At 74.1% G+C, this 225,851-nt stretch carries 206 protein-coding genes and 1 pseudogene; 138 read left to right on the forward strand and 69 right to left on the reverse strand.

The genetic code is table 11. The features are described from left to right. From ACIQ87_RS05460 to ACIQ87_RS05480, 5 genes and pseudogenes are all read left to right on the forward strand, one after another. Window positions 1–540: pseudogene (locus ACIQ87_RS05460) on the forward strand (maturase); the annotation flags it as partial. Between the two features lie 97 nt (window positions 541–637). Further along, complete coding sequence (locus ACIQ87_RS05465; RefSeq protein ID WP_402401897.1) at window positions 638–904, forward strand: hypothetical protein; 267 nt, start codon at window positions 638–640, stop codon at window positions 902–904. Beyond that, entirely contained in the window at window positions 892–1,026 is a 135-nt protein-coding gene (locus tag ACIQ87_RS05470) for a hypothetical protein (RefSeq protein WP_392881942.1), read from the forward strand. The genes ACIQ87_RS05465 and ACIQ87_RS05470 overlap by 13 nt, the downstream gene beginning before the upstream one ends. Before the next feature lie 116 nt (window positions 1,027–1,142). Then, window positions 1,143–1,277, forward strand: a complete 135-nt coding sequence (locus tag ACIQ87_RS05475; RefSeq protein WP_402401900.1) for a hypothetical protein — start codon at window positions 1,143–1,145, stop codon at window positions 1,275–1,277. Continuing rightward, window positions 1,274–2,413 (forward strand): methyltransferase domain-containing protein, encoded by a 1,140-nt coding sequence (locus ACIQ87_RS05480; protein WP_402401903.1) that lies wholly within the window; start codon window positions 1,274–1,276, stop codon window positions 2,411–2,413. The genes ACIQ87_RS05475 and ACIQ87_RS05480 overlap by 4 nt, the downstream gene beginning before the upstream one ends. Window positions 2,414–3,088: 675 nt before the next feature. Here the strand turns inward: ACIQ87_RS05480 and ACIQ87_RS05485 are convergent. After that, complete coding sequence (locus ACIQ87_RS05485) at window positions 3,089–4,099, reverse strand: aldo/keto reductase (protein WP_402401906.1); 1,011 nt, start codon at window positions 4,097–4,099, stop codon at window positions 3,089–3,091. Window positions 4,100–4,425: 326 nt separating this feature from the next. Between ACIQ87_RS05485 and ACIQ87_RS05490 the strand changes: the two genes are divergently transcribed. The 17 genes from ACIQ87_RS05490 (at window position 4,426) to ACIQ87_RS05570 (ending at window position 25,830) form a co-directional block, all read left to right on the forward strand. Continuing rightward, complete coding sequence (locus tag ACIQ87_RS05490; protein WP_402401909.1) at window positions 4,426–7,695, forward strand: hypothetical protein; 3,270 nt, start codon at window positions 4,426–4,428, stop codon at window positions 7,693–7,695. Further along, the gene (locus tag ACIQ87_RS05495) at window positions 7,692–8,402 is read left to right on the forward strand and encodes a Pvc16 family protein (protein ID WP_402401912.1); all 711 of its coding nucleotides are present in this window, start codon (window positions 7,692–7,694) and stop codon (window positions 8,400–8,402) included. Before ACIQ87_RS05490 ends, ACIQ87_RS05495 begins: the two co-directional genes overlap by 4 nt. Then, window positions 8,399–10,555, forward strand: a complete 2,157-nt coding sequence (locus ACIQ87_RS05500; protein ID WP_402401915.1) for an ATP-binding protein — start codon at window positions 8,399–8,401, stop codon at window positions 10,553–10,555. Before ACIQ87_RS05495 ends, ACIQ87_RS05500 begins: the two co-directional genes overlap by 4 nt. Window positions 10,556–10,767: 212 nt before the next feature. Next, window positions 10,768–12,300: a phage tail sheath family protein gene (locus ACIQ87_RS05505; protein WP_402401918.1), complete on the forward strand. Its 1,533-nt coding sequence runs from the start codon at window positions 10,768–10,770 to the stop codon at window positions 12,298–12,300. Window positions 12,301–12,360: 60 nt separating this feature from the next. Then, complete coding sequence (locus ACIQ87_RS05510) at window positions 12,361–12,801, forward strand: phage tail protein (RefSeq protein ID WP_030290301.1); 441 nt, start codon at window positions 12,361–12,363, stop codon at window positions 12,799–12,801. Continuing rightward, complete coding sequence (locus tag ACIQ87_RS05515; RefSeq protein WP_402401920.1) at window positions 12,798–13,283, forward strand: hypothetical protein; 486 nt, start codon at window positions 12,798–12,800, stop codon at window positions 13,281–13,283. The genes ACIQ87_RS05510 and ACIQ87_RS05515 overlap by 4 nt, the downstream gene beginning before the upstream one ends. Then, entirely contained in the window at window positions 13,280–13,438 is a 159-nt protein-coding gene (locus tag ACIQ87_RS05520) for a DUF6760 family protein (RefSeq protein ID WP_181970396.1), read from the forward strand. Before ACIQ87_RS05515 ends, ACIQ87_RS05520 begins: the two co-directional genes overlap by 4 nt. A gap of 1,724 nt (window positions 13,439–15,162) precedes the next feature. After that, window positions 15,163–16,947: a hypothetical protein gene (locus ACIQ87_RS05525; RefSeq protein WP_402401923.1), complete on the forward strand. Its 1,785-nt coding sequence runs from the start codon at window positions 15,163–15,165 to the stop codon at window positions 16,945–16,947. Window positions 16,948–17,029: 82 nt separating this feature from the next. Further along, window positions 17,030–17,455 carry a phage tail protein gene (locus ACIQ87_RS05530; RefSeq protein ID WP_402401926.1) on the forward strand — a complete coding sequence of 142 codons (426 nt, stop codon included), beginning with the start codon at window positions 17,030–17,032 and terminating at the stop codon, window positions 17,453–17,455. Between the two features lie 51 nt (window positions 17,456–17,506). Then, window positions 17,507–18,268, forward strand: coding sequence for a LysM peptidoglycan-binding domain-containing protein (locus tag ACIQ87_RS05535; RefSeq protein ID WP_402401929.1), 762 nt, complete (start codon window positions 17,507–17,509; stop codon window positions 18,266–18,268). Continuing rightward, window positions 18,265–20,043, forward strand: coding sequence for a VgrG-related protein (locus ACIQ87_RS05540; RefSeq protein ID WP_402401932.1), 1,779 nt, complete (start codon window positions 18,265–18,267; stop codon window positions 20,041–20,043). The genes ACIQ87_RS05535 and ACIQ87_RS05540 overlap by 4 nt, the downstream gene beginning before the upstream one ends. A 75-nt stretch (window positions 20,044–20,118) precedes the next feature. Beyond that, the gene (locus ACIQ87_RS05545; protein ID WP_402401935.1) at window positions 20,119–20,430 is read left to right on the forward strand and encodes a PAAR domain-containing protein; all 312 of its coding nucleotides are present in this window, start codon (window positions 20,119–20,121) and stop codon (window positions 20,428–20,430) included. Between the two features lie 79 nt (window positions 20,431–20,509). Continuing rightward, on the forward strand, window positions 20,510–20,947 hold the full coding sequence (locus ACIQ87_RS05550) for a GPW/gp25 family protein (protein ID WP_392921661.1): 438 nt from the start codon (window positions 20,510–20,512) through the stop codon (window positions 20,945–20,947). Further along, window positions 20,947–22,905, forward strand: coding sequence for a putative baseplate assembly protein (locus tag ACIQ87_RS05555; RefSeq protein WP_402401938.1), 1,959 nt, complete (start codon window positions 20,947–20,949; stop codon window positions 22,903–22,905). The genes ACIQ87_RS05550 and ACIQ87_RS05555 overlap by 1 nt, the downstream gene beginning before the upstream one ends. Beyond that, window positions 22,902–23,465, forward strand: a complete 564-nt coding sequence (locus ACIQ87_RS05560) for a phage tail protein (protein ID WP_402401941.1) — start codon at window positions 22,902–22,904, stop codon at window positions 23,463–23,465. Before ACIQ87_RS05555 ends, ACIQ87_RS05560 begins: the two co-directional genes overlap by 4 nt. A 3-nt stretch (window positions 23,466–23,468) precedes the next feature. Further along, window positions 23,469–24,782, forward strand: a complete 1,314-nt coding sequence (locus ACIQ87_RS05565; RefSeq protein WP_402401943.1) for a zinc ribbon domain-containing protein — start codon at window positions 23,469–23,471, stop codon at window positions 24,780–24,782. Between the two features lie 28 nt (window positions 24,783–24,810). Then, complete coding sequence (locus ACIQ87_RS05570) at window positions 24,811–25,830, forward strand: winged helix-turn-helix domain-containing protein (protein WP_402401946.1); 1,020 nt, start codon at window positions 24,811–24,813, stop codon at window positions 25,828–25,830. 269 nt (window positions 25,831–26,099) lie between these two features. On the opposite strand, the gene ACIQ87_RS05575 is transcribed toward ACIQ87_RS05570, so the two are convergent. Next, entirely contained in the window at window positions 26,100–26,582 is a 483-nt protein-coding gene (locus ACIQ87_RS05575) for a signal peptide protein (protein WP_402401949.1), read from the reverse strand. Window positions 26,583–26,871: 289 nt separating this feature from the next. Between ACIQ87_RS05575 and ACIQ87_RS05580 the strand changes: the two genes are divergently transcribed. The 3 genes from ACIQ87_RS05580 to ACIQ87_RS05590 all read left to right on the forward strand — a co-directional run bounded on the left by ACIQ87_RS05580 (window position 26,872) and on the right by ACIQ87_RS05590 (window position 29,556). After that, window positions 26,872–28,011, forward strand: a complete 1,140-nt coding sequence (locus ACIQ87_RS05580) for a PP2C family protein-serine/threonine phosphatase (protein WP_402401952.1) — start codon at window positions 26,872–26,874, stop codon at window positions 28,009–28,011. Between the two features lie 92 nt (window positions 28,012–28,103). After that, window positions 28,104–28,313: a hypothetical protein gene (locus tag ACIQ87_RS05585; protein ID WP_402401955.1), complete on the forward strand. Its 210-nt coding sequence runs from the start codon at window positions 28,104–28,106 to the stop codon at window positions 28,311–28,313. After that, window positions 28,300–29,556, forward strand: coding sequence for an amidase (locus ACIQ87_RS05590; protein ID WP_402401957.1), 1,257 nt, complete (start codon window positions 28,300–28,302; stop codon window positions 29,554–29,556). Before ACIQ87_RS05585 ends, ACIQ87_RS05590 begins: the two co-directional genes overlap by 14 nt. A 34-nt stretch (window positions 29,557–29,590) precedes the next feature. Here the strand turns inward: ACIQ87_RS05590 and ACIQ87_RS05595 are convergent, their stop codons facing one another. Continuing rightward, window positions 29,591–30,022, reverse strand: a complete 432-nt coding sequence (locus ACIQ87_RS05595) for a GNAT family N-acetyltransferase (RefSeq protein WP_402401960.1) — start codon at window positions 30,020–30,022, stop codon at window positions 29,591–29,593. A gap of 148 nt (window positions 30,023–30,170) precedes the next feature. On the opposite strand from ACIQ87_RS05595, the gene ACIQ87_RS05600 reads away from it, so the two are divergent. The 15 genes from ACIQ87_RS05600 (at window position 30,171) to hypE (ending at window position 44,929) form a co-directional block, all read left to right on the forward strand. Next, a complete protein-coding gene (locus ACIQ87_RS05600) occupies window positions 30,171–31,874 on the forward strand; it encodes an enoyl-CoA hydratase-related protein (protein ID WP_402401963.1) in 1,704 nt (567 codons plus the stop codon). A gap of 133 nt (window positions 31,875–32,007) precedes the next feature. Then, window positions 32,008–33,072 (forward strand): hydrogenase expression protein HypE, encoded by a 1,065-nt coding sequence (locus ACIQ87_RS05605; RefSeq protein WP_402401966.1) that lies wholly within the window; start codon window positions 32,008–32,010, stop codon window positions 33,070–33,072. A gap of 136 nt (window positions 33,073–33,208) precedes the next feature. Further along, window positions 33,209–34,996, forward strand: a complete 1,788-nt coding sequence (locus ACIQ87_RS05610; RefSeq protein WP_402401969.1) for a nickel-dependent hydrogenase large subunit — start codon at window positions 33,209–33,211, stop codon at window positions 34,994–34,996. Next, window positions 34,993–35,460 (forward strand): thioredoxin, encoded by a 468-nt coding sequence (locus ACIQ87_RS05615; RefSeq protein WP_392877516.1) that lies wholly within the window; start codon window positions 34,993–34,995, stop codon window positions 35,458–35,460. The genes ACIQ87_RS05610 and ACIQ87_RS05615 overlap by 4 nt, the downstream gene beginning before the upstream one ends. Next, entirely contained in the window at window positions 35,457–36,104 is a 648-nt protein-coding gene (locus tag ACIQ87_RS05620) for a DUF5947 family protein (protein WP_402401973.1), read from the forward strand. Before ACIQ87_RS05615 ends, ACIQ87_RS05620 begins: the two co-directional genes overlap by 4 nt. Beyond that, a complete protein-coding gene (locus ACIQ87_RS05625; RefSeq protein ID WP_402401976.1) occupies window positions 36,101–36,742 on the forward strand; it encodes a DUF6084 family protein in 642 nt (213 codons plus the stop codon). The genes ACIQ87_RS05620 and ACIQ87_RS05625 overlap by 4 nt, the downstream gene beginning before the upstream one ends. Beyond that, entirely contained in the window at window positions 36,739–38,106 is a 1,368-nt protein-coding gene (locus ACIQ87_RS05630) for a hypothetical protein (RefSeq protein WP_402401979.1), read from the forward strand. The genes ACIQ87_RS05625 and ACIQ87_RS05630 overlap by 4 nt, the downstream gene beginning before the upstream one ends. Then, window positions 38,103–38,612, forward strand: coding sequence for a hydrogenase maturation protease (locus ACIQ87_RS05635; protein WP_402401982.1), 510 nt, complete (start codon window positions 38,103–38,105; stop codon window positions 38,610–38,612). Before ACIQ87_RS05630 ends, ACIQ87_RS05635 begins: the two co-directional genes overlap by 4 nt. Continuing rightward, the gene (locus ACIQ87_RS05640; RefSeq protein ID WP_402401984.1) at window positions 38,606–38,710 is read left to right on the forward strand and encodes a DUF6893 family small protein; all 105 of its coding nucleotides are present in this window, start codon (window positions 38,606–38,608) and stop codon (window positions 38,708–38,710) included. The genes ACIQ87_RS05635 and ACIQ87_RS05640 overlap by 7 nt, the downstream gene beginning before the upstream one ends. A 134-nt stretch (window positions 38,711–38,844) precedes the next feature. After that, entirely contained in the window at window positions 38,845–39,225 is a 381-nt protein-coding gene (hypA, locus tag ACIQ87_RS05645) for a hydrogenase maturation nickel metallochaperone HypA (RefSeq protein WP_402401987.1), read from the forward strand. A gap of 5 nt (window positions 39,226–39,230) precedes the next feature. After that, the gene (gene hypB / locus ACIQ87_RS05650) at window positions 39,231–40,046 is read left to right on the forward strand and encodes a hydrogenase nickel incorporation protein HypB (protein ID WP_402401990.1); all 816 of its coding nucleotides are present in this window, start codon (window positions 39,231–39,233) and stop codon (window positions 40,044–40,046) included. Beyond that, on the forward strand, window positions 40,043–42,355 hold the full coding sequence (gene hypF, locus ACIQ87_RS05655; protein ID WP_402401993.1) for a carbamoyltransferase HypF: 2,313 nt from the start codon (window positions 40,043–40,045) through the stop codon (window positions 42,353–42,355). Before hypB ends, hypF begins: the two co-directional genes overlap by 4 nt. A gap of 6 nt (window positions 42,356–42,361) precedes the next feature. Continuing rightward, window positions 42,362–42,664 (forward strand): HypC/HybG/HupF family hydrogenase formation chaperone, encoded by a 303-nt coding sequence (locus ACIQ87_RS05660; RefSeq protein WP_402401995.1) that lies wholly within the window; start codon window positions 42,362–42,364, stop codon window positions 42,662–42,664. Next, the gene (hypD, locus tag ACIQ87_RS05665; protein WP_402401997.1) at window positions 42,661–43,812 is read left to right on the forward strand and encodes a hydrogenase formation protein HypD; all 1,152 of its coding nucleotides are present in this window, start codon (window positions 42,661–42,663) and stop codon (window positions 43,810–43,812) included. The genes ACIQ87_RS05660 and hypD overlap by 4 nt, the downstream gene beginning before the upstream one ends. A 31-nt stretch (window positions 43,813–43,843) precedes the next feature. Then, a complete protein-coding gene (gene hypE, locus ACIQ87_RS05670; protein WP_402402727.1) occupies window positions 43,844–44,929 on the forward strand; it encodes a hydrogenase expression/formation protein HypE in 1,086 nt (361 codons plus the stop codon). A 94-nt stretch (window positions 44,930–45,023) separates the two neighbouring features. Here the strand turns inward: hypE and ACIQ87_RS05675 are convergent, their stop codons facing one another. Beyond that, the gene (locus tag ACIQ87_RS05675) at window positions 45,024–45,710 is read right to left on the reverse strand and encodes a prolyl oligopeptidase family serine peptidase (RefSeq protein ID WP_402402000.1); all 687 of its coding nucleotides are present in this window, start codon (window positions 45,708–45,710) and stop codon (window positions 45,024–45,026) included. Window positions 45,711–46,037: 327 nt separating this feature from the next. On the opposite strand from ACIQ87_RS05675, the gene ACIQ87_RS05680 reads away from it, so the two are divergent. Continuing rightward, entirely contained in the window at window positions 46,038–46,754 is a 717-nt protein-coding gene (locus ACIQ87_RS05680) for a hypothetical protein (protein ID WP_402402002.1), read from the forward strand. Between the two features lie 15 nt (window positions 46,755–46,769). Here ACIQ87_RS05680 and ACIQ87_RS05685 read toward each other — a convergent pair whose 3' ends face one another. From ACIQ87_RS05685 to ACIQ87_RS05695, 3 genes are all read right to left on the reverse strand, one after another. Further along, window positions 46,770–47,726, reverse strand: a complete 957-nt coding sequence (locus ACIQ87_RS05685) for a helix-turn-helix transcriptional regulator (protein ID WP_402402005.1) — start codon at window positions 47,724–47,726, stop codon at window positions 46,770–46,772. 90 nt (window positions 47,727–47,816) lie between these two features. Further along, complete coding sequence (locus tag ACIQ87_RS05690) at window positions 47,817–48,401, reverse strand: pyridoxamine 5'-phosphate oxidase family protein (protein WP_402402007.1); 585 nt, start codon at window positions 48,399–48,401, stop codon at window positions 47,817–47,819. 175 nt (window positions 48,402–48,576) lie between these two features. Next, a complete protein-coding gene (locus tag ACIQ87_RS05695; RefSeq protein ID WP_402402009.1) occupies window positions 48,577–49,668 on the reverse strand; it encodes a DUF5937 family protein in 1,092 nt (363 codons plus the stop codon). A 116-nt stretch (window positions 49,669–49,784) separates the two neighbouring features. On the opposite strand from ACIQ87_RS05695, the gene ACIQ87_RS05700 reads away from it, so the two are divergent. The 9 genes from ACIQ87_RS05700 to ACIQ87_RS05740 all read left to right on the forward strand — a co-directional run bounded on the left by ACIQ87_RS05700 (window position 49,785) and on the right by ACIQ87_RS05740 (window position 58,967). Continuing rightward, complete coding sequence (locus ACIQ87_RS05700; RefSeq protein WP_402402011.1) at window positions 49,785–50,003, forward strand: hypothetical protein; 219 nt, start codon at window positions 49,785–49,787, stop codon at window positions 50,001–50,003. Window positions 50,004–50,172: 169 nt separating this feature from the next. After that, a complete protein-coding gene (locus ACIQ87_RS05705; protein WP_402402014.1) occupies window positions 50,173–51,345 on the forward strand; it encodes an anion permease in 1,173 nt (390 codons plus the stop codon). Next, complete coding sequence (locus ACIQ87_RS05710; protein ID WP_402402016.1) at window positions 51,342–51,608, forward strand: hypothetical protein; 267 nt, start codon at window positions 51,342–51,344, stop codon at window positions 51,606–51,608. The genes ACIQ87_RS05705 and ACIQ87_RS05710 overlap by 4 nt, the downstream gene beginning before the upstream one ends. Before the next feature lie 135 nt (window positions 51,609–51,743). After that, complete coding sequence (locus ACIQ87_RS05715; RefSeq protein ID WP_317620150.1) at window positions 51,744–51,836, forward strand: Ms4533A family Cys-rich leader peptide; 93 nt, start codon at window positions 51,744–51,746, stop codon at window positions 51,834–51,836. Window positions 51,837–51,981: 145 nt separating this feature from the next. Continuing rightward, window positions 51,982–53,700: an ABC transporter substrate-binding protein gene (locus ACIQ87_RS05720; protein WP_402402019.1), complete on the forward strand. Its 1,719-nt coding sequence runs from the start codon at window positions 51,982–51,984 to the stop codon at window positions 53,698–53,700. 32 nt (window positions 53,701–53,732) lie between these two features. Beyond that, window positions 53,733–54,827 carry an ABC transporter permease gene (locus ACIQ87_RS05725; protein ID WP_402402022.1) on the forward strand — a complete coding sequence of 365 codons (1,095 nt, stop codon included), beginning with the start codon at window positions 53,733–53,735 and terminating at the stop codon, window positions 54,825–54,827. After that, window positions 54,824–55,813: an ABC transporter permease gene (locus ACIQ87_RS05730; RefSeq protein WP_402402025.1), complete on the forward strand. Its 990-nt coding sequence runs from the start codon at window positions 54,824–54,826 to the stop codon at window positions 55,811–55,813. Before ACIQ87_RS05725 ends, ACIQ87_RS05730 begins: the two co-directional genes overlap by 4 nt. Continuing rightward, the gene (locus tag ACIQ87_RS05735) at window positions 55,810–57,486 is read left to right on the forward strand and encodes an ABC transporter ATP-binding protein (RefSeq protein WP_402402027.1); all 1,677 of its coding nucleotides are present in this window, start codon (window positions 55,810–55,812) and stop codon (window positions 57,484–57,486) included. The genes ACIQ87_RS05730 and ACIQ87_RS05735 overlap by 4 nt, the downstream gene beginning before the upstream one ends. A 203-nt stretch (window positions 57,487–57,689) precedes the next feature. Continuing rightward, window positions 57,690–58,967 carry a hypothetical protein gene (locus ACIQ87_RS05740; protein WP_402402030.1) on the forward strand — a complete coding sequence of 426 codons (1,278 nt, stop codon included), beginning with the start codon at window positions 57,690–57,692 and terminating at the stop codon, window positions 58,965–58,967. A gap of 40 nt (window positions 58,968–59,007) precedes the next feature. On the opposite strand, the gene ACIQ87_RS05745 is transcribed toward ACIQ87_RS05740, so the two are convergent. The 4 genes from ACIQ87_RS05745 to ACIQ87_RS05760 form a co-directional block, all read right to left on the reverse strand. Continuing rightward, window positions 59,008–59,778 (reverse strand): maleylpyruvate isomerase family mycothiol-dependent enzyme, encoded by a 771-nt coding sequence (locus ACIQ87_RS05745; protein ID WP_402402033.1) that lies wholly within the window; start codon window positions 59,776–59,778, stop codon window positions 59,008–59,010. 81 nt (window positions 59,779–59,859) lie between these two features. Further along, on the reverse strand, window positions 59,860–61,167 hold the full coding sequence (locus tag ACIQ87_RS05750; protein WP_402402036.1) for an aldehyde dehydrogenase family protein: 1,308 nt from the start codon (window positions 61,165–61,167) through the stop codon (window positions 59,860–59,862). Window positions 61,168–61,486: 319 nt separating this feature from the next. Next, window positions 61,487–61,747, reverse strand: a complete 261-nt coding sequence (locus tag ACIQ87_RS05755; RefSeq protein ID WP_402402038.1) for a DUF4279 domain-containing protein — start codon at window positions 61,745–61,747, stop codon at window positions 61,487–61,489. Window positions 61,748–61,884: 137 nt separating this feature from the next. Then, window positions 61,885–63,012: an NADH:flavin oxidoreductase gene (locus ACIQ87_RS05760; protein WP_402402041.1), complete on the reverse strand. Its 1,128-nt coding sequence runs from the start codon at window positions 63,010–63,012 to the stop codon at window positions 61,885–61,887. Here ACIQ87_RS05760 and ACIQ87_RS05765 point away from each other — a divergent pair. The 11 genes from ACIQ87_RS05765 to pflA all read left to right on the forward strand — a co-directional run bounded on the left by ACIQ87_RS05765 (window position 63,011) and on the right by pflA (window position 78,630). Beyond that, window positions 63,011–63,142, forward strand: coding sequence for a hypothetical protein (locus tag ACIQ87_RS05765; RefSeq protein WP_402402044.1), 132 nt, complete (start codon window positions 63,011–63,013; stop codon window positions 63,140–63,142). The two genes, ACIQ87_RS05760 and ACIQ87_RS05765, sit on opposite strands and share 2 nt — an antisense overlap. Before the next feature lie 147 nt (window positions 63,143–63,289). Then, complete coding sequence (locus ACIQ87_RS05770; protein WP_402402046.1) at window positions 63,290–64,489, forward strand: FAD-dependent oxidoreductase; 1,200 nt, start codon at window positions 63,290–63,292, stop codon at window positions 64,487–64,489. 195 nt (window positions 64,490–64,684) lie between these two features. Then, entirely contained in the window at window positions 64,685–66,109 is a 1,425-nt protein-coding gene (locus tag ACIQ87_RS05775; RefSeq protein ID WP_402402049.1) for a rhodanese-like domain-containing protein, read from the forward strand. Continuing rightward, the gene (locus tag ACIQ87_RS05780; protein ID WP_402402052.1) at window positions 66,106–66,948 is read left to right on the forward strand and encodes a sulfite exporter TauE/SafE family protein; all 843 of its coding nucleotides are present in this window, start codon (window positions 66,106–66,108) and stop codon (window positions 66,946–66,948) included. The genes ACIQ87_RS05775 and ACIQ87_RS05780 overlap by 4 nt, the downstream gene beginning before the upstream one ends. Before the next feature lie 209 nt (window positions 66,949–67,157). Continuing rightward, the gene (locus ACIQ87_RS05785; RefSeq protein WP_402402054.1) at window positions 67,158–67,937 is read left to right on the forward strand and encodes a GntR family transcriptional regulator; all 780 of its coding nucleotides are present in this window, start codon (window positions 67,158–67,160) and stop codon (window positions 67,935–67,937) included. 245 nt (window positions 67,938–68,182) lie between these two features. Then, a complete protein-coding gene (locus ACIQ87_RS05790) occupies window positions 68,183–70,558 on the forward strand; it encodes a phosphoketolase (protein WP_402402057.1) in 2,376 nt (791 codons plus the stop codon). A gap of 45 nt (window positions 70,559–70,603) precedes the next feature. Next, window positions 70,604–71,413, forward strand: coding sequence for a universal stress protein (locus ACIQ87_RS05795; protein WP_402402060.1), 810 nt, complete (start codon window positions 70,604–70,606; stop codon window positions 71,411–71,413). 186 nt (window positions 71,414–71,599) lie between these two features. Further along, entirely contained in the window at window positions 71,600–72,460 is an 861-nt protein-coding gene (locus ACIQ87_RS05800; RefSeq protein ID WP_402402063.1) for a universal stress protein, read from the forward strand. 242 nt (window positions 72,461–72,702) lie between these two features. Beyond that, on the forward strand, window positions 72,703–75,360 hold the full coding sequence (adhE, locus tag ACIQ87_RS05805; protein ID WP_402402065.1) for a bifunctional acetaldehyde-CoA/alcohol dehydrogenase: 2,658 nt from the start codon (window positions 72,703–72,705) through the stop codon (window positions 75,358–75,360). A 97-nt stretch (window positions 75,361–75,457) separates the two neighbouring features. After that, window positions 75,458–77,725 carry a formate C-acetyltransferase gene (gene pflB, locus ACIQ87_RS05810; RefSeq protein WP_402402068.1) on the forward strand — a complete coding sequence of 756 codons (2,268 nt, stop codon included), beginning with the start codon at window positions 75,458–75,460 and terminating at the stop codon, window positions 77,723–77,725. A 74-nt stretch (window positions 77,726–77,799) separates the two neighbouring features. Continuing rightward, window positions 77,800–78,630 (forward strand): pyruvate formate-lyase-activating protein, encoded by an 831-nt coding sequence (gene pflA, locus ACIQ87_RS05815; protein WP_402402071.1) that lies wholly within the window; start codon window positions 77,800–77,802, stop codon window positions 78,628–78,630. A 70-nt stretch (window positions 78,631–78,700) separates the two neighbouring features. Here the strand turns inward: pflA and ACIQ87_RS05820 are convergent, their stop codons facing one another. Continuing rightward, window positions 78,701–79,567, reverse strand: a complete 867-nt coding sequence (locus ACIQ87_RS05820) for an SAM-dependent methyltransferase (protein WP_402402074.1) — start codon at window positions 79,565–79,567, stop codon at window positions 78,701–78,703. Between the two features lie 263 nt (window positions 79,568–79,830). Between ACIQ87_RS05820 and ACIQ87_RS05825 the strand changes: the two genes are divergently transcribed. From ACIQ87_RS05825 to ACIQ87_RS05835, 3 genes are all read left to right on the forward strand, one after another. Then, window positions 79,831–80,310 carry a hypothetical protein gene (locus tag ACIQ87_RS05825; protein ID WP_402402729.1) on the forward strand — a complete coding sequence of 160 codons (480 nt, stop codon included), beginning with the start codon at window positions 79,831–79,833 and terminating at the stop codon, window positions 80,308–80,310. Between the two features lie 338 nt (window positions 80,311–80,648). Then, complete coding sequence (locus ACIQ87_RS05830; RefSeq protein WP_402402076.1) at window positions 80,649–81,449, forward strand: aldolase; 801 nt, start codon at window positions 80,649–80,651, stop codon at window positions 81,447–81,449. A gap of 1 nt (window position 81,450) precedes the next feature. After that, on the forward strand, window positions 81,451–82,398 hold the full coding sequence (locus tag ACIQ87_RS05835) for a dihydrodipicolinate synthase family protein (RefSeq protein WP_402402079.1): 948 nt from the start codon (window positions 81,451–81,453) through the stop codon (window positions 82,396–82,398). Between the two features lie 41 nt (window positions 82,399–82,439). On the opposite strand, the gene ACIQ87_RS05840 is transcribed toward ACIQ87_RS05835, so the two are convergent. Next, complete coding sequence (locus tag ACIQ87_RS05840; RefSeq protein WP_402402082.1) at window positions 82,440–83,015, reverse strand: helix-turn-helix domain-containing protein; 576 nt, start codon at window positions 83,013–83,015, stop codon at window positions 82,440–82,442. Between the two features lie 374 nt (window positions 83,016–83,389). Between ACIQ87_RS05840 and ACIQ87_RS05845 the strand changes: the two genes are divergently transcribed. From ACIQ87_RS05845 to ACIQ87_RS05855, 3 genes are all read left to right on the forward strand, one after another. Continuing rightward, on the forward strand, window positions 83,390–84,487 hold the full coding sequence (locus ACIQ87_RS05845) for a cytochrome P450 (RefSeq protein ID WP_402402085.1): 1,098 nt from the start codon (window positions 83,390–83,392) through the stop codon (window positions 84,485–84,487). A 469-nt stretch (window positions 84,488–84,956) separates the two neighbouring features. Further along, window positions 84,957–85,085, forward strand: a complete 129-nt coding sequence (locus tag ACIQ87_RS05850) for a hypothetical protein (protein ID WP_402402088.1) — start codon at window positions 84,957–84,959, stop codon at window positions 85,083–85,085. Continuing rightward, window positions 85,082–87,070, forward strand: a complete 1,989-nt coding sequence (locus ACIQ87_RS05855; protein WP_402402091.1) for an ABC transporter ATP-binding protein — start codon at window positions 85,082–85,084, stop codon at window positions 87,068–87,070. The genes ACIQ87_RS05850 and ACIQ87_RS05855 overlap by 4 nt, the downstream gene beginning before the upstream one ends. Before the next feature lie 82 nt (window positions 87,071–87,152). On the opposite strand, the gene ACIQ87_RS05860 is transcribed toward ACIQ87_RS05855, so the two are convergent. Both ACIQ87_RS05860 and ACIQ87_RS05865 read right to left on the reverse strand, forming a co-directional pair. After that, window positions 87,153–88,448, reverse strand: a complete 1,296-nt coding sequence (locus ACIQ87_RS05860) for a nucleotidyl transferase AbiEii/AbiGii toxin family protein (RefSeq protein ID WP_402402094.1) — start codon at window positions 88,446–88,448, stop codon at window positions 87,153–87,155. Further along, the gene (locus ACIQ87_RS05865; protein ID WP_402402097.1) at window positions 88,445–89,188 is read right to left on the reverse strand and encodes a hypothetical protein; all 744 of its coding nucleotides are present in this window, start codon (window positions 89,186–89,188) and stop codon (window positions 88,445–88,447) included. Before ACIQ87_RS05865 ends, ACIQ87_RS05860 begins: the two co-directional genes overlap by 4 nt. A 167-nt stretch (window positions 89,189–89,355) precedes the next feature. Between ACIQ87_RS05865 and ACIQ87_RS05870 the strand changes: the two genes are divergently transcribed. Further along, window positions 89,356–90,156: an ADP-ribosyltransferase gene (locus ACIQ87_RS05870; protein ID WP_402402099.1), complete on the forward strand. Its 801-nt coding sequence runs from the start codon at window positions 89,356–89,358 to the stop codon at window positions 90,154–90,156. 110 nt (window positions 90,157–90,266) lie between these two features. Here the strand turns inward: ACIQ87_RS05870 and ACIQ87_RS05875 are convergent, their stop codons facing one another. From ACIQ87_RS05875 to ACIQ87_RS05895, 5 genes are all read right to left on the reverse strand, one after another. Continuing rightward, window positions 90,267–90,497, reverse strand: a complete 231-nt coding sequence (locus ACIQ87_RS05875) for a hypothetical protein (protein ID WP_402402102.1) — start codon at window positions 90,495–90,497, stop codon at window positions 90,267–90,269. Further along, entirely contained in the window at window positions 90,494–90,979 is a 486-nt protein-coding gene (locus ACIQ87_RS05880; RefSeq protein WP_402402105.1) for an NUDIX domain-containing protein, read from the reverse strand. Before ACIQ87_RS05880 ends, ACIQ87_RS05875 begins: the two co-directional genes overlap by 4 nt. 36 nt (window positions 90,980–91,015) lie before the next feature. After that, complete coding sequence (locus ACIQ87_RS05885) at window positions 91,016–91,564, reverse strand: NUDIX domain-containing protein (protein ID WP_402402108.1); 549 nt, start codon at window positions 91,562–91,564, stop codon at window positions 91,016–91,018. Beyond that, window positions 91,561–92,940, reverse strand: coding sequence for an NUDIX domain-containing protein (locus ACIQ87_RS05890; protein WP_402402111.1), 1,380 nt, complete (start codon window positions 92,938–92,940; stop codon window positions 91,561–91,563). The genes ACIQ87_RS05885 and ACIQ87_RS05890 overlap by 4 nt, the downstream gene beginning before the upstream one ends. Window positions 92,941–93,152: 212 nt before the next feature. Further along, on the reverse strand, window positions 93,153–94,139 hold the full coding sequence (locus tag ACIQ87_RS05895; protein WP_402402113.1) for an alpha/beta fold hydrolase: 987 nt from the start codon (window positions 94,137–94,139) through the stop codon (window positions 93,153–93,155). Window positions 94,140–94,279: 140 nt separating this feature from the next. Here ACIQ87_RS05895 and ACIQ87_RS05900 point away from each other — a divergent pair, with 140 nt between their 5' ends. Beyond that, window positions 94,280–94,909, forward strand: a complete 630-nt coding sequence (locus ACIQ87_RS05900; RefSeq protein WP_402402116.1) for a helix-turn-helix domain-containing protein — start codon at window positions 94,280–94,282, stop codon at window positions 94,907–94,909. 44 nt (window positions 94,910–94,953) lie between these two features. On the opposite strand, the gene ACIQ87_RS05905 is transcribed toward ACIQ87_RS05900, so the two are convergent. Beyond that, window positions 94,954–95,856, reverse strand: a complete 903-nt coding sequence (locus tag ACIQ87_RS05905; RefSeq protein WP_402402119.1) for a LysR family transcriptional regulator — start codon at window positions 95,854–95,856, stop codon at window positions 94,954–94,956. Between the two features lie 99 nt (window positions 95,857–95,955). On the opposite strand from ACIQ87_RS05905, the gene ACIQ87_RS05910 reads away from it, so the two are divergent. The 3 genes from ACIQ87_RS05910 (at window position 95,956) to ACIQ87_RS05920 (ending at window position 100,847) form a co-directional block, all read left to right on the forward strand. Then, on the forward strand, window positions 95,956–96,702 hold the full coding sequence (locus ACIQ87_RS05910) for an SDR family oxidoreductase (protein WP_402402121.1): 747 nt from the start codon (window positions 95,956–95,958) through the stop codon (window positions 96,700–96,702). Between the two features lie 154 nt (window positions 96,703–96,856). Next, window positions 96,857–98,242, forward strand: a complete 1,386-nt coding sequence (locus tag ACIQ87_RS05915; protein ID WP_402402124.1) for a carotenoid oxygenase family protein — start codon at window positions 96,857–96,859, stop codon at window positions 98,240–98,242. Window positions 98,243–98,645: 403 nt separating this feature from the next. Beyond that, the gene (locus tag ACIQ87_RS05920) at window positions 98,646–100,847 is read left to right on the forward strand and encodes a M4 family metallopeptidase (protein ID WP_402402732.1); all 2,202 of its coding nucleotides are present in this window, start codon (window positions 98,646–98,648) and stop codon (window positions 100,845–100,847) included. Between the two features lie 162 nt (window positions 100,848–101,009). Here ACIQ87_RS05920 and ACIQ87_RS05925 read toward each other — a convergent pair whose 3' ends face one another. After that, on the reverse strand, window positions 101,010–101,804 hold the full coding sequence (locus ACIQ87_RS05925; protein ID WP_402402127.1) for a hypothetical protein: 795 nt from the start codon (window positions 101,802–101,804) through the stop codon (window positions 101,010–101,012). A gap of 191 nt (window positions 101,805–101,995) precedes the next feature. Here ACIQ87_RS05925 and ACIQ87_RS05930 point away from each other — a divergent pair, with 191 nt between their 5' ends. Continuing rightward, window positions 101,996–102,808: an SAM-dependent methyltransferase gene (locus ACIQ87_RS05930; RefSeq protein ID WP_402402130.1), complete on the forward strand. Its 813-nt coding sequence runs from the start codon at window positions 101,996–101,998 to the stop codon at window positions 102,806–102,808. A 101-nt stretch (window positions 102,809–102,909) separates the two neighbouring features. On the opposite strand, the gene ACIQ87_RS05935 is transcribed toward ACIQ87_RS05930, so the two are convergent. Next, window positions 102,910–103,581, reverse strand: a complete 672-nt coding sequence (locus tag ACIQ87_RS05935) for a LuxR C-terminal-related transcriptional regulator (protein WP_402402133.1) — start codon at window positions 103,579–103,581, stop codon at window positions 102,910–102,912. A gap of 161 nt (window positions 103,582–103,742) precedes the next feature. On the opposite strand from ACIQ87_RS05935, the gene ACIQ87_RS05940 reads away from it, so the two are divergent. After that, entirely contained in the window at window positions 103,743–106,940 is a 3,198-nt protein-coding gene (locus ACIQ87_RS05940; protein ID WP_402402136.1) for a bifunctional cytochrome P450/NADPH--P450 reductase, read from the forward strand. A gap of 65 nt (window positions 106,941–107,005) precedes the next feature. On the opposite strand, the gene ACIQ87_RS05945 is transcribed toward ACIQ87_RS05940, so the two are convergent. From ACIQ87_RS05945 to ACIQ87_RS05975, 7 genes are all read right to left on the reverse strand, one after another. Further along, window positions 107,006–107,908 (reverse strand): S1 family peptidase, encoded by a 903-nt coding sequence (locus tag ACIQ87_RS05945; RefSeq protein WP_402402139.1) that lies wholly within the window; start codon window positions 107,906–107,908, stop codon window positions 107,006–107,008. A 229-nt stretch (window positions 107,909–108,137) separates the two neighbouring features. Next, on the reverse strand, window positions 108,138–109,367 hold the full coding sequence (locus ACIQ87_RS05950) for an MFS transporter (RefSeq protein ID WP_402402735.1): 1,230 nt from the start codon (window positions 109,365–109,367) through the stop codon (window positions 108,138–108,140). Window positions 109,368–109,417: 50 nt separating this feature from the next. After that, window positions 109,418–110,509, reverse strand: coding sequence for a PLP-dependent cysteine synthase family protein (locus tag ACIQ87_RS05955; RefSeq protein WP_402402142.1), 1,092 nt, complete (start codon window positions 110,507–110,509; stop codon window positions 109,418–109,420). 60 nt (window positions 110,510–110,569) lie between these two features. After that, on the reverse strand, window positions 110,570–110,935 hold the full coding sequence (locus ACIQ87_RS05960; protein ID WP_402402145.1) for a hypothetical protein: 366 nt from the start codon (window positions 110,933–110,935) through the stop codon (window positions 110,570–110,572). A 125-nt stretch (window positions 110,936–111,060) separates the two neighbouring features. Continuing rightward, window positions 111,061–111,531: a hypothetical protein gene (locus ACIQ87_RS05965; RefSeq protein WP_402402148.1), complete on the reverse strand. Its 471-nt coding sequence runs from the start codon at window positions 111,529–111,531 to the stop codon at window positions 111,061–111,063. A 100-nt stretch (window positions 111,532–111,631) separates the two neighbouring features. Next, window positions 111,632–112,234 (reverse strand): GNAT family N-acetyltransferase, encoded by a 603-nt coding sequence (locus ACIQ87_RS05970; protein WP_402402151.1) that lies wholly within the window; start codon window positions 112,232–112,234, stop codon window positions 111,632–111,634. 84 nt (window positions 112,235–112,318) lie between these two features. Then, on the reverse strand, window positions 112,319–113,014 hold the full coding sequence (locus ACIQ87_RS05975) for a phosphoribosyltransferase (RefSeq protein ID WP_402402154.1): 696 nt from the start codon (window positions 113,012–113,014) through the stop codon (window positions 112,319–112,321). Window positions 113,015–113,406: 392 nt separating this feature from the next. On the opposite strand from ACIQ87_RS05975, the gene ACIQ87_RS05980 reads away from it, so the two are divergent. The 5 genes from ACIQ87_RS05980 (at window position 113,407) to ACIQ87_RS06000 (ending at window position 121,810) form a co-directional block, all read left to right on the forward strand. Continuing rightward, the gene (locus ACIQ87_RS05980) at window positions 113,407–113,925 is read left to right on the forward strand and encodes an STAS domain-containing protein (RefSeq protein WP_402402157.1); all 519 of its coding nucleotides are present in this window, start codon (window positions 113,407–113,409) and stop codon (window positions 113,923–113,925) included. An 11-nt stretch (window positions 113,926–113,936) separates the two neighbouring features. Next, on the forward strand, window positions 113,937–114,413 hold the full coding sequence (locus ACIQ87_RS05985; protein ID WP_402402159.1) for an ATP-binding protein: 477 nt from the start codon (window positions 113,937–113,939) through the stop codon (window positions 114,411–114,413). A gap of 155 nt (window positions 114,414–114,568) precedes the next feature. After that, window positions 114,569–114,940: an STAS domain-containing protein gene (locus tag ACIQ87_RS05990; protein WP_402402162.1), complete on the forward strand. Its 372-nt coding sequence runs from the start codon at window positions 114,569–114,571 to the stop codon at window positions 114,938–114,940. Between the two features lie 191 nt (window positions 114,941–115,131). Continuing rightward, window positions 115,132–119,328, forward strand: coding sequence for a HAMP domain-containing protein (locus ACIQ87_RS05995; RefSeq protein ID WP_402402164.1), 4,197 nt, complete (start codon window positions 115,132–115,134; stop codon window positions 119,326–119,328). Between the two features lie 130 nt (window positions 119,329–119,458). Further along, the gene (locus ACIQ87_RS06000) at window positions 119,459–121,810 is read left to right on the forward strand and encodes a PP2C family protein-serine/threonine phosphatase (RefSeq protein WP_402402167.1); all 2,352 of its coding nucleotides are present in this window, start codon (window positions 119,459–119,461) and stop codon (window positions 121,808–121,810) included. A 261-nt stretch (window positions 121,811–122,071) separates the two neighbouring features. On the opposite strand, the gene ACIQ87_RS06005 is transcribed toward ACIQ87_RS06000, so the two are convergent. Genes ACIQ87_RS06005 through ACIQ87_RS06020 form a run of 4 tightly spaced genes read right to left on the reverse strand, consistent with a single transcriptional unit; the run spans window position 122,072 to window position 126,313 of the window. Next, window positions 122,072–123,148: a glycerate kinase gene (locus tag ACIQ87_RS06005; protein WP_402402170.1), complete on the reverse strand. Its 1,077-nt coding sequence runs from the start codon at window positions 123,146–123,148 to the stop codon at window positions 122,072–122,074. Beyond that, window positions 123,145–123,966, reverse strand: coding sequence for a sugar phosphate isomerase/epimerase family protein (locus ACIQ87_RS06010; protein ID WP_402402173.1), 822 nt, complete (start codon window positions 123,964–123,966; stop codon window positions 123,145–123,147). The genes ACIQ87_RS06005 and ACIQ87_RS06010 overlap by 4 nt, the downstream gene beginning before the upstream one ends. Continuing rightward, window positions 123,963–125,162, reverse strand: a complete 1,200-nt coding sequence (locus tag ACIQ87_RS06015; protein WP_402402176.1) for a dihydrodipicolinate synthase family protein — start codon at window positions 125,160–125,162, stop codon at window positions 123,963–123,965. Before ACIQ87_RS06015 ends, ACIQ87_RS06010 begins: the two co-directional genes overlap by 4 nt. Beyond that, a complete protein-coding gene (locus tag ACIQ87_RS06020) occupies window positions 125,159–126,313 on the reverse strand; it encodes a Gfo/Idh/MocA family protein (RefSeq protein ID WP_402402179.1) in 1,155 nt (384 codons plus the stop codon). The genes ACIQ87_RS06015 and ACIQ87_RS06020 overlap by 4 nt, the downstream gene beginning before the upstream one ends. Window positions 126,314–126,422: 109 nt before the next feature. On the opposite strand from ACIQ87_RS06020, the gene ACIQ87_RS06025 reads away from it, so the two are divergent. Both ACIQ87_RS06025 and ACIQ87_RS06030 read left to right on the forward strand, forming a co-directional pair. Further along, window positions 126,423–127,460, forward strand: coding sequence for a LacI family DNA-binding transcriptional regulator (locus ACIQ87_RS06025; protein ID WP_402402182.1), 1,038 nt, complete (start codon window positions 126,423–126,425; stop codon window positions 127,458–127,460). Window positions 127,461–127,737: 277 nt separating this feature from the next. Next, window positions 127,738–128,796, forward strand: coding sequence for a substrate-binding domain-containing protein (locus ACIQ87_RS06030; protein ID WP_402402185.1), 1,059 nt, complete (start codon window positions 127,738–127,740; stop codon window positions 128,794–128,796). A 127-nt stretch (window positions 128,797–128,923) separates the two neighbouring features. Here the strand turns inward: ACIQ87_RS06030 and ACIQ87_RS06035 are convergent, their stop codons facing one another. Beyond that, window positions 128,924–129,703, reverse strand: coding sequence for a sugar phosphate isomerase/epimerase family protein (locus ACIQ87_RS06035; protein WP_402402188.1), 780 nt, complete (start codon window positions 129,701–129,703; stop codon window positions 128,924–128,926). Between the two features lie 5 nt (window positions 129,704–129,708). Further along, window positions 129,709–131,652 (reverse strand): DUF2264 domain-containing protein, encoded by a 1,944-nt coding sequence (locus tag ACIQ87_RS06040; protein WP_402402191.1) that lies wholly within the window; start codon window positions 131,650–131,652, stop codon window positions 129,709–129,711. A 253-nt stretch (window positions 131,653–131,905) separates the two neighbouring features. On the opposite strand from ACIQ87_RS06040, the gene ACIQ87_RS06045 reads away from it, so the two are divergent. From ACIQ87_RS06045 to ACIQ87_RS06060, 4 genes are all read left to right on the forward strand, one after another. Further along, the gene (locus ACIQ87_RS06045; RefSeq protein ID WP_402402194.1) at window positions 131,906–133,237 is read left to right on the forward strand and encodes an ABC transporter substrate-binding protein; all 1,332 of its coding nucleotides are present in this window, start codon (window positions 131,906–131,908) and stop codon (window positions 133,235–133,237) included. Further along, a complete protein-coding gene (locus ACIQ87_RS06050) occupies window positions 133,234–134,193 on the forward strand; it encodes a carbohydrate ABC transporter permease (protein ID WP_402402197.1) in 960 nt (319 codons plus the stop codon). Before ACIQ87_RS06045 ends, ACIQ87_RS06050 begins: the two co-directional genes overlap by 4 nt. After that, entirely contained in the window at window positions 134,190–135,116 is a 927-nt protein-coding gene (locus tag ACIQ87_RS06055; RefSeq protein ID WP_402402200.1) for a carbohydrate ABC transporter permease, read from the forward strand. The genes ACIQ87_RS06050 and ACIQ87_RS06055 overlap by 4 nt, the downstream gene beginning before the upstream one ends. A gap of 122 nt (window positions 135,117–135,238) precedes the next feature. Beyond that, window positions 135,239–136,219, forward strand: coding sequence for a hydroxyacid dehydrogenase (locus ACIQ87_RS06060; protein WP_402402737.1), 981 nt, complete (start codon window positions 135,239–135,241; stop codon window positions 136,217–136,219). Between the two features lie 254 nt (window positions 136,220–136,473). Here ACIQ87_RS06060 and ACIQ87_RS06065 read toward each other — a convergent pair whose 3' ends face one another. Then, window positions 136,474–138,264 (reverse strand): beta-galactosidase family protein, encoded by a 1,791-nt coding sequence (locus tag ACIQ87_RS06065; RefSeq protein WP_402402203.1) that lies wholly within the window; start codon window positions 138,262–138,264, stop codon window positions 136,474–136,476. Between the two features lie 385 nt (window positions 138,265–138,649). Here ACIQ87_RS06065 and ACIQ87_RS06070 point away from each other — a divergent pair, with 385 nt between their 5' ends. From ACIQ87_RS06070 to ACIQ87_RS06085, 4 genes are all read left to right on the forward strand, one after another. Next, window positions 138,650–139,660: a metallophosphoesterase family protein gene (locus tag ACIQ87_RS06070; protein WP_402402206.1), complete on the forward strand. Its 1,011-nt coding sequence runs from the start codon at window positions 138,650–138,652 to the stop codon at window positions 139,658–139,660. 202 nt (window positions 139,661–139,862) lie between these two features. Further along, window positions 139,863–140,243 carry a hypothetical protein gene (locus ACIQ87_RS06075; protein WP_402402209.1) on the forward strand — a complete coding sequence of 127 codons (381 nt, stop codon included), beginning with the start codon at window positions 139,863–139,865 and terminating at the stop codon, window positions 140,241–140,243. A gap of 74 nt (window positions 140,244–140,317) precedes the next feature. Further along, complete coding sequence (locus ACIQ87_RS06080; RefSeq protein ID WP_402402211.1) at window positions 140,318–141,475, forward strand: hypothetical protein; 1,158 nt, start codon at window positions 140,318–140,320, stop codon at window positions 141,473–141,475. A gap of 195 nt (window positions 141,476–141,670) precedes the next feature. Then, on the forward strand, window positions 141,671–142,276 hold the full coding sequence (locus ACIQ87_RS06085; RefSeq protein ID WP_402402214.1) for a hypothetical protein: 606 nt from the start codon (window positions 141,671–141,673) through the stop codon (window positions 142,274–142,276). A gap of 69 nt (window positions 142,277–142,345) precedes the next feature. On the opposite strand, the gene ACIQ87_RS06090 is transcribed toward ACIQ87_RS06085, so the two are convergent. Beyond that, window positions 142,346–142,999: a DUF4937 domain-containing protein gene (locus tag ACIQ87_RS06090; protein WP_402402217.1), complete on the reverse strand. Its 654-nt coding sequence runs from the start codon at window positions 142,997–142,999 to the stop codon at window positions 142,346–142,348. Between the two features lie 178 nt (window positions 143,000–143,177). Between ACIQ87_RS06090 and ACIQ87_RS06095 the strand changes: the two genes are divergently transcribed. Then, window positions 143,178–144,188 (forward strand): GlxA family transcriptional regulator, encoded by a 1,011-nt coding sequence (locus ACIQ87_RS06095; RefSeq protein ID WP_402402220.1) that lies wholly within the window; start codon window positions 143,178–143,180, stop codon window positions 144,186–144,188. 30 nt (window positions 144,189–144,218) lie between these two features. Then, window positions 144,219–144,971, forward strand: coding sequence for an MBL fold metallo-hydrolase (locus ACIQ87_RS06100; RefSeq protein WP_402402223.1), 753 nt, complete (start codon window positions 144,219–144,221; stop codon window positions 144,969–144,971). 25 nt (window positions 144,972–144,996) lie between these two features. Here the strand turns inward: ACIQ87_RS06100 and ACIQ87_RS06105 are convergent, their stop codons facing one another. The 5 genes from ACIQ87_RS06105 to gcvPA all read right to left on the reverse strand — a co-directional run bounded on the left by ACIQ87_RS06105 (window position 144,997) and on the right by gcvPA (window position 150,693). After that, the gene (locus ACIQ87_RS06105; protein ID WP_402402226.1) at window positions 144,997–145,650 is read right to left on the reverse strand and encodes a GntR family transcriptional regulator; all 654 of its coding nucleotides are present in this window, start codon (window positions 145,648–145,650) and stop codon (window positions 144,997–144,999) included. Between the two features lie 101 nt (window positions 145,651–145,751). Beyond that, window positions 145,752–146,498 carry an SDR family NAD(P)-dependent oxidoreductase gene (locus ACIQ87_RS06110; RefSeq protein ID WP_402402228.1) on the reverse strand — a complete coding sequence of 249 codons (747 nt, stop codon included), beginning with the start codon at window positions 146,496–146,498 and terminating at the stop codon, window positions 145,752–145,754. A 69-nt stretch (window positions 146,499–146,567) separates the two neighbouring features. Further along, window positions 146,568–147,743 carry an ATP-NAD kinase family protein gene (locus ACIQ87_RS06115; protein WP_402402230.1) on the reverse strand — a complete coding sequence of 392 codons (1,176 nt, stop codon included), beginning with the start codon at window positions 147,741–147,743 and terminating at the stop codon, window positions 146,568–146,570. Next, window positions 147,740–149,338, reverse strand: coding sequence for an aminomethyl-transferring glycine dehydrogenase subunit GcvPB (gene gcvPB / locus ACIQ87_RS06120; protein WP_402402233.1), 1,599 nt, complete (start codon window positions 149,336–149,338; stop codon window positions 147,740–147,742). The genes ACIQ87_RS06115 and gcvPB overlap by 4 nt, the downstream gene beginning before the upstream one ends. Further along, a complete protein-coding gene (gcvPA, locus tag ACIQ87_RS06125; protein WP_402402236.1) occupies window positions 149,335–150,693 on the reverse strand; it encodes an aminomethyl-transferring glycine dehydrogenase subunit GcvPA in 1,359 nt (452 codons plus the stop codon). The genes gcvPB and gcvPA overlap by 4 nt, the downstream gene beginning before the upstream one ends. A gap of 156 nt (window positions 150,694–150,849) precedes the next feature. On the opposite strand from gcvPA, the gene ACIQ87_RS06130 reads away from it, so the two are divergent. Genes ACIQ87_RS06130 through ACIQ87_RS06155 form a run of 6 tightly spaced genes read left to right on the forward strand, consistent with a single transcriptional unit; the run spans window position 150,850 to window position 159,005 of the window. Further along, a complete protein-coding gene (locus ACIQ87_RS06130) occupies window positions 150,850–152,181 on the forward strand; it encodes an ABC transporter substrate-binding protein (protein WP_402402239.1) in 1,332 nt (443 codons plus the stop codon). A gap of 11 nt (window positions 152,182–152,192) precedes the next feature. Continuing rightward, window positions 152,193–153,122 carry a carbohydrate ABC transporter permease gene (locus ACIQ87_RS06135; RefSeq protein ID WP_402402242.1) on the forward strand — a complete coding sequence of 310 codons (930 nt, stop codon included), beginning with the start codon at window positions 152,193–152,195 and terminating at the stop codon, window positions 153,120–153,122. After that, window positions 153,119–153,991 (forward strand): carbohydrate ABC transporter permease, encoded by an 873-nt coding sequence (locus ACIQ87_RS06140; RefSeq protein ID WP_402402245.1) that lies wholly within the window; start codon window positions 153,119–153,121, stop codon window positions 153,989–153,991. Before ACIQ87_RS06135 ends, ACIQ87_RS06140 begins: the two co-directional genes overlap by 4 nt. Next, window positions 153,988–156,051, forward strand: coding sequence for a beta-galactosidase (locus tag ACIQ87_RS06145; RefSeq protein WP_402402248.1), 2,064 nt, complete (start codon window positions 153,988–153,990; stop codon window positions 156,049–156,051). The genes ACIQ87_RS06140 and ACIQ87_RS06145 overlap by 4 nt, the downstream gene beginning before the upstream one ends. Beyond that, the gene (locus tag ACIQ87_RS06150) at window positions 156,048–158,222 is read left to right on the forward strand and encodes an MGH1-like glycoside hydrolase domain-containing protein (protein ID WP_402402251.1); all 2,175 of its coding nucleotides are present in this window, start codon (window positions 156,048–156,050) and stop codon (window positions 158,220–158,222) included. Before ACIQ87_RS06145 ends, ACIQ87_RS06150 begins: the two co-directional genes overlap by 4 nt. Before the next feature lie 42 nt (window positions 158,223–158,264). Beyond that, window positions 158,265–159,005, forward strand: a complete 741-nt coding sequence (locus tag ACIQ87_RS06155; protein ID WP_402402253.1) for a ribonuclease H — start codon at window positions 158,265–158,267, stop codon at window positions 159,003–159,005. An 89-nt stretch (window positions 159,006–159,094) separates the two neighbouring features. On the opposite strand, the gene ACIQ87_RS06160 is transcribed toward ACIQ87_RS06155, so the two are convergent. Then, on the reverse strand, window positions 159,095–160,411 hold the full coding sequence (locus ACIQ87_RS06160) for a hypothetical protein (RefSeq protein ID WP_402402256.1): 1,317 nt from the start codon (window positions 160,409–160,411) through the stop codon (window positions 159,095–159,097). A 355-nt stretch (window positions 160,412–160,766) separates the two neighbouring features. Here ACIQ87_RS06160 and ACIQ87_RS06165 point away from each other — a divergent pair, with 355 nt between their 5' ends. Further along, window positions 160,767–161,522, forward strand: a complete 756-nt coding sequence (locus tag ACIQ87_RS06165; protein ID WP_402402259.1) for a hypothetical protein — start codon at window positions 160,767–160,769, stop codon at window positions 161,520–161,522. A gap of 86 nt (window positions 161,523–161,608) precedes the next feature. Then, window positions 161,609–162,334 carry a dienelactone hydrolase family protein gene (locus tag ACIQ87_RS06170; protein WP_402402262.1) on the forward strand — a complete coding sequence of 242 codons (726 nt, stop codon included), beginning with the start codon at window positions 161,609–161,611 and terminating at the stop codon, window positions 162,332–162,334. Between the two features lie 44 nt (window positions 162,335–162,378). Here the strand turns inward: ACIQ87_RS06170 and ACIQ87_RS06175 are convergent, their stop codons facing one another. The 3 genes from ACIQ87_RS06175 to ACIQ87_RS06185 all read right to left on the reverse strand — a co-directional run bounded on the left by ACIQ87_RS06175 (window position 162,379) and on the right by ACIQ87_RS06185 (window position 165,692). After that, window positions 162,379–163,863 carry a glycoside hydrolase gene (locus tag ACIQ87_RS06175; protein ID WP_402402265.1) on the reverse strand — a complete coding sequence of 495 codons (1,485 nt, stop codon included), beginning with the start codon at window positions 163,861–163,863 and terminating at the stop codon, window positions 162,379–162,381. Window positions 163,864–164,027: 164 nt separating this feature from the next. Further along, window positions 164,028–165,266 (reverse strand): GNAT family N-acetyltransferase, encoded by a 1,239-nt coding sequence (locus ACIQ87_RS06180; protein WP_402402268.1) that lies wholly within the window; start codon window positions 165,264–165,266, stop codon window positions 164,028–164,030. A gap of 123 nt (window positions 165,267–165,389) precedes the next feature. Then, entirely contained in the window at window positions 165,390–165,692 is a 303-nt protein-coding gene (locus tag ACIQ87_RS06185) for a hypothetical protein (protein ID WP_402402271.1), read from the reverse strand. 325 nt (window positions 165,693–166,017) lie between these two features. Between ACIQ87_RS06185 and ACIQ87_RS06190 the strand changes: the two genes are divergently transcribed. The 3 genes from ACIQ87_RS06190 to ACIQ87_RS06200 all read left to right on the forward strand — a co-directional run bounded on the left by ACIQ87_RS06190 (window position 166,018) and on the right by ACIQ87_RS06200 (window position 169,553). Further along, window positions 166,018–167,382 (forward strand): TolB family protein, encoded by a 1,365-nt coding sequence (locus tag ACIQ87_RS06190; protein ID WP_402402274.1) that lies wholly within the window; start codon window positions 166,018–166,020, stop codon window positions 167,380–167,382. A gap of 202 nt (window positions 167,383–167,584) precedes the next feature. After that, on the forward strand, window positions 167,585–168,562 hold the full coding sequence (sph, locus tag ACIQ87_RS06195) for a sphingomyelin phosphodiesterase (RefSeq protein ID WP_402402277.1): 978 nt from the start codon (window positions 167,585–167,587) through the stop codon (window positions 168,560–168,562). Window positions 168,563–168,716: 154 nt separating this feature from the next. Continuing rightward, complete coding sequence (locus ACIQ87_RS06200; protein WP_402402280.1) at window positions 168,717–169,553, forward strand: thioesterase family protein; 837 nt, start codon at window positions 168,717–168,719, stop codon at window positions 169,551–169,553. A gap of 60 nt (window positions 169,554–169,613) precedes the next feature. Here the strand turns inward: ACIQ87_RS06200 and ACIQ87_RS06205 are convergent, their stop codons facing one another. Together ACIQ87_RS06205 and ACIQ87_RS06210 are read right to left on the reverse strand one after the other, a co-directional pair. After that, a complete protein-coding gene (locus ACIQ87_RS06205; protein ID WP_402402283.1) occupies window positions 169,614–170,939 on the reverse strand; it encodes a radical SAM protein in 1,326 nt (441 codons plus the stop codon). Between the two features lie 177 nt (window positions 170,940–171,116). Further along, window positions 171,117–171,281 (reverse strand): hypothetical protein, encoded by a 165-nt coding sequence (locus ACIQ87_RS06210; RefSeq protein WP_402402286.1) that lies wholly within the window; start codon window positions 171,279–171,281, stop codon window positions 171,117–171,119. 508 nt (window positions 171,282–171,789) lie between these two features. On the opposite strand from ACIQ87_RS06210, the gene ACIQ87_RS06215 reads away from it, so the two are divergent. Together ACIQ87_RS06215 and ACIQ87_RS06220 are read left to right on the forward strand one after the other, a co-directional pair. After that, window positions 171,790–173,088 carry a family 2 encapsulin nanocompartment cargo protein terpene cyclase gene (locus ACIQ87_RS06215; RefSeq protein ID WP_402402289.1) on the forward strand — a complete coding sequence of 433 codons (1,299 nt, stop codon included), beginning with the start codon at window positions 171,790–171,792 and terminating at the stop codon, window positions 173,086–173,088. 87 nt (window positions 173,089–173,175) lie between these two features. Next, on the forward strand, window positions 173,176–174,054 hold the full coding sequence (locus ACIQ87_RS06220) for a geranyl diphosphate 2-C-methyltransferase (protein ID WP_402402292.1): 879 nt from the start codon (window positions 173,176–173,178) through the stop codon (window positions 174,052–174,054). 109 nt (window positions 174,055–174,163) lie between these two features. On the opposite strand, the gene ACIQ87_RS06225 is transcribed toward ACIQ87_RS06220, so the two are convergent. Then, on the reverse strand, window positions 174,164–174,808 hold the full coding sequence (locus tag ACIQ87_RS06225) for a dihydrofolate reductase family protein (RefSeq protein WP_402402294.1): 645 nt from the start codon (window positions 174,806–174,808) through the stop codon (window positions 174,164–174,166). A gap of 293 nt (window positions 174,809–175,101) precedes the next feature. Between ACIQ87_RS06225 and ACIQ87_RS06230 the strand changes: the two genes are divergently transcribed. The 12 genes from ACIQ87_RS06230 (at window position 175,102) to ACIQ87_RS06285 (ending at window position 186,183) form a co-directional block, all read left to right on the forward strand. Further along, a complete protein-coding gene (locus tag ACIQ87_RS06230) occupies window positions 175,102–176,172 on the forward strand; it encodes a phosphatidylinositol-specific phospholipase C domain-containing protein (protein WP_402402297.1) in 1,071 nt (356 codons plus the stop codon). A gap of 133 nt (window positions 176,173–176,305) precedes the next feature. Beyond that, window positions 176,306–176,698: a ribonuclease domain-containing protein gene (locus ACIQ87_RS06235; RefSeq protein ID WP_402402300.1), complete on the forward strand. Its 393-nt coding sequence runs from the start codon at window positions 176,306–176,308 to the stop codon at window positions 176,696–176,698. 127 nt (window positions 176,699–176,825) lie between these two features. After that, window positions 176,826–177,176, forward strand: a complete 351-nt coding sequence (locus tag ACIQ87_RS06240) for a 5-carboxymethyl-2-hydroxymuconate Delta-isomerase (RefSeq protein ID WP_402402302.1) — start codon at window positions 176,826–176,828, stop codon at window positions 177,174–177,176. An 88-nt stretch (window positions 177,177–177,264) separates the two neighbouring features. After that, the gene (locus tag ACIQ87_RS06245) at window positions 177,265–177,789 is read left to right on the forward strand and encodes a hypothetical protein (RefSeq protein WP_402402305.1); all 525 of its coding nucleotides are present in this window, start codon (window positions 177,265–177,267) and stop codon (window positions 177,787–177,789) included. A 68-nt stretch (window positions 177,790–177,857) separates the two neighbouring features. Beyond that, window positions 177,858–178,379, forward strand: coding sequence for a hypothetical protein (locus ACIQ87_RS06250; RefSeq protein ID WP_402402308.1), 522 nt, complete (start codon window positions 177,858–177,860; stop codon window positions 178,377–178,379). Continuing rightward, window positions 178,379–179,530 (forward strand): MAB_1171c family putative transporter, encoded by a 1,152-nt coding sequence (locus tag ACIQ87_RS06255; protein WP_402402311.1) that lies wholly within the window; start codon window positions 178,379–178,381, stop codon window positions 179,528–179,530. Before ACIQ87_RS06250 ends, ACIQ87_RS06255 begins: the two co-directional genes overlap by 1 nt. Window positions 179,531–179,855: 325 nt before the next feature. Then, window positions 179,856–180,086 carry a hypothetical protein gene (locus ACIQ87_RS06260; RefSeq protein ID WP_402402314.1) on the forward strand — a complete coding sequence of 77 codons (231 nt, stop codon included), beginning with the start codon at window positions 179,856–179,858 and terminating at the stop codon, window positions 180,084–180,086. A gap of 5 nt (window positions 180,087–180,091) precedes the next feature. Then, a complete protein-coding gene (locus tag ACIQ87_RS06265) occupies window positions 180,092–180,370 on the forward strand; it encodes a hypothetical protein (RefSeq protein WP_402402317.1) in 279 nt (92 codons plus the stop codon). Between the two features lie 108 nt (window positions 180,371–180,478). After that, complete coding sequence (locus tag ACIQ87_RS06270) at window positions 180,479–181,414, forward strand: hypothetical protein (RefSeq protein WP_402402320.1); 936 nt, start codon at window positions 180,479–180,481, stop codon at window positions 181,412–181,414. 52 nt (window positions 181,415–181,466) lie between these two features. Beyond that, window positions 181,467–182,837: an FG-GAP repeat domain-containing protein gene (locus ACIQ87_RS06275; RefSeq protein WP_402402323.1), complete on the forward strand. Its 1,371-nt coding sequence runs from the start codon at window positions 181,467–181,469 to the stop codon at window positions 182,835–182,837. 56 nt (window positions 182,838–182,893) lie between these two features. After that, on the forward strand, window positions 182,894–184,939 hold the full coding sequence (locus ACIQ87_RS06280) for a glycoside hydrolase domain-containing protein (protein ID WP_402402326.1): 2,046 nt from the start codon (window positions 182,894–182,896) through the stop codon (window positions 184,937–184,939). A gap of 257 nt (window positions 184,940–185,196) precedes the next feature. Beyond that, on the forward strand, window positions 185,197–186,183 hold the full coding sequence (locus ACIQ87_RS06285; protein WP_402402329.1) for a LuxR C-terminal-related transcriptional regulator: 987 nt from the start codon (window positions 185,197–185,199) through the stop codon (window positions 186,181–186,183). A 95-nt stretch (window positions 186,184–186,278) separates the two neighbouring features. Here the strand turns inward: ACIQ87_RS06285 and ACIQ87_RS06290 are convergent, their stop codons facing one another. Beyond that, window positions 186,279–187,883, reverse strand: a complete 1,605-nt coding sequence (locus ACIQ87_RS06290) for an alpha/beta hydrolase (protein ID WP_402402332.1) — start codon at window positions 187,881–187,883, stop codon at window positions 186,279–186,281. A gap of 145 nt (window positions 187,884–188,028) precedes the next feature. Here ACIQ87_RS06290 and ACIQ87_RS06295 point away from each other — a divergent pair, with 145 nt between their 5' ends. From ACIQ87_RS06295 to ACIQ87_RS06305, 3 genes are all read left to right on the forward strand, one after another. After that, on the forward strand, window positions 188,029–189,381 hold the full coding sequence (locus ACIQ87_RS06295) for an MFS transporter (RefSeq protein ID WP_402402335.1): 1,353 nt from the start codon (window positions 188,029–188,031) through the stop codon (window positions 189,379–189,381). Window positions 189,382–189,512: 131 nt separating this feature from the next. Beyond that, window positions 189,513–190,388 (forward strand): SAM-dependent methyltransferase, encoded by an 876-nt coding sequence (locus ACIQ87_RS06300; protein WP_402402338.1) that lies wholly within the window; start codon window positions 189,513–189,515, stop codon window positions 190,386–190,388. A 118-nt stretch (window positions 190,389–190,506) separates the two neighbouring features. After that, the gene (locus ACIQ87_RS06305) at window positions 190,507–192,132 is read left to right on the forward strand and encodes a purple acid phosphatase family protein (protein WP_402402341.1); all 1,626 of its coding nucleotides are present in this window, start codon (window positions 190,507–190,509) and stop codon (window positions 192,130–192,132) included. 111 nt (window positions 192,133–192,243) lie between these two features. Here ACIQ87_RS06305 and ACIQ87_RS06310 read toward each other — a convergent pair whose 3' ends face one another. The 5 genes from ACIQ87_RS06310 to ACIQ87_RS06330 form a co-directional block, all read right to left on the reverse strand. Then, window positions 192,244–193,797 carry a cytochrome P450 gene (locus tag ACIQ87_RS06310; RefSeq protein ID WP_402402343.1) on the reverse strand — a complete coding sequence of 518 codons (1,554 nt, stop codon included), beginning with the start codon at window positions 193,795–193,797 and terminating at the stop codon, window positions 192,244–192,246. Between the two features lie 64 nt (window positions 193,798–193,861). Next, on the reverse strand, window positions 193,862–194,515 hold the full coding sequence (locus ACIQ87_RS06315) for a GTP-binding protein (protein ID WP_402402346.1): 654 nt from the start codon (window positions 194,513–194,515) through the stop codon (window positions 193,862–193,864). Continuing rightward, window positions 194,496–194,858 carry a DUF742 domain-containing protein gene (locus ACIQ87_RS06320; protein ID WP_402402349.1) on the reverse strand — a complete coding sequence of 121 codons (363 nt, stop codon included), beginning with the start codon at window positions 194,856–194,858 and terminating at the stop codon, window positions 194,496–194,498. The genes ACIQ87_RS06315 and ACIQ87_RS06320 overlap by 20 nt, the downstream gene beginning before the upstream one ends. A gap of 78 nt (window positions 194,859–194,936) precedes the next feature. Continuing rightward, window positions 194,937–195,323, reverse strand: a complete 387-nt coding sequence (locus ACIQ87_RS06325; protein ID WP_392877274.1) for a roadblock/LC7 domain-containing protein — start codon at window positions 195,321–195,323, stop codon at window positions 194,937–194,939. A 17-nt stretch (window positions 195,324–195,340) separates the two neighbouring features. Beyond that, window positions 195,341–197,032, reverse strand: a complete 1,692-nt coding sequence (locus ACIQ87_RS06330; RefSeq protein ID WP_402402352.1) for an ATP-binding protein — start codon at window positions 197,030–197,032, stop codon at window positions 195,341–195,343. 462 nt (window positions 197,033–197,494) lie between these two features. On the opposite strand from ACIQ87_RS06330, the gene ACIQ87_RS06335 reads away from it, so the two are divergent. From ACIQ87_RS06335 to ACIQ87_RS06355, 5 genes are all read left to right on the forward strand, one after another. Beyond that, window positions 197,495–198,430 carry a class I SAM-dependent methyltransferase gene (locus ACIQ87_RS06335; protein ID WP_402402355.1) on the forward strand — a complete coding sequence of 312 codons (936 nt, stop codon included), beginning with the start codon at window positions 197,495–197,497 and terminating at the stop codon, window positions 198,428–198,430. Next, on the forward strand, window positions 198,414–199,034 hold the full coding sequence (locus tag ACIQ87_RS06340) for a GNAT family N-acetyltransferase (RefSeq protein ID WP_402402358.1): 621 nt from the start codon (window positions 198,414–198,416) through the stop codon (window positions 199,032–199,034). Before ACIQ87_RS06335 ends, ACIQ87_RS06340 begins: the two co-directional genes overlap by 17 nt. A gap of 64 nt (window positions 199,035–199,098) precedes the next feature. Next, window positions 199,099–199,563, forward strand: coding sequence for a hypothetical protein (locus tag ACIQ87_RS06345; RefSeq protein WP_402402361.1), 465 nt, complete (start codon window positions 199,099–199,101; stop codon window positions 199,561–199,563). A 14-nt stretch (window positions 199,564–199,577) separates the two neighbouring features. Next, a complete protein-coding gene (locus tag ACIQ87_RS06350) occupies window positions 199,578–200,828 on the forward strand; it encodes a sensor histidine kinase (protein ID WP_402402364.1) in 1,251 nt (416 codons plus the stop codon). Beyond that, window positions 200,825–201,460: a response regulator gene (locus ACIQ87_RS06355; RefSeq protein WP_402402367.1), complete on the forward strand. Its 636-nt coding sequence runs from the start codon at window positions 200,825–200,827 to the stop codon at window positions 201,458–201,460. Before ACIQ87_RS06350 ends, ACIQ87_RS06355 begins: the two co-directional genes overlap by 4 nt. 175 nt (window positions 201,461–201,635) lie before the next feature. On the opposite strand, the gene ACIQ87_RS06360 is transcribed toward ACIQ87_RS06355, so the two are convergent. Then, entirely contained in the window at window positions 201,636–202,601 is a 966-nt protein-coding gene (locus ACIQ87_RS06360; protein ID WP_402402370.1) for an alpha/beta hydrolase, read from the reverse strand. Window positions 202,602–202,800: 199 nt separating this feature from the next. Between ACIQ87_RS06360 and ACIQ87_RS06365 the strand changes: the two genes are divergently transcribed. Together ACIQ87_RS06365 and ACIQ87_RS06370 are read left to right on the forward strand one after the other, a co-directional pair. Next, entirely contained in the window at window positions 202,801–204,882 is a 2,082-nt protein-coding gene (locus ACIQ87_RS06365) for a hypothetical protein (RefSeq protein WP_402402373.1), read from the forward strand. 152 nt (window positions 204,883–205,034) lie between these two features. Beyond that, window positions 205,035–206,483, forward strand: a complete 1,449-nt coding sequence (locus tag ACIQ87_RS06370; RefSeq protein WP_402402376.1) for a WGR domain-containing protein — start codon at window positions 205,035–205,037, stop codon at window positions 206,481–206,483. A 108-nt stretch (window positions 206,484–206,591) separates the two neighbouring features. On the opposite strand, the gene ACIQ87_RS06375 is transcribed toward ACIQ87_RS06370, so the two are convergent. The 4 genes from ACIQ87_RS06375 to ACIQ87_RS06390 form a co-directional block, all read right to left on the reverse strand. After that, window positions 206,592–207,221, reverse strand: coding sequence for a hypothetical protein (locus ACIQ87_RS06375; RefSeq protein WP_402402379.1), 630 nt, complete (start codon window positions 207,219–207,221; stop codon window positions 206,592–206,594). 134 nt (window positions 207,222–207,355) lie between these two features. Then, window positions 207,356–208,423 (reverse strand): LLM class flavin-dependent oxidoreductase, encoded by a 1,068-nt coding sequence (locus ACIQ87_RS06380; RefSeq protein ID WP_402402382.1) that lies wholly within the window; start codon window positions 208,421–208,423, stop codon window positions 207,356–207,358. 303 nt (window positions 208,424–208,726) lie between these two features. Continuing rightward, a complete protein-coding gene (locus ACIQ87_RS06385; RefSeq protein WP_402402385.1) occupies window positions 208,727–209,116 on the reverse strand; it encodes an SCO5389 family protein in 390 nt (129 codons plus the stop codon). 141 nt (window positions 209,117–209,257) lie between these two features. Next, window positions 209,258–210,802: an MFS transporter gene (locus ACIQ87_RS06390; protein ID WP_402402388.1), complete on the reverse strand. Its 1,545-nt coding sequence runs from the start codon at window positions 210,800–210,802 to the stop codon at window positions 209,258–209,260. A gap of 462 nt (window positions 210,803–211,264) precedes the next feature. Here ACIQ87_RS06390 and ACIQ87_RS06395 point away from each other — a divergent pair, with 462 nt between their 5' ends. The 3 genes from ACIQ87_RS06395 to ACIQ87_RS06405 all read left to right on the forward strand — a co-directional run bounded on the left by ACIQ87_RS06395 (window position 211,265) and on the right by ACIQ87_RS06405 (window position 213,620). Continuing rightward, entirely contained in the window at window positions 211,265–212,167 is a 903-nt protein-coding gene (locus ACIQ87_RS06395) for a SigB/SigF/SigG family RNA polymerase sigma factor (protein WP_402402391.1), read from the forward strand. A 149-nt stretch (window positions 212,168–212,316) separates the two neighbouring features. Beyond that, window positions 212,317–212,628 carry a hypothetical protein gene (locus ACIQ87_RS06400; RefSeq protein ID WP_402402394.1) on the forward strand — a complete coding sequence of 104 codons (312 nt, stop codon included), beginning with the start codon at window positions 212,317–212,319 and terminating at the stop codon, window positions 212,626–212,628. Continuing rightward, a complete protein-coding gene (locus ACIQ87_RS06405) occupies window positions 212,625–213,620 on the forward strand; it encodes an iron-containing redox enzyme family protein (protein ID WP_402402397.1) in 996 nt (331 codons plus the stop codon). The genes ACIQ87_RS06400 and ACIQ87_RS06405 overlap by 4 nt, the downstream gene beginning before the upstream one ends. Here the strand turns inward: ACIQ87_RS06405 and ACIQ87_RS06410 are convergent. The 4 genes from ACIQ87_RS06410 to ACIQ87_RS06425 form a co-directional block, all read right to left on the reverse strand. Continuing rightward, a complete protein-coding gene (locus ACIQ87_RS06410; protein WP_402402400.1) occupies window positions 213,594–213,935 on the reverse strand; it encodes a CDGSH iron-sulfur domain-containing protein in 342 nt (113 codons plus the stop codon). The two genes, ACIQ87_RS06405 and ACIQ87_RS06410, sit on opposite strands and share 27 nt — an antisense overlap. After that, window positions 213,919–214,575, reverse strand: a complete 657-nt coding sequence (locus ACIQ87_RS06415; protein ID WP_402402402.1) for a HemK2/MTQ2 family protein methyltransferase — start codon at window positions 214,573–214,575, stop codon at window positions 213,919–213,921. The genes ACIQ87_RS06410 and ACIQ87_RS06415 overlap by 17 nt, the downstream gene beginning before the upstream one ends. 34 nt (window positions 214,576–214,609) lie before the next feature. After that, on the reverse strand, window positions 214,610–214,768 hold the full coding sequence (locus tag ACIQ87_RS06420) for a hypothetical protein (protein ID WP_402402405.1): 159 nt from the start codon (window positions 214,766–214,768) through the stop codon (window positions 214,610–214,612). Between the two features lie 136 nt (window positions 214,769–214,904). Next, window positions 214,905–215,909, reverse strand: coding sequence for a PHP domain-containing protein (locus tag ACIQ87_RS06425; protein ID WP_402402408.1), 1,005 nt, complete (start codon window positions 215,907–215,909; stop codon window positions 214,905–214,907). Between the two features lie 294 nt (window positions 215,910–216,203). Between ACIQ87_RS06425 and ACIQ87_RS06430 the strand changes: the two genes are divergently transcribed. Then, window positions 216,204–216,776 carry a DJ-1/PfpI/YhbO family deglycase/protease gene (locus ACIQ87_RS06430; RefSeq protein WP_402402411.1) on the forward strand — a complete coding sequence of 191 codons (573 nt, stop codon included), beginning with the start codon at window positions 216,204–216,206 and terminating at the stop codon, window positions 216,774–216,776. A gap of 54 nt (window positions 216,777–216,830) precedes the next feature. Here ACIQ87_RS06430 and ACIQ87_RS06435 read toward each other — a convergent pair whose 3' ends face one another. After that, window positions 216,831–217,391 carry a hemerythrin domain-containing protein gene (locus ACIQ87_RS06435; protein ID WP_402402414.1) on the reverse strand — a complete coding sequence of 187 codons (561 nt, stop codon included), beginning with the start codon at window positions 217,389–217,391 and terminating at the stop codon, window positions 216,831–216,833. Between ACIQ87_RS06435 and ACIQ87_RS06440 the strand changes: the two genes are divergently transcribed. The 5 genes from ACIQ87_RS06440 to ACIQ87_RS06460 all read left to right on the forward strand — a co-directional run bounded on the left by ACIQ87_RS06440 (window position 217,390) and on the right by ACIQ87_RS06460 (window position 221,642). Next, window positions 217,390–217,839 (forward strand): hypothetical protein, encoded by a 450-nt coding sequence (locus tag ACIQ87_RS06440; RefSeq protein ID WP_402402417.1) that lies wholly within the window; start codon window positions 217,390–217,392, stop codon window positions 217,837–217,839. The two genes, ACIQ87_RS06435 and ACIQ87_RS06440, sit on opposite strands and share 2 nt — an antisense overlap. Before the next feature lie 116 nt (window positions 217,840–217,955). Next, window positions 217,956–218,516 (forward strand): hemerythrin domain-containing protein, encoded by a 561-nt coding sequence (locus ACIQ87_RS06445; RefSeq protein ID WP_402402420.1) that lies wholly within the window; start codon window positions 217,956–217,958, stop codon window positions 218,514–218,516. Between the two features lie 274 nt (window positions 218,517–218,790). Continuing rightward, a complete protein-coding gene (locus tag ACIQ87_RS06450; RefSeq protein WP_402402423.1) occupies window positions 218,791–219,150 on the forward strand; it encodes a low affinity iron permease family protein in 360 nt (119 codons plus the stop codon). A 217-nt stretch (window positions 219,151–219,367) separates the two neighbouring features. Further along, on the forward strand, window positions 219,368–220,195 hold the full coding sequence (locus tag ACIQ87_RS06455; RefSeq protein WP_402402426.1) for a 2OG-Fe dioxygenase family protein: 828 nt from the start codon (window positions 219,368–219,370) through the stop codon (window positions 220,193–220,195). A gap of 235 nt (window positions 220,196–220,430) precedes the next feature. Next, window positions 220,431–221,642 carry a PP2C family protein-serine/threonine phosphatase gene (locus ACIQ87_RS06460; protein WP_402402429.1) on the forward strand — a complete coding sequence of 404 codons (1,212 nt, stop codon included), beginning with the start codon at window positions 220,431–220,433 and terminating at the stop codon, window positions 221,640–221,642. Between the two features lie 234 nt (window positions 221,643–221,876). Here the strand turns inward: ACIQ87_RS06460 and ACIQ87_RS06465 are convergent, their stop codons facing one another. Beyond that, window positions 221,877–222,200, reverse strand: coding sequence for a plasmid stabilization protein (locus ACIQ87_RS06465; protein WP_402402432.1), 324 nt, complete (start codon window positions 222,198–222,200; stop codon window positions 221,877–221,879). Between the two features lie 156 nt (window positions 222,201–222,356). On the opposite strand from ACIQ87_RS06465, the gene ACIQ87_RS06470 reads away from it, so the two are divergent. The 3 genes from ACIQ87_RS06470 to ACIQ87_RS06480 all read left to right on the forward strand — a co-directional run bounded on the left by ACIQ87_RS06470 (window position 222,357) and on the right by ACIQ87_RS06480 (window position 224,383). Then, window positions 222,357–222,815, forward strand: a complete 459-nt coding sequence (locus tag ACIQ87_RS06470) for an SRPBCC family protein (RefSeq protein ID WP_402402434.1) — start codon at window positions 222,357–222,359, stop codon at window positions 222,813–222,815. A gap of 188 nt (window positions 222,816–223,003) precedes the next feature. Beyond that, a complete protein-coding gene (locus ACIQ87_RS06475; RefSeq protein ID WP_402402437.1) occupies window positions 223,004–223,294 on the forward strand; it encodes a helix-turn-helix transcriptional regulator in 291 nt (96 codons plus the stop codon). A 384-nt stretch (window positions 223,295–223,678) separates the two neighbouring features. Continuing rightward, entirely contained in the window at window positions 223,679–224,383 is a 705-nt protein-coding gene (locus ACIQ87_RS06480) for a GNAT family N-acetyltransferase (RefSeq protein WP_402402439.1), read from the forward strand. Window positions 224,384–224,446: 63 nt separating this feature from the next. Here the strand turns inward: ACIQ87_RS06480 and ACIQ87_RS06485 are convergent, their stop codons facing one another. Then, the gene (locus ACIQ87_RS06485) at window positions 224,447–225,283 is read right to left on the reverse strand and encodes an alpha/beta fold hydrolase (protein WP_402402442.1); all 837 of its coding nucleotides are present in this window, start codon (window positions 225,281–225,283) and stop codon (window positions 224,447–224,449) included. 7 nt (window positions 225,284–225,290) lie between these two features. Beyond that, the gene (locus ACIQ87_RS06490) at window positions 225,291–225,743 is read right to left on the reverse strand and encodes a universal stress protein (RefSeq protein WP_402402445.1); all 453 of its coding nucleotides are present in this window, start codon (window positions 225,741–225,743) and stop codon (window positions 225,291–225,293) included. Window positions 225,744–225,851 lie beyond the last annotated feature (108 nt).

A 225,851-nucleotide genomic window follows, 5' to 3' on the forward strand; every position in this document is an offset into this window, starting at 1 on the left:
CTGCTGGCCGGCGACGTCCACCGACTGAACCGGCTGCACTGGGTCATGCAGTCCTCGCTGCTGTGCTCCCTGGCAAACAAGCACCGCTCGACCGTGTCGAAGATGGCCCGCAAGTACAAGGCCACCATCGAAACCCCGGCCGGGCCACGCAAGTGCCTCCAGGCCAGCATCACCCGTGCCCCGAGCAGCAAACCACTGGTCGCCCGGTTCGGCGGCATCCCACTCCAACGCAGAAAAGACGCGGTCCTCAAGGACCGTGACCCTGTCCAGGCAGTCTCCGCACCACGCCAACGCGAGTTGGTCAGAAGGCTGTTGACCGGCATCTGCGAGCTTTGCGGAGCGACCGAGGACATCGCGGTCCACCAAATCCGCAAGCTTGCCGATCTCGACCTCTTCGGACAGGAACAGCCCAACTGGGCTGCCGACATGGTCAGGAGGAGACGAGTGACCCTACTCGTCTGCCCAACCTGCCACAACGGCATCCACGTTGACTGCGAAAGCGCACCTCACGGAAGTCACTGGAGAGCCCGTTGCGGTTAACGTCGCACGACGGGTTCGGGAGGAGGCCGCTGGGAAAAGGACCAGCCCACACGCTGGCACCTCGCCCGGCGGCCCACCTCACGCTGGACGCCGCCGCGTGACCGCCGACCACCGGCGCCCGACCGGGCCGGCCGACCCGATCATGCGCACCTACACCGAGCCGGAGGTCGCCTCCCTGCTCGACGAACTCCGCGAGCGCGGCCGCAGGTTCGGCCTCATCTGGCCCTCCCTCGCCACGGACCGCGTGGTCGACGGCCGCGTCCTGGTCCGCTTCGGCGCGGCGCCGGCCAGCACCGTGCTCAACCTCCTCGCGGTCCTCCGCCACTACGAGTACGAGAAGGCCGAGGTCCCGTGCGACTCCTGATCGACCTCGCCCTTCCCCTCCTCCTGCCCTTCGCCATCGCCGTCGTCGGCCTCGGCGCGGTCGCCGTGCTGCGGATGCCCAGCCGCCCGGACTCCATCCGGGGTCACCGGCCGGCGTCCTGAAGTTCCACGCAGGAAGTCGGCCCCGCCGACTTCCTGCGACGTACCGAACCACCCGTCCCGAGCTGTGGGTCGAGGTCAATCGCTCCTACATGCCGGACCGAGAAAGGAAGTTGACCATGGGAGACGAGAACAAGGGCGGCCCGAACGACGGTCAGAGCCCCGGGCACGCCAAGCCCGGTGGCCCGGTCATCGGCCCGAAGCCGTCGTCGGACAGCCAGAAGCCCGCCCCCGACCCGAAGCACAAGAAGTGAACGCCGACGAGCAGCGGGCCGCGCTGGTGGCCGCGCTGATCGAGAAGGGGTCGCTGACCGCGGACTGGGCTCCGTCCGTGGCGGCCGTTCCGCGGCACGCGTTCCTCCCGGAAACCATCTGGGTGGACGAGGCGGACGGCGACCACGAGTGCAACCGCTCCACGGAGCCCGAGCGGTGGATGCGGCTCGCCTACAGCGATCTGCCGATCATCACGCAGTGGGACGACGGAGCCGAAGGCCACGCCCGCATCACGCCCACGTCGTCGGCGTCCATGCCCACCGTGGTCGTCGAGATGCTGTCCGACCTGGACGCGGAACCCGGCCACCGGGTGCTCGAAGTCGGAACGGGCACCGGGTACAACGCGGCCTTGCTGGCGCATCGCCTGGGAGCCGAGATGGTGTCCACCGTCGAAGTGGACGCCCAGGTCACCGCGCGGGCGCGCACCGCACTGCGCGGCGCCGGCTACGCGCCGGAGGTCGTGTGCGGAGACGGGGCGCTCGGGTGGGGCGTGCGCGCCCCGTACGACCGGATCATCTCCACCGTGTCACTGCGGCACATCCCGCCCGCCTGGCTGAACCAGACCCGGCCGGGCGGGGTGATCGTCAGCCCGGTCTCGCCGCTGTTCGGCGGCGGCGCGGTCGTCCGCCTCACGGTGGACGAGGACGGAACCGGCGCGAGCGGCCGGTTCACCCGCTCGTCCGCCTTCATGCTGCTGCGTCAGCAGCGCTATGAGGGAGCCCCGGTGGACGACTACCTGCCGGGGGAGTGGCCGGGTGACTCCGGTCAGTCCTGGACGAAGCTCGACCCCGAGGCCATCGGGGACGACTGGTTGGCGCAGTTCGCCTGTGCCCTCGCCCTGCCGGACGTGTTCTACCGGCGCAACGGGTTCGGCGAGGGCTGGACGTGGTGGCTGTTCGACACGGCCGTCACCTCCTGGGCGACCGTGGACTCCACGCCCGGGGAGTCCCGGTTCGAGGTCCGCCAGTCCGGGCCGCGCCGACTCTGGGACGAGCTGGAGGCCGCCTACCACCGGTGGGAGTCCGCCGGGCGCCCCGGGTACGAGCGGTACGGGCTCACGGTGACCCCCGCCGGACAGACCGCCTGGCTGGACGAGCCCGACAACCCTCTGAGGTGACGGCCGGGGCGCGGGGTCCCTGAAGTGACGACCCGTCACCTCCCCGCGCCCTCCAGTAGCCGTCCGGCCGATCATGTGGCCGTCGCCTGATCTACTCGTTGTGCCGGGCATGGGGCGAGGAGAACGCGGCGAGCTGTCGGACGCGGAGTGGGAGCTGCTGCGGCCGTTCCCGCCGGTGTCCGCCGCACCAGCCCGGAAAGGAGAATGAGGCCGGGCCGCCCGCCAGCGCAGGGGATCACGAGACGGACGGCCGTCGGGCTCGGACGAGGAGTGGGCAAGGCGGTTGGCGAATGTGTCAGCAGGGTCGAGCGCGATCTTCAGCAGTGACCCGAGGGCCGCCTGCATCTCGGCAACCCCCCCACCGGGTTGTGACTGCTCTCCGCTCGGTCGCCGAACTCGCCCAGTTGGTCCGATCGTTGACTATCGACGCTGCCAAGAGATTCCGCGGGTAGAGGACAAGGCGTCGTGGTCGGCGGGGTGGCCGGTGCCCACGGGCACGTTCCGCTGCGCGTGGCCCTGCTGCTGGCCGCGGTGGCGGGCATCCTGCTCACCGCGCTGGCGAGCAGCGCGCGGACCGTGCCGTTGCGCGCGACCGCCCGCAAGCACCGCCGGGCCGAGCGCAGGGCTGTGAAGGCCGAGGCGAAGGACCCGTCGAAGGTCAGGCGGTCGCCCGGACTACCGGGAGCCCGCCCCAGGGTGCGGCTTGTAGAAGGACTCTTCCAGGTAAGCGGCCTCGTGCGGCTGGTAGGGCTCCTCCAGGTAGGCGGCCTCGTCTTCGTCGAGTTCGACGTCCACCGCGGCGACCGCGTCGGCCAGCTGGGCCGGCTTGGTGACCCCGACGATGGGCGAGGTCACCGCCGGGTTGCGCATGACCCAGGCCAGGGCGACCTGGGCCGGGGACAGACCCCGCTTGCCCGCGATCTCGTGGACGCGCTCGGCCACTGCCTGGTCCTCGTCGCGGTAGAGGATCCTGCCGCCCTCGTCGGTCTCGGCACGCGCAGTGGCGGTGTCCCGGGCCCGCGTCAGCCTGCCCCGCGCCAGCGGGCTCCACGGGATCACGCCGATGCCCTGGTCGGCGCAGAGCGGGAGCATCTCCCGCTCTGCTTCCCGGTGGATGAGGTTGTAGTGGTCCTGCATCGACACGAACCGGGTCCAGCCGTTCAGGTCAGCCAGGAACAGGGCCTTGGCGAACTGCCAGGCGTACATGGAAGAGGCTCCGATGTAGCGGACCTTCCCGGACTTGACCGCGTCGTGCAGTGCCTCGAGGGTTTCCTCGATCGGGGTGTCGTAGTCCCAGCGGTGGATCTGGTACAGGTCGATGTAGTCGGTCCCCAGTCGCTTCAGGGAGGCGTCGAGCTCGGCGAAGATCGCCTTGCGGGACAGCCCGGCGCCGTTCGGGCCGGGGCGCATCCGCATCCAGACCTTGGTGGAGAGAACAACCTCCTCGCGCTGGGCGAAGTCCTTGACCGCCTGGCCGACGATCTCCTCGCTGCTTCCGGCGCTGTACCCATTGGCCGTGTCGAGGAAGTTGACGCCGTTCTCAAGGGCCTGCTTGATGATGTCCCGGCTGGCGTCCGCGCCCAGCGACCAGGGCTCGCCGCCCCGGTCCGGCTCGCCGAAGCTCATGCAGCCGAGGGTGATGGCGGAGACTTCCAGTCCGGTCGTTCCGAGTTTGATGTATCGCATGCTTCCGAACCTAGGAGGTGGAGTGCGCTCTAACGCAATACGTTTCGGTCCGGGATTCGGAGGCGTGGGGCATGCGGGCCCGCACAGGAAGTCGGCCCGGCCGACTTCTCGTGCGAGGCGCGAGGCGCGAGGTGCGAGGCGCGAGGCGAGCGGTGCGAGGTGCGAGGCGAGAGGCGAGAGGCGAGCGGTGCATCGGCCGGTGCGGGCCGGCTGCCCTTTGGGGACATCGGCTCTTACCCCCGCCGAGGGTGCCCGGGCTCTCCCGCGACGCGCCCGCAGCGGGGACACTGCGGGGGAGACCGCCCCTGCAACCTGTGAGGTCGAGCGTGATCGGCGCCACCGCCACCCCCCGCTCCGTCCGGCGGCCGGCCAGGGCCGCCGTCGCGGTGCTGCTCGCGCTCGCGGCGGCCCTGGTGACCCTGACCGGCGCCGCCCCCGGTGGGCCGGGCGCCGCGGCCCCGGTGGCCGCGGTCGACCCGGCGGCCGGGCGGATCCTCTTCGCCGGCACCGACCACCGCGGCCTCGGCAAGGTGACCGGCGCGGAGTCGAGCACCCCGCTGTTCGGGCCCGGCCCGATCCACTTCGACCGGGACCCGTCGGCCCGCGGCGACGAGGTGGTCTTCACCAGCCTGCGGGACAGCCCGCTGCCCCAGGTGTACCTGCGCGACGCGGCCGGCGCGGTGCACCGGCTCACCACCGGCATGGACACCGCCCACCCCGCGCTCGCCCCGGACGGCAAGGGCGTCGTCTTCGAGGCGCTGGAGGACCGCGGCGGCGACAGCAAGCCCCAGCACGTCCTGTGGGCCGTCAACCGGGACGGCAGCGGGCTGCGCCGGATCACCGACGGCGCCGCCGACGAGACCCACCCGACCGTCTCGCCCGACGGGAAGTGGATCGCCTACTCCTGCGACGGCGAACCGTCGCACCGTCAGATCTACCTGCGGTCGTTCACCGGCGGCGCGCCCGTCAAGGTCACCAACGTGACCAACGGGGACGCGGTCGACCCGACCTGGAACCCGGTCGACGACGACGCCCACCGCAACGAGATCGTCTACACCTGGGACCAGGGTGCCCAGGGCCGGACCCTGATGCTCACCTCGCCCACCGGCGGCGACAAGGCCTTCTTCCCCGGTACCGGCTCCACCTGGAGGACCGGCTCCGCCGCCTGGACGGCCGACGGCACCGGAGTCGTCTTCCTCAGCGCGGACCTGCTCGACCCCAACAACCCGAGTCCGCAGCCCGACCCGACCCGGCCGCCCGTGGTGAACCTCTACAGTGCTCTGACCTGCAACTGCAGGGCGCCCGAACTGCTCTACCGGGCCGACCGGTTGATCTCCTCGCCGACCTGGCTGGGCCCGCAGCAGGGCGGCGGCCCCGTCGTCGAGCAGACCAGCGCCTCGGGCTCCAACGTCGCCGACGTGGAGGACATGCGCCCCGACGGGTCCGACCCGCGCGACCTCGGCATCAGCGTGCTCCGCGAGGACCCGGCCGCCGACGGCAACACCAGCACCGACCCGGCCGCCGACCCGCTGTTCCACCCCCGCCCCGGCTTCGACCCCTGGTACGAGCGCCAGACCTACACCCCCGACGGCCGCCAGATCGTGGTGACCCGCTACGAGGACGGGCCCGCCGGGCGGATCCAGCGGATCTGGCTCGCCGACGGCGACGGGGCGAACCCGCAGCCGATGAACCTCGCCGGGCGCGGCCCCGACGACCGGGACACCGATCCGTCGCTCTCCCCGGACGGCAAGCTGCTCGTCTTCAGCCGCAGCGCCCCGGCCACCGACGGGCAGCCCGCCCGGCCCGGTCGCGTCCTGATCGCCGAGGTGGCCACCGGGCGGATCGTCGGCACCGTCCAGCCGCCCGCCGGCCGGCCGGGCGCCTCCGACGGCCAGCCGTTCTGGTCCCCCGACGGCAAGCTGATCGCCTTCTCCCGGACCGCCGTGATCGACGGCAACGCCGGCAACCTGCACGTCTGGACCGTCTCCGCGGACGACCTCACCCGGCAGACCGACCTCAGCCGGACGGCCTGCCCGGGCAACTGCGCCGTCATCGACGACAGTCCCGCCTTCGCCCCCGACGGCCGCCGGATCGCCTTCAACCGCAAGGCCGGTGACGGCGGGAACAACCACCAGGACGGGGTGGTGGTCACCACGCCGACCGGCGCCGACTGCACGGTGATCGTGCCCGCCGGGCTCGGCGCCGGTGCCTGCACCCGGCCGCTGCCCGACCGCCCCACCACCGGCCCCTTCCAGCCCCGCGACGTCGCCTGGACGGCGAACAGCGCCCAACTGCTGATGACCTCGCGCCGCGACGCGCCGCCGAGCTCGCCGGAGGGCCTCAAGGTCTACGACTTCGCGACCGCCAGGCTCACCGAACTCGACTGGCGGCTGCCGGGCCGCCAGAAGGAGCCGGCCGTCCAGCAGTCCGTCGACCTGTCCGTCAGCGTGCCCGAGCGGACCCCGGCCGTCCCCGTCGACGGCAGCACCGACGTGACCGTCACCGTCACCAACAAGGGCCCGGCGCCCTCGCCCGGCACTGTCCTCACCGTCTCGGTGCCGACCGGCGCCCGGCTCGGCAAGCTGACCACCCCGACCGGAACGTGCGACGCCGCGGCGCTGCGCTGCGAACTCGGCACCATGGCACCGCGCGCGGTGATCCGGATCACCGCCACCCTGATCGGCACCCGGCCCGGCTACCCGGACTTCGGCTGGAGCGTCACCGGAGCGGTCCAGGACCCGAACCCCGACGACGACTCCGCCCGGACCTTCCTGCCGGTGCTGGAACCGCCGACCCCCACCCCGACCCCCACCGCCACCCCGTCACCGACGGCCACGCCGACCCCGACACCGACCCCGACACCGACACCGACCACCCCCGCACCCAGCCCGACCGCCACGCCCACCCCCGCCCCGCCGCCGCCCCCGGCACCCGCCCCGGTACCGCCGCCCCAGGCCGGTCCCACGATCGCGGTCGACGCCCAGCCGAACCCCGGCTACGTCGGCGGCCACGTGACCGTCAGCTACACCGTCCGCAACACCGGCCAGGCCCTCGCCACCGGTCTGCGCCTGACCCTCGGCCTGCCCGCCGGAGTGCCCACCGAGGCCCTGCCCTCGGGCTGCCGGGCCGGCACCTGCACGGTGAGCGACCTGGCCCCGGGCCGCAGCGCCGTGGTCCGCGTGGTGCTCTCGCCCGTGGCGGCGCTGGACACCACCATCACCGCGGAGCTGACCACCACCGGCACCGACGCCACCCCGGGACCGCACCGGGCGAGCACCCCGCTGCGCATCCTCCAGCCCCGCATCGTCGCCGTGCCGCCGATCGGCAAGCCCGGCTTCGTCACCTCGGTGCGCGGCGTGGACTTCCCGCCCGGAACGCCCGTCCGGTTCACCTGGAACCCCGGCATCACCGCCGCGGCCGCGCCCACCCGCCCCAAGTCCGACGGCACCTTCGCCGGCCAGCTGCTGATCCTCCCCAAGGACGAGACCGGCCCGCGCACCATCACCGCCGAAGGCCCCGGCTTCTCCCCGGTGACCTGCCCCTTCCTGGTGGTGGAGGGCAGCATCGGCCCGCCCGGAGAGGTGGAGCGGCGATGATCCACGAAGTCGACGAGGCACTACGGCAGTTGCTCGCCGAGACCGGTCTGCCCGAGCGCGGGATCGAGGTGGTCTTCGACGCGCCCACCCGGGACTTCGCGGCCCGGCGCAACGCGCCCACGGTCAGCGTCTTCCTGTACGGGCTGCGCGAGGACGCCGGCCGCCGGCAGACCGGCACCGTCGCGGAGTACGACGCGGACGGCCTGGTGACCGGCCACCGCCCCGCGCCCCGCTGGTTCGAGCTGGCCTACCTGGTCACCGCCTGGACCAACCGTCCGCAGGACGAACACCGGCTGCTGGCCGAGGTGCTGCAGTGCCTGACCGCCACCGACACCCTGCCCGCCCGGCTGCTCACCGGCAGCCTCGCGGAGCTCGGACTGACCGTCGCGCTGGACATCGCGGGGCGTGACACCGGCCTGCCGTCGGTGTCCGACGTCTGGTCCTCGCTCGGCGGCGAGCTGCGGCCCTCCGTCGACCTGCGGGTGCTCGCCCCGCTGCCCGGCGAGCGCGGCCCGGCCGGGCCGCCGGTCACCGAGGGGCTGGTGCTGCACGCCGGCGACACCACCCCGGCCGGGCCGCCGCCCACCGACGGGCCGGGCCGCCGACTGCGCTACCAGGGCGCCGACGACCCGGGGCCGGACGGCTTCGCCGCGCCCAGGGAACGCGGGCTGCCGCCCGGCCGCCGGCCGCGGGGCAGGGCGCGATGACCGTCGACCTCGAACAGCCGGTGAACGACGCGCCGCACGCCGACCAGTCACCCGGACCGCATCGCGACCACCTCTGGGAGCGGCTGCAAGGCGTCGAGCAGCGGGTCCGCGCCGCGGTGCGCGAACGCCGGGCCGACGACCCGGACCCGGACGACCCGTACCGCGGCCAGTACCTCGGCCCGGAGGCGGTGGAGCGCATCCTGGCGGCCTCCGCCACCGTGCACGGGGGCACCGGGGGCGTCGGCGACGGGCCCGCGCCGCCGCCCGGCTCCCGGCTCGGCCGGCTCGCCGCCGCCTTCGGGCTGCTCCCGGTGGACCTCGACCTGCTGCTGGTCGCCCTCGCCCCCGACCTCGACTCCCGCTTCGAACAGCTCTACGGCTACCTCAACGACGACCTGACCCGCCGCCGGGCGACCGTCGGCCTCGCCCTGGAGCTGTGCGGACAGCCCGGGGCCGGCGCCGGCCGCTTCCGGTTCTCCGCCCGCGCCCCGCTGGTCGCCGGCGGCCTGCTGGAGGTCACCGAGCCCGACCGCCCGCTGCTCTCCCGCACCCTGCGCGTCCCGGACCGGGTGACGGCCCATCTGCTCGGCGACGGCGAGCCGGACGGCGCCCTCGCCGGGCTGGCCCGCCGCGCCGAGCCCCGCTACCGGCTGCTCGACGAGCGGCCCGGCGAGCGGCTCCACGAGGGGCCCGACGATCGGCCCGGCGAGCGGCTCCACGAGCAGCCCGGCGACCGGTTGCGCGCGCTGGCCGCGAACGGCGGGTTCGTCCACCTGCTGGACCGCAGCGGACACGCCGCCCCGATCGCGGTGGCCGCCCTCGCGGCCGACGGCCCGCCGCCCCTGGTGGTCGACGCCGCCGCGCTCGCCGCCCGCCCGCCGGAGGCCACCGTACGGGTGCTCGCCCGCGAGGCCCGGCTGGCAGGGGGAGGCGTGGTGCTCGGACCGCTGGACCGGCTCGAACCCGAACGGCCCGAGCGGGCCGCCCTGTTGCGTGAGCTGTGCGCGGCGCTCGACGGCGTCCCGCTGGTCGTGCACGGCCCGCAGGTCTGGGACCCGATCTGGGCCGCGCGGAGCCCGGTGGTGGTGACCGTCCCACCGCCGGACGCCCGGGTACGGGCCGAGCAGTGGGCCGGCGCGCTCGGCGCGGAGCTGGACGAGGAACTGACCGAGGCGGTCGCCGCCTACCGGCTGGACCGGGAGCAACTGGCCCGCGCGGCCTCGGTGGCGGCCAGGACGGCGGCCGCCGAGCGGCGCCCGGTGCGGGCCGAGGACCTGCGGACGGCGGTGCGGGCGCAGAACGCCGCCGGCCTGGCCCGGCTCGCCCGCCGGATCGAACCCGGGGTCGGCTGGTCCGACCTGGTGCTGCCCGCCCCCACCGCGGGCCGGCTGCGGGAGCTCGTGCTGCGCGCCCGGCACCGCGACCAGGTGCTCCGGCAGTGGCGGATGCGCCCGGGCGGCGGCCGGGGCAACGGCGTGATCGCCCTGTTCGCCGGGGAGTCCGGCACCGGCAAGACGATGTCCGCCGAGGTGGTCGCCGCCGAACTCGGCATGGAGCTGTACGTGGTGGACCTCTCCACCGTGGTGGACAAGTACATCGGCGAGACCGAGAAGAACCTGGAACGGATCTTCACCGAGGCCGCGCAGGTCAACGGCGTCCTGCTGTTCGACGAGGCGGACGCGCTGTTCGGCAAGCGCTCGGAGGTCAAGGACGCCCGCGACCGGCACGCCAACGTGGAGACGGCCTACCTGCTGCAGCGGATGGAGTCCTTCGACGGGATCGCCGTGCTGACGTCCAACCTGCGGGCCAACCTCGACGAGGCGTTCACCCGCCGGCTGGACGTCATCGCCGAGTTCCCGCTGCCGGACGAGGCGCAGCGGCGCCTGCTGTGGGACCGCTGCCTGGGGCCGCTGGTGCCCCGCGGCGACGACCTCGACCTGGACTACTGCGCCAGGAACTTCGAGCTCACCGGCGGTTCCATCCGGGCCTGCGCGGTCTCCGCGGCCTACCTGGCCGCCGGGACGGGTGCCCCGCTGGGCATGGCGCAGCTGGTCTCGGCGGTGGTCGGCGAGTACCGCAAGCTCGGCCGGCTGGTGCTGGCGAGCGAGTTCGGGCCGTGGCTCGGCCGGCTCGGGGACACCGGGCACGGCTGACCGGCTGACCGGCTGACCGGATGCCCGGCTGCCAGGTCGCCGGGGCGGGCAGGGCAGCCGGCGCGTCTGGGAGGACGTACGCAGGTGTCCGCCGGGGGCAGCGCTTCCTGCCCCCGGTCCGGGACCCGCGGACATGTTCCCGGGGGTGCCCGGGCAGCAGACTCGGGGGCGAATGACCGGCGAATAGCGGTGGTCCAGCCGAAGGAGCGCGTATGCCGTCGTACCTCACCCCGGGCGTGTACGTGGAGGAGGTCCAGTCCGGTGCCCGGCCGATCGAGGGCGTCGGCACGGCCGTCGCCGCCTTCGTCGGCTTCGCCGAGACCGGGCCCTTCCACGAGCCCACACTGGTGACCAACTGGGACCAGTACGTCCAGCGGTTCGGCGGCTTCACCGAGGGCACCTACCTGGCGCACTCGGTGTACGGCTTCTTCGCCAACGGCGGCGGCTCCGCCTACGTCGTGCGGGTCGGCGACCCGGCCCGGCAGGCGCCCGGCGCCGCCCCCGCCGTCACCGCGGCCCCGCCCGTCGAGATCTCCGGGTTCCTGTTCTCCGCCCTGCCCGGGGCGGGCGGCGAGGTGTCCGTCGAGGTCGCCGACGCGGAGGGGGAGAACGTCCCCGAGGACCGCTTCCGGCTGCTGGTGCGCCGGGGCGCCGAGGTCGTCGAGACGTACGACGTCTCGACCCGCAAGAGCACCAAGGGCTACGTCGTCACCCAGCTGCGCGAGTCGAAGCTGGTCGCCGTCGCGGAGAAGCCCGGCACCGCGCCGAGCCGCCCCGAGCGCCGCACCCACGCCCTGGCCGCCGCGCCCGCGCCCGCCGCCGTCCCGGCCGGCCGGCTCGACCCGGCCGAGTACGTCGGCGACGCCGCCGCCCGGACCGGCTTCGGCGGCCTGGAGGCGATCGACGAGATCACCATGGTCGCGGTGCCCGACCTGATGAGCGCCTACCAGCGCGGCGACATCGACGACGAGGGCCTGCGCACCGTCCAGCTGGCCGTGATGTCGCACTGCGAGCAGATGGGCGACCGGATCGCCGTCCTGGACCCGCCGCCCGGCCTGAACGCCCAGCGGATGCGCACCTGGCGCAACGAGGAGGCGGGCTTCGACTCCCGCTACGCCGCGCTCTACTACCCGTGGATCAAGGTGTTCGACCCGGCGAGCGGCCGCAACGTGCTGGTCCCGCCGAGCGGCCACGTCGCCGGGGTGTGGGCGCGCAGCGACGCCGAGCGCGGCGTGCACAAGGCGCCCGCCAACGAGGTCATCCGCGGCGCGGTGGACCTGGAGCTGCGCCTCAGCAAGGGCGAGCAGGACCTGCTGAACCCGATCGGCGTCAACTGCGTACGGACGTTCCCCGGGCGCGGCATCCGGATCTGGGGCGCGCGCACCCTCTCCTCCGACCCGGCGTGGCGCTACCTGAACGTGCGCCGGCTGTTCAACTACCTGGAGGAGTCCATCCTCCTGGGGACCCAGTGGGTGGTCTTCGAACCCAACGACGACCGGCTGTGGTCCAGCATCCGCCGGAACATCACCGCGTTCCTCACCGAGGAGTGGCGGCGCGGGGCCCTGTTCGGCCAGACCGCGGCCGAGGCCTTCTACGTCAAGTGCGACCGCGACAACAACCCGCCGGAGTCCGTCGACCTCGGCCAGGTGATCTGCGAGATCGGCGTCTCCCCGGTGAAGCCCGCGGAGTTCGTGGTGTTCCGGCTGTCCCAGTTCTCCGACAGCACGAGCCTCGTCAACGAGTGACCGGCCCGGTCGGCACCACCACCCCTCGGCACCCCTCGCATCGGAAGGTGACAGAAACCCATGGCTGAAGGCGATCCGCTCTCCACACATATCTTCGGCGTCCAACTCGGCGGCTACAACGTCGAGTCCGTCAAGGAGATCAGCAACCTGACGGTCGAACAGGACGTCGTCGAGTACAAGCAGGTGACCCAAGAGGGCAAGCTGATCGTCCGCAAGCAGCCCGGCGCCCGGCTCCCCGGCGAGGTGACCATCACCCGCGGCCTGGACAAGAGCGGCGCGTTCACGGACTGGATCAAGGAGACCCTCAACAACGGGGCGATCAACACCGCGCGGCAGAACCTGACCATCGAGGTCAAGGACACCACCGGTGCCACCCTGCGGCGCATCCAGCTGACCAACGCCTGGGCGAGCCGCTGGGAGGGCCCCACCCTCAGCGCTGGCGAGTCCAGCGCCGCGACCGAGACCGTGACCATCGTGTTCGAGGAGATCTCGGTCGAGTGAGGCGCAAGATCGGCCTGGAGGAGCTGCTGGAAGGGGCCGCGGCCCCACAGCACGCCGCGCCCCAGCAGCAGGCCCCGGCGGCAGCGGCGGCGTCGCAGCCCCGGGGACGGGCGCCGCACACCGAGTTCGAGTTCGAGCTGCCGCTCGGCTACGTCGACGACGAGGGCACCGTCCACCGGCACGGCGCCATGCGCCTGGCCACCGCCCGCGACGAGCTGATGCCGCAGATCGACCTGCGGGTCAAGGAGAACCCGGCGTACCTCAGCGTGGTGCTGCTCAGCCACGTGATCACCAGGCTGGGCGACATCACCGACGTGCACACCGGGGTCGTCGAGCGGATGTACGCCACCGACGTGGCCTTCCTCCAGGACCTCTACCAGCGGATCAACAGCGAGGGCCACACGCGCGCCGCGGTGACCTGCCCGCACTGTGACGGCGCCTTCGAGGTCGACCTCGCCGGTGGGCGCCTGGGGGAATCGTGACGTACGCGCCTGCTCGGCTGTACGAGGAGATCGCGTACATCGCGTACCACTTCCACTGGCAGCGGGAGGACATCCTGGACCTGACCCACCGCGAACGCGGGCAGTGGGTCAGGGAGATCGCGCGGCTCAACACCCGCATCAGCGAAGGCGGGTGAGCCGGGTGGGGCTTCGGGACTGGATCGGCCGCCGCAGGGGCGGCGAGACCGGTGCTCCGGTCGGCGTGCAGGCCGAGGCGGAGGCCGGCGTGGAGGCCGGCGGCGCCACCGGGGAGGCTGTTCTCCGGCGCCGCCCGGCGGCCGGAGCCGGGGACGGGGGCTGGCGCGCCGTCGCGCCGCTGGTCCCGACCCTGGCCGGGCCGGCCCACGGCGTCAGCGACGGCCTGGCGTTCCGGTCCCGGCTCACCGCCTGGCAGGACCCCTCGCTCTGCGGCCCGCTCGGCCATGCGGTCCTGCCGACCGCCCCGGTCGGCATCCTGCGGGCGGTGGCGAGGCCGGGCCTGCCTGCCCCCGCCCGCACGGGCGGGGACGACCTCGTCGTACCGGTGCTCCCGGAGCAGGCCGGGGCCGGAGAAGCGCCGCAGGACGGGCCGTCGGGCGCGGCGCGGCCGGCCGCACCGGTCCAGCGCTCCGTCCGGCTGCGGCGGCTTCCGGTGCGGTCGGGGCACCGCCCGCCGCGCGCGGGCGGGGGCGAGCGGCAGCCGGCCGTGGCCGACGGCGGTGCGCCGAGGCCCGCTGCGGCGGCGCCTGTCGCGCCCGCGCCCGGTGGGTCGAAGTCCGCTGTGGCGAGGGCCGGTTCGTCGAAGGCCGCTGCGCCGAAGGCTGCGGCGTCGCAACCCACTGCCGTCACGCCCGATGCCGCGGCGGCGCCGAGTGCGCCGGCTGCCGTCGGGGTGGCCCCCGAGGCGGTCGCGGCCTCCCCGCGTCCGAACGCCTCCGTGGCCCGGGCCGTCGAGCGTCCGGTGCGTCCGCGTTCCGTAGGCGCTCCGCTGGTCGTGGCGAGGCGCCCCAGGTCGCTGCCCGCGCGCCCGGTGGCGGCCGTCCCGGGAACGGTCGGGGCGCCGGGCGTCGTCACCGAGCCGACGGCCCGGGGCGCTGACACGCCGACGCCCGCCGCGATGACGGAGACACCGGCCGACGGTACGCACCCTCCCGCGAGCGGCGAGGCCGCCGTACGGACGGCGCCCGGCCCGGCGGCGACGTCGGCGTCCGGGTCCGCGTCCGGGGCCGCGTCCGCGCGGAGCGGGCGGGCCGAAGGGGTGGTCCAGCGTGCCCCCGCGACCGGCACCGCCGCGGCACCCGCCCGCCCGGTCCTCGGCGCGCCCCTGGCCGCGCTGCCCGCAAGCGCCACACCACTGGCCACCGACGGTGCCCGGTCCGCTGACGCGGCCTCGGGGGCGCCGGCCATGCCCGTGGTTCCCGTTCCCGTTCCCGCCGCCGAGGCGGGGTCTCCCGCCGTCGGGACGAGCGGGCCCGACGCCGCCCGGCCCTCCGGAGGCGGGAGCCGCGACGCCACCGCCCCGGCCCGCCGCACCCGTACGGCCGGTGGCCCGGCAGGCCAGGTACCGGCCCGGCCCGAGCGCGGGAACGCCGGCGGCGCGTCCGTCCAGCGCACGCCCTCCTCGTCACCGACCCCCGAACGCGCCGCGCCGGCCCGGCCCGCATCGACCCCTGCCCGCGCGAGCGGGCCCGTCGAGGGTGTGTCCGTACAGCGCGCGGCGTCCGGCGCCGCCACTCCGTCCCACACCCCGTCTCACGGTCCGTCGGCGCCGGTCCGGCCCGATTCGGCTCCTGCCCGTGCCGAGGGCGTGTCCGTGCAGCGTGCGCCGTCGGTACCGCTCCAGCCCGCTCCCACCTCTGGGAGCGGGAGCGGGAGCGGGCCCGTGGAGGGTGCATCCGTCCAGCGCGCGTCCTCCGGGGCCGCCACTTCCTCGGCGCCGCTGCCGCCCGATCCGGCCCCTGCCCGATCGCGCGGGGGCCTGGGCGCGCCGCTCGACGCGCTGCCGCCGACGGCGGCCGTGGCCGGTGCCGCCGCGCCGCTGCTCGGCGGGCGCCGACCGGTGCAGCGGATCGCGGCTCCGGCGGCGGACGGCGGCGTGCCCGCCGTCGTCTCGCCGGCGGCCGGCGAGGGGCTGCCCGTCCAGCGCGCCACCGGGCGCCCGGGCGACAGCCCGTCCGAGACGGCTGCCCCGACCCAGACCGGCCATGACGCGCGACCGGCAGGCCCGGCCGCCCCGGCAGACCCGGCCGCCGATGGCAGCGGGCGCCGCAGGCGCGGACCGGCAGCCGGACGCCCCCTGCCCTCCGCTGCCCCACAGGGGGCTGTGAGTGCCTCCGCCGCCTCGCCGTCCGGCAGCGGCAGTGGCCCGGAGCGGCGGCCGGATGCCGTCGTGCGGCCGGCCGCCGCCGGGGCGCGCCCGTCGAGTGTCCCGCCCCGAGGCGGCACCGCTCCGATGCCCACGGTGACGGTGCCCGCCCGTCCCGCCTCCGGCGGCCTCGGCGTGCAGCGGGCCGTCCAACTCATCGGCGCGCGGCGCGGTTTGCTCGGCGAGCGCCGGATGTCGGTCGCCCTCGCCGCCTCGGCGACGCCGCCCGCGACCGCTGCCGGCGCGCCCGCCGGCCCCGGGACGGCGCCCGCCCGACCCGTGGTCCCGGCCGTGTGGTCCAACGCGCTCACGTCCCGCACCGACGGCGAACCGGCCGCCGCGCCGACCCCGGCCGCACCGCGGCATCCCGCGCGCTCACACCCGCGGCGCTCGCCCGGCGCCGGGGGCAGCGGCACCGCAACCGGGCAGTCGGCCCCGCGGGCAGTGCCCTCGCGCGGCGTCGTGGCTGCCGTGCAACGCGCGTTCTCCCGCCGCCCGTCGGACCGGACCGATCGCCCGTCGACGCCGGGAGGTCCGTCGACACCCGCAGGCGCGACCGCGGCCCCGACCGCGGCCCCGACCGCAGCCGTGCCCGCGTACGCGCCGCACCTGCTGCCCGGTCGAACCCGTGCCGCGGCCCCGGGCGCGGCGGCTCCGGGCACGACTGCCCCGGCACTGCCGCGGCCCGGCATCACCAGCCCGGGCCACCCGGCCCCGCAGGGCGCCCCCCGTTCGCCGTCGGCGTCCACCGCGCGCCCGCCGGTCGTCCGGCTCCGGCCGGTTCCGCCCCCGGCGGCCCAGTCGATCCAGCGCCTCCCGGCCACCTCCCACCCCCCGCAGCCCGCCCCGGCGCAGCCGCCCACTCTCGCGTCCCCGGCGGGCGCGGGCTGGTCGGCGGGCCCGCAGCCCGCCGCCGCGTCCGCCCCCGCCCCCGTGGTGTCCTGGTCCCTGCCGGCCGGGCAGGCCGCGAACACCCCCGCCGTACGGTCCGCACCGCCCGCGCGCTCCGTCCCGCCCACGCCCGGCACGGCCCGGGTGCTGCAGCGGGTGGCCGAGCAGAACGGCCTGGCCGGGATCCCGCTGACCGCCGTACCCGCGCGCACCCCCACCACGGTGCAGCGGGCCGGGGCCGCGGAACCCCCGGCGAAGGCCCCCGAGGGGCCGCACGCCAAGCCGTCCGCCGACCCGGCCGACCTCGACGAACTGGCCCGGCGCCTGGTCGAACCCGTGGGGCGGCTGCTGCGCACCGAGTTGCGCAGGGGCCGGGAGCGCAGCGGCAAACCGTACGACATGCGCCGCTGAGCGCGGGCCGCGACGCGGACCCAGGTGAACGGCCGCCAGAAGGCCGCAGCAGCGACGTGACCGGAAGCAGGGAGCAGAAGCGATGACCGACAACATCTTCGCGTCCAGTGTGTTCTTCAGTCTGACCATCGGCGGCAACGACCTCGGCGAGTTCACCACCTGTTCGGGGCTCGGCGCCCAGGTCGAGATCGAGCAGTACGCGGAGGGCGGCAACAACGGCTTCGCGTGGCAGCTGCCGGGCCGCATCACCTGGTCGAACATCACGCTGAGCCGCGCGGTCACCGCGGACACCACCAAGATCGCCCGCTGGCTGTCCGAGATCGTCCGCAAGGTCGAGCCCAAGGACGGCGAGATCGTGGCGCTACGGCCGGACCTGAGCCGGATCGTCGGCTGGCAGGTGATGGGGATCGTCCCGGTGCGCTGGGAGGGGCCGTCCTTCGACCCCGCCAACTCCCAGGCCGCGATGGAGACCCTGGAGATCGCCCACGCGGGCCTGCGCCCCTCCTGACCTCACCCCCCCGGAACCCACCCACCCCCGACCGACGGAAGGAGCACCAGGATGTCCCCAGCGGTCCCCGCCAGCGTCACCCGGGCCCAACTGACCATCATGGAGCCACCGTCCACGGTCGGCGCCCAGCCCGGCGGCACGCTCGCCCAGCTGCGCCTCCAGTTCAACCCGGCGACCCTGCGGCTGAGCAAGACCACCGAGTGGCGGCGCACCCCGTCCCGGATGGCGGGGGAGTCCGCGCTGCCCGAGTTCGTCGGCAGCGGCCCGCGCTCGCTCTCCCTCGACGTGTTCCTGGACTCCACCGCGACCCACGACAACTCGGTGGAACGGGCGGTGGAACAGCTGATGACGGCCTGCGTGCCCACCCCGGCCAGCCTGGCGCGCAAGACGCCGGCCAGCCCGTGGATCCGGCTGGACTGGGGCACCCTGAAGACCACCTCGTTCAACGGGGTGCTGACCGGCCTCTCGGTCACCTACTCGCTCTTCGACGTCGACGGCAAGCCGCTGCGGGCGGTCTGCTCGCTGACCATCGACGAGGCCAGCGTCGACCCGGCCGGGCAGAACCCCACCTCCGGCTCCCCGGAGGCCCGCAGCACCCACCGGGTGATCGCGGGCGACAGCCTGCCGATGCTCGCCTGGCGTGCGTACGGGGACGCCACCGCCTGGCGCACCATCGCCGAGGCCAACGACATCGACGACCCGATGGCGCTCGTCCCCGGCGCGGACCTGATCGTGCCGGGCATCGAGGAACTCACCCAGAGCCGCGCCGGGAACCACACCCGGAGCGAACCCACCCAGGGCGGACGGCCATGACCACTCCCGAGGCCCGCGGCGGCCGCTCCTTCGCCGCCGATCCCGTCGTCGAGGCGCCGGGCCCGCTGCCGCCGATCTGGGTGACCCAGCTGGTCTCCTGCGACATCGAGGAGAGCGTCGGCCTGCCCGACACCGCCGTGCTGTCCTTCCGGGACGCCAACCACGCCTTCCTCGCCGCCACCGGGATCACCATCGGCACCCCGCTGAAGGTCTCCGTGGTCACCGTGCAGGGCAACACCCGGGCACGGCTGTTCACCGGCGAGGTGACCGCGCTGGAGCTGGAGGTGGACACCACCGGCTCGTACACGGTGGTGCGGGCCTCGGCGGTCACCCACCGGCTGATGCGCGGGCGCCGGGTGAAGGCCTTCCGGAACATGACGACCGCCGACATCGTCCGCGAGGTCGCCACGGGCGCGGGCCTGACCTGCGGCAGGATCGACTCCTTCCCGGTCGTCCACCAGCAGCTCTCCCAGGCGAACGTCCCGGACTGGGACTTCCTCCAGTTCCTGGCGCAGGAGAGCGGCGCCCAGGTGCGGGTGGACGACGACGGGAAGCTGGAGTTCGTCCGGCCCGACCCGGCCTCCGGCGCACCGGCCCCCTCCACCCCGGCCCCGCAGAACCCGCTGGTGCTGGAGTACGGCCGCAACCTGCTGGAGCTGCGCGGCGTGCTGACCGGCGCCGCGGGGGCGGACACGGTCGAGGCGCGCGGCTGGAACGTCACCACCAAGAGCGCCCTGGTCGCCACCGAGCCCGCGGTGACCTCCCGTACCGTGCAACCAGGCATGAGCCCCTCGGTGGTGGCCTCCGCGTTCCCCGGCCAGGCCCGGCTGACCGTCGCCGACACCCCGTACCGCACCCAGGCGGAGACCGCCTCGGTGGCCCGGTCGCTGGCCGCCTCGGTGGCGGCCGGGTTCGGCGAGCTGGAGGTGGTCGCCGAGGGCAACCCGCGGCTGCGGGCGGGCACCGCCGTCGCCCTGGGCAACGTCGGCGCCGCCTTCTCCGGCCGCTACACCGCCACCGGGGTGCGCCATCTGCTGGAACCGTTCCGCGGCTACCGGACCACGGTGGTGGTCAGCACGGCCCCCGACCGCTCCCTCGCCGGGCTGACCAGCGGCGGCAACGCGCCGCCGCGCGGGCCCCGGATGCCCGGCCTGGCCGTCGCCGTGGTCACCGACGTCCGGGAGCCCGGCGGCGGACAGCGCGGCTGGGTGAAGCTCAAGTTCCCCTGGCTGGACGACACCTACGTCTCCGACTGGGTACGCACCGTGCAGTGGGGCGGAGCCGGCGGCGGCGGCGTGGTCAGCCCCGAGGTCAACGACGAGGTGCTGGTCGGCTTCGAACAGGGCGACCTGGACAGCCCGTACGTGCTGGGCGGGCTCTACAACGGCGTCGACCGGCCCTCCCCGCACGACGTGCCGCTGGTCGACGGGGCCTCCGGCAAGGTCAACCGCCGTTCCGTGGTGTCCCGTTCGGGCCACCGGATGGAGCTGCTGGACGTGCCGGGCGGCAAGTCCGGCGTCCACCTGGCCAGCGGTGACGGGAAGTTGGAGGTCAGCCTGGACCAGCAGCGCGGCGAGATCGTGCTGACCGTCCACGGCCTCGGCGGCGCGGCCGGCAGCACGGTGCGGCTCTCGCCCTCCGGCATCACCCTGGACGCGGGCACCGGCGCGGTGAACGTGCGCGGCGGATCGGTCACCGTCCGGGGGACGACCTCGGTCACCGTGGACGGCGGCGCCGAGGCGGTGCTCAAGGGGGCCTTCGTCAGGATCAATTGATGCATCGTCAACAACCCATGGCAGTATGACGAGTGCCCACGACCAACGGGGCACCATCGGAAACGGAGACCGCACATGCCCCCCGCAGCCCGGACCGGCGACCTCACCGACCACGGCGGCGCCCTGACCACCCCGCCGCCGGGCGCCCTCAGGGTGGCGACCGTGCTGATCGGCGGCCGCCCCGCCGCGGTGGTCGGCAGCGTCCACGCCTGCGTCGTCCCCCCGCACCTGGCCCTGGGCCCCGGCAACGTGGTGCTGCCCTCCCCGGGCGCGGTGACCAGGGGAATGGTGCTGATCGGCGGCCTGCCCGCGGCCCGCATGGGCGACAAGACGACCTGCGGCGCCACCATCACCGTCGGCGCGTTCAACGTGCTGATCGGGGGCTGAGCATGAGCGAGCGAAGCGAGCGAATCATCAAGAGGTGCGCGTGGGCGAATGCCCCTGCCGAGCGCAGCGAGGTGGGAGCATGAGTGGGAGCTTCATAGGCCGCGGCTGGGCCTTCCCGCTGCGGGTGAACGCCACCGGCGGCATCGGCATGGTGGAGCGGGACCAGGAACTCGCGGAGGCGATCCGGCTGATCCTCGGCACCGCCCCCGGCGAGCGGCCGATGCGGCCCGAGTTCGGCTGCGGCATCCACGAGTACGTCTTCGCCCCGGGCGACAGCACCACCGCCGGGCGGATCGCCCGCGAGGTGCGGATCGCGCTGGAGCGCTGGGAGCCGCGGATCGAGGTCGACGACGTGGTGATCGCCTTCGACAGCGTCGAGGAGGGCACCCTCTACATCGACGTCCACTACACGGTGCGGGCCACCAACGACCGCCGCAACCTGGTCTTCCCCTTCTACACCATCCCGGAGCACCCGGAGGCCGAGCCGCTGAGTGCGACGAGCGGGGGTGCGTACTGATGGCCCTGCCCTCCCCGAACCTGGACGACCGCCGCTTCCAGCAGCTCGTCGACGAGGCCAAGCGCTACGTCCAGCAGCGCGCCCCGGAGTGGACCGACCACAACGTCTCCGACCCGGGCGTCACCCTGATCGAGACCTTCGCCTACCTGGTGGACCAGCTGCTCTACCGGCTGAACCGGGTGCCGGAGAAGAACTACGCCGCCTTCCTCGACCTGCTCGGCATCCGGCTCTTCCCGCCCGCCGCGGCCCGGGCCGAGGTGGACTTCTGGCTCTCCGCCCCGCAGCCCGAGACCGTCCTGCTGCGGGCCGGCACCGAGGTCTCCACCCTGCGCACCGAGACCGACGACGCGGTGGTCTTCTCCACCGCCGAGGACCTGCCGATCGTCCCCAGCTCGTTGGAGCGGCTGGTCACCGTATCCGCCTCCGGCGAGCAGTCCGACGGCACGGCCCGGCTGGCCGACGGCGCGGACGTGCCGTGCTTCCAGCCGCGCCCGGTCGCCGGGGACTCCATGCTCTTCGCCCTGCCCGCCGTGGTGCCGCGCTGCATCCTGATCGTCCGTCTGGACAGCCGGGTGGAGGGCGTCGGCGTCGACCCGCGCCAGCCTCCGCTGGCCTGGGAGGTCTGGGACGGCGCGCGCTGGATCGCCTGCGAGACGGGCAGCGACACCACCGGCGGCCTCAACCGGCCCGGCGAGGTGGTCGTCTTCGTGCCCGCCGGGCACACCGCCTCGGTCGTCGCCGGGCGGCGGGCCGGCTGGCTGCGCTGCCGGGTCACCGAGCCGCAGCCGGGCCAGCCCTTCTACTCCGAGTCCCCGACCATCCGGCGGGCCGAGGTGTTCACGGTCGGCGGCACCGCCACCGCCGTCCACGCGCGGACCGTCACCGACGCGCCGCTCGGCGCCTCCGAGGGCGTCGCGGGCCAGCGCTTCCGGCTCGCCCGGCCGCCGGTGCTGCTCGACGGCGAGCCCCCGGTGGTCGAGGTCGCGGCCGGCGAGGGCTGGGAACGCTGGACGGTCGTCGAGCACTTCGGCGAGTCCTCGCCCGCCGACCGGCACGTGGTGCTGGACGCGACCACCGGCGAGTTCCTCTTCCCGCCCGCGGTCCGGGAGCCCGACGGCAGCCTGCGCGCCTTCGGCGCCGTACCGCCCAAGGGCGCCCAGCTGCGCGTCCCGCGCTACCGCACCGGCGGTGGGATCGCCGGCAACGTCGCCCGCGGCACCATCACGGTGCTGCGCAGCTCGGTCCCGTACATCGCCCGGGTGGACAACCGGGAGGCGGCCCGCGGCGGGGTCGACGGCGAGACCGTGGAGAACGCCAAGGCCCGCGCCCCGCACCAGCTGCGGCTGCAGGAACGTGCCGTCACCGCCGGGGACTTCGAGCTGATCGCCCGGCAGGCCGCGCCGTCCGCCGCCCGGATCAGCTGCGTGCCCGCCGGCGGCGCCGAGGCCGGGGCGGTGCGGGTCCTGGTCGTCCCCGACGCCGTCGCGGACGAGGGCGACCGGCTGCGCTTCGAGCAGCTGATCCCCGACGAGCAGATGCTGGCCGCCGTCGCGACCGCCCTCGACGAGCGGCGGCTGATCGGCACCCGGCTGGTCGTGCAGCCCCCGTCCTACCAGGGCGTCACGGTCGTCGCCCGGCTCACCACCGGCTCCGCCGACCCCGACCGGGTCCGCGAGGAGGTGCTCGCCGCGCTGTACCGGTACCTCAACCCGCTGCGCGGCGGAGCGGACGGCACGGGCTGGCCGTTCGGCCGGGCGGTGCAGTACGGGGAGGTGTTCGCGGTGCTCCAGCGGGTGTCCGCCGTCGCGGGCGTCGAGGAGGTACGGCTGTTCCCGGCCGACCCGATCACCGGGCGCCGGGGCGCCCCCGCCGAGCGGGTCGAGGTTCCGCCGGACGCCCTGGTCTTCTCCCACCAGCACCAGGTCGTGGTCACCACGGCCGCCGAGGGGACGGCATGACCAGGGCCGCCGTACCAGGGCTGCCCAGCCCGCACCCGATCGGTGAACTGCTGCCCGCGCTGTTCGCCGACGACGACTTCGCCCAACGGTTCACCGCGGGCCTGGACACCGTCCTCGCCCCGGTCTTCGCGACCCTGGACAACCTGCCCGCCTACTTCCGGCCCGGCCTCGCGCCGGCCGACTTCCTCGACTGGCTGGCCTCCTGGGTCGCGGTGGAGGTCGACCCGGCCTGGCCGGTGGAGGTGCGCCGCGCCGTGGTCGAGCGCGCCGTCGAACTGCACCGCTGGCGCGGCACCCGCCGCGGTCTGACCGAACGCCTGCGGCTGGTGCTCGGTGCCGGAGCCGAGATCGTGGACGGCGGCGGTGCCTCCTGGTCCACCGACCCGGGCGCCGCGCTGCCGCCCGCGCCGGGCGGCGAGGTGCTGGTCCGGGTCTGGCCGCTGCGCGGACCGGCGCCGGACGAGAACCAGGTGCGGTCCGTCGTCAGGGCGGGCTGTCCCGTCCACCTCACCTGCCGGGTGGAGATCCTGCCCGGCCCACCCGGGCGAACGGAGGGCTGACGGATGCCGGTGTGCCCCGAATGCGGAACGGCCAACAGGGAGGGGGACGACTTCTGCGGCAACTGCGGCGCCTACCTCGGCTGGTCGCGCGGCACCCCCGCCACCCCGGCGGCGGCGCCGACGGCCGCGCCCGCGGCGGTGCCCGCACCCGCGAAGGCCGAACCCGAGCCTGAGCCGACGCCCGTACCCTCGGCGGAGCCCGCGCCGGCTCCCGCGCCCGCCGAATCCACCCGGCGGAGCGGCTTGCGCCGGACCGCACGCAGCGGGCCGGCGGCCGAACCGGCGGCCACGGCGGAAGCCGGGACAGAAGCCAAGACGGAAACCACGGCGGAAGCCAAGCCGGAGCCCAAGCCGGAGCCCAAACCGGAGGCCAAGGCGCAACAGCCGCCCGCCCGCCCGGCGCCCGTCGAGGCCCCGGCGCCCGTCGAGCCCGCGCCCGCCTCCGAGCCCTCCCGCCCGAGCCCCACCCCCGTACGGCCCGCCCCCGTACGCCCGGCGCCCGCGCAGACCGCCGCTCCCGCCCCCGCCCCGCAGGCCGACCCGGTGGCCGTCCAGCCCGCCAAGCCCGTGGCCCCGCGCCCCGTCAGCCGGCCGGCCGAGACCGTCGAGACCCAGGACGGCCCGCCCTGCCCCCGGTGCGGCACGCCCAACCTGCCCGAGCGGAAGTTCTGCCGCCGCTGCGCCGCACCGCTGACCCCCACCGCGGCCGCGCCCGACCTGCCCTGGTGGCGCACCCGCTGGCCGTTCCGGCGCCGGGTGCGGATCGGCGGCTCGGGCAACGCGCTGCGCCGCACCATCGCGCTGCTCGTGCTGGTCGCGCTGGTCGTCGCCGGGATCCTGCTCTACCCGGCCGGCAAGGTCGCCTTCCAGGACGTGCTGGACAAGCTCCGCGGCACCGCGCCGATCACCCCCTCCGCCACCACGGCGAGCGCCGCCGTCGAGGGCCACCCGGCCGGCGCGGCCGACGACGGCCTCACCAACACCTACTGGGGCGCACCCGCGATCGGGGACTCCGTCACCTTCTCCTTCCGCACCCCGTTCCGGCTGGTGGACCTGATCGTCCACACCGGCCCTTCGGCGGACCAGCAGCAGTTCCGCCAGCAGGCCCGCCCCGTCGTCGTCTCCATGGAGGTCACCTCCGAGGACGGCACGGTGCACACCGAGCAGGTCGCGCTCAACGACCAGCCGGGCCCGCAGACCGTGCCGACCGGGATCAGCGACGTCACCCAGGTGAAGCTCACCGTCCGGGAGGCCGCCGGGACCGGCCCCGGCCGCGCCATCGCGCTCTCGGAGGTGGAGTTCTTCAAGCGCACCTGACCCTGGCGCGCGCTACCGGAGGGAAACGATGGTCTACCGGATCCACTTCACCGCCGAGGACCTGGCCAGGACCCGGCCGGCGGAGCCGATGCCGTTGTCCGAACTCATGGCCGCGGCAAGGGCCCTGCAGGAGCGGAGTCAGGCGGCGCGGCTGGATCCGTGGCGGCGGAGCGTCCTCGCGGGCATGCCCGACGGTGCCCGCATGGCGCTGTCCCTGGTCCCGGCGGACGGCTGGGGGCCGACCTTCCTGATGCCCGCGGTGGCGGGCCACCCGGAGGAACTGCTGGAACGCGTACGGGCCACCCCGCGCCGGCTCGTCGAGGCGGAACTCGCCGCGATCGCCGAGCACCAGCCCGTCCCGGGGTGGGCCCGCCACCTGGCGGACGACCGGGCGCTGCGCGAGGAACTCGCCGACAGCCTCGGGCTGCTCTACGAGCACCTGGTCGGCGGCCACTGGCCGCAGCTCGTCGACCGCCACGCCGCCGACCGCTCCGTGCGGCTGCGGCAGTTCCTCGGCGGAGGCGTCGAGCTCCTGCTGGCCGGCGCCAACCCGCGCTGGATGCGCTGGAACCCGCCGGTGCTCGAAGTCCGCAGCGGGGTCGACCACGACCTGCACCTGCGGGGGCAGGGCGTCCTGCTGGGCCCCTCGGTGTTCGCCACCCGGGCCATGGTCAGCGACGACGCCCACGGCCTGCCGCTGCCCGTGATCACCTACCCGATCGACGACAGCCGGCCGGCGGGCTGGCCGGCCCTGCTCGGGCCCGACCGGGCCCCGGCGGGGACGGCGGCCGCCCTGTCCGCGCTGCTCGGACAGACCCGGGCCGCCGTCCTGCAGACGATCGCCGAACACCCCGGCTGCACGACGAAGGAACTCGCCGCGCTCGCCGGGACCACCCCCTCCAGCGCCAGCGAGCACGCCACCGTGCTGCGCGAGGCCGGCCTCATCCGCACCGCCCGGTACCGCAACACCGCACTGCACAGCCCGACCGCCCTCGGCCTCGGCCTGCTCGGCGACGGCCCCGAACCGCCCGGTACCGACCCGTCCTGAGCGGTGCGGCCCGCGCACTCACACCAGCAGCGGCCCCCCGCACCGCCGGGCGCCGTCCTTCATCGCCATCAGGTTCGCCGTGACGTAGGCCCCAAGCCGCTGGACGGCCGGCGGATCGGCGGCACGGTGGTCGGCCAGGCCTTCGGGGGCACCCTGGCCGGCCCGATCCGGCGCGACGCCATGGCCGGCACCCCGGCCGGGACCTTCACCCCGGTCCAGCTGCCCTGAGCCGCTGACCCGGGGGCGGGCAGGACTCATCGGCGCGGGAATCACCCGTAGAGCGCCACCCTGGGCTCGACCGTCCCCTGTGCGTCGGCCGCCCCGACGACGGTGACCCGGTAGTGCTCGGTCAGGGTGTGGTGGCTGTGCAGGACGAGCTTGGCCGGGACGAGCTTGGTGTACAGCGTCCCGGTCTGGCTGGCGAGCGGTGTGGTGCGCCAGTGGCCGTCCGGGGAGAGCACCTCGAGCCGGATGGCGGCCGGGTCGAGGAAGGGCCCGTTCTGGGGGGACTCGATGAGGACCTGCGGGGCCACCGTCCGGTCCGCCGAGGAGTCGTTGCGGTAGGTGACGGTGACCTCCCGCTGCGCGTGGTCGCGCGGCAGCGGGGAGGTGGGCATCTCCACGAAGGTGGTCGGCGGGGCGGCCGGCGCACTGGTCGCGGCCTGGGCCGGGGCGGTGAGCAGGGCGGTGGGCACGGCGGCGACGGCCGCGGCCAGGGCCAGGCTCCGACGGGGGATCTTCCGGGTACGCATGGCGCCTCCTTCGGCCGACGGCCAGGGCACGCGGGTGCGCCGACTGGTCCGGGCAGGTCCGTACGGCACCACCCTGCCCCCTCACCCGGAAGGCCGCACGCCGGGCCCGGCCGGAGCGCCGGGAGCGGCGCCGCGACTGGGCCGAACGTGCGACGGCCGGAGCCGCCGGGCCGGGGCGCCGCCCGCGCCGGGAGCGGGCCCCTTACCGTGGGCGCAACCTCGGCCCGGTGCCCTCGCCCGCGCGGGGCGTCCGGAGGCCGGGGCAGGTCGCGAGATGGGGAGGGACGGCGTGCGGGCGCGTTCGGTGGAGGAGCCGGGGCAGCGGACGCCGATCCTGATCCGGTACGGCCACCGCTCCTGGCTGGTGCCCGTGGCGGTGCTGGGGCTGGTGGTGGGGGTGGACGCGGCCACGCCGGAGACCTTCGCGTCGGTCAGCTGGCTGGTCATGGTCCCGGTGGTGGCCGCCGGGCTCTGCGGTCCGGCCGCCACCGTGCTGTTCGCCCTCCTCGCCATCGCCGCCTACCCCGCCCTGGACAGCATCTGGGGCAAGTCCCAGGGGACCGAGGACTTCCTGCTGGTGATCGCGGGGGCCGCTCTCTCGGTGCCGATCAGCATCTTCCGTGCCCGCGCCGCCGGCTATGTCCGCCACCTCCAGGGCGCGGCCGAGACCACCCGGCAGGTGGTGCTGCGCCCGGTGCCCCCGGGGTGGGGCGGGGTGGACTCGGCGGCGCGCTACCTGGCCGCGGACGTCGAGGCCCGGGTGGGCGGCGACTTCTACGACGTGCTGGCCACCCCGTTCGGGGCGCGGGTCATCCTCGGCGACGTCCAGGGCAAGGGCCTGCCGGCCGTCTCCGCGGCGGCGGCCCTGGTCGGCTGCTTCCGGGAGGCCGCCTTCCACGAGGGCGACCTGGCCACCGTCGCGGCCTGGCTGGAGGAGCGGCTGCACCGGCAGAACCTGCTGGCGGAGCGGCTGGGGGAGGGGGAGGAGCGGTTCGCGACGGCGGTGATGGTCTGCTTCCCCGCCGACGCGCCGGGGGAGGTGGAGGTGGTCAACTTCGGCCATGACAGCCCCCATGTGCTCGGCCCCGAGGGCGTGCGGCAGCTGCCGCCGGGCGACGGCGCGCCGATCGGGCTGGCCCAGCTGGCCGGCGGGCTGCCGCTGGTGCGGAGGCTGCGGCTGGGCCCGGGGGAGACGGTGCTGATCGTCTCCGACGGGGTGACGGAGGCCCGTGACCGCACGGGCGCGTTCTTCTCCCTGCGCGCCCACCTGGACCGGCTGGCCGCCGGCCCGGGAACGGTCGACCCGGGGCGCCTGGTCGACGAGGTGGCCGCCGCGGTCCTGCGGCACACCGGCGGCCGGCTGACGGACGACACCGCCCTGCTCGCCGTCCGGACGCCGCCGGTGGAGCGGGCTGAGCCGGCGGGCTGAGCCCGGAGTGGGGTGGACGGCACCGCCGACGGGGATCCTCCGTCCGACGTCCGAGTCACCCCGCCGCACCGGCCTCAGTCAGGAGCACACCCGTGGATTCCGCCGAACTCACCCCGTCCGAGGCCGCCCGGTGGGCCGCCCGGGCCGGACTCGACCTGCCGGCCGAGCGCCACGCCGCGGTGGCGGCCACCGCCCGGCGCCTCCAGTCCGTCGTCGCCGTCCTGCGGGAGCTGGACTACGGGGACACCCCGCCCGACGCCGTCTTCCGCGCGGCAGGGGAGCGGCCCGATGCGGCCGTATGAGCTGAGCCTCGCCGCCGCGGCGGCGGAGATCCGGGAACGGCGGCTGTCCCCCGTGGAACTGGTCGACTCCGTCCTCGGCCGCATCGACCGGGTGGAGCCGCACCTCGGCGCGTACGTCGCCGTCACCGCCGAGCAGGCCCGCGACGCGGCCCGCGAGGCCGAGCGGGAGATCGCCGGGGGCCGGTACCGGGGGCCGCTGCACGGTGTCCCGGTCGGGCTGAAGGACCTGATCGACGTCGCCGGCACGCCCACCACCGCGAGCTCCCGGGTCCGCGACGGCCACCGCGCGGCCGAGGACAGTACGGTCGCCGCCCGGCTGCGGGCCGCCGGGGCGGCGACCTTCGCCCTGGGCACCGACACCGGCGGGTCGATCCGGGTGCCCGCCGCGCTGAACGGGGTGGTCGGCCTCAAACCCACCTACGGGCTGGTGCCCCGGTACGGCGTCACCTCGCTGTCCTGGTCGCTCGACCATGTCGGGCCGATCACCCGGACCGTCGAGGACGCGGCCCTGGTCCTGGCCGCCATCGCCGGGTACGACCCGCGCGACCCCGCCTCGGTGACCGCCCCCGCCGTCGACTACCGGCCCGAGCGGGAGCCGGACCTGACGGGCGTGCGGGTCGGCGTGCCGGACGGCTACTACCTCGACCACGTCGACGAGGAGGTCGCGGCCGCCGTCCACCGCGCCGTCGCCCACCTGGAGGCCCTCGGTGCCAGACCCGTCGCCGTGGAGATCCCGATGGCGCGTTACCTCGTGCCCGCCCTGTGGGGCCTGACGGCGCCCGAGGCCGCCGCCTACCACGCGCGCACCCTGCGCACCGTCCCCGAGCTGTACCAGGCCGACGTCCGGGTGCTGCTGGAGGCCGGCGAACTGATCGGCGCGGGCGACTACCTGCGTGCCCAGCGCGCCCGGACGATGATCCGGGAGGCCTGGGCGCGGGTGCTGGCACAGGTCGAGGTGATCGCCGCCCCGACGGTGCCGACGACGGCGGTGCGGGCCGGCCAGGAGAGCGTCAGCTGGCCGGACGGCACCACCGAGAGCGTCCCGGAGGCCTACGTCCGGCTCTCCGCCCCGGCCAACGTCACCGGCGTGCCCGCCCTGTCCGTCCCGGCCGGCCACGACGGGGCGGGCCTGCCGATCGGCCTGCAGCTGCTCGGGCGGCCGTTCGGCGAGCGCACCCTGCTGCGGGTCGGCCACGCCTACGAGCGGACCCGGCCCGCGCGGGCGCTCGCGCCGGTGGTCTGAGCCCGCGGGGCACGTCCGGCAACGGGTGGGGCCGTCAGCGGCCTTCCATCAGGCGGTACATGCCGATCGAGTCGTGGGTGGCGGTGTCCGCGAAGCCGAACTTCTCGTAGAGGAAGCGGGCGGGGCCGTCCGCGATCAGCGAGACGTACGCGGTGGCGGGGGCCCGGCGCTCCAGCTCCTCGGTGAGTGCCGCCATGATGCGCTTGCCGAGGCCGTGGCCCTGGTGCGCGGGGTGGACGCAGATGTCGGTGATCTGGAACGCGGTGCCGCCGTCGCCGATGATCCGCCCCATGCCGACGGGCTCGCCCTCGTGGTGGAGGACCACGCCGTACCAGGTGTTGGGGAGGGCGAGCGCGACCGCCTCGGGCGCCTTGTCGGAGAGCCCGGCGTCGGTGCGCAGGCGGCGGAAGACCTCGACGGTGGGCACGCCGGGACGAAGCTCGTAAGGGTCACTTATCAGAGACATGACTTACATGCTACCCGCCCGGCCCTGCCGTCCGGCTCCGGCCGCTCGGGTGAACGCGCGGCGCGACATGCCGGACCGGGCGGGGGGTCGTGGAGGCGGAGGTGATGATCGCCGGGTTCCCCGGAGCCCCACCCCCTCGGAGGCGGACATGCGGATTCTTCTCCTCGTCAGCGCGTTCAACAGCCTCGGCCAGCGGCTGCATGCCGAACTGCGTGACCGGCGCCACACCGTGGACGTTCAACTGGCCGGTGACGACGAGGAGTTGCTCGAAACGGCGGGCCGGCTGAAACCCGACCTGGTGCTCGCCCCGATGCTCCGCACGGCGATCCCCCGGAAGCTCTGGTCACGGCTCACCTGCCTCGTCGTCCACCCCGGACCGCCCGGCGACCGCGGCCCCTCCTCCCTCGACCGGGCGATCCAGGAGGGCCGCGCCGCATGGGGCGTGACGGTGCTCCAGGCCGAGGCGGAGATGGACGCCGGCCCGGTCTGGGCCTGGGCGCCCTGCCTGCTGCCCGAGTACGGCAAGAGCGACCTCTACCGCAACGAGGTCGCCGACGCGGCGGTGGCGGCCGCGCTGCTCGCCGTGGAGCGCTTCGCCTCCGGCACGTACGCGCCGCAGCCGCAGTCCGGCCCCGGCTGGAGCGCCGCGGTGCGCACCCGGCCCGTCCTGCGCCAGGAGGAGCGCCGGATCGACTGGGCGACCGACCCCACCGGGGAGGTGCTGCGCAGGCTCCGTGCCGCGGACTCCCGCCCCGGGGTGCTCGACGAACTGTGCGGCGGCACCTGGTACCTGCACGGAGGGCACCGGGAGACGGAGCTGCGCGGCCGCCCGGGCGAGCTGCTCGCCACCCGGGCCGGCGCCCTCTGCCGCGCCACCGTGGACGGCGCGGTGTGGATCCCGGAACTGCGCCGCCACACCCCCGGCGGCCCCGCGGGCGTCAAACTCCCCGCGGTGACGGCGCTCGGCGGCCTGCTGCCCGCCCTGCCGGAGGCGCCGGCGCCGCTGATGCCGGAGGAGGAGGAGGAGGAGGAGGAGGACGGCCCGGTTTGGTCGGACCTGCGCTACCGCGAGGAGGGCCCGGTCGGCTTCCTGCGCTTCTCCTACCCCGGCGGCGCGATGTCCACCGGCCACTGCCGCCGGCTGCTGGCGGCCTACCGCTTCGCCCTCGCCCGCCCGACCTCGGTGCTGGTGCTCGGCGGCGGCCGGGACTTCTTCTCCAACGGCATCCACCTCAACGTGATCGAGGCCGCGGCGGACCCGGCCGTCGAATCCTGGGACAACATCACCGCGATGGACGAGCTGGTCGACGCGGTGCTCACCACCACCGACCGGCTGGTGGTCGCCGCCGTCGGGGGCAACGCCGCGGCCGGCGGGGTGATGCTGGCGCTGGCCGCGGACGAGGTGTGGTGCCGCGGCGGCTCCGTCCTCAACCCCCACTACCGGCTGATGGGGCTGTACGGGTCGGAGTACTGGACGTACACCCTGCCGCGCCGGGTCGGCGCGGCGGCGGCCGAGCGGCTGACCCACCAGGCCCTCCCGGTCTCCGCGGCCACCGCCGAGCGGATCGGCCTGGTCGACCGGGTGCTCGCCTGCGGTCCGGAGGAGTTCGAGCCGCGGGCGGCCCACCTGGCCGGGCTGCTCGCCGCCTCGCCCACCACCCAGCAGCGGATCGCGGCGAAGAAGGCCGCGCGCGAGGCCGACGAGCGGACGAAGCCGCTCGACGCGTACCGGGAGGAGGAGCTCGCGGTGATGCACCGGCAGTTCTTCACACCCGAATCGCCGTACCACGCGCTGCGTTCCGCGTTCGTCCACAAGCGCCCGGTGGCGACGGGGCCCTCCGCGCGGGCGTGACCCGAACGGCCCCGCCGGGCTTGCCTCCCCGGGCCCCGGTTCGCGCCGCGCGGACCGGCGCCCGGCCCGGACCGTTGCTATGACTGGCTTTCGAGCCATTCCCTCCGGCTCCCATCCCCGAGGAGGCATCCTCATGGGTGCTGCAACAGCTGCAACAGCTGCAACCACCGACACCGACGTGGTGCACATTCTCTGGATCAACGCGGGCCTCAGCTGCGACGGCGACTCCGTCTCGCTGACCGCCGCGATGCAGCCCAGCATCGAGGAGATCGTCACCGGCGCGCTACCCGGCCTGCCCAAGGTCGCGGTGCACTGGCCGCTGATCGACTTCGAGTGCGGCCCGGTCCAGGGCGCGGACAACTTCGTCGAGTGGTTCTTCAAGGCCGACCGCGGCGAGATCGAGCCGTTCGTGCTGGTCGTCGAGGGGTCCATCCCCAACGAGAAGATCAAGAAGGAGGGCTACTGGTGCGGCTTCGGCGACGACCCCGCCACCGGTCAGCCCATCACCACCAGCGAGTGGCTGGACCGGCTCGCTCCCAAGGCGACCGCCGTGGTGGCGATCGGCACCTGCGCCACGTACGGCGGCATCCACGCGATGGCCGGCAACCCGACCGGCGCCATGGGCGTGCCGGACTACCTCGGCTGGGACTGGAAGTCCAAGGCGGGGCTGCCGATCGTCTGCGTGCCGGGCTGCCCGATCCAGCCCGACAACTTCGCCGAGACGCTCACCTACCTGCTGTACCAGCTGGCCGGCTCCGCGCCGATGATCCCGCTGGACGACAAGCTGCGGCCCGCCTGGCTGTTCGGCGCCACCGTGCACGAGGGCTGCGACCGCGGCGGCTACTACGAGCAGGGCCAGTTCGCCACCGACTACGGCACCCCCGAGTGCCTGGTGCGCCTCGGCTGCTGGGGCCCGGTCGTGAAGTGCAACGTCGCCAAGCGCGGCTGGACCAACGGCATCGGCGGCTGCCCGAACGTGGGCGGCATCTGCATCGCCTGCACCATGCCGGGCTTCCCGGACAAGTTCATGCCCTTCATGGACCCGCCGCCCGGCTCCCGGGTCTCGTCCAACGCCAGCAGTGCGTACGGCACGCTGATCCGCCGGCTGCGCGCGATCACGCTGAACACCCTGGACAAGGAACCGAAGTGGCGCCACACCGGCCGCCAGCTGACCACGGGCTACCGACCGCCCTGGTGACGACCGCCGGAGGGCCGCACACCACCCGGTGTGCGGCCGCCGCCGACCCTCTCCCGCCCGCCGGGGCCCCGCGCCCTCCCCACCGATCCCGCCCGCCGAGGGCCCCGCTCCCAGAGACAAGGACACGACAGCAACGATGGCAACTCCGACCACCAGGGCGGCCGGCGACGGCAGCGGCCTGACCGAGATGTCCTGGGACCCGATCACCCGGATCGTGGGCAGCCTGGGCATCCACACGAAGATCGACTTCAAGCAGAAGAGGGTCGCGGAGTGCTACAGCACCTCCTCGGTCTTCCGCGGCTACAGCGTCTTCATGCGCGGCAAGGACCCGCGCGACGCCCACTTCATCACCAGCCGGATCTGCGGGATCTGCGGCGACAACCACGCCACCTGTTCCGTCTACACCCAGAACATGGCGTACGGGGTGAAGCCCCCGCACCTGGGGGAGTGGATCATCAACCTCGGTGAGGCCGCCGAGTACATGTTCGACCACAACATCTTCCAGGAGAACCTGGTCGGGGTCGACTACTGCGAGAAGATGGTCCGCGAGACCAACCCGGGCGTCCTGGAGCAGGCCGAGCGCACCGAGGCCCCGCACGCCGGCGACCACGGGTACAAGACCATCGCCGACATCATGCGCTCGCTCAACCCCATCGAGGGCGAGTTCTACCGCGAGGCGCTCCAGGTCAGCCGGTACACCCGGGAGATGTTCTGCCTGATGGAGGGCCGCCACGTGCACCCCTCCACGCTCTACCCGGGCGGCGTCGGCACGGTCGCGACGGTGCAGCTGTTCACCGACTACCTGACCCGGCTGATGCGCTACGTCGAGTTCATGAAGAAGGTCGTGCCGCTGCACGACGACCTCTTCGACTTCTTCTACCAGGCCCTGCCCGGCTACGAGGAGGTCGGCCGCAGGAGGGTCCTGCTCGGCTGCTGGGGCAGCCTCAACGACCCGGACCACTGCGACTTCACCTACCGCAACATGACGGACTGGGGCCGGCGGATGTTCGTCACCCCCGGCGTCGTGGTCGACGGCAAGCTCGTCACCAACGACCTGACGCAGATCAACCTGGGCATCCGCATCCTGCTCGGCAGCTCCTACTACGAGGACTGGCAGGGCAAGGACCTGTTCGTCACCCACGACCCGCTGGGCAACCCCGTCGACCCCCGGCACCCGTGGAACCAGCACACCATCCCCGCCCCGCAGAAGCGGAACTTCGACGACAAGTACAGCTGGGTGATGTCCCCGCGCTGGTTCGACGGCAAGGACCACCTCGCCCTCGACACCGGCGGCGGCCCGATCGCCCGGCTGTGGTCCACCGCCCTGTCCGGGCTGGTCGACATCGGCTACGTCAAGGCCACCGGCCACAGCGTCCGGATCAACCTGCCCCGCTCGATGACCAAGCCCGAGGTCACCTTCGAGTGGAAGATCCCGCAGTGGAGCAACGCCATCGAGCGCAACCGCGCCCGCACCTACTTCCAGGCGTACGCGGCCGCCGCCGCCCTGCACTTCGCCGAGAAGGCGCTCGACGAGGTCCGCGCCGGGCGCAGCCAGACCTGGGAGCGCTTCGAGGTGCCGGACGAGTCGATCGGCTGCGGCTTCACCGAGGCCGTGCGCGGCGTGCTCTCGCACCACATGGTGATCCGCGACGGCAAGATCGCCAACTACCACCCGTACCCGCCCACCCCCTGGAACGCCAGCGTCCGGGACAGCTACGGCACGCCCGGCCCGTACGAGGACGCGGTGCAGAACACCCCGATCTTCGAGGAGAACCCCCCGGACACCTTCAAGGGCATCGACATCATGCGCGCGGTGCGCAGCTTCGACCCCTGCCTGCCCTGCGGCGTGCACATGTACGTCGGCGGCGGGCGCACCGTGCGGACCATGCACGTGCCCACCGGCCTGAGCGGGCTCACCGCATGACGGCCGAGCGGACCGGGCAGCGGATCCAGCAGGCCCTGGACGACCTGGCCGGCAGCGGCGCCGAGCAGGCGGGCGAGCAACTGGTCAGGGAACTCATGGAGTTCTACGGCCAGGGCCTGGCCCGGATGGTCCCGGCGCTGCCCCCGCCCGCGCTGGACCGGATGCTGGACGACCCGGCCGTGGCCGGGCTGCTGCTCCTGCACGACCTGCACCCCGAGGACCTCCCCGCCCGGATCGACCGGGCCCTGGCCAACCTGCCCGAGCGGGTCGAGGTGGCCGGCTTCGACCAGGCCACCGGCGTCCTGCGGCTGCGCCGCACCGCCACCGGCTGCGGCTGCGGCGAACAGGAGGTGGAGGCCGTCCTCGCCTGCCACGCGCCCGAGGTGACGGCCGTGGAACTGGAACGCGCCCCCCAGCTGCTGCAGATCGGCACCCGCCCGCCGCAGCCCGCGGAGGCGCGATGAACACCCGCCGGATCTCCCGCGACGGCACGGCCCTGTTGCACCGGCTGCGCGAACCGGCCCCGCCGCGCCCCGAGCAGTGCGCGTTCTGCGGCCGGGACCTGCCCGACGGCCACCGCCACCTGGTGGACGTCGAGGAACGCGCCCTGGCCTGCGCCTGCACCGCCTGCGGCCTGCTGTTCCAGCAGCCGGGCGCGGCCGGCGGCCGCTACCGCACCGTGCCGGACCGCTACCTCGCCGACCCGGACGGCGAGCTGGACCAGCAGGCCTGGTCGGCGCTGGGCATCCCGGTGGGCACCGCCTTCCTGTTCCGCAACACGGTGCTGGACCAGCTCCTCGCCTTCTACCCCGGCCCGGCCGGCGCCACCGAGAGCGAGCTGGACGCGCAGGCCTGGCAGCGCGCCCTCGGCGGCAGCCGGCTGGCCGACGCCCTGGAGCCGGACGTGGAGGCGCTGCTGCTGCGCCGCACCGAGGAGCGCGTGACGTGCTTCCTGGTGCCGATCGACGTCTGCTACGAACTGGTCGGCCGGCTGCGCCGGTGCTGGCACGGCTTCGACGGCGGCGCCGAGGCGCGCGCCGAACTCGACGCGTTCTTCGCGCGGCTGGCCGAGCGGGCCCGCCCGCTGCCCGCGGAGGTGACGGCGTGACGGCGCTCGCCTTCGCCTGCACCGGCGTGCGCTCCGACCCGTACGCGGCCGGGCCGACCCTGGTGTTCCGGCTGCGGATCACCGCCCCGGCCGACACCCGGGTGCACGCCCTCGCCCTCCAGTGCCAGCTGCGGATCGAACCGGGCCGCCGGCCGTACGGCGACGCCGAGGGCGAGCGGCTGGCCGATCTGTTCGGCGGCCGGGAGCGCTGGGCGACCACGCTCAACCCGGTCCAGTTCGCCACCGTGCCGCTGCTGGTGCCCGGCTTCACCGGCGGGACGGAGATCGACCTCGCGGTGCCCTGCACCTACGACCAGGACGTCGCCTCGGCCCGCTACTTCCGGGCGCTGGACGGCGGCGAGGTGCCGCTGCTGCTGCTCTTCTCCGGCACCGCCTTCGCCGGCCCCGCCGGGTTCCAGGTCAGCCCGGTGCCCTGGGACCGGGAGGCCAGGGTGCGGATGCCGGTCGGGGTCTGGCGGGAGGCGATCGACCGGCACTTCCCCGGCAGCGGCTGGCTGCGGCTGCCGGACGGGGTGATGGACGAGCTGCTGGCCTACCGCTCCCGGCGGGCCCTGCCCTCCTGGGAGGCGACGGTGCGCGAGCTGCTCGCCGCGGCGATCGAGGGGACGGTCCGGTGAGCGGCTTCCCCGAGCGGATCGAGCGCGGCTTCGCGGCCGCCCGGCAGATCGCCGACGCGGTGCTGCTGGAGGGCTACGTGCTCTACCCGTACCGCGCCTCGGCGGCCAAGAACCGGCTGCGCTGGCAGTTCGGCGTCCTGGTGCCGCCCGAGTACACCGTGCAGGGCGGCGAGCACTCCCACCAGCGCACCGAGTGCGTGATGGAGGCGCGCGGCGGGGACCTGCTGGCGGTCGAGCTGCGGTTCCTACGGGTCCAGCGGCGCACCGTCGAGCGGGCCACCGCGGCCGGCTTCGAGTCGGTCGAGCGGCTGGAGCTGGCCGACCGGGACCTCGTCGAGTGGGACGAGGGCGTCGAGGAGCGGATCGAACTCCTCATTCCGGTCGAGGAGTTGGAAGGCGACGGGGTGCAGCGGCCGTTCCGGCTGCCGGGCGTCGGCGAGACCGGGCTGGTGCACGAGGACGGCAAGGTCGTCGGCCGGCTGGTGCGGCGGCGCGAACAGGTCGACGGCCTGGTCTGGCTGCGGGCCGAGGACGTGCCAGGCCCTTACCTGGCGCGGCGGCTGACCGTCGAGGTGGAGAACACCTCCGACTGGACGCCGCCCCGGCGGGCCACCCGCGACCAGGCGCTGCCGCGCTCACTGGTCTCCGCCCACCTGCTGCTCGGGCTGGAGCGCGGCCGCTTCCTGTCCGTCACCGACCCGCCCGAGTGGGCCCGTCCGGCCGTCGAGCGGTGCCGCAACGAGCGCACCTGGCCGGTGCTGGCCGGGCCGGAGGGCGAGCGCGGCGTGGTGCTGTCCTCGCCGATCATCCTGGAGGACCACCCGCGGATCGCCCCCGAGAGCCTCGGCACCCTGTACGACGCCACCGAGATCGACGAGATCCTGGCCCTGCGGACGGCGGCCCTGACCGAGGAGGAGAAACGGGAGGCCCGCGGCACCGACGAGCGGGCCGGCGCGGTGATCGACCTGGCCGAGTCCATGCCGCCCGAGGTGCTGGAGCGGCTGCACGGGGCCATCCGCGGGCTGCGCGAGGTCACCGGCGGCGCCGGAGCGGCCGAACAGCCGTGGTGGGACCCGGGCGACGACCCGCAGGTCGACCCCGAACGGGACCGGGTGCTGGTCGACGGCCGGGAGGTCGGCGCCGGCAGCCGGGTGCTGCTGCGGCCCGGCCGGCGGCGCACCGACGCCCAGGACCTCTTCCTGGACGGGCGTACCGGCGTCGTGGAGGCGGTGCTGCACGACGTCGACGGCTCGGTGCACCTGGCCGTCACGGTCGAGGACGACCCGGGCGCCGACCTGTGGCGCGCCCAGGGGCGCTTCCGCTACTTCCAACCCGACGAGGTCACACCGCTGGAGGAGTCGTGACGGGCGCCACGGTGCTGGTCGCCGGGGTGGGCAACATCTTCCTCGGCGACGACGGCTTCGGCGTCGAGACCGTCCGGCGGCTGGCCGCCCACCCGCTGCCGGCCGGCGTCGAGCTGGTCGACGTCGGCGTGCGCGGCGTGGACCTGGCGTACCGGCTGCTCGACGGCCACCGCACCGCCGTCCTGGTGGACGCCACCTGCCGCGGCGGAGCGCCCGGCACCGTCTACCTGATCGAGGCGGACGCCGAACAGCCGCTGGAGGTACCGGTCCTGGACGGGCACCGGATGGGGCCGGAGGCCGTACTGGCCCTGCTCGCCACGCTCGCCGCCGGCACCGGCGGCGAGCCGCCCGAACGGGTGCTGGTGGTCGGCTGCGAGCCGGCCTCGCTGGAGGAGGGCATCGGGCTGAGCGAGCCCGTCGCCGCCGCCGTGGAGGAGGCGGTCCGAGTGGTCCTGCGCGTCGTGGACGAGGCCGCGCAACCGGAGAAGGAGACGACACCATGCTGAGGAAACTGTTCTGCGTCGCCCTGCTGGCGGGGATCGGCGCACTGCTCTGGCAGAGCCTGCCGGACATCAGGCGGTACCTGCACATCTCCCGGATGTGACCGGGGGAGACCCGTGCGGTGCGGATTGCTGCGAACGGTGCAGCCCCGCACCCGGTGGCGGCGCGGCTTCGGGCCGACGCCGCCACCGCGCCCTGTAATGGGGCGCGTTGCCGCCCGCTCCGGGAAGGGGACCCATGCACGAGATGTCGATCGCCGAGGCCGTCGTCGAGCAGGTGGACACGGCCGCGCGCGAGCACGGGGCCCCCGGGGTGGCGCGGGTGCGCCTGCGGGTGGGCGAGCTGGCCGGCGTGGTGCCCGACGCCCTCGACTTCTGCTTCGAACTGGCCTGCGCCGGAACGCTGGTGGCGGGCGCGGTGCTGGACACCGAGTCCGTCCCGGCCCGGGCCCGCTGCACCCCCTGCGCGGTCGAGTGGGCGGTCGGCATGCCGCCGGACCTCGGCTGCCCCGACTGCGGCTGCGGTGGCGGCGTGGAGCTGCTGTCCGGCCGTGAACTGCAGATCCTCGACGTCGAGTGGTCACGGAGCCCCGGCGTCCGGGCCGAACAGAAAGGCTGATGCCGATGTGCCGCACGGTCGACCTCCGTCAGGCGGTCCTCGCCCGCAACGACGACAGCGCCCGCCGGCTGCGGGCGGCGCTGGCGGAGCGGGGCACGGTCGCGGTGAACCTGCTGTCCAGCCCCGGCAGCGGGAAGACCGCGCTGCTGGAGGCCGAGCTGACCCTGGCCCGGCGGCGCGGGGTGGCGGTCGCCGCGCTCACCGCCGACCTCGCCACCGAGAACGACGCCCGCCGGCTGGCCCGCTCGGGCGCCCCGGTGAAGCAGGTGCTGACCGACGGGCTCTGCCACCTGGAGGCGCGGATGCTCGCCGGGCACCTGGACGGCTGGCTGCCCGCCGAGTGCCGGCTGCTGTTCGTGGAGAACGTCGGCAACCTGGTCTGCCCGGCCTCCTACGACCTCGGCGAGACGCTGCGGGTGGTCCTGGCCTCGGTGACCGAGGGCGAGGACAAGCCGCTCAAGTACCCGACGGCCTTCGGGCCGGCCAACCTGGTGCTGGTGACCAAGGCCGACCTCGCCGCGGCGGCCGAGTTCGACGAGGCGGCGTTCCTGGCGAACGTCCAGCGGGTCAACCCCGGGGTGCCGGTGCTGCACACCTCCGCCCGGACGGGCGCGGGCGTCGGGGCGCTGCTGGACCGGGCGCTGGCCGTGCTGGACGGGGACGAGCCGCACCGGCCGGTGATGTCGGCGCCGGCACCGCACGAGCACGGGCACGAGCACGGGCATGAACACGAGCACGACCACGGGCACGAGCACGGGCGTGAACACGAACACGACCACGGGCACCACCAGGGCCACTTCGCCGTGGGGGAGGGCGCGTGACGGCCGGTCACCCCGGGCTCGACCGCGAGCGGCGGCGGGTCGCCGTCCGCGGCCTGGTGCAGGGGGTCGGCTTCCGGCCGTTCGTCCACACGCTGGCCGGTGAACTCGGACTGGCCGGCACCGTCACCAACACCGGCGAGGGCGTCCTGGTCGAGGTCGAGGGCAGCCCGGACGCCCTCGCGGCCTTCTGCCGACGGGTGGCGGGGGACGCGCCGCCACTCGCCCAGGTGCACTCGGTGGAACACGCGCCGCTCGCCGTCACCGGCGCCACCGGCTTCCGGATCGTCCCCTCCCGCCCCGACGGCCCCCGCACCACCCTGATCCCGCCCGACACCGCCGTCTGCGCCGACTGCCTCGCCGAACTCGCCGACCCGGCCGACCGCCGCCACCGGCACCCCTTCATCAGCTGCACCGACTGCGGCCCCCGGCACACCATCGTCACCGGCCTCCCGTACGACCGGGCCAACACCACCATGGCCGGCTTCCCGATGTGCCCGGACTGCGCCCGGGAGTACACCGACCCCGCGAACCGCCGCTTCCACGCCCAGCCCGTCGCCTGTCACGCCTGCGGGCCCAGGCTCGCGCTGACCGTGCCCGGCCGCCCCGACCTCGACGGGGAACAGGCCCTCGCCGAAGCCCGGCGGCTGCTCGCCGACGGCGCGATCCTCGCCGTCAAGGGCATCGGCGGCTACCACCTCGCCTGCGACGCGCGCGACGCCGCGGCCGTCGCCCTGCTGCGCCGGCGCAAGCGGCGCGGCGACAAGCCCTTCGCCGTGATGGCCCGCGACCTCGCCACCGTCGAGCGCCTGCTGCCCGTCGACCCGGTCGAACGGGAACTGCTCACCGGGCCCGTGAAGCCGATCGTCCTGCTCCGCCGTACGGGCCTGCCGGTCCCCGAGGGCGTGGCGCCGGGCAGCCCGGACCTCGGGGTGATGCTCCCGTACACGCCGCTGCACCACCTGCTGCTCGCCGCCCCCGGGCCGGACCTGCTGGTGATGACCAGCGCCAACCTCTCCGGCGAGCCGATCGTCACCGAGGACCGGGAGGCACTGGAGCGGCTCGCCCCGCTGGTCGACGGCTGGCTCACCCACGACCGGCCGATCCACGTCCCCTGCGAGGACTCGGTGGTGCGGGTGGTGGACGGCGAGCAGCTGCCGCTGCGCCGCTCGCGCGGGTACGCGCCGCTGCCGGTCCCGCTGCCGGTGCCGGTCCGCCCCGCGCTGGCCGTCGGAGGCGACCTCAAGAACACCTTCGCCCTCGCCCGGGACGGTTACGCCTGGCTGTCCGGCCACATCGGCGACATGGACGACCTGGCCACCCTGCGGGCCTTCGACCGGGCGGTCGAGCAGCTCGGCACGGTCAGCGGCGTGCGGCCAGAACTGCTGGTCGCCGACCGGCACCCCGGCTACCGCTCGCTGCGGCACGCCGAGCGGACCGCCGCCGGCCGGCCGGTGCACCGGGTGCAGCACCACCACGCCCACATCGCCGCGGTGATGGCCGAACACGGCCTGGACGGCGGCCACCCGGTACTCGGCGTGGCCTTCGACGGCACCGGCTACGGCGAGGACGGCGCGATCTGGGGCGGCGAGGTGCTGCTGGCCGACTACGACGGGTTCCGCCGCCTCGCCCACCTCGGGTACGTGCCGCTGCCGGGCGGCGACGCGGCCGTCGAGCGCCCGTACCGGACGGCGCTCGCCCACCTGCGCGCGGCCGGGCTGTCCTGGCTGCCCCGGCTGCCACCGGTCCGCGCCTGCGCGGCGGAGGAACTCGCCCTGCTGGAGCGACAGTTGGAGCGCCGGTTGAACTGCGTTCCGACCTCCAGCATGGGGCGGCTGTTCGACGCGGTGTCCGCGCTCGCCGGGGTCTGCCAGCGGGCCGGGTACGAGGCCCAGGCGGCGATCGAACTGGAGGCGGCGGCCTGCGCCTTCGTGCGGACGGGCGGCTACGCGTTCGGCCTCTCGGCGCGGGCGGGCGGCTGGACCGCCGACCCCTCGCCGGTGCTGGCCGCCGTGGTGGCCGACGTGACCGCGGGAGCCCCCGCCGGGCTGGTCGCCGCCCGCTTCCACCACGCGGTGGCCGAGCTGGTCCGGCGGATCTGCGCGGCCGTCCGGGAACGGCACGGCACCACCACCGTGGCGCTCAGCGGCGGGGTCTTCGCCAACGCGCTGCTCTCCTCGGCCTGCGCGAGCGGGCTCAGGGAGGACGGCTTCACCGTACTGCGGCACCGCCGGGTGCCCCCCAACGACGGAGGGCTGGCGCTGGGCCAGCTGATGGTGGCCGCCCGGTCGTCGGCCACCCGGGAGGAGTGAGAGCGGATGTGCCTGGCGGTGCCCGGCAGGGTGACGGAGATCGGGGAGCGGGACGGGACCAGGATGGCGGTGATGGATTTCGGCGGCGTGGTCAAGGACGTCTGCCTGGAGTACCTGCCCGACCTGGCGGTGGGGGAGTACGCGATCGTCCACGTGGGTTTCGCGCTGCAGCGCCTGGACGAGGAGTCGGCCCGGCGCACCCTCGCCCTCTTCGAGGAACTCGGGCTGTTGCAGGAGGAGTTCGGCGACCCGTGGGAGGCCGCCGAGGCGGTCGCGGCGGCCGGAGAGAACGAGGAGGCCGGACGGTGAAGTACCTGGAGGAGTTCCGCAACCCCGAGCTGGCGGCCGGGCTGCTCGCCGACATCAGGGCGACGGTCACCAGGCCGTGGGCGCTGATGGAGGTCTGCGGCGGCCAGACGCACAGCATCATCCGCCACGCCATCGACCAACTCCTGCCGGACGAGGTCGAGTTGATCCACGGCCCGGGGTGCCCGGTGTGCGTCACCCCGCTGGAGGCGATCGACCGCGCGCTGGCGATCGCCGCCCGGCCCGGAGTGGTCTTCTGCTCCTTCGGGGACATGCTGCGGGTGCCCGGCACCGACCGGGACCTGTTCCGGGTCCGCGGCGAGGGCGGCGACGTGCGGGTGGTGTACTCGCCGCTCGACGCGCTGCGGATCGCCCGGGAGAACCCGGACAAGGAGGTGGTCTTCTTCGGCATCGGCTTCGAGACCACCGCCCCGCCGAACGCCATGGCCGTCCACCTGGCCAGGAAGCAGGGGCTGCGCAACTTCAGCATGCTGGTCTCCCACGTCCGGGTGCCCCCCGCGATCGACGCGATCATGGACTCGCCGGACTGCCGGGTCCAGGGCTTCCTCGCCGCCGGGCACGTCTGCAGCGTGATGGGCACCGGCGAGTACCCGGCGCTGGCCGAGCGCCACCGGGTGCCGATCGTCGTCACCGGCTTCGAACCGCTGGACATCCTGGAGGGCATCCGGCGGACGGTACGGCAGCTGGAGCGCGGGGAGCACACCGTCGACAACGCCTACCCGAGAGCCGTCCGCCCCGAGGGCAACCCGGCGGCCCGCGCCATGCTGGAGGACGTGTTCGAGGTCGCCGACCGCTCCTGGCGGGGCATCGGGGTGATCCCGCTCAGCGGCTGGCGGCTCTCTCCCCGCTACCGGGACCACGACGCCGAGCACCGCTTCGACGTCGCGGGGATCACCACCCGCGAACCCGCCGCGTGCCGCAGCGGCGAGGTGCTGCAGGGGCTGCTGAAGCCCCACCAGTGCGAGGCCTTCGGCACCGTCTGCACCCCGCGCACACCGCTCGGCGCCACGATGGTGTCCAGCGAGGGGGCGTGCGCGGCGTACTACCTGTACCGGCGGTTGGGCATGCCGGACACGTCCGTCCGGGGCCGGGAGGCCCAGCGGGCCCAGGAGGCTGGTCGCGTTGGCTGACACCGAACTGCGCACCGAACCGCTCGGCGGACTGCCTGTCGGACTTCCCGGTGAACTTCCCACCGAGCGGCCGGACTTCTCCGGCTGGAGCTGCCCGCTGCCGCTGCGCGACCACCCCCGGGTGGTGATGGGTCACGGCGGCGGCGGGGCGCTGTCCGCCGAACTGGTGCAGAACCTCTTCGCGCCGGCCTTCGGCGGCCCGGTGCTCGCCGGACTCGGCGACTCCGCCGTGCTGGAGCTGGGCGGTACCCGGCTGGCCTTCTCCACCGACTCCTACGTGGTGCGGCCGCTGTTCTTCCCCGGCGGCTGCATCGGCGACCTCGCCGTCAACGGCACGGTCAACGACCTCGCCATGAGCGGGGCCAGGGCGGCCTACCTGTCCTGCGGCTTCATCCTGGAGGAGGGGGTGGAGATGGCCGTGGTGAACCGGGTCGCCCGGGCGCTCGGCGCGGCCGCCCGTACCGCCGGGGTGGAGATCGCCACCGGGGACACCAAGGTGGTCGAGGCCGGGCACGGGGACGGCGTCTACCTGAACACCGCCGGGATCGGGATCGTCCCGGCCGGGGTCGACATCCGGCCGCAGCGCGCCCGGCCCGGCGACGTGGTGATCGTCAGCGGGCCGATCGGGCTGCACGGCGTGGCGATCATGAGCGTCCGGGAGGGCCTGGAGTTCGGCGTCGAGGTGCGCAGCGACAGCGCGGCGCTCGGGGGCCTGGTCGAGGCGATGCTCGTGGCCACCGCCGACCTGCACGTGCTGCGCGACCCCACCCGGGGCGGCCTGGCGGCGGCGCTGAACGAGATCGCGGTCGCCGCCGGGGTCGGCGTCGTGATCGGCGAACGCGACGTCCCCGTCCCGGAGCCGGTGGCCAACGCCTGCGCGGTGCTGGGCCTGGACCCGATGTACATCGCCAACGAGGGCAGGCTCGTCGCCTTCGTCCCGCGCGGTTCGGCGGACTCCGTGCTCGCCGCCATGCGCGCCCACCCGCTCGGCGCGGAGGCGGTGGTGATCGGCGAGTGCGTCGAGGAGCACCCGGGGATGGTCGTCGCCCGGACCGGCTTCGGCGGCACCCGGGTGGTCGACCTGCCGATGGGTGAGCAGCTGCCGCGGATCTGCTGACGCCGCCTGCGCCGGTGCCGCCCCGGGGGCTTCTCCCCGGGGCGGCACCGGCGTTCGTGCCGCCCGGCCCGGCGCGGCGGGTCCGTCGGCGCGGTCACACGGGCCGTTCCGCCGCGAGGGGGCCGCGGTCGCGGGACTGGGTGAGCAGCCAGCCGTAGACCTCGGGATCGTCGTACGTCCGCGTCCAGGAGTCGTGGCCGACCCCGGGGTAGCGGGTGAACCGCACCGGGCCGCCCAGCTCCCGCAGCGCGTCGACCAGCCGCTCGGTGTGGGCGACCGGGATGACCTCGTCCTCGTCGCCGTGGAAGGTCCACACCGGTACGGTCGTGAGCCGCGGTGCGGACTCCCGCAGCCAGGAGCCGCAGACCGGCACGGCGGCGGCGAACCGGTGCGGGTACCGGGCGGCGAGCGCCCACGAGCCGGTGCCGCCCATGCTGAGGCCGGTCACGTACCGCCGGTCCGGGTCGACCCGGACCTCCTGTTCCACCTCCGCCACCAGGCCGGCCAGGGCGCTCAGCTCCGCCACCCAGGAACTGTGCGACGGGCACTGCGGGGCCACCACCACGAATGGCAGCCGCGCCCCCTCGGTGATCTGCCGCACCGGCCCGTGCGCGGTCAGGAGCGTCAGGTCCTCGCCGCGCTCCAGGGCGCCGTGCAGGAAGAGCAGCAGGGGCCACGGCTCGGGCCCGTCCTGGTAGCCGTCCGGCAGCGACAGCAGGTACCCCAGGTCGTTGCCGTCGTCGTCGACGGCGAACCGGCGGTGCTGGAAGGGTGCGGTCATCGGTTTCCTCACGGGCGCCGGGCGAGGGGACGGATCCGCCCCCCCCGCCATCCCTACCCGGGCGGGGGCCCGAAGGCATCGCCGTTCAGCGCACTCTCGCGGGGGGTTTGGCCGGGCAGCGGTTGACAGCGGGGTTACGGCGGTCGACACGGGTGAACAGAGGTGTTACACCAGGTGCGTTCAGCGCCTCGGGAGTGCTGTCCGCGTCGGACGCTCCGTCCTGCATGGCGGCAGGGAGGCGGCCGTGACCCTTCGTCGTACGGAAGTCGGAGTATGAGCCCACTGAATTCACCGGACTGGGAGGACGTCGTTGTCGGAGCGGCGGCCGTGGACGAACTACCCCTGTGGGGTGGTGAGTTGATCATCGAGCAGCCGACGGGGCGGTCGACGGGTCGGCCGGCGGCGGAAGGCGCGGACCTGCCGGACCTCAGGGCGCAGCTGTGTGAGCTGGCGGAGGCCTGGGAGGAGGTCGCGCCCGAGGAGCTCGACGCCTCCGACGACCTGCGGGCCGTTCTGGAGGCCGACGTGGAGGCGCTCCAGGCCCGCTGGCAGCACGTCGCCGGGCTCCCCGACGCGTCGGAAGCGGTGGCGGCCGGTCTGACGGGCCACTCGGGCGCTCGGGGCGGGGCGGCGGCCGTGAACGCCGCGCTGCGCGAGGTCGACCGGGACGACCTCGCCCTGCGCGGTGTCCCCGAGTGGCAGCAGCTTCGTGCCGTGCGTGACGCGGTCGCCCGGGTCTGGCAGACGCTCGTCGCGCGGGCCGGCGAGGCGGCGGGCCGGCTCCTCGGCGACCGCCGCGTGGCGGAGTTCCTGCGCACCATGTCGATCCGCGCCTGCGAGACGATCACCAGGCTCGCCCGGCTGGCGGCCGATCGCCTCCGCGGTGGCCGGGCGCCGGAGAACGCGGAGGCGCTCCTCGCGCTCGGCCGCGCGGCGAGTGCCTACGGCAGGTCCGCGCGGCTGTCGGGCGAGCCGGCCGCGGCGGAGGCGCTGCTCGTCCTCGGCGCCGGACCACGCGAGGACCCCGCCTGGCACGCCGTGTGAGCCCCGGGCCCGCTGTCAGGTGTAGAGGGCGGCGGCGCGGCGGGTCGCTTCGGCGAGGCGGGCGCGGAGTTCGGGCGGGTGGAGGACCTCGGCTTCCGGGCCGAGGCGGAGGAGTTCGAAGTAGCCGATCTCCCAGGACTCGATCGGCAGGGTCACGGTGACCCAGCCGTCGGCGTCCGGAGGGCCCGCGGTGGCGAGGGCGTCGGCCGCGGCGGTCGGTTCCAGCAGGGCGGCGAGGTTCTCGACGGCGAGCGGGCTCAGGCGCACCAGCGTCCGCTCGCGCAGCATGGCGCGGGTGAACTCCCGTGCCGCCGCCGCCCAGTGGTCGGCGAGGTCGAACTCCGGGTCGCGCTCGAACCGTTCGTCGCCGGCCTCGGCGGTCTCGAAGCGGTCGACCCGGTACGAGCCGAACCGGCCGGACGGGCCGCGCGCCACGAGGTACCACTGCCCGGCCTTCAGGACCAGGCCGTACGGCTCCAGCCGGCGCTCCCGGGTGCCGCCGCGCGCCGCGTAGCGGGCGTGGAGGACGCGGTCCTCCCACACGGCGCGCGACACCTCGGCGAGGAGCGGAGGGGTCCCGGCGTCGCGGAACCAGGCCGGTGCGTCGAGGTGGAAGCGCCGGGTGGCGGCGGCGGGGGCGTCGCCCAGGGCGGCGGCGACCTTCAGGCGTGCGGCGAGGGCCCGCCCGGCCAGGCCCATGTCGCGCAGCGGGCCCGGGAGTCCGGCCAGGTGCAGGACCTCGGCCTCGGCGCGGTCGAGACCGGTGAGGCGGGTGCGGTAGCCGTCGACGAGCCGGTAGCCGCCGCCGCGGCCGCGTTCCGCGTACACCGCGATGCCCGCCTCGGCCAGGGCGGCGACGTCCCGCTGGACGGTGCGCTCGGAGACCTCCAGCTCGGCGGCGAGTTCCGCGGCGGTCATCGTCCGCCGGGACTGGAGGAGCAGCAGCAGCGCGATGGCCCGGCTCGCCCGCACGTCGCTCCCTCCGTCGCCCGTCCTCGTCACGTACACCGGTTCGGTGTGACGTCGGCACCATTCTCCCCGGCCGCGGCGGTGCCCCGGACGTCAGGGACGGGCGTTCCGGGAGGCGTCCGGGACGGGGTCGGCCGCCGGCGTGGCGCCGGGGCCGAGGAGGGGGTCGACCTTGGCGAGGTCAAAGGCGAACGCGGTCATCCACTGTGGGTGCAGCCGGTAGTAGACCACGTCGTTGTCCCAGTCGAAGGCGTCGGCGCCGTAGAAGTCCCGGAAGTACGCGAGCAGGTCCGGCCAGTCGGCGGCCGGCTCGCCGTCGTGGGGGTTGAGGATCTCCACGGTGCCGTGGGTGAACACGCCCAGGTCCTCCCCGCGCATGTGCGCGGCGCTGACGGAGGGCCGGGCGGCGAGGTGCCGGGCCTTGGCGGCGGTGCGCGCGGTGCCGAAGTGCCACCTCCCGTGCAGGAAGTGCCCGTCCGCGCCGCTGATCCGCGGCTCGCCCTTCGCCGTCACGGTGGACAGTGCCAGCGTGCACATGCCGGTGAGCACGCGCGTGAGCTGCTCGGCGGTGAGCGTGACCTCGCTGGTGACGATCGACCGCAGGTGCGCGGTGGAGCGGGAGAGCGAGGCGTCGAGGAGGGCCTGGAGCCGACGGAGCTCGTCGGGTGTTTCGCGCATGGGGGTCCTTGTCTGTGCGGTGTTCCGGCCGTCGCCACCACGACGCCGGCCGGTGAACCCCACTGTCCCGGCCAAACCCGACAACCTCTGTCGTGTTTCCTGTCGTGTTTCCCGGACGGACCTCTCCGGACGGACCTCTACCGGAACGACCGCCCCGCCTGCCGCCCGGCCCTCCCTACCGCAGCACGGACTCCAGGAAGTCGCTGCCGAGCCGCGTCACGACCGGGATGTCGAGCTGGTGGAGGACGTAGCGCCCCCGGCGCTGGGTGATGACCAGCCCGGCCTTCTTCAGGACGGCGAGGTGGCGGGAGACCTCCGGCGCGGTGATGCCGTACGCGTCGGCCAGCTCGCTCGTCGAGTACGCGCCGCGCGCGAGGTTGCGGCACAGGCTCATCCGCATGGGGTGGGTCAGCGCGTCCAGGCGCAGCTTGACCGTCTCCACGGACTCGGTGCCGCCGACCTCGTGCGCGGCGGCCGGGTACTGGATCACCGGCTGCCAGCCCGCCCCGTAGAGGGTGAAGAGGTGCGGCCAGCCGAAGACGGTCGGCAGCAGCGTGACGCCGGTGCCGCGGGCGTCGGTGCGGCCGTGGATCAGTTTGTCGACGACGATGCGGCTGCCGTGCTCGTCCTCCTCCAGGCTCATCGCGGGTGACGCCGCCGTCAGTGCTTCCGCCAGGCCCTTGCGGCGCAGCAGCTCGGTCTTGTGCTGGGCGTCGGCGGCGAGCTGGACCCGGACCCGGCGCCAGGTGTCGGCGAAGAACGCCTGGTCGCAGTCCTCCAGGAGACGCCGGATCCACGCGCGCGTGGCGGTGGGTTCGGCGAGCATCCGTTCGACGAAGGCCGCCTGGCGCGGGCCGCGGGCCGCCGCCAGGTCGAGCGCGCGGCGCCGCGACCACGCGTCGACCAGCGGTGACGGCAGGCCCTTGGGGTAGTGGCTGGTGCTGCACGAGATCTCCAGGGCCGCGCCCACGAACTTCTCGTCGTCCATGCGGTCGAGGTCGTCGAGCTCCTCGGCGAGGGTCTCCCGGGGCTGGGGCGGCATCAGGAAGTCGGAGCGGGTCGAGCGCCACATGAAGTCGGCCTCGAGCAGCCGGTCGGCCAGTTCCGGTGTGAGCGCGGCCGAGGCCGTCGTCGTCCACGCGTGCAGCCGGGCGTGGTGGGCGGGCTCGGCGAGCGCGTGCAGCGCGTTGCTCAGCTCGGCCAGGGGCGAGGGGCAGAAGACGATCCGCTCGTGCGGGAGTCCGGTGATGTCAATGGTCACGCTCACCCGTCCATGGTGCCTGGCGCCCCTGGCGCCGGGGCGGGCGGGGGAGTCGTTCCCTCATTTGACGGGGGTCGTCAATCGGCGGGACTTGTGGGGCGGCCGGGGTGCACGGTGGGCGCATGAACGCACTGCACCAGCACCTCTTCGACAGCTACCGGGCCGCCCAGCACGACGAGCCGGCTCCGCCCGCCCCCGGTACCCACGACGTCGCGGTGCTGCGCGCGGCCCGCGACCACCGCCGCTTCGAAGCCGTCCTCGCCGGGCGCCCGACCACCGGCTGGCTGCGCCTGGCCGTCCGGCAGGCCCTGCGCCGCCGGCGGCGGGCCGGGGCCTGTTAGGGCCTGTCCGGCAGTTCGCGTCAGGCGTGCGTTGTCAGACACGCCCTGGCGGGCGCTCCTCGCCGGGGCTGCGGGGTGCTGGGCCGATCGGATGGAGCCTCGCGGTTCCCGTTCCGCCCCGGTGGTGGGAGCACGGGTCGGCGGCGGTGCGCGGGCTAGGTTCGTCCCCGTGACCGGCAACGACGTAGTTCTGGCGCTGGTGGTGGTCACCGCGCTGGGTTTCGACTTCACCAACGGCTTCCACGACACCGGCAACGCCATGGCGACCTCGATCGTCACCGGAGCCCTCCCGCCGCGCGTCGCGGTCGGGGTCTCGGCGGTACTGAACCTGGTGGGCGCGTTCCTGTCGACCGCGGTCGCCGCCACGATCGCCGGCGGCCTGGTGCAGAGCGCCGACGTGACGCTGACCGTGGTCGTGGCGGGCCTGACGGGCAGCATCCTGTGGAACCTGGCGACCTGGTACGCCGGGATCCCGTCCAGCTCCTCCCACGCGCTGGTCGGCGGCGTGGTCGGGGCGACCATGGCGGCGGCCGGGGCCTCCGCCGTCAAGTGGCAGGGCCTCGTCTCCAAGGTGATCGTGCCGGCGGCGCTGTCGCCGGTCATCGCCGGGTCGGTCGCCGCGCTCGGCACCTACCTCGTCTACCGCCTCACCCGCGGCGTCGCCGAAGGCTCGCGAACGCGCGGTTTCCGCGGCGGCCAGGTCGGTTCGGCCTGCATGGTCTCGCTCGCCCACGGCACCAACGACGCGCAGAAGACCATGGGCGTCATCACCCTGGCCCTGATCGCCAACGGGACGCTGCACGCCGGGGCGAAGGCGCCGGACTGGGTGATCGTCTCCTGCGCCACGGCCATCGCCCTGGGCACCTACATCGGCGGCTGGCGGGTCATCAGGGCCCTGGGCAAGGGGCTGGTGGAGATCGAACCGCCGCAGGGGATGGCCAGCGAGTCGGCCTCGGCCGCCGTCATCCTCTGCTCCGCCGACTTCGGCTACTCGCTCTCCACCACCCACGTCGCCACCGGGTCGATCCTCGGATCGGGGGTCGGCAGGAGGGACGCGGTCGTACGGTGGAACATCGCCCGTCGCATGGTGGTGGCCTGGGTGCTCACCCTCCCGGCCGCGGGGATGGTCGGGGCGCTGGCCTACTGGGCCGCCAACGGGATCGGCGGCACCGCCGGCGTGGTGGTCGTCTTCATCGTGCTGGTGGCGGCCTCGGTCGCCTTCTTCGTCGCGTCCCGCCACCCGGCCGTCACCCCGGAGAACGTCAACGCCGCCTGGACCGGCTCGGTCGTCCCCGAGCCCGTTCTCGACGAGCCGGCCCGCACCGACGAGGTGGCCTCGTGAACCACTGGATCGACCTGAACGCGCTCTGGAAGATCATCCTGGTCGGAGTCCTCGCCGGCGCCGGCCTGCCCGCGCTGTTCGCCGTCGGTGTGCGCGCCCTCTACCCCCCGGCCCCGGCCCCGGCCCCGCCCCCGGCCGGGGCCGGGGCCGGGGTGCCACGCGCCAGGGCCGGGGCGCTCGGGGTCACCGTCGCCGTCGTGTGCTTCGCGGTGGTCCTGGCCGCGATCGGCTGGGGCATCTTCATCATCGTCAACCACAGCTGAAGCGCACGGGTCCGGTCCGCCGGTGGCGCCGTCCCGCTGAACACCGGCCCGGAAATCCGTTCCGGTCGTTCCCCCGGAGGGGGGAGCGAAACTGGAGTTTTGACATTCCGCTTAAAGTCATACAGTCTTCTCGGCATGTCTGACCGTCACCCGATCGAGTGCGCCGCCATCGAGCTGGCGCTGATCGGCGTGGCCGCGCACTGCGTTTCCGACAATCTCTGTCGCTGAATCCGCCTGTCCCGAAGCCTTCGCGGTGACCGCCGCTTCGGGACGTCGCCCCTTTCCGCGGGCGCGGTGCCGCTCCATCTTCCCGAGGCCTCACTGTCGCCCGCCTTCCTCCGTACACCATCGGTAGCGAAAGGCTCCCTTTCCGATGTCTCGAACCACCTTCACCCCTCGCCGCCTCGCCCTGGCGACCGTCACCGCCGCGCTCGTCGTCGGACTGGCGGCGTGCGGACCGAAGGCCGACGGCGGTGGTGGCACCGGCAAGGACGCCGCACCGCAACAGGGCGGCACCCTCACCGTCCTCAACCAGCTCCCGCAGGAGCAGTTCGACCCCGCACGGCTCTACACCTCCGGCGGCGGCAACGTCCCCTCCCTGGTCTTCCGCACCCTCACCACCCGCAACCGGGTCGACGGCGCGGCCGGCACCAAGGTCGTCCCCGACCTCGCCACCGACACCGGCACCCCCTCGGAGGGCGCCACGGTGTGGACGTTCCACCTCAAGGACGGCCTGAAGTTCGAGGACGGCTCGCCGATCACCACCGCCGACATCAAGTACGGCATCGAGAGGTCATTCGCGCCCGAACTCTCCGGCGGCGCACCGTTCCTGAGGGACTGGCTGGTCGGCGCCGCCGACTACCAGGGCCCGTACAAGGACGGCCGCACCCTGGACGCCATCGAGACGCCGGACGACAAGACCATCGTCTTCCGCCTCAACAAGCCCGAGGGCGACTTCCCCTACCTGGCGACCCAGACGCAGTTCGCACCCGTCCCGAAGGCCAAGGACACCGGGACGAAGTACCAGGACCACCCGATCTCCTCCGGCCCCTACCAGGTCGTCAAGAACGAGAACGACGGCACGCACCTCGTCCTCAAGCGCAACCCCAACTGGTCGGCGGCGACGGACGACCAGCGCAAGGCTTACCCCGACACCGTCGACGTGCAGTCCGGGCTCGACCCGGCGGTGATCAACCAGCGGCTCACCGCGAGCACCGGGGCCGACGCGGCCGCCGTCACCACCGACACCAACCTCGGCCCCTCCGAACTCGCCCAGGTCAAGGACGACAAGGCCCTCGCCGCGCGGGTCGGCACCGGCCACTTCGGCTTCGTCAACTACCTGGCGTTCAACCCCAAGGTCAAGCCCTTCGACGACCCGAAGGTCCGACAGGCCGTCGCCTACGCGATCAACCGCACCTCGGTGGTCAACGCCGTCGGCGGCTCCTCGCTCGCCGAGCCCGCCACCACCTTCCTGCCCAACCAGGAGACCTTCGGGTACACGCCGTACGACCCGTTCCCGGCCGGCGCCACCGGCAACCCGGAGAAGGCCAAGGAGCTGCTGAAGGAGGCCGGTTACCCGGACGGCCTGACCGTCACGCTCACCCACTCCACCGCGACCGGCAAGGCCTACGGCCCGGACGTGGCCACCGCCGTCCAGGACGGACTGAAGGCGGCCGGGATCACCGTCCAGCTGGAGCCCCTGGACTCCACCAGGTACTCCAAGACGATCCACGGCGTCGGCACCGAGCCCGGCCTCTTCCTCACCGGCTGGGGCGCCGACTGGCCGTCCGGCGGCCCGTTCCTGGCGCCGATCTTCGACGGCCGGCAGATCGTCACCGACGGCTCCAACTTCAACACCGCGCAGCTGAACGACCCCTCGGTGAACGACGAGATCGACCAGATCAACAAGATCACCGACCACGCCGAGGCCGCCAAGCGCTGGGGCGCCCTGGACAAGCGCATCGGCGACCAGGCCCTGACCGTCCCGCTGTACCACCCCGTGTACAAGCGGCTGTCCGGCAAGGACGTCCGCAACATCGTGATCAGCGACTGGACCGGCGTGCTGGACATCTCCCAGGTCGCGGTCAAGTAGCCGACGGGAACGGACGGATCGAACGGACCACCATGGCTCCACAGGAACCCAGCGCCGGGGAGGCCCTCGCGGCCTCCCCGGCCCCCGGGGGACGGCAGGTGTGGCGGCGGCTGCTCGCGCGGCGCACCGCCCTCGCCGCCGGCCTCGTCATCGTCCTGCTCGTCCTGATCGCGGTGGCGGCACCGCTGCTCAGCGCGCTCGAAGGGCAGGACCCCACCAGCTTCCACAACGACCTGCTCGACTCGGCGGCCGGCGGCGTGCCCACCGGCTCCTTCGGCGGCATCAGCGCCGACCACTGGCTGGGCGTCGAACCGGGCACCGGGCGAGACGTCTTCGCCCGGCTCGTCCACGGCGCCCGGATCTCGCTGCTCGTCGCCCTCGGAGCCACCGTCGTCCAGGTCGCCATCGGCGTCCTGGTCGGCCTCGCCGCGGGCCTCGGCAGCCGGGTGCTCGACCAGCTGATCGGCAACACCACCGAGGTGATGCTCGCGCTGCCCTCGCTGGTCTTCGCCATCTCGCTGATGGCCGTCGTGCCCGCCGACTTCCCCCGCCCGCTCCTGCTGACCCTGGTCATCGGGCTGCTGGGCTGGGCCGGCACCTCGCGGATCGTCCGGGCGCAGACGCTCGCCCTCCGGCAGCTCGACTACGTGGCCGCGGCCCGGCTGGCGGGCGCCACCCGGTGGCGGATCGCCCGCCGGGAGCTGCTGCCCTCGCTCGCCGCGCCGGTCGTCACCTACGCGGCGGTGCTGCTGCCGGGCAACGTGATCGCCGAGTCCGGGCTGTCCTTCCTCGGGGTGGGCGTCAAGCCGCCGACCTCGTCCTGGGGCCAGATGCTCTCCGGCGCCACCACCTGGTTCCGCGCGGACCCGACGTACGTGCTGCTCCCGTCCGCGCTGCTGTTCGTCACCGTGCTCGCCTTCACCCTGCTCGGCGACGCCGTGCGCACCGAGCTCGACCCCCGGGCGGCCTCCCGGCTGCGGGTCGGGGCGCCGAGCGGCGGCGCCGCGGCAGGCACCGGTTCCTCGACGGCCGGTTCCTCGACGGCTGGTTCCTCGACGGCTGGTTCCTCGACGGCTGGTTCCTCGACGACCGGTTCTTCCAACACCGCCGAGGAGGCCACTGCATGACCCGCTTCCTGCTCCGCAAGGCCCTCGGCATGCTCGGCGTGCTGCTCGCCCTCTCCGTGATCGTCTACGCGGTGTTCTACATCGCCCCCGGCGACCCGGCCCAGCTGGCCTGCGGCGAGAAGTGCAGCCCCGCCCAGGTCGCCCAGGTGCGCGAACGCCTCGGCCTGGACGCGCCCGTGTACCTCCAGTACGCCCACTTCCTCCAGGGCATCGTCGCCGGCCGCGACTTCAGCGCCGGCACCGGGCTGCTGCACTGCCCGGCCCCCTGCCTCGGCGTCTCCTACCGCAGCGGCGAGCAGGTCACCGACATGATCGCCGCCCGGCTCCCGGTGACGGCCTCGCTGGCGCTCGGCGCGATGGTGCTCTGGCTGCTCCTCGGCGTCGGCACCGGACTGCTCTCCGCGCTGCGCCGCGGCCGGCTCAGCGAGCGCCTGCTGACCGCGCTGACCCTGGCCGGCAACTCCGTCCCGGTCTTCGTCATCGGCCTGGTGCTGCTCATCGTCCTGTGCGCCCAGCTCCAGTGGCTGCCGTTCCCGAGCTACGCACCGCTCACCGAGGACCCGCAGCAGTGGTTCTGGGGCCTGCTGCTGCCCTGGATCTCACTCGCCCTGATCGAGTCCGCCAAGTACGCCCGGCTGACCCGCTCCTCCATGCTGGAGACCCTCGCCGACGACCACATCCGGACCTTCCGGGCGTACGGCGTCAGTGAACGGCGCCTGGTGACCAGGCACGCGCTGCGCGGCGCGCTCACCCCGGTGATCGCGCTCACCGCCATGGACCTCGGGACGATGTTCGGGGGAGCGGTGCTGACCGAGTCGCTCTTCGGCCTCCCGGGGCTCGGCAAGCTGCTGGTCACCTCCGTCGGCCTGATCGACCTGCCGACCGTCGTCGGACTCACCCTCGTCACCGGGTTCTGCGTGGTCCTCGCCAATGTCGTCGCGGACGTGCTGTACGCGGTGACCGACCGAAGGGTGGTCCTGACGTGAGCACCGAACCCCTCGTCGACGTCCGGGACCTGGTCGTCGACTTCCCGGTCGGCGACGGCCACGTCCGCGCCGTCGACGGCGTGAACTTCACCCTGGGGGCCGGGCAGGCGCTCGGCATCGTCGGCGAGTCCGGCTCCGGCAAGAGCACCGTCGCCTACGGCCTGCTCGGCCTGCACCGCGGGACCGGCGCCCGGATCGGCGGCTCCGTGCGGGTCGCCGGCGTCGACGCCGTCACCGCCGAGGACGCGGAACTCCGGCGGCTGCGCGGCGGACTGGCGGCCATGGTGTTCCAGGACCCGCTCTCCGCGCTCGACCCCTACTACGCGGTGGGCGACCAGATCGCCGAGGTCGTGCGGGTCCACCGGCCCGTCTCCCGCCGGGACGCCCGGGCCAGGGCCGTCGAGGTGCTCGACCGCGTCGGCATCCCCGACGCGGCGCGGCGCTCGCGGTCGCGTCCGCACGAGTTCAGCGGCGGCATGCGCCAGCGGGTGCTGATCGCGATGGCCCTCGCCTGCGAACCCCGGCTGCTGGTCGCCGACGAGCCGACGACGGCGCTGGACGTCACCGTCCAGGCCCAGATCCTCGACCTGCTGCACGAGTTGCGCGCGGAGACCGGCGCCGGACTGGTCCTGGTCACCCACGACCTGGGCGTGGTCGCCGGGAGCGTCGACCGGGTGCTGGTGATGAAGGACGGCCGGGCGGTGGAACACGGCCCCGTCACCGAGGTGCTGGGCGCCCCGCGCGAGCCGTACACCCGGGCACTGCTGTCCGCGGTGCCCCGGGTCGACGTGCCCGGCGCCCCGGAGACGACGGGCCGTCCGAGCGAGCCGGCCGCGGGCGACGTCCTGCTCGAAGCCACCGACCTGCGCCGGGAGTTCGCCACCCGCGGCGCCCTCACCGGGCGCACCGCCCCCGTCACCGCCGTGGACGGCGTCTCGCTCACCGTCCGGGCCGGCGAGACGCTGGGCATCGTCGGCGAGTCCGGCTCCGGGAAGACCACCCTCGGGCGGATGCTCGTCCGACTGCTGGAGCCGAGCGGCGGGCAACTCCACTACCGGGGGCGCGACATCGGCGCGCTCGGGGAGAAGGAACTGCGCCCGCTCCGGCGCGAGCTGCAGATGGTCTTCCAGGACCCGGTCTCCTCGCTCAACCCGCGCCGCACCATCGGGGAGTCCGTCGCCGACCCGCTGCGCATCGCCGGAGAGCGCGACGAGCGCCGCATCCGCGCCCGGGTCGGCGAACTCCTCGAACGCGTGGGGCTCGACCCCGACTGGTACCACCGCTATCCGCACGAGTTCTCCGGCGGACAGCGGCAGCGGGTCGGCATCGCCCGGGCGCTCGCCCCCCGGCCGCGGCTGATCGTCTGCGACGAACCGGTCTCCGCACTGGACGTCACCACGCAGGCCCAGGTGGTCGAGCTGCTGGGCGAGTTGCAGCGCGACCTCGGCCTCGCGCTGGTCTTCATCGCCCACGACCTCGCCGTGGTCCGGCAGGTCAGCGACCGGGTCGCCGTGATGCGGGCCGGGCGGATCGTGGAGCAGGGCGACGCCGACACGGTGTACGACTCGCCTCAACACGCCTACACCAAGGGGCTGCTGGCCGCCGTACCGGTGCTGGACCCGGCCGAGGCCACCGCCCGGCGCGAGGCCCGGCTGGCCGCCGCCGGAGCCTGACCGGGCACCGGAGCCCGACCGGCCGCCGGAGCCCGACCGGCTGCCGGAGCCCGACCGGCTGCCGGAGCCCGACCTGGCCGGCCCGCGTCTCTCGGGGTGCGGGCCGGCCCGGGGGCGCGCGGACGCCGGTGGGAAACCGGAGGTGACGGTGCGGCGCGGCCGATGGCCCTGTGCGGGCGATCGGTCACCCTATGGTGTTTCCCATGCGCGGATCGAAACTCCTGTACGCGGCAGTGGTCCTGATCCTGGGTGCGGCCTCCGTGGCCGTCGCGAGGAACTCCCGGAGCGACACCGCCGAGACCCGCATGGCGCCGGCCATCCTGCTGGCCGGCGAGTACCACGAGAACCACCTGCGGCCCATCGCCGACGAGATCCACCGACTCGTCGACACCGGCCGCGTCGACGGCGGTGACTTCACCTCGATCGTGTTCCACGGCGACGAGCACCGCCTCGACCTCTACTGGAAGGGGCCGGTCCCCGCCGGGATCACCGAGGCCGTCGACTCCTGGCGCGCCCGCACCCACGAGCAGATGCGGCACGAACCCGCCGGCCCGGTGAGCCCCGACTACGACGTCCGCTACCACCAGGCCGCCTACTCCCGCTCCGAGATGGACCAGGCCGTCGACCGGTTCGTCACCGCCGTCGGCAACGACACCTCGGAGTGGTCCACGATCTCGCCCGCCAACGACGGCAGCGGCCTCCTGCTGACGTACCGGCCGAAGACCACCAGGCGCCTCGCGCCGGCGAACGCCCCGGCACGTGACTACGAGACCCGGGCCGAGCAGCTCGCCGGCATCCCCGTCCACGCGGGGACCGGCTCCCCGGAGACCTCCACCCGGGGCGGCCGCACCGGCGACGCCCCGCCCTGGTACGCCGGAGCCGACCTCACCCTGAGCGACAACTCCCGCTGCTCCACCGGAATCCCCGGCTGGGTCGGCGACCGGCGGGTGCTGCTCATCGCCGCCCACTGCCAGACCGGCGGGAACGTCTACAACGGGCAGCGCGTCGTCGGGGAGGTCACCGCCCACGACGACGGCCTCGACGTCGCCGTCGTCACGACCGGCCAGGAGACCGCGGCCCGCTTCTACAGCGGCTCCTGGAACAGCGGCGACTCCCGTCCGCTGTACGGCCCGGCGCGCCTGGACCCGGGCCAGTCCGCCTGCTTCAGCGGCGCCACGTCCGGGTTCCACTGCGAGCTGGAGGTCACGCGGGTGGGCGTCCACTCGTCGTCCGGCCGTACCGACGCGACCGAGGTGAGGTCCCGCGGTGGCGGCGTCGCCGTCGCCCAGGGCGACAGCGGGGGGCCGGCGGTGGCCAACCCGCAGGGCGACGCCATGGCGCCGGTCGGCGTCATCACCGCCGGGAACACCGACACGAAGGTCCCGTGCGGCGCGACGGCGATCCCGACGACCTGCTTCTCGACCGGCTACTACACGCCGCTCGACCCGGTCGCGTCCAGGTTCGGGTTCTCGGCGTCGTGACCGCGCCGGGGACTCTCGTGTGGCGTGCTCGGGGGTCGTACTAGAACGCGGAGTTGGTGAACCAGAGGTCCAGCAGTTCCTCGTCTCCGGCGACGGTGACCTCGGGCGCCGAGCGGTCGATCCGGCCGTAGAGGAGGAGCAGCAGGTCGGCGGCGGTGGCCGAGACGCCGGCGTCGGCGGTGGGGGCGGTCGGGCCGTTCGGGGCGGCGGCGTCCAGGCCGAAGCCGTCGGGGCGCAGGCGCACCAGCCAGTCGCCGTCCCCGTCGGTGCGGGTGAAGCGGACCGTGCGGTCGTCGCCGCGGAGTCCGGCCGTCCGCGGGGCGAAGGAGGCGGCGTACGGCAGGTTGGTGAGGAACTCGTCGACGCCGTCCGCGGCGAGGTCCGGGTCGATCTCGGGCTTCAGCCCCAGCGCGAGTTCGGCGTCGGCGCGGTGGACGAGGGTCTCGAAGAGCATCCGGCGCACCCAGAACCGGGCGTGCTGGTCGGCGCCCCAGGCCCACATCGGGGCGTCGAGGTCGGTCTCGGTGAACGTCGCCCCGGCCTCCGCACCGGCCTCGGTGAGCCAGGTCGGGTAGTCCTCCGCCCGCTCGGGGAGCTTCAGGTCGACGTCCCGGCTGGTGGGCGGTGCCTGGACGCGCTGCCGCAGCAGGACGGTGAACCAGCGCTGGACGCTGCCGGCGTGGCGGAGGAGGTCGGTGAGGGTCCAGCCGGGACAGCCGGGGACGGGGGTGGTCGGGTCGGCGGACCGTACGACGGTGGTGAACCTGTCGGTCTCGGCGGCCACGGCGGCGACGTGCTCGTTCGGGGTCATGGACGGATGCTCCGGGGGCTCGGGGGCGGCAGGGGCTGGTGCGGTCTCGGCGGGGCTCGGGTCTCGGCGTGGGGCCGCGGGTCAGGCGAGGGGCTTGTCGACGACGGCCTTGGTGTGGCTGAACGTGTCGATTGAGTACTCGCCGTGGTAGCGGCCCATGCCGCTCTCGCCGACGCCGCCGAACGGCAGCTCGGGCATCGCCAGGTGCGAGACCGGCAGGCCGAAGCTGAGCGCGCCGGAGGAGGTCTCCTCGGCCAGCCGCCGCTTGGTGTCCGCGGACTCGGTGAAGGCGTAGAGGGCGAGCGGCTTGTCGCGCTCGTTGATGAACGCGATCGCCGCGTCGAGGTCGGGGACGCTGAGGACGGGCAGGATCGGGCCGAAGATCTCGGTCCGCATCACCGGGGCGGTCGCGGGCACGTCGGCGAGGACGGTCGGGGCCAGGTAGCGGGTGGCACGGTCGTGCTCGCCGCCGACGACGGTCCGCCCGTCGCCGAGCAGCGCGGTGAGCCGGTCGAAGTGGCGCTCGTTGACGATCCGCCCGTACTCCGGGTTCGCGGCCGGGTCCTCGCCGTACAGTTCCCGCACCGCGTCGGCCAGTTCGCGTTCCAGGGCGGCCGCGGTGTCGCCGAGGGCGAGGACGTAGTCGGGGGCGACGCAGGTCTGTCCGGCGTTGAGGAACTTGCCGCGGGCGATCCGCCGGGCGGTGACGGCGAGGTCGGCGCCGGGGTCGACCACGACCGGGCTTTTGCCGCCGAGTTCCAGGGTGACCGGGGTGAGGTGCCGAGCGGCGGCGGTCATGACGATCCGTCCGACGGTGCCGTTGCCGGTGTAGAAGATGTGGTCGAAGCGCTGCTCCAGCAGGGCGGTGGTCTCCGGGACGGCGCCCTCGACGACCGCGACCGCCTCCTCGCCGAGATAGCGCGGCAGCAGTTCGGCGATGGCCGCGGAGGTCGCGGGGGCGAGTTCGCTGGGCTTGACGAGGGCGGTGTTCCCGGCGGCCAGGGCGCCGACCAGCGGGGACAGGGCGAGCTGGAGCGGGTAGTTCCAGGGCGCGATGATCAGCACCACGCCCAGCGGGTCGCGGACGACCCGGGCTTCGGCGGGGCGGAAGAACGCCGGTACGGCGGCCGGCCTCGGCTCCAGCCATTCCGCCAAGTGGCTTACGGCATGGTTGAGTTCGTTGAGGGTGAAGCCGATCTCGGTTCGGTAGGCCTCGGTGGCGCTCTTGCCGAGGTCGGCGTGCAGGGCCTGCTGGAACACCTCAGCCTGCTCGGTGAGCAGGGCGCGCAGGGCGGCCAGCTTGTCCAGTCGCCAGGCGAGCGGCCTGGTGCGGCCGGTGGAGAATTCGGCCCGCAGGCGGGCGACCACGGAAGGGATGGCGTCGGTCATGAGGGTCTCGCGGTCTTGAGGTGGGGAGACGGTACTTGCTGGCAGAAATTTTCACTACCTGAAGCAATGGCGACCCTAGGGATGAAAGGTTGAGATTGTCAAGCATCCGCCTTTCGGTGGGTCGACCGGCTGCGGTCGGGTGTCAGGGGCGGTAGCCGGTGAGGCTGTGGGTGGGGTGCCGGCCCTGGGCGCGGGCGCGGGTGAGGTCGAGGACGACGCCGGGTGGGGAGGGCCCGCCACGCGCGCCCGGGGACGCCGGTCGGTGGGCCTCCGGGGGCGGGCGGTTTCGGCGGGGGATCCGCCGTCGGTGGGGTGTCGGTCAGTCGGGGGCGAGGGCGGCGATCGCCTGGGTGTGGGGAGCGAGCCGTTCGAGGACCCGGGCGATCTGCTCGTCGACGCACAGGCCCGGTTCGCGGCAGACGATCTTCCACCGGTGGGCGGCGGGGATGGGCCTGGGTCCGGCGATGCGGCTGCCGCGGATCATGACTTCGTCGGGTTCGAGCCCGAGGACGGCGGCCATGTCGGCTGCGGAGGTGTGGAGGCTGGAGAGCGCGAAGTGGACGTACCGGTCGTCCGGCACGGGGAAAGGAATAGGTGCCCTCCGGCCGGTGCCCTCCGGCCGGGCCGTCAGCGGCGGGCTGTCGGTGCCGGGCCGTAAGGGCCCGACCCCGCCGACGTGTTGCGTTCGCGGTGGGGTCGGGCCCTCGGGCGCGGTGGTCAGCTCAGGGTGCGGAGCGAGGCGGCGTCGTAGGGGCGCAGGTCGGCGAAGCGGCCGGAGAGGACCTTGGCGGCCCACTGCGGGTCCTGGAGGAGGGCGCGGCCGACGGCGACCAGGTCGAACTCGTCGCGCTCCAGCCGGTCGAGCAGGTTGTCGATGCCCCGGACCGGCGCGCCCTCGCCCGCGAACGCGCGGACGAAGTCGCCGTCGAGGCCGACCGAGCCGACCGTGATGGCGGGGCGGCCGGTGAGCTTCCTGGTCCAGCCGGCCAGGTTGAGGTCCGAGCCGTCGAACTCGGGGACCCAGTAGCGGCGGGTCGAGGCGTGGAAGGCGTCGACGCCGGCCTCGGCGAGCGCGGTGAGGATCGCCTCCAGCTCCTCGGGGCTCTCGGCGAGGCGGGCGTCGTAGTTGTCCGACTTCCACTGGGAGTAGCGGAAGATCACCGGGAACTCCGGGGAGACGGCCTCGCGCACCGCGGTGACGAGCTCGGCGGTGAACTTCGTCCGGGCGACCGGGTCGCCGCCGTAGGCGTCGGTGCGGCGGTTGGTGCCCGCCCACAGGAACTGGTCGAGCAGGTAGCCGTGGGCGCCGTGCAGTTCGACGCCGTCGAAGCCGATCCGCTCGGCGGCCGCGGCGGCCTCGGCGAACGCGCCGATGACGGCGTCCAGGTCGGCCCGGGTCATCGCCCGCCCCGTCCCCTCGGTGCCGTCCAGCCGGATGCCGGACGGGCCGACGGCGGGGGCGTCGGCGAACGGCGGGTCGCCCTGCTTGCGGACCATCCCGATGTGCCAGAGCTGCGGCACGATGGTGCCGCCCGCCGCGTGGACGTCCTCGGCGACGCGGGCCCACCCGGCCAGCTGCTCCTCGCCGTGGAAGCGCGGGATGTCGTCGCTCTGGCCGGCGGACTCGTGGCCGACGTACGTGCCCTCGGTGACGATCAGGCCGACGCCGGCGGCGGCGCGGCGGGCGTAGTACGAGCGCACGTCCTCGCCGGGTACGCCGCCCGGGGAGAACTTGCGTGTCATCGGCGCCATCGCGATGCGGTTGGGCACGGTCAGCCCGTTGATCGTGACGGGTCGGGACAGGATCCCGGCCGCGCGGTCGGCGGCGGTCTCGGTGACGGTCATGGGATTCCTCGAGGTCGCGGTGGCGGTGTCGGCGGCGATGTCGACGGCGTGCGCCGGGACGGAAACGGTTGCCCGTACCAACCACCTCGGTGGCCTCCGCATTTCTCGGCCCGCGCTCGGCACGCTGTGATCCGCGCCACTGCGCGCCGCGTCGCGCCGCAGCCGGGTGGCCGTCGCCGCCCGTCCTGCCTCGGAGGCAAATGTACGGACAATATCTTGCGGTCCGTGGCGGTCCTCTCTACTTTAATGTCCGTACATTTCGTGAGGGAGGGACCCCTTGATAACCAGGCATCACCGGATCGTGATCATCGGCGGCGGGACCGCGGGGATCACCGTCGCGGCCAGGCTCCGCCGCGCGGGTGAGCGGGACGTCGCGGTGCTCGATCCGAGCGACCGTCACTACTACCAGCCGCTCTGGACCTTGGTCGGCGGCGGCCGGGCGCCGCTGTCGGAGAGCATCCGGTCGCAGGCGTCCGTCATGCCGAAGGGCGTGGAGTGGATACGCCGCGCGGCCGTCGCCGTCGACCCCGAGGCCCGGGAGGTGGCGCTGGACGACGGCGGCACCGTCTCCTACGACCACCTCGTGGTCTGCCCCGGCATCCAGCTGGACTGGGACCGGGTGCCCGGCCTGGAAGCCGGGCTCGGCAAGGACGGCCTGTCCAGCAACTACCTGCCCCAGTACGCCCCCGCGACCTGGCGCTTCATCCGCGAGACCCGCTCCGGCAGCGCGGTGTTCAGCATGCCGACCGGCGCCGTCAAGTGCGGCGGTGCCCCGCAGAAGATCGCCTACCTGGCCGCCGACTACTGGCGCCAGCAGGGCGTGCTCGGCAAGATCGACGTCCACCTGGTGATCCCCGGTGCCGCCATCTTCGGCGTCCCCGAGTTCGCCCGTGTGCTCGACGGCGTGGTGCGCCGGTACGGCATCAAGGTCCACTACGGGAGCGAGGTCAGCGAGGTCCGCCCGGACGCCCGCGAGGTGGTCGTCACCGACCTGGGGACCGGGGGTACGACGACCCTGCCGTACGACGTCGCCCACGTGGTGCCGCCGCAGAGCGCCCCGGACTGGGTCAAGCGCAGCCCGCTCGCCGGGGCCGACGACCCGGCCGGCTACGTCGAGATCGACAAGCACACGATGCGGCACGTCCGGTACCCCAACGTGTGGGCGCTCGGCGACGCCGGCTCGTCCCCGAACTCCAAGACCGGCGCCGCGGTGCGCAAGCAGGCGCCCGTGCTCGTCGAGAACCTCCTCGCCGCCCTCAACGGCCGGGAGCCCAAGGCCTCCTACGACGGCTACTCCTCCTGCCCGCTGACCACCGCCCGCAACAAGATGCTGCTCGCCGAGTTCGACTACAGCGGTCGGCCCACCCCGTCGATCCCGGTGATCGACACCATCCGCGAGCGCACCGACATGTGGTACCTCAAGCGGCGCGGCCTGCCGTTCCTCTACTGGAACCTCATGCTCCGCGGGCTCGCCTGACCGGTACGGGGCGCACCCCGGACTCCCCGGACACCCCGGACACCCCGGACTCCCCGGATTCCGGGACTCCGGCCCCCGCACGGCCCGCCGCCGGGCCCTTCGCCGCCCGGATCGTCGCACCGCCGCGACACCCCACCCCATGCCCCGCCCGTACGGCCGCGGGGCCCAACCACCGCCCACCCTCAGGAGCTTGAGATGACGAAGCCCGCCGGACCCCTGGTCTTCGTGCAGTTCTACCTGGACTGCCTCTCCCACGCCTCGTACCTCGTCGGCGACCGCACCACCGGCCGGGCCGTCGTGGTCGACCCCCAGCGCGACGTCCACGACTACCTGACCACCGCCGAACAGCACGGCCTGACCATCGAGCGGGTCATCGAGACCCACATCCACGCGGACTTCCTCTCCGGCCACCTGGAGCTGGCCGAGCGCACCGGCGCGCGCATCTCCTACGGCTCCGCCGCCGCGCTCGACTTCGACACCGACCCGCTGGGCGACGGCGAGCACCTCAGCCTCGGCGCCGTCGACCTGGAGATCCTGCACACCCCGGGCCACACCCCGGAGTCGATCTGCGTCGTCGTGCGCGAACAGACCGGTGACGCCGTCCCGTTCGGCGTGCTCACCGGCGACACCCTGTTCATCGGCGACGTCGGCCGCCCCGACCTGCTCAGCTCGCGCGGCCGCTCCGCCGAGGAGATGGCCCGCCTGCTGTACCGCTCCACCCGCGCCCTGCTGACCCTCCCCGACGACACGCGCGTCTACCCGGCGCACGGAGCCGGCTCGGCCTGCGGCAAGAACCTCTCCACCGAGCTGAGTTGCACGATCGGCAACCAGCGCGGCGGCAACTACGCCCTGGCCGACATGACCGAGGACGAGTTCGTCGCCGTGGTGACCGACGGCCAGCCCGCCGCGCCCGCCTACTTCGCCTTCACCTCGGTGCGCAACCGCCAGGCGCGCCCGGTCCTGGACGAGGACACCCCCGTCCCGTCGCTCACCCCGGAGGAGTTCCTCCGGGCCCGGGCCGGCGGCGCCACCGTGCTCGACACCCGGGACCCGGAGGCGTTCGCCGCCGCCCACCTGCACGGCGCGGTCAACATCCCCCTCGGCGGCCGCTTCGCCGAACTCGCCGGCCAGGTGCTGGACGCCCAGGAGGCCGTCATCCTGTGCGGCGACGCGGACACCGCCCTCGAGGCCCGGAACCGGCTGGCCCGGATCGGCTTCGACCGTGTCCTGGGCGCCCTGGCCGCGCCGGTGGACGCCGTCGGCGCCGCGCACCTGACCGAGGTCGTGCGGGTGGACGCCGACGAGCTCGCCGACCGGCTCACCGGGGGCGCGGACGACGTCGAACTGCTGGACGTGCGCGGCCCCGGCGAGATACGGGAGAAGGGCACCATCCCCGGCGCCCGGCTCCTTCCGCTTCCCGAACTGATCGCCCGCCTCGGCGAGTTGCCGACCGAACAGCCGCTGACCGTGGTCTGCGCCGGCGGCAACCGCTCCTCGGTGGCCGCGTCCGTGCTGCGCGCCCGCGGCTTCGAGGCCACCGACCTGCGCGGCGGCTTCGCCGCCTGGCACGGCGAGGTCCTCCACCCCGCCGACCAGGCCTCGGACGGCGTCACGGCGTGAGCGTCCTGATCACCGCTCTGCTCTGCGGAGCCGTGGTCGGCGTGGCGCTCGGCGCGCTGGGCGGTGGCGGGGGAGTGCTCGCGGTCCCGGCCCTGGTGTACCTGCTGGGCCTGCCGCCCGCCGAGGCCGGGACCACCAGCCTGGTCATCGTCACCGCCACCACCGTCACCGCGCTCGTCCGCCACGCCGGCACCGGCAACATCAGGTGGCGCACCGGCGCGCTGTTCGCCACGGCCGGCGTGCTCCCCGCCATCGGGGCCTCCCTGCTCGCCCACCGCATCCCTCAGCCGGTCCTGACCGCCGCGTTCGCCGTTCTGGCGGCGCTGGCCGCCGCGGCGATGCTGCGCGGCACCCGGACCGCGGGGCGGACGCCGGCCGCGGAGGGCGGCGCGACCGAGGGCGGCGTGACGGAGGGCGGTGCAACGGAGGGCGGCGCCACGGACGGTCCGGCCGCGAAGCCGGCCGGCCGGGAGGGGTACGCGGGTACGGTCGCGGCCGGAGCCGGCCTCGGAGCGGTGACCGGACTGCTGGGGGTCGGCGGCGGCTTCCTCGCGGTGCCCGCGCTGGTGTCCGTGCTCCGGCTGCCGATGCGCAAGGCCGTCGGCACCAGCCTGGTGGTCGTCCTCGTCAACTCGGTCGTCTCCCTCGCCACCCGGCTGACGGTCTCGGGCGTGTCCATCGATCCGGCGATCTTCGGACCGTTCGTGGGCGCGGCCGTCCTCGGCGCCTGGGACGGCAAGCGACTGGCGGCGAAGCTCTCCGGGGCCGCGCTGCAGCGGGCCTTCGCCGTCGTCCTGCTCGCGGTGGCGGCGTTCATGCTGGTCGGCGCCTTCGCCTGACGGCCGCCGCACGGCGACCGCGGCCCGCGCGACCGCTGCCCGGGGCACCCCCGCCCGGGCGGCGGTCGCCGCCCGTCGCGCCCCGCCGCCGCCCGATCGATGCCCGCCGGGACCGGCGGCCGTCGATTTTGTGCTATCCCCCCGGAGGTACGAACATTCACCTCGTGTCCCGCACCACCCACCCGACCCCTGATCCCCAGGAAGGCGCCGTGACCACCGAGCCCGGCCCCAGGACCCTCGCGCGAGCCCCGGGCAACCCGCTCTGGGCGCAGCTGCGCGCCGACCTGCTGCGCCGGCTCGACGAGGGCGAGTTCCGCGACGTCTTCCCCGGCGAGCACGACCTCGTCGCCGAGTACCAGGTCAGCCGGCACACGGTCCGCGAGGCCCTGCGCAAGCTCCGGGAGGAGGGCCTCGTCACCGCCCAGCGCGGCAAGGCCTCGCGGTTCACCGCGAGCCGCCCCCTGGAGCAGGACATCGGTGAGGCGTACAGCCTCTTCCGCTCCGTCGAGGAGGTCGGCGCCGTCCAGCGCAGCGTCGTGCGCGCGCTCGACCGGCGCGCCGACGGCGTCATCGCCGCCCGACTGGGACTCGAGGAGTCCACGCCGCTCGTCTACCTCGAACGCGTCCGCCTGGCGGACGAGGAACCCCTGGCCGTCGACCGGATCTGGCTCCCCGCCGACCTCGCCGACCCGCTGCTGGACGTCGACTTCACCCACACCGCGCTCTACGACGAGCTCGAACGCCACTGCGGCACCCGCATCCGCGGCGGCTGGGAACGCATCCGCGCCGTGGTCCCCGGCCGGGGGGAGCGCATCCTGCTCGACTGCCCCGAGACCACCGCGCTGCTCGCGATCGACCGGCTCGGCCGCGACGCCGACGGGCGTGCCGTCGAGTGGCGGCAGACGCTCGTCCGCGCGGACCGCTTCGCCGTCGCCGCCGCGTTCTCCGCCCACGACTACCGGCTGGGCGCCCCGGTCCAGACTCCCTGACCGGACCGCGCCCTCCCGGCGGAACAGACGGGTGCGCGCGGCGCGGGCCGCCCGGATGGACACGGGGCCGCCCGGATGGACACGGGGCCGTCCGGATGAAAACCCGGACGGCAGGGACCACCGGCCCCCGGCGTCCGGTGGAATGTGGCCTGTTGGGCCCTGAGCAGGCTCCGGCCGAGGGGCGACGATGGGAGCGGCCGGCCGCCGGCGGCCGGAGAGCCGACAGACCCGAGGAGTGCGCACCCATGCCCGTCGACCCCAGCACGGCTCACGGTGGACCCTCCGACGAGGAGATCCGCGCGCTCGACGCCCACTGGCGGGCCGCCGACTACCTGTCGGCGGGACAGATCTACCTGATGGCCAACCCCCTGCTGCGCGAGCCGCTGCGCCCGGAGCACATCAAGCCCCGTCTGCTCGGCCACTGGGGCACCTCGCCCGGCCTCAACCTGGTGCACACCCACCTCAACCGGGTGGTCAGGGCACGCGGCCTGGACGCGATCTGCGTCTGGGGCCCCGGGCACGGCGGGCCCGCCGTCCTCGCGAACTCCTGGCTCGACGGGACCTACAGCCAGACCTACCCGAGCGTCACCCGCGACGAGGCCGGCATGGCCCGGCTGTTCCGGCAGTTCTCCTTCCCCGGAGGCGTGCCCAGCCACGTCGCGCCCGAGACACCGGGCTCCATCCACGAGGGCGGCGAACTCGGCTACGCGCTCTCGCACGCGTACGGCGCCGCCTTCGACAACCCCGGTCTGCTGGTCGCCTGCGTGATCGGCGACGGCGAGGCCGAGACCGGGCCGCTGGCGGCCTCCTGGCACGGCAACAAGTTCCTCGACCCCGTCCACGACGGCGCCGTGCTGCCGATCCTGCACCTCAACGGCTACAAGATCGCCAACCCGACCGTGCTCGCCCGGCTGCCCGAGGAGGAACTCGACGCGCTCCTGCGCGGGTACGGCCACCTCCCGCTGTACGTCGGCGGAGACGACCCCCTGACCGTCCACCGGGCCATGGCCGAGGCCATGGACTCCGCCCTGGACCGGATCGCCGCCCTCCAGCACGAGGCCCGCACGGGCGGCACCGGGCGTCCGCGGTGGCCGCTCATCGTGCTGCGCACCCCCAAGGGCTGGACCGGCCCCGCGGAGGTCGACGGCGTTCCGGTGGAGGGCACCTGGCGCGCCCACCAGGTGCCGCTGGACCAGGTGCGGGACAACCCCGCCCACCTCGCCCAGCTGGAGCAGTGGCTGCGCTCCTACCGGCCCGAGGAGCTCTTCGACGAGCACGGCCGGCCCGCGGCGGAGGTGCTGGCCTGCCTCCCCGACGGCGACCGCCGCCTCGGGGCGAACCCGCACGCCAACGGCGGCCTGCTGCTGCGCGACCTGCCGATCCCGGCGCTGGAGCGCTTCGCCGTACCCGTCGACAAGCCCGGCAGCACGCTGCACGAACCCACCCGGGTGCTCGGCGACCTGCTCGAACAGGTGATGGCCGACACCGCCGAGCGCCGGGACTTCCGCCTGGTCGGCCCCGACGAGACCGCCTCCAACCGGCTCCAGGCCGTCTACGCGGTCACCGGCAAGGCCTGGCAGGCCGAGACCCTGCCCGTCGACGAACACCTCGCCCGCGACGGCCGCGTGCTGGAGATCCTCTCCGAACACACCTGCCAGGGCTGGCTGGAGGGCTACCTCCTCACCGGCCGGCACGGCCTGTTCTCCTGCTACGAGGCCTTCGTCCACATCGTCGACTCCATGGTCAACCAGCACATCAAGTGGCTGCGCACCACCCGGGAGCTGCCCTGGCGCGCGCCGATCGCCTCGCTCAACTACCTGCTCACCTCGCACGTCTGGCGCCAGGACCACAACGGCTTCTCCCACCAGGACCCCGGCTTCGTCGACCACGTCCTCAACAAGAGCCCCGAAGTCGTCCGGGTCTACTTCCCGCCGGACGCCAACACCCTGCTCGCCACCGCCGACCACGTCCTGCGCAGCCGCGACCACGTCAACGTCGTGGTCGCCGGCAAGCAGCCCTGCTACGACTGGCTCACCCTCGACCAGGCCCGCGCCCACTGCGCCCGGGGCGCCGGGATCTGGGAGTGGGCAGGCACCGAGGACGGCACCCGGGAACCGGACGTCGTGCTCGCCTGCGCCGGCGACGTCCCCACCCAGGAGGTCCTCGCGGCCGCCCGGCTGCTCCGCGACGGGCTGCCCGACCTGGCCGTCCGCGTGGTCAACGTGGTCGACCTGGCCCGGCTGATGCCCGCCGAGGAGCACCCGCACGGCATGCCCGACGCCGAGTTCGACGCCCTGTTCACCCGCGACCGGCCGGTGATCTTCGCCTACCACGGCTACCCGTGGCTGATCCACCGCCTCGCCTACCGGCGCGCCGTCCACCCCCACCTGCACGTGCGCGGGTACAAGGAGTCGGGCACCACCACGACGCCCTTCGACATGGTGGTCCGCAACGACCTCGACCGCTACCGGCTCGTCATGGACGTCATCGACCGTGTCCCCGGCCTCGCCGTCCGGGCCGCCGCCCTGCGCCAGGAGATGGCCGACCGGCGCACCCTCCACCACGACTGGATCCGCGAGCACGGCACCGACCTGCCCGAGATCACCGACTGGACCTGGTAGGGCTGACTCACCACCAGGGGGGCCGACCGTCAGGAGACCAGCACCGTGGACCTTCCCGTCGCCGTCGGAGTCGACGGCTCCGAACCCAGCCTGGCCGCCGCCGACTGGGCCGCCCGCGAGGCGCTGTCGCTCGGCCGCGCGCTGCGCGTCCTGCACGCCCTGCCCCTGACGTCCGACCCGTCGTCCGACCCGTCGCCCGGCCGGTCCGCCGGGCGGCGGACCGGCGTCGGCGACCCGCTGCACGAGGTCTGCCGCGTCCTGGCGGTGCGGTACCCCCGGCTGGAGACCCGCGCCGACGAGGTCCACGACGTCGCCCCCGCGGCGCTGTCGGCCGCGGCGGAGGACGCCGAACTGCTCGTGGTCGGCGCCCGTGGTGCCGGCGGCTTCCCGGGACTGCGGGTCGGCTCCACCGCCCTCCACCTGGCCGCCCGGGCCGGCTGCCCGACCGTGGTCCTGCCGGTGGAGCCGCCCGGCCAGGACCCGCGGGAGCGGATCGTACTGGGTCTGGACGCCCGCCGCCCCGCCGAGGCCGCCCTGGAGTTCGCCTTCGCCGCCGCGGACCGGCACGGACTGCCGCTGCGGGTCGTGCACGCCCCGGCCGCCGGGGTACCGGACGGCGAGGACGAACTCCTCGCCCGCGTCCTCGCGCCGTGGCGGGCCGCCCGGCCCGGCGTGGAGGCCGTCGCGGACGGCACGGGCGCGGGAGCCGGCCCGGCGCTGGTGGAGGCGTCGGCCAAGGCCCGTCTGCTGGTGCTGGGCAGGCGGCGCCCCCTCCTGGTCGGCGCGCTCGGCCCGATCGGCCATGCCGTCCTGCACCACTCGCTCTGCCCGGTCGCCGTCGTCCCGGAGGCCTGACGCCGTCTCGGAGGGCCGACGCCGCCCCGGAGGCCTGACGCCGTCCCCGGGGCCATGACCGGGACCTTCGGGCCCTCCCAGGGGCTACTCGGCCCCTGGGAGCGGCCCGCGGCAACCGTGATCGTGGATCGCACACCGGGTCGCCGGCACCCCGCCGCGACCGTCCAACGAGGAAGGCCCGCCATCATGCCGTACGCCGTAGTGGTCGGAGTCGACGGATCGGAACCGAGCACGGCCGCCGCCGAGTGGGCCGCCCGGGAGGCGCACCGCAGCGGCCGGCCGCTGCGGCTGCTCCACGTCGGGGGTACGGGCTCGCCGGCCCCCGGGGAGCCCGACACCGGTGGCGAGCCGCTGCCGCCGTCGGTGCTCGCCACCCGGGACCACATCGCGAGCGTGCTGCCCGGGCTGGAACTGACCTGCGACCAGGTGCCGGGGAACCCGGCGTACGCGCTCGCCGCCGCCGCGGGGCACGACGGCCTGCTGGTGCTCGGCTCGCGCGGCCTGGGAGGGTTCACCGGGCTGCTGGTCGGCTCGGTCTCGCTGCGGGTGGCGGGCCACGCGAACTGCCCCGTCGTGGTGCTCCGCGCCGGGGCCGAAGGCGAGGGCGAGGGCTCCGGTGACGTGGTGCTCGGGCTGGACAGCGACCAGGCCTGCCCGGACCTCATCGCCTTCGCCTTCGAACAGGCGGCGGCACGGGGCGCGACGCTGCGCGTGCTGGAGAGCCGGAAGGTGCCCGCCGGGCCGTACTCGGCCGAGGGCGTCGTCTACCAGCCGGAGGTCAGGGAGGCCCTGGAGGCCGCGGAGCTGACGAGGCTCCAGGACGCGCTGGCCCCCTGGCGGGAGAAGCACCCGGAGGTCCGGGTCCAGGCCGAGCTCACCGCCTGGACGGCCGGACGGGCGCTGGTGGAGGCCTCCCGGACCGCCTGCCTGACGGTGGTGGGGCGCCGCCGGCCCAGGCTCCACCCGGCCGCGCCCTGGCTGGGCTCCGTCACCCATGCCGTCCTCCACCACGCGCACGGCCCGGTCGCGGTCGTGCCGCACGACTGAGACCGGCTCACCCCACGGCCGTGGCGCGGACCGACAGTGGTCCGCGCCACGGCCGTTGGCGTACCGCCACCGCGCGACGACCCGGCACGCGCAGGGACCTTCGGCCCCCAGGACTACCCCCAAGGACCGGGGCGGCCGGCGGTACCGGCGGGGGAGGCTGTGGGTGGACAGCCCGACCGGACCGACCGGCACCCGCGGTCGCCGGCCCCCACGGACGACGAAACCGAAAGGTGGTCCAGCCCATGTCCCGTCGGTCGCAGACCGAGACGAAGGAAACCCCCGCTCCGGCCCCGGACCGGGCTCCGCTGTCGACGGCGGACACCACCGTCGACCGACTGGTCTCCTCCGCGCTGGCGTCCCTCCGGGAGTACGCCGACTTCACCCAGGAACAGGTCGACCACATCGTCAGGAAGGCCTCCCTGGCCGCGCTGGAGCGGCACACCTCGCTGGCGGTGCTGGCGGTGGAGGAGACCGGGCGCGGCGTCTTCGAGGACAAGGCCGTGAAGAACGTCTTCGCCTGCGAGAACGTCACCCACGTGATGGCCCGGACGAAGACGGTCGGAGTCGTGCACCGGGACGACCTCGACGGCATCGTGGAGATCGCCGAGCCGGTCGGGGTGGTCGCGGGCGTCACCCCGGTGACCAACCCGACGTCGACCACGATCTTCAAGTGCCTGCTGGCCCTGAAGACCCGCAACCCGATCGTCTTCGCCTTCCACCCGTCGGCCCAGCGCTGCTCCGCCGAGGCCGCCCGGACCGTACGGGACGCGGCGGTGGCGGCCGGAGCCCCCGCCCACTGCATCCAGTGGATCGAGGAACCGTCGATGACGGCCACCGGCGCGCTGATGAACCACCCCGACGTGGCGACGATCCTGGCCACCGGTGGCAACGGGATGGTCCGCGCCGCGTACTCCTGCGGCAAGCCGGCGCTCGGTGTGGGCGCGGGCAACGTCCCGGCGTACGTCGAGCGCAGTGCCGACCTGCGGCGGGCGGTGAACGACATCGTGCTGTCGAAGTCGTTCGACAACGGGATGATCTGCGCCTCCGAGCAGGCGGTGATCCTCGACCGGGAGATCCGCGACGCGGCGCTCGCCGAGTTCCGGAAGCTGAAGGCCCACCACGCGAGCGCGGAGGAGAAGGCGCTGCTGGAGCGCCACCTGTTCGGGGCCGGCGAGGGCACGGCCTGCGCGGGCGGTCGGCTGAACGCCGAGGTGGTGGGCCGCTCGGCCGCGCAGGTCGCCGAGGCGGCGGGGTTCGAGGTGCCGGCCGAAACCTCGGTGATCCTGGTGGACTGCGAGCGGGTCGGGCCCGAGGAGCCGCTGACCCGGGAGAAGCTCTGCCCGGTGCTCGCCGTCCTGACCGCCGACGGCCGTACCCACGGAGTCGAACTGGCCTCCGCGATGGTGGAGTTCGACGGCCTCGGGCATTCGGCCGCGGTGCACACCGAGGACGGGGCGTTCGTCGAGGAGTTCGGGCACGCGGTCAAGGCCTGCCGGATCATCTGGAACGCGCCGAGCTCGCAGGGCGGCATCGGCGACGTCTACAACGCCTTCACCCCCTCGTTGACCCTGGGCTGCGGCAGTTACGGGCACAACTCGGTGTCCGGGAACGTGTCGGCGCTGAACCTCGTCAACATCAAGCGGATCGGGCGGCGCAACACCAACATGCAGTGGTTCAAGGTCCCGCCGAAGATCTACTTCGAGCGCGACTCGATCAAGTACCTGGCGAGCATGCCGAACGCGCACCGGATCGTCGTGGTCACCGACCGGACGATGGTGGAGATCGGCCACCTGGAGCGGATCCGGGGCGTCCTCGACCGGCGTCGCGACCCGGTCGAGGTGCGGGTCGTCGACTCGGTCGAGCCGAATCCGAGCATCGACACCGTCCGCCGGGGCGCGGCGCTGATGCGGGAGTTCGAACCGGACACCATCATCGCCCTGGGCGGCGGCTCGCCGATGGACGCGGCCAAGGTGATGTGGCTGATGTACGAGCACCCCGAGGTGGAGTTCGCGGACCTGAAGGAGAAGTTCTTCGACATCCGCAAGCGCGCCTTCACCTTCCCCGACCTGGGCGAGAAGGCCAAGCTGGTCTGCATCCCGACCACCTCGGGCACCGGCAGCGAGGTCACCCCCTTCGCCGTCATCACCGACACCGCCACCGGCCAGAAGTACCCGCTCGCGGACTACGCCCTCACCCCGAGCGTCGCCATCGTCGACCCGGCCCTGACGACCGGCCTGCCGCAGGACGTCACCGCCGACACCGGCTTCGACGCCCTCACCCACTGCATCGAGACGTACGTCTCCGTCTACGCCAACGACTTCACCGACGGGCTCGCCCTGCAGGGCGTCAAGCTGATCTTCGAGCACCTGGAGCGGGCCGTGCTGAACGGCCCGGACGACCCGGAGGCCCGCGAGAGGATGCACAACGCCGGCACGATCGCCGGAATGGCCTTCGGCTCCGCCTTCCTCGGCGCCGTGCACGCCATGGCCCACACGCTCGGTGCGACCTTCCACGTCGCCCACGGCCGCACCAACGCCGTGCTGCTGCCGCACGTGATCCGCTGGAACGGCTCCGCGCCGGCCAAGGTGACCGGCTGGCCGAAGTACCGGAGCTACACGGCGCCGGAACGCTACCAGGCGATCGCCCGGATGCTCGGTCTCCCGGCCGCGACGCCCGAGCAGGGCGTCGAGTCCCTCGCCGCGGCGGTGGAGGAGCTGCGGGACCGGGTCGGCATCCCGCGCTCCTTCAAGGCGGCGGGCGTGGACGAGGCGGCGTTCCTCGCCGCACTGCCCCGGCAGGCCATGAACGCCTACGAGGACCAGTGCGCCCCGGCCAACCCCCGGATGCCGATGATCGCCGACATGCAGCAGCTGATGCGCCAGGCCTACTACGGCGACTGAGTACCGACGGCCCCGGTCCCGCGGGATCTTCAGGACCAGGACCGGGGCCCTCGCCGGACCAGCAGGGCGGCGGGCAGACAGAGACGGGAGCGAGGACATGACCATCCAGCAGTCGGAGCCGCGGACGCGCGACGCCTGGCACGGCTTCGAGGACGGGCCCTGGCGGGCCGCGATCGACGTCCGCGACTTCATCCAGCGCAACTACACCCCCTACGAGGGCGACGCGGCCTTCCTGACCGGCCCCACCGAGCGGACCACCGCGGTGTGGCGGCGGATCACCGATCTCTTCCCGGCGGAGCGTGCCAGGGGCGTGTACGACGTGGCGTACGACATCCCGTCCGGCATCACCGCGCACGCACCCGGGTACATCGACCGGGACCGGGAGTTGATCGTCGGCCTGCAGACCGACGCCCCGCTCAGGCGCGCGATCATGCCCGCCGGCGGCTGGCGGATGGTCGCCGGTGCGCTGAGCACCTACGGCTACCCGGTCGACCCGGAGCTCGAGAAGATCTTCACCCGGTACCGCAAGACCCACAACGACGGCGTGTTCGACGCGTACACCCCCGAGATCCTCGCCGCCCGCAGGGCCGGCGTGATCACCGGCCTCCCGGACGCCTACGGCCGCGGCCGGATCATCGGCGACTACCGGCGCGTCGCGCTGTACGGCGTGGACCGGCTGGTCGAGGCCAAGCGCGCCGAGAAGGCCGGCCTGGACGCGCCGCCGACCGATCCGGCGCGGCTGGAGGAGACCATCCGCGAGCGCGAGGAACTCGCCGAGCAGATCCGCGCGTTGGGCGAGCTGAAGGAGATGGCGTCGGCGTACGGCCACGACCTCTCCGGCCCGGCCGCGACGGCGCGCGAGGCGATCCAGTGGCTCTACTTCGGCTACCTGGCGGCGATCAAGGAGCAGAACGGCGCGGCCATGTCGCTCGGCCGCACCTCGACCTTCCTCGACGTCTACCTCCAGCGTGACCTGGACGAGGGGATCCTGACGGAACGCCAGGCCCAGGAGCTCGTCGACGACTTCGTCATCAAGCTGCGGATCGTCCGCTTCCTCCGCACCCCCGAGTACGACGAGCTGTTCTCCGGGGACCCGACCTGGGTCACCGAGTCGATCGGCGGCATGGGCGCGGACGGGCGGACCCTGGTCACCCGGACGTCGTTCCGCTACCTGCAGACCCTCTACAACCTGGGCCCGGCGCCCGAGCCCAACATGACGGTCTTCTGGTCGCCGGAACTCCCGCAGGGCTTCAAGGAGTTCTGCGCACGCGTATCCATCGAAACCTCCTCGGTCCAGTACGAGTCCGACGAGCTGATGCGCCCCCGCTTCGGCGACGACACCGCCATCGCCTGCTGCGTCTCCGCCATGGAGGTCGGCAAGCAGATGCAGTTCTTCGGCGCCCGGGTCAACCTCGCCAAGACCCTCCTCTACGCGATCAACGGCGGTCGGGACGAACTGTCCGGTGCCCAGGTCGGCCCCCCGACCACCCCGGTGGGCGGTGTGGTGCTCGACTACGACGAGGTGCTGGCCCGCTTCGACCAGCAGTTGGAGTGGCTCGCCGAGACGTACGTCCACGCGCTGAACGTCATCCACTACATGCACGACAGGTACGCCTACGAGCGGATCGAGATGGCGCTGCACGACCGGGCCGTCCGGCGCACCATGGCCTGCGGCATCGCCGGGCTCGCGGTGGCCGCCGACTCGCTGTCCGCGATCAGGTACGCCAAGGTCCGGCCCGTACGCGACGAGACGGGACTGGTCACCGACTACCTGGTCGACGGTGACTACCCGGCCTACGGCAACAACGACGACCGGGCGGACGGGATCGCGGTCCGGCTGGTCGAGGACTTCATGGCGAAGGTGCGCAAGCACCCCGCCTACCGGGGCGCCGAACACACCCAGTCCGTCCTGACCATCACCTCGAACGTCGTCTACGGCAAGAAGACCGGCAACACCCCGGACGGCCGGCGGGCCGGCGAGCCGTTCTCCCCGGGCGCCAACCCGATGAACGGGCGCGACGCCCACGGCTACGTGGCCAGCGCGCTGTCGGTCGCGAAGCTCCCCTACGCGCACGCCGAGGACGGCATCTCGCTCACCAACACCGTCACCCCGGACGCGCTCGGCCGCACCCCCGAGGAGCGGGTCGGCAACCTGGTCGGTGTGCTGGACGGCTACACCACGTGCCACGGCTTCCACATGAACGTCAACGTCCTCGACCGGGACACCCTGCTGGACGCCATGGCCCACCCGGAGAACTACCCGCAGCTCACCATCCGGGTCAGCGGCTACGCGGTCAACTTCGTCCGGCTCACCCGCGAGCAGCAACTCGACGTGATCGGCCGCACCTTCCACGACGCGCTGTAGGCGCGACCAGCCACGCGGCACCGGCGCCCTCCCCGACCACGGGGCGCCGGCGCCGCCGTTCCGGAGGCCCCACCATGGCTCGACCCGACCGCTTCGCCTGCCCGCTCGGCCTTCCCGTGACGGCCGTGACGGCGGCCACCCCGGTCACCCCGGCCGCGGCCGTCACCCGCCGGCCCGCCGGGGGAATGCTGCACTCCTGGGACCTGTCCACCGGCGTCGACGGCCCCGGCACCCGCTTCGTCCTCTTCCTGGCCGGCTGTCCGCTGCGCTGCCTGTACTGCCACAACCCCGACACCCGGCACATGCGCGACGGCCACCGAGCCACCGCCGACGGCATCGTCCACGAGGCGGCGAAGTACACGGACTTCATCCGCGCCTCCGGCGGCGGCGCCACCATCAGCGGAGGCGAACCGCTGCTCCAACCGGTCCTCACCGGTGAACTGCTGCACCGCTTCAAGCACGAACTCGGCCTGCACACCGCGCTGGACACCTCCGGGTACCTCGGCGGTCGTGCCACGGACGCCCTTCTCGCCGACACCGACCTCGTCCTGCTCGACATCAAGTCCTGGGACCGCGCGCTCTACCGGCGGGTGACCGGACAGGAGCTCGCCCCCACCCTGGAGTTCGCCCGCCGCCTGGCCGACCTCGGCAAGGAGACCTGGGTCCGCTTCGTCCTCGTTCCCGGGCTCACCGACCCGGCCGCGAACGTCGAGGGCGTGGCCGCCTTCGCCGCCTCGCTCGGCAACGTCACCCGGGTCGACGTCCTGCCCTTCCACCGGCTCGGCGCCCCCAAGTGGCGTGCGCTCGGCCTCGACTTCCCGCTCGCCGGGACCCCTGCCCCCACCCCCGAGCAGACCGCCGAAGCCCGGGCGATCTTCGCGGCGCACGGCCTGAACGCCGTCTGACGCCGCCTCCCGGGGGCACTGCGGGGCGCCGTCCTCGGCCGGCCCTCCGCTGCCCCCGACCCGGCGGGTATCAGGGCTTGACGGCGACGGCCGCGTAGAAGGAGACCTGGGCGTCGGTGACGGTGGCGGGGAGGGTGTCCGCGGGGGTGCCGCTGTCGTCGACGTGCCAGCGGTGGGCGGGGACGATGCCGGGGCCGAGGAGGTCGAGGCCGTCGAAGAAGGTCGCGAACTCGGCCTTGGGGCGCAGCCGGAGGGAGGTGCCGGCCTGGTTGTAGATCTCCTCCACCTTGCAGGCGCCGGCCGGGTCGAGCTCGGCGGTGGCGTGCGAGAGGACGAGCGCGGAGCCCGCCGGCAGGGGGTCCAGGAGGTGCTTGACGATGGCGTGGGCGTCGTCGAGGTCGGGGACGAAGTGGAGCAGGGCCACCATCGAGAGGACCACGGGCCGGGAGAGGTCGAGCGTCTCGGCGACCTGGGGGGTGGACAGGATGCCGGCCGGGTCGTGGACGTCGCCGTGGACGTACGCGGTGCGGCCCTGGGGGGTGCTGGTCATCAGGGCACGGGAGTGGGCCAGGACGACGGGGTCGTTGTCGGCGTAGACCACGCGGGCCGACGGCTCCACGGCCTGGGCGACCTCGTGGAGGTTCGGCGAGGTGGGGATGCCGGTGCCGATGTCCAGCCACTGGCGCAGGCCGCGTCGGGCCAGGGCCCGGGTGGCGCGGTGCATGAAGGCGCGGTTGGCGTGGACCGCGGTGCGCATGGTGGGGAAGACGGTCAGGACGCGTTCGGCGGCTTCGCGGTCGACCGCGAAGTTGTCCTTGCCGCCGAGGAAGTAGTCGTACATCCGGGCGCTGTGCGGAATGTCCTGGCGTATGTGCAGGGCTGCCGATTCCTCGGACCCGTACTCGGCGGCCGTCGCCACGGTCTCGTCGGTGCTCATTCCCCGCCCCTTCATCGGTGATCACGCCAGGCCCGCGCATTCTAGCCAACTCGCCCGCGCCGCGCGGGAAGTCCACCCCCGCGACCCTCTCCTTCGCGACGCTCCTTCGGCATTCGGACCCGCGAACTCACTTGCTGTGACACGATGGTGACGTTTCGTCCACAACCTGAGTGCGGAGCGGGGCGTCTCTGTGGACGACAGCGCCCGAGTCGCACCGCTCATGTCTTCGGGCCGGACCCTCCGTTGAAAGAGGTGTACCCGTGATCGTCTCCAAGCGGAACTCCCTGCGCCTGGCCGCCGTGGCCACCCTCAGCGCCCTCTCCCTCGCCCTGGCGGGCGCCGCGATGGCGGCCGCGCCGGCCTCCCAGCCCGCCCCCGCCCCCGCTGCCCCGTCGGCGGCCGCTGCCCCGTCCGCCCTCGTCACCCAGCCCGTCGCCGTCGCCCCGGCCGTCCCGCCGGCGGCCGCCGTGCGGGCCGGCATCACCGCCACGCCGTCGGTCGACTCCGTCCCGGCGTGGCAGCTGTTCCGTGTCACCGGCACGACCACCGGCCTCACGGCGGGAACCACGGTGACCCTGCAGCAGAAGCAGCACGGCGCGTGGGTCAGCCTGCCCGCGTCCGTCGCCACGACCCGTACCGGCTCCTACTCCCTCGGCGTGAAGCTCGGCATCAAGGGCCTGAACGAGCTGCGCATCATCAGCGGAACCACCGCCTCGCCCGTCTTCGCCGTCACCGTGCGCTGACCTCCGGTCCGTGACACCCGCCCGCGCGGCGCGCCGAGGCGACCCGACCCTGACGTCGGGAACCGGTTCGGCGCCCGCGTGGGCTTCGGCGTGCCGTGACGGCGCGACCGGGCCGTTCGAGGAGTCGCGGGGTGAACGGTCGACGCAAGGACACAAGGTGTCCTAAAGTCAAGAAGGTGTCCTCGACTCGACTCGGCGAGGGCGCTCTCGGGCGTCCCTCAGTGCCGTTGAGCACCCTTGAGCGCCCATGAGCGCCCATGAGCGCCCATGAGCGCCCATGAGCGCCCATGAGAGCCCTTGAGGACCGCCGCGACCGTAGAGCGAAGGAGAACCACGGCATGGCCGACACGTTCCAGACGGGCAAGTCCGACCTCGTGAACCTGGCCCATCACCGGATGCGGGCCGTGATACCCGACAGCGCCTGGACGGTGCGACAGAAGCTCGCACTGACCTGCCGCATCCTGTTCGACGCCGGGCACGACTCCGGGCTGGCCGGCCAGATCACCGCCCGGGCCGAGCGTCCTGGCACCTACTACACCCAGCGCCTGGGCCTGGGCTTCGACGAGATCACCGAGGACAACCTGCTCCTCGTCGACGAGGACCTCACCGTCCTGGAGGGCGACGGGATGGCCAACCCGGCCAACCGGTTCCACAGCTGGGTCTACCGGGCCCGCCCGGACGTCAACTGCATCATCCACACCCACCCGCTGCACATCTCCGCGCTGTCGATGCTGGAGACCCCGCTGGTCGTGTCGCACATGGACATGTGCCCGCTGTACGACGACTGCGCGTTCCTGGAGAAGTGGCCCGGCATCCCGGTCGGCAACGAGGAGGGCGAGATCATCGCCGCCGCCCTCGGCGACAAGCGCGCCCTGCTGCTCGCGCACCACGGCCAGCTGGTTGCCACCGGGACCGTCGAGGAGGCGTGCACGCTGGCCCTGCTCTTCGAGCGGGCGGCGAAGCTGCAGCTCCTGGCCAGTGCCGCCGGGAAGATCCAGGAGATCCCCGAACTGCTCGCCAAGGAGGCGCACGACTGGATCTCCACCCCCAAGCGCGGCCAGGCGAACTTCTCCTACTACGCCCGCCGCGCCCTGCGGGCCGGCCACGGCGACGCCCTCGTCAACCGGAAGGACTCCTGAAATGCCCATCGCCACTTCTGCCAGTACTTCTGCCGGTACCGCCCTCGAGGGGATCATCGCCTACCCGGTGACCCCGTTCTCCGCCGTCGACGGCGGCCTGGACCTCGTCCGGCTCGCCGAACTGATCGACCGGCTGGTCGGCTCCGGCTGCCACGCCATCGCCCCGCTGGGGTCCACCGGCGAGAGCGCCTACCTCGACGACCAGGAGTGGTACGACGTCACCGAGGCGGCGGTGTCGGCCGTCGCGGGCCGGGTGCCCACCGTCGTCGGCATCGCCGACCTCACCACCCGCAGCGCCGTCCGCCGTGCCCGGTTCGCCGAGAAGGCCGGTGCCGACGTGGTGATGGTGCTGCCGCTGTCGTACTGGAGGCTGGACGAGCGCGAGGTCACCCGGCACTACACCGAGATCGCCGACGCGGTCGGCATCCCGCTGATGATCTACAACAACCCGGCCACCGCCGGGGTCGACCTCAGCCCGGAACTCATGCACCGGCTGGTCGACCGGGTGGAGAACATCACCATGGTCAAGGAGAGCAGCGGCGACATCCAGCGGATGCACCGGCTGGCCCAACTGTCCGACGGCGCCCTGCCGTTCTACAACGGGTCCAACCCGATGGCACTGGAGGCGTTCGCGGCCGGCGCGGCCGGCTGGTGCACGGCGGCACCGTGCGTCATCCCCGAACTCACCCTCGAGCTGTACCGGGCGGTGCGCGACTCCGACCTCGACGCGGCCCGCCGGGTGTTCTACCGGCAGCTGCCGCTGCTGCAGTTCCTGGTCGGCGGTGGTCTGCCGACCACCGTGAAGGCGGGCCTGGCGCTGAGCGGCCTGGACGTCGGCGAGCCCCGGCGCCCGCTGCTGCCGCTGGACGAGGTGCGGACGGCGCGGCTGGCCGCGCTGCTGTCGGAGGCGGGGGGCGCCCTGGCGGCCGACGCCGGGGCGAAGGCCTGAGCGCGGGGGTCTGAGCGCCGAGGGCTGAGCGCCGAGGGCCGTCAGGGCAGGGTGGGAACCCGGTCCGAGGAGCCGTCCGGATCGTCGTGGATGACCACGAGGATCTCGGCCGGCTCCGGTCCGGTGCTCCGGCAGCGGTGGGGCAGGGCCGAGTTGAAGTACACGCTGTCCCCGGGCCCGAGTTCGACGCTCTGCTCGGGGAACTCCAGGACGGCGGTGCCCGCGTGGACGAAGAAGAACTCCTCGCCCGTGTGCGACTTGAAGGGCGAGTCCGTCGGCTCGGTCGGCGGGTACATCATGAACGGCACCATCTGCTTGCCGCTGAGGCCGGTCGCGATGCCCTCGTAGCGGGAGGCCTCGGAGCCGGCCCCGGTGCCGACGGGGGTGCGCTCGCCGGCCCGGACGACGGTGACGAGCTCGGGCTCCACCTCGTCCGAGAAGAGCCGGCCGACGTCGACCTTGAGGGCGTGGGCCAGCTTGAGCGCGATCGAGATCGACGGGTCGCTGATGCCGCGCTCGACCTTGGAGAGGTAGCTCTTGGTCACGCCGACCTGCTCGGCGAGTGCTTCCAGGCTGAGCCTGTTCTGCTTCCTCAGCACCCGCAACCTGCTGGCCATGCGTCACCTCTCACCCACGGAATCGTTCGGTCCATTATCGGTCCGGCCGTCCGACCGGCGACGACCGGACCTCGGCCGGCGCTCCGCCGCCGTGTCAAGCTTCCGGTCAACCGCCCGGTCAACCGTCCGGTGCCCGCGGCCCCACGGGTGGGTGACAGCCGGGTGCGGCGGTGGTCCCGCGCCTGCGGCTGCCCGTAGACATGTGCCGTACCGACCTGCCGGACAGGAGAGTTGGAGGGCCGGGGGTCGGCACCCCGCTCTCACGGTCCGCACGCACGGCAAGGAGCCCCGTCATCGCACCCGCCAGCACGAGCACCGTCCTTCCCCCGCTGCACCGGATCCCCTTCCAGCCTGCCCGGCCGCCCCGCCCGACCGTGCTGGCCGATGGGGCCCCCGCCTGGCTGGTGACGTGCTACCGGGACGTCCGCCAGGTCCTGACCGATCCGCGCTTCACCCGGGACGACCTGCGCGCCGTCGGTGTCGACGGCGCGGACGCGGAGGTGATCGGGAACCCGGAGTCGATCTTCAACCTGGACGGGACCGATCACCGGCGACTGCGGGTCACCGTCCAGCGGGCGTTCACCCCGCGTGCCGTCGAGACCTGGCGGCCGTGGGTCGCCGAGACCGTCCAGCACGCCGTGGACGCCCTGGTGGCGGCCGGCCCGCCCGCCGATCTGGTCGCCGGCTTCACCCAGCCGGTGCCCTTCGCGGTGACCAGCCGGCTGATGGGGCTGGGCGGCCCGGGCGGGGCGGACGAGGCCGACGTGCACCGCTGGACGGAGGCCTTCCTGGCCGCCGGCGGCCGAGGCGACGGCACCGCCGCCGAACTCGCCGAGTTCACCGCCTTCGCCGCCGACCTGATCGCCCGCCGCCGCCGTGAGCGTGGCGAGGACCTGGTCGGCCGGCTCGTGCGGACCGCCGACGAGGACGGCGGGATCCCGGAGAGCCGGCTGGTCTGCGGCCTGCTCGCCAGCGGCAACGACAGCGCGTCCGGGTCGCTCGGCAACGCCCTCGTCTACCTGCTCGGCGAGCGCCGGGACTCCTGGCCGAGCCTCGCCGACCCGGGCACCGCGGAACGGGCCACCGAACGGCTCCTGCACTTCATCCCGCTGGGCGACGACGAGACCACCACCCGCCGTGCCGTCGAACCGGTCGAACTCGGCGGGCGGGTGATCCCGGTCGACGCCGTCGTGGCGGTCAGCATCAACAGCGCCAACCGCGACCGCGCGGTGTTCCCGGACGGCCTGGACGACGACCTCGGCGCTCCGCTCGCCGCCCCCACCCTCGCCTTCAGCGCCGGCCCGCACCACTGTCTCGGCGCCTGGCGGGTCCGTCTGGAGATGCGTGAGGCCCTGCAGCGGCTCACCACCGCCCTGCCCGGCCTCCGGCTCGCCCGCCCCGCCGAGCCGGTCACCTGGCTGCTCGGCCGGACCACCCGCAGCCCCGAACGCCTGCCGGTCACCTGGCGCTGAGGTTCTGAGGCGCTGGTGCGCCCGGGGGCGTCGAGTCGCCCCCGGGTTTCCCGATGCCCGAAACCTGCCCGGGTGCCTGACCAGCCGAACGGATGAATCCGACGACGGCTGTGCGCTGTGGGCCCTCCTCACCTGCCGCGACCACCTCGAAGCCTCCCGGGGGTGCGCTCGAACAGGCTCTCGCCGTCTGCCCACTGGGCTCCGGGGCCGTCCCGATCCCGTGCGCGACCGCCGGGAGTACGGGCCCGGCCGTGCCCGGAGCGTGCTCGAAATGTCCCTGTTCGACCCGGGCTCGCCCGGAGGTAATCCACTTGAGCGCCGGATTCGAACAGCACCATCATCGGACGCCGTCGGCCCGTACCGGCCGACTCCCTGGAAACCGTCAACTCGGCCTTGGGAAAGCCGACTTGTGTTCTCCCCTCGGTCGGGTCCGGCGCACCCGCGCGCCGCTCTTGTGTCTGGAGGATCTGTGGCCTGTCACCCCGCCCCCGCGATCCACGTCCCACCCGCCACGGCGGCGCCCGCGTCGTACGAGGAGCCGCGCGACGAGCCGTACGAGCAGCCGTACGAGGAGCCGCGGAAGGAGGCGACCGCTTGAGCGCCGCGACGACGGCGGCCGGGGCCGCCACCGCCGACGAGGAACTGCGGTGGCTCGCCGACGGACGCCGCATCGAGGCGATCGAGGCGATCAGCGTCAGCGCGATGGCCCGCCGCCTGCCCGCACTCGTCGTCCGTGCGTTCCGCCTCGGCTGGCGCATCGACCGTGGCGCCGTCGGGCTGCTCCTGACCTGCCAGGCCGTGTCCGCGGTGCTCGGCGCGGCCGGGCTGTTCGCGACCACCGGCACGATCTCGGCGCTGTTCGGCCCCGGCCGGGTCGAGGACAAGCTCGCCCACGCGGCGCCGTCGATCCTCGTCATCGCGGCGGCGGCCGGCGCCCGCTCCCTGCTGGGCATCACGATCAGGACCGTCACCATCCACCTGTCGCCGCGCATCTCCCGGGCGGCGGAGGCCGAGGTGCTGCGCGCCACCGTGGCGGCCGAACTGACGGCCTACGACCACGCCGGCTACAACGACGAGCTGGAGGCCGCGGACCGCGGTGCCGAGGTCTGCGTGGACATCGTCGGGGAGGCGCAGAACCTGCTCGCCTCCCTCGCCTCGCTGCTCGGCGCGGCCGGCGTGCTGACCGTGCTCCACCCCGCCCTCCTGCCGTTGCTGGTGATCGCGGCACTGCCCCAGGGCATCGCGTCGGTGCACGCCGCCCGGGTGCAGTTCCTGGCGAACCGGGCCACCATCGGCGATCGCCGGATCATGGCCAACCTGCGCTGGTACATCCACGTCAAGCGCAACGCCGACCAGGTCCGTTCCGACACCATGGGCGAGTTCCTCCTCGCCAAGTACGACCAGGTGGGCCGGCGGCTGGACGCCAGCTCGCGGCGGGCGGCGATGCAGAGCGCCCGGGTGTCGGTGATCGGTGCCGCCGCCTCCGGCCTCGGCGGCGCGGTCGTGTGGGCGGCGATGCTGTGGCTGGTGAGCACCGGCCGGATGAGCCTGCCGCGCGGCGGGGCGGCCGTGTTCGCGCTGACGGCCGTCGGCACCAGCCTGCGGGGCATCGTCGGCTACGGCGCGGACCTTTTCCGCACCGGCATGTACCTGGACGACTGGTCGAGCTTCCTCGACACCGCCGGCGGACACCGGCTCGAACGCGGCACCGAGACTCCCGGGGCGCCACGCCGGATCGCGGTGGAGAACCTCGGCTACGCCTACCCCGCCTCCGACCGCAAGGTGCTGGACGGGGTGAACCTCCACGTCGAGCGGGGGGAGATCCTGGCCCTGGTGGGGGAGAACGGCTCCGGCAAGACCACCCTCGCCAAGCTCCTGGCAGGGCTCTACCTGCCCGACGCCGGCACGGTGCGCTGGGACGGGCGCGACACCCGGGACCTCGACCCGCACGCCCTGTGGCGACAGGTCGCCGTCGCCCCGCAGGACTACGCGCGCTGGCCGCTGACCTGCCGCGAGAACATCACACTGGGCCAGCCCACCGCCGAGGGCGACGCGGCGGTGCTGCGCGCCGCGGACGCCTCGGGGGCGGCCGACGTCGTCGCCAGGCTCCGCCGGGGCCTGTCCACCCTGCTGGCGGTCGAGTGGATGGGCGGCGAGGAGCTGTCCGGCGGGCAGTGGCAGCGACTGGCCATCGCGCGGGCGTTCCACCGCGAGGCCGGGCTGCTCGTCCTGGACGAGCCGACGGCCGCCCTCGACCCGCGCGCCGAGCACCGGATCTTCCAGAACCTGCGGGCGGTCGCGCGGGAACGGGCGGTCGTCCTGGTCACCCACCGGCTCACCAACGTGGCCGTCGCCGACCGGATCGTGGTCCTGGAGGACGGAAAGGTCCTCCAGGAGGGCACGTTCGCCGAGCTGGTGGCCGAGGAGGGAGGCCGGTTCAGGGAACTGTGGGACCTGCAGAACGAGCGCACCGGCGTCCCCGCGCGGCGGACCCGGCAGGACCAGCGGACCGTGCCGGACCAGCGGACCCGGAAGGACCAGCGGACCCTGCCGGTCCGGGAGGACGAGGGGAGTGGTCGGTAGGACGAGCGCCACTCGCGGCGCGGGTCAGGTGGCCGAGGTCAGGGACCTCGGCCACCTGACCGGTCGCGGGCCGGCGCTCCCGTCAGGACGGGTCGGCGGCGGCGCGGTGGCCGTCGGCCAGTTCGGTGGCGTAGCGGGCGGCGGCCTCCTCCAGGTGGTCGGTCGACCGACCCGGCTGGTCGGCCAGGTGGGCGGCGATCACGCGACGGGCGCCGTCGAGGTCGCCGCCGAGCAGTTCACGGGTGATCACCAGGCTGTTGTCCGAGAACAGGTGGTGCCGGGTCATCCAGTGCTGGACCCTGTCCATGCCCTCGACGGCCAGCATCGTCCGCAGTTCCTCCGTCACGGGGGCCAGCCACCGGGCGCGCAGCGCGTACTCACCGAGGCCCGCGAAGGTCGGCCGGAGGGCGGTGAGCAGCCGGCCCGGATACTCCTCGACGGGCTCGGCGAACCGCGGATAGTCCTTGGTGAACTCGTCCCAGTCGACGTCGAGTTCGGCGATCGACCGGGGGAGGACCGGCCAGCGCGACCAGCTCTCCTCGGACTGGGTGAAGACCTGCCGGAGCAGGTCGTAGGGGACCTCGGCGGTGCGCGAGAGCAGGAGCGCGTCGTAGAGGTCCTTGCCCTGCGGGTGGTTGTCCGAGACCAGCCAGAGGATCTTCCAGGCGAGGGAGAGCTGGGGCGTGGCCCCGAACAGCGGGCCGGTGACACCGGGGAGCCGGTAGGACTGCGGCGGGACGGGCAGGTGCTCGGTGAAGACGAAGTCGAGCTGGACCGTCCCGCCGGGGACGCCCGGCGCCGTCCACGGCAGGACGAGCCTGCGGCCGGGGATCCTGCTGTACGTCCAGATCTCGTCGCTGAGTGCCTGGTCGGCGTGCAGCCGGACCGCGCCCGAGAGCCGCTCGGCGCCGGCCGCGAGCTCCTGGAGCATGCGCTCGGTGCGCTCGTCCTCCAGCTCCCAGTCCGTCGGACGGACCACGAAGTCCAGGTCGCCGGGCTCCCGCGCCTGCTCGCCGTACCAGGCCCGGAGCAGGACGCTGCCGCGCAGCACCAGGTGCTCGGCCCACGGCGAGGCGGCGACGGCGGACAGCGCGGTGTTCAGCGCCTCGCGCCGCGCCGCGGACCAGCGCTCGGCGAGCTGCGGGTCGGCGAAGGCGGGCTCGCTGGGGCGAAGGGCCCGGACGTACCCGGCGAGTGCGGGATCGAAGACCGGTTGCTGGCTCACCGACTCGTCGTCGATCGGCCGCAGGCTCCTCGGGAGGTCCTGCTCCTCGCGGACGTCCTCCGACGGCGGCTGCCCGGGCAGCCGCAGGCCCTCCCACGGCCCGTACTGCAGTCTCTCCCACGCCACCGGCGACTGGGACTGGCTCTCGGTCATATCGACTCTCCCTCTCCGTACGGCCCGGTGCCGTGTCCGTGCCCGGTGCCGTGTCCGTGCTCGGTGATCCACCCCGCGTCCAGCGCCTCGTCGCTGTCCACGACGACGAACTCGCGTTCCGCCGAAACCACTTCGTGGCCGTCGGCGGCGAGGTCGTGCAGCAGTGCCTCCAGCCGGCGGCCCGCGGTGCCCAGACCGACCAGTCGGCAGCGCTGGGTCACGAACCACTCGCAGCGGCCGTCCTCGCGCACCCGGCGCGGATTGCGCGACAGGTGCGCGCCGTGCCGGACGGCCAGTTTGGCGAGGGCGGTGAGGCGGGCGGGAGCCGAATCGGGGACCGGGCCCGGGAGCAGCAGTTTGACGTGGTGCTCGAAGTACCGGCCGGGCCCGTGCGCCGCGGCGTCCTCGTCCGAGGCCGGGACGCCCTGGGCCCACGGCGTGGCCTCGATCTTCGCCCGCAGGACGGTGAACCCGGCCCGTGCCAGTCGGCCGCCGGCCCGGGCGGTCTCCGCGGCGACCTCCGCCAGTGTGCCGCCGGCGCGCAGCGTGAGCATCGGCTGCGACGGTGCCGCGCCGCGGGCCAGCAGGATCTGGGTGAACTTCACGCCGTGGCCCTCGGCCCAGGCGGCCAGCGCCTCGGCGGCGCCGGCCTCCACGGTCAGGTGCACCTCGAAGTCACCCCGGACGTCGGGTGGTGCGGGCGGGGTGTCACGGTACTGGTCAGGACGGATGGCGAGCATGGGGATCATCTTGCCAAGCGCCTCTGACAATGCCGCACGTGCCCGGGTGCGCGGAGTCGCTCCACGGCGGACGCGGGCGGGTGAGAGCGTCAACCGGAAGCGCGGACACGCCCTCGATCCGGTGGGTTGCGGTGCCTCCGGGACGTACGGCGGCCAGGGTAGCGTTTGTGATCAACATTCGAATTCGCACTGCCGCCAGCGCAGTTGCCCTCGCCTGTGCGGTCGTCCTCACCCCCGGGAGCCTCGCCGTCGCGGCCCCTGCGGCCACTGCGGGTGCCGCGCCGTTCCGCTGCCTCGACCCCGGTGGGAAGGCGCTCTGGAGCGGCCCCCAGTGCGACGGTCTCATCGTCCGCGAACTCGGCACCAAGGCCGTCGCCATCGTCCTGGACGGCCGCCGCATCGACTTCGCCGACGAGGCCGAACTGCGCGCCGACGACTGCGCCACCGGGCCGGCCCTCACTCTCCCGCCCGGCAGCTTCCGGAGCATCCCGGAAGGCCCGGACCCGCTCTACGCCGCCGTGGACCGCCAGGTGGACGTACCCCGCATCACCCCCGCACCGCACTGGCGCAAGGACTGCCACCCGCTCTTCCGCTCCGACGGCCGCGACCCGTCCGTCATCTTCGAGCAGGGCTTCGCCGCGAAGGACACCGTCAACGGCCAGTACGACATCACCAGTTACGTCCTGCAGAACCAGCCCTCGCCGTTCGTCAGCACCACCTACGACGCCGCGCTCTACAAGAAGTGGAAGAAGGTGCCCTGGGACTACTTCGTCGACGCCCCCGGCGGCATCGTCGTCAACGAGACCATCGGCGACCAGCACCAGTACGCCGACCAGGTGGAGGTCGCGTTCCCCGGCGGCGTGGACCGGCACTTCATCCGCCGGGCCTGCCCGGTCGACCGGGCCACCGCCTCGCTGGTCGAGTCCGGCTGCGTGGACAACCCGAACTACCAGCCCTGGCTGCACTGACCACAGGGTGCCGGGGGCGGGTGGGGCCCGCGGATCGCGTCCGCGGGCCCCACCTCCGTCCCGACGGGTGGGCCGGAGGACCGACGGGCCGGTGTCCCCGGCGTGGGCGGTCAGGGGGAGGGCGCGGGGTCCAGGCGGACGAGGTGACGGTCGGTCGCGCCGTCCGGTCTGTGCACGGTGCGGTAGCCGTACGGAACGGTGCTGCCCGGGAAGACGACCACGCCCTCCTCCACGACGGGCCGCCCCTCGGCGATGGCGCGCAGCCGGGCGTCGGTGTCGGCGTCGGCGTCGGTCGGGAGCCGGGGGTCGGGCGGTCGGCGGTGTCGGCCCACCGCCGTCACGCGCCGATCAGCGAGCGGGGGTCGAAGTGCCCGTCGCCCCAGCCGTGGGTGGAGAAGCCCCTTCCGCCGGAGAGGTGGTCGGTGAGGGCGGCGTGGGCCGTCGGGAACATCGGAAGCGGCAGCCGGTCGGCGGGGGACCAGACCACGTCGAGGTGCTTGTCCGGCTCGGTGTTCGCCAGCTCGCCGCGCCACGCGGTGGCGAGGAAGACCGACAGCAGGAACGGGCCCCGGCCGTCCCAGCCGTCGGCGACCTGGACCGTGTGCACGAGCCGCAGCTCCTCCGCCTCGACGAGCAGCCCGGTCTCCTCCCGCAGCTCGCGGGCGGCGGCCTCGTCGAGGCGCTCACCGACCTCGACCTTGCCGCCGGGGATCGTCCACACCGGCGTCGTGCTCCAGCCGTGCGCGGCGTAGTGGACCATCGCGATCCGGCTCCGCTCCCGGTCGTGGGCGATCACGGCGACGGCTTGGCGAAGGCTCTCCACGGTGCTACCTCCAGGTCGGCTGGGCGGACGGGTGCTTCAGGCGGTCGGTGCGGGCCGGTCCGGCCGGTCCGGTCGGTGCGGGACGGTGCGGGCGGGCGGCTGCGGTGGTGTCGGCCGGCCGACGGTGGAGAGCGGGTTGCCGCGGGCGATCTCACCGAGGGCGTGGACGGTGTAGGGGACGGTGTCGGCCGGCAGGCGGTTGAGCGGCCACCAGCGGAGTTCCTCGCACTTGTGCGGCTCCGCGTTGCGGATCTGTCCGGTGTGGCGGGCCGGACGGAAGAAGAGCTGGAGGCGGCCGTGGTCGGTGTCGAGGTGGTGCAGCGTGTGGACGAGCGTGAGGTCGTCCTCGGCGATGAGGATGCCGAGTTCCTCCTCGGCCTCGCGCGTCATGGAGCGGGTGACCGGCTCGCCGGGCTCCATGTGCCCGGCGGGGAGGTGCCACAGACCGGCGGCGTAGCTGGTGTTGCGGCGCAGGCCGAGCAGTACCGTGCCGCGGTCGGTCAGCACGAGGTGGACGCCGACGACGAGCGTCAGCGGATCCGCCGCGATGACGTGGGGCGTCCCGGTGTCGTCGGGGCGGGTCATGACGTGCTCCCGGTGGGGTGGTCGGCCGTTGCGGCGAGCAGGGGCAGGTAGTGGTGCAGGTAGGGCGGCACCTTGAGGGCGAGGACCTCGTCGAGGGGGACCATGCGCACGGCCAGACCCTCGTTGCCGAGGCGCAGGTCGCTCTCGGGGCCGTCCCAGATGGCGTGCAGCACGCGGGTGAGCGGGAGGCCGAGGTCGTGGTGCGGGTCGGGGAGGGCGCGCGGCCCGGTGATCTCGATGCCGGCCTCCTCCCGGACCTCGCGCACCGCGCTCTCCCGGGCGCTCTCGTCGGCCTCGCGCCAGCCGCCGATCGGAGTCCAGTGGCCGGGCCAGGGCATGCCCGGCCGGTCCTCGCGCAGGTGCATCAGCAGGCGGCCCGCGCGGTCGGTGACGAAGACCAGGACGCCCTCGAAGTCGTCGCCGTCCGGGGCGGGGCGCTCCAGGTAGAGCGGGACACCGCAGCGGTGGGCGCGCAGCACCTGCCGGAGCCGCTGGTAGCGGGCGGGGGTCATCCGGGAGCGCCAGTCGTGGGCCGTCTCGAACCGGAACTCGGTGTGCTCGGAGGGATCGAGGCGGATCCGGGCCTGCTGCTCGGCGGTGAGGACGCCGCCGTCGAAGACGTGGCCGCAGGCCGGCACGGGGTGTTCGGCGTCGGCCTGCTCGTGGATGACGGCGACCAGGCGTCTGCGGGCGACGACCTCGGGGTTCTCGGCGGCGAGGTCGAGGCCCAGTTCCTCGCGGGCCTCGCGCAGGGCGGTGGCGAACGGTGTCTCGCCGTGCTCGACGTTGCCGCCGGGGAAGTTCCACACGCCGGGGTCGACGGTGGAGCGCAGCCCGAGGACCCGGCCCTGCGGGTCGGTGACGAGGAAGCAACCGTAGGAGCTGGGCCGGGCGATGGTGGTGAGATAGCCGCCGGCCGGTTGCCAGCCGGGCAGGGCCAGGCGGTCGGTGAGCCACCCGATCACCGCGCGCTGCCCGTCGCCGGTCGGCGGGAGCCGGTCGGGGACGGCCCATCGGTGGTCGTCGTGGTCGGGGGAGAGGACGACCGGGGTGCCGTCCGGTACGGCGGTGGTGAAGACGAACTGGCGGACGCGCAGGCCGTGTCGGTCGGTGAGGTCCAGGTGTCGCGCGTAGTCGAGCGGCAGGCCGGTGAGGCCGGTCTCCTCGGCCAGTTCCCGCGCCGCGCCGGCCTCCACGGGCTCCTCGTCGTGCTCGACGTCGCCGCTCGGGTACTCCCACCGGCCCGGCAGGCCGTCGTGTGCGGACCGGCGGATCATCAGGACGCGGCCGGAGGCGTCGCGGACCACCACGCCGGCGCCGATCCGCTCGATGCCCTCGCGGAGAGCCAGGTCGGTCAGCACGTTGAAGTCGATCACCGGGAGGGCTCATCGCTCGGTCGGGTGGGGCTGCTGGGTCGGGGCGACTCCACTGGGCAAGTCGCCTGCTCGGAGGGGGAGTTCGGTGGCTTCGCAGGGCAGGTGTCCGATGATGGTGCTGTTCGAATTCGGTGTTCAAGTGGGTAGCCTCCGGGCGAGCCCGGGTCGAACGGGGAGTTTTCGAGCACCCCCGCGGGTGTGAATCACCTGGTTCAGCCCTGGATGCCGGAAAGCCAGTCGGTCAGCAGGCTGTTGACTTCGTCCGGGCGTTCCTGCTGGATCCAGTGGCCGCAGCCGTCCAGGAGGTGGGAGGCGGACAGGGCGGGGAGCGTGATGGGGTAGGCGTCGATGGCGTCGGCCATCCAGGTGGTGGAGGCGTCCAGTGCGCCGCCGACGAACAAGGCTGGCTGTTTGATCGGGGCTCCGCGGTAGGGGGCGAGGTCCTCCCAGTCGCGGTCCATGTTGCGGTAGCGGTTGAGGGCGCCGGTCAGGCCGGTGCGCTCGAACTCCCCGGCGTAGACGTCGAGGTCGTCCTCGCTCAGCCAGGCCGGGAGCGGGCCGGCGGGGAAGCGGTCGCGCAGTCGGCCGCCGCGGGCGAGGAAGTGGGGGTCGGGTTCCCCCTGGGCGGGCATGGTGTCGGCGGACAGGGCCGCGTAGAAGCCCGCGAGCCAGCCCCGGACATCGGGCTCGATCTCCGCTTCGGCGCGGCCGGGTTCCTGGAAGTAGGAGACGTAGAACTCCTGCTCGGGGCCGCCGATCCGGTCGAAGACGTCGGTGGGGCGGGGGCCGCCGGGCGGCGCGTAGGGGACGCTCAGCAGGCCGACGGCGCGGAAGACCTCGGGGTGGAGCAGGGCGCAGGCGGAGGCGATGTTGGAGCCCCAGTCGTGGCCGACGACCACCGCGTTCTCCTCGCCGAGGGCGCGCACGACGGCGACGTTGTCCTCCACCAGGTCGAGCATCCGGTAGGCATCGGTCGCCTCCGGCCTGGAGGAACGGCCGTAGCCCCGCACGTCGATCGCCACCGCTCGGTACCCGGCCGCGGCCAGGGCCGGGAGTTGGTGGCGCCAGGAGTACCAGGACTCCGGGAATCCGTGGACGAGCAGGACAAGCGGACCGGTGCCCTGCTCGACCAGGTGCAGGCGTCCGGCCGGGGCCTCGACGGTGCGGTGGCGGAGCGCGGCGGTCGGTTCGGATCGCATGGGGGCTTCTCCTCGGTTCGCGGGCAGACGCGGTTACCCGTGGATCATGCGGCGCGGAGCCCGCCCGACGCGATCAGGCTTGCCATTCTGGCAAGCTGGCGGCCGTACGGTGGGAGCGGCGGTCGGGAGGAACGGTCACGGTGGCAGTCGACGAGGTGGACGGCACAATGGCGGCGATGGGGCCCAGGCTGCGAGTCGCGCGCGAGCAGCACGGCGCCACGCTCGCCGACATCAGCTGTGCGACCGGCATCTCACCGAGCACGTTGTCGCGGATCGAGACCGGCCGGCGCAAGCCCACCCTGGAGGTGGTGCTGCGGCTGGCGAAGGAGTACGGCGTCTCTCTGGACGAACTGGCCGGTACCGCAACCGTCCCGGCGGCCGAGCCGCGCCCCCCGGCGCCGCTGAGCTTCGGCGACGGCAAGGAGGTGCTGCCGCTCACCCGGTACGTCGGCGGCCTGCACGCCCACAAGCACGTCCTGCCTGCCGTCGAACGGCAGCCCGCGCGGCCCCGTCAGGTCTCCCACGAGGGCTACGAGTGGCTGTGCGTCCTGTACGGGCGGCTGTGGCTCGCACTCGGTGACCAGGACCTCGTCCTGACCGCCGGAGACACCGCCGAGTTCGACACCCGCGTCCCCCACGGAGTCGCGAACGCCGGATCCGCCGGACCGGTCGAGTATCTGATCTTGTTCGGGCCGCAAGGGGAACGCCTACGGCCGCGCACCCCTCCGGTCGCCGGTCGCGGGACCGGTGGGAGAAAGGCCGCGGAATGAGCGTCCGTGACCAGCCGCTCGCCTCAACAGCGACGACCAGCAGGTCAGTTGACCGGCAGTTCGCCGTTCTCCCGGCGGGAGGCCGTGCCGAGCACTGTACGTGCGACGTCCTCCAGTGATCCGAGCAGCGGGTTGGGGTCGTCAGCGCGCGTGACGAGCACGACCTCGCAGGGATCGATGTCGATGACGGGCGCCAGGGCGATGTCCTCGCGCACAGCGGGGCGTCGGTCGCCGGCAGGGAAGATCGCGACACAGTGGCCGGTGGCGATGAGTTCCAGTTTGTCCTCGTAGCTGTCGTCGATCGCGGGCGGGGGTGGTGCCGGGCGGTCGCCGACCGGCTTGGGCGTGCTCCACACGACCGGAGTGCTGACGCAGGTCACCAGTTGTTCGTCCGACAGCGCTCGCAGGCTGACGGGTTTCCCGTTCGCCAGACGATGACTCGCCGACATGACGAGTACCCGCGACTCCTCATGGAGCTTGGTCACCCGGAAGCCGTCCGTGGGCAAGGCCAGGGGTCCGTAGGCGACGAGGGCGTCGAGCCGCCCCTCGGCGAGGGCGTGCGCGTCCCGCCAGTCGAGGTGCCGGGTGCGGACCCGGCCGTCGGGGTGCCGGCGGCGCAGTTCCTGCACACAGGCGGTGATGACCAGTCCTTCGGCGTAGCCGACGGTGATGGTACGGGGCTGGACGGCGGCCCTGGCCGCGTCAGCGGCTCGCTCGGCCTCCTGGAGCAGTATCCGGGCCCTGGGAAGGAAGGCCTGACCGGCGTCGGTGAGGCTGCTGCCGTGCGGCGAGCGGTCGAAGAGCCGGACACCGAGCCGAGCTTCCAGTCGCTGGATCTGGCGGCTCAGCGACGGCTGCGCCAGGTGCAGCCTGGTGGCGGCCCGGCCGAAGTTGCCGTACTCCGCCACGACCGTGAAGTAGCGCACCAGCCGCAGATCGACGTCCATTCGCCCAGGGTACGTCGCGCGCTGCCATGCGCCTGGGACATGACGGCATGCGGAACAGGTCTTGGACGCGGTGTGCGGGTGGGTATTTGGCTGGAGGGCATGACCACCTATGACGGCAAGAAGATCGTGATCACGGGCGGAAGCAGCGGGATCGGCCTGGCCACGGCCCGGTTGTTCGCGGACGGCGGGGCGCGCGTACTGATCACCGGCCGCACCAGGTCCACCCTGGACGCCGCGTTGGAGCAGTTGGGGAAGAAGGCGATCGCCGTCTGCAGCGACGCCGCGTCCCTGACGGACATCAAGGCGCTGGCCGGTACGGTCCGGGAGCGGTTCGGCGCGGTGGACGCGCTGTTCGTCAACGCCGGCGTCACCGCGTCCGCGCCGTTCGACTCGACGACGGAGGAGATGTACGACGAGTTGTTCGGCATCAACGTCAAGGGCCCGTACTTCACGGTGCAGGCGTTGGCGCCGCTGTTGCGCGAGGGAAGCGGCGTGGTCCTCACCACGTCGGTGGTGAACGTCCTGGGCCTCGACGCGCTCAGTGTCTACTCGGCGAGCAAGGCAGCCCTGCGGTCGATGACGCGCACCCTGGCCCGTGAGCTGCTTCCGCGCAAGGTGCGCGTCAATGCCGTGAGCCCCGGCCCGATCGACTCGGGCATCCTGGACCGCTCCCTGTTGCCCGCCGACGTCGTCGAGGCGGCGAAGGACACCTACCGGAGCACCAACCCGATGCAGCGGCTGGGGACGTCCGAGGAAGTGGCCGCCGCGGTGGCGTACTTGGCGTTCGACGCGACCTTCTCGACGGGAACGGAGCTCCCTGTCGACGGAGGGGCCTCGCAACTCTAGGGCCTGTCTCCTCGCCGGTCACCGTGAAGGGTCACAGGACGCCCGCCGGGCGTCGGCCGTCACCCGGGGGCGGTTGGGTCGTTGGTCCGGACGTGCTGCTCCGTGAGCGCAGGGGGCAGCAGCGGAAGTCGGAAACGGCCTGGAGGAGTTCGCGGTGTCCACCGTCACCAACCCGTTCACCGGGGCGTACGCGCCGGTGGCCGAGGAAGTCACCGCGTTCGACCTGCCGGTCACGGGGACGCTGCCGCCCGAGCTCAACGGCCGGTACCTGCGCAACGGGCCCAACGGGATGCGGGCGGAGGACCGCCGGCCGCGGCACCTGTTCGGCGGGTACGCCATGGTGCACGGGGTGCGGCTGCTCGACGGGCGGGCCCGGTGGTACCGCAACCGGATGGTGCGCAGCGCCGCCGTGGCCGAGACGCTGGGGGAGTGGCCGCGCTCCGGCGCCGTGCCGCGGATCGCCGACGTCGCGCCCAACACCCACGTCATCGGGCACGCGGACCGCACCTTCGCGCTGGTCGAGGGCGGCTTCCGCCCGTACGAACTCTCCTACGAGATCGAGACGGTGGGCGCGAGCGACTTCTGCGGCACGCTGCCCGAGGGGTTCGCCGCCCACCCCAAGCTCGACCCGGTCACCGGCGAGCTGCACGCCGTCACCTGGCAGCGGGACGGCGAGAAGCTGCGCCATCTGGTGGTCTCCCCGCAGGGTGCCGTGGTCCGCGCCGAGGACATCCCGGTGCCGCACCGGCCGGTGGTCCACGACATGGCGCTGACCAGGAACTTCGCCGTGGTCCTCGACCTCGCGGTGAGTCTCAGCCTGCCCGACAACCGGGCGCGAAGGACCTATCCGGCGGTCTGGGACGAGAGCCGCGGCGCGCGGATCGGGCTGCTGCCCCGCAACGGCAGCGAGGTCGCCTGGTACGAGGTCGAGCCCTGCTTCGTCTTCCACACGCTCAACGCCCACGAGGACGGCCACCGGGTCGTCATCGACGTCGTCCGCTACCCGCGGATGTTCGTCGGCGGCGCGCTGCACGGCCAGAGCAGCCCCACCCTGGACCGCTGGACCGTCGACACCGTCTCCGGCAAGGTCACCGAGACCCGCCTGGACGACCGCCCGCAGGAGTTCCCGGCGGTCAACCCGGCGGTGGTGGGCGGCGCCCACCGCTACGGCTACTCCACCGTGACCACCGACCTGCTGCGCCACCTGGCCCGCCCGGTCGGCCTCGGCGCGCTGCCCCCGGAGGCCGTCGGGGACGCGCTGATCAAGCACGACCTGCGGCGGCAGTCCAGCACCGTGCGGCAGTTCGGCGTCGGCAGCTACGCCGGCGAGGTCTCCTTCGTCCCGAGGCGGGGCGCCCGCGACGAGGACGACGGCTACCTGCTGGTCTACGTCCACGACCCCGAGCGGGGCGCGAGCGACCTGGTCGTCCTCTCCGCCGAGGACTTCACCGGCGCGCCGCTCGCCACCGTCCACCTGCCGGTGCGGGTGCCGGCCGGCTTCCACGGCAGCTGGATCCCCGACCCGGTCCGGGAGGACTGAGCCGCCGCCGCGGACGGGCGGTCAGGGCTGGTCGTACCGCGGCAGCGACATGCGTTTTCCGCCCGCATTGCCAGCATTCTGACGGCGCATTACCTCGACATTACGTCTGGGTGACGCGTTTTCGGCCAACTTGTTGCCGCACGGGTGACGCGTTCGCACCAAAGCTGGCACTGTACCGTCCCATCGCCGAAGAGCCCCTTGTAGTCGCACGCGCACGATCCGATGCGGCGATCACATCGGAGACCGCTCCACCCGTTCGAACCACCAGCTCTACCGGGCGGCACCACCCCCCGCCGCCCGGCTGACTCCGGCCGCCCCAACCCGGCCGTCGCAGAAGGAGTTCAGTGTGACTCGATCCCCCGGAAAGACCACCGCCGCAGGCGCGTTGACAGCCGCCGCCGCGATGATCGTGGCGGCCCTGACGTCCGGTGTCGCCATCGCCGACGAGACCCCCGCCGAGGCCCCCGCCGCGGTCCAGGCCGCCGCCGGCGCGCTGCCGGTGCAGCTGTCGCCGGAGCAGCGCGGCGAGTTGCTGGCCTCCGCGGACGCTTCGCTGGCGGAGACCGCCAGGTCACTGAACCTGGGGTCGAAGGAGGTGCTGGTCGTCAGGGGCGTCACCAAGGACGCCGACGGCACCGTGCACACCCGCTACGAGCGCACCTTCGACGGACTCCCGGTGCTCGGCGGCGACCTGGTCGTCCACACCGCCGCGGACGGCTCCACGAAGGGCGTCACCAGGGCCACCGAGGCGGACATCGCCGTCGACACCACCGCCAAGGAGAGCGCCGACTCGGCGAAGGGCCTCGCGCTCGACAGCGCCGGGAGCGCGAAGGTCGCGGAGCCGGCGGCCGACGACGCCCGCAAGGTGGTCTGGGCCGTGTCCGGCACCCCGCGACTCGCGTGGGAGACGATCGTGACGGGCACGCAGGAGGACGGCACGCCGTCCGAGCTGCACGTCGTCACCGACGCGAACTCCGGCAAGAAGATCTTCGAGTACCAGGGTGTCGAGACCGGCGTCGGCAACAGCAAGTACTCCGGCCAGGTCACCATCGGCACCTCGGCGGCCGGCGGCGGCTTCGCCATGACCGACAACACCCGCGGCGGCCACAGCACCTACGACCTGAACGGCACCACCGGCTCCACCAAGAAGCTGTTCACCAACCCGACCGACACCTGGGGCGACGGTACCGTCGCCAACCGGCAGACCGCCGCCGTGGACGCCGCCTACGGCGCCCAACTCACCTGGGACTACTACAAGAACGTCCACGGCCGCAACGGCATCAAGGACGACGGCGTCGGCGCCTACACCCGGGTCCACTACGGCAAGAACTACGTCAACGCGTTCTGGTCCGACAGCTGCTTCTGCATGACCTACGGCGACGGCGCGGGCAACGTCAAGCCGCTGACCTCCATCGACGTCGGCGCCCACGAGATGACCCACGGCGTCACCTCCGCCACCGCGAACCTGGTCTACAGCGGCGAGTCCGGCGGCCTGAACGAGGCCACCTCCGACATCATGGCCGCCGCCATCGAGTTCTGGGCGGGCAACTCCGAGGACCAGGGCGACTACCTGGTCGGCGAGAAGATCGACATCAGGGGTGACGGCACCCCGCTGCGCTACATGGACAAGCCCTCCAAGGACAACCGCTCCAGGGACTACTGGTCGGCGGACCTCGGCTCCGTCGACGTCCACTACTCCTCCGGCCCGGCCAACCACTGGTTCTACCTGGCCTCCGAGGGCAGCGGCGCCAAGACCGTCAACGGCGTGGCCTACGACTCCCCGACCTCCGACGGTCTGCCGGTGACCGCCATCGGCCGGGACGCGGCCGCCAAGATCTGGTACCGGGCGCTCACCACCTACATGACCTCGTCGACCAACTACGCGGGGGCCCGCACCGCCACCCTGCAGGCCGCCGCCGACCTGTACGGGCAGTCCAGTGCGACCTACATGAACACCGCCAACGCCTGGGCGGCCATCAACGTCGGCCCGCGCGTCGTCGACGGCCTCCTGATGGACCCCGTCGCCGGCCAGATCACCGCGATCGGCGCCTCCGCCGACCTCCAGATCAAGGCCGTCAACTTCAACCCCGGCATCGTCACCTACCACGCGACCGGCCTCCCCGAGGGCCTGACGCTCCACCCGGTCACCGGCCGCGTCACCGGCGTCCCGGCCCTTCCCGGCACGTACACGGTCACCGTCACCGCCAAGGCCTCCCACCACAGCAGCCTCGCGACGACGTTCACCTGGAAGGTCTCCCGGGGCATCTACGCGAACACCACCCCCCTGCCGATCCCGGACGGGGGCCCGGCGGTCTTCTCGGACATCGTCGTCGACCGGATCCCGGGCCAGGCGCCGAGCGACCTCAGGGTGGCCGTGGACATCAAGCACACCTGGCGCGGTGACCTGGTCATCGACCTGGTCGGCCCGGACGGCACGGTGTACTCGCTGAAGAAGGGCAACCTCGGCGACTCGGGCGACAACGTCATCGAGACCTACACGGTGGACGCCTCCGCCCAGCCCGCCAACGGCACCTGGCGGCTGCGGATGCAGGACACGTACCGCAGCGACTCGGGCCACCTCGACGGCTGGAAGCTCGTCTTCTGACCGCGTCCGCACCGAACACAGAGCACCGAACACAGAGCACAGAGCACCGAACACGGAGCGCTGGGCACTGAGCACCGACCACTGAGGTGATCCGGCCGGCGAAGGCACCCACTTCGCCGGCCGGATCACCTCGTGGACGTGCGGGCGGTTCGTCGCCAGGGCCTAGTACTCCCAGCACACGGCGGTGATCACGGCGGTGAGGACCAGCCAGCCGACGATCGGGAGCGCGAGGGTGGGGGCGAAGGGCCACTGCACGGTGGTCAGGAAGCCGCAGCCGATGAAGGTGAAGAACGAGAGGAAGAGGCAGCCGGTGGCAGTGGCGACCCAGCCGTCCCGGTGGCCGTGGAGCAGGGTGAAGACGGTGAGGGAGGTTCCCGCGCCGACCAGGAGGGCCAGCTCGAGCGCGGTGAACCAGGGGGCCTCGGTGACCGGGGAGCGGTGGCCCTGGTGGGAGATCTCGACCACGTGGCCGTTCCAGAGCGTGAGGTCGACGGTGTCGCCGGTCCGGACGCTGCCGTAGAGGCCCCCGGTGACGATGTAGGTGGCGGTGGGAGCCGCCTCGCGGGAGACGGTCACCTCGTAGCTGTTGGAGTCGTCGTCGGAGCCGATCGTCTTGGCGGTCACCCGGCCGGTCTCCCGGCTGGTGCAGTCCTCGGCGGGCGTGCCGGCGAGGGCGGCGCAGGCCGGGGCGCCGCGGTAGGCGACCGACGCGTCGTAGGCGTCGACGAAGCGGGAGAAGCCGAGGGCGACGGCGGCCAGGCCGGTCAGGACGAGCAGGATCCGGACCGCGCCGCCGGCGGCCCTCCGGAAGGAGGGGCCGCGATGGCGGACGGGCGGCGCCGCCCGTGTGGGTGGCGGCTTCCGTACGGGCGGGACCGGAATCCGGTCCCGCACCTGATCGACCTGCTGCCCCTTCGGCGGCTCGTCGCCGTCGGCCACCCCGATCCGCGCGTCCATCGCACTCCCTCGGCCTCTCCGGTCGGCTCCCGGACGATTCCAGGCCCCAGGCGGGATGATGGCAGGGATCGCCCCGGGGCGGGACCAACCGGCCGGGCTTGTAGCCGACTTGTGGAATTCCGCAACGGGACGGAGGCAGGCGGGCGGCCGGGCCGGCCGGTGCGTCGAGCGGGCCGCGTAGATTGCCGGGCATGACGACCTCCGAGCCGCTCAGCCCGGTCTCCCGCACCGCCCTGTCCGTCGCCCGGGTGCGGGCCTACGAGAGCTCCCGCCCCGACCCGCTCTTCGTCGACCCGTACGCCGCCGCGTTCGTCACCGCCGCCGGCCTCGAACCGGCCCCCACCCGCCCGGACAGCGCACTCGCCAGGGCCCTCGTCGCCCACGGCATCCTGCGGACCCGCTTCTACGACGACCGGCTGCTCGCCGCCGGCGCCGACCAGGTCGTGCTGCTGGCGGCGGGCCTGGACACCCGGGCGTACCGGCTGGACTGGCCGGCCGGCACCCGGGTGTTCGAGATCGACCTGGACCCGGTGCTGGCCTTCAAGGCGCAGGTCCTGGACGGGCTCGGCGCCGTGCCGCTCGTCGAGCGCACCGCCCTGCCCGTCGACCTGCTGGACGCGCGGTGGCCCGAGCGGCTGGTCGAGGCCGGGTTCGACCCGGCGCGGCGCTCGGTCTGGCTCGCCGAGGGCCTGCTGGTCTACCTCTCCGCCGAGGAGGCGGCCGGACTGCTCACCGCCGTGACCGGGCTGGCCGCGCCGGGCAGCCGGCTGCTGGTGGAGCAGGGCCAGGACGTGAGCCGCACACCGCACGACCCGGCGTTCGCCCACCTGACCGGGCTGTGGCGGGGCGGGCTCGGCCCGGGCACCGACGGGTGGCTCGACGGGCACGGTTGGACCACCGGGATCACCCCGCTCGCCCGGATCGGGGAGGCCTACGGGCGCCCGCTGCCTGACCTCTCCGCCACGAGGGCCTTCATCGAGGCGCGGCGGCGCACCGCGGACTGACCCCCGTCCGGTCTCGCCGCGGGCGGAGCCGCACCGGGGCACACCGGGGTACACCGGTCCACCCCCTCGGCCGGTCGCACCGCGCACGGACCCCCGCCCGGTCACGCCGGACGGGCCGGCCGCGGCGGCCAGGTGTCCGGCGCCAGGACGCCGGTGGCGTACGCCCGGGCGACCAGGGCGGTGCGGTTGGGGACGCGCCAGCGCCGGGTGAGCCGGGTCAGGTGGTAGTTGACCCCGTCCGGGGTGACCCCGATCTCCCGGGCGATCTGCGCCGTGGTGTCGCCCCGGGCCGCCGCGGCCAGGATGCGGGCCTCGACCGGGCTGACCTCGGTCTGCGGGCCGGGCGGGCCGGCCGCGCCGCCGGCGGGTGCCGCCTGCAGCGACAGCAGCATGCTCGGGGTCTGCTCCGGAGTGTCGCCGACCAGGGCGACGGTCATCTCGCCGTACCGCTCGTGCCCGTTCACGGGCGTCCAGGAGACCCGCGTCGGGTACTGCGAGCGCCGGTGCAGCCGGACGGCCTCGGCGAGCGCCTCGATGGTGCCGCTGTCCCGCAGGGTGAAGAACTCCAGGATCCTGCGGTTGTGCAACTGGCCCGGCAAACAGCCGAATTCGGCCGCCATCGCACGGTTGACGATCAGGATCTTCCCGCCGAACTCGCACACCGCGATCGGCAGCGGCATGTGGTCCAGCAGCCGCAGTGCCCGGTTGCGCCAGATCACCGCCGCCTCCCGCGGGTCGTCCGGCACGGGGCCGCAGCCCTCGGTCGTCCGCATCTGTGGTTCTCCTTTCCGGGGGCCATGACTGACGGTCCGTGGGCAAGGCCGTGACACCCCCGGGTACTACACAATCATGTAGTGATCGGGACCGGACCTCCCGCCCGATGGGCGCACAGTGGTGGAAGCAGAAAGATTCCTGCCGTGGGAGGGGCACAGCGATGACCGATACCGTGGAGAGCACGACGGAGAGCACGACCGAGGACGAGCGGGCGACCGGGGCCGGGGCCGTCCCCCTGGTGGACATCTCGTCGATGCCGCCGGTCGCCGCTCCGGTGCTGCGCATCATGGAACTGGCCAGAGAGCACGGCCCGGCGTACGTCCAGCGGCTGTACGGCCGGGACCTCCTGATCGTCAGCGGCCTGGAGCTGGTCGAGGAGCTGGCCGACGAGGCCCGCTTCACCAAGTCGATCAGCCCGGCGCTGGAGCTGGTCCGGCTGTTCACCGGCGACGGCCTGTTCACCGCCTACAACGACGAGCCCAACTGGGCCCGGGCGCACGACATCCTGATGCCGGCCTTCGCGCTCGGCTCGATGCGCACCTACCACCCGGTGATGCTGAGGGTGGCCCGCCGGCTGATCGACTCCTGGGACCGCCGGGAGGCCGCCGGGCTGCCGGTGGACGTGCCCGGCGACATGACCCGGATGACCCTGGACACCATCGGACTGGCCGGCTTCGGCTTCGACTTCGGCTCCTTCGAACGGAACGAGCCGCACCCCTTCGTCGGGGCGATGGTGCGCTGCCTGGACTGGGCGATGACCAAGCTGACCCGGGACCCGGACGCCGACCACCGCGAACGCGACGAGGCCTTCCGGGCCGACGCCGACTACCTGGCCGGCGTGGTGGACGAGGTGATCGCCGCCCGCGCCGGGGAGGACGCCCAGGGCCCGGCCGAGGACCTGCTCGGCCTGATGCTCGGCGCGGTCCGGCCCTCGGACGGCTCCCGGCTGGACGCCGAGAACATCCGCAACCAGGTGATCACCTTCCTGATCGCCGGCCACGAGACCACCTCCGGCGCGCTCTCCTTCGCCCTGTACTACCTGCTCAAGAACCCGGTCGTGCTGCGCCGGGTGCAGCGGGAGGTGGACGAGCTGTGGGGCGACCGGACCGATCCGGAGCCCTCCTACGAGGACGTCGGACGGCTGCGCCACACCCGCCAGGTGCTCAACGAGGCGCTGCGGCTGTGGCCGACGGCGCCCGCGTTCAACCGGGAGGCCCGTGAGGACACCCTGCTCGGCGGCCGCATCCCGCTGCGCGCCGGGGAGACGGTCGTCGTCACCACGCCGATGCTGCACCGCGACCCGGCGTGGGGCGACAACCCGGAGCTGTTCGACCCGTCCAGGTTCGACCCCGAGCAGGAGGAGGGCCGCTCCCCGCACGCCTTCAAGCCCTTCGGGACCGGTGAACGCGCCTGCATCGGGCGGCAGTTCGCGCTGCACGAGGCCGTCATGCTGCTCGGCATGCTGGTCCACCGCTACCGGCTGATCGACCACGCGGACTACCGGCTGAGCATCAAGCAGACGCTCACCATCAAGCCCGACGGGTTCACCCTCGGCCTCGCCCGGCGCACGCCCGCCCCGGCCCCCGCCGCCTCCTCCGCCGCTTCCCCCCTCGCCACCGCCGCGCCGGCCACCGGCCTCCCCGCGCGGGTCCGCCAGGGCACCGGGCTGCTGCTCCTGCACGGCTCCAACTACGGCGCCTCCCGGGAGCTCACCCGGCAGCTCGCGGAGGCCGCCGCCGACCTCGGCTGCGAGACCGCGGTCGCCCCGCTGGACGCGTACGCGGACGGGCTGCCCACGGACCGGCCGGTGGTGATCACCGCCGCCTCCTACAACGGGCAGCCGACGGACGACGCGGCCCGGTTCTTCCGCCGCCTCCAGGGCGACCCGGAGTCCGGTGGGAGCCCCGCGGCCGACGGCGTCGAGTACGCGGTCCTCGGCATCGGCGACCGCACCTACGCCGCGACCTACCAGCGCGTCCCGGCGCTGATCGACGACCGGCTCGCCGCGCTCGGCGGCACCCGGCTGCTGGCCCGCGCCGAGGCCGACGCCTCGGGCGACCTGGCCGGCACCGTACGGCAGTTCACCGAGGCGCTGTGCGAGGCCCTGCTGGCGCGCTACGGGGACGCCGAAGCGCCCGCCGCGGCGCGGCCGGAGGCCGGCTACTCGGTGACCGAGGTGACCGGCGGCCCGCTGGCGGCGCTGGCCGCCCGGCACGACATGGCGGAGCTGACCGTCACCGCCGTCGGCAGCCTGACCGACCCGGCCTACCACCGGGTCAAGCGGCTGGTGCGGCTGGCCCTGCCGGAGGGCGCCGAGTACCGGACGGCCGACCACCTCACCGTGCTCCCGGCCAACGACCCGGCGCTGGTGGAGCGCGCCGCCAAGCTGTTCGGCGCCGCCCCGGACACGGTGCTGTCGATCGTGGCGCACCGGCGCACCGGCCTGGCCGTCGACCGCCCGCTGACGGTGCGCGAGCTGCTCACCCACCACGTCGAGCTGCAGGACCGCCCGAGCGCCGAGCAGCGCGCCGCGCTGGCCGAGCTCAACCCCTGCCCGCCCGAGCAGGCCGCGCTGCGGGCGCTGCCCGAGGACGACCCGCGCACCCTGCTGGACCTGATCGAGGACCACCCGGCGCTGCAGGAGCGGCTCACCTGGCCGGTGCTGCTGGAGCTGCTGCCGCCGATGCGGCCGCGGCACTACTCGATCTCCTCCTCGCCCGCCGGCGACCCGGGCCAGGTGGAGCTGATGGTCTCGGTGCTCAGCGGGCCGGCCCGCTCGGGCCGGGGCACCTTCCGCGGCTGCGGCTCCGGCCACCTCGACCGGGTGGCCGTCGGCGACACCGTGCTGGCCCGGGTCCGGCCCTGCCGGGAGGCGTTCCGGATCGGCCACCGCACCCCGGTGGTGATGATCGCGGCCGGCACCGGGCTGGCGCCGTTCCGGGGCGCCGTCGCCGACCGCCGGGCGCTGCTCGCGGAGGGCGCCGCCCTCGACCCGGCGCTGCTGTACTTCGGCTGCGACGACGAGGCGGCGGACTACCTGCACCGCGGCGAGCTGGAGGCCGCCGAGCGGGCCGGGGCGGTGTCGCTGCGGCCCGTCTTCAGCGAGCGGCCCCGGGACGGGCGGCGCTTCGTGCAGGACCGGATCGCCGCCGAGGCGGCCGAGGTGTGGGAGCTGCTGGAAGCCGGCGCCGAGGTGTACGTGTGCGGCGACGGCGCGCGGATGGCGCCGGGTGTCCGGGAGGCCTTCCGGGCGCTCTACCGGGAGCGCACCCCGGGCGCGGACGAGCAGCGCGCCCAGGCCTGGCTGCAGGGGCTGATCGAGGCCGGGCGGTACGTCGAGGACGTGTACGCGGGCTGACCGGCCGCCCCCGGACACGCCTGTGGGCCCACCGCACCCGGTGCGGTGGGCCCACAGGCGTCCGGTCAGTACACGCTGACGTGGTACGCGGAGAGCGCCGCGTTGACGGGCTGGTAGAAGGTCGTCCCGCCCGAGGTGCAGTTGCCGCTGCCGCCCGAGGTGAGGCCGAGCGCCTTGGTGTCGTCGTACAGCGGGCCGCCCGAGTCGCCGGCCTCGGCGCAGACGTTGGTCTGGATCAGGCCGGTGACGATGCTGCCGTCGGAGTAGCGCACGGTGGCGTTGAGGCCGGTGACGGTGCCGCCGTGGGTGCCGGTGGTCGAGCCGGTGCGCTTGACCGCCTCGCCGACGAAGGCGTTCGGGGCGGAGGTGAAGCCGCCGGGGTGGCTGAGGGCGCTGTTGTCGTAGCGGACCAGCGCGTAGTCGTGGCCGGGGAAGGTCGAGCTGATGGTCGGGCCGATCCGGGTGGTGTGGTTGAGATCGGTGTACCAGTCGGGGGCGACGTTGCCGCAGTGCCCGGCGGTGAGGAAGTAGTGGGTGCTGCCGCTCACCACGTTGAAGCCGAGCGAGCAGCGGTACTGGCCGCCGTAGATGGCGTCGCCGGCGGCGACCAGCGGGGCGAACACGCCGGGGACGCGGTGGACGTCGACGGTGGGCGCGTTGGGCCCGACGGCGCTCATCAGCTTGGCGAGCGCGAGCGGGGTGACGGTGCTGTCGGCGGTCACCACGACGCGTCCGGCGGTCTCGTCGACGTACCAGGCGGTGCCGTTGACCTCGGCTTTCAGGATGGTGTCGCTGATCGCCGAGAGCTGTTCCGGTTTGGCGGTGCCGACGGGGCTGGTGGCAGCGGGGCTGGTGGCGGCGGCGACCGGTGTGGCGACCGCTGTGGCGGTGAGCAGGCCGAGGGCCGCGGCGAGCAGGCGGAAGCGGCGCGTGGTGCCGGTGCGGGCGGTGGTGCGCATGGTCCTCACCGATGTCCTCCTGAAGGGGTGACGGCCCTGAGGGTTGGGGCCGTGAAGCGCGGTCAGGCGGTGGGCGGACCCCGGCCGGTGCTCTCCGGAAGCACGACGGATGATCTGCTCCTGACAGGCGCTGACCGGAAGTATGAGGAAACGGACCGTTCGGTACAAGCTTTCTGATGGGGTGTCGGCGGACCCGCGGGCCCCGGGGTGACCTCGCGGATCCGCCGTTCGGAGGCTCCTACCGGGCGGGCGCCGGCTCGGGACCGGTGAGTCGCCGGCCCCGGTGGAGGGCGTGCAGCGAGAGCGCGCAGATCACCCCGAGGGCGCACAGCGCCAGCCAGGGGAGCGCGGCCAGCCCGGCCGCGCGGGCGGCGTCCAGGGCCGCGCCGGTCAGCAGGTTCCCCACGGTGATGCCGATCCCGCAGACGGTGTTGTAGAGCCCGTAGTGGGTGGCGACCAGGCGGTCCCCGGAGAGCCGGACCACGGTGTCCATCTCGAACGGGTAGGCCAGCATCGTGCCCAGGGCCAGCAGGAACGCGGCCAGCGCCGGCGGCCCGGCGGCGAGCGCCCAGCGCCCGGGGCCGGCGCCGGGAACGGGCAGGGCCGAGGCGGCGAGCAGCGGCAGGAACGCCGAGCCCATCACGGCCACCCCCGCGACCAGGGCGGTGCCCGGCGCGATCCGGGCCCGGCACCAGGCCGTCACCCGGGTCTGGAGCAGGATCGTGCCCAGCCCGGACACCACGAACAGCATCGCCGTCGCCACCGTCCCGCCGGTGCCGTCGCCGCCCAGCCGGCGGACCTCCAGCGGCAGCGCCAGGTACACCTGGAAGGACAGCACGTACGAGCCGGTCATCGCGCCCGCGAAGAGCAGGAACGGGCGGTTGGCCAGCACCCCGCGCCACTGCACGAGGACACCCGTACGCTCCGGGCCCCCGGCCGGGCCGTCGCCCCTGCGGGCCGGCAGCGAACGGATCTGCACCGCGCTGAGCACCGCGAACACCCCGGCCGCGACCAGACAGGTGGTGCGGAAGTCCACCGCGGTCAGCGCCATGCCCACCAGCGGGCCGAGCAGGATGCCCGCCTGGTAGAAGACGTTGAACAGCGCGAACGCGGCCACCCGCTGCTCGCCCGCGTCCCGGGCCAGGTACGCCCGGACGGCCGGGTTGAACAGCGCCCCGGCCAGGCCGGTGGCCGCCGAGGCCGCGACCAGGGCGGGCAGTGAGGAGGAGAGGCCGAGCGCGGCGAAGCCGGCGGTGCGCAGCAGGCAGCCCGCCACGATCAGCGGCTTGTAGCCGAACCGGTCGGCCAGCGTGCCGCCGACCAGGAACATGCCCTGCTGGGTGAAGTTGCGCACCCCGAGCACCAGCCCGACCGTCCAGCCGGCCAGGCCCAGGCCCCCGGACAGGTGGGCGGCCAGGTAGGGCATCAGCATGTAGAAGCCCAGGTTGATGGTGAACTGGTTGACCATCAGCAGCCGGACGCTGCGCTCGTGGCCGCGGAACTGGGCGGTCAGCTCCCTCACTCGGCACCGCCGCAGGTGCTCGCCAGGGTCAGCGGGTCGACCACCTTGGCGCAGCGGGTCCAGCGGGTGACCTCCCGTTCGTCCGGCCGGGCGAGTTCGTCCGGGTCGTCGGCCGGCGGGCGGTCGAGCAGGTCGTGCGCGGCGCCGTACTCGTCGTCGTAGACGGTGCCGAGGTAGCGCTGCGGCCCGTCCGGGAAGACCGCGGCGATCCGGGTGCCGGCGGGCTGGGTGCGGGCCAGCCAGCCCGCCACCAGGGCGACCGCGCCGACGCTCCAGCCGCCGGTGGCGTAGTGCGAGGCGGCCAGCCGGCGGCAGGTCCAGACGGCCTCGGCCGGGGCGACCCAGTGGACCTCGTCGAAGGTCTGGTAGGCGACGTTGCGCGGGTAGATGCTGGAGCCGAGGCCGCGCATCAGCCGGGTGCGGGCGGGCTGGCCGAAGATCGTGGAGCCGACGGTGTCCACCCCGACCACCCGCAGGCCCGGGTAGAGCTGGCGCAGCACCCGGGAGGTGCCGGCCGAGTGCCCGCCGGTGCCGACGCTGCACACCAGGACGTCCAGGTGGCCCAGCTGGGCGGCGAGTTCGAGCGCCAGCGGGGTGTAGGCGGTGGTGTTGTCGGGGTTGTTGTACTGGTCGGGGCACCACGAGCCGGGGTGGCGGGCCAGCAGCTCGGCCACCCGGTCGCGCCGGGCCTGCTGCCAGCCGCCGCTCGGGTGCGGGCTGGTGACCGCCTGCACCTCGGCGCCGTACGCGGTGAGCAGCCTGGTCATGGCCGGCTCCAGCCCCGGGTCGGTGACCAGCGTTACCGGGTGTCGGTACACCATGCCGGCCAGCGCGAGGCCCAGGCCCAGGGTGCCGCTGGTGGACTCCACGATCCGGCCGCCCGGGATCAACTCGCCCCGGGCCCTGGCCCGCTGGACCATGTGCAGGGCCGGGCGGTCCTTGATGCCGCCGGGGTTGAAGCCCTCCAGCTTGGCCCAGAAGCCGCGGCCCGCCGGGGCGAGCGGCTCGCCGATCCGCAGGACCGGGGTGTTGCCGACCAGGCCGCCGAGGGCCGGGTGGTCGTCCGTGTGATGGGTGAGGGACGTCATGTCTCGTCTCCTGTCGGGGGGTTGGCGGAAGTTCGACGGTTCGGGCGAACACCGAACCGCCTATATCCGCCACCGACCGGTGACCAGCAGCGGGCCTCTCGGCCCGGGCGTACGGGTGCCGCGCACGACGGCCGCCGCCGCGTGCCGCGCCGGGAGAGCCGCCCGGCCTTCGCCGCTGACGGCGACGGGGGAGGGCGCGGGAACGGAGACGGAGCGGACGGACCGGGACGGGCGCTGCGCGGGAACGGCGGCCTCCCCGGCCGCGCAGTGCGGCTCCGGGGATCCGGTGGAGGACTCGTGCGGGTCGACCGGGGCGGTCACCCCGGCCGGATGGAACTGCCGGGCGTCGAGGTGCTGCTGGGCGCAGCCGACGGGCAGCAGGGAGAACAGGCCGAGCAACAGCGCGGCCAGGAGCCTGATCGGCATGACGGGACTCCGCGCGGCCGCGCGAGGGCGGCAGCGGATCGGCGAGGACGGGGGAGCGGACCCGGGCAGCGCGCACCGGCCCGCACCGCGAGGCAGGCGTGGCGGGGCGCGGCCCGGTGGCGGGTCTAGATCCTCAGCAGGGCGATCCGGTGCGGGAGTTCGGGCGCGCCGGACTCGGCACTTCCGACTGTCCGGCCCACCCGGCCGGGCGCCGGCGCGGCGCCGCCGAGGGCGGGCTGGACGGCGACGGCCGACCGGGCGGCGTCGGTGCGGGGAGCGTCCTCGGGCTTGCCGGACAGGCACTCGCCGCCCGGGTGGTCGGCGTCCTCGTCGTGCTCCTGGTGCTGCGCGGGCAGGGTGGGCTGCGGGGCCCGTGGGGCCTGCTGGGCCTGTGAGCCGCCGTCCGCCGTCACGGCCTGTTCGGTCTGGGCGGACCAGACGATCCGGATCGGATCGGTGTGCCCGGCGCCGTTCTCGACGCCGAACCCGTGTGCCGCGAACACGGCCGCCAGCAGGGCGCCCAGCCAGAACAGCCGCGCCGCCACCCCTCGGGGGCGGGCGCGTCGTGTGCGCAACGGAGACCGGGCGGTGGCCATGCCGTGATCCTAGCCCGACTTCCCGCTCCGCCATAGCGTGCCTCAGTTGATGTGATGAACCGTCAACTGACGTCGCCGTGACGGGGAGGAGGGCGTCGGGTCACCCGGTCGAGGTCCGCTCCGACTGTTCTCCGGTGGGTGCCTGCTCCCAGGCGAGCGCCTGGTCCCTGGTGAGCCGCCACACCAGCTCCTCGCCGGTCTCGCCGGGGGCGAGCGCCTCGGCGGGGCGGCGCCGGTGCTCGGTGAAGCCGAGACGGGCCGGGACGGCGCCGCTGGCCCGGTTGGCCGGGTCGTGGACGATCTCGACGCACTCCACCCCGGGCAGGCGGAAGGCCTCGACGGCCAGGGCCCGTGCGGCCCGGGTGACCAGCCCGCGCCCGGTCGCGGCGGGGTGCAGCCAGTAGCCGATCTCGCGGGCCTCGGCCGGGGTGTCGTCGCGGCGGAACAGGCTGCAGGTGCCGACGATCGCGCCGTCCCGCACGATCGCGTAGGTGAATTCCCGTCCGATCTCCCAGAGTTCGGCGCGGCCGGCGAGGAACTCGGCGGTCTTGGCGCGGCTGTGCTCGGCCACCCACGGCATCCAGGGCCGCAGGTGCTCCAGTGACTCCTCGATGACGGCGAAGAACTCGGGCAGGTCCGACTCGCCGTCGAAACGGCGCAGGACGCCCCCGTCCAGGGCGATGACGTGCGGTGGATGGTTCATGGCGGAAGGATGGTCCGTACGCCCTTCGTCCGGCAACGGGTTTGGCGGGGCCCGGCAACCGGCCGTGACGGGGACGAATGTCGCTCAGCTCCGGGCCGCGTGCCTCGGCGCGCGGCCGGCCAGGGGGCGGTCGCCCGGCGGGGTGCGCCGATGCAGGAGGACCGCCGCCTCGCGGTCGGTGACCTCGTGGAACTCGCCGTACCAGGGACCGGCGGCGTGCGCGTAGCGGGGCAGGTGGAGGCAGACCACCGCGTCCGCGTCGTGGCGCAGGTCGGCCGCGACCCGGGCGTCGCCGACCGGCGCGGCGACGATCAGCCGCTCCGGCCGGTCGGCGGCGAGGGCGTGCAGAGCCGCCCGGGTGGTGAGGGCGTCGGTCAGTCCGTCGGAGACCAGGACGGCGGTGCGCCCCTGCACCGGCAGCCGGTCCCGGCCCTGGCGGTACAGCGCCTCGCGGCGGTGGACCTCGACCCGCTCGCGCTTGACGCTCGCGCCCAGCTCGGCCGCGGTGACGCCCAGGCTCCGCAGGGTGTCCCGGTCGACCAGCGGCGGGTCGCCGTCGGCGATCGCGCCGACCGGACGGTCGTGGCCGCGCACCGCCAGCGGCCGGACCACGGCGGCGTCGAGCGGCGCGCCCAGGGCCTCGGCGACCTCGGCGGCCACCGGCAGCCCGCCGGGCGCGAGCCCGAGGACCACCACCGCGCCATCGGGCGGCCCGTTCAGCAGCGGGGCGAGCGTGCGGGCCAGCTGGTGTCCGGCGGTGCTGCGGTCGAGGAATCTCACGGGCCTGTCCTTGTCCTCCATGTGTCCGAGCGCCCCGGTCGGGGCCAGGGCCTGGCTCTGGGGGCGGCACGAACCGGCGAGCGGCCTTCGGCCCCGCCACAGGGCGACTGCCCCGTCACGGCGGGCTCTAACATCCGGGAGGCGAACCGGGGTGAACCCGGGCGATCCGGGGCGCGAACCGGGCCCTGCGGCGCGGTGCGTCCGTGCCGGCGGGTGTGTCCCGGCGGCGTTCGGGCAGGCGCGCAGGCATGGACGGTCGAGGAACGGCGCTCCCGACCGTACCCGCGGTGCTCACGGGTACGGTCGTCCGCGCGGCCCGGCACGGTGCGCGCGATGATGGTCGGGACGGCGCCCCGCCGTCCCCACCGTCCCCGTCGGACCGGGAGCGAGCCATGGCAGGGTCACCCGAGCAGCCCCGCGAGCCCGCCGGCCGGGACGGCCCGGAGTGGGACGGACCGGGTGGGGACGGACCGGAGCGGGACGGACCGGGTGGGGACGGCCCCAGTGGCGGCGGCGAGTTCGCGTCCGGCGATCTGAGCGTCGCGGTGGGCGACCGAGGCCCGGTACGGGTCGTCACCGTCGCCGGGGAGCTGGACCACGACAGCGCCGACGGGCTGCGCGCCGCGCTGGCCCGCCCGCCGTCGTCGGCCGGCATCGAGCGGATCGTGGTCGACCTCGCCGGCCTGCGGTTCTGCGACTCGACCGGGCTGAACGTCCTGCTGCGCGCCCGGCTGGACACCCAGGCGGCCGGGCTGCGGCTGGAAGTGGCCGGTCCCGGCCCGCTGGTGGCACGGCTGTTCGCGATCACCGGGGCCGACGACGTGCTGCGCGTCCACCCCGACCTCCGCGCGGCGCTGGCGGCCTCCGGCGAGGGCCCCGCCGGGCCCGGCGCCCCGGCCGGGCCGAGATGAGGAGGCAGGCCGTGGACCGCCCCGGGAACTGTGGCCCGCCAGGCCGGGAGCAGACCAGACGGCTGGTGCTGGGCGGTAGCGCCGGCGCGGTGCAGCGCAGCCGCGAGTTCAGCCGCCGGGCGCTGGTGTCCTGGCACTGGTTGCCGGCCGTCGACGAGGACCGGCGGGCCGCGGCCGAGGACGTCCTGCTGATGGTCTCCGAGCTGGTCACCAACGCCTGTCTGCACGCCCCCGGTGGCCCGCGCGAGCTGCGGCTCCACTGGGACGGCGCCCGGCTGCGTGTGGAGGTCGCGGACGCCAGCCCCGTCCCGCCGCGGCTGCGCCCGTCCGCCACGACGGGGCGGCCGGGCGGGCACGGGCTGCGGGTGGTGGACCGGCTCGCCGCCGCCTGGGGCTCCCGGCCCGAGGACGGCGGGAAGCAGGTCTGGCTGGAGGTGGCGCGCCCGCCCGCCCTGACGGCCGCCGGTGCGGACGGGGACGGGGGCTGATCGCCGCCCTCCCCGCCGCGTCCTTTCCCGGCGACCGAAAGGGGTTTCCGGCGCCCCGCAGCGGATAGCCGCGTGGATGTGAGAGCGCCGACCGCCGACCTGCGCGGGATCCGCGCGGAGCGAGCGGCCGGACGGAGCGAGAGGAGCGCGCAGCCATGACGCAGCGCCCGTCGAAGTACGTGGGTCCGGCCGTCGACCGGTCCGAGGGGCTCACCATCGAGATCCGGCCGTGGGCCCTGGGCACCGTACTGGTGCTTTTCGGCGAGCTGGACCTCGACTCGGCCGCCGAGCTGCGGGCCGCGCTCGACCGGGCCGTCGCCGAGCCGGCCAGCGTGGTGGTGGTGGACTGCGCCGGGCTGGAGTTCTGCGACTCCACCGGGCTCAACGCCCTGCTGCGCGCCAAGGCCCGGGCCGCGGTGGACGACAGCCGGATCGAGCTGGCCCGGCCCCGGCCGCTGATCCTGCGGATGCTCGAACTCACCGGCGCCACCGACGCCTTCCCGATCCGCGAGACCGTCCCGGGCTGAGGCACTGACACACTGCGGCGCGGGGTCCGCCGGCGCAGGGGCCGGGGCGGGGCCTCCTCCCCGCGTGCTCCCCGCGTGTCACCCCCGGCCCGCGGTGGCACAGTGGGAGCAGGGCGGCGGCCCGCCGCCCTCGGTGCCGAGGTGCCCGGAGGGTGCACCCCGGCCGTGCGAGCGATCCGGACGGTGGACGGATGGACGAGCACCACCCGGTAGCCGGAGCCCCCGCGTCCGACCCGGCCGAGCAGGCGCTGCGGCAGCTGCTCGCCGGGCTGACCGCCGTGCGCGACGGGGACTTCCGCACCCGGCTCTCCCCGGACCGGCCGGGGGTACTGGGGGAGATCGCCGCGGTCTTCAACGGCATGGCCGACCAGCTGGCCCGGGTGACCTCCGAGGTGACGCGGGTGGCCCGGGAGGTCGGCACCGACGGGCGGCTCGGCGGCCAGGCGCAGGTGCCGGACGCGACCGGGACCTGGCTGGAGCTGACCGACGCGGTCAACGCGATGGCCGGCAACCTGACCTGGCAGGTGCGCAACATCGCCCAGGTCACCACGGCGGTGGCCCGCGGCGACCTCACCCAGAAGATCGAGGTGGACGCGCGCGGCGAGATCCTGGAGCTCAAGAGCACCGTCAACACCATGGTGGACACCCTGTCCTCGTTCGCGGACGAGGTGACGCGGGTGGCCCGGGAGGTCGGCACCGAGGGCCGGCTCGGCGGCCAGGCGCAGGTGCCGGGCGTCGCCGGGACGTGGCGCGACCTGACCGACTCGGTGAACGCGATGGCCGGCAACCTGACCTGGCAGGTGCGCAACATCGCGCAGGTGGCGACCGCCGTCGCCGAGGGGGACCTCACCCAGAAGATCTCGGTGGCCGCCCGCGGGGAGATCCTGGAGCTCAAGACGACCATCAACACGATGGTCGACCAGCTGTCCTCGTTCGCGGACGAGGTGACGCGGGTGGCCAGGGAGGTCGGCACCGAGGGCCGACTCGGCGGCCAGGCGGACGTCCGGGACGTCTCCGGCACCTGGCGGGCGCTGACCGAGTCCGTCAACGTCATGGCCGACAACCTCACCGCCCAGGTCCGCTCGATCGCCGAGGTGACCACCGCCGTCGCGGAGGGCGACCTGACCCAGAAGATCCGGGTCGACGCGCGCGGCGAGATCCTGGACCTGAAGGAGACCATCAACACGATGGTCGACCAGCTGTCCTCGTTCGCGGACGAGGTGACCAGGGTGGCCCGGGAGGTCGGCACCGCCGGGAACCTGGGTGGCCAGGCCACCGTCCGGGGCGTCTCCGGGACGTGGAAGGACCTCACCGACAACGTCAACGTGATGGCCTCCAACCTGACCGGCCAGGTCCGCTCGATGTCCGAGGTGGCGACGGCGGTGGCGCGCGGCGACCTCTCCCGGAGGATCACCGTCGAGGCCAAGGGCGAGGTGGCGGCCCTCGCCGACGCCATCAACACCATGGTGGACACCCTCTCCGTCTTCGCCGACGAGGTGACCAGGGTGGCCCGCGAGGTCGGCACCGAGGGCATCCTGGGCGGCCAGGCCCGGGTGCCCAACGTCGCCGGGACGTGGAAGGCGCTCACCGACAACGTCAACTTCATGGCGCACAACCTGACCAGCCAGGTGCGCAACATCGCCCAGGTCACCACCGCCGTCGCCGACGGCGACCTGACCCGCAAGATCGACGTGGACGCGCGCGGCGAGATCCTGGAGCTCAAGACCACCGTCAACACCATGGTCGACCAGCTGTCCTCCTTCGCCGCCGAGGTGACGCGGGTGGCCCGGGAGGTCGGCAGCGAGGGCCGGCTCGGCGGGCAGGCCCGGGTGGAGGGCGTCTCCGGCACCTGGAAGCGGCTCACCGAGAACGTCAACGAGCTGGCCGGCAACCTGACCCGGCAGGTCCGGGCGATCGCCGAGGTCACCAGCGCCGTCGCGGCAGGGGACCTGACCCGCTCGATCAGCGTGGACGCCTCCGGGGAGGTCGCCGACCTCAAGGACAACATCAACGCCATGGTCGGATCGCTGCGCGAGACCACCCGGGCCAACCTGGAGCAGGACTGGCTCAAGAGCAACCTGGCCCGCTTCTCCGCCGCCATCCAGGCCCGGCGGGACATCCGCGCCGTCGCCCGGATGATCACCGACGAGCTGACCCCGCTGGTCGGCGCCCAGTACGGCGCGTTCTTCCTCGCCGAGGAGGCCGCGGACGGCACCGAGCTCGTCCTGATCAGCGCCTACGGCCGCCCGGCGGGGGAGCACCTGCGGCTGCGCCTGGGGGAGTCCCTGGTCGGCCAGGCCGCCCGGACCCGGCGGACCGTCGCCGTCGACGACCTGCCGCCCGGCTACGCCACCGTCTCCTCCGGCACGGGCGGCACCGACGCCCGCTCGGTGGTCATCCTGCCGATCGCCCTGGAGGAGTGGCTGATCGGCGTGATGGAGTTCGCCTCCGTCCACCCGTTCACCCAGGTGCACCGCGACTTCCTGGGCCAGTTCGCCGAGGCCTGCGGGGTCAACCTCGGCAACCTGCTGGCCAACGCCCGCACCGACGAACTGCTCGGCGAATCCCAGCGGCTCACCGCCGAACTCCAGGCCAGGTCCGAGGAGTTGCAGGACGGACAGGAGGAACTGCGGCGCTCCAACGCCGAGTTGGAGGAGAAGGCCGCACTGCTCGCCCAGCGCAACCGGGACATCGAGGCGAAGAACCTGGAGATCGAGCAGGCCCGTCAGGAACTGGAGGAACGCGCACGGGAGTTGACCCGTACCTCGATGTACAAGTCGGACTTCCTGGCCAACATGAGCCACGAGCTGCGCACCCCGCTGAACAGCCTGCTCATCCTCGCCCAACTACTCGCCGAGAACAGCGGCGGCAACCTCACCCCCAAGCAGGTCGAGTACGCGGGCGTGATCCACTCGGCCGGCACCGACCTGCTCCAGCTCATCAACGACATCCTCGACCTCTCCAAGGTGGAGGCCGGGAAGATGGAACTCGCCATCGAGTCCTTCACGCTGCGGGAACTGCTGGAGTACGTGGAGTCCGGGTTCCGGCCGCTGGCCGACCAGAAGGGGCTCGCCTTCGAGGTGTCCGTCGACCGGGCCGTGCCGGAGCGGATCGTCACCGACCAGGCGCGGCTGCGCCAGGTCCTGCGCAACCTGCTCTCCAACGCCGTCAAGTTCACCGACACCGGCCGGGTCGAGCTGCGGATCGAACGCGTCGAGGAGGCGGAACTGCCGCCCGGACTCGGCCGGACCCACGCCGCGGTGGCCTTCCACGTGGACGACACCGGGATCGGCATCGACCCGGCCCACCTGGACACCATCTTCGGCGCCTTCCAGCAGGCCGACGGCTCCACCGCGCGGCGCTACGGCGGCACCGGCCTCGGGCTGTCGATCAGCCGGGAGCTCGCCCGGCTGCTCGGCGGCACCATCACCGTCCGCTCCGCGGCGGGGCAGGGCAGCCGGTTCACGCTGTACCTGCCGCTCGGCGAGCAGGCGACGGCGGGCGGGGACTCCCCGGATGGCGGGGCCGAGGCGCGGGTCCTGGTGGTGGAGCCCGACCCGCCGGGGCTGCTCACCCAGCTTGCCCGGGCGGCGGTCGGGGCTCTGACGACCTCGCCGGACGGCGCGTCGCTGTCGGGCGGCGTGTCCCCGTCGGGGAGCGCGTCGGGGAGCGCGTCGGAGGGCGGGACGGCGGGCGGGACGGCGACGGCGGTGCGGGTCGACGGAGTGGGCGACGAGGCCGGGCTGCGGGCCGCGCTCACCAGCGGGCCGTACCGGTGCGTACTGCTGGACCTGGTCGGCTCCGCGGACCTCGCCCCGCTGCTCGGCGAACTCGCGGCGGGCGGCACACCGGTGCTCGGGTACGGGCCCGGCGGCGCGCCGCCCGAGGGCGTGGAGCAGGTCGGCGGACTGGACGAGCTGCGGGGGCGGGTGATCCGGGCACTGGGCGGCGAGAGCCCCGCGCCCGTCGAACGGCCCCCCACGGCCCCGGCGCCGGCCCCGGCGGGACCGCTCGCCGGACGGACCGTACTGATCGTCGACGACGACATCCGCAACGTCTTCGCGCTCACCGCCGCCCTGGAACGGCACGGGCTCAGCATCCTGCACGCCGCCGACGGCCGCGCCGGGCTCGACCTGCTGCGCGGCCACCCGGAGACCGACCTGGTGCTGATGGACGTCATGATGCCCGGACTGGACGGCTACGCGGCCATCGCGGCGATCCGCGCCGACGCGCGCTTCGAGCGGCTGCCGGTCGTCGCCGTCACCGCCAAGGCCATGCCCGGCGACCGGGACCGCAGCCTGGCCGCCGGTGCGGACGACCACGTCACCAAGCCGGTCGACACCGGCCGGCTGCTGGAGCGGATGCGGGACTGGCTGGGCGCGTCATGACCGCTCCTCGGTGCGGGGGAACCGTGGCCCGGCGCGCAGGTGCCGCCGCCCGGCGTGCGGCCGGTACCGATCGGCGTGCCGCTGGTCCGGATCGGCGCCCCGGCACCCTGTCCAGGCCCCGGGGCACGCCGTGACCGCCGGGCCGGAGTCCTCCGCCCAGGAGGCCGCGGAACGCACCGCCCGGGCCCTGGCCGAGACCGTCCGCCGCCTCCGGGCTGCCGCCGCCCGGGCCCACGCCGAGGCGCGGACCAGGGCCGCCGTCGACCTCGCCACCGGCATCCTGGCCGAGCGGCTCGGCCTGCCGGTCACCGAGGCCGCCGTACACCTCGCCCGGCTGGCCCGGGAGGCCGGCGTGCCGGTGCTCGCGCTGGCGGCGGACATCGCGGGGCTGCCGGAGCCGGAGCGGGAGCCGGGGCCGGGGTTCGACGCGGGCACCGGGCCCGGGCCCTCGGCCCTCGGCCTTCCCGTCGCCCAGCCATCCGAGGCCGGCCCGCCCGTCGCGCCCGCGCTCGCCGCCGCGCCCGACCTCCAGCACGCCGCCGGGGCCGTGCTGGACCAGGCCGCGGCGGCGTTCGGCGTCCGCGCCGTGGCCGTCTGGCAGCGCCTGCCCGGCGGCGCGCTCGCCCTCGCCGCGCACGCCGGGCTCTCCGCCGAGGAGGCCGCCGACTGGGCCAGGGTGCCGCCCGGCGTCCCCACCCCGGCGCAGCGGGTCGTCGGCGGCGCGGCCGAGCTGTGGCCCGGCGAGCCGGAGACGGCCGGCCCCTCGGTGGGCGCCGGCGCCGCCCGGGCGGTCCTCCCGCTGCTCGACCGGCGCCGCCGCCGGGGCGCGCTGGAGCTGCTCTGGCCGGCCGCCGGCCCGGACCCCGCCGCCGGCTGCTCCGTCCCCGCGCTCGGCCCGGCCCAGCGCCGCGCGCTGTACGCCCTCGCCGACCTCTGCACGACCCTGCTCGGCCGGCCCCCCGAGCCCGTCGCCCCCGAGCAGGCCGGCGCCCTCCTGGACGGGCTGCTCACCCCCGCGCTGCTGCTGGCCCCCGTCGTCCGGGCCGACCGGATCGCCGACTTCACGGTGCTGCGGGTCAACGCCAGGTTCCGCGACCCGCTCGGCCGGCCCCGCGAGGCGGTGGAGGGCGCCTCGCTGGTGGAGACGTACCCCGTCGCCTGCGCCGCCGGGCTGCTCGACCGCCTGCTGCGCGCCTACGAGACGGGCGTGCCGTCGACCGCCGAACGGGTCCGGCTGGCCTTCCGCGACCAGGGCCCGGCCGTCCCGGTGGCCGTCCTGCTCTCGGCCGTCCCGGTCGGCGGCCGGCTGCTGGCGTGCTGGCGGCTGGACGACGAACGGGAGGAGGACGAGCGCGTCGCCCTGCTGCGCCAGGCCCAGCGGCTGGCCCGGGTGGCCGGGTTCGAGGAGCGCCCCGCCGAGGGCCGGATCCGCTGGAGCGACGGGCTGCGCGAGCTGTACGGGCTGCCGCCGGACGCGCCGCCCGTCCCGCTGGACCGCCTCGCGCGGCACACCCACCCGGACGACCGGCCGGCGATCCGGCGCCTGCTCGACACCGTCCGGCACCACCACCGCACCGCCTCCGCGGTGGTCCGGCTGGACCGTCCCGACGGCACCCACCGCTTCACCCGGGTGATCGCCGAGCCGGAGGTCGACGAGACCGGCCGGCTGGTCGCCGTCCGCGGTGCCTACCACGACGTCTCCGCCCAGCACTGGACGGAGGTCGCGCTCGGCGCCACCCGGGAGCGGCTGGCCGACAGCGAGCAGGAGTCGGCCGAGCGGGAGCAGCTGGCACTGCGGCTGCAGCAGGCGATCCTGCCCGCCGCGCCGCCGCCGCTCGGGGTCACCGGCCTGCATGCCGCCGTCCGCTACCGGCCCGCGGCCAAGCGCGACCGGGTCGGCGGGGACTGGTACGACGTGCTGGTGCTGCCCGACCGGCGGGTGCTGCTCGCGGTCGGGGACGTGGCCGGGCACGGCGTCGGCGCGGCCACCGGGATGGTCGCGCTGCGGCACGCGCTGCGCGGCCTCGCCGTCACCGGCGCCGGCCCCGGCCGGCTGCTGGCCTGGGCCAACACCGTCGCCCTGCGCGAACCCGGCCAGGTCACCGCGACCGCCGTGTGCGTGCTGCTGGACCCGCTCGGCGGCGAACTGCGCTGGGCCAGGGCCGGGCACCTGCCGCCGATCCGGCTCGGCGCGGACGGAGCCCAGGTGCTGCCCCTGCCGCACGGCGTGCTGCTCGGCGCGCTGGACGACGCCGAGTACGAGGAGCACACCGCCCGGCTCGACCCGGGGGACGTCCTGTTGCTCTACACCGACGGACTGGTCGAACGCCGGGACCGCCCGGTGGAGGAGTCGGTGGAGCAGCTGCTCCGGGCGGCCGGCGCCCCCGGCCCGGACCTGGAGCTGTACCTCGACCGGCTGCTGGAACTCAGCCCCGCCGACACCGACGACGACACCTGCCTGATCGCCGTCCAGACCGAGTAGGCCGGCGCCCCGCCGCCGGGCACGACCGGGGCGAGGGCCCCGACGTCGACGACCCCGACCGGATCGGCGCCGGGACGGCACGGCGGGAAAGCGCGCCGGGGCGGGTGACCGCGGGAGGACGGGCGGGACGGCGCCGTGCCGGGCCCCGTGCGCTGCCCGGGCCCGTCTCCTGGATTTCGTCGCGCCCCGGCAAGGATCCAGGAGACAGGCCCTCGCCGTCCCGCGCGGCCGGAGGCCCGACCGCGCGGGACGACGGGGGTTTCAGCCCCGCGCGTCCCGCGCGAGGCGGGCACCGGCGCGGACCAGCCACGTGCGGGCGTGCTCCCGGGCGGAGGCCGGGTCGCCCGCGAGCGCGCTGAGGGTCAGGACCCGGTCGTCGGCCGACTCGCCCGCGACGACCCGGGCGGGCACACCGGCCAGGGCGGCCCGGGCGAGGACCTCCCCGACCGCCTTGCCGCGCAGGCTGGTCGCGTCGTACCGGCCCTCACCGGTGATCACCAGGTCCGCCGTGGCGATGGCCCGGTCGAGGCCGAGGAGGTCGGCGACGGCGGCGGCGCCGGACCGGATGACGGCGCCCCAGGCAGCCGCCAGGCCGTAGGCGGTGCCGCCCGCCGCACCGGAGCCGGGCCGCGCCGGGTCCGCGCCGAGGAGCGCGGCGAGCCGGGAGAGGCCCTGGTCGAGCAGCGCGACCTCGTCCGGGTCCGCGCCCTTCTGCGGGCCGTAGACGGCGGCGGCGCCGTCCGGGCCGAGCAGCGGATTCGTGACGTCGGTGAGCAGCACCACGCCCTCGGGCGGCGCCGGTCGCAGGCCGGTGGCGTCGACCCGGTGGGCCCGCGCCAGCGCCCCGCCGCCGTCCGGCAGTTCGCTGCCCCGGACGTCGGTCAGCCGCAGGCCGAGCGCCGTGAGCAGGCCGGTGCCGCCGTCCGTGGAGGCGGAGCCGCCGAGGGCGACCGTCAGCCGGCGCGCGCCCGCGTCGAGGGCCGCCGCGACGGTCTCGCCGGTGCCCCGGGTGGTCGCGGTGAGCGGTGCGGGGCGGGACATCAGGGGCAGTCCGCTGGCGACGGCGAGCTCCACCAGCGCGGTGCCGTCGGGGAGGAGGGCGTACCGTCCGGTGACCGGTCGCCCGTCGGGGCCGGTGCAGCGGGGGACGTCGTGCTCGGTGGTGCCGGGCAGGGCGGCCGCGACGGCGGCGAGGGTGCCCTCGCCGCCGTCCGCCATCGGACGCGCGACCAGCTCGTCGTCCGGCCGCACCGAGCGCCAGCCGTCCGCCAGCGCCCGGGCGGCGTCCGTCGCCGTGATCGTCCCCTTGAAGGAGTCCGGGGCGAGGACGACCCTCATCCGCCCACCACGTGCGCGTGGTGGCGCTCGACGACCGTCGCGAGGGTCTCCTCCCCGGGGGTGTCCCAGATCTCCTGGTTGAAGATCTCGGTCTCGATCCAGCCGGTGTAGCCGGCGGCCGTGACCATCCCCGTCAGCGCGCCGAAGTCGATGTGGCCGTCGCCCACGTGGCCCCGGCCGAGCAGGACGTCGGCGGGCAGCGGCAGCGTCCAGTCGCACACCTGGTACGAGGCGATCCGGGTGCCCGCGCGGGCGATCTGCGCGGCGAGGTCCGGATCCCACCACACGTGGTAGCTGTCGACGACGACGCCGACCTGCTCGACGGGGTGGCGCTCGGCCAGGTCGAGGGCCTGGCCGAGGGTGGAGACCACGGCCCGGTCGGCGCAGAACATCGGGTGCAGCGGCTCGATCGCCAGCCGTACGCCCAGGTCGCCGGCGTACGGGGCGAGTTCGGCCAGCCGGTCGGCGACCCGCTCCCGCGCCCCGGCCAGGTCGCGGCTGCCCGCGGGCACCCCGCCGACGACCATGACCAGGGTGTCGGTGCCGAGTTCGGCCGCCTCCTCCAGGGCGAGGAGGTTGTCGGCGAGCGCCGCCCGGTGGGCCTCGGGCCCCTCGGCGGTGAGGAAGCCGCCCCGGCACAGGCTGCTGACGGCGAGTCCCGCCTCGCGGACCAGCCTCGCCGCCGTGGCGACGCCGACCTCCTCGACCTTGTCGCGCCAGAGTCCTATCGCCGGGACGCCGGCCGCCGCGCAGCCGCGCACCGCCTCCGGCAGGCTCCAGCCCCTGGTGGTGATCTGGTTCAGCGAGAGCCGGTTCACGCCTCCACCCCCGCCACCGCGAGGAACCGCCGCATCCGGTGCGCCGCCAGGTCGGGGTCGGGCAGCACCCCGGCGGCGTCCGCCAGCCGGAACAGCTCCACCAGATGGACGACGGAGCGGCCGCTCTGCGCCCCGCCGACCATGGTGAAGTGGCTCTGGTGGCCGGCCAGCCAGGCGAGGAACACGATGCCCGTCTTGTAGTGGTACGTCGGTGCCGCGAACAGGTGGCGGGCGAGCGGGAGGGTGGGGGCGAGCAGCGCGTCGTACCGGTCGAGGTCGCCGGCGTCCAGGGCGTGCAGCGCGGCCGTGGCGCGGGTGGCGATCGGGTCGAAGACGCCCAGCAGCGCGTGGCTGTGGCCGAGTTCGTCACCGCGGATGAGTCGCGGGTAGTCGAAGTCGTCGCCGGTGTACAGCCGGACGCCCTCGGGCAGGGCGCGGCGCAGCGCGATCTCCCGCTCGGCGTCGAGCAGCGAGACCTTGATGCCGTCGATGCCCGCGCGGTGTTCGCGGATCAGCGCGAGCACGGTCTCGGCGGCGGTGTCCGGGTCGGCGGAACCCCAGTAGCCCGCCAGCGCCGGGTCGAACATCTCGCCGAGCCAGTGCAGGATGACCGGCCGACCGGCCTGGGCGATCAGCCGGCCGTAGACCCGCAGGTAGTCCTCCGGTCCGCGGGCCCGCGCGGCCAGGGCGCGGCTGGCCATCAGGACGGGCTGGGCACCGGCCTCCTCGACCACCGCGAGCTGCTCCTCGTAGGCGGCCGTGATGTCGGCGAGGCCCGCGGCCGGGTCGGTGAGCTGGTCCGTGCCCACGCCGCAGGCGAGCCGGCCTCCCTCCCGTCGCCCGCCACCACCCTCGTCCGGAGCGCTTCGCGCTGACTCCCTGAAGGCACGGGCCTCCGCGCCGGAGCGGACGATCAGCTCCCGGGTGGCGGCCCAGTCCAGGCCCATGCCGCGCTGGGCGGTGTCCATGGCGTCGGCGATGCCGAGCCCCAGGGACCAGAGGTGGTGGCGGAACGCGAGGGTGGCGTCCCAGTCGACGGCCGCCGGGGCGCCGGGGGCGTTGCCGCCGAGCGGGTCGGCGACGACGTGCGCGGCGGCGAAGGCCGTGCGGTTCCGCGGCGGGTGCGCCGGGAGGTCCAGCGGTTCCGGGGTGCTCAGCCGGTGGCGGCCGAGGCCGGGGAGGTTCAGCTCGGTCATCGGATCTCCAGCGGGGGGACGTCCAGTCGGCGGCCCTCGCGGGCGGAGCGCAGGCCGAGTTCGGCCAGCTGGACGCCCTTGGCGCCCTCCAGCAGGTCCCAGGTGTACGGGGAGCCGGTGACGACGTGTCGCAGGAAGAGCTCCCATTGCGCCTTGAAGCCGTTGTCGAACTCGCCGTTGTCCGGGACCTGCTGCCACTGCTCGCGGAACCGCTCGGTGGCCGGCAGGTCCGGGTTCCACACCGGCTTCGGGGTGGCGGCCCGGTGCTGGATCCGGCAGTTGCGCAGCCCGGCGACCGCGCTGCCCTCGGTGCCGTCGACCTGGAACTCCACCAGCTCGTCGCGGTCGACCCGGACGGCCCAGGAGGAGTTGATCTGGGCGGTGATCCCGCCCTCCAGTTCGAAGACGCCGTAGGCGGCGTCGTCGGCCGTCGCCGGGTAGCGGCGGCCCAGTTCGTCGACCCGCTCGGGGATGTGGGTGGCGGTGTGCGCGTACACCGAGCGGACGGGCGCGATCACCTGGTCCAGCACGTACCGCCAGTGCGGGAACATGTCGAGGATCATGCCGCCGCCGTCCTGGGCGCGGTAGTTCCAGGAGGGGCGCTGCGCCTCCTGCCAGTCGCCCTCGAACACCCAGTAGCCGAACTCGCCGCGCACCGACAGGATGCGGCCGAAGAAGCCGCCGTCCACCAGCCGCTTGAGCTTGCGCAGGCCGGGCAGGAAGAGCTTGTCCTGCACCGCGCCGTTGCACACCCCGGCCTCCCGGGCCAGCCGGGCCAGTTCGAGCGCGGCGTCGAGGGACTCGGCGGTCGGCTTCTCGGTGTAGACGTGCTTGCCGGCCGCGATGGCGGCGCGCAGGGCCGGCTCGCGGGCCGGGGTGACCTGGGCGTCGAAGTAGATCTCGGCGAGCGGATGGGCCAGCGCCTCGTCCAGTGACGTCGTCCAGTGGGTGAGGCCGTGGCGGTCCGCCAGGTCCCGGAGCTTCCCGGCGTCGCGGCCGACCAGGATCGGCTCGGGCCACAGGGTGTCGCCGCCCTCCAGGGCGAGGCCGCCCTGCTCGCGGATGGCCAGGATCGAGCGCACCAGGTGCTGGCGGTAGCCCATCCGGCCGGTGACGCCGTTCATCACGACGCCGATCGTCCTCTGAGTCATGCGTGGTCCTCCGCTGCTTGCGCGGTCAATGGGAAAGCGCTTTCCCGGAGGTTATGGAGATATGCTTCGCACGTCAATGCAGGTGGCGGAGGAAAGCGGGGAACGGTCGATGGGTGTCACCCTCAGTGAGGTCGCCCGTCACGCCGGGGTCTCGCTCGCGACGGCCTCCCGGGCGCTCAACGGCTCGGCCCGCACGGTCGGCGAGGAACTGGCCGCGAAGGTCCGCGCCAGCGCCGACGCCCTCGGGTACCTGCCGAACGCCCCCGCCCAGGCACTCGCCCGGGCCGCCACGGCCAACGTCGGCGTGCTGCTGCACGACGTGGCCGACCCGTACTTCGCGGCCATCGCCCGCGGGGTCTCCGACGCCGCCGGGCGGGCCGGGCTGCTCCCGCTGGTGATCAACACGGACGGGGAGCCGCAGACGCAGGTGCGGGGCATCCGCATGCTGCACGGCCAGCGCGTGCGGGCCATCGTGCTGGCCGGCTCCGCCCACACCGACCCGGCCGCCGTCCGGGCCGTCGACGCGGCGCTCGCCGACTACCGGGCGGACGGCGGGCGGATCGCGACCGTCACCGACCACGGCCCCGCCTACGACGCCGTCCTGCCGGACAACCGCGGCGGCGCGGCCGACCTGACCCGGGCTCTTCTGACCCTGGGGCACCGCGAGTTCGCGGTGATCACGGGGCCGGAGCGGCTGCGGGTCCCGATGGAACGGCTCGCCGGGGTCCGCGAGGCCCTCGCCGAGGCGGGCGTCGAGCCGGCCGAAGGGGCCGTCCAGTACGTGGAGTTCACCCGTGCCGGGGGCCGTGAGGCGGTGCGGCGGCTGCTCGACCGCCCGCGGGCCGACTGGCCGACCGCCGTGCTGGCGCTGTCCGACGTCTGCGCGATCGGCGCGCTCGGCGAACTCCGCGCGCGCGGGATCGACGTGCCGGGCCGGATGTCCGTGGCCGGCTTCGACGACATCCCGTTCGCCGCGGACGTGGCGCCGGCGCTCTCGACGGTGCGGATGCCGCTGGAGCGACTCGGCGCGAGTGCCGTCACCCTGGCGCTGGAGTCCGACGGGGGCGGGCGGCCCGTCCGACTGGCCCTGCCGACCGAGGTCGTGCTGCGGGGGAGTACCGGGACGCCGCCCCCGCGGGCCCGGTGAACCGGGGCCGGCCGACCACGCGACGGTGACCGGACGCACCGGTGACCGGACCGTCCGGGAGCTCGGGCGGGCAGGGAGCTCGGACGGGCAGGGCGATCATGGCCGTCCGGGAGGGGTTTCCGCAGGCCGGGAACGCGGGAGGACCTGACCGGACGATCGTGCGACCGGTACGGTGGTTCTGATCGACTCGGCACATCTGTGTTCGTTCGATCGAATTTCGATTGAACGAGCCAGATTGATCAGTTGCCGTGCGGCACGGGGCACGCAGGAGGAAGCCATGACCATCACGGCCGAGGAGCGTCGGTCCCAGATCCTCGAGGTCGTGCGCGACCTCAGGACGGTACGCGTGGTGGACCTCGCCGCCCGGATGGGCCTCTCCGCCGTCACCGTCCGCCGGGACGTGGCGGTGCTCGCCGACGACGGGCTGCTGCAACGCTCGCACGGCGCCGTCTCGCTGCCGCGCCCCAAGCCCACCGCGGCCGAGGGCGCCGACCGGGTCCTGGGCATGCTCGTGCCCACGGTCGGCTCGTACTTCGACGAGGTGATCGGCGGTGCCCGGGCGGCCGCCGCGGACGCCGGTGCGCGCCTGGTGCTCGCCATCGCCCCGTACGAGTCGGCCGACGACCGCGCCCAGGTCGGGCAACTGCTCGACTCCGGGGTGGACGGCCTGCTGCTGACCCCCAACTGGCGTCCGGCCGGCGGCGAGAGCGGCCTGTGGACCGGAGGGCTGCCGGTGCCCGCAGTGCTCGTCGAGCGCCGCCCGCCCGCCGACGGCGAGGGCGCGCCGCTGGACTCCGTCGGCTCGGACCACCGGCACGGCGTGCTGCTCGCCCTGCGCCACCTGGCCGCGCTCGGGCACGGCTCGGTGCTGCTGGTCGCCCGGGCGGACACCTGGACGGCGCACCAGGTCCGGGCCGGCTATGCCGAGGGGACGGCGCTGCTGGGGCTGGAACCGCAACCGGTGATCGACATCCGCCGCCCCGGCGTGGACTCCGAGGCCGTCGCCGAGCGGATCGCCGAGGCCGCCGCCCGGGGCGTGCGGGCGGTGCTGGTCCACAACGACCAGGACGCCATCCAGCTGCCGCCGCTGCTGCGGGCCCGGGGCCTCCAGGTGCCGGACGACGTGGCGCTGATCGCGTACGACGACGTCTTCGCGGCCCTCGCCGCGCCGCCGCTGACCGCCGTCGCGCCGCCGAAGCGGGCGGTGGGCGCGGCCGCCGTGGAGCTGCTGCTGCGCCGCCTGGACCTCGGCTCCTCGCTGCCCGTCCACCGCCTCGAACTGCTGCCCTCCCTGGAGGTCCGCACCTCCTGCGGGGGCGCGGGCGAGGCCGGCTGAGCCGCGGGCGGGCCGGGCGGGTGGGCTTCCCCGCCGTCCGGCCCGCCTGGTCCGGGTGGCGTGCTCGCCTGCTCGACCGTCCGGCTTGCCCGCCGCGGCCCCGGCGGGCGAGCCGCACGGTCCGGCCTCAGGCCGCGAGCCGGGCGAGGTGGGCCGCGCCGGGCCCCAGCAGCCCGGGCAGCGGGGCCGCCGCCGGGTACCAGGGGGCCTCGTACTCCCAGGACACCCAGCAGTCCGCGGGCAGGGCGCGCACGCACGCACCGATCGGCAGCACGCCCGCCCCGAGCGCGATCGGGGTGAGGTCCTCGTCGCTCGCGACGTCCTTGACCTGGACGTAGCCGAGGTGGGGCGTGAGCGCGGCCAGGCTCTGCGCCGGGGCCTCGCCGGCCAGGTGGGTGTGCAGCAGGTCCCACAGCGCGCCGACGGCCGGGTGCCCGACGAGGTCGAGCACCCGCGCCACGTCGCGCCCCGAGCGGTGCGAGTCGTGGGTCTCCAGCAGGATGCGGACGCCGAGGGAACGGGCGGTGTCGGCCGCGGCGGCCAGCCGCCGGGCGGCCCGCCGGTCGGCCGCGTCCGGCGGGGACCCGGTGCCGTGCGGGAAGACGCGAAGGTGGCTCGCCCCGAGGTCGGCGGTCAGCCGCAGGTGGTCGGCCAGGTCGGCGGCCGACCGGTCGTCGTCGCCCGGGGCGGCGACGCCGAGGTACGACGCCACGGAGAGCGGGGTGATGCCGTGGGCGGTGAACTGCCGCCGGATGCTGCTCCGTTCCGCGGCCGTCAGCGCGGGGTGCACCGGTTCGCCGGGCGCGCACCGCAGTTCGAGTCCCTGCCAGTGGTGTTCGGCCGCGAGCCGGAGGAGCTCGTCGAGCGGGCGGCCGGGCAGGCCCAGGGTGGAGAGGGCGAGTCGCACGGTGGTCAGTCCTCCCGGCGGACGGTGACGGAGCCGGTGGCGAGCAGGGCGGTGTGCCGCCCGCCGTCCGGCCAGCCGACGTGGAGCAGGTGGCCCTGCGGGGTCTGCCCGGTGCGGACCTCGACGGTCGTGCGGGGCGGTCGTGCCGTGCCCCGGGCGAGCCGTGCGGTGCTGACGAACAGTGCGGTCCCGCCGGTGGTCCGCCCGGAGACCCGGGGCACCGCGCCGACCGGGCCGAAGGCGGTGCCCGAGGGCAGCGGGTCGGTGTCGGCCGTGGTGAAGCCCGCCACGTGCCGCAGCAGCGAGACGAGCCGCCCGCCGTCCGGGCCGGTGGTGGCGATCGCGGTGGCGAGCGGCCCGTCCACGGCGGTGTCGACGCGGTCGCCCGCCACCGCCCAGCCGCTGTGCCGGACCTCGGTGCCGGGATCGGCCCCGGTGACCAGGTGGGCGTGCACCTCCTCGGCGCCCGCGACGAGGACGAGCGAGGTCACGACGACCCCGGGGAGCTCCTCGCCACCGGCCCGGGGCCGGTGCTCGGAGGCGGCCCAGCCGTCGCCGGCGCCGAGCGGCCGGATCCGGCCGCGCCCGGTGAGGGTGCCGCCGACCACCAGGCCGAGGTGGTTGTCCGGTGGCCCGTCCAGCACCGGGCCGGTCGCGGTGGAGTGGGCGAGGCGCGCGTAGAGCGGGTCGTCGGGCAGGACCTCGTCCGCGGGCTGGTCGTCGCTGCCGTGGTTGTGCAGCCGGACGAGGCCGTCGGCGACGGTGGACTGGATCAGCCAGCCGGGCCGGGGGAGCGGCCGGACGGCGTCCCCGAGCTCCGCGGGCCCGGGCTGCTCGACGGCCGTCCACACCGGGTGGTCCGGAGGCAGCAGCAGCCCGAGGAAGCCCTTGCTCGCCCAGTACGGGGAGGCGGGGCCGGAGTACGGCTGGACCATCGGCGGATGGGGCCCGTGCCAGCCGGAGGTCAGCAGCCCCTCGGCGTCGAGCGCGCCGCGGTCGAGGAAGTGGCGCAGGACGCCGGAGGCGAGGCGGCGGGTGGTGCCCGGGGACAGCGGGGTACGGCCGCAGAGCGCTCCGGCCCACAGCGGGGCCGCGGCGGCGAAGCGGTAGGTGAGCGAGCGGCCCTGGTGGACGGGGGCGCCGTCGGCGCCGAAGGCGTGGGCGCAGGCGTCGAGGTAGGCGGCGAGCCGGCCGCCGTACAGGTCGAGCAGCTGCCGGTCGCCGCCGAGGTGGGCGTGGAGGACGGGGTAGAGGTGGAAGGCCCAGCCGTTGTAGTGGTCGAAGGCGCGCGGGCGCCCGTCGGTGTACCAGCCGTCGCCCCGGTACCAGGTCTCGATCCTCGCCAGACCGCGTTCCACGGCCTGTTCCGCGGCCGCGCCGTCGACGCCCGCCTCGGCGAGGAAGCCGCCGACGGTCAGCGGGAAGAGCCACCAGTTGTTGTCCACCGGGGCCCGGTACAGGGCGCGGGCCAGCCAGGCGCCGGCCCGCTCCCGGACGTCCTGGTCCAGGCGGTCCCAGAGCCAGGGGCGGGTGATCCGCAGCGCCAGGGCGATCGAGGCGGCCTCGACCATGGCCTGGCCCCGGTCGGTGATCTCCGGCCAGGAGACGGGGTCGGCCCCGGAGAGTCCACGTTCGGTGGTCGGGCGGCGGGTGCCGGCGGCGAGCCCCTCGGCGTAGGCCGGGAGCAGCCCGTGCGGGTCGTCGCCGCCGGCGCCCGCGACGCGGAAGGCGGCCAGCAGGAACGTCCGGGCGTAGCCCTCCAGGCCGTCCGAGCGGGGGCCCGACCAGCTGGGGCGGGATCCGGGCAGCCCGATCAGCGCGTGTTCGGGGCCGGCGTGGCGGCGGACGGCGGCCAGCAGGCCGTCCGCGGCGGCCTCCCAGTGGGCCCTGGTCCAGCCGGTGAGGGGGCTGAGCGAGCGGTCTTCGGGCGGTGGCTCGATCGGGGGCATGCCGGGCTCCTCGGTCGTGGCGGCGGGATCGGATCCGGGCGGAACCCAGATCGATCAGCCATAGTATTGATCAAATGATCTGCTTCGGCAGGGGTAAAACATCACGGAAAGGGCGCTTTCCCATAAAGAAACCTGGATGGCGCGGGGTATGTCGGATCGAAGCGGATCATTTGATCCAGAACCCTTGACTTCGATCGAAGTGCGGTCCCAGGATGGCCACACCCCTCACACCCCCTCCAACGGGAGACGAGCCATGTCCACCACCCCCACCCGTGTCCGCAGAGCCCCCCGCGTGGCCGCCGCCCTCGTCGCGTCGGCGCTCTGCGTGACGTCCCTCGCGGCCTGCGGCAGCGACTCGTCGAGCGGTGGCTCCGAGGACGGCAAGCCCGTCGCCCTCACCTTCTGGGGCTGGGCGAAGGGCACCAAGGACGTGGTGGCCGCCTTCAACGCCACCCACCCGAACATCCAGGTGACCTACGAGGAGATCCCCTCCGGCGTCGCCGGCGGCTACGCGAAGATCTCCAACGCGGTCAAGGCGGGCAACGCGCCCGACGTGTTCAACGTCGAGTACGCGCAGCTGCCGGACTTCGTCAGCCAGGGCGCCGTCCAGGACATCGGCAAGCTCGTCACCGACGGCGTCAAGGCCAAGTACCTGAACCAGGCCATGGAGCTGACCACCCTCGGCGGAACCACCTGGGCCCTGCCGCTCGACGTCTCGCCGCAGGCCTTCTACTACCGCAAGGACCTCTTCGACAAGGCCGGCATCACCGCGCCGAAGACCTGGGACGAGTTCCGCACCGCCGCCCGGAAGCTGAAGGAGGCCCAGCCGGACGCCCGGATCGCCACCTTCTTCCCCGACGACCCGACCACCTTCGAGGCCCTGGCCTGGCAGGCCGACGCCCACTGGTTCAAGAGCTCCGGCGACGCCTGGAAGCTCGACGCCACCGGCCCGGAGAGCAAGAAGGTCGGCGACTACTGGCAGCAGCTCGTCAACGACGACCTCGTCCGGGTCATGCCGTCCTTCAGCCAGCAGTGGACGGCCTCCCTGCAGAAGGGCGAGACGGCCGGCTACCTGGGCGCCTCCTGGGGCGGCGGCGTGCTCAAGGGCACCGTCCCCGACGCCTCCGGCAAGTGGGCCGTCGCCCCCGTCCCCAGCTGGGACGGCAACCCCGCCAGCGGCATGGTCGGCGGCACCACCTTCGCGGTCTCCAAGGACAGCAAGAAGGCCAAGGCCGCGGTGGAGTTCGCCACCTGGGCGACCAGCACGCCCGAGGGCTTCGACGCCCGCATCGCCTCCGGCACCTCCTCGGCCTACCCGGCCGCCCCGGCCCTGGTCCCCGGCGCCCAGGCCGCCTTCAAGACCGACTTCTACGGCGGCCAGGACGTCTACGCGGTCTACGCCGACGCCGCCAAGTCCATCAAGCCCGGCTGGCAGTGGGGCCCGGCCATGGGCGCCACCAACACCTCCCTCAAGGACGCCTTCGGCAAGCTCACCCAGGGCGGCACCATCCCGTCCGCGGTGGACGCCGCCCAGCAGGCCACCGTCGCCGAGCTGAAGAACCGCGGAATCAAGGTCGCCCAGTGACCACCGCTCCAACCGACCGCGCCGTCCCCACCGCGCCCGCCCGCCCCACCCGCGGGCGGCGCCGGTCCGGGCGGTACGGCGCGCCCGCCGTGCTCCTCGCGCCGTTCCTGATCCTCTTCACCGCCTGCACGCTCGTCCCGATCGGATACGCCGTCCACCTCAGCCTCTACACGGAGCACCGCTCCGGCCTCGGCTTCGGCGGCATCGAGACGGTCTTCACCGGCCTCGGCAACTACACCCGCGCCCTCGGCGACCCGGCCTTCCTCGACGGCTTCCGGACCACGGCCCTGTACTGCCTGGCGTACATCCCGCTGATGGTCGGCCTGTCCCTGGTGTTCGCGCTGCTCCTGGACTCCACGCTGGCCCGCGCCCGCCGCTTCTTCCAGCTCGCGCTGTTCCTGCCGCACGCGGTGCCAGGCATCATCGCCGCCCTGATCTGGATGTACCTGTACACCCCCGGCATCAGCCCGGTCATCGAGGCGCTGAACTCCGCCGGGAGCAGCCCCGACCTGCTCGGCAACCCGCTGCCCGCCGTGGTCAACATCGCGCTCTGGGAGTGGGTCGGCTACAACACCGTCATCTTCTACGCCGCGCTCCAGGCCGTCCCGCGCGAGGTGCTGGAGGCCGCGATCGTGGACGGCGCCGGCCCGCTGCGCACCGTCCTCAGCATCAAGATCCCGCTGATCCGCGCCTCGATCGTGATGGTCGGACTGTTCACCGTGATCGGATCCCTGCAGCTGTTCACCGAACCGATGATCCTGCACGGCGCCTCACCCGGCGTCGTCAGCACCTGGACCCCCAACATGTACGCCTACACCGCCGCCTTCGACCGCGGCGACTACGGCCTCGCCGCCGCCTCCTCGGTGCTGCTCGCCATCACCGCGGCCGTCCTGTCCTTCGCCGTCACCTGGGCGACCCGCACCCGCCCCGCACGCCGGACGGAGGACTCGGCATGACCACCCTCGCCCCCGAACAAGACACCCGCCCGCGCCCGCGCCCGCGCCCGCGCACCGCCCGGGCCGGCCGCGACCGCGCCCCGCGCACGCCCTGGACGCTGTCCAAGGCCGTCGTCAACGGCGCCCTCGTGCTGGCGGCCGCCTACACGCTGCTGCCGCTCGGCTGGCTGCTCACCGCCGCCGCCAAGAACACCGGTGACCTCCTCGGCGGCCACGGCCTCACGCCGTCCAACTGGAACCTCGGCGCCAACCTGCACGCCCTCGCCACCACCGGCGACGGCATCTACTTCCGCTGGTACCTCAACTCGCTGCTCTACGCGGGCATCGGGGCCCTGCTCTGCGCCCTCGTCTGCGTCGGCGCCGGCTACGCCTTCCACGTGTACGCCTTCCCGGGCAAGGAGAAGCTGTTCGGGCTGGTCCTGCTCGGCGTGCTGGTGCCGACCACGGCCCTGGCCCTGCCGATGTACCTGCTCGCCTCCGAACTCGGGCTCGCCAACACCTTCTGGGCGGTCTTCCTGCCCTCCCTGGTGAACCCCTTCGGCGTCTACCTCGCCCGGGTGTTCTGCGCCGGCTACATCCCCGGCGAGGTGCTGGAGGCCGCCCGCACGGACGGCGCGAGCGAGCTGCGCGCCTTCTGGTCGATCGGGCTCCGGATGGTGATGCCCGGCTTCGTCACGGTGTTCCTGTTCCAGTTCACCGCGATCTGGAACAACTTCTTCCTGCCGCTGGTGATGCTCTCCGACAACCGGCTCTTCCCGGTCAGTCTCGGCCTCTACTCGTGGAACACCCAGACCCACGCGTTCCCCGAGTTCTACCCGCTGGTCGTCACCGGCTCGCTGCTGGCCGTCGTGCCGCTGGTCGTCGCCTTCGTCGCCCTCCAGCGCCACTGGAAGGCCGGCCTGACCGCGGGAAGCGTCAAGTGACCCACCAGACCGCCACCTCCACGACCGCGCCGGAGAACCACGTGTCCAACCCGCCGAACCCGACCGCCGCGAACGGGAGTTCACCCGCCTCTCCGCGCCGGCGCCCGCGCGCCCTGCTGGCCATGACCCCGGACCTCGTCGGCCGGCTGGTCGACGACGAGACCATGGACCGGCTCACCACCCTCGCCGAGCTCGACCCGGTGCTCGTCGTCGACGACTTCACCGGCCCCGAGGCGGCGGCCGTGCTCGCCGAGACCGAGGTGATCGTCAGCAGCTGGGGCTGCCCGCCGCTCGACGAGGCCGTCCTCGCCGCCGCGCCCCGGCTGCGCGCCGTCGTCCACGCCGCCGGATCGGTCAAGCACCACGTCACCGAGGCCTGCTGGGAGCGCGGCATCCAGGTCTCCTCGGCCGCCTGGGCCAACGCGCTGCCCGTCGCCGAGTACACCGTCGCCAACGTGCTGTTCGCCAACAAGCGGGTGTTGCGGCTCAGCGCCGACTACCGCGAGCGGCGGGCCCCGCACGACTGGCAGGCCTCCTACCCCGACGCCGGCAACTACCGGCGCACCACGGGCATCGTCGGCGCCTCCCGGATCGGGCGGCGCGTCCTCGAACTGCTCCGGCCCTTCGACCTGGAACTGCTGCTCCACGACCCGTACGTGGACGAGGCCGAGGCGGCCGCGCTGGGCGCCCGCTCGGTGACGCTGGACGAACTGTGCGAGCGCAGCGACGTGGTGAGCGTGCACGCGCCCGAACTGCCCGGCACCCGGCACATGATCGACCGCCGCAGGCTCGCCCTGATGCGCGACGGGGCGACGCTGGTGAACACCTCCCGCGGGTCGCTGATCGACCAGGACGCCCTGGTCGAGGAGCTGGTCGCGGGCCGCCTCGACGCGGTCCTGGACGTCACCGTCCCGGAGGTGCTGCCCGAGGACTCGCCGCTCTACGACCTGCCCAACGTCCTGCTCACCCCGCACGTCGCCGGCTCGCTCGGTGGCGAGCTGCGGCGGATGGCGGCCGCGGCGGCGGACGAGCTGGCCCGTTACGCGGACGGCAGCCCCTTCGCCCACCCGGTCCTGCGGGGCGACCTGGACCGCACCGCCTGACCGGGCGACAGCCCCGTCCGGCGGGGATCCGCAAGAAGCGCCCGAGGGCCGCAGGAGTTCCCCGACTCCCGCGGCCCTCGGGCGCTTCGTCGCGAAGTCCCGTGCCCGGAAGGGAAGTCGGCGGCCGTGTCCTCGTGCCCGGAAGGGAAGTCGGCGGCCGTGTCCTCGTGCCCGGAACGGCGGTCGGCGGCCGTGCTCCCGGGAGGGGCACGGCCGCCGACGGGCCGGTGGAGAGAGCCGGGGGCTCGCCGGACTCAGTACTCGGAGCTGGGGGCGGCGGCCCGCGGCCCGAGGTCGGGCTCGTCGCGGAGCTCGATCTCCTCGCCGTGGACGTCCAGTTCGAGTAGCAGGAGTTCGTTGACGCCCTCCCGCCACAGCGGGGCCGGGGCGTAGAGGGTCCGCTGCGGGCCCTGCGCGGAGTAGCGGCCGAGCAGGAAGCCGTTGAGCCAGAGGAGTCCGCGGCCCCATCCGGGCAGGGCGACGAAGGCGTCGGCGGGTGCGGTGAGCGAGGCCTCGAAGCGGTGGAAGGCCGGGTCCGCGTCGAGCGCCGGGCCCGACTCCTCGTAACGGAGCCCGTCCCGGTCGGAGAGCGGCAGGGGGCGGATCTCCCAGTCGAACAGCCGCTGGTGGCCGTGCGACACGCCGCGGACGATGCCCTTGCGGTCGTCCAGCAGCGGGCCGTAGTTCACCCGGCCGAGCGCCTCGACCAGGACGTCGAGCACGACGCCCTCCGGCCCGACCTCCAGCGGCAGGGTCTCGGCCGGGGCGTCGCGGTGCAGGACGCCGAGCGGCCGGCCGTCCGCGAAGACGTGGGCGCGGTCGCCGATGCCGTCGACGCGCAGCGGCATGGACGGCCGCGGGCCGGAGATCCGGGTGCGGTAGTGGATGAGGCCGAGGGACTGGCCGACCTTCTCCATGGGCTCGGGCGTGGGGCGGCGCACCGGCGCGGACAGGACGTCGAGGTTCGCCAGCAGCCGGGCGCGGGCCGCGCGGCGCCGGACGCGCTGCGGGGTGACGCGCGGGGCGGGCTCGGGCAGCTCGCCCTCGGGCAGCGGGACGTACTTGCCGATGACGGCGCGGAAGGCGTGGAACTTCTCGGTGAGTTCGCCGGCCTCGCCGATCGGGGCGTCGTAGTCGTAGCTGGTGACGGTCGGCTGGTACCCGGTGTCGAACGGCCGGGTGCCGGTGTGGTTGGCGCCGGCCCAGAAGCCGAAGTTGGTGCCGCCGTGGGCCATGTAGAGGTTGACGGAGGCCCCGGTGGCGAGCAGGTCGTCCAGTGCCCGGGCGGACTCGCCGGCGTCGCGCACGTGGTGCGGCTCGCCCCAGTGGTCGAACCAGCCGATCCAGAACTCCATGGCCGTCAGCGGGCCCTCGGGCTGGTAGCGCCGCAGCACCTCGAAGCGCTCGGCCGGCCGGGAGCCGAAGGTCGCCGTGGCGAGGTGGCCCGGAACGCCGCCGCCCTGCTGCATCGCGTCCTCCGCGCCGTCCGCCGTGAACAGCAGGCAGTCGACGCCGCGGGCCAGCAGGCCGTCGCGCAGGTGGAGGAGGTAGGCGCGGTCGTCGCCGAAGCTGCCGTACTCGTTCTCGATCTGCACCGCCACCACCGGGCCGCCCCGGCTCGCCAGCAGCGGCAGGATCTCCGGCACGACGGCGTCGAACCAGCCGTCCACCTCGGCCAGGTAGGCCGGGTCGGCGCAGCGCAGCCGCATCCCCTCGGCGGCGAGCAGCCGGGCCGGCAGGCCGCCGAACTCCCACTCCGCGCAGATGTAGGGGCCGGGCCGCAGGATGACGTCGAGGCCCTGGTCCCGGGCGATGCGGCAGAACCGGGCGAGGTCGCGCCAGCCGGTGAAGTCGAAGGCACCGGAGGGCAGTTCGTGGAAGTTCCAGGGGATGTAGGTGTCGACGGTGTTGGCGCCCAGCGCGCGCAGCCGGCGCAGGCGGTCCTCCCAGAGGTCGGGATGGACGCGGAAGTAGTGCAGGGCACCGGAGACGACGCGGTGCGGCGCCCCGTCCCGGAGGTACCCGGTTTCGTCGTGGTCGAGCATCAGGGGCCAGCTTTCGGAGGGTTTCCAGGGGAGTGAGTGGCCGTCCGCCGGCCGGTTCCGCCGACGGGCGGGTCGGCGGCGCGGCGCACTGCGGGAAGGCGGGCAGGGGGCCGGCCGCGATGGCTGAGCCTACCCAGTCCGGGGCTGCTTGGAAAGCGCTTTCCAGCAAGCTCGCGGGACCCGCTCCGCATCCGCGCCCCGACCCCGGCCCAGGGCCCGGTCTCGGCTCCGGCCCCGACCACGGCCCCCGGGCGATCCGCGCGGGGTCTGCCCGACAGGGCCCGTTCACCTGGCCGCCCACTTGATCGCTTATTGATAACGGGTCTGGTCCGAACCGCGCGGCCGAAGCCCCCTCGATCCCGCGCGACAGCCGAAGGGAAAGCCCATGGAACGCAGGAGCCTGCTCGGTGCCACCGCCGGAGCACTGGTACTCGGAGGTCTCGCCCAGGGGACCGCCGAGGCGGACTCCTCCGACGGCGGCGGGCTGGTGACCACGTTCAACGTCATCAGTGACATCCAGGGCGACCTCGGCGACTTCGCCCAGGCGCTGAAGGACATCAGGACCACCAACCCGCGGTCGTCCGGCCTGGCCGTCGCCGGGGACATCACGCCGCGCGGCTACGACTTCGAGTACGCCGACGTCCAGAAGGTGCTGGACCAGGGCCCGAAGCCGCGTGAGGTGGCCTGGGCCATCGGCAACCACGAGTTCTACGTCCCGAAGTGGTCCGATCCCGACACCCTCGCCCAGAGCACCTGGCCCAACGGCACCACCGAGGATTCCCTCTTCCGCAGCTTCCACCGGTTCGCCAAGCGGTCCACGATCTACGCGGAGACCACCTTCGGGGGCATCCCGGTCCTGACCCTCGGCACCGAGCGCTACATGAAGTACCACGACAACTCCCTGTGGGACGAGGTGTGGATCAGCGAGGCGCAGTTCCAGTGGCTGGAGGACCGCCTGCAGTACTGGGCGCGGCGTCGGAAGCCGGTCATGGTGATCACCCACCACCCGCTGCCCGACACCGTCTCCGGTACCCGGAGCAAGATCTACAGGAGCGACTACCTCCAGCCCGACCGCCTGCTCGGCATCCTCGGGCGGTACCGCGACGTGTTCCTCTTCAGCGGGCACACCCACTGGGACCTGACCCTCTCCGACTGGTACGTGCGCCGCATCGTGCCGGGCACCGCCAACCTCGACGGCTTCTCGGTGATCAACACCGGTGCCGTGCAGACCGGATTCGCCGACAACGGGCAGGGCGGCGAGGTCACGGTCCCCGGGCACTTCAACCAGGGGCTCCAGGTGGACGTGTACCGCGACCGCGTCGTCATCAGCGCGCGTGACTTCGCCACGGGCGCCTGGATGAAGCGGATGTCCGTGCCGCTGTCCACGCGGATCTGACCGTCGGGGCCTGCGGCTCCTCGGGCCTTCGGGTCCGCGGGTCCTCGGGAGCGGTCGTTGCGGCACGCCGCGCCGTCCGCTCCCGGCCCGAGCAGCCGGATCCGGGGTTCGCGCGCTGTTCGTCGGCTTCCGTTACGGTCCGGCCGGGACGGGTAGGCGCAGGCGGACAAGGGGGGCCGAGACCAGGACGGAAGGGATCCCCATGTTGCTGCTGGGACTTCTGCTGATGGCGGCGTCCGGCGCGTTCGTCGGACTGCTGATCGCGGACAACCTCGTCGGCGGGCCCGACTACCAGGTGACGATCCTCGGCAACGACCTGGTGGTGCTGAACAGCCTGAGCATCTTCCTCGCCGGGGTCGCGCTGGCACTGCTGTTCTGCCTCGGCCTCGCGATGATCCGGCTGTCCGGGCGGGTCCGGCGGTCGTCACGCGCGTCGCGCGTCGCGCACTCCGAGCGTACGGACCTCGCCGGATACCCGGACCTCACCGAGCGTACGGACCTCACAGGCCGTACGGACCTCACCGAGCCGGAGCAGCGCGCCGCCGCCCAGGGCGGCCGGATGCGGCACCGGCCCGGACACTGAGCACCGGCCGGGGCCGACGGGGCGCTCCCGTCGGCCCCGCCCACCGACCCCGCACCCCGTCCCGGGAGGCCACCATGGACCTCGCCGTCCTCACCCCGCTGCTCGACCGCCCCGGCCCCTGGGCCTCCGTCTACCTCGACACCTCCCGCGCCACCGAGGACGCCGCCAGGCGCCGGGCGCTGCTCGACCGCGCCGCCGTCCAGCGGCTGGCCGACGCCGGGGCCGACGACTCCGCCCGCGCGGCCGTCCGCGACCACCTGGCGGCGGCACCCGCCGCAGGGTCCCCGCCCGGGCGGGCGCTGTTCGCGGCGGACGGCGAGGTGGCGCTGGACGTCCCGCTCGCCGTCTCCCCGCCCGACGTCGCCGCCACCTGGGCCCCGCTCCCGCACACCGGCCCACTGCTCGGCCTGCTGGACGAAGCGGTGCCCGCCTGCCTGGTCGCCGCCGTCGACCGCACCGGGGCGGACCTGGAGCGCTACGAACTCGGGCGCGGCGAGCCGATGGGCACCGTCGAGGGCCCGCGGTGGCAGGGCCGGGGGCACCGCGCCCCGCCCGCCGACCGCTACGAGTGGCACTACCGGCACCGGGTCGAGGACACCTGGGAACGCACCGCGGGGATCGTCGCCGAACATCTCGTCCGGACCTGGCCGCGCAGCGGCGCCCAGCTGCTCGTCCTCACCGGCGGAACCAGGGAACGCCGGGCCGTCCACGACCGGCTGCCACCCCGACTCCGGGCGGCAACCGTCGAGTCGGACGGCGGCACCGGAGCCACGGGCGCCTCCCGGGAGGCCTTCGACCGCCGCCTCGGCGAGGCCTGGGCCGGGTACCGCGCCCGGCACCTGGCCGAGCTGCTCGACGCCTTCCACACCGGTGTCGGCCGCCCCGGCGAACACCGCACCGACGCCGCCGGCACCCAGACGGCGCCCGGCCAGGCCGCCCAGGGCATCCCCGCCGTACTGAGTGCCGCCAGGCAGCACCAGCTCGCCGCGCTGCTCCTCCAGACCGGTGGCCACGACCCCGGGCGTCCGGTGTGGACCGGCCCCGAGCCCGAGCACCTCGGCGTCCACCGGGCCGACCTGCGGGACATGGGCGTCCGCCACCCGGCCCAGGCTCCCGCCGCCGACGCCCTGCTGCGCTCCGCCACGGCCTGCGGCGCCGAGGCCGTCCTCGTCCCGGAACTCGCCGACGGCCCACCCGGCGGCCTCGGCGCGGTGCTGCGCTGGCCCGCCTGAGCCGCGCCGCCTGACGCCCGGTCCGGTGGTCAGGCCCGCCGTGGCGCCACGTGAGCACCGCGAACCGGCGGCCACGCGCCTCGCCTCGCCGCCCGCGGTCCGATCGGGGCGGGGGCCGGTGACCGCGGCCGCTCGCCTCCGTCGGAGCGGACGCCTGGCCACGGCCTGTCACCGGTGGGTGGCACACTCGCCCGCATGAAGATGATCGAAGCCATCGAGGAAGTCCTGCGGGCGAACGACTCGCACGACTACCAGGGCGAGTTCACCCCGGCGGGGCGACTGCTGAGCCGTGGGGGCATCGCCGTGTGCGGGCTCGACGGCGCCGAGTTCTACACGTTCTCCGTCGTCGCCGACGGGGCGCACGAGGTGTACCTGGCGTACGACCGGGACGACGAACGGGGCGCCGACGTCACCGCGGTCGCGCTGGTGGCCGCCGGCACCACGCCCCGGGCGCTGGTGGACGCGAGCTGGGACGAGGCGTCCGACGACGTCAACATGCTGAGCGAGGACGCCTCGGCGATCTACTCCGGCACCCCGGGGAACCTGGGCATCGGCGCCGCGCTGCGCCGGACCGCCGGCTTCGCCGAGGCCGCGACGCCCGAGGCCCATGCCGTGGCCGAGTTCCGCGCCCAGCGGGAGAGCGGCTCCCGGACCCCGGTGCTCGACGTCGTCGTCGACCCGGCCAGTGGCGCGAACGCCCTGGTCTTCCCCACCTGTCACTCCACCGCGAACAGCATCCTGGTCGGCCGGGACGAGAACGGCGCGGGCGTCGGGATCTTCTGGTCCAACTTCGACGGATGAGGCGCGACCGCGGCCCGGGCGGCCGCCCTTCCCGTGGCGGGCGCTCGGCGGGCAGCGGGCGCCCGCCGCTCACCGGAACTCCGCGGCCGGAGGCTCGGGCATGACGCGCCAGGTCGGTTCGAGGGGGAGCAGGTGGCCCGTCAGCGTTCGGACGTCGGCGGGGACGTCGGCGCGGGCGAGGAGGGCGGGGAGGTGGTGGACGGTGTAGGCGTGGTGGGCGGCGGGGGTGGTCCAGAGGGTGGTGACGAGGTAGCGGTCGGCGGCGAGGCGGGTGACGGTGCCGCCGAGCATGCCGCCCGCCGCCGCCATGCCCGGGGCCCAGAGTTCGCGTTGGACGTCGAGGAAGTGGTCGGCGCGGCCGGGGCGGAGCCGGCAGTCGGCGGCGCGCAGGGTGGTGGCCCGGGCGAGGGCGGCGGGGAGGGAGGGGGCCGCGCCGGGCATGGTGAGCACGACCGGGCCGGTGGCGACCGCGATCTCCGTGTGGCCGGAGCGCTGGTCGGCGTGGGCGGCGGCCAGGTCGTGGCGCTCGCGCATGAAGCGGGCGTACGCGGGCTCGTCGTTCCACAGGGCGAGCAGGAGGGCCCGGTCACCGTCGGGCGCCCAGCCGCCGGTCTGGCCGATCAGGCCCGGCTGGTCGGAGATCGCCGACCAGCGGCGCTGGCCGGCGGCGAACGCCTCGCGTGCTCCGGGTCGCACCCGGCAGTCGATCCACTTGCCGTACATGCGGGTCATCATGCTGCGGGGAGGCGGTGGGGCGTCAATCGGGCGCTGGTCCGGGGGAGGGCCGGGCCACAGACGTAGGGCCGTGGCCCAGCAGCGGCGAGGGCGCCGGCCGGCGGTGTCCGGATCCTGCAGAGTCCCGTCATTGCCGCCATCGCCGCCGCCGGGCGAGGGTAGGGGCATGAACGACGCACCCCGCCTGCCGCATCTGGTCGTGATCCCGGTGTTCCCCGGAGTGAACGCGCTGGACGTGACCGGGCCCGCCGAGATCCTCGCGCTGGCCGGACGGCTGCTGCCGCCCGGCCAGCCGGGGTACGAGGTGCGGGTGTGTGCGGAGCGGCGCGGGCCGGTGGCGACCTTCTCGGGGGTTCCGCTGTACGTGACCGACACCCTGGCCGAGCAGCGGGTGGGGCCGGACACGGTGCTGGTGCCGGGGCGGGTGGACCTGGGGCCGGACGGGCCGGTGCCGCAGGTGGATCCGGCGGTGGTCGGCTGGCTGAGGGAGGTCGGGTCACGGGGCGGGCGGATCGCCTCGGTGTGTGCGGGCGCGCACGTGACGGCGGCGGCCGGGCTGCTGGACGGGCACCGCGCGACCACCCACTGGGCGACCGCCGAGCTGCTGGCCGCCGACCACCCGGCCGTCGAGGTGGACGCCGACCCGGTGTTCATCCGCTCCGGGCGGATGTGGACCAGCGCCGGCCTGACCACCTCGATGGACCTCACCCTCGCCCTGGTCGCCGAGGACCACGGCGACGACCTGGCCCTGGAGATCGCCAGGGTGATGGTGATGTACCTCCAACGCCCGGGCGGGCAGAGCCAGTTCAGCGTCCCGCTGGCCCACCGTACGGGCGGCCGGGCGGACCTGGGCGATCTGCGCCGCTGGATCGCCGATCACCTGGAGGCCGATCTGTCGGTGCCCGTGCTCGCCGAGCGACTCGCCATGAGCGAGCGGCACTTCGCCCGGGTCTTCCGCGCCGAGACCGGGACCACGCCCGGGATGTACGTGGAGGCGCTGCGCGTGGAGGCGGCCCGCAGGCTGCTGGAGCGCAGTGACCACCCGCTGCCGGGTGTCGCCCGGGCCTGCGGCTTCGGCTCCGTGGAGACCCTGCACCGGGTGTTCAGGGAGCGGCTCTCCACCACGCCGGGGGACTACCGGCGTCGCTTCAGACTCTCTGTCCAAAATACTGACTGACCGTCAATTCACCATCGAAGAAGGACCACTGTGAAGATCCAGGCGACCCACATCGGCACCGCGACCGTCCTGCTGGAGGTCGGCGGCCTGCGGCTGCTCACCGACCCGGTCTTCGACCGGGCCCCCGCCGAGTACCGGCACGACCCGGTCGTGCTGCGCAGCACCGGCGGCCCGGCGCTGGGCTTGCACGATCTGCCGCCGGTGGACGCCGTGCTGCTCAGCCACGACGAGCATCCGGACAACCTGGACGCCACCGGCCGCACCCTGCTCGCCGGGCGTCCGGTGCTGACCACGGTCAGCGGTGCGGCCCGGCTCGGCGGCGGCGCGCTCGGCCTGACGCCGTGGCAGACCCGCGAGCTCACCGTGGACGGCCGCACCCTGCGGGTGACCGGCACGCCCGGCCTGCACGGGCCGGTCGGGGACGTCACCGGCTTCGTGGTCGAGGTGCCGGGCGAGCAGGAGGCGCTGTACGTCTCCGGGGACACCGTCCACATCCCCGAACTGGACGAGGTGGGGCGGCGGTTCCGGATCGGTACGGCGCTGCTGCACCTCGGGGCCGCCCGGATCGAGGCCTTCGGCGGCGGTGAGCTGATCACCATGGACGCGGCGCAGGCCGCCGCGCTCACCGCCTCGCTCGGCGCCCGCCGGGTGGTGCCCGTCCACTACACCTCGTGGGAGCACTTCACCGAGGGGCGGGCGGAGACCACCGCGCGGTTCGCGGCGGCGGGCCTGGCCGACCGGCTGCACTGGCTCACCCCGGGCGTCGCCGAACAGCTGGACTGATGGGCCGATGGACTGACGGGCCCGTTCAGACCGCGGCGACCGGGGGCAGGCGGTCCAGGATGCGCTCCATGCCGCTGGTCCAGTTGGCCTCCAGCGCGGTGACGGCCTGGTCGATGTCGCCGTCCAGCAGGCACTGGGCGATCCGCTCGTGCTCCTCGGCGGCGCGTTCCAGGATCTCGTGGTCGCCGACCACCACCCGCTCGTAGCGGTGCAGGGTGAGCTTCAGCGAGTCGATCATCTCGCGCAGCCGGGCGTTGGCGCAGCCGGAGAGCAGCAGGGCGTGCCAGGCGTCGTCGTAGCGCTCTATCGTGCCGTGCGGGGCCTGGGGGGCGGAGAAGGCACGGGCCTGGGCGAGCAGCCGGGGGGCGATCTCGGCCAGGTGGGCCGGGTCGGAGGTGCGCAGGGCCAGCGACTCCAGGGCGATCACGATCGCGGTGAGGTCGAGGAACTCCTGTTTGCCGGTGGGGGCGAAGCGGAAGCCCTTGCCGCGCTCGCTGGTGATGATGCCCTCGCGCTCCAGGCTGATCAGGGCCTCGCGCAGGGGCGTCCGGCTGACGCCCAGTTCCTCGGCGAGCTGGACCTCGTTGATCGACTCGCCGGGGGTGAACCGGCCGCGGCCGAGCTGCTCCAGCAGTTCGTCCTTCACCTGCTCGCGCAGCGGACGCCGCTCGATCGCCATCAGGCTTCCCTTCTTCCCTCGGTCCGTAGCGTACCGGCCGGGCGACGCACGCCGTCGCCCGGCCGCCGTACGGGGCTGCGGTGCTGTACGGTGTGCGGTCGTCAGGCGGTGCCGGCGCCGTCCACGGCGATGACCGCGCCGCTGACGAAGGCGGCGGCGTCGCTGGCCAGGAAGGCCACGGTCTGGGCGATGTCCCGGGGTTGGCCGATCCGGCCGAGCGGGCGGTCGGCGGCGTCGGTGTAGAAGGCGTCCGGGTTCTCGCCGAGCTGGCGGGCCTCCTCGGCGAGCATGCCGGTGTCGGTGTCGCCCGGGCAGACGCAGTTGACCCGGATGTTGTCCGGGCCGTGGTCGATGGCCATCGCCCTGGTCATGTTGACCACCGCGCCCTTGGAGGCGCAGTAGGAGACGGCCCGGCCGCCGCCCTTGATGCCCCAGCCGGAACCGGTGTTGACGATGCTGCCGCCGCCGTTCGCGGCCATCAGCGGCACCACCAGCCCGCTGAGCAGCATGATCGAGCGGACGTTGACGGCCATCACCAGGTCCCAGTCCTCGTCGGTGATCTCGGTGACGGTGGAGCGGCGGATGATGCCGGCGTTGTTGAACAGCACGTCCACGCCGCCGTGTTGTTCGACGGCGGTGCGGACGGCGTGCTCGCAGTCGGGGCGCCGGGAGACGTCGCAGCGGACGAAGGTGCCGCCGATCTCCTTGGCGGCCCGTTCGCCGCGCTCGGCGTCGAGGTCGAGGAGGACGACGGCGGCGCCGAGTTCGGCGAGCAGGGCGGCGGTGGCCCGGCCGATGCCGGAGGCGGCGCCGGTGACGATCGCGCGCTTGCCGTGCAGGTCGATCATGGGGACTCCTTCAACTGGCCAGAGGGAGACTGGGGTTCGGGCGGAAAGGCGGGAGGGCGGTGGCCGGGCTCAGACGGAGAGGCGGTAGACGGCGCCGGAGCGGCGGCCGGTGATCACCCGGACGTGGCCGGCCAGGGCGTCGTCCAGTTCCGGGTCGCCGGTGTCCAGCAGCAGGGGCCGCCCTGCCAGAGCGGCGAGCTTCGCCTCGGTGGCGAGCACCAGCAGCCGCTCCCGGCCCGCGGCGCGCAGCAGTTCGGGGGTGAGCTGCTGGTTGCCGCGGCCGAGCAGGAAGCCCTGGCCGCCGATCGGGGAGAGCGCGATGTGCGGGGTGGTGGGCAGGGTGCGCAGCTGGTCGGCGCGGGCGTCGCGGATCAGCACCCGGGCGGCGGTGGCGAGGCCGTCGGCATGGCGGGCCCCGAGCGCGCCCTCGGGGCCGAGCCGCAGCAGGTCGACGCCGGTCAGGCTGGCGCCCGGTGCGCCGAGCGCGGTGGCCACCGCGTAGGTGGTGCTGCCGGGCCCGAGGAGCAGCAGCCCGCCGGGGCCGACCCGTTCGGCGACCTCGGCGGCGATGCCGGCCGGCGCCCCCGGGCCGGGCCCGGAGCTGCCGGTCTTGCGCTGCTGCACCCGGGCGGGCAGCACCGGGACGGTCAGCCGGCCGTACAGCCGGGCGGAGACCCTGCCGGCCCGCAGCGCGGCCTCGTCCCGGTCCACCACCTCGGCGGCCTCCAGGCGCACGCCCCGGCCGACCGCCCAGGCCGCCGTGACCTCGGCGGCGGCCCGGGGGTGCACGGCGAACACGGCGGAGTGCATCTTGACCCCGGCCGGGATGCCGAGCGCCGGCAGGCGGGGCTCGGGCCCGAGCGCGTCCAGGACGTCGCGGGCGGTGCCGTCGCCGCCGCAGAACAGCAGCAGTCCGGCGCCGGCCGCGACCAGGGCGCGCACCGCGGCCCGGGTGTCGGCGGCGGTGGTCCGCGCCCCGGCGGGCCGGTGGACGATCCGTGCGGTCCGGCCGGCCGCCCGGGCGGCGTCCCCGCCCATCCGGCCTTCGGCCGTGATCAGCTCGATGTCCGAAGGAAGTTGACGAAGCGTCAGTTCGGCCCGGGCGAGGGCCTGGGGGTGGGCCCCGAGCGCCAGCGCCCGCTGCTGGACCTCGGCGCCGTCGCTGCCCTGGAGGCCGACCCGGCCGCCGAGGCCGGCCACCGGGTTGACCACGAGCCCGATCCGGGTGCCCGGGGCGGGCGTCACGGCTGCTCGCCGAGGACCTTGCGGCGGTAGGCGCGCCAGCTGACCGCCCAGACCGCCGGATCGTCCAGCGGTTCGTGCCGGATCCGGTGCACGGTGGAGTTGTGCGGCGCGGTGCGGACGGTCTCCGGGTCCTCGTACGCCTCGCGGGCGACCTCGGTCAGGATCGCCGCGTACTCGTCCAGGTCGGCCCGGGAGTAGGACTCGGTGGGCTCCAGGGTCATCGGCTCGGGGACGACGTACGGGTGGTGGCTGGTCCAGTAGTGGGTGCCGAAGTCGGCGGCGCGGTAGCCGAGGTCCTCGCTGTGCAGGCCGGTGTCCTCGTTGAGCTGCTGCCAGCTGTAGCGGACCTGCTCGACCCGGGGGCGGCCCTCGGCGTAGGGGACGGAGACGCCGCGGATCCGCCGGACCCGGTGCAGCAGGTAGTTGTTGTTGAGGACGGCGGTCTCGGCGGCCTCGCGCAGCCCCTCGGCGCCCAGCGACATGATCCAGGCGTAGGCGCGCACCAGGTTCGGCACGACGCCCAGGTACGGGCGGATCTTGCCGATCGAGTCGGGCCGGTCGTCGTCCAGGACGTACCGCTCGCCGTCGAACTCGACGGTGGGGCGCGGCAGGTAGGGCGCCAGCTCGGCGGTGACGCCGCAGGCACCGGCCGCCGGGCCGCCGCAGGCGTGCGGGGTGGAGAAGGTCTTGTGCAGGTTGAAGTGGCACAGGTCGAAGCCGGCCTCGCGGGCCCGGGTGATGCCGAGGATGCCGTTGGCGTTGGCCTGGTCGTAGGCGCACAGGCCGCCGGCCTCGTGGACGATCCGGACGAACTCGGCGATCCGCGGGTTGTAGATGCCGGTGTCCTCGGGGTTGGTGATGAGCAGCGCGGCGGTGCGCGGGCCGACGGCGGCGCGCAGCGCCTCGATGTCGGGGTAGCCGTCGGCGTCCGGGTGCAGGGTGATCACCCGGAACCCGGCGGTCTTGGCGCAGGCGGCGTTGGAGGGGTGGGAGAAGGCGGTGGTGATGATCTCGTCGCGCTGCTCCAGCTCGCCGCGGGCGGCGTGGTGGGCGCGGATCACCGAGACGTTGGTCCAGATCGCCGCCGAGCCCGCGCCGGGCTGGAGGCTGACCCGGTCCATGCCGGAGATCTCCCTGAGCAACTGCTCCAGCCGGTGGACGAGTTCGAGCACCCCTTGGACGGTGGAGGGGTCCTGCGCCGGGTGCAGGGCGGCGATCCTGGGGTCGCGGACGAAGGTGTCGTTGACCTTGGGGCTGTACTTCATGGTGCAGGTGCCCTGGCCGACGTCCACGTTGAGGTCGGCGCCCAGGTTCTCCTGGGAGAGCCGCAGGTAGTGCCGGAGCACCTGCTGCTGGCCGAGTTCGGGCAGGGCGGGCGGCGTGCGGCGGCGCAGTGCGGCGGGCAGCCGCTCGGCCGGGTCGCCGACGGCGGCGGTGACGGCGGGCTCGGGCAGCGGGGGCAGGACGCCGCGCTCGCCGGGGGTGCCCAGCTCGAAGATCAGCTTCTCGTCCCAGCGGGCCTGGTGGAAGCGGCGCAGGGCGGGTTTGGGGGCGACGCGGGGGTCCACCGGGGCGGAGTCATGGCTGGTCGTCACTTGACGGTCTCCTCAAGCGCGTCGGCGAGGCGGTCGATGTCCGCCGCGGTGTGCAGCTCGGTCACGCAGTAGCGGCCCTCGTCCGCGCCGGCCGGGGTGCCGCCGTGCAGGCCGTGGGCGAGCAGGGCGTCGGCGATCTCGGCGGCGCCGCGTTCGCCGGTGTAGCGGACGGTGAAGTCGGCGAAGTGCACGGCGTCCGGGTCGGCCAGTTCCACGCCGGGGACGCGGGCCAGGCGCTGCCGGGCGTAGGCGGTGTTGGCGAGGATCGTCTCACCGATCTCGCGCATGCCGTGCGGGCCCATCAGGGCGAGGTAGACCCCGGCGGCGATGCCGTGCAGGGCGGCGGCGGTGCCGACCCACTCCTTGCCCTCCTCGCGCAGCGCGAAGGAGGTGCGCTCGTAGGCGACGTCGCCGAAGCCGTACTCGCCGGGGACGTCGGTGGGGGTGATGCCGAACAGCCGGCTCGGGTACTCGGCGACCAGGCGCTCGTCGTCCGGGCTGCCGATGAAGCCGGCGTTGCCGCCGCCGAAGCCCGGGTGGATGCCGAGCGGCTGGAGGTCGCCGCAGGTGAGGTCGGCGCCGAGTTCGGCGGGCGGGGTGAGCACGCCGAGGCTGAGCGGGTTGACGTGGGCCACCGCCAGCGCCCCGGCCCGGTGGGCGAGTTCGACGTACTGCGCCAGTTCCTGGTCCACCCTCCCGCAGTGGTCGGTCAGTTGGGCGTAGACGGCGGCCACGTCGCCCTCGGCCAGCGCGGCCCGGACGGCGGCGGGCTCGGCCGGGACCGGCACCAGCTCGTGGACGCCCCGGACGTAGTCGCGGATCCGGGAGAGCCGGTCCGGGTCGATCGCGCCGACCAGCACCAGCCGGCGCCGCCCGGTGGCCCGTCCGGCCATCCGCAGGGCCGTCGCGGCGGCCTGGAAGCCGTCGTACGTCGGCACGTTGACGACCTCGACGGCCAGCAGCTCGGCCATCAGCGACTGGTACTCCCACAGCGCCTGGAAGCGGCCGTGGTCCTCGTACGGCTCTCCCGCGTAGGCGGTGAGGAACTCGCTGCGGTTGACGATCTCGTCCACCACGGCGGGCACGTGGTGGCGGTAGCAGCCGGCGCCGAGGAAGCTGCGGCCGGGCGGGACGGCGGTGTTGCGGGAGAGCAGCTCCTCCATGTGCGCGACCAGCCGGGCCTCGGAGCCGAGCGGTTCGGGCAGTCGCAGCGGGCGGTCCAGCCGGAGGGCGGCGGGGATGTCGGCGTAGAACTCCTCGACGTCCTGGGCGCCGACCGCCGCCAGCATCGCTTTCCTCACCTGCGGCGCGGAGTTGGGGATGTACGGGTGGGTTCGGGGGACGCGTGTGCTCATGCTGGCACCTTCCGCGATTTCAGTCACAAGCCTTGACGGGGTTGTGAATGCTGAGTTCTGTATACAGCATTCGGCATCCACCAGTCGGGAGGCAAGATGTCCGCACCAACCCGGCCCGAAAAACATCCCCAACTACCAAGTGACCAGGGCGAATTCGTGAAAGGTCCGACCCGCCGGCGGATCCTCTCCGCCGGACTCGCGGGCGGCGCTCTGCTGATGACCGGCGCCACCGGCTGCGCGACCGGCGGGGCCGGCGGCACCAGCGCCAAGCAGCTCGCCGGCAGTCCGGGCGCCGCCCTCGCCGGGAAGGTCACCATCTGGTCCTGGGACGTCGCCGCCAAGGCCATGCAGCGGCTCGGCAAGGCCTTCGAGCAGGCCCACCCGGGAACGACCGTCGACGTGGTGGACATCGGCTACGACAACGCCTACGACAAGATCACCGTCGGGCTCGGCGCCGGCAGCGGCCTGCCCGACATCCTCACCGTCGAGGGCAGCAAACTGCCCACCTACATCGGCAACTTCCCGAACGGCCTGGTCGACCTCACCAGCCGCTCCGCCGACCTCAGGTCCCAGTACGCGGACGCCTCCTGGCGCACCGTGACGGACGCCAAGGGCAAGGTCTTCGCCCTGCCCTGGGACAGCGGGCCGTGCGCCCTGTTCTACCGGCGCGACCTCTTCCAACAGGCCGGCATCGACCCGGCGAACCTCAACACCTGGGACGACTACCTCACCGCCGGCACCACCCTGAAGGCCGCCACCGGGAAGAAGCTGCTCATCCTGGACTCCAAACAGGACAGCCTCTTCGCCATGCTCCTCCAACAACAGGGCCAGCGCTGGTTCACCGACGGCAAGGTGGCCGTCGCCACCCCCGCCGCCGAACGCGCCCTCACCCTGATGAAACAGCTCGTCGACCGCGACCTGGTGGACTTCGAGAACGGCTGGGACGGCTTCGTCTCCGGGACCCACGACGGCAAGGCCGCCACCACCCCCACCGCGGCCTGGTGGGACGGCACCCTCACCGCCGAAATGGCCGACCTCGGCGGGAAGTTCGGCGTCGTCCCGCTGCCCGCCTTCACCCCCGGCGGCACCCGCACCTCCAACAGCGGCGGCTCCACCCTCTGCGTCACCGCGCAGAGCCGCAACCCGGAGACGGCATGGGCGTTCCTCTCCTTCCTGCTCGCCGACAAGGCCAACCAGGCCTCGATGATGCAGCACGAAGGACTCTTCCCCGCCTACCTCCCCGCCCTGGACGACCCGTACTTCCAGCAGCCCTCGCCCTACTACGGCGGCCAGCCCACCATGCAGCTGTTCGCCGGGCTCACCCGGAGCGTCCCCACCGTCGAGTTCACCGCGGACGACTCCAAGGCCGGCGACATCGTCAACTCCGCCGTCAACCAGGTGCTGCACAACGGCGCCGACCCGGGCACCGTCCTGCGCTCCGCGGCCCGCCAGATCGCCACCGCGACCGGCCGCCAAACGGTCGCGTAGGGGCGGGCCCGATGACCAGTCCTCCGGCGTCCCTGCGCAAACCGGCGGTCACGGCCCGAGCCGCCCCCGCCCGCCGCCGGCGCTCCCCACGGACCGCGGCCTGGCTGTTCGCCGGGCCCACCACCGCACTCTTCGTCGCCTTCTTCGCCTACCCGCTCGGCGCCAGCCTCTACCAGAGCTTCACCGCCCGCCGCGACGGCGTCGACGTCTGGGTCGGCCTGGACCAGTACCGGCGGATGCTCCACGACCCCGCCTTCCTGCACTCCCTGGTCAACACCGGCCTGATCCTCGCCGTCCAGGTGCCCGTGATGATCGGCCTCGCCCTGGTGCTCGCCGTCCTGCTCAACCAGTCCTGGCTGCGCTTCCGGGCCGGCTGGCGGGCGGTGTTCTTCCTGCCCGCCATCACCACCCTGGTCGCCTACGCCGTGGTCTTCCAGGTCCTGCTGCGCACCGACGGCGGCCTCGCCAACCAGCTCCTCCAGGCGCTCGGCCTCGGCCCGGTCGACTGGCTCAACTCGCCCACCTGGGCCCGGATCTCGCTGATCGGCTCGGTCACCTGGCGGTGGACCGGCTACAACGCGGTGATCCTGCTCGCCGGGCTGCACGCCATCGGCCGCGACCAGTACGAGGCCGCCTCGCTCGACGGCGCCGGCACCGTACGCACCTACACCGGCGTCATCCTGCCGCAGCTGCGCCCGGTGGTGCTGTTCTGCGTCATCACCTCCACCATCGGCACCCTCCAACTCTTCGACGAGAACTACGTGCTGACCCGTGGCGGCCCCGGCGACGCGACGCTCACCCCGGTGGTCTACCTCTACAAGGTCGGCTTCCAGCAGCTCGACTTCGGCTACGCGGCCGCCATCGCCTGGGTGGTGGTGCTGATCATCGCGGCGGTCTCGCTGATCCAGTTCCGGTTCTACGGAAGGGAACGACGCCGATGAACCGCATCTCGACGACAAGCCTGCCCGCCAGGCCCGGCCGCACCCCGCTGCCCGCCAGAATCGGCCGCACCGCCGTCCTCGCCGCCCTCACCCTCGGCGCCGTCGTCAGCCTGGTGCCCTTCGCCTGGATGCTGATCGCCAGCACCCACAGCAGCTCCGAACTCTTCCACTCCCCACCGCCGTTCCTCCCCGGCGGCAGCCTGCTGCGCAACCTGGCGCACCTCCAGGAGACCATCGGCTTCGGCCGGGTGCTGCTCAACAGCCTCGGCATCGCCGTCGTCTACACCGCGCTCAGCTCGCTGCTGTCCGCGATGTGCGGCTACGGGCTCGCCAAGTACCGCTTCCGCGGCCGGGGGCTGCTGCTCGGCCTGGTACTGGCGACCATGATGATCCCCCTGCAGGTGCTGCTGGTCCCGCTGTTCCAGATGATGGCCAGCCTCGGCTGGATCGACAGCTACCAGGCCGTGATCGTGCCCTTCCTGGCCAACTCCTTCGGCATCCTGCTGATGCGCCAGGGCTTCCTCGACTTCCCCGACGAACTGCTGGAGTCCGCCCGGATCGACGGCTCCGGCGAGCTGCGCACCTTCTACCGGGTCGTCCTGCCCTGCGTGCGGCCGCAGCTGGGCGCACTGGTGATCTTCACCTTCATGGGCCAGTGGAACAGCTTCATCTGGCCGCTGCTGATGCTCAACACCGAGGACAGGTACACCGTGCCGGTCGCGCTCAACACGCTGACCGGACTGACCCACGTCGACTACTCCGGCCTGATGCTCGGCTCCTTCCTGGCCACGCTCCCGCTGATGGTGCTCTTCCTGCTCTTCCAGCGGCAGTTCGTGGCCGGCCTGCTGGGCGGAGCCCTGAAGGGATGACCACGACCGTGACCACGGACCGCCTCACCCGGGTGCCCGGCCTGCTGTACGGCGGGGACTGGAACCCCGAGCAGTGGCCCGAGCAGGTGTGGGCCGAGGACGTGAAGCTGATGGCCGAGGCCGGGGTCAACCTGGTCACCGTCGGCGTGTTCTCCTGGGCCCGGCTCCAACCGGACGCCGACAGCTGGGACTTCGGCTGGCTGGACCGGCTCCTCGACCTCGTCCACCGGCACGGCATCGCCGTCGACCTGGCCACCGCCACCGCCTCCCCGCCCGCCTGGCTGGTCCGCGCCCACCCCGAGCTGCTGCCCGTCACCGCCGACGGCGTACGGCTGGAGTTCGGCTCGCGCCAGCACTACTGCCCCTCCTCACCCGCCTACCGACAGGCCGCCGTCCGCCTCACCCGGGCACTCGCCGAGCGCTACCGCGACCACCCCGCGCTCGCCCTGTGGCACATCCACAACGAGTACGGCGACCACGTCCAGGAGTGCTTCTGCCCCGCCTCGGCCGCCGACTTCCGCCACTGGCTGCGCGAACGGCACGGCGACATCGAGGAGTTGAACCGCTCCTGGGGCACCGCCTTCTGGTCCCAGCGCTACAACTCCTTCGAGCAGATCGAGCCTCCGCGCACCGCGCCCGGCCCGGTCAACCCCACCCAGCTGCTGGACTGGCGCCGGTTCTGCTCGGACGCGCTGCTCGCCCTGCACCGCGCCGAGAAGGCCGTCCTGGACGAGGTCTCGCCCGGCGTCCCCGTCACCACCAACTTCATGTCGATGCTCAAGGCCCTCGACTACTGGGAGTGGAGCCGGCACGAGGACTTCGTCTCCGACGACGCCTACCCCGACCCGGCCGACCCGCGCGCCCACGTCAACGCCGCGATGAACTACGACCTGATGCGCTCGCTCAAGGGCGGCCGCCCCTGGCTGCTGATGGAACAGGCCCCCTCCGCGGTCAGCTGGCGGCCGGTCAACGTGCCCAAGACCCCCGGCCTGTACCGCCTGTGGTCGCTCCAGGCGCTGGCCCGCGGCGCCGACGGCGTCCTGCACTTCCAGTGGCGCGCCTCGGTGGCCGGAGCCGAGAAGTTCCACAGCGCGATGCTCCCGCACCGGGGCACCGCCGCACGCGGCTGGCAGCAGACCGTCCGCCTCGGTACGGAACTGCGCCGCCTCGGCGAACTCGCCGGCACCCGGCTGCGCGGGCAGGTGGCCGTCCTGCTCGACTGGGACAGCTGGTGGGCGCTGGAACTGGACGACCACCCCTCCGCCCGGATGCGCTGGCTCGACCTGCTCCGCCCCTGGTACGCGGCGCTGTACGAGCGCGGCGTCACCGTCGACTTCGTCCCGCCCACCGCCGACCCCGGCGGCTACCCGCTGCTGCTCGCCCCCAACCTCTACCTGCTCGACACCGCCACCGCCGACCGGCTCACCGCCTACGTGCGCGGCGGCGGCCGCCTGGTCTGCGGCCCGTTCAGCGGCATCACCGACCGGCACGACCACATCCACCCCGGCGGCCACCCCGGGCCGCTGCGCGAGCTGCTGGGGATCGTGGTGGACGAGCACTGGCCGATCCCGGACGGCGCGACCACCACCCTCACCCCGGCGGGCCCCGAACCGGGCGCCGAACCACGTACCCGCCTGCGCGCCGAACGCTGGAGCGAGTGGATCGAGGCCGAGACCGCCGAGACCCTCGCCCACTACGCCTCCGGCGCACTCGCCGGCCGCCCGGCCGTCACCCGCAACCGCCTGGGCGCCGGCAGCGCCTGGTACCTGAGCTGCCACCTCGGCGCCGACCTCGGCCCGGTGCTCGACCCGGTGCTCGCCGAAGCCGGGGTGGGCGCCGAACTCCCCGGCCTGCCGGAGGGCGTCGAGGCCACCCGCCGGCACGCCGCCGACGGCACCGGCTACCTCTTCCTGCTCAACCACGGCCCCGTCGAGCGCCGGGTGCCGCTCGACGCGCCCTGCACCGACCTGCTCACCGGCACCGAGGCCGCCACGGCCGTCACCCTCGCGCCGCTCGGCGCCGCCGTCCTCCGACTCCCCGCCGCCCAGGAGCGCGCATGAACCCGCTGACCCGCCGCCACGTCCTGGCCGGCTCCGCCGCCCTCGCCGCGGCCGGCGTCCTCGCCGCCACCCCGGCCGCCGCCGCACAACCCCCGGACCCGGCAGACCTCCAGGACCGCTACGCCGACCTCCTCGACCTCCACGGCACCCCCGCCAGCGCCTACCCCGGCGACGCCCACGGCAACAACCCGATCAACGTCCTCGCCGACCTCGGCGCCTGGCACGCCTACGCCCTGCCCCGCCCCGCCGACCCGCAAGGAGGCTTCACCGGCCCGCTGTACCTCGCCCAGGAGTACCCCTGGTGGCTCAGCGACGGCCTGACCCGCCTCCAGCTCACCGAACAGGGCCGCCCCCTGGACCTCACCGCGGGCGCCCCCGCGCGCGGCACCTCGCTGCCCGGCCTGCTGCGCCTGACCCACGACCTCGGCGCCGGCCTCGCCCTCACCCTGGAACTTCGCTTCGCCGGCAACCGCACCGCCCTGCTCCGCGCCCGCCTCGCCAACACCGGCCCGGCCGTACGCACCCTGGCCGTCGCCTGGACGGGCCGGCTGCTGCGCCCCGCCACCGGCCCCCAGCGCGAGGCCCCGCGACTGGTCGCCGCCGAACGCGGCGTGGAGGTGCGCTTCGCCGAGGTCCGGCAGACCTGGGACTACCTCACCGACGGCACCGAGCGCTTCGCCGTCCGCCACGCGCGGCCCGTCCGGGTGGTGCTGAGCGCCGACGGCGACGGCCACCGCACCGAACTCGCCGAGCCCGTACGGCTGGCGCCGGGGGAGAGCCGCAGCCTGGACTGGACCGAGAGCTACACCTTCACCGACGCCGAGTACGCCCGGGCCGCGCGGGAGGCCGACGCCGCGCTGCGCGCCCCGGAGCGGGTCGCCGCCGAGGGCACCGCCCGCTGGCACGGGTACCTGACCCGGGCCACCGAGGGCGTCCCGGCCGCCCGCCGCCGCACCGCCGCCAAGTGCGTGCAGACCCTGGTCACCAACTGGCGCAGCCCGGCCGGGCGGATCCGGCACGACGCCGTCACCCCGACGCTCTCCTACAAGTGGTTCAGCGGGGTCTGGGCCTGGGACACCTGGAAGCAGGCCGTCGGCACCGCCGCCTTCGCCCCCGCGCTGGCCGCCGACCAGATCCGGGCGGTCTTCGACCACCAGGTCCCGGCGGGCTCCGCCGACCGCCCCCAGGACGCCGGCATGGTCCCCGACTGCGTCTTCTACAACGACCCGAGCACCGGCGGCGGCAACTGGAACGAGCGCAACTCCAAGCCCCCGCTGGCCTCCTGGGCGGTCTGGGAGGTCTACCGGCGCAGCGGCGACCGCGCCTTCCTGCGGGAACTGCTGCCCAAGCTGACCGCCTACCAGGACTGGTGGTACCGCACCCGCGACCACCTCGGCGAGGGCCTGTGCGAGTACGGCGCCACCGTGGACCCGGCCAACGCCACCACCCAGGACCGCGTGGAGGCGGCGGCCTGGGAGTCCGGCATGGACAACGCCCCGCGCTTCGACGCCGCCGGGGTGGTCCCCAACCGGGACGCGAACGGGACACTGCTCGGCTGGTCGCTCGACCAGCGCTCCGTCGACCTCAACGCCTACCTGGCCGCCGACCACCGCCACCTGGCGCTGATCGCCGCCGAACTGGGCGACCGGCCCGCCGCCGAGCGGCTGCGCGCCCGTGCCGAGCGGATCGACGCCGCCGTGCGCGACACCATGTACGACCCGGCCGGCGGCTGGTTCCACGACACCGAGCTGGCCACCGGCGCCCGGCTCACCGCCCGGGGCCGCGGCATCGAGGGCGCGATCCCGCTCTGGTCCGGCACCGCGAGCTCCGCCCAGGCCCGTACCGTCCGCCGGCTGCTGCTCGACCCGGCGGAGTTCGGCACCGTCATGCCGTTCCCGACCGTGGCCCGCAGCTCGCCGTCCTTCGACCCGGCCGGCTACTGGCGCGGCCTGGCCTGGCTCGACCAGACCTACTTCGCGATCGAGGGCCTGCGCCGCTACGGCTGGGAGCAGGACGCCCGGCGGACGGTCGAGCGGCTGCTGGCCACCGCCGCCGGGCTGGCCGGGGACGGCCCGGTGCGCGAGAACTACGACCCGTTGACGGGGGAGGGGCACAGCTCGACCAACTTCAGCTGGTCGGCGGCGCTGCTGCTGCTCCTGCTGCGCGGCTGAGCGGCCTTGGCTCCGGGCCCCGCGACCAGGCATCATCGAGGCATGGTCGAACGAGTCATTGCAGCGTGTGACGGAGCAGCCAAGGGCAACCCCGGTCCGGCGGGCTGGGCGTACGTGGTCGCGGACGCCGCCGGGGTGCCCCAGCGGTGGCAGGCCGGCGCGCTCGGGCACAGCACCAACAACGTGGGAGAGCTGACGGCGCTGCGGCAGCTGCTGGCCTCGACGGACCCGGCGGTCCCGCTGGAGGTGCGGCTGGACAGCACCTACACCCGCGACTCGGTGACCAAGTGGCTGAAGGGCTGGAAGCGCAACGGCTGGAAGACGGCGGCGGGCAAGCCGGTCGCCAACCAGGAGCTGATCCAGGCGATCGACGCGCTGCTGGAGGGCCGGGACGTCACCTTCGTGTACGTGCCGGCCCACCAGGTCGACGGCGACCCGCTGAACGCCATCGCCGACAAGGCCGCCAGCGACGCCGCCCGCACCCAGCAGGACGCCTCCGGCACCGCCGCCGACCTGCCGGTCCCCGACCCGGCCGCCGCCACCAAGGCCCCCAGGGCGCGCGCCGCCCGCACCGCCTCGGCCGGCTCCTCCGCCGGGTCCGCCTCCGCCGGGTCCGCCTCCGCCGGGAGTGGCGGCACCGCCAGGCGGAGCGGCGGCTCACGCACCCTGAACGCCCGCTTCCCCGGCACCTGCCCGTGCAGCCGCCCGTACGCCAAGGGCGACAAGATCACCAAGGTCGGCAGCTCCTGGGGCCACCCGGAGTGCGCCGCGGCCCACGCCTGACGAGCGGCTCCGCGCGAGCGGGCGGGAAAGCGCGACCGGCCGACCGCTGATGCGCGGTCGGCCGGTCGCCGGTCGGTGGTACGTGGACGTCAGGCCTTGGCCGGGGCGTCCTTGAGGGCGATCTCCTTGATCTCCTCGAAGGTGAAGCCCGCCCGGTTGAAGGCGCGCGCCTCGATCTCCGTGAAGCCGAGCCCGGCGAGCTCCTTGAGCTGGGCGTCGGTCAGCGGCGGGGCGGTCGGGGCGTCCGGGACGCCGCCGGCCAGGTCCTCGGGGTCGAGGTCGTCCTCGGCACCCGCGGTGGCCAGGCCGAGCACCGCGGCCATCAGCTGGTCGTCGGTCACCTTGACCGCGTCGGCCGGCACCTGGACGTTCGGGGCCGACTGGCTGAAGGCGAGCTTCACCGGGAAGTTGACGCCCGGCTCGACCTTGTCGGCCAGCTGCGCGAGGTCGAAGGTGGCGGAGGAGAAGGCGCCGTTCTTCAGGTAGAGGTCGACGCCGATCCTGCGGTCCGGCACGTCGCTCGGAGCCCGGTCGGGGAAGTCGCCCAGCTGCTTGGGGAACTTGGCGGACAGCGGCTTGACGGCCTTGTACATCTCGTCGACCAGCTGCCGGGCCGGGGCGCTGACCCAGAGGTGCTCGGCGCCGTCCTTCTTGCCCTTGTCCTCGTACGTGACGGTGCGGCCGATCACGTCCTTGACCGAGTTGAGGAGCTGGTTGGCGAGCTCCGGGTCGGCGGTGGGCGTGGCGCTCGGGGCGGCCTTCTTGCCGTCGGACTCCTTGGCCTGGTCCGCGAGCGACTGGAGGTCGAAGGACACCCACTTGCCGGCCAGCACGTCGCCGAGCGGCTTCATCTCCTCGGGCAGGTCCTTGCGCATCTCGTCGACCGTGGACGGGTCCTCGCCGACCAGCTTCACCAGGCCCTTGGCGTCGGCGTGCAGGTACCCCGTGGCGTCGACCTGGCGGTACTCCAGCAGCGCGGTGCCGCTGCGGTCGGAGAGCAGGTAGGAGACGCGCACCGACTTGTCGAGCGTCAGGTCGGTGTTCTTGGCGGCGTCGCCGCCCTTGCCGGCGTTCCTGAAGGCCTCGATGTCCTTGAGCGGCTTGTCCGCGGAGATCGAGACCGAGACGGAGAGGCCGGAGATCGCCTTGGCGGACTTCTCGTCCATCGGGTGGTCGCCGCCCCGGGCGGAGCCGATCAGGCCGCTGCCGGCCTTGTGCTCGCCGGAGTTGGCGAAGGCGGCGACCTGCTCGGGGGTGGCGTCGATGGAGAGGGTGAAGCCGGCCGCCTTGCCGTCACGGACCTTGTCGAAGGCCTTCGACACCTTCTGCGCGGCGGACAGCTGCTGGACGGTGCCGCAGGCGGTGAGGCCGGTGGCGAGCACGGAGGCGGTGACGGCGACGGGCATCGCCCCACGGGCGGCCTTGCGGATGGCGGTGTTGATGGTACGACTCCTGTTGATCGGGCCCGCTCGGTGAAGCGGACCGCTCCCTCCCCTGCGGCGCGCGAACGCCACAGTGCCTGCACATGTGATCACATTATCGGCAAGGGGGCAGGCGAATTTTTGGCCCGGTCTTTAACCACATTGGCCAAAACCATGACCAAAAGCCATAAATCCCCCACCGGAACCCCCGTCGAGTGGTCACGATCCCGCCGGGGAATTCCCGGATTCCCCCACGCGAACCGGCCGCCGTCCCTACGATCGGCTCGGTCCGGGCCCGCTGGAGTGGCTGCCGGACCGGTGGGTCCGCGGGAGGGGATCGATGGGACCTGTGGGCTGGATCGCGGTGATCGTCCTGGCGCTCGCCGCAGGGGTGGTCTGGCTGATGCTGCGCTACCCCGGGGGATGGCGGTACGCCTTCACCGCGCAGTACGCCGAGAACCGGCGCGACCTGGACGCCGCCCGTGCCAAGCTCCGCGCACTGGAGCGCGAGGCCGGACGCGAACGGGACCGGGCCAGGGCCGACGTCACGGCGGCCGAACAGGCCCAGCAGGAGCGGGTCGGTCGGGCCGAAGCGCACCTGGAACGGCTCCGCTCGCCGGGCCGGGGCGAGTTGCGGTCCTCGCTCGGGGGCGGCCTGCGGCTGTACGACCACGCGCTGGAGGTGACGGCGGAGGGCCGCACCGCCGAGTACCCGCTGCACGAGGTCTCGGTCCGCGACGAGTACTCGCGCGAGCAGGGCCACGTCTACGTGGCGCTGCCGACCGGCCGTCAGCAGATGGTGACCGTCGCGCTGGAGGAGACGCCCGAGGCCGAGGTGCGGAAGTTCGTCGTCGAGGTGTTCAACGCCGGCGCCGACGCCAAGGCGTCCGCGGTCGAGCGCCAGGCGCTCGTGCCCGAGGCCGAGGCCGAACTGCGCGACGCGCAGGCGGACACGACCGGCCAGGAGGAGGCCCGGCAGCGGCTCACCGAACTCCTGGCCCGCCAGGAGGCGGACCCGCGCATCCCGCAGGCCCGTCACGAGCTGGAGGCGGCGAAGGACCGCTGGCAACACCTCACCGGCAGCCGACCGGCGTAACACGGACGGAGAGTGGTGGGGGCGCTCCTCTGCCGACGGCGAAGACCGGCCCGACCGGGGCCCGGCCGGCCGTACGGTCCTGTCCCATGACGATGGTCACGACCCGCACGGTCGCATACCCCGCCGACGGACTGACGATGATCGGGCACCTCGCACTGCCCGGCGGCGCCGGCCGCCGGCCCGCGGTGCTGATCGGCCCCGAGGGGCCGGGCCTGAACGACTTCCAGCGCCGCCGGGCCGACGCCCTCGCCGAACTGGGGTACGTGGCCCTGGCCTTCGACCTCCACGGCGGGCGCTGGTTCGACGACCCGCAGGAGATGCTGGCCCGGGTGCTGCCGCTGCTCGACGACCCCGACCGGATGCGGGACATCGGCGGTGCGGCCCTCGACGTGCTGCGCGCCGAACCCCGGACCGACCCCGACCGGATCGCCGCCGTCGGCTACGGCACCGGCGGCGCCATCGCCCTGGAACTCGGGCGGGCCGGCGTCGACCTGCGGGCGATCGGGACGGTCAACGGACTCGTCACGGGCCGGCCGGGCGAGGCGGCCCGCATCCGGTGTCCGGTCTGGGCCGGGGTCGGCTCCGAGGACCCGATCATGCCCGCCGGGCGGCGGGACGCCTTCGCCGCCGAGATGCAGGCCGCGGGCGTCGACTGGCGCCTCGTGGTCTACGGCGGCGCCGAGCACGCCTTCCACCACCCGTCGGTCGAGCACACCGTCCTGCCCGGGGTCCGCCACCACCCGCTGCACGCCGAGCGGGCCTGGCGCGACGTCCTCGCCCTGCTCGCCGAGTGCCTGCCCGTGGCGGACTGAGCGCGGGCCCCGGCTCCCACCCCGGGAGCCCGGGGCCCGGCCCGCTACAGGTACACGTCGGAGACCTCGAAGGTCTGCACGGTACGGGCGTTGAAGTAGGACCAGAACCGGTTGCCGCGCACCCGGGTGTCCGCGTAGTACTGGTAGCGCTCGCCGCCGGCGCCCGTCCCGGTGGCCCAGCGGTCGATCACGGCGTCGTCCTTCCCGGGCTGGGTGAACCTGGACAGGTCGAAGTCGATCCACTGTCCTTCCCCGTGGTTCACGGCGACGACGACCAGCTTGTGGTTCACGCTGTCGTAGGCCGCGACCGCGTCGGGGTGGCCGGCGTCGATGATCCGCATCCCCGGTCGGATGTGCCGCATGTACTGGGCGAGCACGAAGTACTTGGCGTTGACCGCGCCGAGCACCCCGTTGGTGAGGGTGATGGCCCCGTAGTTCTCCCAGTCGAGGATCTGCCAGATGACCCACGCCGTGGGGTGCAGCCAGCGCAGGTCGAAGTTGAGGTTCCGGGCCAGCTGCAGACCACTGGTGTCGCCGTCGCCGTACTCGGACATCCAGATGTTCTTGCCGTCCGCGGCCACGGCCTTGTGGAGCGCGTCGCGGTCGCCGTCGAAGTCGTAGCCGTGGACGTTCACCCGGCCCACGGCCGCGCGGGTGGCGGCGTCGAAGTCGGAGTTGTCCTTCCAGTTGTACAGGGCGCTGCCGACGCCCCAGTCGTCGAGGCCCGCCACCATCATCCAGTGCAGGTCCCGGGCGTCCAGCTGGGTGCGGGTCTGCCGGATGATCTCGGCCAGCTGGGCCCGGTCGTAGTGGCAGCCCTCCTGCGCGCCGTCATTCGGCCCGAACCCGCCCCACTTGGCCCCTGGCTCGTTGACCGGCTGGACGGAGGTGAAGTCGATGCCCCAGTGGTCGTGGGCGTAGCGGGCCACCGTCGCCAGGTAGGCCGCGTGCCGGCCGAAGTTCCCGTCGGCCAGGTTGCAGGTGTACGGGTCCGCGGCCCCGCGCGGGTCGTCGTTCTTGAGCATCCACCACATCGGCGAGTTGCTGAAGAGTTCGAACCGGTCGGCGCCCCGGTCCCTGGCCAGCCACATCATGTCGCGCTGATGGGCGTCGGCGTTCCAGTTCCAGCTCGCCGACCGCGGGTCCGCCGAGTACCAGTCGAGCTGGTAGCCCTCGATCTGCTTGAAGCCGTCGAGCGTCGGCGCGGGCTGCATCGTCCTGCCGCCGATGCTGTTCGTCCCCGAGCCCCCGGCGTTGTACCGGACCACGTTCATCCCCAGGCCGGGCAGCGTCTGTCCGTTGAACCGGACGGACTTCCGGCTGAACAGCACGTCCGCCAGGTCCTCCCGGGGGCCCAGCTGGTTCGCCCACCAGGCCAGCGAGGTCCCCCAGCCCTCCCACGTCCCCCAGTCGACCGAGGGGTTCACCGTGGTGGAGAAGTCCGCCCGGGCCGGCCCGGCGGCGGAGAGGGCCGCCATCGCACCGACCGGAAGTCCCACCAACCCGCGCAGAACCGTACGACGTTCCATCAGACCCCCTGTGAGTTCGCACGCCCGGAGCGGGGCGGGCACGAACGGAAGTGTGCACGAGCCGTGAACGGTGGGCCAGTATGACGTCGATCACTCGCGCCGGGCTCCGACAGGAGGTCGACCGGAACTCCCGGCGCCACGGGTCACGCGTCACGCGTCACGGGTCACGGCAGGTTGTACGTCAGCAGGTCGGAGGTCAGCGGCGGGAACAGCGCCCGGTACGGCTCGGCCTCCCCGCGCACGTACACGTCCGGCCGGACGCGGCTCAACCCCTCGATCCCGTACGGCCCGAAGAGCAGCGCCGCCAGCTGGTCCGGCGCCACGGCCACGCCGCCGTCCGCGCCCGGGTGCTGCAGCGTGCCACCCGTGACCACCTCGCCCGACTCCTGCGCGCCGACGGGGATCCGGTAGTGCGCGCGGTAGGTGGAGAGCAGCAGGTCCCGGCCGCAGTGGTCCAGGCCGGCGCCGGCGAGGCGCTCCCGGAACAGCGGGCGCAGCCGGTCGAGCAGCACGGCCGGGTCGGGGATGCGGACGTAGTACTGCTCCGCCTCGGGGCGCGGCGTGTGGTCCAGCAGCTCGTGCCAGACGGCGGCGGGCAGGGTGCCGGGCCGGTGCACCACGTGGAGCCGCGCCTCCGGCGCCAAAGCGGCCACGCCGGCGAGCAGTTCGCGCGCCGCCCGCTCGTCCGCGGCGGCCGCCTCGGCGAGGTGGAACTCGCCGTCCTTCACCGGGGTGGTGCGCCCCACGGCCACCACCTCGCCGGCGCGTTCGACCACCCGGAGGGTGCTCGCGTCGTGCGCCAGCAGCCAGCGCCAGCGGGCGGGGGAGTGGCCCATCGCGAGGTCGAAGCCGCGCTGCGCCCGCTCCTGGAGAGCGGCCAGCGCGGGCAGGTCCGCGGCCCGGGCGGTGCGCAGCGCGGGCGTGCCCTCGGTGGGCGGGGTGCCGCGCACCGGCCGCGAGACCGGGATGTCGATCGCGTACTCGTAGCCGAACAGCCGGTAGAAGTAGGGGATTCCGATCACCACCTGGACCACGTGCCCGCGGGCCGCGGAGCGGGCGTGCGCCCACTGCAGCAGCGCCCGGACCAGGCCGCGGCCCTCGAACTCCGCATCGGTGGCGACGAGTTCGAGCTGCCCGGCGGGCAGCCGGACGCCGCCGAGGCGCAGCTCCTCGTCGAGCAGGGTGGCCGTGGAGACCACCCGGTCGCCGTCGACCACCACCGCGCAGGCCGACCAGCCCGCGTCCGGGTCCTCGACCACCAGGCGGTGGTCGAGCGCGTCGTGCGGGGCGCCGCGCTCGGCGAGCAGCGCGCCGATCTGCTCCAGATCGGCCGGCCCGGACTCGCGCAGGACCAGGCCGCCGGGCAGCGGGACGGGCAGGACGGGAAGTTCGTCGACGGTCATTCCCGGACCTTCGCACCGGCGGCCGACCCTGTCCACGGATTTTTGCCGCTCCGGCATGGTCGGCGCGGCAACCGCGGCAACCGCGGCAACCGCGGCAACCGCGGCAACCGCGGGGCCTGCGGGCTACACGGTGCTCGCGATCCAGCCGATGGTCTCGAAGGTGTGCGGCCCGTCGGACAACGCCCTGCCCCTGCCGACGAGTTCGTTGAACCGGATCTTGAAGCCGGTGGTGGTGACGTCGGCGATCCGCAGCCCCGGGGTGTCGGGGCCGTTGAACGTCTGGACGAACGGCACCACGATCACCGCCGCGTTGTCGGGGAAGGGCGTGGGAAAGGTGACCTGGGTGAAGGTCGTCGTGGCTCCGCCGGTCAACTCCGAGGCGTTGGTGGAGTTCAGCTCCAGCTTGCCGGTCTGGATCATGCTCATCGCTGCTGCCTTCCGCTCGATGGTACGGGCGCCGCCTCTCCGCGAGGCAGCCATGGGTGAGATGCCCGTATTGGTCCATGTTTAGCGCGGATGCCACCGGTTCGGGGCTCCCGTGACGGGTGGGGTCGGACGACGTGGGGTCGGTGAGGCCGACCGGGCCGAGCGGTTCCCCGGCCGGTCTGTGCGCACGGTGCGGGCCTGTTGTGTGGGGGAGTTGGCGAAATCGTGCCCATGCCGGGACGGTCGGGTTGACCGCGGCCCCGACCCGGCGGTTGGCTCGGCCGCAGTGACGGGGAGCGGACGGGGGCCAAGGGGAGGGGAACCCATGAAGAGGACGGTACGGGCGGCCTGGGCACTGGCAGCCGCGCTGCTGGCGGGCACCGGCGTACCGGCGGCGCACGCCCGGCCCGCGCCCGCGTCCGCACCCGCGTCCACGCCCGCGCTCGCGGCTACCGGCGGCGACACGGTGCGGGTGAACGTGAGCCCCGACGGCGCGCCCGCCGACGACTGGTCCGAGCCGCTCGGTCTGAGCGCCGACGGCCGGTACGCCCTGTTCACCTCGCTGGCCTCGAACCTGGTGCCCAGCGACACCAACCGCCTCTACGACGTCTTCGTCCGCGACCTGTGGACGCACCGGACGGAGCGGGTCAGCCTCGCCGACGACGGCGCCCAGCTGGACGGCTCCAGCAGCCAGGCGGCGATCAGCGCCGACGGCCGGTACGTCGCCTTCAGCAGCGACGCCGCCAACGCCGTCCCCGGGCAGGACAGCGGGCGCACCGACGTCTACGTCCGCGACCGCGGCACCGGCCGCACCGAACTGCTCACCGCCGGCACCGGCGTCGGGAACTCCGTCAGCCCCGCGATCAGCGCCGACGGCCGCTTCGTCGCCTACTCCTCGGACCGCGCCGACCTCGCCCTCGGCACCGGGGCGGGCACCGCCAACATCTACCTGACCGACCGCCGGACCGGCACCACCCGGCTGGTCACCGCCGGGCAGGGCGGGGCCCCCGCCGACGGCGGCTCGGTGGAGCCCTCGCTCAGCGCCGACGGCCGGACCGTCGCCTTCCGCTCGAAGGCGGCCAACCTCCTGGCCCCGGCCGCGACGGCCCCCGCGGTGAATGCCGCGGCCGCGACGGCCCCCGCTATAACGGCCCCCGCCACGACGGCCCCCGCCCCGACCGCCCTGAAGCCGCCGCCCACCCGTCAGCTCTTCCCGCTCTACGTCTACGACGCCGCCACCGGCCGGATCGAGGGCGCGAGCATCGACCCGAGCGGCACCCTGCGCGACGCCGCCCGCCAGGGGCGGCTGAGCCCCGACGGCAGGTTCGCGCTGTTCCGGGTGTTCCAGCCGGACCAGGGCGGCGGCTCCCGGGTCGCGCTCTACGCCCGCGACCTGCGGACGGGCACGGTGACGGAGGTGGCCCCCGCCGGCACCCAGCCCGCCGTCATGACGGCGGACGACCGCTGGGTCCACTTCGCCTCGGACGACGCCGGGCTGGTGCCCGGCGACACCAACGGCGCCACGGACGTCTTCCGGCGGGACCTGTGGACCGGCCGGGTGGAGCGGGTCGCCGAGGCCGTCGGCCCGTCCTTCGCGCCCGCCGTGGACGCGCTCGGCACCACCCTGCTGTACGGCGCCCTGGACGGCACCCGCGCCGACGTCCTGGTGCGCCACCCGCTGCCCTTCTGACCGCCCGTCCGACCGCCCGCCGCACCCGCCTTCCGCGGGGTGCGGCGGGTGGCGGCCCCGGTCGTCGGGAGTTCGCCGAGGGAGTTACCAGCGAGTTCACCAATTGCTCGCCGGATGTCTTGCGGGCCGTGTCGGCAGCCGAGTTGGATACACAACATCCCTCGACCCGACGGGTCCACGACAACGCCCTCACGGAGGTCCCATGCCCCTGTCGTCCGTCCGCCGCGCCCTCGCCGCCGGCGCCGCCGCCACCGTCCTGGCCGTGCTCGGCGCCGTCCCGGCCTCGGCCGAGACCGCCCCGGCGACCGCGCCCCCGCTCGACGTGCTGACCTACAACACGTTCCTGATGAGCACCTCGCTCTACCCCAACTGGGGCCAGCAGTACCGGGCGCAGGCCATCGCCTCGGCGGACTTCTTCCAGGGCCACGACGTGGTCGTGCTGGAGGAGGCCTTCGACAACGCGGCCTCCGACGCGCTGACCGCCAAGGCCTCGGCGGCCTACCCGTACCACACGCCGGTGGTCGGCCGCTCCACCAGCGGCTGGGACGCCACCTCCGGCAGCTACAGCTCCACCAACCCCGAGGACGGCGGCGTCACCCTGCTCAGCAAGTGGCCGATCCTGCGCAAGGAGCAGTACGTCTACAAGGACGCCTGCGGCTCGGACTGGTTCTCCAACAAGGGCTTCGTCTACGCGGTGCTGGACGTCAACGGCCGCCGCACCCACGTGGTCGGCACCCACCTCCAGTCCACCGACTCGGGCTGCGCGAGCGGCCAGGCGGCGGACATCCGGGCCAGGCAGCTCACCGCGATGCGCTCCTTCCTGGACGCCAAGCGGATCCCGGCGGACGAGCCGGTCCTGGTCGCGGGCGACCTCAACATCGACTCGCACGGCGCCGAGTACCAGGCGCTGCTGGCCAACGGCAACCTCGCCCCGGCCTCCGCCCGCACCGGCTGGCCGTACTCCTTCGACACCGTCGACAACTCCGTCGCCGCCTACCGCTACCCGGGCGAGCCCAAGGAGGACCTCGACTACGTCCTCTACCGGGCCGACCACGCCCGCCCGCAGCAGTACACCAACGAGGTGGTCCGGGTGCACAGCGCGCCCTGGACGGTCAGCAGTTGGGGCAAGAGCTACACCTACACGGACCTCTCCGACCACTACCCGCTCGCCGCGCACTGACGGTCCGGATCCCCCCGGGGGTGTGGGATGCGTCACCCGTGACGCCACGCAGGCGGTTCGGCCCCCTACGATCCTGAACGCCGAGTTCGGCCGCCGTCGTACCACGGCGGCGGCCGAACCGGCAGCCAGCGATCCGGCCAGAGGAGAAGCGCACGTGACCACCCCCACCGCCGCGCCCGACAGCTACTACCAGCGCACCGGCGAGCGCAGCTACAAGCCCACGCTGCAGGCGCAGGGCGCCTGGCACGCGGACGAGCAGCACTTCAGTCCGCTCGGCGGCCTGATCGTGCACGCCATCGACCGCCACCGGGCCGACCGCCACGGGGCCGGGCAGGAGCGGGCCGACCGCCCCGCCGACGGCCTGGCACTGGCCAGGATCAGCTACGACATACTCGGCCTGATCGCCCTCGAGGAGTTCGAGATCACGGTGGAGACCGTTCGCCCCGGTCGCACCATCGAGCTGGTCGAGGCCACCGTGGTGATCGGCGGGCGGGCCGTCGTCCGGGCCCGCGCCTGGTTCCTCGCCGAGCTGGACACCTCCGCCGTCGCCGGCACCCACGACCAGCCGCTGCCCGGGCCCGAGGAGTTCGAGCCCTGGGCGATGGCCGGGCTGTGGGGCGGCGGCTACATCGCCTCGATCGACGTCCGCCGCCGGGAGACCGCCCCCGGCCGCGCCTCCGCCTGGATCTCCAGCCCGGTCGAGCTGGTCGCGGGGGAGCCCAGCGGCCCGCACGCCTCCTTCGTCATGAAGGTGGACACCGCCAACGGCATCGCCGTGCGGCAGGACCCGACCGAGTGGATGTTCCCCAACACCGACCTGACGATCCACTTCCACCGCCGCCCCGAGGGCCGCTGGACCGGACTGGACACCAGCGTCAGCTTCGGCCCGTCCGGGCACGGCGTCACCAGCACCGTGCTGCACGACGTCCGCGGGCCGCTGGGCCGGGCCGAGCAGATCCTCACCGTCCGCCCGATGCCGTCCGCCGGCTGAAGGTGAGCCGACGGACCCGGTGGCGCCGGCCCGCCCGGGCCGGCGCCACCGGGTCGTACCTCAGCCGGTCAGCGAGTCCATGAAGGAGCTCACCGAGAAGACCGCATTGCCCGGGCCGGCCGGGCCGTAACCGGGCGGGGAGGAGAGTCCGAACTCCTCCAGGGTCGCCCGGTAGGTCTGCAGCAGCCGGATGTGGTACTCCAGCGGCGCGCCCTGCGGGTTGGCCTTGCCGAGCGGGGTGGTGGGCTCGGGGCACCAGGTGGTGAAGCGCGGCACCACGCCGTGGGACATGAAGAAGCGCAGGCCCTCCTCGGTGGAGGCGATCGCCTCGTCCACCGTGGTGAAGCCGAAGGGCTCGGCCATCTCCACGCCCGCGACGAAGTTGGGGATCACGTTCTCCGGGCCGAACACCTCGGTGGAGTCGAGGATCCGGCGGTGCCACTCGTCCCGGCCGACGTAGCGCTCCTTGCCCGGGCAGTAGAGCTCGAACAGCCGCTTGTCCCACACCTCGAAGTTGGGGTGGTAGATCCGCACGCCGTAGTCGTGGAAGCGCTGGACGTCCTCGCGCGGCAGCGCCTGGGCCACCACCTTGCCGATCCAGCGGCCGGGGAAGCGCTCCTCGATGGCCTTGGCGTACTGCCCGTAGAAGTCGGCCTCGTCCCGGCCGCCGACGTGCGAGGTGATCGCCCCGCCGGTGAGGGTGTACGCCTGGGAGGCGCGGGCGGTGTCGTACCGGTCGATCAGCGCCAGTGCCTCCAGCACCTCCTCGACCGGCTTGACCCCGGTGTACGGGCGGCCGGCGGCCTTGTGCTGGCGCCAGTTGTGGTTGATGTCGCAGTACTGGCACTCCTCCTTGGCGCCGAAGTACTGGCAGACCCGGAACACCGTGAGGTAGATCAGGTAGCCCCACTGGATGGTCGGGGCGACCTCCATCACCGACTTCCCGTTGGCCAGGGTGTGCCGGTAGTAGTCCGGCATCGGCGGCAGGCCGACGTCGGCGATCCGGGCGCCGTCCAGGTACAGGCCGAGCGTGCCGTCGTCCCCGGCGCCGACCCGGTACGGCGAGTCCGGGTTCACCCGTACCGAGACCACCGTGCGGCGCAGCCCGTACGGCCCGCCGGTCAGCACGATCTCCTCCGGCGGCCGGTTGAGCGCGGCGGCGCCCAGCTCGGGCAGGGTGCGGTGGTCGAAGGAGAAGATGAAGTACGACTTCGGCTTGACCTCGCCGCCCCCGTCGGCGCCCGCGCTGCCACTGAGCGCGGACTCGTCGAAGGCCATACCGCCGCGCAGCAGGTCCTCCTTGATCACCGCCTCCCGGGGCACGTCGGGATAGCGCTCCATGAGCGCCTCGACGAGTGCGGTGCGACTGCGGGCCTGGCTCTCCATGCGCTGGTCTTCCTTCCTGGCCCCGTGCTCACGGCGCCGAGCCCATTCTGGTCCCCCACACAGGAGCGGTCGTGCACCGGGCCCGGAGATGGCCGACCGGTCCGTGGTGCGGGCCGAGGCCGGGCAGCGCCTCGGCCCGCGGTCCTCACGGCGTACGGGGTTCCCGGGGCGCCGGTGTCAGGCGCTCACGCCGAGCCGGGCGGCGGCGGTGCCGAGCCCGGTGGGGGAGGGCGGCAGCCGATCGGGGGAACGCAGCAGTCGGGCGGGGGAGCGCAGCAGCCGGTGGGGGTTGAGGCGGGCGGGCCACGGCATGGAGAAGTCCGGCATCGAGATCGCCGCCACTGCGCGTTCCTTCCGGGAAGTGCGGAGCTGTGAAGGGGTGGACGCGCAGCCCGTGTGGATGCGCTACCACCACGTGGCAGGCGCCGCCGGTCATTGATTTCGTATTCGAACAGCCCCCGCCGCAACGGGCACAACGCCGAAGGCCGGAGCGGGACACGGCCGGGTTTCACCGGGTTGACGCGAGCGGCGGCGGGGTCGGGCGGCCGGGTCGGGCGAGGGGCGCCAAGGCGTGGGGCGGAGCGATGCACGACTGTGGCGGGTCCAAACGCCGTCAGCAGGAACGTTCACCCTATCGGGTGAGGAAGATCGTCCGTTGCGATGCGGAACGCGCCTTCGCGCCTACGGTGGGGAACCGAGCGAGACGGGGTCCGGCAACCGGCTTTCCCCTTCGCGGCGGGCTAGCTGACGTCCCGTCATATTGTGCGACCCCTTCCAGAGGAGGCTCCATGCCCCTGCGTGCCAGACCGGACACCGCATCCGGGCCCGTCACCGCTCCGGTGGTGGGCCCATGAGCTCGCCGGCGATCGAACGGATCCTGAACGGGCCCAGTGGACTGGGCACCGCCGGGCTGCGGTTCCGGTCGCAGGTCCCGGCGCCCGAGGTCCCGGCGGCCGGGGCGCCGGAGCCCGAGGTCTCGGCTGCGGAGACCGCGGTTCCCGGCACTGCCGCGGCGCCCGAGATCGCGGCGCCCGAGGTCTCACTGCCCGAGACCCCTGGGTTCCAGGTGCCGTCCGCCCACGTCCTGCCCGTCCCGTCCGCCCTCACCGCGACCGCGCGTCCGACCGTCCACGGCCCCGCGGCCACGGCCGCGAGCGGCAAGCCGAAGAGCGGCGACCCGATCCCCGGCCTGTACCACCACCCGATCGCCGAGCCCGACCCGGTCCGGGTGGAGGCGCTCAGCGCGGAGCTCAAGGTCTGGGCGATGGAGGAGGTCGAGCTCTACCCGCCGGAGTGGGAGAAGGACTTCGACGGCTTCTCCACCGGGCGCTACATGGTGGCCTGCCACCCGGACGCGCCGAGCATCGACCACCTGATGCTCGCGGCCCGCCTGATGGTGGCCGAGAACGCGGTGGACGACTACTACTGCGAGGACCTCGGCGGTTCGCCGATCGGCCTGGGCAGCCGCCTGCTGCTCGCGCACACCGCGCTGGACCCGCTGCACACCACGACGGAGTACCACCCGGACTGGGAGGCCTCGCTCTCCTCGGACGCGCCCCGGCGCGCCTACCACTCCGCGATGGAGTACTTCACCCGGGCCGCCACGCCCTCCCAGTCGGACCGGTTCCGGCACGACATGGCGCGGCTGCACCTCGGGTACCTGGCCGAGGCCGCCTGGGACCAGGCGGACCACGTCCCGGAGGTGTGGGAGTACCTGGCCATGCGCCAGTTCAACAACTTCCGCCCCTGCCCGACGATCACCGATACCGTCGGCGGCTACGAGCTGCCGGTCGAGCTGCACGCGCTGCCCGCGATGCAGCGGGTGATCGCACTGGCGGGCAACGCCACCACAATCGTCAACGACCTGTACTCGTACACGAAGGAGCTCGCCAGCCCCGGACTGCACCTCAACCTGCCGGTGGTGATCTCCGAGCGCGAGGGCGTCTCCCGCAAGGAGGGCTACCTGAAGGCGGTCGAGGTCCACAACGAGCTGATGCTGGCCTTCGAGGCCGAGGCGGCGGCCCTCGCCGTGTCCTGCCCCGTGCCCACGCTCGTACGGTTCCTGCGCGGCGTGGCCGCGTGGCTCGACGGCAACCACTACTGGCACCAGACCAACACCTACCGCTACACGCTGCCGGACTTCTGGTGACACCACCCCTTCCGGTGGGCCCACCCCTCACCGGCGGCGCGACTGCCTTGACGGCCGATCCCCTGACCATTCGCTAGGAGCTGACCCATGTCCGTGACCGACGACATCACCACCCCCGGAAACACCATCCCCGGCCCGGCGACCCCGTACCAGGGCGACATCGCACGCTACTGGGACCACGAGGCCCGTCCGGTCAACCTCCGCCTGGGTGACGTCGACGGCCTCTACCACCACCACTACGGCATCGGTGCGATCGACCAGGCCGCGATCGGCGACCCGGCCGACAGCGAGCGCGAGAAGAAGGTGATCGCCGAGCTGCACCGCCTGGAGTCCGCTCAGGCCGACGTGCTGCTGAGCCACCTGGGAGACATCCGCGCCGAGGACACCCTGGTCGACGCCGGCTGCGGCCGCGGCGGTTCGATGGTGATGGCCCACCAGCGCTTCGGCTGCCGGGTCGAGGGCCTGACCCTCTCCACCCAGCAGGCCGACTTCGGCAACAAGCGCGCCGCCGAGCTGGGCATCGGCGAGTTCGTCCGCTCCCGGGTCGCCAACATGCTGAACATGCCGATCGAGACCGGCTCGGTCGCGGGCTCCTGGAACAACGAGTCCAGCATGTACGTCGACCTGGAGGACCTGTTCGCCGAGCACTCCCGGGTGCTGCGCGTCGGCGGCCGGTACGTCACCATCACCGGCTGCTGGAACCCGCGCTACGGCCAGCCGTCGAAGTGGGTCTCGCAGATCAACGCCCACTTCGAGTGCAACATCCACTCCCGCCGCGAGTACCTGCGGGCGATGGCCGACAACCGCCTGGTGCCGCAGGCCGTCATCGACCTGACCCCGGACACCCTGCCCTACTGGGAGCTGCGGAACACCACCTCGCTGGTGACCGGCATCGAGGAGGCGTTCATCGAGTCCTACAAGGACGGCTCCTTCCAGTACGTGCTGATCGCGGCCGACCGGGTCTGACCCGGTAGCGCCGCCGCGGAGGCTGTGATCCGGTAGCGACGCACCACGACGGCGGCGGCCTCCCCGTATCCGCGGGGTGGCCGCCGCCGTCGTTTCGCGCCCGGGCCGGCTACGGGCGGGTGAAGGTCAGGTGGGTGACGCCGCTCGGACTCGCCACCGCCTCGGTGCGGAAGCGCCGCTCCAGCCCCTCGAGTTCGGTCCAGAGCGGCTCGCCCCGGCCGAGCAGCACCGGCACCACGACCACGTGCAGGTGGTCGACCAGATCGGCCTTCAGGAAGGCCCGGACGGTGCTCGGGCCGCCGCCGATCCGCACGTCCAGGCCGCCGGCCGCCTCCCGGGCCCGGCGCAGCGCCTCCTCGGGGGAGGCGTCGAGGAAGTGGAAGACCGTCCCGCCCTCCATCTCCAGCGTGGGGCGCGGGTGGTGGGTGAGCACGAAGACCGGGGTGTGGAACGGCGGGTTCGGCCCCCACCAGCCCCGCCAGTCCTCGTCCTGCCAGGGGCCGCGCTGCGGGCCGAATTTGTTGCGGCCCATGATCTCCGCGCCGATGCCGTCGCCCCAGGTGCGGGCCAGCGCGTCGTCCACGCCGGTGTCGCCGCCGTCCTTGCCCTGCATCCGCCGGAACGCCCGGGTGCGGAAGAACCAGGTGTGCAGCCGGTCGGTGGCGTGGCCGAACGGCGCGTCGAGGCTCTGCCCCTCTCCCGTGCCGTAACCGTCCAGGGAGATCGAGAAGTTGTGGACCCGGACCAGGGACATCGCTTCCTCCGCAGCTGGTGCCGGGGTGACGGACCGGCCGCCCGCACCCCGCTCGCGGGCCACGCTAACCAGGTGTCGCGGATCACTGACGGACCGTCACCGTCCCGTGGGCGTGGCGGGTGCGGCGGGTGGGGAGCGCGTGGAGGAAGGGGAGCGGTGCGGGGGAGAAGCTGTGCATCCGTCACGCTATTGTCGTGCCTTCTTCATCCGGAGCACGCCCCGGCGGGAGATGCTTCGTCAGGCTGCCCGGGAGCAGGGCGGCCGGCATCCCACGACTTGGGGGGACCGTTCCGATGACCGTACGCCGCACCCTGACCGGATTCCTGGCCGCCGGCCTGCTCGCCGCCGCGGCGGCGCTGATCCCGACCGCCCCGGCGGACGCCACCACGGCCGGGTCGGGCGACCTGCCGTTCGGCTCCGCGACCACCGTCGGCATCCACAACACCTACGACCCGGCCGCCTTCCCGTACCTCGCCCAGGGCCTGGACACCGGCACCGGGATGATCGAGCTGGACCTGTGGCCGAACGTCATCACCAAGCAGTGGCAGGTCAGCCACTCCAACCCGTTCGGCAACTCCAACAACTGCACCGCCGCCGGCACCCCCGGGCAGCTCTACACGGGCGGCACCGACCAGAACCTGGAGAGCTGCCTGGACGACGTCCGGGTCTGGCTCGCCGCGCACCCGGGCGCCGGGCCGCTGGTGATCAAGCTGGAGCTCAAGCCCGGCTACTCGGCCAACCTCGGGATGGGCCCCGACCAGCTCGACGCGCTGGTCGCCCAGCACCTCGGCTCCGCCGTGCTGCGCCCGGCCGACCTGCTGGCCAAGCCCGGCGGCGGCTCGTACCCGAGCGTCGACGAGGCGGTGCGGGCGGGCAACTGGCCGAGCCGCTCGGCGCTGGCCGGGAAGGTGCTGCTGTACGCGATCCCGGGCACGGTCGAGCTGGGCAACCCCTTCGACACCCTGCACACCGACGTCGAGCAGGGCCGGCACCTGCGGGACCTCGCGGCGGCCGGCCGGATCGGCCAGGCCCAGGTGTTCCCGTCCGTGCTCGGCGCCGCCACCGGCGACCCGCGCGGCCAGTACACCGGTGGCGACGCGTCGATCCGGCCCTGGTTCGTGGTCTTCGACGGCGACGCCTCGACCTACGTCAGGACCATCGACACCGCCTGGTACGACAACGCCCACTACCTGCTGGTGATGACGGACTCCCACCTGGTCGCCCCGGAGATCAGTGCCACCGACCCGACCGCCGACCAGGCGCGGGCCCGCACCGAGCAGCTGGCGAAGGCGCACGCGAGCATCGTCTCCAGCGACTGGCGCCGGCTCCCGTCGGTGCAGTCGCTGGTGCTCTCCCGCGGCTGAGGCCGGCGCGGCGGCCGGGTCCGGGCCGGGCGGCTGACCGGGTCAGGACACCGGAGGGTACGCCGAGTTGACCGGAGATGAAGAATCGGAACGGGGCTTCCGAAGGCCCGGGACGATCGCCATCCTGATGGTCATGACCCGAACTCTACGCGCGTGGAAGACCCGCGTCGCCGCCACCGCCGCCGTCGCCCTGGTCACCCTCGCGCCGATCGCCGTCGCCACCGAGGCGCACGCCGCGGTGAGCGGCTCGGTGTGCCTCTCCGCGCTGCCCCCGCAGGCCCACACCACCCTCGACCTGATCGCCTCCGGGGGTCCCTTCCCGTACAGCCAGGACGGCGTCGTCTTCCAGAACCGGGAGCGCGTGCTGCCCGCGCAGACGTCCGGCTACTACCACGAGTACACCGTGGTCACCCCGGGCTCCCCGACCCGCGGCGCCCGCCGCATCGTCACCGGCAAGCAGTACCACGAGGACTACTACACCGCCGACCACTACGTGACCTTCCGCAAGGTGAACTTCGGCTGCTGACCCGGCCTCCCTCCACCGCTTGGCACCCGGGCCCCGGCGCCGCACCCCGCGCCGGGGCCCCGGGGTGTGTCCGATAGCGTCGTCGGCGTCCGGCGACGGTGTCCGGCGACGACTCCTGGAGGTTCCCGTGCCGCAGATCCTGGTCGACCACTCGGCCGGACTCGACTTCGACCGGGCGGCGCTGGCCGCCGAGTTCCACCAGGCGATCACCGAGGTGATCGACACCACGGTGGCGGACTGCAAGACCCTCTTCCGCCCCGCCGGCGGGCACCACGTCGGCGACGGCACGAGCGGCGAGGCCGCGGTGCTGGTCGAGGTGAAGATCCTGGCCGGCCGCAGCACCGAACAGCGCGCCGAACTGACCGCCCGGGTGCTCGCCGCCCTGCGCGCCCGGATCGCCGAGCCCGCCGCCATCGGCGTCCAGGTCACCGAACTCGACCGGGACACCTACCGGTTCCTCCACCACCCCGGCATCTGAGGGCCCCGGGACCCGGGAGCCCCGGACCGGGCCCGCTACCACCCGGCGGGTGCCGGCGGTATCGTGGCGGGTTCGAGGAGAGGGACAGATGGTGAGGGCTGCAGCAACGGGCGGGCCGCAGGACCCGGTCGACCGCGCCGCGGCGATCGCCCGCCGACTGGAGCGGTTGATGGCCCGGGAGGCAGCCAGATCGGGCGGGCGCCCCCCGGCGTACCGGGAGATCGCCGACCGGATCAACCGCATGGCGGGCCGGGACGTCATCTCGCGCGACACCGTCCGCAACCTGCACCTCGGCCTGAACCAGAAGGGCCAGGCCTCCAACCCCACCGTGGACACGCTGGACTGGCTGGGCCGGGGCTTCGGCATCAGCGCGGGCGCCGGCTACTTCCTGGACGACGCCAAGGCCTCCCTGGTCGACGAGCAGCTCGACCAGCTGGAGCGGATCGGCGAACTGCGGCGGGCCCTCGGCAACGACGGCGTGGTCAGCCTGGTCCAACGCGCCTCCGCGCTCTCGGACGGCAGCCTGCGGGTGCTGCTCGCCCTGGCCGACAACCTCCGACAGGTCGAGGAGCGCGCCGCGGGAGCGGACCCGGGCCCGAACGCCGGGGACTGAGCGGCACCCCCATACGCCCGGTCCGTCCGCCCGGTCCGTCCCCTCCCTGATGAGGAACACCCTGCCCCATGGCGTTTCCCCGCGGCCTGCGCCGCCGCTGCGAGCAGCGGCTCTCCGGGCTGAGCCTGCCCGACCCGTTCACCGTCGAGGGCTTCCGCGCACTGCTGGAGCGGGAGCGGGGGCGGCCCATCGTCCTGGAACCGCTGCCCGCGCTCGGCCCCGACCTGCCCTGCGGGCTGTGGATCGCGCTGCCCAGCGTGGACGTCGTCTACTACGAGCCGCGCACCAGCCCGGCCCACCGGGACCTGATCAAGCTGCACGAGCTCGGCCACGTCCTGTGCGGCCACACCGGCACCTTCGAACTCTCCCGGTTGTCCGCCCTGTTGCCCGATCTGACGCCCGAGCTGATCGCCGGGCTGCTCGGAGCGGGCCGGACCGGCTACCACACCGCCGAGGAGCAGGAGGCGGAGATGATCGCCCTGCTGCTGGCCGACCTGGTCGGCACGGACGACGGCCCGAGCCAGGCCTCCGGCCGGCTGGCCGCGAGCCTGCTGCACCCCGTACGCCCGCCCCGCTGGAGGAAGTCCTGATGCGCCCGCTGTTCACCTGGCTGATGCCCGCACTGGCCTGGGCCGTCGTACTCTGGCGGACGCCCACGGCCTTCGCCGGCCGGGCCAACCGGGCGCTCTGGGGCGGCTTCGTCTCGATCGCGCTTGGCGTCAGCGTCAGGCCGGAGGTCGTGGAGAGCGGGCTGGCGCAGCTGACCCACGTCCGGGACGTGACGCTGCTGCTCAAGCATCTCGCCGGAGTCGGCGCCGCCTACTTCCTGCTGGAGTACGTCCAGGCCGTCCGCCGGCCTCCGGAAGGACGGGGCGCCGCCCGGGGGCGGCTGCTGTTCACCTGCGCCGCCGCCCTCGCCCTCACCCTGCTGTTCTTCCTTGTCCTCCCGCACGACTACGACGGCGCCTTCGGCATCGACGCCCACTACGGGAACCCGGGGGTGGCGGCGTACCTCGGGGTGTACAACCTCGTCTTCGCGGTGGCCACCGCGCGGGGCGCCGCGCTCTTCTGGTCCAACCGCGCGAGCGTCCCACGCGGGGCGGTGCGGCTCGGGGTCACCCTCCTGGCGGCGGCGAGCGCCACCGGCCTGTCCTACACGCTCTACCGGGTCTACTTCGTGCTGAGCAGCGGGGACGCGACCGAGCTGGACGCGGACGGGAAGCCGGTGCCGCTCACCGACACGGTCTGCGAGCTGCTGCCCGCCCTGATGATCGTCCTGTTCGTGCTCGGCGTGACCGTCCCGCCCCTGGGCACCCTGGTCGGCTACGTACGGGACCAGTACGCCCTGTGGCGGCTGTACCCGCTCTGGGCGGACGTCATCGGGGCCGTCCCGCAGGTGGTGCTCGGCACCCCGGGCAGCCGGCTCCGGGACCTGCTGACCCCGGGGGACCGCTCGGTCGACCTCGCCCACCGGGCGTTCGCCATCCGGGACGCCGTCCTGGTGCTGCGGGAGGACACGCCGACCGGTGGAGGAGCGGTGCTGCTCGACGCGAGCGAGGACCCGGCCCGGGTCGAGGCCCGCTGGCTGCGCACGGCCGTCCTGCACCGGGCCCGCGACCTGCCCGCTCCGGCGCCCCCCGCCGTCCTCGCCGGTGCCGCCACCGGCGGCCGCACCCCGCGCGAGGAGGTCGCCTGGATGCTCACCGTCGCCGCCGCCTACCGGAGCCTCGGCGACGACTGAGAACCGCCGGGGTGGGCGGGGCCCGACGCCCGGTCAGGAGTCGGGCCCCCGGCGGTGCCACCGGGAGTCCCCTCCTGTGTCTCCCGGTCGACGGCCGCCGAATCGGGGTTCGACGCCCCCGGCCGTGACGATCATAATCGCCACCGTGATCACTGGCACCAAGTGGCCCGACCCATTGGTGACAGCCCGTACCCGTTCCCGGGGGACGTCGGAACCAGCAGGATTGTGGTCAGCGGGGAGAACAGACGGGAAGCCAACTCCCGGACCCCGCAGACCGCAGGGGCCGCATCGGCCCGCCCCACCGTTCCTGTCCCGGGAGACATCCATGTTCCGCGCCGCTCTGCTGCTGTCCGCCGGTGCCGCCGCCGTCCTGCTGCCGCTCGTCTGCGCCCCGGCCGCCGTCGCGGACGGCACTCCCGTCGCGGCCGGGGCCTCCGTCATGGCCGGGGCCCCGGGCACGGCCGACGGTGGCGCGCCCTCGGAGGTCATCGGCTGGGACGCGCCCCCGAACGTCATCGGCTGGGACGGGCCGTCGAGCGTGATCGGCTGGGACTGAACTCCGTGCGGATCGTGCTCGCCCTGCTGGAGGTCTCGGGGGTCGGCCCTCCGGCCGGATCGCCCGAACCCGCCGGCCCGGTCGTCGAGGACCTGATCTGGGCTCACACCAGACCCTGCGAGGGGCTCGAACACCTCACCGTCCGGCTCACCGCCGAGGGGATGGAGCTCTACTTCTTCGTCCGCTCCGACTCCGAGGCGGCCGCGTTCGCCACGGTGCGGGCGCTGCTGGAGCGGGTGCGCGAACCGCTCTCCCGGCACGGCCTCGCCCTGATCCACCACTGATCCACCACTGATCCCCGCTCCGGGACCGGATCGTCCCGTGCCCGACCGGCCGTCACCATCCATGTTTTGACGTGCTCACGCCACTAGCTTGCCCAGGAGGAGCCCGCCGTGGCCACCACGAAGTCGAATCTCGTCCGCGCCGCCGTCGCGCTCTGTGCCGTCACCGCAGGCGGCCTCGCCTGGGCCGGCCTCGACACCGGCACCCGGGCCTCGGCGGTGCCGCCCGCCCGGACCGAGGTCAGCGCCCCGGCCGCGTCGCCGACACCCTCGCCGCCCTCGCCGCCCTCCCCGGCCGCCGAGGCCGGGGCTCCCACCGAGGCGGCGTCCGAGACGCCGTCAGGACCGGGCAGCCCGGCGGCGCCGGCCCAGCCCTCCGCGGGGGCGACCCCGGCCGCGCCGCCTGCCCCCGCGCCCGGCACGGCCGCGCCCGCCCCCAAGGGCGGGGAGCAGGCGCCGGCGGCCCTGCTCGCTCCGCTGCCGCCCGACCGACTGCCCGCCAATGCGGCCGCCTCGTGGAAGCCGATCGCGCCGCCGAACACCCAGGCCGTCACCCATGACGTCCGCCTCAACGAGTGCGCCACCGTCAAGGGCGCCACGACCTGGCAGCAGCAGGGCTACGTCAGCACCTTCAGGACCCCCGCCATCCAGGACACCTTCAGCTACCGCGACGCCGCGGCGGCCGAGCAGGCGTACGCGGACCTCCGCGCCGCGATGGACGCCTGCCGGGACACCTCCCGCGCTCTGCAGCGGGAGGCGAAGCTGCCGCAGGACGCCGAGGTCACCACCACGGCGACCACCGACGAGGGCACGGCCTACGCCCGGCAGTGGACCGCGGTCGCCGGGCAGTCCGCCCCCGGCCCGCAGACCGGCCACGTCTACCTCGTGCACCGCGGAAACGTTGTGGCCGTCGTCCAGTTCGCCGTCCCCGCCGACGGCCCCGGTGCCTCGGGCGCCGGCGCGCCGACCGAGGCCGAGGACCGCAGCACCCTGACCGGCCTGGCCGACCGGCTGGGCACCGCGTCGGCGGCTGCGCAGCAGCACTGACAGCACGTCACCGGGCGTCATCGCGACGCCGACACCGAGAAGGAGAATCCTCATGTCCCGCTCGTCCCGCACCTCCCGCACCGCAACCCGTTCGCTGGCGGCCCTCGTCGCGGTCAGCGCCTGCGCCACCGTGTTCACGGCCGCGGCGCCGGTCCAGGCGGCGTCCAGCGCCGGCGGCACCATCACCCGCAGCGAGGTCCTGGCCCGCGCCCAGAGCTGGGTCGACCAGCACGTCCCGTACAACCAGGGCGGCTGGTGGACCGACAGCAACGGGACCTACCGCGAGGACTGCTCGGGGTACATCTCGATGGCCTGGCACCTGACCAGCAGCCTGGTCACCCAGACCCTGCCCAACGTGTCCACGAAGGTCCCGTTCTCCGACCTGAAGCCGGGTGACGCGCTCGACTACACCGCCGAGCACACCTTCCTGTTCGCCGGCTGGACCAACAAGGCCAACGGCGACTTCACGTACTACGCCGAGAGCAACCCCAACAACCCCACCCACGGCCCGACCCGCGCCAACATCAACAGCAGCAGCGTCGAGGGCTGGCCCACCAGCTACTACGTCGGCCTGCGCTACAAGAACATCGTCGACGACGCGGTGCCGGAGCCGCCCAAGCTCCGCCTCGACTTCAACGGCGACGGCAAGGCCGACATCGCGGGGAAGCTGTCGGACGGCAACCTGCTGCTGTGGACGGGCAACGGCAACGGGACGCTGAACACCGCGAGCGGGTACAGCATGTGGCCGGGCAACGGCTTCGGCCAGGTGAGCGAGATGGTGGCGGCGGACTTCAACGGTGACGGCAAGACGGACATCGCGGGGAAGCTGTCGGACGGCAACCTGCTGCTGTGGCTGGGCAACGGCAACGGCACGCTGAACACCGCGAGCGGGTACAGCATGTGGCCGGACAACGGCTTCAAGGGCGTCAGCAGCCTGGTCGCGGGCGACTTCAACGGTGACGGCAAGGCCGACATCGCGGGGAAGCTGTCGGACGGCAACCTGCTGCTGTGGACCGGTAACGGCAACGGGACGCTGAACACTGCGAGCGGGTACAGCATGTGGCCGGGCAACGGCTTCGGCCAGGTCGGCGAGATGGTGGCGGCGGACTTCAACGGTGACGGCAGGACGGACATCGCGGGCAAGCTGTCGGACGGCAACCTGCTGCTGTGGCTGGGCAACGGCAACGGCACGCTGGACACCAAGAGCGGGTACAGCATGTGGCCGGACAACGGCTTCAAGGCCGTCGACAACCTCGTCGCCGACGACTTCAACGGTGACGGCAAGGCCGACATCGCCGGGAAGCTGTCGGACGGCAACCTGCTGCTGTGGACGGGCAACGGCAACGGGACGCTGAACACCGCGAGCGGGTACAGCATGTGGCCGGGCAACGGCTTCAAGGCCGTCGACCCCCTCATCGGCTGACGCGGCACCACGAACCGCTGACCGAACCCCCTCCCACACCCGACAAGGTGATTCCCATGCGTGTCCGTCGCGCCCTGCTCGCCTCAGCAAGCTCCCTCGCCCTCTGCGCCGTCGCCGCGGGAGCGGCCGTCGCCGCCCCGACCCCGACCGCCCCCTTCGACACCCGGGCGGTGACCTACCTGGGCCACCGGTTCACCGTGCCCGCCGACTGGCAGGTGGTCGACCTCGCCACCGACCCCACCGCCTGCGTCCGCCTCGACCGGCACGCGATCTACCTCGGTACCCCCGGCGAGGGCATGAACTGCCCGTCAGGCCTGATCGGCCGCACGGAGACGCTGCGCGTGCGGCCGGCCGACGCCGACTCCGCGCCCGGCGTCACCGCCGACCCGATGAGCCACGAGTTCACCGCCACCGCGGGCGGCCTCCGGGTCACCGCCACGTACGGGGACGACGAGGCGCTGGTCCGCTCCGTCGTCGCCGACGCGGGAATTCCGTCCACGGCGGCGCCCGCCGCGGCCGCGAAGAAGCCGTCCGCCGAGGCCCCGTCCGCCGAGGCCCCGTCCACCGGGGTGCAGGCCCTCACCACCACGGTCGCCCTCCCCGCCGGCAGCACCGATTTCACCGGCAACGGCTTCGACGCCTGCACCGCCCCTTCGTCCGCGCTGATGCGGGCCTGGAAGAGTGCCTCGCCGTACGGAGCCGTCGGCATCTACATCGGCGGCGCCGAGCGGACCTGCGCCCAGGACAACCTCACCGCGGACTGGGTTCGCCAACAGGCCGGCGACGGCTGGCGGTTCCTGCCGATCTACGCGGGTGTCCAGGCCCCGCGGATCACCAACCCCGCGAGCCAGGGCGCGGCCGCCGCCGACGACGCCGTCGCCAAGGCCCAGGCGCTCGGCTTCGGCCAGGGCAGCCTGCTCCACTACGACATGGAGAGCTACGCCTCCCAGTACAGCCCGGCGGTCCTGGCCTTCGTCTCGGCCTGGACCAGCCGGCTGCACGAGCGCGGCTACAAGTCCTCGGTCTACAGCTCCTCCTCCAGCGGCATCGCCGACATCGTCCGGAACCGGGACAACGGCTACACCATCCCGGACGTGCTCTACTACGCGAACTGGAACGGGAAGGCGGACACCGCCGACCCGTACGTCCCGGGCGACCTGTGGGTCAACCACTCCCGCGTCCACCAGTACAGCGGGGACGTGACGGAGAGCTGGGGCGGCTACACCCTGAACATCGACCGGGACTACCTCGACCTGGCCGTCTCCGGATCCGCCCCGAACCCGCAGCCCACGGCCGACCCGGCCCGGGTCGACTTCAACGGCGACGGCCGGCGCGACATCGCGGGGAAGCTGTCGGACGGCAACCTGCTGCTGTGGACGGGCAACGGGAACGGCACGCTGGACACCAAGAGCGGGTACAGCATGTGGCCGGACAACGGCTTCGGCCAGGTCGGCGAGATGGTGGCGGCGGACTTCAACGGTGACGGCAGGACGGACGTCGCCGGCAAGTTGTCGGACGGCAACCTGCTGCTGTGGCTGGGCAACGGGAACGGCACGCTGGACACCAAGAGCGGGTACAGCATGTGGCCGGACAACGGTTTCAAGGACGTGTCCGATCTGGTGGCGGGTGACTTCAACGGTGACGGCAAGGCCGACATCGCGGGCAAGCTGTCGGACGGCAACCTGCTGCTGTGGACCGGTAACGGCAACGGCACGCTGAACACCGCGAGCGGGTACAGCATGTGGCCCGGCAACGGTTTCAAGGACGTGTCCGGCCTGCTCGCGGCGGACTTCAACGGTGACGGCAGGACGGACATCGCGGGGAAGTTGTCGGACGGCAACCTGCTGCTGTGGACCGGTAACGGCAACGGGACGCTGAACACCGCGAGCGGGTACAGCATGTGGCCCGGCAACGGTTTCAAGGACGTGTCCGATCTGGTGGCGGGTGACTTCAACGGTGACGGCAAGGCCGACATCGCCGGGAAGCTGTCGGACGGCAACCTGCTGCTGTGGTCGGGCAACGGCAACGGCACGCTCGACACCACGACCGGCTACAGCATGTGGCCCGACAACGGCTTCCGGCAGGTCAGCGACCTGCTCTGAGATCGGGCGCACGACCCGAGGCGAAGCCGGGAGAACACGGGAAAGGCGCCGGGAACGGCTCCGAGAACCGGCTCCGAGAACCGGGCCCCACCGCGACGCGGTGGGGCCCGGTCGGCGTTCACCCGCGGGCCGGCGGCGGGGCGGGGCGTGCCCATGGGTGGAATCGGTTGGTGCCAGGTGAAGGAATGGGGAATGGCGATTATGATCGTCATCGGTGGGGGATCGCCGACGCCGACTGTGGAGCTGGGGGATGCGAAGTGCTGGAAGCGTTCGGGCTGGACACCTGCACGGAGAAGGTCTACCGGGAGATGCTGGAAGGGGCCTCCAGTCGTCTCACCGATCTCGCGGAACAGGTCGGCGTCACCGAGTCGCAGCTCCGGGACGCCCTCGACCGACTGGTCGAACTCGGCCTGCTGGCGCCGTCCAGGGAGGCGGTCGGCGGGCTCCGGGCCGTCAGCCCCGAGGCGGGCCTGGCCCACCTGCTCCACCGCGAGGAGGAGGAACTGGCCCGGCGGCACCACGCCCTGGCGGCCGGTAAGGCGGCCGCGGCCAGGGCGGTCGCCGAGTACTCGGCGCTGCGCCCCGACACCGACCGGGACGGCAACGAACGCCTCGTCGGCCTCGACGCCATCCAGGGCCGGCTCGAGATCCTCACCCGCCGGCTCCACACCGAGTGCCTGTCGATCATCCCGGGCGGAGCCCAGTCCGAGGAGAGCCTGGCGGCCTCGCGGGTGCTCGACGAGCAGGCCCTGCGGCGGAACGTGCGGATGTGCGCCGTCTACCAGGACAGCGTCCGCAACGACCCGGCCACGCTCGCCTACGCCCAGTGGACCACCGAGCGCGGCGGCGAGGTCAGGACCAGCCCGATCCTGCCCGCCAGGGTGCTGATCTTCGACCGTGTCACGGCCCTCGTCCCGATCGATCCGGACAACTCCCGGCTGGGCGCGCTCTGCACCAGTTCGCCGGGGATGGTGGCCACCCTGGTCGCGCTCTTCGACCAGACCTGGGAGACGGCCGTTCCCCTGGGCGCCGCGCGCGAGCGGGCACCGGAGGACGGCATCGCCCCGGGGGACAAGGAACTGCTGCGGCTGCTGGCCTCCGGGATGACGGACGAGGCCGCGGGCAAGCGCCTCGGGGTGTCGATGCGCACGGTGCGGCGGCAGATGGCCGGGCTGATGGAACGCCTGGAGGCGACCAGCCGGTTCGAGGCCGGGCTGAAGGCGGCCCGACGCGGCTGGCTGTGAGCCCCTTCGTGAGCGCGAAATCGGCGGCGGCGCCGGGCCCGTGAGCCCGGCGCCGCCGCCGTTGGGTGGGCGCCGCCGCTGGTCGGGCTCGCGGGTCAGTCCGTCGGGCAGTGGATGCCGGCGGCCGGGACGGTGCCGTCCAGCAGGAAGGCGTCCACCGAGGCGCGGACGCACTTGCTCGCGCCGTACCCGGTGTGGCCCTCCCCGTCACGGCTGAGCAGGACGGCGTTGCCGAGCTCGGCGGTGAGCTTCTCGGCCCAGGCGTACGGCGTGGCCGGGTCGCCGGTGGTGCCGACGACCACGATCGGGGTGGCGGCGGCCGACTTGATCGTGTGCGGCTTCTCGGTGGCGCGGAACGGCCAGATCCGGCAGTCCGGGTCGAACAGCGCGGCCGTCGGGTCGTGCCTGCTGACCAGCGGGGCCTTGGCGGCGAGGTCGGTCAGCGCGGCCTGCAGGGCCTCTCCGGCCGGGGCGTCGGTGGCGCCGTCGGCGCAGTGGATGGCGGTGTAGGCGTCCGCCGAGGGGCTGTAGTGGCCGTCCTTGTCGCGGCCGTTGTAGCCGTCGGCGAGGTCGAGCAGGTAGTCGCCCTTGCCGCGCACCATCGCCCAGCCGATGGAGTTGCGCAGGCCGGTCCAGGCCTTCTCGCCGCCGTAGAGCCGGCTGAGCACACCGGTCCAGGCGATGCCGGAGGTCAGGGTGCGGCCCTTCTCCGTCTTGAGCGGCTTGTCCTTCAGCCCGTCGAGGAACGCGGCGAGCTTCTCCGCCGCCTGGTCGGGGTCCTTGCCGAGCGAGCAGGCGTCCTTGGTGACGCAGTCCGCGGCGAAGGCCTTCAGGGCCCGCTCGAAGCCGGCCTGCTGCTCGATGTTGTGCTGGATCAGCGAGGTGGAGGCCGAGGTGGCGCCGTCCAGGACGACCCGGCCGACCTTGTCCGGGAACTCCTCGGTGTAGAGCGAGCCGAGGTAGGTGCCGTAGGACAGGCCGAGGTAGCTGAGCTTCTGGTCGCCGAGGGCGGCGCGCAGCACGTCCATGTCCCGGGCGCTGTTGCGGGTGCTGACGAACGGCAGGACCTGGGCGTACTTGGCCTGGCAGGCGTCGGCCAGCTGCTTGCCGTGGTCGGCGGTGGCCTGGTCGGTGTTCAGCCAGCCGTCCCTGGCCTGGTCGTCCAGGCAGTTGAGCGGGCTGGTGCCGGCGGTGCCGCGCGGGTCGAAGCCGACGATGTCGTAGCGGTCGTGCACCGGGCCGTCGAAGCCCTTGGGGTCGAAGGTGACCATCTGGACGCCGGAGCCGCCCGGGCCGCCGGGGTTGATCAGCAGCGAGCCGATCCTCTGGTCGGGCCTGGTGGCCGGGTTGCGGACCACGGCGACGTCCAGGGTGCCGGTGGCCGGGGCGGTGTAGTCGAGCGGGACCTTGAGGGCGGCGCACTGCAGCGCCGAGGTGTCCGCCTCGTTCCGCGCGTCCTTCGCGCACGGGCCCCAGGCGAGTTGCTGGCCGTAGAAGGCCTTGAGCGCCGGGTCGGCGGCGCCGGTGGGCTTGACCGTCGGCGTCGGGGCCGGGGCGGCGCTCGGTGGCGTGGCGGCGGCCGAGGCGGTCGCGGGTGCGGCGGCGGTGCCGCCCCCGCTGGTGCAGCCGGCCAACAGGGCGGCGGCGGCGACGGCGGCGACGGCGGCGGGCAGGGCGCGTCGCGGGGTACGGGTGATCATGGAATGCACCGCACACAAATATCACCTGCCCGTCACGTCAGTCACATGGGATTCTCAGAGTGCCGCGCAAAGGCACCGGGCGACGCCGTGCGCCCGTGTGCGAGGAGTGATTCCCCGGGGGTCCGAACGGTGCCATGCTGAGGTCATGACAGAAAGCAGTGCGGTGGCCCCGCTCCGTCAGCAGGCGCAAGCTGACGGGCGGCGACGGGAGTTGGCCGCGGCGACGGTCGGCTCGGTGGTCGAGTCCTTCGACTGGAGCATCTACGCCGTCCTCGCGCCCTACTTCGCGGCGGACCTCTTCGGACACGGCAAGCACGGCGTCAGCGGCGTGCTCGGCGCGTACGTCACCTTCGCGGTGGGTTTCGTCGCCCGGCCGGTCGGCTCCTACCTGATCGGGCGGATCAGCGACACCCGGGGGCGGCGCTTCGCGCTGAGCCTCGGCATGGCGGTGATCGCCGTCGCCAGCCTGGGCATCGCCGTGATCCCGGGCCACGGCACCATCGGGATCTGGGCGGCGCTGCTGGCCGTGCTCGCGCGGATCGTCCAGGGCCTCGCCTTCGGCGGGGAGGCGCCCAGCGTCGCCGCGTACGTGACCGAGACCGCCCCGCCGCGGCACCGCTTCGCTTTCAGCTCGGTCTCCTACGGCGGGATCATCATCGGCTCGCTGCTCTCCTTCGGACTGCTCACCCTGCTGCTCCACACCATCGGCAAGTCCGGCCTGGAGAACGGCGGTTGGCGCTGGGGCTTCGTGGTCGCCGCGCTGCTCGGGCTGGCCGCCGTCTGGGTGCGGCGGTGGGCGCCGGAGAGCGCGGAGTTCCGCCGCGCCCGGGAGCACGCGCGCCGCGCCGCCCGGCCGTCGATCCTGCGGACCCTGCGCGAGCACCGCTGGGCGGCACTCACCGTCTTCCTCAACACCCTGGGCGGGACGGTCGGTTACTACTTCGCGCTGGCGTACCTGCCGCAGTACGCCGCCGCCTACCACGTGATCAGCAAGGAGGAGGCGGCCTCCTTCATGACCGTGGTGCTCTGCGTCGTGCTGGTCACCATGCTGCTCACCGGCGCCGCCGCCGACCGCTTCGGCCTGCTGCCGGTCGCCCGGCTCGGGTTCGGCCTGCCGATCCCGCTGGTCGGGGTGCTGCTCGCGGGGCTGCGCCAGGGCTGGCTGCCGTTCCAGGTCGTCGCCGTGGTGCTGGGGATGCTGGTGGCGACGGTGCTCGGCACGCTCAACGTCTTCACCGGACTGCTCTTCCCGACGGAGGTGCGGGCGGTCGGCCTCGGCGTGGTCAACGCGGCCACCATCGCCGTGTTCGGGGGCACCTTCCCGCTGCTCGCCGAGTGGTTGGGCGCCCGGCACCTGCTGGGCGTCATCCCGGTGTACGTCACCGTCTGCACGGCAGGCCCGGCCGTCGCGCTGCTGACGGCGATGAGGGTGCCCTCCTTCGCCGCGGCCGTCCGAGGGGCGGAGAGGGCGGTCCAGCGGACAGCGGGAACCGCCTGACGGACAGTCATCCGCTGTGGTTGAGTGGTCCGGACCATCGCTGAGCGGGGAGGGCGAGCATGGACACGGACGCATCGGGTACCGACACATCGGGTACCGCCACACCGGGTACCGCCACACCGGGTGACGACATGCCGGACTTCGACCTGTCGGACGACTGTGCGCCGGGGGCCGGCCTGTCGGAGAGCTGGCTGACCGAGCCCGGGTTCGAGGAACGGCCGCAGGTGGACCTGCACACCGACCGGGCGCACTCCGCCCGGGTCTACGACTACCTGCTCGGCGGCAAGACCAACTTCCCGGCGGACCGCGAGGTCGGCGACCGGGTCCTCGCCGAGCTGCCGGGCGTGCGCGCGGACGCCACCGCCGCCCGCGCCGTGATGCACCGGATGGTCCGCCGGCTCGCCGAGGTGCACGGCGTCCGCCAGTTCCTGGACGTCGGCACCGGTATCCCCACCGCGCCCAACCTGCACGAGGTCGTGCAGGCCGTCGACCCGGCCTGCCGGGTGGTCTACGTCGACAACGACCCGATCGTGCTCGCCCACTCGCGCGCGCTGCTCACCAGCACGCCCGAGGGCCGTACCGCCTACGCCCAGGGCGACCTGCGTGAACCGGAGCGGTTCCTCGCCGACCCGGCGGTGGCCGCCACCCTGGACCTGCGCCAGCCGGTCGCCCTGACCCTGATCAACATCGTCCACTTCCTCTCCGACGAGGCCGTGCACCCGCCCGTCCGCAAGCTCATGGACGCCCTGCCCGACGGCAGCTTCCTCGCCCTCTCCGCCGCGACGGCCGACCTCGCGCCGGAGCGTGCCGAGATCGCCTCCCGCCGCTACGCGGAGGCCGGGATCACGCTCCACTTCCGCTCGCGGGAGCGCGTCGAACGTTTCTTCACCGGGCTGGAGCCGGACGACCCGGGCGTCGTCCCGGTCAACCGCTGGCACCCGGAACCCGCCGGGGCCTCGGGCGGGGGCGAGGTCGGGGTGTACGGGGGAGTCGGTCGCAAGGCGTAGCCGGAACCCATCATTTCTGACGTTCTGTCAAATCGATCCGTCAAAACGATCGTCTTTACGTGCACATGTCATTAAAGTGACTGCCCGTCGAACCCCCCACTCGACAGGCGGAGTTTTCATGACCATTGCACGCAGGTCCATCCTCAAGGGCACCTCGGCGGCCGGAGCCGCCCTGGTGGCGGCGGGCACGACGGCGGCCGCGCAACCCGCGGCCGCCCAACCGGCCGACGACGCCCCCACCAGCCCGCTGTTGCTCACCACCCCACACCGCGCCGGAACGGCCGGAGTGGCCGGACTGCACCTCCAGTTCGGCACCGACGCCGGCACGGAGATGACCGTCTCCTGGCTCACCCCGCAGTCCGTACGCCGCCCCCAGGTGCGGTACGGCTCGCCGGACGGCGGCCTCGGCCGGGTCGTCCAGGCCGAGACCCGCACCTACCGGGACTCGATCGACAAGGTCGAGGTGTACGTCCACCACGCGCGGCTCACCGGCCTGCGCCCGGGCACCACCTACCTCTACAGCGCCGGCCACGACGGCGCCACCGCCGAGACCGGCACCTTCACCACCGCCCCGCGCGGCCGCGCCCCCTTCACCTTCACCAGCTTCGGCGACCAGGGCGCGCCCAACCTCCGCCGCCGGATCACCTTCCCCGACGGCATGCCCTCCCCGCTCGGCAAGTACCCGGTGTACATGAGCAGCCAGGTCGGCACCTCGGCCTCCGCCGACATCGTCGCCGCCGTCGAACGCGTCGGGCCGCTGTTCAACCTCGTCAACGGCGACCTCTGCTACTCCTCCTACGCCGGCCGCCACGGCCAGAGCCGCACCGCGACCTGGGCCGACTGGTTCATCAGCAACAGCCGGTCCACCCGGCTGAGGCCCTGGATGCCCTGCGTCGGCAACCATGAGAACGAGGGCGGCAACGGCCCGATCGGCGCGCTCGGCTACCAGGCCTACTTCGACCTCCCCGACTCCTCGGCCTCCTCCGACGAAGAGACCAGGGGCATGTGGTACGCCTTCACCGTCGGCTCGGTGCGGTTCATCAGCCTCGCCAACGACGACGAGGCGATCCAGAACTCCGGCGACGTCTATCTGCGCGGCTACTCCGATGGCGCCCAACGGCGCTGGCTGGAGCGGGAGTTGCGGTCGGCCCGGAACAACCGGGGGATCGACTGGATCGTCGTCTGCATGCACCACCCGATGATCTCCAGCTCGATGCACGGCTCCGGCAGCGACCTCGGCCTCCGTGAGGCCTGGGGCCCGCTGTTCGACGCCTACGGGGTCGACCTGGTGGTGTGCGGCCACGAGCACTACTACGAGCGCTCCCACCCCGTGCGCGGCACCCTGCCCAACGACACCCGCACCCCGGTGCCGACCGGTACCCGCACCGACCTCGTCGACACCGGGCGCGGCACCGTCCACATGATCATCGGTGCCGGCGGCAACACCGCCACCACCCAGGACGACCTCTTCCAGCAGCCCAAGGGCCGGGTGGTGGTCGGCCTGGAGGACCCGAAACCGGGGGCGCCGTACCGGGAGTCGATCTGGCTCACCGAGGACGCGCCCTGGGCCGCCGTCCAGGACCGCGAGCACGCCCACGGCTTCGCGGCCTTCGAGGTCGACCCGGGCGACCGGCGTGGCGGCACCACCACCATGAAGGTCACCTACTACACCTTCGACGGGCCGCACGGCGACCTCAGCCCGGTGGACACCTTCACCCTGTACCGGCGCCGCACGGACGGCTGACCGGGCCGCCGTCCCAGTCGTCTCAGCCGTCTCAGCCGTCTCAGCCGGCGCCGCCGGTCCGCCCGTACGCCCGTACGACCGCACGCCCGTACGACCGCACGACCGGGCCGCTCAGCGCCGGAACAGGCCGGTGAGCGCGTCCCACCAACTGCGGCGCTGCGCCGGGACCGTCGGGGCCGCCTGTCCCGACGGCCCGGCGCGCTCGGCACCCTGGGCCGCCCGGACGGCCGTTTCCGGCTCCGGCTCCGGCGCCGCGTCCGGCCGGTCCGTGCCCGCCCGGTCCGGCGCCGCGTCCGCCTGCTCCACCCTGGCCTGCTCCGCCTCCGCCTGCTCGGCCTCCGCCACCGAGAGCGGGTCCGGCTCGATGTCGCGGGCGGTGAACTCCACCGGCAGCGCCGTCAGATGACGGGAGATCCAGGCCGAGCTCCAGGTGAGCTCCTCCTCGGGCACCGCGAGCCGGACGTCCGGCAGCAGGGTGAGCAGGATGTCGATCCCGGCCTCGGCGACGTGCCGCCCGATGTCCTGGCCGGGGCACTCGTGCGGCCCGGCGCCGAAGGACACGTGGGAGCGGTTGCCGTACAGCGGTGCCGTCAGGTCGGGCCGGACCACCGGGTCCACGTTGCCGGCCGCGAGCCCGAGCAGCAGCAGGTCCCCGGCGCTGATCCGCCGGCCGCCCAGCTCGGTGTCGGCGGTCGCCCAGCGGCCGGCCACCAGGGACATCGGCGGGGAGTCCCAGAGCACCTGGTCCAGCGCCTCGCCCAGGGTCATCTGGCCGCCGGAGAGGTGGGCGCGGAAGCGCGGGTCGGTGAGCACCATCTTCAGCGAGTCGGCGATCAGGTTGACGGTGGTCTCGTTCGCGGCCAGCAGCACCACCCGCAGGTGCTCCATCACCTCGTCCTCGGTCAGCCCGGCCGGGTGCGCCAGCAGACGGCTGGTCAGGTCGTCGCCCGGGCTCTCCCGCTTGATGGCGATGGTCCGGCGCAGACCGGCGACCACGTACTCGTTGCTGGCGATCGCCGTCTCGGTGCCCTTCATCAGGTCCCGGGCGGCGGTCACCAGCTGCGGCCCGTACTCGTCCGGCATGCCGAGCAGCTTGGTCATCACCAGCATCGGCAGGTGCTCGGCGAACTGGGAGATCAGCTCGGCCCGCCCGGTCGGCCCGACCACCTGGACCAGGTCGGTGGTGAAGCGGCGGACGTGGCGGCGGATGCCGCGCCGGTCGAAGCCGTTCAGACCGTCCAGCAGGGCGCCGCGCAGCCGGCGGTGCTCGTCGCCGTCCGCGAACACGCAGATCGGCTGCCAGGCGACCACCGGCAGCAGCGGGGAGTCCGCCGGGACCTCGTTGTTGCGGAAGGCGCTCCACAGACGCGAGTCCCGGGAGAACAGCGAGGGGGTGCGCATCACGGTGATGTTGGCGCCGTGGCCGAGCACCAGCCAGGCCCGGTGGTCGCCGTGCAGCAGCACCGGGGCCACCTCGCCGTGCTCGGCGCGCAGCTTCTCGTACAGGCCCGCCGGGTCGGTCTCGGCCTCCGGGCCGTACAGCCGGCGCAGGCCGCCGGGGCCGGTCGGGGAGACGGCGCCGCCCGCGTGGGCCGGGCAGCCGGGCGGCGGGACGGCGGCCGACGCGTGGGCGGGGCCGGCGGGTTCGGGGAACGGGGTGGTCAAGGGGGTCTCCGGTCGCGGATGGGGTTCGGTGACGGGCGGTCGTGCGGTCGCCCGGTGGTACGGGCTACGGGGCCGGGGCCGACGGCGCCGGGACGGACGGGGCCGCGGCCGACGGGGCGGCCAGCTCGTACAGGTAGTGCATCAGGGTCATCAGGGTGTCCCGGCCGGACTCCCGGCTGCGCGCGTCGCACGTGACGATCGGCACCTCGGGCGGCAGGTCCAGCGCGCCCCGCAGCTCGTCGACCGGAACGGACGGCGCCTCCGCGAAGCCGTTGACGGCCACCACGAAGGGCACGCCGCGCTCCTCCAGCCGCCCGATCACCTCGAAGCTGACCTCCAGCCGGCGGGTGTCCACCAGCACCACCGCGCCCAGGGCGCCCTCGAACAGGCCGTTCCAGAGGAACCAGAACCGCTCCTGGCCGGGGGTGCCGAAGACGTACAGCACGAGCCGGTCGCTGATGCTGATCCGGCCGAAGTCCATGGCCACGGTGGTGGAGGTCTTCTGCTCCACCCCGGTCGGGTCGTCCACCCCGACCCCGGCCTGGGTCATGGTCTCCTCGGTGGTCAGCGGGCGGATCTCGCTGACCGAGCTGACCAGCGTCGTCTTGCCGACGCCGAAGCCGCCGACGACCACCACCTTGACCGCCGTGGTGACGGTGTCCGGCAGCACGTCCGCACCGGCCGGTCCGACCACCGTGTCAGAGCCGTTGAAGTCCATGGATCACCGCCTCCAACAGGGCACGGTCGGGGAGTTCCGCCGCGGGCACGGCGGCGCTGCGGGCCTCGATCAGCCCGTCGTCGAGCAGGTCCGCCAGCAGCACGGTGACCACGCTGACGGGCAGTTCCAGGTACGCGGAGACCTCCGCGACCGAGAGGGGGGAGCGGCACAGCCGAAGAATGGCGGCCTGCTCCGGCTGGTGGGCGGGGGTCGGCTCCGCGCGGGAGACGATCAGGGTGACCAGGTCGAAGACCCCCGGTCCGGCGGGGCCGCTGCGGCCCCGGGTGATCACGTACAGCCGGTCCGGCTCAGGGCCGTCCCAGCCACCCTGCTCGGCCGTCATGCCACCGCCTCACTGTGCTCGTTCATGTGCCCGTCCCGCCGCCGGAACCCGTCGCGGCGGGACGGGCCGGGTGCCCGTTCACGCGACCGCCTCGGGGTTGCGCGGCGGCGTGGAGAGGTGCTCGCCGATCCGGGCGACCAGATCGCGCATCTGGTGGCTCACCAGCCCGGCGTCCACGCCCTCTTCGGCGAGCACCGCGAGGTAGGCGCGGTCGCCGGCCGCCATCAGGTAGAAGTAGCCGCCGTCCACCTCGATCACCACCAGCCGCATCGAGCCGTCGCCGTGCGGGAACTCGTGGCCGATCGCGCCGGCCAGGCTCTGCAGCCCGGCGCAGGCGGCGGCGAGGCGGTCGGCGGTGTCCGGGTCGGTGCCGTACTGGGCGATCCGCAGGCCGTCGGCGGACAGCACGATGACGTGGCGCACGCACGGGACGCTGTGCGCGAGGTCGTTGAGGATCCAGTCCATGTTGCTGCGGTGCGGAATCACTGCTCGCCCTTCCCTGCCGTGTCTTCACTGGTGTCTGCGGCGCTGGTGTGTCCGGATTCCGTGCCGCGTCCGGTGCCGCCCGGCCCGGACGGGCTCGGACCGGTGCCCTTGATGCCGTTCATGAAGTCCTCCAGCCACAGGCCGGGTTGCTTCGGCTCCCTCGCGGGGCGCGACGCCTGGGCCGGCGGTCCCGCCATCGGCCCGGGCGTCGGCCCGGCCATCGGCCCGGACGGCTGGGCCATCGGCCCGGCGGGCTGGGCGGCGGCGCGCGCGGCCCCGCCGTAGCCGCCCCGGGGCACCATTGGGCGGCTGCGCCGGCGCTGCGGCAGGCCGTTGGGCGTCCACTCGGTCACGATCACCTCGTCGTCCCCGGCGCCCGGGCCGGAGGGGCCCCACGGGTTGGTCGAGCCGTAGGACGGCCCGACGCCGGCGGAGGTCGTCCGGGTGCCCCAGGGACGGCCGGGGGCCGCGTGCCGGGGCGGGTTCGCGGGGAGCGGGCGGGGGCCGGAGAACGCGCCGATCCCGTGCGCCCGCCCGGTCGGCGGCGCGGTGGTGAGCAGTTCCTGCGGCACGACCAGCACCGCCCGCACGCCGCCGTACGCGGAGCGGCGCAGCGAGATCTGGAAGCCGTATGCCTGGCAGAGCCGGCCGACGATGGCGAAGCCCAGCCGGGGGGACTCGGTGAGGTCGTCGAAGTCCTTGGAGACCATCGCCTCGCGGATCGAGCGCTCGGCGCGGAACCGGGCCTCGTCGGTGAGGCCGAGGCCGCCGTCCTCGATCTCGATCGCCATCCCGCTCTGCACCTCGGAGGCGCTCAGGTGCACGTGGGTGTGCGGCGGGGAGTAGCGGGTGGCGTTGTCGAGCAGCTCGGAGACGGCGTGGATCAGCGGTTCGACGGCCGGTCCGGTGACCGAGATCTGGGCCACCGGGTGCAGGTCCACCCGCTGGTACTCCAGGATCCGGGACATGCCGCCGCGCAGGACGCTGTAGAGCGCGATCGGGCGGGTCCACTGGCGGCCGGGGCGGGCGCCGGACAGGACGGCGATGCTGTCGGCGAGGCGGCCGGTCAGCGCGTTGCCGTGGTCCAGGCGCAGCAGGTCGTCGAAGACCGCCGGGTCGTTGCCGTGCCGGTCCTCCATCTCCCGCAGGTCCTTGGCCTGCCGGTGGATGATGGCCTGCACCCGGCGGGAGATGTTGACGAAGGCCCGCTCGGCCGAGTCGCGCCGGCTGACCTCGTCGTCGACGGCCTTGGCGACGCCCTCGGCGACGGCCACCAGGGAGCGGCGGAACCTCGGTGAGACGGGCGCGTCGCCCTCCTCCAACGGGCGGGTCAGGATGTCGAAGGAGTAGCCGTACCGGGCCCCGGCGACGATCCTGCGCATCTCGCCCCGGGCGAGCCGGTCCAGCTCGTCCTCCTGCCCGGCCAGCCGGCGTTGGAAGTCCTCGACCTGCCGGGCGTGCCGGTCGCGCGACTCACTCAGCGCCCGCCCGCGGCGGGCCGACTCGGCGGCCACCACGGCCACCAGCACGGTGCCCGTCGCCCCGCACCACAGCACCTCGGCCCGGGCCCCGGCGGACACCACCGCCGCGGCGACCGCCACGGCCGCCGCCATCACGGCCGTCGGCAACAGCCAGCCGAGCAGGGGCGCTCGGCGCCGTCTGGTGGGCGACGATCCAGCTCGAAGCATTCAGCATCCTCAGACAATCGGAACAGTACGGGGACAAACGGGGGACCGGCTCCGGAGGCGTGGTGGTGCAGCATAGCCAAGTTCAGGACATCCTGACCGAAAGTCAAAAATATCGTCCCGCAACCGACTTGTCGCAAACTGTCGGACAACACCGACATCCCGCACACCAGTCGCAACCCGGACCGGCCACCGCCGCCCCACCAGGCTTCTCGCCCCGCCGCCCGCGCGCCGCCGACCCGCCCCGGATTCGCTCATGCGGAGGGTTTCCGCGCCAAGTCCGGCCACCCGCGCCCGAGTTCGTGCTACGGCAGGAAAGCCCGGTCAACCAGCGCCCCACCAATCACCCACACGTGGGACACGCCCGCCGCGGCCGGTCCGATGGCGCATCCGAGGCAACGGATGTTGCATGCGAGGGCAATGGGTGTTGACGGCCTCCGTCGGCGGTCCGTACAGTGCCGGGCCATGGAGACGGGTGATCTCGGTCGGCGGGTGGCGGAGGATGTGGCCGGTGGCGGCGGGGTGGAGGGGTTGCGGCGGCTGTCGGGGGTGATCGAGGCGCTGGAGGAGCGGCGGACGGAGCTGGTGGAGGAGCTGCGGCGCGGGCGGGAGGCGACCTGGGAGGAGATCGGGCGGGCCTGCGGGATGACGCGGCAGGGGGCGACCAGGCGGTGGGCCGGGCGGCTGCGGGCGCGGTCGTTCGGGGCGGCGGCGGACGCGTACCAGCACGGTCGGCCGGGCTATCCGCGGGCGCTGGTCGGTTCGGCGGTGCCCCGGGAGGCCCGCCGGGTGCTAGATCTGGGCGCCGGGACGGGCAAGTTGACCGGGATGCTGGTTGAGGCGGGCCTGGACGTGGTGGCGGTCGAGCCCGACGAGGGGATGCGGGCGCGGCTGGCCGCGGCGGTGCCGAAGGCGGCCGTCCGGGCGGGCACGGCCGAGCGCATCCCGCTGCCGGACGGCAGCGTGGACGCCGTGGTGGTGGCGCAGGCCTGGCACTGGTTCGACCCGGCGGCCGCGCTGCCGGAGATCGCCCGGGTGCTCGCCCCCGGCGGGACGCTCTCGCTGGTGTGGAACGTCCGGGACGAGACCGAGCCCTGGGCCGCCGCACTCGGGGTGCTGATGCACCGTTCGGCGCGGCAGCGGATCGACACCAGGCCCGTCCTCCCGGCGCCGTTCGGCGCGCCCGAGCGGCTGGAGATCGGCTGGGAACACGTCACCACCCGGGCCGGGATCGTCGACATGGTCGCCTCGCGCAGCTACGTGATCGCGCTGCCGGAGGACGAGCGGGTCCGGCTGCTGGCCGACGTCGAGCAGCTGCTGGCCACCCACCCCGACCTGGCGGGCCGGGACGAGATCGCCCTGCCGTACGTGACGAGGTGCACCCGTGTCCGTCTCGGCTGAGCACGACCGGCGGCCCGCGGCGCGCTCCGTGGCGCACTCCGTGGCGCACTCCGTGGCGCACTCCGTGGTGCTGCGCCGCCTGGGCGTCGCGGACGCCGAACCGTACCGGGCCTTCCGGCTCGCGGCGCTGCGCGAGACGCCGAGCGCCTTCACCTCCAGCCACGCCGAGGAGGCCGGCAAGCCGCTGTCCGCGACGCTGCGCCGGCTGGCCGGGGCCGAGGACGGTCCGGGCGCCCTGATCGGCGCCTTCGACGGCGAGGGCACGCTGGTCGGCACCGCCGGGCTGAAGGTGCCGCAGCGCAGCCAGGAGCGGCACAAGGGCACGCTGTACGGCATGGCGGTGGCCCGCGGCGCGGGCGGCCGGGGGATCGGCCGCGCCCTGGTGCGGGAGGTGCTGCGCACGGCGGCGGAGGACGCGTGGCTGCGGCAGGTGCTGCTGACCGTCTCGGAGGGCAACGAGCCGGCCCTGCGGCTCTACACCGCCTGCGGCTTCGAGGTGTGGGGGCGGGAGCCGAGAGCGGTCCTGGTGGAGGGGCGGGCGGTCGCGAAGCTGCACATGGTGTGCCTGCTGGACGGGGAGCGGGCGGCGACGGCCGGGGACTGACGATGGCCGGGGACTGGCGACGGCCGCCCGGCGCCGGCCCGCTGACAATTGTCACGGTGCACCGGTGCGCGAACACACTGCCCCGCGCGGCAGGTCCGCGACCAGCATGGACGCCATGAACTCCACCGACCTGCAGCACCCCGGCACCCGTCGGGCCTTCCGCACCGTGCGGCGGCTGGTGCTCGCCTACCTCGGCATCAGCGTCGTCACGCTGGCGGCCGCCATCGCCCTCCGTGACCACCACACGGTGGTCAACGCGCCGGTGCTGGTCCGCGGCACCATCGTCGTGGCCGGCGCCGCCCTCACCCTCCTGATGACCGTCCGGGCCGCCAACGGATCCCGCGGCGCCTTCCGGCGGCTGCGGATCCTCTCGGCCGTCATGATCGTCGCCATCGCCACGATCATCGCCCTGCCGGGGACCTTCCCGGTGTGGATGAAGGTCGAGCAGGGCGTCTGCGGGCTCGTCCTGCTGGGCGTGGCCGCGGTGGTCAACGGACGGCACCTGCGTAGCGTGTTCGCCAGGCTTTGAGGAGGGGGAGCAAGGTGACCGGCTTCGACGGCGGAGGTCGCGACCGCGACGGCGGAGGCCGAGACGGCGGGGACGGCGTCGCACCGAGCCCCGTCCAGCGCTGGAGCCGGGGCTGGCGGCGCCTCCTGCTGGGCAGCGGGATGATGGTCTTCCCCGCGCTCACCGCCGTCGCCGTGAGCGGCACCGTCTCCGGGGCGGCCGCGGTCGCCGGGTACGCCGTGGTCCTCGCCTTCTGCGTCTGCTACGTCCTGCTGGCCCTCGCCCTCGGGCTGGGCCGGCGGCGCTGGATGGCACCGCTGCTGGCGGTGATGACGGCGCTGTTCCTGGCCGCGCTGCCGTTCGCCCACGAAAGCGCCTTCTTCCTCGCCACCGTGGTCGTCTCCGCGGTGGCGATCCAGTGGCGCGAGCACGCCGCCAAGGCGGTGGCGGTCGGCGCGCCGGCCGCGCTGGTGGTGCCCTGGGCGGTGCGCCCCTGGCACACCGGGCCCGGCGGATTCCAGGCCCTCGCCCTGCTGTTCACCGCGCTCACCTGCGGCGCCTTCGCCGAGATCGCCGCCACCAACAAGGCCCTGGTCGCCGCCCGAGCCGAGGTGGCGCAACTCGCCTCGGAGGCCGAGCGCAACCGGATCGCCCGGGACCTGCACGACCTGCTGGGGCACTCGCTCACCGCGATCACCGTCAAGTCCCGCCTGGCCCAACGGCTCGCGGGCAAGGCCCCGGACCGGGCGGTGGCGGAGATGGCCGCGGTGGAGACGCTGTCCCGCCAGACGCTGTCCGACGTGCGCGCCGCCGTCAGCGGCTACCGCGAGGTGACCCTGGCCGGCGAACTCGCCCGCGGACGCGAACTGCTGCGCGCCGCAGGGGTGGTGGCCGACCTGCCCACGGCGGCGGACGTCGTCGCGCCCGGGGAGCGCGAGCTGTTCGGCTGGGTGCTGCGCGAGGGGATCACCAACGTGGTCCGGCACGCCCGGGCCGAACGCTGCTCGGTGCTGCTCGCCGCCACGTCGGTGGAGATCCGCGACGACGGGACCGGTGCCCGCAGCGGCCCCGGCCTCCGGGCGGGCCGTCCGGGCGACGGCAGGGGCCTGGCCGGACTGCGGGAACGGGTTGCCGCGGCGGGCGGTACCGTCGAGGCCGGCCCGCTCGACCCGCGCGGGTGGCGGCTGCTGGTCACCGTTCCGCCGGGCGGTCCCGGCTCCGGGGGGTCCGACCCCGGCCGGTCCGGCTCCGGCCGGTCCGACCCCGGCCACGAAGGGACGACATGACGATCCGCCCGGCCAACCCGGCCAACCCGATCCGCCTGCTGCTCGCCGAGGACCAGGAACTGGTCCGCACCGCGCTGTGCACCCTGCTCGACCTGGAGGACGACTTCGCCGTGGTCGCCGCCGTCGGCCGCGGCGACCAGGTCGCGGCGGCGGCCCTGGAGCACCGGCCGGACGTCGCCCTGCTCGACATCGAGATGCCCGGACTGGACGGCCTGGCGGCAGCCGCCGTGCTGGCCCAACAGGCGCCGTGGTGCCGGGTGGTCATCCTCACCACCTTCGGTCGCGCGGGGTACCTGCGCCGCGCCATGGAGGCGGGCGCGGTCGGCTTCGTGGTCAAGGACGCCCCGGCCGAGGTGCTCGCGGACGCGATCCGCCGGGTCGCGGCGGGGGAGCGGGTGGTGGACCCGGAGCTGGCCGCCGCCACCCTGGCGGCGGGCGCCTCCCCGCTCACCGCCCGCGAGCGCGACGTGCTGAACGCCTCCCGGCCGGGCGCCGGGGTGGCCGAGATCGCCGGCAAGCTGTACCTGTCCGAGGGGACGGTCCGTAACTACTTCTCCTCGGCCATCGCCAAGACCGGTACCCGCAACCGCACCGAGGCGCTGCGGGTCGCCGACGAGCGCGGCTGGCTCTGATCGACGGGCCGGCCGGCCGCCCGGCGGAGCCGAGCCGAGCCGCGCGGAGCCGCGCCGGGCCGCGCCGAGCCGCGCGGAGCCGCGCCGGGCCGCGCCGAGCCGCGCGAAGCCGAGCCGAGCCGAGCCGAGCCGCGCCGAGCCGCGTGGACCCGAGCCGAGCCGCGCCGGGCCCGCGTCAGCGCTGGAGGACGCGGCGCAGCCAGCGGGTGCGGGCGTCGTGGGCGTCCCGGCTGATGGCCGCGTGCGGGGCGAGGCTGTCGAAACCGTGGCAGGCACCGGGCCACACGTGCAGTTCGGCCTCGCCCCCCGCCCGCCAGATCGCGTCGGCGTAGGCGACGGCCTCGTCCCGGAACGTCTCGGCGGACCCCACCTCGACGTACGCCGCGGGCAGTCGGGACAGGTCGGTGGCGCGGGCCGGCGCGGCGTACGGCGAGAGGTCGGCGGCACCGTACCGGTGGCCGAGCACCGCCTGCCAGGCGGTGGCGTTGGACGTGCGGTCCCAGGTGTCGTGGCCGGCCAGCTGATGGCTGGAGAAGGTGTTGCCGCGGTCGTCGAGCATCGGGCTCAGCAGCAGCTGGCCGAGCGGCGCCGGACCGCCGCGATCGCGGGTCAGCAGGGCCAGCGCGGCGGCGAGCCCGCCACCGGCGCTCTTGCCGCCGACGACCACGCGGCGCGCGTCCACGCCCAGCACGCCCGCGTGCTCGGCCGCCCAGACGAGTCCGGCGTAGCAGTCCTCGACGGCGCCGGGGAAGCGGGTGTGCGGAGCCAGCCGGTACTCGACGGAGACGACCGCCAACCGCAGCGGCAGCGCCCAGCCGCGCAGCAGCCGGGGCAGGACGGACCAGGCGTTGCCGGTCACCATCCCGCCGCCGTGCAGGTAGTAGAGCAACGGCAGCTCCTCGCGGATCCCGGCGGGCCGCGCGCTGACGAGTGTGATCTCGCCCCCGCCGTCGGCCCGCGGCACGCGCAGCTCCGTCACCTCGAACCGGTCACCGTCGCGCAACTGGTCCGGCGTCGGGCGGGGACGGGCGGCGAGGTCGCGTTCCTGCCAGGCCGTCAGGCCCTCCGGGGTGAGCACCTGTCGCGCCCGGTGGCCGGCGGCGCCCAGTGCCGCCCGAAGCTGCGGATCCAGCGGAGGCACGCCCCGAGCCGTCGATCCATCCACCACCGGTACCCCCTCGCCGTGCGGCGCCGGGGCGGCGCCGACCGACCCAGCTTGCCAGCCCCACCCGCGGGACCCCGCAGCACCCCCCCCGGGCCGTCCCGGGCCGTCCCCGGGCCGTCCCCGAACCGCCCTCGCAGCGGGGGAGTTGTCGGTCCCGCCTGCGAGGATCGCGCCCATGGACCTCACCGCCGCCCTCGCCGGGCTCGACGCCCACCCCTGGGCCACCGTCTCGCACGCGTACGGCCCCGCCGACGACCTGCCCGCCCTGCTGCGCGCGCTCGCCGAGGGCGACGACGGGGCGGCCGAGGAGGCGGTCTCCGAACTGTACGGCCGCATCCTCCACCAGGGCACGGTCTACCCGGCCAGCGTGGACGCGGTGCCGTACCTGGCCGGGATCGCCGCCGCCGGGATCCGGACGGTCGAAGTCCTCTGCCTGCTGGGCGGGTTGGCCGAGAGCGAGGACGAGTGGGAGGTGCCCGAGGGTGCCGTACGGGCCGCCGTGGCCGCTCGACTCCCGCTGATGCTGCCCCTGTTGGCCCACCCGGACGAGAACGTCCGGCTGACCGCCGCCTGGGCCGTCGGTCACACCCGCGAGGGCGGCGCGGCGCTGACCGCCCTGCGGGAGCGCTGGGCCGCCGAGGACGATCCGCACGTGGCCGCCGAACTGCTCGTCGCCCTCGGCCGGTCGGACCTCGGCACGGCCGCCGCCGAGGCCCGGCTCCTGCTCGCCGAGCGGACCGAGGCGCCGCTGCGGCTGGCCGCGGTCCTGGTCTGCCTGGACAACGAGGAGCGGTGGGACGCCGCCCACCACGCGGCCGTGCTCGGCCTGCTGCCCGCCCGCGAACTCACCGTCGACCGCTACAGCATCCACCACGAGGAACTGCTGTACACGGTCGTCGACGCCCTGCTGGAACGCGACACCGACGCCGACCGTGAGGCGGCCCTCGCCCTGCTGGAGGCGGCCCTGCGCGACCCGCGCCCCGAGGTGCGGGCCGAGGCCCTGTGGGCGGCCGACCACGCCTGCCACCTCTCGCGCAGCGCCCCGCCGCGGCTGATCCCGGCCATCGCCCCGCTCGCCGCCCAGGAGCCGGCGGCGAGCCTGTTGGCCAAGCTCGGCCCGCTCGCCGCCGAAGCGGCGCCCGTACTCGCCGAACTCGCGGGCGGGCCGGACGACGAGGCGGCCGACCAGGCCCTCGCCGCACTGGTCCGGATCGCGCCCCGGCAGGCCGCCCCGCTGCTCGCCCGCGACCTGGCGCGGCGCCCGCACGCCCGCCGCGCCGCGGGTGACTCCCGGGCCCGGGCCTTCCCCTTCGACCGGGCCCTGCTCGCCGCCGCCCGCGCCCGGCTGACCGTCGACGGGCTCGGCGACGACGAGACCGCCCACCTGGTCAACCTGCTGCGCCAGTGGGGCCCGCGGGCCGCCGCCGGCCTGCCCGAACTGTGCGCCGTGCTGCCCCGCTTCCCGTACGCCGCCTCCGCCGTCGCGGCCGTCGTCGCGGGCGGCCCGCCCGAGGCGCGCGAGCGCGCCGCCGAGGCGCTGCGGGCGCAGGCCGGTCAGCTCCAGGTGGCCCGCGCCCACCACGAGGTCACCGGCGACCCGGGCCTCCTGCTCGACGCCGTCACCGAACGGCTGACGGCCTCCCGCGAACTCGCCGAGGCGGCCCAGGCGGCCGCCGACCTGGGCCCGGCCGCCACCGGACTGCTCCCGGCCCTGCTCGCGGCGGTGAGCGACGGCCCGGAACCGACCGTCCCGCGGCTGGACGCCGACATCGCGATAGCCCGCGCGCTCTGGCAGATCGACGGCGACGCCGAGGAAGCCGTCCGGATCCTGGCGTCCGTCCTCGACCGCACGGTCGGGAGCGGGCCGTGGTACCGCTGGACGGTGGTCCGCGCGCTGCGCGCCGCCGCCTCCCTCGGGGCGGCCGGCCGGGGACTGACACCCCGACTCGAAGCGCTGCTCGACGATCCCGAGAGGGCCGCCGGCGCCGCCCGCGCGCTGCTCGACATCGCCGACCCCGACACCGTCGACCTCGGCCGGCTCGCCCGGGCCGCGCTCCACTCGGCCGGGACGGGCGCCGACGCCAGGGGCGGTTGCGAGGCGCTGCACGCACTCGCCGCCGCCGCCCGGGACACCTCCCTGCTCCCGTACGTCGGCGACCTCGTCGACGGCGACCGCCGGATCGTCACCTCCGGCCTCGCGTACGACATCATCCGCGAGGACGAGCGGCTGCGCGCGCTCCTGGCCGAGCTGTACTGACCTCGGCGTTCCCGCCGCCCCTCCCGAGCCACGCCGGCCCCGGCGCTCCCGCCCCCCGCGAAGCCGATTGTCAGTGACGGGCCGTAGCTTTGGAGGTGTCGGCGGGCCGCCCCCGCCGCCCCCATCTCCGATGTCCGAAAGGGGACCGCACCGTGTCCGTCGCCGTGGAAGAGCAGGTCACGTACCTCGAACTGTCCGAGGACGAGGGGAGCGCGCACAAGTTCTACGAGGTGCGGCTCGCCGGCCAGGTGGTGACGGTGCGGTACGGGCGGATCGGCGAGCCCGGGCAGAGCAAGTCGACGACGTTCCCGAGCCCGGAGAAGGCGGCCGCGTCGGCGGCCAAGAAGATCGGCGAGAAGGTCCGCAAGGGCTACGCCCCGGCCGTCCAGGGCGTGCGCCAGCGCCGGTCGGTGACCAGGCGGCAGATCGTCAGCACCCGCTCGACGGCCAACCAGGCGCCGCTGCTGTGGCGCTTCCGCTCCGGCTCGCCCGCCTTCGGGGTCTTCGTCGGCGAGGAGCACGCCTGGGTCGGCAACGAGCGCGGCGACGTCTACACCCTCACCCACGACGGCGAGGTGACGGGTCGCTACGGCCTGCCGGACGGCGTCAAGTGCATCGTCGCCGACGACTGGTGGATCTACGCCGGCTGCGACGACGGCAAGGTGTACGACCTGGGCGGCAAGGTCCCGCGCGTCGCGTACGAGATAGCCCAGGACGTGGACATCTTCTGGCTCGACATCCACGACGGCGTGCTGGGCGTCGCCGACGAGCGCGGCGGGCTGACCACGGTCGACCACGAGGACGAGTTCCAGTGGCGCCGCCAGGCCGACGGCCGGGCCGGCTGGATGGTGCGCTGCGACGCCGACGGCGTCTACCACGGCCACTCGCGGGGCGTCGCCCGCTACGACAACCGCAGCGGCGACCAGCGCTGGCACACCCCGACCCAGGGCGAGGTGCTGTTCGGCTGGCAGGAGGCCGACGAGGTGTTCGCCGGCACCGCGCGCGGCTGGGTGCACCGGCTGCGGAAGTCGGACGGCGCCGAGGTGGCCGCCTACCGCTGCGACGCCGCCGTCTTCTCCTGCGCGGCCTCCCCGGACGGCGAGTACGTCTTCGCCGGGGACAACCACTCCTCGGTGTACTGCTTCGCCGCCGACGGCACCCGGTTGTGGAAGCTCGCCACCGGCTGCGGATCGGCGTACAGCATGCAGTACCGGGACGGCCGGCTCTACCTGGTGACCACGGACGGCTCGCTGGCCTGCCTGGACGCCGGCGAGCAGGCGGTGCGGGCGGCCGAGAACGGCACCCTGCCGAAGACCGCCGAGGTCAAGGGCGCGGGCTGGGAGCCGGTGCTGGCCGGCGCCGGGCTGGAGACGGTCACGGTGGCCACCGTCCGGAGCGGCGGCGAGGTGGAGGTCGAGTGCGTCCAGGACGGCGCCCGGCTGCGGATGCGGGTGGTCTCGCAGGGCTACGACTCGTCGTGGCGGGTGCAGTTCCCCAAGGACATCCGGATAGCCGGGGCGCGCTACCTGGTCGCCGAGGTGCGGGAGTCCGCCTCGGGCGGCTTCTACCGCGCGCGCGGCGAGATCAAGCGCCTGCTCTGAGCCTGCGGCCCGGTCACCCGCCGCCCGCGGTGACCGGGCCTCGGCCGGGCGTACGGGTGCGGCTGCCCGCGCCGTTCGGACTCGACCTCGACACCGGCGAGTTCCGAGTCAGTACCGGTCCGCGAGGTGGCCGTAGCCGCCGGCCGTCCAGACGACGCGGCGGAACTCCGGCAGGCTGAGGGCGGTGGGGGCCTGGCCGGGCGCGGGCGGGAAGTGGACGGTGCCGCAGCGGGCGCAGTACCAGGCCTGGGCCCAGAGCTGTTCGGCGCGGGCGCGACCGGACAGTTCGCGGTCCGCGGCGGCACGGAGCGCGGCCGCGGTCACCAGGAGGGCGACGGCGGCGATGACGGCGGTCACCGGGATCGCCACCGGGATCTCGAAGGCCTGGTGGTCCCGGACCGGGGTGGCGAAGGCGGGCGTGTCGTCGTTGAACTGCCGTGCGAAGGCCCCGGCGAAGAAGGTGAAGAAGGCGATCGCGAGGGCGGTCACGCCCAGGCCCGTCGCCACGCGGCCGGGTGGCTGTTCGCGGATCGGTGCGGGTGCCAGGGCCCGGGCGAGGTCGGAGACGACCTCGCGGGTCCGGTGGCTGCCGGCCCCCTGCTGCGCGGGCCGGATGATCACCCTCGTCCGCCCGGCGTGGTACACGGCCGGGACGCTGCGGACCTGGTCGGTGAGCCGGCACCTCGGACAGGGGTGCGGGGTCGGCGGCAGTACGGGTGCGGCTTGGTACGGGCCCATCACGGTCTCCCCCCGTGTCGGCGTCCGGCCGGGCGGCCGTCCGTCCGCACCGGCCCGGGGCCCTTCCGGACGCCGTGGTTGCTGCGGATTCCCTTGCCCGGTAGGCCCGTTGGGGAAACCGTGAGGCCACCCGGTCAGTGTTCCCCGGGGTCCGGTGCCGGAGCGGAAGCGGAGGCCGCAGCCGGACGCCAGCCGAGCGCGGGCCCGAGGCGGGTCGCCAGGTCGGTGAGGATCTGCACGTAGTCCTCGTGCTCGAAGGAGAACGGCAGCGCGAAGGCCACCTCGTCGACCTCGCGGTAGCCGGCGTGGGCGTGCAGCCGTTCGACGAGTTCCCCGGTCGTCCCGACCAGGTCGGGGGCGAACAGCAGCCGGGCCGGGCCCTGCGGGGCGAGGGTGCGTGGGGTGCGGGCGAGGGCGTAGGCCCGGTACTTGGCGCGCTGTTCGGGGGTGGCGCCGTCGGTGGGGATGACGACGAGGCCCGGGGAGACCCGGGCGCGTTCGCCGTCGGGGTGACGCTCGCGGAAGGCGCGGATCTGGCGGGCCTGGATGGCGGCGAAGTCGAGCGGCCCCTCCTGCTCCTCGGGCTTCACCACGCTGCTGGTGAGCAGGTTGAGGCCCTGCTCGCCGGCCCAGCGGGCCGAGCGCAGGCTGCCGGCGCCGTACCAGAGCCGGGAGGCCAGGCCGGGGGAGTGCGGCTGGACGCGGCGTGAGTACTCCTCGATGCCCTCGGTGCCGGCGAAGCCGGAGGCGTCCTCGCCGCGGACCAGGGCGAGCAGCCGTTCGGCGCGCCGGGGGCTGAAGTCCTCCTGCCCGCCGGTGTCGGGGTAGAGCGCGCCGCGCACGTGCTCGTAGTGGGTGGGCCGGCCGACGCTGAAGCCGGGGTTGAGCCGGCCGCCGGAGAGCACGTCCACGGTGGCCAGGTCCTCGGCGAGCCGCAGCGGGTTCTCCCAGCCGAGCGGGGTGACGGCGGTGCCGAGCTGGATGCGGCTGGTGCGCTGGGTGGCGGCGGCGAGCACGGCGACCGGCGAGGAGCTGCCGTACTGGAGGTGGCGGTGGCGCAGCCAGGCGCTGTCGAAGCCGAGCTGCTCGCCGAGGGTGATGAGGCCGAGGGTGGACTCGTGGCCCCGGCGGGGGTCCTTCTCGTCGAAGAGCCCGATGGTCAGGAAGCCGAGTTTCCGCAGCGGGCGAGGGGTCGGCGACATGGTGGGCTCCATGTGGTGAGGGGCGGGGCCGGTCGGGTGGTGCGTTCCGAACGTACGCAGCCGCCGCGCGGCCCGACAAGATCGACGCGCGATCCGGACACCGGCCGCCACGCGGTGCAACGCGGGTGCAACGCGGGTGTCATGTGCGGCGGCTCCCGCCCCGTCGAGCGGGGCGGGAGCCGGCGCGCCCGGAGCACCTCCGAACCGCATCCGAACCGCATCCGGACGGGCCGTCCGAACCGCATCCGGACGGGCCGTCCGAACCGCGCCCGGACCGACCGTCCGGACCGCGCCCGGCCGCGGTCAGCAGCTGCGCAGCTCCGGGCTCTGGTTGCGGATCTGGTTGTGCAGCGAGGTGAACTCGCGGTACGCCGCACCGTCCTCCGCGCCGGGGCGGAAGGCGCCGACCCGGTGGCAGTTGACGAAGGCGAGCTTCACGCCGAAGTGGTTCTCCAGGCTGCCCCGGATCGCGTTGCTGGCGAGCGCGCGCAGCAGCTGGGCCCGCTCCTCGTCGCTCGGCGTGGTGTTGTCGGTGGTGAACTCCTGCTCACCGGCGGTGAGTTCGGTGCTGAGCCCGGCGACGACCCGGTAGGCGTACGGGAGCGAGGCGCGGACGGTGTCGAGGAAGTCGGCCTCGTCGACGCGGCCCTGCTGGGCCTGGGCGAGGAGGGCGGGGGAGACGTCGAGCGACATGGGTGTCCTCTTTCGGGGATGCGTGGGGCTTCGACCCGCGGCGGGCGGCACCGGCCCACGCACGGGCGTCACTCACCCGCAACGGCTATCGAAGATGAAAACCATTGCAAGAAAGACTCTCCCGGTCATCCTGACGCCCTGTCAAGCGTCGCCCCCCGAAGGGCTGACGGCGGGCGGCACCGGCAGACGGCTGACCTTGATCACGAACACCGCGATCGTCACCGCCAGCGCCGCGAACACCAGGCCCATCTGGAACGCGCCGGCGATGCCGTGCACCAGGATCTGCGAGGAGTACGGTGCCGGGAGGCGCCCGGTGGCCCGGAACTGGGCGGCCTGCTGCGGGGTGGCCTGCCGGAGGAACACCCGGACCTGCTGCCCGGCCTCGTTGCGGCTGGCCGTGCCGAACACCGTGACCAGGATCGACAGTCCGAGCGAGCCGCCCACCTGCTGGCTGGTGTTGAGCATGCCGGTGGCGGCGCCGGTCTCGTGCGGGGAGACCTTGGAGACGACGGTGAGGGTGGCGGGGACGAAGATCGAGCCCATGCCGAGGCCGAACAGCATGGTCGGCCCGAGGATGCCGCCGACGTAGCTGCTGTCGATGTCGATCTGCGTCGCCCAGGCCACCCCGCCCAGGACCAGCAGCGAGCCGGTCACCAGGAAGGGTTTCGGCCCGAAGCGCAGCTGGGTGCGGGCGGCGAACTGGGCGGCGGCGACGATCGCGACGCTGATCGGCAGGAACGCGAAGCCGGCCCTCAGCGGGCTGAACCCGAGGATCTCCTGCACGAACAGGGTGATGAAGAAGAAGATGCTGAACATCGTCGCGGCCACGCAGAGCATCAGCCCGTACGCGCCGGAGCGGTTGCGGTCGCGGAACAGGTGCAGCGGGGTGATCGGCTGCCGCGCGCGTCGCTCGTTCGCCACGAACACCAGCATCAGGACCACCGCGAGGGCGAACGAGGTCAGCGTCACGGGGTCCGTCCAGCCGTGGTCGGAGGCGCGGATGAAGCCGTACACCAGCGAGACCATGCCGGCGGTGGCGGTGAAGGCGCCGAGCAGGTCGAAGCGGCCGGGGTGGCGCTGGGATTCGTTGATGTAGAGCGGCGCCAGCAGGGCGATCGCGATGCCGATCGGCACATTGACGAACAGCACCCAGCGCCAGGACAGCCAGGAGGTCAGCATGCCGCCGAGCAGCAGCCCGATGGCGCCGCCGGCCCCGGCGACGGCGGAGTAGACGCCGAAGGCCCGGTTGCGCTCCTGGCCCTCCTTGAAGTTGGTGGCGATCAGCGCCAGCGCCGTCGGCGAGGCGATGGCCCCGCCCATGCCCTGGAACGCCCGGGCGGCCAGCAGCCAGCCGGCGGACTGCGCGACGCCGCCGAGCAGCGAGGCCAGCGCGAACACGAGGACGCCGACGATGAACACCCGACGCCGCCCGAGGATGTCGCCCGCCCGTCCGCCGAGCAGCAGCAGCCCGCCGAAGGTGAGGGTGTAGGCGTTGATGACCCACGACAGGTCGGTGGTGTTGAACCTCAGCGCCTGCTGGATGTGCGGCAGTGCGATGTTCACGATCGTGATGTCGAGGACGACCATGAGTTGTGTCGCCGCGATGACGGTGAGTGCTACCCCCGGGTGCTGTCCCCGGCGTGCGGTCGCGGGCGAAGCCTCGGCCAGGGCGCGCGAGGTGGCCATGGCAGGTCCCCCTATGGGTGAGGGGTCAATGGCGGGCAGGGGAGACGGATTCGTTCACCACTACCGAAGGTATCCCCGGCAGATAGGGAACACAATCGTTCATTACTGGCACACGGGGGTGTTCCGGACAAGAGGCGATCAAGAGTGCGAAACCGTGCCGGGCGAAGCCGCTCGTACCCTCGGGCCGGCCCGCCGGTGCCTGGACGGGCTGTGGTCGTGCGAGCGCATATCGGAACGAACCGTAATAAGACGGGCTAAACGTGAATTCAATGTCGTATGTCGGGTACAACCTCCATGCGGCGACCGTGCTGACGGTCCGGTCGCCCCGCACCCGATTCGGGTGCCACCGGGACCGCGCTTGAAGAAGCCGGGCACTGGTCCTGGGGGAAGAAGTCCGCAGCGCGCGGGCGTTGGCCCGCAGGCGTTGCGGGGTGTTCCACCCCGATGCCCTGGAGCGATCACGTGTCCATCCACCTGGAAACCACCGACCGGGAACCACTGCCTCCGGGCCTGCCGCCCGATCTGCCGCGAAGGCCGACGGCGGCCGAACTGCGCCGCATGGGGAAGTCCGAGGCCCGGGAGCTGAGCGACGCGCTGTTCGAGCGGCTGGCCGGGCTGGCCCGGGAGAGCCACGCCTACAGCTATGTGCGCGGCACGATCATCGAGCTGAACATGCCGCTGGTGCGCTTCATCGCGGCCCGTTTCCGCCACCGCGCCGAGGACATGGAGGACATCCTCCAGGTCGGCACGATCGGCCTGATCAAGGCCGTCGACGGCTACGATCCGCTGCGGGGCGTCGAGTTCGTCACGTATGCCATCCCCACCATCACCGGTGAGGTCAAACGGTTCTTCCGTGACACCTCCTGGCCGGTGCGGGTCCCGCGCAGCATGCAGGAGCTCTACCTGTCGGTCGCCCGCGGCTCCGACCGGCTCGAGCAGGAACTCGGCCGCCTCCCGCGGCCCGGGGAGATCGCCGAGGACCTCCACCTCACCGTCGAACAGGCCACCGAGGGCCTCATGGCGAGCCGGGTCTGTCGACCGAACTCCCTGGACGCGCTGCGCGACCAGGACACCGACGAAGCCGGCAGCGCCCTGCTGGACCGCCTCGGCGGCTGCGACCCCGGCATCGAACTCGTCGACTTCCGCATCGCCGTCCGGCCGCTGCTGGCCCGGCTGCCGGAACGCGAGCAGACCGTCCTCAAGCTGCGGTTCTGGGACGGCTGGACCCAGTCCCGGATCGCCGAGCGGATCGGCGTCTCCCAGATGCACGTCTCCCGGCTGCTCAGCGCCACGCTGGCCTGGCTGCGGGAGGAGCTGGAGGACCACGACGCCCCCGGCTGGAACGACCAGCCCGCGGAGGGCTGAGGCTCCAGGGGTGGCCCACACGCGACGCGTGGGCCACCTCACCTGACCGGACGCGGCAGGCTACCGCCGGGTCGGCGCGTTAGAGGACGCGCCGACCGGGCACCCGCCCCGAACGAAGCGGGGGCGGACCACGAAGGCGGGAGGAGCCGATGAACGGGCGGGAGCGGGAGGAACTGCTCGGGATCGAACGGGAACCGCGGCGTGACCACGCGCTCGACGCCCGGTTGCGCGGCTTCGGGCTCGGGCTCGGGCTGCGCGCCAGGGCCTGGGAGCTGATGCGCGGCGTACGGCCCAGGGGCGTCCTGGGGTTCGCCCTGCTCTCGCTCGGCCTGCTGGTCGCGGGGCTGCGGACCTGGTCCGCGCCCGTCCTGTGGGCGTTCAGCGGCTGCTGGGCGCTGACGCTCGCGATCGCCTTCGCGGTGCTCTGTGCCTGCGCCGACGGGCGGGGGCAGTCGCGGTGAGCGGGCTGCCCGCTCCGCGTGGACCGCTGTCGGCGGCGGTGCTGGCCCTGCTCACCACCGGACCGCCCGGGGCCGGCCGCCCGCTCGCCGCACCCGGCTCCCTCGCCGAGCCGTGGGGTGAGGATCACCAGCTCGCCCTCCACCTGTGCTACGAGCTGCACGACCGGGGGCTGCCCGGGGTGTCGGACCTCTGGGAGTGGGACCCGGAACTCCTCCGGTTCCGCCAGGAGTTGGAGCGCCCGTTCCTGGCCGCGGTGCGCGCGGAGGCGGAACCCGTGCCGCCGTTGCGGGAAGCCCTGGAGGCGCTGCTCACCGAGCCGCCCGACGGCACCGGACCGTCGCACTTCCTGCTCGCCGAGGGCGAGCGTCGGCACGCCCGCGAGTACCTGGTGCACCGCTCGGTCTACCACCTCAAGGAAGCCGATCCGCAGCTGTGGATACTGCCGAGGATCCAGGGACCCGCCCAGGCGGTGCTGACGGCGATCCTCTACGACGAGTACGGCGCCGGACGGCCGGAACGGGCCCACGCGCTGCTGTTCGCCCGGATGATGACCGCCTTCGACCTCGACCCCGGCTACGGGCACTACCTGGACCTCGTCCCGGCACCGACCCTGGCGGTGGTCAACCTGATGACGCTCCTCGGCCTGCACCGGGCGCTGCGCGGCGCGGCCGTCGGACACTTCGCCACCGTCGAGATCACCTCCTCGCCCGGTTCGGCCCGCCTGGCGGCGGCGCTGGAGCGGCTCGGCGGGGGACCGGACGGCACGCTCTTCTACCGCGAGCACATCGAGGCGGACGCCGTCCACGAGCAGCTGGTGCGCCGCGGGGTCATCGAGGAACTGGTCGCCGCCGAGCCGGAGTTCGCCCGCGACGTGGCGTTCGGCACTGCCGCGGCCGGGGTGGTCGACGGACGCTTCGCGGACCGCCTGCTCGACCGTTGGCGGGCCGGGCGCACCTCGCTGCGCTCACCCCTGCCCGACGACCCGGTCTGAGCCCTGCCCGTCCGCCTTCCGCTCCTGCGCTCCCCGCCCTCCTGCTCCGCCCGTTCCTCCTGCTCCGCCCGTTCCGCTCGCTCCGCCTGCTCCGCGTTCCCGCGATCCCCGGGCCGGGCGGCCTTGCCGCCGGTGGCTGGTGTCGCAGAACGGGTAGATGCGGCTGCGGCGGCAGGCGCAGAGCGCCACCACCGGGCGCTCGGAGACCCGCACCGTACCGTTCGGCAGGACCACCTCCACCGGCCCCTCCACCAGCAGCGGGCCGCCGGGGACGACGACCACCCGGGTCGCCGGCCGGTCACCGTTCACGGACACCGCGGACCACCACCAGTTCCTCCTCGCGCCGGCCCGGCCGGACCAGCCCGCGCTGCTCGAACAGGGCGGCCCGGGCGGTCATCACCGGTCCGAACGCCTGCCGCCGCCGCGCCGCGACACCGGTGCGCAGCCCGCCCGCGCGCAGCTGCGAGAGCGTGGCGCGGATGTCCGCGAGCGAGGACTGCACCACCAGGAGCACGCCGCCGCGGGCGAGCAGACCGGGCACCTCGCGGCAGATCCGGTCCAGTACCAGCCGGCCGTCCGGTCCGGCGTCCCAGGCCAGGGCGGCGCCGCGGCCGGCGGTGGCCGCCGCGGCGCAGACCGGGACGTACGGCGGATTCGCGGTGATCAGGTCGTAGCTCCGCCCAGCGACCGGGGCCAGCAGGTCGCCCCGGCGCACCCGGACACGCCGGTGGTGCAGCCGGCTGTTGACCCAGGCGGTGGCGACGGCCCGGGCGGACAGGTCCACGGCGGTGACCCGCGCACCCGTCCGGGCCGCCACGAGCGCGACGGCGCCGGTTCCGGTGCAGAGGTCGAGCACCCGGCTGGAGCCGTCCAGGGCTTCCCTGAGCACGCACGAGGCCAGGAGCTCGGTGTCGCCCTGGGGCGGGTAGACCCCGGGCGGTCGGACCAGGCGCATGACGTTTCCTTCCTGGTGCGGCGGATGCGGCCCGTCACGTACGGGCCGGCAGGGCCCGGTGGATCCCGCGGTGGGACATGGCCGGCCACCGGCGCTCGGCGGCGCGGCGGACCAGGCCGGCCCGGATCCCCGAGCGGTACCGGTGCTCGGGTACGGCAGGGCGGACCGGGAGATCGGGGACGACGGTGGTCATGGCTCCTCCTGGGGTCCACGCCGGCGCGGCTGCCCCGGACGACGGGGGTGAAACGCGGGGCGGCGACGGCCGGTCGGCCGTCGGCCCACGGCGGTGCCCGGCGGCAGCGGGCCCGCCGGGCCGTTGGTTCGTTCGGTCAGCCGTTGGTCCGTCCGGTCCAGGCGAGGAGTCGTTCGCGCGGCCAGGTGGTGATCAGCCGCTCGGGTTCGAGGCCGAACCGGGCCGCGCGGGCGTAACCGGAGCCGTACCAGTGCAGCTGGTCGGGAGCGTGGGCGTCGGTGTCGACGGCGAAGAGACAGCCCATCCGCGCGGCCAGGCGCAGCAGGTCGTCGGGCGGGTCGCGGCGCTCGGGGCGGCAGTTGATCTCCACCGCCGTCGCGTTCGCGGCGCAGGCCGCGAAGACCGCGTCGGCGTCGAAGCGGGACGGCGGCCGGCCGCGCCCGGTGACGATCCGGCCGGTGCAGTGCCCCAGCACGTTGGTACGGGGGGCGCGGACCGCGGCCAGCATCCGGTCCGTCATCGGCCCCGGCTCGGAGCGCAGCTTCGAGTGCACCGAGGCCACCACCAGGTCGAGCCGGTCGAGCAGCTCCGGCTCCTGGTCGAGCGAGCCGTCGTCGAGGATGTCGCACTCGATCCCGGTCAGCAGCCGGAACGGGTCGTCGAGGGCGGCGTTCCAGGCCGCCACCTCGCCGAGCTGGCGCCGCAGGCGTTCGGGGCCGAGTCCGTGGGCGATGGTCAGCCGGGGCGAGTGGTCGGTGAGCACCGCCCAGCCGTGCCCGAGCCCGCGGGCGGCGTCGGCCATCTCCTCGAACGGGTGGCCGCCGTCGGACCAGTCGGAGTGCAGGTGGCAGTCGCCCCGGGCGGTGGCCGGCAGCTCCCAGCCGGCCGGCGCCGCAGGCCCGGCCTCGGCCTCCAGCCGGGCCAGGTACGGCGGCGTCGCACCCGTCGACGCCTGGGCGATCACCTCGGAGGTGACCGGTCCGACGCCCCGCAGGCGGCGGACGCCGGCGGCGTCCACCACGCCGGGCGGCAGGCCGCGGACGGCCTCGGCGGCCGTGTGGAACGCCCGCACCCGGTACGGGGAGGCGCCCTTCCACTCCAGGAGGAAGGCGATCCTTCGCAGTGCCTGCGCCGGGTCCACGGTACGGCCCCGCCTCAGGCCCCCGCGCCCGCCCGGGCGGGCACGGCCCCACGGCACTCGCCGGGGACCGGGTCCTGCCGCGCGTGGGGCGTGACCCGGGACCGTCGTCCGATGCCCACCGCCGCCTCCTCGGGTCCCGGGCGGGTGCGGACGACCCGCCCGTGTCCGGCGGCTACCCGGACCGAGGCCGGTGAACCCAAGGCCGGTGAACCCGGCATGGCCGGGGGCTCGGTGGGTACCCGCCGAGCCCGGGGTGCGCACGCGCCCGGTGAACCGACACGACCAGGAGGAGACATGAACCGGCACGGCAAGGTCCTGGCGATCGTGACGAACTACGGCGTGGAACAGGACGAACTTCTCGTCCCCGCACGGCACCTGCGCGAGAACGGCGTCCAGGTCGACATCGCCGCCCCCGACCGGGGCGACATCCGCACCCTGGTCGGGGACAAGGACCCCGGCGAGACGGTGAGCCCGACACTCACCCTCGACGAGATCGACCCCACCGGCTACGACCTGCTCCTCATCCCGGGCGGCACCGTCAACGCGGACACCCTCAGGCTCCAACGGCCCGCCGTCGACACGGTGCTCGCCTTCACCACCTCGGGGCGGCCCGTGGCCGCCATCTGCCACGGCCCCTGGCTGCTGGCCGAGGCAGGCGTCGCGTACGGCAAGCGGCTCACCTCCTACCCGTCCCTGCGCACCGACCTCGCCAACGCCGGCGCCACCTGGGCGGACGAGCCGCTGGTCACGGACGACGCCGGCGACTGGCGGCTGGTGACCTCGCGCAACCCCGGCGACCTCGAACAGTTCCTGCGTGGCATCGACGCCGCGCTGCACGCCCGGGCCGAGGCGGTCAGCCCGCGCTGACCGGCCGACGCGACACCGGCCGACGCACCACCGGCCGGCGGGCACCGACGCACGTCAGGGCGAGTGCCGGTGCCCGGAGGTGTCGTGCCCGCTGACGTCGTCCCGGAGGGAGGCGATCGCCCCGGTCCCCGGCGGGAGCCCCCACAGCCGTGCGCCCGGCCGCCTGGCCCGCCCCTCGCGCATGCGGCGTTCGCAGCTCCGCAGCTCCTCCGCCGCGGCACGGGCACGCAGGGCCGGGAACAGCCGCTCGTCCTCGCCGCGCAGGTGCGTGCGGAGCAGGACGACCAGGACGGCCGTGGCGTGTCGGCGCCCGCCGGCGGACAGCCGTTCGTCCTGGGCCCGGTCGAGCAGTCGGCGGATCGCCGTGTGGCTGCGGCCCGCGGCGTCCGCCAGCGCGTCACCGGCCGGCAGACGCCGTCGTGCCAGCGGATAGAGGTGGGCCTCCTCCGCCAGGAGGTGGGGGCTGAGCAGCCGCCGGAGGGAACCCAACAGCTGCAGGGCCTCACCGTCGTGGGCACCGGCGCGGTCGGTGATGCGGGTCAGCCGGCGCAGCAGCGCCTCGATGGCCCGGTGCTCGGCGGACAGCCGGGCCGGGAAGCCCTCGGCACCGTTCATGGTGGCCTCCGTCTCATGCCGGTCGCCGTCCGACCGGGTTACGGGCACGCGGTGGAGCCTCGGCGTCTGCCCGGTTCGGGGGGAGCGAACCAGCGGCATCCCCGCCGGGGACCCACGACGCGAGGAGCTGGTCGACCTGCTGACGGACCAGCTGGTCCGGCACACCCGGGCCGAGGAGGAGCACGACCGCCTGGTGGGCCGGCTGACCGAGGAGGCCACCCGCCATGCCGGCGACGAGGAGGCACGGCTCTTCCCCGCGGTCCGGGCCGTCACCACCGAGGCCGAACCGCACGCCCTGGCGGTTCGGGCCCGTGAGACCGAGGAGTCCTCGACCGGGCGCCCCCGCCACCGGCCGCCGACGGAACGGCCCACCGACCGGCTCCCGCCGCCCGAGCGCTCCGTCGTCGAGCGGATGCGGGACTACCTGCTCCCGGGCGGGCCGCACTGAACGCCGCGAACCGGAGTGTGGGGCCGCGTTTCACGTCGCCGGACCCGGGCACCCGCGCGTTGGCCGCCGACGTCCGGTCGGCGCCCGGCCCTTCGGGACAGGAAGGTGTGAGGACCATGGGACACGGTGGAAACGTGATCGCGGAGCTGACGACCGATCACCGCGAGGTGGAGGAACTGTTCGACAAGGTTCAGGCGCTCCCCCCGGGTGACCCGCGACGCCGGAAGGTCGTCGACGAGTTCACGATCGAGCTGGTGCGGCACTCGGTGGCCGAGGAGCAGTACCTCTACCCGGCGGTGCGCGAGCACGTTCCCGGCGGTGCGGCGCTGGCGGACAAGGAGATCTCCGACCACGCCGCGGTCGAACGGCTGTTGAAGGAGCTGGAAGGCATGGCGGTGACCGACGTCCGGTTCGACCGCCTGGTCGACCAGGTGGTGTCCGAGGTCAAGCAGCACGCGGCCGACGAGGAGCGGAACCTCTTCCCCGCACTGGGCGACGCCTGCTCCGTGGCGGAACTGGACTCCCTCGGTGACAAGGTGCGCACGGCCAAGAAGCTGGCGCCGACCCGGCCGCACCCCTCGGCCCCGACCACCCCGCCGGCGAACAAGCTGCTCGCGCCCGGCACCGGGCTGGTCGACCGGGCCCGTGACCTCGTCACCGGGCGCGGCAGGTCCTGAAACCTCGGCGAGGGGATCGGATACTCGACCGAGGCACGCGGGCGACGCCGTCGGCGCGCTCGGGTGCGCGCGCAGCGTCGCGCAACCGGTCATCGGGCGGGCGTTCGCGCTCTACCGGTTGCACGCGCCGGAGCGATAGGGCCGGGACGAGCCGGGTAGACGCGGGAGCCACACGGATCGAACCGGGACGGAAGGAGAGCACGATGCTGCTGCCGGGACTTCTGCTGATGGCGGCGTCCGGCACCTGTTCGGCCACTGACGGGCGGAGCGTGACATGACGCTGAGCCACCCGGCGGAGCGGGGCCCGGGAGGATTCGCGCGGCTGGCGGAGCGGGCGTCCAACCTGACGAGCTCGCCGGCGTTCTACGCGGTGTGCGTACTGCTCGTGGCCGCGTTCGTGGCGGTCCACATCGCGGGGCTCTCGTCCTCGTGGCAGCTTTTCGTCGGGGACATGATGTCGGCCGTGACGCTGCTGCTGCTCGCGCTGTTGAAGAACGCCGAGCGCCGGGCCGAGCACGCGATCCAGCGCAAGCTCGACGCCATAGCGGCCGCCCTCCTGGCGGAGGAGGAGGGCAGTCGGGGCGAGGCCATGCGGGACCTGAAGCACGCGATCCGCATGGAGGACGAGGTCTGACCCGCCGGTGGCCTCCCCAACGGTTCCGTCCGGGAGCGGCACCCGGGCCACGGAGACGGCCGCCTCGCGCACTCGCGTTCGCACCCGCGTTCGCCCGCACGGCGGACGCCACGGCGGTGCGACCGCCCCGGGCGTGCCAGCGTGGAGGGACACGGCCGTACCGGGGCGGGGAAACGGACCTCTGCCGGATCCCGGCCGGGAGCGCTGGGAGCAGCCGATGGACGAGAGCGCGAACACGTCGGGCCGGGTGGGCGGCGCCCGGCCGCACGGGCAGGCCACGAAGGTTCGGCGGGACGGCTACGCCAGGCTGGGCCCCGCCGACCTGGGTGTCGACGCCGGAGCCCTGGCCGAGGACTTCGCCGAGCTGGCCGCCGCCTACCGGGACCTGCCGCGGGATCCGTACGCGCGGGCGACCAACCGGTTCCGCCGTTACTCGCACGCCGTGTACCTGCCGTGGACCGGCGAGCTGTCCTACATCCCCGGAGCGCCCGACGAGGAGTTCGGCACCGTCACCGAGTACTGGCAGGACGAGCACAACCCGGAGTACCCGCGCGTGCTCCGGAGGCTGCCCGACATCCCGCCCGCCCTGCACGGCAACCGGCTGCTCGACGCCCTGATCCACGCCGACCTGGGCCACGCCCTGTGGCTGGAGGACCTCCGTCGCGTCCCGGTCTACGTCGGCGTGCACCTGATCTCGCTCGGCGTGCGGGGCCGGCAGCAGGCCGCGGTGTCCTCGCCCGACTGCCTGCACCAGGACGGAGGTTCACCGGCCACTTTCACCTTCGCCCACTTGGTCGGCCGCCGGAACGTCGAGGGCGGCGAGAACGTCGTCGCGACGCCCGAGAGTGCCGGGCGGCAGCCCGACGCGCTGGCGCCCGAGGCCGTCCACGACCGCTTCGTGCTGACCGAGCCGCTGGACGGCTACGGCGTGCACGACTGCCGCGTCAGCCACTACGTCGGCCCGGTCCGGCTCGGCGGCGACGGAGAGGAGGGCCGGCGGGACATCCTGATCGTCGGCGTCGCCCCCTACACCCCCGGGCTGTAGCGGCGCCGTCCGCCGGCGGGTCCCGGTCGTGAGGCGCAGCCGGGCCGGCGCGTTCGAGTCGGCGTTCCCGGTCGCGAGCCGCGGCCGGAGGAAGCACGCTCGTGGAACCCGGCAACCGCGGGCGTCGGGGCCGGTCGGTGGACCGGACTCCCGCCCGGTACGAGGATGGGAGCGTGAACCGTCCGGCGGCCCTTCCGGCCGTCGTCACAGGCGTCGGCGCGAGAGGAGGCCCCGAGTGCCCGGATGCGACGAAGCGGTGCTGGGCAGGGTGCTGGCCCGGCTCCTGGCCCGCTCACGCGCGAGCGGGCCCAGGGACCTGCCCGGCCTCGTGGACGAAGCGGCCCGCGAGCTGGGCGCGGCCCACGCCCGGATCTACCTCGCCGACGTCCAGCAGCGGCACCTCGTGCCCCTGCCCGTCCACGGCGGCGATGACCCCCGGCGACACGCCGCCGCCGAGGAGATCGAGACCACGCTCGCGGGCCGGACCTACCGGCTGCAGCGGACCCGGATCTCCACCGGGCCGCCGCCGGTCGGCTGGTTCCCGCTCGTGGACGGCATCGAACGGATCGGCGTCCTGCGGGTCGAGGCCCCGGCGGCCGGGCCGGAGACGGCCGACTGCTGGGAGGCCCTGGCGGCGCTCGTCGCGCTGCTGACGGTCTCCAAGTCCGCGTACAGCGACGTCATCGTCCGCACGACACGCGACCGGCCGATGAGCCTGCAGGCCGAACTCCTGTGGGCCTTCCTGCCGCCGCGCACCATCGGCACCCGCGACGTCACCTCCAGTGCGGTCCTCGAACCCGCCTACGAGGTCGGCGGCGACGCCTTCGACCACTCGGTGGCGGGCGGACGCCTGCACATGTCGGTGTTCGACGCCATGGGGCACGACCTCGCCTCCGGCGGGGCCAGCTCGGTCGCCCTGGCGGCCTGCCGCAGCACCCGCCGGGCCGGCGGCGACCTGGCGGCCATCGCCCAGGCCATCGACCGCACGCTGGGCCGCTGGATCCCCGACCGGTTGCTGACCGCCGTCGTGGCCGACCTGGACTCCGCCACCGGTGAGCTCACCTGGATCAACTGCGGTCACCCGACGCCGCTGCTCATCCGCGGCCGGCACGTCGTCGCCGGCGCCCTGCGACGGCGGCCCGAACTGCCCCTCGGACTCGGCTACCACGACCGCGGGCCGCAACCCGTCCACCACACCAGGCTCCAGCCCGGTGACCGGGTCCTGATCTACACCGACGGCGTCACCGACGCCCGCTCACCCACCGGCGACACCTTCGGCGAGGAACGCCTGACCGACACCCTCGTCCAGCACATGGCCAGTGGCGAGCCCGCCCCCGAGGCCCTGCGCCACCTGACCCACTCGCTGCTCGCGCACCAGAACCACCGGCTCCGCGACGACGCCACGATCCTCCTCGCCGAATGGCACCCCCGGAGCCGGGGCGGGTGAGGGCCGGCACCGTGGTCCGACCGCCCGCCTCCGGGCAGCGGGCGGTCCCGGCGGGGACGGAGAGCGGGCGGTTCGCCGGGCCTGTGACGGTTCCGGCCCCCGGCCCGGGGAAGCCGCCCGGCATCGGAACCCACTTCTCCCGGGACGCACCGCTGCCCGGTTCCCCCGGGTACCCGGGTGCTCGCGCTGACCGGCCACGCCGACCGCCCGTGGTGGTGCGGGCGGGTGGGCGGGTCAGTGTCCGAGTGCGTCGGCGAGCTGCTTCTTGTTCATCTTCGAGCGGCCGTGGATGTCGCGCTGTCTGGCCTCGTTGTAGAGCTGCTCCTTGGTCGGCCCCTGGGAGCCGGAGTGCGACCGTAGGCCGCCGCGCCGGGAGGAGGAGATGTCATGGGTCGAGGAGCGGCTGGCGGTCTTCGACTCGCCGTGTCGGGCCCGTTCCTTGTTCACGGTGCGGGCGGCGATCTCCTTGGCCCGCTTCTCGCTCTCGCCGCGGTCCAGGGCGCTCTCCTTGATGTGCTCGTACTGGCGTTCACGTTTCCTGCTCGAACCGGCGGGCATGGCTTCCTCCTCGGTTCGGGGGCTGGTGGGGACGTACGGGCTTCTACCCCGAACACGGGCTTCGATCCGCCCGGTTGAAGGGTTGATCCGGCGCCCGGCGGGCAGGCGCGGGGGCGGTCGGGACACTCCCGGCCGTGCCGAGCAAGGAGGCCCCGGATGAGCATGGTGAAGGAATCGGTCGACGTCGACGTCCCCCTGGGCGCCGTCTACAACCAGTGGACGCTGTTCGAGGAGTTCCCGCGTTTCATGGAGGGTGTCGACTCGGTGACCCAGCTGGACGACCGCCACAACCACTGGCGGACGAGCATCGGCGGAGTCACCCGTGAGTTCGACACCGAGATCGTCGACCAGCTGCCCGACGAGCGGATCGCCTGGCGCACCGTCGACGGTGACGTGAAGCAACACGGCGTGGTGACGTTCCAGCGGCTCGACGACGCGCACACGCGGGTCAACATGGCCATCGACTTCCGGCCCGAGGGCGTTGCCGAGAAGGCCGGAGACGCACTGGGAATGGTCGACCGGAGGGTGAAGGGGGACCTGCGGCGCTTCAAGGACTTCGTCGAGCGCCGCGGTGGCGAGGAGGGCGGCTGGCGCGGCCGGGTGAGCCCCGGTTGAGCTCCGTCCGACCGCTCCGACCGCTCCGATCGCTCCGATCGCCCAGTGACCCCGGTGGCCTCGGCTCCTCAGGGACCGGGGCCACCGGGCGGCCGGTCCCGCACGATGGTCGGGCCCTCCTGCGGGGCGTGGAGAACGCGGAGAAGCGGTCGCCCGTGAGGGCGAAGCCAGGGCCGTATGCTGAAGCCATGACCGACCGGCCGGCGGGCCCGGGGTGGACCTTCCTCACGAACCATGCTCGCGTGCTGGTGCAGATCGCCCGGGATCCGGGGATCAGGGTGCGCGACATCGCCGCGCGCTGCCTGCTCACCGAACGGGCGGTGCAGCGGATCATCGTCGACCTGGAGCAGGCCGGTTACCTCAGCCACGAGCGCCAGGGGCGCGCCAACCACTACCACGTGATCGCCGGCAAGCAGCTGCGCCACCCGGCCGACGCGGGTCCGACCCTGGCGGAGCTGCTGGCGGTTCTGCTGCGTTGACGGCGGTGGACGGTCACCACCGGTACCACCGTGCGCGGCCTCCGTGCCCACCGGACCCACGGACGTACCCGCCACCACGGACGCACCCGCCACCGTGGGCGGACCCGCCGCCCACGCCACACAGACCTGACTCCCACGCAGCCCGCATCCCCCCAGGGCATGCTCCGAGCCACCGGCAAGAGCGTGCGCGGCGGCCACCGGGCGGGCCGGTGGGGCTCGGTGAGGACGGTCGGTCTCCGCGGAAATCGCAGCCGGGGCAGGCGTCTTCGCCTTCGAGGGGGCCCGTGACCCGGTCGGCGGGCCACCGGTCGGCGACGTCCCGGAGTCGAGTGGCACACTGTCGGCCGACCGTACCGCGCCGCACGACCCGAGAGGACCAGCACGATGGTGAACCGCGACGCCGTCGCACTCGACGACCCGGTGGGCGAATCACTGCGCGGCCGACACGCGCACCTCGCCCGCCGGATCGGCGCAGCCGCCACCTACCTGTCGGAGGTCTCGACCTTCGCGGTGGTCCCGGCCGAAGCGGGCCCCCGGGAGTGGGCCGAGCTCGTCGGGCTGCTCGGCCCGGGCGAGCTCGCCGACATGTTCAGCTGCCCGGCGACCCCGCCGTCCGACTGGGCGCCGGTCTTCTCCCTCGAAGGCCGCCAGATGACGCTGACCGGCAGCGGCCGGCCCGACCACGCCGGTTCCGGGCCGGACACCGGCGTGGTCGAACTGGGCGCCCAGGACGTGCCCGAGATGCTCGACCTCGTCGAGCGGACCCGACCGGGACCGTTCCGGCCGCGCACCCATGAGCTGGGCACCTACCTCGGCATCCGCGACAACGGCACTCTGGTGGCGATGGCGGGCGAACGGCTCCGGCCGCCGGGATGGACGGAGATCAGCGCCGTCTGCACCGCCCCCGAGGCACGCGGCCAGGGCCACGCCGCCCGCCTGGTCGGGGCGCTCGTCGCGCGGATCCTGGCGCGGGACGAACGCCCCTTCCTGCACGTCGCCGAGGCGAACACCGGCGCCATCGCGCTTTACGAGCGCCTCGGCTTCGAGACCCGCAGACCGGTGACCTTCCGCGGTTTCCGCATTCCCTGACCGTCGCGTTTCGTGACGGCCACGCCCCGGGTGTCGGCCGCGCCGGGGCAGCCGCCGATCGGGCTACCCCCCGATGAAGGCGAGCAGCGCCGCGTTGACCTCCTCGGCGTGGGTCCAGAGCAGGCCGTGCGGCGCGCCCTCGATCTCCACGTACTCGGCGGACGGCAGCGCCTTCTTGAACGGGCGCCCGGTGTTGTCGATCGGCAGGATGCGGTCGGCGGTGCCGTGCACGATCAGCGCCGGCACGTCGATGCGCGGGATGTCGGCGCGGAAGTCGGTGTACCAGGTGGACGGTGCCGCCGCCGCGGCGAAGGCGCCGCCCGAGGTGGCGACGTTCCAGCTGTTGCGGACGGCCTCCGCGCTGATCCTGCTCCCGAGGTTCTCGTCCAGGTTGTAGAAGTCCCGGTAGAAGGCGGTGTAGTAGGCGTACCGGTCGGCCTTCACGGCGGCGACGATGCCGTCGAAGAACTCCTTCGGCGCGGCGCCGTCCGGGTTGTCGCCGGTCTTCAGCAGGTACGGCTCCAGGGAGCCCAGGAACGCCACCTTGAAGAGGCGGCCGGAGCCGTACCTGGACACGTAGCGGGCGACCTCGCCGGTGCCCATGGAGAAGCCGACCAGCACGGCGTCCCGCAGGTCGAGGGTCTCCACCAGGGTGTGGAGGTCGGCGGCGAAGGTGTCGTAGTCGTAGCCGGTGGTCGGCTGCGAGGACCGGCCGAAACCGCGGCGGTCGTAGGTGATCACCCGGTATCCGGCGTCGAGGAGCGCGGCGCTCTGCCGCTCCCAGGAGTGCCCGTCGAGCGGGAACCCGTGGATCAGGACGACCGGCCGGCCGGATCCGTGGTCCTCGTAGTAGAGGTCGATCGGGGTGGAGTTCTCCTGACCGACGGTGATGTACGCCATGGGCGTCTCACTTTCCTTCCGTGACGGGGGCCCGGACGATGACGACCGGGCAGGCGGCGTGCTGCGCACAGCGGGTGCTCACCGAGCCGAGCAGGCTGCGGGTGAAGCCGCCGTGGCCGTGGCTGCCGACCACCAGCAGTTCGGCGCCCCGGGCGGCCTCCAGGAGGACCTCGGAGGGGTCGCCCATGACCATCGTCTGGCGGACCTCCACCCGGCAGTCGTCGCCGAGCACCGTGTGCAGTTCCTCGGCGAAGCGCCGCTCGGCGAGCTCCTGGTCGAAGGTGCTGTCGACCACCGGCGCCGACCAGCCGAAGTGGCTCGGTGGCTCCCAGGCGCCGACCGCGTCCACCACCCCGCCGGTCACCGTGGCGTACCGGGCCGCCCAGCGCAGCGCGGCGTACGACGGCGGCGAGCCGTCGACGCCGACCACGATGCGGGGCGCGGAGTCGTTCGCGTTCATCTGCACCGTCCTGTGGATCGTCGTGCCGTGGATCACCGCCCCCTGACCACGGTGCTGGCCGCCGGGCGGCGCCGCCACCACGGCCCGGCACCCGGGTGACGGCCGTCG

The organism is Kitasatospora sp. NPDC096204 (assembly GCF_044763205.1).
GTDB lineage: Bacteria > Actinomycetota > Actinomycetes > Streptomycetales > Streptomycetaceae > Kitasatospora.

Bases quoted from the DNA above. Each gene is read 5' to 3' on its own strand.
- ACIQ87_RS05475 (WP_402401900.1), top strand. From the start codon at position 1,143: ATGGGAGACGAGAACAAGGGCGGCCCGAACGACGGTCAGAGCCCCGGG.
- ACIQ87_RS05485 (WP_402401906.1), bottom strand. From the start codon at position 4,099: ATGCGATACATCAAACTCGGAACGACCGGACTGGAAGTCTCCGCCATC.
- ACIQ87_RS05495 (WP_402401912.1), top strand. From the start codon at position 7,692: ATGATCCACGAAGTCGACGAGGCACTACGGCAGTTGCTCGCCGAGACC.
- ACIQ87_RS05500 (WP_402401915.1), top strand. From the start codon at position 8,399: ATGACCGTCGACCTCGAACAGCCGGTGAACGACGCGCCGCACGCCGAC.
- ACIQ87_RS05505 (WP_402401918.1), top strand. From the start codon at position 10,768: ATGCCGTCGTACCTCACCCCGGGCGTGTACGTGGAGGAGGTCCAGTCC.
- ACIQ87_RS05510 (WP_030290301.1), top strand. From the start codon at position 12,361: ATGGCTGAAGGCGATCCGCTCTCCACACATATCTTCGGCGTCCAACTC.
- ACIQ87_RS05530 (WP_402401926.1), top strand. From the start codon at position 17,030: ATGACCGACAACATCTTCGCGTCCAGTGTGTTCTTCAGTCTGACCATC.
- ACIQ87_RS05535 (WP_402401929.1), top strand. From the start codon at position 17,507: ATGTCCCCAGCGGTCCCCGCCAGCGTCACCCGGGCCCAACTGACCATC.
- ACIQ87_RS05540 (WP_402401932.1), top strand. From the start codon at position 18,265: ATGACCACTCCCGAGGCCCGCGGCGGCCGCTCCTTCGCCGCCGATCCC.
- ACIQ87_RS05545 (WP_402401935.1), top strand. From the start codon at position 20,119: ATGCCCCCCGCAGCCCGGACCGGCGACCTCACCGACCACGGCGGCGCC.
- ACIQ87_RS05550 (WP_392921661.1), top strand. From the start codon at position 20,510: ATGAGTGGGAGCTTCATAGGCCGCGGCTGGGCCTTCCCGCTGCGGGTG.
- ACIQ87_RS05555 (WP_402401938.1), top strand. From the start codon at position 20,947: ATGGCCCTGCCCTCCCCGAACCTGGACGACCGCCGCTTCCAGCAGCTC.
- ACIQ87_RS05560 (WP_402401941.1), top strand. From the start codon at position 22,902: ATGACCAGGGCCGCCGTACCAGGGCTGCCCAGCCCGCACCCGATCGGT.
- ACIQ87_RS05565 (WP_402401943.1), top strand. From the start codon at position 23,469: ATGCCGGTGTGCCCCGAATGCGGAACGGCCAACAGGGAGGGGGACGAC.
- ACIQ87_RS05570 (WP_402401946.1), top strand. From the start codon at position 24,811: ATGGTCTACCGGATCCACTTCACCGCCGAGGACCTGGCCAGGACCCGG.
- ACIQ87_RS05575 (WP_402401949.1), bottom strand. From the start codon at position 26,582: ATGCGTACCCGGAAGATCCCCCGTCGGAGCCTGGCCCTGGCCGCGGCC.
- ACIQ87_RS05590 (WP_402401957.1), top strand. From the start codon at position 28,300: ATGCGGCCGTATGAGCTGAGCCTCGCCGCCGCGGCGGCGGAGATCCGG.
- ACIQ87_RS05595 (WP_402401960.1), bottom strand. From the start codon at position 30,022: ATGTCTCTGATAAGTGACCCTTACGAGCTTCGTCCCGGCGTGCCCACC.
- ACIQ87_RS05600 (WP_402401963.1), top strand. From the start codon at position 30,171: ATGCGGATTCTTCTCCTCGTCAGCGCGTTCAACAGCCTCGGCCAGCGG.
- ACIQ87_RS05605 (WP_402401966.1), top strand. From the start codon at position 32,008: ATGGGTGCTGCAACAGCTGCAACAGCTGCAACCACCGACACCGACGTG.
- ACIQ87_RS05610 (WP_402401969.1), top strand. From the start codon at position 33,209: ATGGCAACTCCGACCACCAGGGCGGCCGGCGACGGCAGCGGCCTGACC.
- ACIQ87_RS05615 (WP_392877516.1), top strand. From the start codon at position 34,993: ATGACGGCCGAGCGGACCGGGCAGCGGATCCAGCAGGCCCTGGACGAC.
- ACIQ87_RS05620 (WP_402401973.1), top strand. From the start codon at position 35,457: ATGAACACCCGCCGGATCTCCCGCGACGGCACGGCCCTGTTGCACCGG.
- ACIQ87_RS05640 (WP_402401984.1), top strand. From the start codon at position 38,606: ATGCTGAGGAAACTGTTCTGCGTCGCCCTGCTGGCGGGGATCGGCGCA.
- hypA (WP_402401987.1), top strand. From the start codon at position 38,845: ATGCACGAGATGTCGATCGCCGAGGCCGTCGTCGAGCAGGTGGACACG.
- hypB (WP_402401990.1), top strand. From the start codon at position 39,231: ATGTGCCGCACGGTCGACCTCCGTCAGGCGGTCCTCGCCCGCAACGAC.
- ACIQ87_RS05660 (WP_402401995.1), top strand. From the start codon at position 42,362: ATGTGCCTGGCGGTGCCCGGCAGGGTGACGGAGATCGGGGAGCGGGAC.
- ACIQ87_RS05675 (WP_402402000.1), bottom strand. From the start codon at position 45,710: ATGACCGCACCCTTCCAGCACCGCCGGTTCGCCGTCGACGACGACGGC.
- ACIQ87_RS05690 (WP_402402007.1), bottom strand. From the start codon at position 48,401: ATGCGCGAAACACCCGACGAGCTCCGTCGGCTCCAGGCCCTCCTCGAC.
- ACIQ87_RS05700 (WP_402402011.1), top strand. From the start codon at position 49,785: ATGAACGCACTGCACCAGCACCTCTTCGACAGCTACCGGGCCGCCCAG.
- ACIQ87_RS05715 (WP_317620150.1), top strand. From the start codon at position 51,744: ATGTCTGACCGTCACCCGATCGAGTGCGCCGCCATCGAGCTGGCGCTG.
- ACIQ87_RS05720 (WP_402402019.1), top strand. From the start codon at position 51,982: ATGTCTCGAACCACCTTCACCCCTCGCCGCCTCGCCCTGGCGACCGTC.
- ACIQ87_RS05725 (WP_402402022.1), top strand. From the start codon at position 53,733: ATGGCTCCACAGGAACCCAGCGCCGGGGAGGCCCTCGCGGCCTCCCCG.
- ACIQ87_RS05730 (WP_402402025.1), top strand. From the start codon at position 54,824: ATGACCCGCTTCCTGCTCCGCAAGGCCCTCGGCATGCTCGGCGTGCTG.
- ACIQ87_RS05740 (WP_402402030.1), top strand. From the start codon at position 57,690: ATGCGCGGATCGAAACTCCTGTACGCGGCAGTGGTCCTGATCCTGGGT.
- ACIQ87_RS05745 (WP_402402033.1), bottom strand. From the start codon at position 59,778: ATGACCCCGAACGAGCACGTCGCCGCCGTGGCCGCCGAGACCGACAGG.
- ACIQ87_RS05750 (WP_402402036.1), bottom strand. From the start codon at position 61,167: ATGACCGACGCCATCCCTTCCGTGGTCGCCCGCCTGCGGGCCGAATTC.
- ACIQ87_RS05765 (WP_402402044.1), top strand. From the start codon at position 63,011: ATGGGATTCCTCGAGGTCGCGGTGGCGGTGTCGGCGGCGATGTCGACG.
- ACIQ87_RS05760 (WP_402402041.1), bottom strand. From the start codon at position 63,012: ATGACCGTCACCGAGACCGCCGCCGACCGCGCGGCCGGGATCCTGTCC.
- ACIQ87_RS05775 (WP_402402049.1), top strand. From the start codon at position 64,685: ATGACGAAGCCCGCCGGACCCCTGGTCTTCGTGCAGTTCTACCTGGAC.
- ACIQ87_RS05790 (WP_402402057.1), top strand. From the start codon at position 68,183: ATGCCCGTCGACCCCAGCACGGCTCACGGTGGACCCTCCGACGAGGAG.
- ACIQ87_RS05800 (WP_402402063.1), top strand. From the start codon at position 71,600: ATGCCGTACGCCGTAGTGGTCGGAGTCGACGGATCGGAACCGAGCACG.
- adhE (WP_402402065.1), top strand. From the start codon at position 72,703: ATGTCCCGTCGGTCGCAGACCGAGACGAAGGAAACCCCCGCTCCGGCC.
- pflB (WP_402402068.1), top strand. From the start codon at position 75,458: ATGACCATCCAGCAGTCGGAGCCGCGGACGCGCGACGCCTGGCACGGC.
- pflA (WP_402402071.1), top strand. From the start codon at position 77,800: ATGGCTCGACCCGACCGCTTCGCCTGCCCGCTCGGCCTTCCCGTGACG.
- ACIQ87_RS05820 (WP_402402074.1), bottom strand. From the start codon at position 79,567: ATGAGCACCGACGAGACCGTGGCGACGGCCGCCGAGTACGGGTCCGAG.
- ACIQ87_RS05830 (WP_402402076.1), top strand. From the start codon at position 80,649: ATGGCCGACACGTTCCAGACGGGCAAGTCCGACCTCGTGAACCTGGCC.
- ACIQ87_RS05835 (WP_402402079.1), top strand. From the start codon at position 81,451: ATGCCCATCGCCACTTCTGCCAGTACTTCTGCCGGTACCGCCCTCGAG.
- ACIQ87_RS05840 (WP_402402082.1), bottom strand. From the start codon at position 83,015: ATGGCCAGCAGGTTGCGGGTGCTGAGGAAGCAGAACAGGCTCAGCCTG.
- ACIQ87_RS05860 (WP_402402094.1), bottom strand. From the start codon at position 88,448: ATGACCGAGAGCCAGTCCCAGTCGCCGGTGGCGTGGGAGAGACTGCAG.
- ACIQ87_RS05865 (WP_402402097.1), bottom strand. From the start codon at position 89,188: ATGCTCGCCATCCGTCCTGACCAGTACCGTGACACCCCGCCCGCACCA.
- ACIQ87_RS05885 (WP_402402108.1), bottom strand. From the start codon at position 91,564: ATGACCCGCCCCGACGACACCGGGACGCCCCACGTCATCGCGGCGGAT.
- ACIQ87_RS05895 (WP_402402113.1), bottom strand. From the start codon at position 94,139: ATGCGATCCGAACCGACCGCCGCGCTCCGCCACCGCACCGTCGAGGCC.
- ACIQ87_RS05905 (WP_402402119.1), bottom strand. From the start codon at position 95,856: ATGGACGTCGATCTGCGGCTGGTGCGCTACTTCACGGTCGTGGCGGAG.
- ACIQ87_RS05910 (WP_402402121.1), top strand. From the start codon at position 95,956: ATGACCACCTATGACGGCAAGAAGATCGTGATCACGGGCGGAAGCAGC.
- ACIQ87_RS05920 (WP_402402732.1), top strand. From the start codon at position 98,646: ATGATCGTGGCGGCCCTGACGTCCGGTGTCGCCATCGCCGACGAGACC.
- ACIQ87_RS05925 (WP_402402127.1), bottom strand. From the start codon at position 101,804: ATGGACGCGCGGATCGGGGTGGCCGACGGCGACGAGCCGCCGAAGGGG.
- ACIQ87_RS05930 (WP_402402130.1), top strand. From the start codon at position 101,996: ATGACGACCTCCGAGCCGCTCAGCCCGGTCTCCCGCACCGCCCTGTCC.
- ACIQ87_RS05935 (WP_402402133.1), bottom strand. From the start codon at position 103,581: ATGCGGACGACCGAGGGCTGCGGCCCCGTGCCGGACGACCCGCGGGAG.
- ACIQ87_RS05940 (WP_402402136.1), top strand. From the start codon at position 103,743: ATGACCGATACCGTGGAGAGCACGACGGAGAGCACGACCGAGGACGAG.
- ACIQ87_RS05950 (WP_402402735.1), bottom strand. From the start codon at position 109,367: ATGGTCAACCAGTTCACCATCAACCTGGGCTTCTACATGCTGATGCCC.
- ACIQ87_RS05955 (WP_402402142.1), bottom strand. From the start codon at position 110,509: ATGACGTCCCTCACCCATCACACGGACGACCACCCGGCCCTCGGCGGC.
- ACIQ87_RS05960 (WP_402402145.1), bottom strand. From the start codon at position 110,935: ATGCCGATCAGGCTCCTGGCCGCGCTGTTGCTCGGCCTGTTCTCCCTG.
- ACIQ87_RS05965 (WP_402402148.1), bottom strand. From the start codon at position 111,531: ATGGCCACCGCCCGGTCTCCGTTGCGCACACGACGCGCCCGCCCCCGA.
- ACIQ87_RS05970 (WP_402402151.1), bottom strand. From the start codon at position 112,234: ATGAACCATCCACCGCACGTCATCGCCCTGGACGGGGGCGTCCTGCGC.
- ACIQ87_RS05980 (WP_402402157.1), top strand. From the start codon at position 113,407: ATGGCAGGGTCACCCGAGCAGCCCCGCGAGCCCGCCGGCCGGGACGGC.
- ACIQ87_RS05990 (WP_402402162.1), top strand. From the start codon at position 114,569: ATGACGCAGCGCCCGTCGAAGTACGTGGGTCCGGCCGTCGACCGGTCC.
- ACIQ87_RS05995 (WP_402402164.1), top strand. From the start codon at position 115,132: ATGGACGAGCACCACCCGGTAGCCGGAGCCCCCGCGTCCGACCCGGCC.
- ACIQ87_RS06005 (WP_402402170.1), bottom strand. From the start codon at position 123,148: ATGAGGGTCGTCCTCGCCCCGGACTCCTTCAAGGGGACGATCACGGCG.
- ACIQ87_RS06015 (WP_402402176.1), bottom strand. From the start codon at position 125,162: ATGACCGAGCTGAACCTCCCCGGCCTCGGCCGCCACCGGCTGAGCACC.
- ACIQ87_RS06020 (WP_402402179.1), bottom strand. From the start codon at position 126,313: ATGACTCAGAGGACGATCGGCGTCGTGATGAACGGCGTCACCGGCCGG.
- ACIQ87_RS06025 (WP_402402182.1), top strand. From the start codon at position 126,423: ATGGGTGTCACCCTCAGTGAGGTCGCCCGTCACGCCGGGGTCTCGCTC.
- ACIQ87_RS06030 (WP_402402185.1), top strand. From the start codon at position 127,738: ATGACCATCACGGCCGAGGAGCGTCGGTCCCAGATCCTCGAGGTCGTG.
- ACIQ87_RS06040 (WP_402402191.1), bottom strand. From the start codon at position 131,652: ATGCCCCCGATCGAGCCACCGCCCGAAGACCGCTCGCTCAGCCCCCTC.
- ACIQ87_RS06045 (WP_402402194.1), top strand. From the start codon at position 131,906: ATGTCCACCACCCCCACCCGTGTCCGCAGAGCCCCCCGCGTGGCCGCC.
- ACIQ87_RS06055 (WP_402402200.1), top strand. From the start codon at position 134,190: ATGACCACCCTCGCCCCCGAACAAGACACCCGCCCGCGCCCGCGCCCG.
- ACIQ87_RS06060 (WP_402402737.1), top strand. From the start codon at position 135,239: ATGACCCCGGACCTCGTCGGCCGGCTGGTCGACGACGAGACCATGGAC.
- ACIQ87_RS06065 (WP_402402203.1), bottom strand. From the start codon at position 138,264: ATGCTCGACCACGACGAAACCGGGTACCTCCGGGACGGGGCGCCGCAC.
- ACIQ87_RS06070 (WP_402402206.1), top strand. From the start codon at position 138,650: ATGGAACGCAGGAGCCTGCTCGGTGCCACCGCCGGAGCACTGGTACTC.
- ACIQ87_RS06075 (WP_402402209.1), top strand. From the start codon at position 139,863: ATGTTGCTGCTGGGACTTCTGCTGATGGCGGCGTCCGGCGCGTTCGTC.
- ACIQ87_RS06080 (WP_402402211.1), top strand. From the start codon at position 140,318: ATGGACCTCGCCGTCCTCACCCCGCTGCTCGACCGCCCCGGCCCCTGG.
- ACIQ87_RS06085 (WP_402402214.1), top strand. From the start codon at position 141,671: ATGAAGATGATCGAAGCCATCGAGGAAGTCCTGCGGGCGAACGACTCG.
- ACIQ87_RS06090 (WP_402402217.1), bottom strand. From the start codon at position 142,999: ATGTACGGCAAGTGGATCGACTGCCGGGTGCGACCCGGAGCACGCGAG.
- ACIQ87_RS06095 (WP_402402220.1), top strand. From the start codon at position 143,178: ATGAACGACGCACCCCGCCTGCCGCATCTGGTCGTGATCCCGGTGTTC.
- ACIQ87_RS06105 (WP_402402226.1), bottom strand. From the start codon at position 145,650: ATGGCGATCGAGCGGCGTCCGCTGCGCGAGCAGGTGAAGGACGAACTG.
- ACIQ87_RS06110 (WP_402402228.1), bottom strand. From the start codon at position 146,498: ATGATCGACCTGCACGGCAAGCGCGCGATCGTCACCGGCGCCGCCTCC.
- gcvPA (WP_402402236.1), bottom strand. From the start codon at position 150,693: ATGAGCACACGCGTCCCCCGAACCCACCCGTACATCCCCAACTCCGCG.
- ACIQ87_RS06135 (WP_402402242.1), top strand. From the start codon at position 152,193: ATGACCAGTCCTCCGGCGTCCCTGCGCAAACCGGCGGTCACGGCCCGA.
- ACIQ87_RS06140 (WP_402402245.1), top strand. From the start codon at position 153,119: ATGAACCGCATCTCGACGACAAGCCTGCCCGCCAGGCCCGGCCGCACC.
- ACIQ87_RS06145 (WP_402402248.1), top strand. From the start codon at position 153,988: ATGACCACGACCGTGACCACGGACCGCCTCACCCGGGTGCCCGGCCTG.
- ACIQ87_RS06150 (WP_402402251.1), top strand. From the start codon at position 156,048: ATGAACCCGCTGACCCGCCGCCACGTCCTGGCCGGCTCCGCCGCCCTC.
- ACIQ87_RS06155 (WP_402402253.1), top strand. From the start codon at position 158,265: ATGGTCGAACGAGTCATTGCAGCGTGTGACGGAGCAGCCAAGGGCAAC.
- ACIQ87_RS06160 (WP_402402256.1), bottom strand. From the start codon at position 160,411: ATGCCCGTCGCCGTCACCGCCTCCGTGCTCGCCACCGGCCTCACCGCC.
- ACIQ87_RS06165 (WP_402402259.1), top strand. From the start codon at position 160,767: ATGGGACCTGTGGGCTGGATCGCGGTGATCGTCCTGGCGCTCGCCGCA.
- ACIQ87_RS06170 (WP_402402262.1), top strand. From the start codon at position 161,609: ATGACGATGGTCACGACCCGCACGGTCGCATACCCCGCCGACGGACTG.
- ACIQ87_RS06175 (WP_402402265.1), bottom strand. From the start codon at position 163,863: ATGGAACGTCGTACGGTTCTGCGCGGGTTGGTGGGACTTCCGGTCGGT.
- ACIQ87_RS06180 (WP_402402268.1), bottom strand. From the start codon at position 165,266: ATGACCGTCGACGAACTTCCCGTCCTGCCCGTCCCGCTGCCCGGCGGC.
- ACIQ87_RS06185 (WP_402402271.1), bottom strand. From the start codon at position 165,692: ATGAGCATGATCCAGACCGGCAAGCTGGAGCTGAACTCCACCAACGCC.
- ACIQ87_RS06190 (WP_402402274.1), top strand. From the start codon at position 166,018: ATGAAGAGGACGGTACGGGCGGCCTGGGCACTGGCAGCCGCGCTGCTG.
- sph (WP_402402277.1), top strand. From the start codon at position 167,585: ATGCCCCTGTCGTCCGTCCGCCGCGCCCTCGCCGCCGGCGCCGCCGCC.
- ACIQ87_RS06205 (WP_402402283.1), bottom strand. From the start codon at position 170,939: ATGGAGAGCCAGGCCCGCAGTCGCACCGCACTCGTCGAGGCGCTCATG.
- ACIQ87_RS06215 (WP_402402289.1), top strand. From the start codon at position 171,790: ATGAGCTCGCCGGCGATCGAACGGATCCTGAACGGGCCCAGTGGACTG.
- ACIQ87_RS06220 (WP_402402292.1), top strand. From the start codon at position 173,176: ATGTCCGTGACCGACGACATCACCACCCCCGGAAACACCATCCCCGGC.
- ACIQ87_RS06225 (WP_402402294.1), bottom strand. From the start codon at position 174,808: ATGTCCCTGGTCCGGGTCCACAACTTCTCGATCTCCCTGGACGGTTAC.
- ACIQ87_RS06230 (WP_402402297.1), top strand. From the start codon at position 175,102: ATGACCGTACGCCGCACCCTGACCGGATTCCTGGCCGCCGGCCTGCTC.
- ACIQ87_RS06235 (WP_402402300.1), top strand. From the start codon at position 176,306: ATGACCCGAACTCTACGCGCGTGGAAGACCCGCGTCGCCGCCACCGCC.
- ACIQ87_RS06245 (WP_402402305.1), top strand. From the start codon at position 177,265: ATGGTGAGGGCTGCAGCAACGGGCGGGCCGCAGGACCCGGTCGACCGC.
- ACIQ87_RS06250 (WP_402402308.1), top strand. From the start codon at position 177,858: ATGGCGTTTCCCCGCGGCCTGCGCCGCCGCTGCGAGCAGCGGCTCTCC.
- ACIQ87_RS06255 (WP_402402311.1), top strand. From the start codon at position 178,379: ATGCGCCCGCTGTTCACCTGGCTGATGCCCGCACTGGCCTGGGCCGTC.
- ACIQ87_RS06260 (WP_402402314.1), top strand. From the start codon at position 179,856: ATGTTCCGCGCCGCTCTGCTGCTGTCCGCCGGTGCCGCCGCCGTCCTG.
- ACIQ87_RS06275 (WP_402402323.1), top strand. From the start codon at position 181,467: ATGTCCCGCTCGTCCCGCACCTCCCGCACCGCAACCCGTTCGCTGGCG.
- ACIQ87_RS06280 (WP_402402326.1), top strand. From the start codon at position 182,894: ATGCGTGTCCGTCGCGCCCTGCTCGCCTCAGCAAGCTCCCTCGCCCTC.
- ACIQ87_RS06290 (WP_402402332.1), bottom strand. From the start codon at position 187,883: ATGATCACCCGTACCCCGCGACGCGCCCTGCCCGCCGCCGTCGCCGCC.
- ACIQ87_RS06295 (WP_402402335.1), top strand. From the start codon at position 188,029: ATGACAGAAAGCAGTGCGGTGGCCCCGCTCCGTCAGCAGGCGCAAGCT.
- ACIQ87_RS06300 (WP_402402338.1), top strand. From the start codon at position 189,513: ATGCCGGACTTCGACCTGTCGGACGACTGTGCGCCGGGGGCCGGCCTG.
- ACIQ87_RS06305 (WP_402402341.1), top strand. From the start codon at position 190,507: ATGACCATTGCACGCAGGTCCATCCTCAAGGGCACCTCGGCGGCCGGA.
- ACIQ87_RS06315 (WP_402402346.1), bottom strand. From the start codon at position 194,515: ATGGACTTCAACGGCTCTGACACGGTGGTCGGACCGGCCGGTGCGGAC.
- ACIQ87_RS06320 (WP_402402349.1), bottom strand. From the start codon at position 194,858: ATGACGGCCGAGCAGGGTGGCTGGGACGGCCCTGAGCCGGACCGGCTG.
- ACIQ87_RS06325 (WP_392877274.1), bottom strand. From the start codon at position 195,323: ATGGACTGGATCCTCAACGACCTCGCGCACAGCGTCCCGTGCGTGCGC.
- ACIQ87_RS06330 (WP_402402352.1), bottom strand. From the start codon at position 197,032: ATGCTTCGAGCTGGATCGTCGCCCACCAGACGGCGCCGAGCGCCCCTG.
- ACIQ87_RS06335 (WP_402402355.1), top strand. From the start codon at position 197,495: ATGGAGACGGGTGATCTCGGTCGGCGGGTGGCGGAGGATGTGGCCGGT.
- ACIQ87_RS06355 (WP_402402367.1), top strand. From the start codon at position 200,825: ATGACGATCCGCCCGGCCAACCCGGCCAACCCGATCCGCCTGCTGCTC.
- ACIQ87_RS06365 (WP_402402373.1), top strand. From the start codon at position 202,801: ATGGACCTCACCGCCGCCCTCGCCGGGCTCGACGCCCACCCCTGGGCC.
- ACIQ87_RS06375 (WP_402402379.1), bottom strand. From the start codon at position 207,221: ATGGGCCCGTACCAAGCCGCACCCGTACTGCCGCCGACCCCGCACCCC.
- ACIQ87_RS06380 (WP_402402382.1), bottom strand. From the start codon at position 208,423: ATGTCGCCGACCCCTCGCCCGCTGCGGAAACTCGGCTTCCTGACCATC.
- ACIQ87_RS06385 (WP_402402385.1), bottom strand. From the start codon at position 209,116: ATGTCGCTCGACGTCTCCCCCGCCCTCCTCGCCCAGGCCCAGCAGGGC.
- ACIQ87_RS06390 (WP_402402388.1), bottom strand. From the start codon at position 210,802: ATGGCCACCTCGCGCGCCCTGGCCGAGGCTTCGCCCGCGACCGCACGC.
- ACIQ87_RS06400 (WP_402402394.1), top strand. From the start codon at position 212,317: ATGAACGGGCGGGAGCGGGAGGAACTGCTCGGGATCGAACGGGAACCG.
- ACIQ87_RS06415 (WP_402402402.1), bottom strand. From the start codon at position 214,575: ATGCGCCTGGTCCGACCGCCCGGGGTCTACCCGCCCCAGGGCGACACC.
- ACIQ87_RS06420 (WP_402402405.1), bottom strand. From the start codon at position 214,768: ATGACCACCGTCGTCCCCGATCTCCCGGTCCGCCCTGCCGTACCCGAG.
- ACIQ87_RS06430 (WP_402402411.1), top strand. From the start codon at position 216,204: ATGAACCGGCACGGCAAGGTCCTGGCGATCGTGACGAACTACGGCGTG.
- ACIQ87_RS06440 (WP_402402417.1), top strand. From the start codon at position 217,390: ATGGTGGCCTCCGTCTCATGCCGGTCGCCGTCCGACCGGGTTACGGGC.
- ACIQ87_RS06435 (WP_402402414.1), bottom strand. From the start codon at position 217,391: ATGAACGGTGCCGAGGGCTTCCCGGCCCGGCTGTCCGCCGAGCACCGG.
- ACIQ87_RS06445 (WP_402402420.1), top strand. From the start codon at position 217,956: ATGGGACACGGTGGAAACGTGATCGCGGAGCTGACGACCGATCACCGC.
- ACIQ87_RS06450 (WP_402402423.1), top strand. From the start codon at position 218,791: ATGACGCTGAGCCACCCGGCGGAGCGGGGCCCGGGAGGATTCGCGCGG.
- ACIQ87_RS06455 (WP_402402426.1), top strand. From the start codon at position 219,368: ATGGACGAGAGCGCGAACACGTCGGGCCGGGTGGGCGGCGCCCGGCCG.
- ACIQ87_RS06465 (WP_402402432.1), bottom strand. From the start codon at position 222,200: ATGCCCGCCGGTTCGAGCAGGAAACGTGAACGCCAGTACGAGCACATC.
- ACIQ87_RS06470 (WP_402402434.1), top strand. From the start codon at position 222,357: ATGAGCATGGTGAAGGAATCGGTCGACGTCGACGTCCCCCTGGGCGCC.
- ACIQ87_RS06475 (WP_402402437.1), top strand. From the start codon at position 223,004: ATGACCGACCGGCCGGCGGGCCCGGGGTGGACCTTCCTCACGAACCAT.
- ACIQ87_RS06480 (WP_402402439.1), top strand. From the start codon at position 223,679: ATGGTGAACCGCGACGCCGTCGCACTCGACGACCCGGTGGGCGAATCA.
- ACIQ87_RS06485 (WP_402402442.1), bottom strand. From the start codon at position 225,283: ATGGCGTACATCACCGTCGGTCAGGAGAACTCCACCCCGATCGACCTC.
- ACIQ87_RS06490 (WP_402402445.1), bottom strand. From the start codon at position 225,743: ATGAACGCGAACGACTCCGCGCCCCGCATCGTGGTCGGCGTCGACGGC.